This window comes from Nonomuraea sp. NPDC049028 (assembly GCF_043197735.1).
In the GTDB taxonomy this organism is placed as follows: domain Bacteria; phylum Actinomycetota; class Actinomycetes; order Streptosporangiales; family Streptosporangiaceae; genus Nonomuraea.
Genome location: NZ_JBICTR010000004.1, coordinates 172,884 through 401,330, shown reverse-complemented (window position 1 = coordinate 401,330; position 228,447 = coordinate 172,884). Strand labels below are relative to the sequence as shown.

Sequence of the window (228,447 nt, the reverse complement as noted above, 5' to 3'; positions counted from 1 at the left end):
GCCGACGAGCCGGTCTCGATGCTGGACGTGTCGATCAGGCTGGAGATCCTCAACCTGATCGACCGGCTCAAGCGGGAGGAGGAGCTGGCCGTCCTCTATGTCACGCACGACCTGGCAACCGCGCGCTACTTCGCCCGCGACATCATGGTCATGTACCGGGGGCAGATCGTCGAGCGCGGCCCGGCCGACGACGTCATCCTCGCGCCGCGGCACCCGTACACCCGGCTGCTGGCCGAGGCCGCCCCCGACCCCTGGGCGGCGCACGAGGACGGGCGGCCCGCCCGGCAGGAGCGCAGGAGCGGCCCGCCCGTCGCCGATGGGTGCCTGTTCCGCAACCGCTGCCCGTACGCCGCCGACGCGTGCGCCGGCCAGATCCCCACCTACGGCGAGGAGCACCGCGTCCGATGCGTCCTGGGGGAGGGGGAGCCCGCGGCGTGAGGCGTCCTGGGCGGCGGCGAGCCCGCGGCGCGAGGCGTCAGCTCGAGACCACGTCGCTTTGGGCAGGTATCAGCTTGAGACCACGTCGCTCTGGGCCAGGATGCGCAGGTGTTCCAGCAGTTCGCCGCTGGTCTCGGCGAGCGGCTGGATGCAGACGTGGTCCGCGCCGGCGTCGAGGTGGGCCCGTACCCGCTCGATGATCGTCTCCGGGTCGCCCCAGGCCACGATGGCGTCGACCAGGGCGTCGCTGCCGCCGTCGGCGAAGTCCTTGTCGTCCCAGCCCAGCTCGCGCAGGTTGTTGGCGTAGTTGGGCAGCGCGAGGTAGTGCTTCGTGAAACCGCGGGCGGTCCGCCGGGCCCGCTCCGGGTCGGTGTCGAGCAGGACCGTCTGCTCCGGCGCCAGCACCGGATCGGGGCCGAGGACCGCGCGGGCGCGCGCGGTGTGCTCAGGGGTGACGAAATAGGGGTGCGCGCCCTGGGCACGCTTCGCGGCCAGATCCAGCATCTTGGGTCGTAGCGCGGCCAGCAGCCGCGGCGCCGGCTCCGGCAGGGGGCCGCCGTACTCCGACGCGTCCATGGCATCGAGGTACGCGCGCATCGCGGACACCGGCTTGCTGTAGTCGTGGCCTCGCGCCGACACCAAGGGCGCGTGGCTCACGCCGAGACCGAGCACGAACCGGCCGTCGTACGCCTCCGCGAGGGCGTTGGCCCCGGTCGCAATGGCGGTGGCGTCCCGGGCCCAGATGTTGGCGATGCCGGTGGCGATCATCATCTGCCGCGTCCCGCTCAACAGGATCGCCGAATGGACCAGCGCCTCCTTGGCCTTCGGCCCTTCACCCACCCACAGGGTCCCGTAGCCCAGGCTCTCGATCTCGGCGGCCGCGTCGCGCTCGAATGAGGCCGATTCGCCGCCCAGTGTGCTGTTCCAGACCCCTACTCGGCCCATGCGCCGCTTCAGCGCCGCGACATCAATCGTCGTATCGGGCATCACAACTCCCCGCCTCGTCGTCAGAGTGGATCTCACGATACGTAACGGATCATCGGGGCAGGTTAATGCCCGATTCACGGGTTGCCGTATTTCGGCGGTCCGCGGCGTGCCTGAACCCGGGTGCCGTGGGAGCCGTACCTTCTGACGACTGTCTGGAGCGGAAAGCCCTGTTGCCTGCAGGCGTCAGCAGGACCTGGCGCCTTTCTGGACAGGACCTGGCGTCTTCTAGATGGGCAGGCGATGGCACACGGCACCAAGCGCGGCGACACGGTGGACGGGACGATCGGCGGTGATCCCCGGCTGGTCGGCGGCCATCGCATCATCCGCCGGCTCGGTGCGGGCGGGATGGGCGTGGTCTACCTCGCCGAGGGCGGGGCGCGGACGCTGGTGGCGATCAAGGTCATTCACCGGCACCTCGCCGGCGACCCGGAGTTCCGCCGGCGCTTCCGCCGCGAGGTCGCCACCGCGCAGCGGGTCGCCCGCTTCTCCACGGCTCCCGTGCTCGAGGCCGATCTGGACGGCGACCTGGCCTATGTGGTGACCGAGTACGTGCCGGGGCCGACGCTGTACAGCGCGGTCAAGGAGTGGGGCCCGATGGTGGGCTCGGAGCTCGAAGGGCTCGCCATGAGCATGGCGGTCGCGCTGGGGGCGATCCACGCGGCGGGCGTCGTTCACCGGGACCTCAAACCGTCCAACGTGCTGCTGTCCCCTGCGGGCCCGAAGGTCATCGACTTCGGCCTCGCCTTCGCGGCCGACTCCACCACACTCTCCGTCACCAGGATGGGCACGCCGGCGTACATGTCTCCGGAGCAGGTACGGGGGCTGCCGCTCGCGACGGCCTCCGACGTCTTCGCCTGGGGCGGGGTCGTGGTCTTCGCGGCCTGCGGGCAGCCGCCGTTCGGCTACGGGGCGGGGCACGAGGTGCTCTACCGGGTGGTCCACGACGATCCCGTACTGCCCAAGCTGGAGGGGGTTCTCGGGGACCTGGTGCCGAGGGCGCTGAGCAAGGACCCGGCGGCGCGGCCCACGGCGGCGGAGCTCGTGGACGCGTTCGCCGAAGGCCCGACGAGACGCCTCCCGCCCACCGCCGTCCCGCCCACCGCCGTCCCGCCCACCGCCGTCCCGGCTCCGACCCCGGCCGACATGCTCGCGACCGAACCCCGCCTCGGCGCCGCACGACCACCTGCCCCCGCGCGTGAGGCTCCGGTCGGCGCGCCCGACCCCGAGCCTCCGAGCACGCCATCCGGAGCAGGGGCCGAGCCGCCGGACGGCGATTCTAGGAGCCAGCCGACCACCCCTGAGTCAGGCGGCGGCGTAGGTGCCAGGGCGGGCAAGGACCAGCGACGACGCCGCAGGGCCACATCGCGACGGCGGGTGTCGAGACGACGGTGGGTGTGGGGCGCCGCCGCCCTCGCCCTGGTGACGGCGGGAGCCGTCTTCACCTCCCTGGCGATCACCCACCGAGACCCGTTGCTTCCCGGCCTGGCCGCGCGGCCCGCCGGAAACCCCGACGTGGCGCAGGACGCGGGCACGCGGTGGCGGAAACTCCCCGGCCAGAACCCCCTGCGCGCCGCCGGCGTCCGCTTCTACGTGCAGCCGGACACCGACGCGGCCCGACAGGCGCGGACCTGGTCGGCACAGGGCAGAACAGCCGACGCCGCGCTGATGCGGGCCCTGTCGGAGGTCCCCCAGGCCATCTGGCTCAGCGGCGGCTCGCCCGCCGACATCTCCCGTACGGTCCGCGAAACGGTCACCCAGGCGGACCGGCAGGGGACGGTGCCGGTGTTCGTCACCAACAACATCCCGGGACGTGACTGCTGGAACGGCGGCGCCCCGAACACCGGCACCTACCGCACCTGGATCGACGCCGTGGCCGAGGGCATCGGAAACCGGCCCGCCGTCGTCGCCCTGGAGCCCAGCGCCCTGGCCCGGCTGCCCGGCAGCACGGAGTGCCCGCAGGGCGGGGAGACCGCCGCCGTCCAGCGGTACGCCGACCTCTCGTACGCCGTGGAGACCCTCACCGGCCTGGCCGGCACCGCCGTCTACCTCGACGGCGGGCTGGCGGGGTGGCCGGCGTTCACGCAGATCGCCGACCGGCTGGTCAACGCGGGGGCGGTCCGCGCCGACGGCTTCTACGTCAACGCGGTCGGTTACCGCCCGACCGCCCGCTCGCTCGCGTACGCCGCGCAGCTGTCCAGATGTGTCTACCTGAGGGCGGCGTCGCGGACGGCCTCGTGCGCCGACGCGGCCCTCGCCGCCGTGCCGGACGACACGCCCGGCCTGCCGCACTTCGTCGTCGACACCAGCCGGAACGGTACGGGCGAGTGGCAACCGCCGGCCGGGCGGTTCCCGGCACCGGACGAATGGTGCAACCCTCCGGGCAGGGGCGCGGGAGCCCGGCCGACCGCCGACACCGGCAGCCCACTGGCCGACGCGTCGCTGTGGCTCAACAGCCCGGGATTCTCCAACGGCCAGTGCACACGGGGCACCTCGGGACCCGCGGATCCGGCGTACGGCATCGTCACCCCGGCCGCCGGCCAGTGGTGGCCCGACCAGGCCCTTGAGCGGGCACGGAACGCGGTCCCGCCGCTGCCGGCCGGTGCCCCATAGTGGCGGCCACCCTGCCGTACCCGCTGCGAGCGGCCGCTCGGCTGCCCCCACAGCGGGCGGCCGCTCGACCGTCCCCACAGCGGGTGGCCGCTCTGCCGCCCCCACAACAGGGAGTCATAGACTCGCTGCCGGTCGGCGGCCTGAGCCGAGAAACAGCACGTCAGAGTGGTACGGGTGGCACCTGAATCCGCGATCCACGGATTACGAGGGCGCTCATCGGGCAGATGGGGCGGGGAAGAGTTACGGGCGGCACCCCGAATGCCTTACGGTCTGCTGGTCACTACTCTAAGTTTCGCAACGGTGCGTGCTCCGGGAGGTGGCCGCGATCGGGAAGGTGGCATGGGTGACGGTCGGTGCTGAAACGCAGATCACGGATCTGACCATCAACGATCATGCCTGCCTGACGTTCGGGGAGCATGAGGAGTTGCTCGACCTCACCACCGCCTTCGTACGGGACGGACTGGCCGAGGGGCAGCGCGTCGTCTGGCTGGCAGAGGAGCCGGAGCGCAGCCTGGCGGAGCTGGGCCGGCGGGGAGTGGTCGCGCGGGAGGCAACGACGGCTGGGCGAATGATGGTCATGACCTGCAAAGACGGGCTGCTGGACGGGCAGGCGTTCACCGCGGAGCACGCCACGCGGTGGCTGCGCGATCAGATGGTACGCACGGCGCGCGAGGGTTACCCCGGACTGCGTGTGGCGCTCGACATGAGCTGGGCCTTAACGCCGGTGAGCGGCATCGAGCAGTTGCCGGCCTTCGAGGAGGAGATCGCGGCGACGCTGGCGCGCGGCGGCGCGGCGGTCCTGTGCCAGTATGACCGCGAACGCTTCGACCCGATCACCCTCGCCTCGGTCTCGGGCTATCACACCCATACGGTCGCCGCGGCCACCTATCATCACGACGCGCTGCTGCGTATCTGCCGCCAGTACGCCCCGCCGGGCATACGGCTGGCCGGGCAGCTCGACCGGTCGGCCGAAGACGCGCTCAGGCTGGCCTTGAGCGAAACGATCCGGGTCGATGACGACATCACGGTTAATATGGCCGAGCTCTCCTTCATCGACCTGTCCAGCGCTCGTATGATCATTGACGCCGTCCGCAGCCTGCCCACGCCTCGCAAAGCGACACTGCGCTGCAGCCCTGCCATCCACCCGCGATTCGCCCTGCTCGGCGCTTCCGCGGTGCCCGGACTCAGCTTGGTGGCCACTCATGATGGGTAACCGGCCACCTGACCGTCGGGCGTCGCCCTCCGGCGAGGTGGAGGGCCGGCGTCGTCTGGAGAGTCAGCGAGATGGGGAGGGGCCGGTCGAGTCGGCCGTACTCCTGGACCAGCCCTTCGACCGCGACTCGCTCTATGCGCTGCGGGCGACATTGGAGGCGCACGCGAGCCAGGCGGGGCTGCCCGAGGGCCGAACCTCGGACGTGGTCCTCATCGGGCACGAGCTGGCCAGCAATGTCATCCTGCACGGCTCCGGGAGCGGATGGGTACGCTTGGAGGTCGCGGACGGCATGCTGCGCTGTGAGGTCGTCGACAGCGGCGCCGCTCACCCGGAGCAGGGGACTCCTGGATGGCCGTACCAGTTCGGGCACGGGCTGTGGATGGCCCGCTTCCTCAGCGACTTCCACACCGTGAGGCATGGCCCCGGCGGCACCGTCGTCACCGTGGGTTTCGCGCTGCCCAGTCCGCTCCGCCCGGCCTTCAAGCTGACCCGCCAATCCCAGAACGGCCGTACCACACTGAGCCTGGTGGGCGACCTCGACCAGCGGACGGCTCCGGACGTCATCGCCACCGTCGAGGACCTGATCTCGACGACCAAGCCCCTCCGGCTGGTCCTGGACCTGAGCGGCATGACGTTCTGGGATTCCACCGGCATCACCGCCCTCGTCACCTCACAGGAGCACGTCGCCGCCGCTCCGGGCGCGACCATGGCCCTGGCCGGGCTCTCGACGGAGCACCAGGGACGCCTTGACTCCCTCGGATTCGTCTCCTTCACCTACGACGACACCAGCCACTAGAGCGGCGCCCGCAACGGGTTCTGGGGCATCTTTGTCACCATGCCTGGACGAAGGGGTCCTGCTCGCCGGGCACCACCTGGGTGTGACCGGTTTCGAGGTCGAGGCGCAGCAGTTGCGAGCGGGCGCCGCCGCACGGAGGCAGTCCGGCCAGCGGCGACCGGTCCATCTCCGCTGCCTCCCGGTCGACGCCGACCAGCACGTTGTGGCCGGTCGGGTCGAGCGCCAGCGATTGGATGTGGCCGCAGTCCAAGTCCAGGACCTTCCTGACCAACCGCGTCCCCTCATGCAGGACGAGCGTGCGAGTCGGCCAGCCGAGCGCGCGCAGTTGCCGCCCGCCTGGCAGGGGAAGGAGCGGACGGGTGTACTCGTGCTCGGCCGGCGCGGCGACCTCCCCGATCGCGCCCGTGCCCACGTCGATCGTGGCCACGGCGCCGGCCGGGACGCTGTGGCCGGGGAGCACGAGGATCCGGGCGTCCAGCCACTGGAGGCCATAGCCGCTGACCGGCCATTCGCGTTCCAGGGTGCCCGCGAAGCTGGCTTTGTCGGTCATCCGCCCGTAGGCGATGCGGCCCTCGGCGGAGACGGCCAGACCGTTGACCATGCCTTCGAGGGTGGGGGTGAGCCGCTCGCCGACCGTGATCCGGCCGTCGCCGCCCATGGACAGCCGGTAGAGGCGGGAGTAGCGGCCGGACGGGCTGGTGAGCGCCGCCACGTAGTGGCCGGGTTCGGTGTCGCGGACGATGCGATCGTACTGAGCGTAGGTGGGCGTCGCCTGGGGCAGCAGGCTCACCGGCTCACCGGACTCCAGATCGAGCACGTACGGCCGGCCCACGCCGGCCAGCGCGTACCGCGGAGTGCCGTCGGCGTTGACCGGCAGCCCGATCAGCACGGCGGCCAGGAACGCGGCCAGTACGACGGCCGCCACCGCCAGCCCGGCGGCGCGCAACTCGGTCAGACGCGGCCGAATGCCCGCGATCCCGGCCAGCAGCACCATGGCGGCGGGGGAGAGCAGCCAGGCCAGGATCAGGCGCGCCGCCACGAAGGACGACGGCGGCACCTGCGCGTGCAGGCACTCCTGCCACATGAAGGGCAGGTCAGGAGACAACCGGTCCTCGGCCTCGTCCAGCGCGGCGGGGAGCAGAGCGACCACCAGTCCCAGCGTGACGGGGAGCAAGGAACTGCCCCGGCTCGCGTCGGGACCGCGCCGTGGCCGCGACCGGATTGCCCAGCACGCGGTCAGCGCCAGCAGTACGGGCTGGAGCCAGACGACCCAGTCACCGAGGACACCGGCCACCTGGGCCGCCGGAACGGGCTGGGGCCAGTCCATCGGCCCGGCACTGCTGCAGGTGACCATCACCGTTTCAGTGAGCAGTGGTACGACCAGCAGTTTCCACAGAGACAGCGCCACCGCTGCCGACCAGAAGAACTTCAATACGCGCATCGGGGGCTTTCCGCGCTCTGAGTAGGGGGCCGGAGTAGCCTAACGGCCTTACTTGTCATGTTGATCACCATTTGAAATGATCAGCGCCGTGGCGGGGCAGTTGAGGAGGTCAACAGGCTGGCTCCGGACTGCATCCAGTCATTGGCGATGTGGCGGCAGAAACCTCCGGCCGAAGGGAGCCTCGATGGCCCGGCTCCTGTCTCGAAGGTCCAGGCGTCTCGTGATAGCGCTCGTGACGGCGGCATTGGCCATCGAGGGACTCTCGGCCTGCGCCTACTCACCGTCGCGCACTCTCGATCCGTCCGATGGGAACGTGGCCAAGCGCAGGGATGCCGCCCGGCGTACTGTCGCGGCCCGGCTCGACCAGGCCAGACGCACCGCCGGCGTGACCAAGGAGATCAGCCGTCTGACCATCGACCGATGCAGGCGAGGTAACGACGACGCGATGAACACCGAGGACTTCCTGTCGATCTGCAGCCTCATCCAGCAACGGGCGTATGTCTGGGATGGAGAGGTGAACGGCTTCCTCGACCGGTTCCCCAAGTGCGACTACACCCCTATGAACAGGGACGACTGGCGAAAGCTGCGCGGGAAACCGGCCCCGGGAGACCCCGCGCGCACCTATGACGCCGGCGACCTGCCGGGTTTGGAGTGCGGCGCCGTGGAGATCGAATTCGCCACCTCCGCGACACGCAGCGGGACCTGGAAACGCTGAAGCCAGGCGCCATCATCATGGATCCCGACTCCGGCATCGACGACCCCTATCACTGGGTCGTCGAGGGGAAGCCATGGCTCGCCGAATGGCTCAAAATCCGCCGCAAGAACCGATTCCTGGTGGCTATGTCAACGATCGAGGACTACGCCGTCGACCCGCGCTGGACTCGAAGTCCCCTACCCATCCAATCCCATAGCCGGTGACTCGCTTCCCCGCCGGCTGAGTTGTCGAACCGCCCTCGCTTGCGAGGCCAGCACCGGGCTGCGATCTGGAGCACGCGGGCCTTGGACTTCCAGCCACGGGTCTTCCAACTCTTGGTCGGCGAATGAGAGTCGTGCCGGAGGTCGGGGTGGTCAGCCGGCGGCGGAGTCGCGGGTGCGGCCGTGGGCGTCGTGCGGGAGGTCGGCGTAGTGCCACTGGTGGTCGCGGGCGTGCCGGCACGCGGTCTCCAGGTCGCCGTCCTCGATCGTGGCCAGCAGGTCGGTGTGGTCGCGGACGATGTCGTGCAGGTCGACCTCGGTGGCGACCATTGTGACCGAGGTGCGTGCCTCGATCTGCAGGCCTTCCCATGAGAGTTTGAGCAGCTCGTTGTGCGCGGCTTCGACGATGCGCCGGTGGAAGGACACGCTGGACCGCGCCGACGCCTCGCCGTCACCGCTCTCGGCGGCGGCCCGCATCGCCGCCACGTCCGTACGCAGCGCCTCCACCGGCATGGTCCCGGCCAGCAGGGCGAGCCGGGTGGCCGTCTCCTCCAGCGCCGCCCGTACGACGTAGCTCTCGCGTAGCGTCTCCTGGACGAAGGGCCGGACGAAGGTGCCGCGGCGCGGCTGGGTCTCCACCAGTCGCATCACCTCAAGCTCGCGCAGCGCCTCGCGTACGGGCGCCTGACTGGTGCCGTAGGTCGCCGCGAGCCGGGTCTCCACCAGCCGCTCGCCGGGCCTGAACTGGCCGGACACGATCCTGCCGACCAGCGAGTCACGGATCTGCCGGGCCAGCGTGAGACGCGGCAGCTTGGAGGGCTCATCAGCCATGGAGTGATCCTACCGATTATCGATAGCCGTCTTGACTGAGGATGTCTCGATAATCAATTATCGATAATTACACACCGAGGGCTGGGAGGGCCGCGACATGGTGATCCAGGCGGTGCATATGCCGGAGTCCGCCGAGGCCGTGGTCGCCTGCTCGGCACGGGGTGGCTGGATCATGGGTGGCGGCACCGTCGTGATGCCGCTGGTCAACAGCGGGGCCGCGCCCGCGACCGAGCTGGTCAGCCTGCGCCGGGCGGGGCTGGACGGCGTCGAGGTACGCGACGGGGTGGCCAGGATCGGGGCGGCGGCCACCCTCGCCGCCGTCGGCGAACATCCCGGGCTCGCCTTCCTGCGCCCCGCGCTGCGGACGATCGCCTCTCCGACCATCCGCAACCAGGCCACCGTGGGTGGCAACCTGTTCGTCGCGCAGCCGTACGGCGATCTGGCCGTGTGCCTGCTCGCCCTCGACGCGACCTGCGAGATCGCCGGGCCGGACGGGCGGCGCGACGTGCCGGTGGCCGACATGCTGGGCTCCGGGGTCGGCTCGGGTGAGGTCGTCGTGGCGGTACGGGCCACGGTGCCCGAACCGGGCACCTGGTACTACCACAAGGCCATGCGCCGCCGCCTCAACTCGGCGGCGATCGTGACCGTCGCCTCTGTGACCCGTACCGCCGACGGCGCGGTCACCTCCGATGGCGTGGGGACCTCCGACGGCCTGGTCGCCTCCGATGGCGTGGTCACCTCCGCCACGATCGCGCTTGGCGGTGTCGCCCCGCGTCCGGTGCGTGCGGCGTCGGCCGAGCGCCTGCTGCGGGGGCGTCCGCTGACCCACGAGGTCCTCACCGAGGCGGGTGAGGCGGCCGCCCGTGGTGACATCGACCCCTTCGATGACGCTTACGCCAGTGCGTGGTACCGGAGGCGGGTGCTGCCCGTGCATCTGCGGCGCGCGTTCATCCCTCCCGTGGTGCGGTGACCGCGATGGTTCCCGGGTGGTTCGTGACACGACAGAAAGAGGTGGACCGTGCCGTCACAGATCGTCTCGCTCGTCGTCAACGGTGAGCAGCGGGAGTTCATCGCCGCGCCAGGGGCCACGCTGCTCGCGAGTCTGCGTGAGTCGCTGGGCCTCACCGCGGCCAAGCGCGGCTGTTCGCAGGGCGCCTGCGGTACCTGCACCGTCCTGGTCGACGGTCGGCCCGAGGTGGCCTGCCTGGTCGCGGTGGAGACCGTCGCCGGCCGCGAGGTCCGCACGCTGGAGGGGGTTGCCACCGGTGGTGAGCTGGACGAGGTGCAGAGCGCCTTCGTCGACTGCTTCGCCACTCAGTGCGGCTTCTGTACGGCCGGCATGATCATGGTCGCCGAGGCGCTGCTCGAACGGGATCCCGACCCGAGCGAGGAGGACGTCGTGGAGGCGATCTCGGGCAACGTCTGCCGGTGCACCGGATACCGGCCCATCGTGATCGCCATCCTGGAGGCGGCCAGGCGTCGGCGCGCCCAGCCCCAGCAAAAGGAGGAGGTGGTGGCACGATGACGGACCGGCTCGCCCCCGCGTACCGGCTCGCTCCCATCGACACCAGCACGTTCGCCGACGAGCGGGCCGCCGCGCGCACCGAGGTGGACGGTGGCGGCGATTTCACCGTGATCGGCTCGGTGGTCCAGCGGTCCGACGCGCGCGGCCACGTCACCGGCCGTACCGAGTTCTTCGAGGACGTGGCCCCGGCGCGGCTCGCCCACCTCAAGATGCACCGCTCCGACCGGCACCACGCCAGGATCCTGGACGTGGACCTGACCGAGGCCCTGGCCGTGCCCGGTGTCCTGCGGATCCTCACCCACGCCGACATCCCGAACAACCTCTACACCCCGCTCAAACTGATCGGCGTCGGACCCGATGACGAGCCCATCCTGGCCGTGGACAAGGTGCGCTACCTCGGCGAGCCCATCTGCGCCGTGGTCGCCGAGACCGAGGCGGCCGCGCTGGAGGGTGCGGCCAGGATCAGGGTCGCCTACGAGGACCTGCCGCCGGTCTTCGACGTCGAGGAGGCGTTGAAGGAGGGCGCGCCGCTGGTCAACGAGTACCACGGGCAGAACCACTTCATTTACGAGGGCCACCACTGCCGGCGGATCCGGTTCGGTGACGTGGAGGCGGCGTTCGCGCGGGCCGATCACGTCTTCGAGTGGCGCTACCAGTCCGCGCCGATCGAGCAGGCTCCCACCGAGACCACCGGGTGCGTCGTGGTCCCGCAGGCCGACGGGCGGCTGCGCATCCACTCCGACACCCAGGCGTGCTTCTTCACCCTGGACAACACCGCGCTGATCCTGGAGACGCCGTTCAACAAGCTACGCATCGTCGGGGGTACGGTCGGCGGCGGCTTCGGCGGCAAGGTGGACGTGGTGGTCGAGCCGGTCGCGTGCGTGGCCGCGATGGCGGCCGACCGGCCGGTCAAGTTCGTGTACGACCGGGCCGAGGAGATGCAGGTCTCCTCGCCGCGCGCGGCCGAGCGCATCTACATCAAGGACGCGGTGATGGCCGACGGCCGGATCATCGGCCGCAAGGTCACGCTGTACGTCGACGCCGGCGCGTACGCCCGCCACACCCCGTACGGCACCACCAAGGCCGCCGCGCACCTGCCCGGCCCCTACTCGATCCCGAACGTGTGGGCCGACTGCCATTGCGTCTTCACCAACCGCACGCCCTCCAGCGCCATGCGCGGGTTCGGCGTGACCATCGCCGACTTCGCGCTGGAGTCGCAGATGGACCGGATCGCCCGCGCGCTGGACCTGGACCCGCTGCGGCTGCGCCTGCTCAACGCCTACCGCGACGGGGACATCAAGGCCCACCGCAAGGTCGCCGAGGGTACGGCCCTGGTCGAGGTGATCCAGAAGGCGGCGGAGATGGCCGGGCACGAGCTGCCGGAGGCGTACCGCCGCATGTCCTCCACGACCCGAGACACGACCCGAGACACGACCCGAGAGGGGCTGTAGCGATGGCGCTGCTGCGCGGGCGCGGGTACGCGTCGGTCAACTACCCGACCGGTATGAACCTGGGCGGTGACCCCTCGCAGGCGCTGATCCATGCCACGACCACGGGCACGTTCGTGATCTCGCTGTCCTCGGTGGACCTGGGCCAGGGCATCAAGACGATCGCCGCCCAGTGCGCCGCCGAGACGCTCGGCCTGCCGATCGAGAACGTCCTCGTCGACACCGCCGACACCGACACCGGCCCGCACTGCATGGGTACCTTCGCCAGCCGCGGCACCCACCGCGTCGGCAACGCCGTCATCATGGCCGCCGCCGAGGCGCGCGGCGTGATGCTGGAGGTCGCCGCCGAGGAACTGGAGGTCGACGCCGCCGACCTGGAGACCGACGGCACCGGCTTCATCCGGCTCAAGGGCGCGGAGGAGAAGCGCATCCACATCACCGACCTGGCGCTGGCCGCGCACTTCAAGCACGGGCGGACGATCTCCGGCCGCGGCATCTACCTCAAGGAGCCGAGCGCGCCGGTGCCCGAGACGGGGGAGATGGACCCCGACTCCTGCCAGGCGCACGCGTGTACGGCCGCCGTCGTCGAGGTCGACGATGAGACCGGGGTGGTCGAGGTGCTGGAGCTGTACAACGCGTACGAGATCGGCCGGGCGCTCAACCCGGCCATGGCGACGCAGCAGGTGGAGGGCGGGGCCTGGATGGGCGTGTCGCACGCCCTGTTCGAGACCACCGAGCCTTATTACCCGTCGCGCGACCACGGGCCGCGCGACTTCGCCGGGTACCTGATGCCCGGCCCCGCCGACATTCCCGTACAGCACAGCCTGTTCCTCGAGCGCCCGGCCGGAAACGGCCCGTACGGCGCGAAGGGGATCGGCGAGATGACGGCGAACGCCCCGATCCCGGCCATCGCCAACGCGATCTTCGACGCCTGCGGCGTGCGCCTGGAGTCGATGCCGTTCACCCCCGAACGCGTCCTGCGCGGGCTCGACGCCCTGCGCCTGAAAGTGGAGGAATCATGCTGAAAGTAGTCTCCCTGCTCAAGCGGGCCGAGGGCCTGTCCCATGAGGAGTTCGCCAAGTGGGTGGTGGAGGACCACGTGGAGTTCGCCAAGAGGCTGCCCGGCCTGCGCAAGTACACGGTCAGCGTCACCACCGGCGACGGCGGGGCGTACGACTCGGTGAACGAGCTGTACTTCGACGACGAGGACGCCCGCGCCGCCGCGTTCGGCTCCGAGGACGGCAAGGCGGCCGCGGCCGACGCCGCCGCGCACACCTCCCAGCGCGTCCACCTGTTGACCACCGAGCACGCCCAGTTGTGACCGCCGCCGGGCTCTGGCGCGAGCCCGAGCTGGCCGCCGCGCTGGAGGGGGCGGGCTACTTCGCCGACGAGGGGCTGTGCACGGCCATCCACCTGGCGTTGCGGCTGGGCCGGCCGCTCCTGCTGGAGGGCGAGCCGGGCGTCGGCAAGACCGAGGTCGCCGCGGTGCTCTCTCGCGTCACCGGCCTGGACCTGATCCGCCTGCAGTGCTTCGAGGGGCTGGACTCCGGCCAGGCGCTGTACGAGTGGGACTACCCCAAGCAACTCCTCCAGGTCCGGGTGGCCGAGAGCCGCGGCCAGGACGTCGGCGACCTGTACAGAGAGGAGTTCCTGCTGCGCCGGCCGCTGCTGCGCGCCGTACAGGCCGAGCGGGGCGCGGTGCTGCTGATCGACGAGATCGACCGGGCCGACAGCGAGTTCGAGGCGTTCCTGCTGGAGTTCCTGGGCGACTTCCAGATCACGATCCCGGAGCTGGGCACGGTACGGGCGCGTACGCCGCCGATCGTCGTGCTGACCTCCAACCGCACGCGCGAGCTGCACGACGCGCTCAAGCGGCGCTGCCTCTACCACTGGATCGCCTTCCCCGAGCCGGACCGCGAACGGGCGATCCTGCGCGCGGCCGTCCCCGGGCTCGAGGAGCGGGCGGCGGAAGGGCTCGTACGGGCGGTGCAGCGCGTACGCCGGCTGCCGCTGCTCAAGCGGCCCGGCATCGCCGAGTCGGTGGAGTGGGCACGAGGCGCCCTGGCGCTGGCCGACGGCGGCAGCCCGTGGCCCGTGGCGCTGCGCCGGGCACTCGGCCTGCTGATCAAGGACGAGGAGGACACCCGGCTGCTCCTCGCGCACGCGGAGGAGGTGTTCGACGATGCCTGACCTGACCCCCGCCGCGGACCATCTCTGGGGGTTTCTCACCGCGTTGCGCGGCGCGGGCGTGCCCGCCGCGCCGACCAAGCGCGCGGACCTGCTCCGGTCGATCGCCGAGTCCCCGCCGCCCGACCTGACCACGCTGTACTGGTACGCCCGGATCACCCTGCTCCAGGACGTGGGCGACCTGCCCGCCTTCGACCGGGTCTTCAACGCCTGGTTCCGGCAGGGCGGACCCGGCGGGGAAGACCTGCCGCCCGAAGGCGACGACGGCGAGGCGCCGTCCCCCGGTGGACCCGGCGAGGACGACCCGCCACGTGAGGTACGGCCGGGCGACGGCATCGAGGCCAGCACCCTGAGCACCTACGGCACGCGCGAGTTCGGCCGGACCGGCGAACAGCGGCACGCGCTCATGCGCACGCTCGAAGCCGCCTGGCCCGCCGTACTGCCCGCCACGCCGTCACGGCGGCGCCGCCCGGCCCGGTCGGGGGACCGGCTGGACGTGCGGCACGCGTGGCGGCGCGCCCATCGCCACGACGGGGAGATCATCGAGCTGCGCCGCCTCGCCCGCCCACCGCGTCCGCGCCGCCTGCTGATCCTGGTGGACGTCTCCGGTTCACTGCGGCTGCACACCCCGGACCTGCTCCGCGTCGCGCACACCGCGCTGCGCGCGGCGCCGGCCCGTACGGAGGTGTTCACCTTCGGCACCCGGCTCACCCGGATCACCGCCGCGCTGTCGCACCCGCACGCCGATCAGGCGCTGCGGGCCGTGTCGGGGCTGGTCACGGACGCGGACGGCGGTACGGCGATCGGCGCGGCGCTGGCGCGTTTCCTGGGCAACCCGCGCTTCGCGGCGCTGGCCCGGGGCGCGCTCGTGATCGTGCTGTCCGACGGGCTCGAACGCGGCGACTGCGTCCCCATGGTGCGCGCCACGGCCCGTCTGTCGCGGCTCGGCCACCGGCTCGTCTGGTGGTCCCCGCTGGCCTGCTCACCGACCTACCGCCCCGCCACGCGCGCCATGGCCGCCCAGCTCCCGAGCCTGGACCACCTCGGCGGCGTACGCGATCTGCCCACCGCATTGGAGGAGGTACGCCGCCTCCCCGCCGTCCTGTCCGGCCCCCGCCACACTGCGGCGCGGCGCTGGTCCACCCCACGACCCATGGGAGCGTAAGTTTTGGACGGATTAGTTTTGGACGGAATAGTTTTGGCCGGAATCGTGGACGCGCATCACCACATCTGGCGGGCCGCCGACCTGCCCTGGCTCCAGGGGGAGATGGTGCCGCGCATCTTCGGCCCGTACGAGCCGATCCGCCGCGACTACCCCGCTTCCGAGTACGTCGGGGAGGCCACCGCCTGCGGCATCACCTCGGCGGTCTACGTCCAGGCCAACTGGGCGCTCGACCGCTCCGTGGACGAGGTGCGGTGGCTGCGTGACGTACACGCCGAGACCGGCTGGCCCACCGCCGTGGTGGGTTCGGCAGACCTGTTCGACGAGGGCGCGGCCGACGTGCTGCGCCGTCAGGCCGCCGTGACCTCGCTCGTGCGCGGCACTCGGCTGCAACTGCACTGGCACGAACGGCCGGAGTTCCGCTTCGCCGCCGCCCCCGACCGCATGAAGGATCCCGTCTTCCGGCGCAACATCGGCGTGCTCGCCGACCTGGGCTGGCTGTTCGAGCTGCAGGTGTTCCCCGCCCAGATGGCCGATGTCGCGGCCCTCGTGTCTGACTTCCCGGACGTGACGTTCGTGCTGGTCCACGCCGGTATGCCGGTGAGCGCCGAGCCGCCGGCCGTCGCGGAGTGGACCCGTGGCCTGAGGCTGCTGGCCGAGCGGCCCAATGTCGTGGTGAAGCTCACCGGCCAGGGCACCTTCGTGCACCGGGTGGACCGGTCGCTGATCGAGCGGGTGGCGGCCACGTGCCTGGAGCTGTTCGGCTCCGGGCGGTGCATGTGGGGCAGCAACTTCCCGATCGAGAAGCTCTGGACCGACCTGCCCACCCTGCTCTCTACCTGGCAGGACGTGCTCTCGGAGCGATCCGCCGAGGAGATCCGGGACGTGTTCGCCGCGACGGCCACCCGCGTCTACCGCCTCCACGACCCTGCGGTGGAGATCGCGTAACGTGCCTGAAAATCGGGATCTATCCCGTTAAGGTGCATGGGGTCCGTTCCGGCCGTCACAGGAGTCACTCCACTCATGCCGAATGCCGAACCGCTGCACCCCGGCGACCCCGAGGTGATCGCGGCCTACCGGATCGTCGGGCGTCTCGGTGAGGGCGGCCAGGGCATCGTCTACCTAGGTCAGGCCCCGGACGGTCGGCCGGTGGCCGTCAAGGTGCTGCGGCAGTCGGTCGGCGGCGACGACCGCTTCGCCAAGGAGATCGCCGCGGCCCGGCGCGTGGAGCCGTTCTGCATCGCCCAGGTGCTCGACGCGTCGATGGGCGGCCGTCCGTACATCGTCAGCGAGTACGTCGAAGGTCCCTCCCTGCACCAGGCGGGCCGCCATAGCGGCGGCGACCTGCAGCGCCTGGCGGTCAGCACGGCCACCGCGCTGGTCGCCATCCACCAGGCGGGCATCGTGCACCGCGACTTCAAGCCCGCCAACGTGCTGCTCGGCCGCGACGGGCCGCGCGTCGTCGACTTCGGCCTCGCCCGCGTCGCCGACTCCGCCGTCACCGTCACCAGCAGCGTCGTCGGGACGCCCGCGTACATGGCCCCCGAGCAGTTGGCGGGCGCGTACGTCGGCCCGGCGGCGGACGTCTTCGCCTGGGCTTCGGTCATGGTGTACGCGGCGACGGGCACGCCGCCGTTCGGCGAGGATTCGCTGCCCGCGGTCATCAACCGCATCCTGAGCCAGGAGCCCTTCCTGGGCGACCTGCCGGAGCCGCTGCGCTCGGTCGTGTACACCTGCCTGGCCAAGGACCCGGCCGCCCGCCCACAGATGCAGGACGTCCTGCTACGCCTGCTCGGCGGTGCCAACAGCGCCGGAAACCGGCACCTGCCGCCAGCGCCTCAGCACGCCCCGCCTGGCCCTGGGCACATTCCGCCCGGTCCGGGGTACGCCCCGCCAGGCCCTGGGTACGCCCCACCCGCTCCGGGGCACGTTCCGGCAGTTGGCGGTCAGCGTCCCGCGCGGCCGCGTCGTCGCTTTCCGCTGGTCGCTGGTGTCTCCGGAGTGGTAGCCGTGTGTCTGACGGCCGGCGTCGTCGTCTGGAAAGGCCCGCTGAACGGGGGCGCCGCTCTATCGGCTCTGGCCGCGAACTCCAGCGAGCCGTCCCCCTCCGCCACCACGACCAAGCACAAAAAGACCGCCGCGCCCAAGAAAACGCAGACCTCGCCGATCACTCCCAAGCCCACGCACTCGCCCTCCACCCCCGAGCCGTCGCAGGAGCGCACGCCCGTCCGCTCTACCCCCAAGAACACGCCCAAGAACACGCCGAGGCCTACGAACACACCCACGAACACGGCGACGAAGAAACCGACGACAACCCGACCGTCGCCGACCGCGACCAAGAAGACCAAGGCCGCCTCCTTCAGCCTCGCCTACGTGCGGGTCGCCGGCTCGTCGAAGATCAACGACGAGGGGATCACCTGCTACAGGGGCTCGCTGGGCTTCGGCATCGGCATTGACTCCTCGGAGATGGGCGCCCCGTTCTCCTACCAGTGGCTCGTCGACGGTCAGGTGATCGAGAGCGGCTCCAGGCGGATCCCGTCCTACGGCCGAAGCGACTATTTCGGGTCGAAGAAGCAGATCACCCCCGAGCTCGGTACCAAGCACACGGTCGTCTTCCGGCTCACCTCGCCGACACAGCGCACCAAGTCGACCTCGTGGACCATGTGCTGACCCACAGCCCCGAAAGGCGCGGCGACGTCACCGCTGGACAATTCAATTCTTGAGGAAGTTAATTACCAGTACAATCGGTTGCACACCCCAGCCCTCTCGGGAGGCACCAGTTGCACTGGGTCATCACCGGCACACTGCTGGCCGGATTGCTCACCGTTCCCACCACCACCCCCACCGACACCTGGACCGTCAAGGCCCCCACAGGCGGGCCCGTCGCCACCGTCCACCTCGACGCACAGGGCCGTCCGTCCGTGGCCGTGTCGCGAGACGGCGCGACCGTACTCGAACCCAGCCCGCTCGGCGTCACCACGGAACAGGCCGACCTCACCACCGGCCTGAGCCTGACCGGCCGTTCCGGCCGCGTGGTCGTCGAGAAGTACACCACCACGGCCGGCAAGCGCCTCAATCGCCTGTCCGTGATGAACGAGACCCGCTTCCGCTTCACCCGTGGAGATGCCAAGCTCGACCTGGTCGTCAGGGCCGCCCGCGACGGCGTCGCCTACCGCTACGAACTGCCCGGCGCGGGCGCCGTCCTCAGCGAGGCGTCGGCGTTCGCCGTCCCCGCCGGGTCCACCGCCTGGCTGGCCGGCCACCGCCGCGACTACGAGAACCCGTTCATCCAGTACGCCGACGTCCCCCCGGCCGAATACCAGATGCCCGCCCTGTTCGGAGTGGGCCAGAACTACCTCCTGCTGGCCGAATCGGCGCTGAACGGCTCCTACACGGGTCCCCGCCTGGTAAGCGACCAGGGCACCTACAAGATCGCCCTCTGGGACGCGCGGGTCCCCTACGACCACGGCCTGACCACGCCCTGGCGGGTCATGGTCACGGGCGACCTCGCGACCGTCACCGAGTCCACCCTCGTCGACGACCTCGCGCCCGGATCCCAGGTCGCCGACACCTCGTGGATCAAGCCGGGCAAGGTGCTGTGGAGCTGGCTGGCCGGTGGCCGGAGCGTGCAGCAGAGCCTTGAGCAGCAGAAGGAGTTCGTCGACTACGCCGCGCAACACCGCTGGCCGTACGTGCTGGTGGACGCCGGCTGGTACGACGATCCGGTCACCGGCGAGCGGGCCTGGACGGATCGGACGGCTGAATTCACCTGGATACCCGAGCTCGTCGAGTACGGAAAGGCGCGCGGCGTCGGCATCATGACCTGGCTGCGATTCTCCGACTTCGACACCCACGACAAGCGCGTTCAGCGCTTCGGATTGCTGCGTCAATGGGGTGTCAAGGGTGTCAAGCTGGACTTCATCGACTCCGAGGCGCAGGAGCGGCTGCAGTGGTACGACGGGACGCTGCGCGACCTGGCCGACAACCAGCTCATGGTCAACTTCCACGGCTCGACCGTGCCCAAGGGGATCAACCGTACGTGGCCCCAGGTCATGAGCATGGAAGGCGTGCACGGGGCGGAGAAGTCGTCGAACCTGACCACCAGCCACCTGGCGGCCCTGCCGTACACGAGGAACGAGATCGGCTCGATGGACTACACGCCGATGGCCTTCCAGCGCCCCAGCCGGCCCACTTCCGACGCGCATGAGCTGGCGCTGTCGGTGGTGTTCGAGTCGGGGCTGGAGAACCTGGCCGGGTCGCTGGAGGCGTACCGGGCGCGGCCCGAGGCGGAGCGCTTCCTCGACCAGGTGCCCACGGTGTGGGACGAGACGCGGCTGCTGTCCGGCAAGCCGGCCGACCACACGGTGATGGCCCGGCGTAGCGGCGACCGCTGGTTCATCGGCGCCGGAGTCTCCGGGGCGGCCCGGACGCTGCAGGTGCCGACGGGCTTCCTGCGAGGCCGGTGGCTGGTCGAGGTGACCGGCGACGGCGCCGACGGGCTCGTCCGTGAGGCACACGTGGTGCAGGGCGGCACGCTGCCCGTGGAGGTCAAGGCAGAGGGCGGGTTCGCCGCCATCGCCTGCCGCTGGCGCCCCGGCTTGACGACCTGCGCCCGCTGAGGCTGAGGAACAGCACGGGCACCCCGGCCGATGTGCCCGTTGGGGAAACAGCGGCCAGGGACGCGGGCGCCCAAGCTCGCGTCCCTGGCCGACCATGAACGCGCTTCACTAGCCCGGCAAGCGGTTGCAGAAGCCAGAAACTCGGATCTTTACAGGGCCTTGACCGTACTCCACCCCAGAAATACCGTCATTGGTGCCTAACACATCCGATCTATTCACGATGAGGGGCACCCTATGGATCGGCGAGACCTGCTGAAGGCCGGGGGCGTCCTGGCCGGGAGCGCACTGCTGGCCGGCGGCTTACCCGGACCGGCGTCGGCGGCACGGGCGGTGACTTTCCGGGTCATGACGGCCGCGACCGGCGTGGCGGCGAGGACCGACCGGCGGCCCGTCGCGGGGGGAGTCCACGATCCGAAGGCGGGGACGACGTTCGTCTCCTGGGGCGGGACGAACGAGGACAGCTACGTCCAGGCGTTCCGCCACGGCCGCTGGTCGGCGCCGCTGAAGATCATCGACGGGCGGGGCGACTCCCACAACTACCCGACCATGGTGCAGGCCGACGATGGGCATCTCGTGGTGGTCGTCGGGATGCACAACGGCGAGACCGTGGTCGCCAGGTCCCCGCAGCCGCACACCATCGACGGCGAGTGGAGCTCCCGGGTCGTCGCGGAGGGCGCGGCGGCCAGCTATCCGATGCCGTTCAAGGCGGCCAACGGGCACCTGTTCGTGTTCTTCCGGGAGACCACCCGGACCGTGGATCCGAGCGCGCCGACGGACAACCGGCCGATGCTGTTCATGAGGTCCACCGACCACGGGGTCACCTGGCAGAGCTCCAAGCAGCTCACTGGCCTGCCGTACGTGCTCGGCTCGACCGACAGGGCGGACAACCTCAACGAGATCTACGTCGGGCAGCTGAGGTACCAGCGGTGGCCCGAGCGCGTGCACCTGGTGTGGACGCTGGCCGGCGGCGGTCCGGACCAGCACCGGCACGACTACTACCACAAGGACATCCACTACGCCTGGTTCGACCCCAACGCGCTGACCTTCCACGCCGCCGACGGCACCGACCTCGGGCCGCAGCTGACCAACGACGAGATGGAGGGGCCCTGCAAGGTGGCGGTGACGCCACTTGAGCGCCCGGCCGACGTCGTCTCGCCCGACTACATCCAGCTGGTCGGCTGGCTGCGGAACGGCCGGCCGTTCGTGGTCTGGTTCACCAGGGACGCCGCCCTCGGATTCCACGACTTCGCCTCGGTGTGGACGCCACGCGGCTGGCAGACCAGCGAGGTGGCCACCGGGCTGCGTACGAGGGAGATGGAGCAGATCGGGCCGGACACGTGGCGGGTCTACACGACGGTAGACGGGCAGTCCGGCATCGCGACCCATCGGCTGGAGCACGGCCGGCGGTGGACGCCCGAGGCAGTGATCCCCACTCCCAAGCCGGTCCAGCGGATCGAGCTCATCACCCGCTTCCGTGACCCGGCCAGGATCCTGGCCACCGGAGCGTCGAGCGCCCGCGAGGTCACCGTGGCCGACGGCGACGTCTACGTGGCGGGCCAGGACTGAGCCGGCCGTCCGGGCGGGCGCGGCTCGGCGCCATGTTTCCTCAGGTCAGCACCACTGCGATGCCATCTTTTCCGCATATCACCGAGAATGCGCATTTATCCGCAGTTGAACCCCACAAGGGAGGCAGCCGTACCAGGCCGAGAGAGAACGGAAAGGGTAATCATGAACATGCGCACCCTCATTGTCCCCGGCCTTGCTGCCTCCCTCGTACTGATCGCCACTTCGCTCAACCCGATTTCCGCACAAGCGACCACCCCCGTTTACCTGGCCGCGTCGCTCAAAGGCGCGAACGAAGTGCCCGCCCAGGGCATGAAGGTAGGTGACGCGGACGGAAGCGCGCTCGCCGTGTTCCGCATCCATGGCAACCGGGTCGACTACGCCGTCCGGTGGAGCAAAGTAGACGCGCCCAGCGGGTTCCACATCCACCGCGGCGAGGCGGGTGAGAACGGCGACGTCAGGGTCCCGTTCTTCGTCGAGGCGCTGCCCAACACGTTCCACGCCGTCAAGGGCACGGTCCAGGTGCAGGACGGCGCTCTGCTCAGCCGCATCGTCAGCCATCCCGGCAAGTGGTACGCCAACCTGCACAACGCCGAGTTCGGCGGCGGCGCCGTACGGGCCCAGCTGTACCGGATCCGCCCGGTGGAGCTGGAGTCGGTGCTGTCGCACGGGTTCGGCGCCACGCTCACCACACGGGCCGACGGGCGCCAGGAGATACCGGCACCCGGCATGAAGGTCGGCGACCGCGACGGACGCGCCGGTTGGCTGGTCCAGCCGGAGGGCAACCGGGTGTGGTTCGCCGCCGCGTGGGCGGGGGTCGGGCCACCGGTCGGCGCGCACATCCACCGCGCCCCGAAGGGCAAGAACGGGCCGGTGGTCGTGCCCTTCTTCGCCGCCGAGAAGGGCCTGCCCGCCAGCGTCAACGGCATCGCCGGCAGCACGACCACCTCTACAGCGGTGGCCCGCCGCATCTGGAAGAAGCCCAAGAACTGGTACGCGAACCTGCACACCGCCGCGTTCCCGGGCGGCGCGGTACGCGGCCAGCTCTACAAGGGCGACTGGTAAGCCGCCCCGCCTCTACAAGGCAAGGCTCACGCGCCGTCCGAGCACGGCGCGTGAGCCTTGTAGAAGCGGGTGATCGACCAGGTCATGGCCGATGGCGGCGGCAGCGAGCACGCACAGTTCTTCTTCCCGTCAGCCTCTCTCTGCACAACGTTCACACGGGCCCTCCAACGTGTCCGCTCGAGGGCAACCGGCTTGGCCGGTTGCCCGTGCGTGCATGCAAGTGAAGGGACTGCGCCTGATGCGGCCAGCAGCAAGACATTTATTCGACGGCGTACGGAGCCGGGGGCGCCTGGCCGCCGTCGGCACGGCCGTGGCGCTACTCGTGAGCAGCCTCGTGACAGCGGCATACGCCGACCCGGGCCCGGCGGAAACGGACCGAGGACGGCCCACCCCGACGCCGACCACTTCCCAGAGCCCTCCGACGCTCACTCCCATCAGCGGGTCCTACCTCGAGGGCAAGGTGAAGGTCGCCGCGACCCCGGTCGCGGCCGGAGACAGCGTCACGAAACTCGCCATCGACGGCGCCGCCGTCAACGCCACCAAGACCGTGGGCGTCTCCAAACTCCGCTTCGACGTGGGCTCCAACTCCACGGAGGCGCAGTACCACAGCTACATCCTCGTCAACGGCGCGCACCGCAGCGACATCGGCGACTACGTGAACGAACGAGCCACCATCGACATCCCCAACGAGCAGCTCGTCAAGGGCGAGAACACCGTTGAGATCGTCGTCGGCACCGTCCAGTCCTCCTGCGGCACCAACTACGACGACTTCGTGCTGTCCGACGTGGGCCTCGAACTGCTCGGCGAGGTCGCGGACGGCGAGGACAACCCGTACACCCTGTCCTTCGGCGACGGCAGCTGCGGCACGAACACCTCGCTGCTGAAGCGGGCCACGCTCAAGTTCTTCGTCCAGGCCGACCCGCAGGGCACCACCGGTCTCGCGGCGGAGGTGGACACGACGACGCTGGCCAACGGCGAGCACGCCATCACCGCCACGACCGCGGCCGGGGCGAGCGTCAAGAACACGGTGACCGTGAACAACGCCCCGGCCGGCGCGCCGCGGCTGATGCCCACGGACGGCACGCTCGTGGCGGGCACCAAGCCGGTCTTCGCGAACGTCCCGGCCACCGGCGAGGGCGGCGTCAAGTCGCTCACCGTCGACGGCGCCGAGCCCGTCACGAAGGCCACGCTCGGCAACGGCGCCGCGAAGCTCAGTTTCGACGTGGGCGCGGACTCGATCGACGACAAGTACGACAACTTCCTGCTCGTCAACGGCAAGCGCGTCGACCTGGGCGGCTCCTGGGTGAACCAGCGGGTGACCGTCGCGGTCCCGGCCAGGTTCCTGGTCCCCGGCGACAACACGATCAAGCTCGTCACCGGCGACTACAAGGAGACCTGCGGCAACGGCCGCGACGACTTCACGATCACCAACCTGGACCTCGCCCTGGACGGCGCCACCGTGAAGGGCCAGGACATCAAGCCGTCGTACGAGATGGGCGACGGCACCTGCGGCAGCAACCAGAGCGCCCTGCGCGAGGCCGAGCTGCGCTACACGATCGACGCCCCGGCGGTGCACGTCATCGAGACGCTCGGCTCGGGCGACGCGACCCTCAGCTTCAACGTGGGCACCAACTCGATCGAGGCGCGCTACCAGAACTACCTGCTCGTCAACGGCCAGAAGGTCGTGCTCGACGGCGACTTCGTCAGCCGCCGCGTCGATTTCACGATCCCGAACGAGTTCCTGGTGCCCGGCTGGAACACCATCGACTTCGTGGCCGGCACCTTCCCGACCTCGTGCGGCAGCAACCGCGACGACTTCGCGATCTCGAACATCGCCCTCACCCCGGTGGGCGGCACGGCGACCGGCCAGATGGTCAAGACCTCGTACGGCATGGGCGACGGCAACTGCGGCGACAACGTGAACCCGCTGACCGAGATCGACCTGGAGTTCCTCGTGGACGCCCAGGCCCGCGGCCTGCGCGCCGACCTCGACACCAAGGCCATCAAGGACGGCAAGCACACGCTGGAGGCCACCTCGGCCGCGGGCAAGGCCGCCACGCGCCTGCTGGTCACGGACAACTCGGCGCCGAAGGTCGCCAAGAGCGTCCCGGCCGCGAACGAGAAGATCACCGCCTCGGTGATCCTGGACGTCAAGCTCGAGGACGCCTCGGCCGTCGTGTCCGGGCCGGACGTCAAGCTCGACGGCCAGCCGATCGAACTGGGCGCCAAGGTGGGGCCCGGTCTTCGAGCCGGCAAGCACACGCTGGCCGTGACCGGCGCCGACGGCCTCGGCAACACCGCGGTCCGCGAGGTCGTCTTCGAGTCCGCGGGCATCCCGGACGTCCCCGCCGAGCTGACCCCGGCGCTGGGAAGTGTCGACGTGTCGGATCCGGTCAAGCTCTCGGCGAAGGTCGCCGAGCCCGATGGCGGCCGGTTGACGGCTACGTTCTCGGAGGCCAAGATCCTGGCGCCGGACCAGGCGTACCAGGGCACGACCCAGACCCTTCCCACGACCCTGCAGGTTCCGGGTGAGAAGCGCGTCAGGACGGACGGGCTCGACCCGGCCGACGGCAAGACACTGGACGCGCCCACCGGCCAGGACGTCACGTACCAGCGGTTCGACGTCCAGGTCGAGGGGCACGTGGACTCGCCGGTCCTGCGGTGGGAGGGCGTCATCGACCCCGAGCGCCTGGTCGCGCTGCGGGTGTGGAACACCAAGGACAAGGCGTGGGACCTGCTGACGAGCGCCCGCGGCGCCGCCACGGGCAAGACCGCACTCACGGCCGTGGTCGACACCAAGTACATCGACAAGCGGCAGGTCCACGTCATGGTGACCGGTGAGGACCCGTTCGCCGACGACATCGAGCCCGGCGACCCCAACGGCTTCGCCGACCCCGCCACCTACGACTTCTCGATGGTCCACTTCACCGACACCCAGTACATCTCCGAGGGCGCGGTGGAACAGGAGACGCCCGAGGAGCGCGCGGTGTGGGAGCGCGCCTACTCCGGCATCGTCGACTGGATCAAGGCGAACAAGGACCAGCGCAAGATCTCGTACGTCGCGCACACCGGCGACATCATCGAGAACAACATCCGCAAGCCCGCCGACGAGGCCACGCAGAAGCAGGTCGTGGGCGAGTTCGAGGTGTCGTCGAAGCAGCAGCGCGTGCTGGACGAGGCGAACATCCCCAACGGCGTGATCGCCGGCAACCACGACAACCAGTCGGGCACCGAGGAGGGACCGGAGGCCATCTACAACAAGTACTACGGCCCCAACCGGTACCAGGACGCCTCCCAGGGCTGGCAGCACGCCAAGTACGGCGGGCCGTGGAAGGAGGGCGACAACCAGAACCACTACGACCTGTTCTCCGCCGGTGGGCTGGACTTCGTCGTGGTCGGCCTGTCGTACGGCGTGACGAGGGACGAGGCCGAATGGGCCGACTCCATCTTCAAGAAGTTCCCGGGCCGCAATGGCATCCTGCTCTCCCACGACTACCTCGTGCCGAGCACCAACCCCGACGGGCGCGGCGCCGGATTCTCCGCGCCCGACGGCTCGATGCTGTACAAGACCGTGGTCGAGAAGAACCCGAACGTCTTCCTGATCCTCGCCGGTCACGAGCACGGCGTGGGCACCAACGTGAAGCCGAAGGTGGGCCAGGTCGGCAACGGCGTTGTCGAGCTGCTGGCGGACTACCAGTTCTACACGGTCTCGGCCGACCGTCTCGGGCTCACCGAGATCGGCGGGTACAAGCCGGACGACCAGCTTCAGTTCGGCGCGAGCTTCTTCCGGCTGCTGTCGTTCAACGTCAAGCGGGCGGAGCTGAGCGTGGACACCTACTCGCCGCTGCTCAACGACTTCGGCGCCACCGAGTTCGATCCGCTGCGCCGCTACAACGGCAAGGAGGACAACATGGTGCTGCCGGTCGATCTCACCTCCCGTACGACGAGCTTCCAGACCGACTCCCTGGCGCTCTACAAGCCCAGTCGGATCATCGGCAAGAGCACGGTGACGTCGGGCGAGGTGGCCTCGGTCACCTGGGACCGGCTCAAGGACGACACGGCCTACGCCTGGTTCGTCACGGCACGTTCGGCAGGCGGCGGTGTGACCGCCTCCGAGCCGAGCGTCTTCGTCACGAAGGACAAGGACGGCCGTCCGGGCAAGTGGGGACCTGACTCGCCCCTGTACCACTGGTTCAACCGCTGATCCAGCCGCCGCCCCGGACCTGGTCCGGGGCGGCATCCCCCTCTTGGAGACACGAGACATGCCCCATATGCGGCGGTTGGCCACGCTCGTCCTCGCCGTCGTCCTCGGTGGCGTGCTGGCCGGCCTGGCGCGTCCCGCCCCGGCGGCGGCGCACGACGTCACGACGACCGCCCAGGCCGAGGTGACCGGCACGGGGACGAACGTCAAAGTCGTGCTCGACCTCGAGTACGACCTGCTCATGAAGTCGGCCTGGCTCTACGCGGAGGCGTACGAGGCGAAGGAACGGGCCGAGCAGCTCCGCCAGCTCACGATCAACCGCGACGCCGTGACCACGTACGTCACGCGCCGCTTCGACGTGGCGTACGACGACAAACCATGCGCGCCCACGCAGGTGGGCGCGGCGGACATACGCCTGCGCGACAAAGTGGCCTTCGCCGTGCTGACCTACGCCTACGCCTGCCAGGGCGACGGCGGGGGAGCGCACGCGATCTCCAGCGCGCTGTTCCCCGACGCCGAGAGCTTCGTCCACAGTACGAAGACCATCGTCCGCTACGACGTCGACGGCGAGAAGGGCTCGGCCGTCCTGGCCGCGCAGAACCCGACGCTGCGGGTCGGCGAGCATCCGGCGCCGAACCAGATCGGCGAGTTCTTCCTGCTCGGCGCCGAGCACCTGCTGTTCGGCCTGGACCACGTCCTCTTCCTGCTCGCGCTGCTCATCGGCGCGCGCCGCCTGCGGGACGTCGTCATCACGGCCTCCGCCTTCACCGCCGCCCACAGCATCACGTTCCTGCTGGCGGCGATGGGGGTCGTGGACGTTCCCGGCCAGATCGTCGAGCCGATCATCGCGGGCTCGATCATCGTCGTGGCCCTCGCCAACCTCCTGGGCCGGGGCGAGGACCGGCTGGGCAGATGGCGGCTGCCCATCGTGTTCGCCTTCGGGCTGGTGCACGGGCTCGGCTTCGCGGGCGCGCTGGACATCGACCAGAGCGGATCGTGGGAGTTGCTCCTGTCGCTGCTGAGCTTCAACCTCGGCATCGAGGCCGCGCAGCTCGCGATCATCGCGGTGCTCTTTCCGCTGCTGGTGCTGCTGCGCCGCACGCCCGCCGCCCGCTGGGGGGTGGTCGCGCTGTCGGTCCCCATCGTGGCGGTCAGCCTGTACTGGTTCGTCGATCGCATCCCGCTGCCGCTCTGACCGGGCACCGGCCCGGCCGAGGTCCGGTCAGAGGATGGTGAGCGGGTCGGCGGCGCGTTCGCGCAGGGCGGTGATGACGCTCGCGAGCGGGCCGCCGCGATCCGTCGCGCCCGCGGGCCAGACCACGCCGAGCCGGAAGTGCAGGTCCGGGTCGTCCAGCGGCACGAGGACGAGCCCGGACTCGGTCAGGACGCGGCCCGCGATCGTGTTGGGCGTGATCAGGGACAGAGCGCGCGAGTGGGTGATGTGCGCGGCGATCTGTACGACGTCACTGTGCGGCATCTCCCGGATCCGGGTGACCCCGCCCTCGCGCAGATGGTCGCGCAACCCCTTCATCACCAGCGGGTGCACCTTGAACGAGGTGAGCAGCATCTGCCGGTCGGCCAGGTCGCGGAGCGTGAGCCGGGCCCGGCCGGCCAGCGGGTCGTCGGCCCGCATGGCGATGGCGAAGCTGTATTCGGCGAGGGCCAGGCTGTCGAGGCCGGGGGCGTCCACGGGCAGGTGGACGACAGCGATGTCCAGCCGGTGCGCCGCCAGCAGGGCGAGCAGCCCCGCCGACGGCTCCAGGCTCACCGGCAGCTCGATCCCGGGACTCACCCGCGCGAACGTCTCCAGCACCAGATCCAGGACCTGGGTGGGGGCGAGCGGCGTGGCCCCCACCCGCACGGCCGGGGCGACGACGGCGGGCCCGGCCGCGAGGTCCGCCAGCGCGTCGAAGCGGGCCAGCACGTCGCGGGCCGGCTCCAGGAACGCCCGCCCGAAGGCGGTCAGCTCGACCTGGTGGTAGCCCCGGTCGAACAGATCCTTGCCGAGCTCCTTCTCCAGCTCCCGGATGCGGCGGCTGAGCGGGGACGACGTCACGTGCAGCCGTTCGGCGGCGCGCCCGAAGTGGAGCTCCCCGGCCACGGCCACGAAGTAACGGAGCTGCTGGATGTCCATCTCGCTCAGAGTAGCGACGGACCCCGGCGATCAATCACCCGCACTGATCACGACGGCGCCAGCAACGAGACGAGATCGTCCCATCGGGCGAACAGCAGCCCCAGAACAGCGCCGAAGACGCCGACCACCACGCTGAGCGCCGGGTCGAAGGAACCGCTCACCAGCGACCCCGCCAGCCCGAGCAGGGCGATCACGACGAGCACGACGTTGCGCACCACGTGTTCTACGCCCAACGGCGTCTGGGTGGGGCCGAAGCAGCGGCAGGCCACCTTGTTGCCCCTCCGGACGACCAGCGCGACGGCGACGGCCAGACACCCGAGCAGCCCGGCCGCGAGGACGAACGACGCCGATCCGGCCCAGCGAAGGGGAACCGCGGCCAGCACGATGACCCCGCCCTCCGCCACCACCGTGGCGACCGCCGCCGGGACCTTCACGCCGCCGACCAGCCCCATCGCGCCGACCGACACGACGAACTCGTCCCAGGCCCGGCGGCTGGAGACCTTGCCCACCAGCGCGAGCGTGAACATCGTGAGCAGCAGCAGTCTGCTCGCCACGTCGACGTACTGCATGATCACAAGGTAGCCACGGGCGAGCGGATCCAGCAAGAGGGGACTCGTTACGCTCGAAGATCCACGAGCAGGAAGTAGACCGTCGTGCTGATTCGGTTGCTCGGACCCGTCGAGGTGGAGCGTTCGGGCCAGACCAACCCCGTACGGCCGCCGCAGGTCGCGCTCGCACTGGCCGCGCTCGCGTGGGAGGTCGGCCGGGTCGTGTCCGTCGAGACGCTCCTCGCCCGGGTCTGGGGCGAGCAGGTTCCGCCCGGCGCGCGGCGCACCCTGTACACCATCATCACTCGCATCCGCCGCGACGTACTGGCCGGTGACGGCGCCGTCGTCCAGCGGACCGGCGGCTACCTGCTCGACGTGGACGAGTCCGCGGTGGACGTGTCGCGCTGCCGGAGCCTCGCCTATCAGGCGATGGCCGAGCCGGACCCGGCGCCGCTGCTGGGCGAGGCTCTTGCGCTGTGGCGCGGCGACCCGCTGACCGGGCTGCCCGGCGAATGGGCCGAGCGTGCCCGCCACCGGCTGCGCGACGAGCGCAAGGCGACCATGCTGCGGTGGGCGCGTACGGTGACCGGCCGCGACGCCGCGGCCGCCGTGGCGGCCCTGACGCCGCTGGCCGACGAACACCCGCTGGACGAACTCCTGGCGGCCGCGCTGATCGAGGCGCTGCACACGTGGGGGCGGACCGCCGAGGCGCTGGCGCACTTCGCCCGGGTACGCCGGACGCTCGCCGACGAGCTGGGCGTCGAGCCCGGTACGGCATTACGGCGCGTCCACCGGATGCTGCTGCGCTCCGGCGACGTGGCCGAGACCACGCACGTGGTCCCGGCCCAGCTGCCGGTCGACCTGAGGGGCTTCGTCGGGCGGGCGGCGGAGCTGGACCGGCTGGCCGAGGCCGCGACCGGCGACCGGCCGGCGAGCGCGGCGGTCTGCGCGATCTCGGGACCGCCCGGAGTGGGCAAGTCGTCGCTCGCGCTGCGCTGGGCGCACCTCAATCGCGACCGCTTCCCGGACGGGCAGCTGTACGCCGACCTCAGCACGGTCGACCCGGCCGACGCGGCCGTGGTGCTGCCCCGGTTCCTCGGCGCGCTCGCGGTCCCGGAAGCCCAGATCCCGTCGGACGTCGAGGCCCGGATCGGGCTCTACCGCAGCCTGCTGGCCTCCCGGCGGGTCCTCGTGGTGCTCGACGACGCTCGTGGCGCCGAGCAGGTACGCCCGCTGCTGGCCGGCGCGCCGGGGTGCCTGACGCTGATCACCAGCCGGGCCGAGCTGACCGGCCTGGCGGTCACCTCAGGTGCCTCCCTGGTACGCCTGGACGTCCTGCCGGACGACGACGCCTACCGCCTGCTGGCGGCGCGGCTGGGCGAGCCCAGGCTGGCGGCGGAGCCCGAGGCCATCGCGCTGATCATTCGCCGGTGCGGCCGGCTGCCGCTGGCCCTGGCGATCGTCGCGGCGCAGCTGGCGCGGCACACCGACCTGCCGCTGGCCGAGGTCGCCGCGGACCTCGCGCGGCCCGGCGCCGATCTGGAGCCGTTCGCCCACAGCGACCCGGCGATCGACCTGCGCGGAGTGTTCGGGCGCTCGTACCGGGACCTGCCCGAGCCCGCGATCCGGCTGTTCCGGCGCCTCGGTCGCCACCCCGGGCCGCACGTGTCGCTCGCCGCGGCGGCGAGCCTGGCCGCCCTGCCGGTGGACCGCACCCGGGAGCTGGCCGCGCGGCTCGACCGCGCCAACCTGGTCGACCTCCGCGCGCCCGGCCGCCTGCACCTGCACGACCTGCTGCGCGTGTACGCGTCGGAGCAGGAGCGGGCCGCCGACAGCCGGACGGTACGGCGGGGGACGACGAGGCGGCTGCTGGACCACTACCTGCATTCGGCGTGCGCGGCCAGCGAGGTCTGCTACCCGCACCGCGAGAAACTCCAGCTGGAACCACGGGCGCGCGGTGTCGTGACGGAGCGGTTCGCCGATCAGGCGGAGGCCCTGCGCTGGTACGCCGACGAGTCCGTGGCACTGCCCGCGTTGCTGACGGAGGCGACCGAGGCCGGGCTGGACCGGCACGTCTGGCAGCTGGCGTGGGCGTTCTCGGAGTTCATGCAGCGCCGCGGCCCATGGGAGCAGGTGCTGGGCGTTCAGGCGGTGGCGTTGGACGCGGCCGAGCGGCTCGGCGACCGGCTGGCCCAGGCCCGGTGCCACAACTGCGTCGCGCGCGCCCACGTCAGGCTCGGCCGCGACCTGGCGGCCATCGAGCACTTCCAGCGGGCGATCGAGCTGCATCGCGACCTCGACGAGCCGGTCCTGGAGGCGCACGTCCACCTGGGCCTGACGGTCTCGCTGAACCGGGTGCGACCCGCCGGACAACTGGGCCACACGCTGCGCGCGCGGGAGCTGTTCCGGCAGGCCAGCGATGCCATCGGCGAGGCGCGGGCGTTGAACAACGCGGGCTGGTTGCGGGCCCAGGTCGGCGAGTACGACCAGGCGCTGGCCGACTGCCGCCGGGCCCAGCGCATCCTGGCCGAGTTCGGGTACGCCCAGGGCGAGGGCCACACCTGGGACAGCATCGCCGTCGTACTGGCGGCCAAGGGCGACTTCGCGCAGGCCGTGGCGTCCTACGAGCGGGCGGTGGAGTTGCTGCGCGGCTGCGACGACCTCCACCCGGCCGCCGAGACGCTGGTCCGGCTGGGCGAGACGCACCTGCGGGCCGACGACACCGCCGCCGCGCTCGACGCCTGGAAGCGGGCGGCGGAATGCTACGACGCCCTCGGCGACGCGCAGGCCGACAAGGTACGCGCCCGCATCGCGGCCCACGACCAGGAGGGGTGAGCCCGTTCTCGGTAGGCCGTTAAGAATTCGTTGAGAAATCGCTCAGAGCCCGGGTGCAGGCTGCGAGGCGCGGCGGGACGGTCGGCGTGGGCCGGCCGTGCTCCGCCGTGCCGGCCGGGCGATGGCCCGCCGGGACCGCCGCCGATATGGAGGTTCGATGCGCGTCGTGACCAGAATGGCCGACCGGCTCCTTGAGCTGGTCGCGCCCCACACCGTGGCCCGGGCTGCCGACTGCGCCTATGAGTGCTGCAAGTTCCCCGCATTCACCGCGAAGTACTGCTGCTACTACCCGAACGGTCACGTGTCGTGCGGCGGTTGCAAGAGCGTCGTCTTCTGCTCGTAACCACTCGTCCCCGAGCCCGCTCAGGTAGCGCGCGGGCCTTCACGGTGACGAGTACGCCGCGATGACCGGTGCCCGGCGGTGGTCGGCCGCGGCCGGGCACACCCTCATGAGCTTTCGACACGGAGATGTCTAGTGCCTTACCTGATCGCCATCGTGGTCCTCGTCGGCGCCCTGTGTCTGCTGGACCTGCTGCTGACCCTCGGCGTCATCCGGCGGCTCCGGGAGCAGACGAAGCTGATCGACGCGCTGTACGAAGCCGTCGGCACGGGAGTCCTGGCCGGAGCGGGCGACGGTCTGCCCGTCGGAGAGGTCGTCGGTGACTTCGACGCGACGACCGTGGACGGCACCCGCGTCACGCGCGACCTCCTGCCCGAGGGGACGGTCGTCGCGTTCATGTCGCCGGACTGCCAAGGCTGCCACGAGCAGCTTCCCGAGGTGGCCTCCTGGGCGGCGGGCCAGGACCGGTCGCGGGTGCTCGCGGTGGTCGACGGACGCTCGGGTGATCCCGCGTCCTTGGTCACCAAGCTGTCGCCCGTCGCCCAGGTGGTCGTGGAGGAGGCGCCTTCGGGGGTCGCCAACGCGTTCCGGGTCCAGTCGTTCCCGACCTTCTTCCAGGTGGCCGAGGGCGGCAAGCTGCTTGCCAGGGCACCCCGGATCTCTCGGCTGCCTGGCGCGTCGTCGGCAGTGGACACCGCTGGTTCGTCGGAGCGGCAGGCCGAAGAGCAGCCCGCGTGAGCAGTCGCCAGCCGGGGACGGCGCCGGCGCCCCGGGTCCTGGCGGGATGCGGGCTGCGCGCCGCCGGGATGGTGTGGCGCTCGGCGTCGGCCCATGTCCTCGGATATCTGGCGGTCACGCTCGTGGGCGCGGTCGCCCCGATCGCCCTGGCCTGGCTGACGAAGGCCGTGCTGGACGGCCTGGCTGACCGGCGGACCACCGTGCTGCTCGGCCTGGCGGTGACGATCGCCGTCGTGACGACGGCCGCCGTGGCGGCCACGCACGCCGCGCACTATCTGCGGGCCGAGGTGGACCGCCGGGCGGCACAGCGCGCCAAGGACGAGCTGTTCGCGGCGGTGACCCGCTTCACGGGACTGGCCCCGTTCGAGAGCCCCGCCTTCCTCGACCGGCTGCGCCTGGCCCAGCAGAGCGCGAGCAACCCGGGCAGGCTCGTGGACACCGCGTGCTCCGCCGCGCGCAGCACGGTGACCGTGGTCGGGTTCGTCGGCTCCCTGGCGTTGATCAGTCCCGCGTTCACCGTCCTGGTCCTGCTGTCGGCCGTACCAGCGCTGCTCATCGAGCTGCGGCTGTCGCGGCAGCGGGTCGCGATGATGTGGCGGATCGGGCCGGCCGAGCGGCGGGAGCTGTTCTACGCGCACCTGATGTCGACCGCGGACGCCGCCAAGGAGATCCGCCTGTTCGACCTCGGCGCGTTCCTGCGCCTGCGCATGCTGGCCGAGCTGCGGACCGCCAACGTGGCTCGCCGGCGGATGGACCGGCGGGAGTTCCTCGTACAGGCGAGCCTGTCGGGCACGTCGGCGGCCGTGGCCGGCGTGGGACTCGTCTGGACCATCCTCGCGGCGGGTCGCGGGCAGCTCAGCGTGGGCGACGTGTCGATGTTCGTGGCGGCCGTCGCCGGTGTGCAGGCCGCGCTGAACGTCATGGTGTCGGCCGGCGTGATGGCCTACGAACAGCTGTTGACGTTCCACCATCACGTCACGATCGTGACCGCGGGCCCCGACCTGCCGGCGCCGGGCGAGCCCAGGCCGCTCGCGCCGCTGCGCCGGGGCATCGAACTGCGCGACGTCTGGTTCAGGTACAGCGATGACCATCCGTGGGTGCTGCGCGGCGTCAACCTGTTCATCCCGCACGGCCGGACGGTCGCGCTGGTCGGCCGCAACGGCGGTGGCAAGAGCACGCTGGTGAAGTTGCTGTGCCGCTTCTACGACCCGACGCGCGGCGCGATCCTGTGGGACGGCGTGGACCTCCGCGACGTTGCGCCGGAGGCGCTGCGCGCCCGGATCGGCGCGGTCTTCCAGGACTTCGTGGCCTACGAGATGACGGCGACCGACAACATCGCGCTGGGCGACCCGGCCGCCACCGAGGACCGGACGCGCGTCGAACGCGCGGCACGCGACGCCGGCGTCCACGACACCGTCGCGGCGCTGCCGCACGGCTATGGCACGCTCCTGAGCCGCCAATTCACCCCGGAGGAGGAAGGCGAGGAGGGGGCGGGCGTGCTGCTGTCGGGCGGGCAGTGGCAGCGGGTGGCGCTGGCGCGGGCGTTCCTGCGCCGCGACCGCGATCTGATGATCCTCGACGAGCCCAGCGCCGGGCTGGATCCCGAGGCCGAGTACGAGGTGCACAGCCAGCTCGCCAGCCTGCGGGCCGGGCGCACCAGCGTGGTGATCTCCCATCGCCTCGGCGCGGTCCGCGACGCCGACCTGATCGTGGTGCTGGCCGACGGCGTGGTCACCGAGGAGGGCACGCACGCCGCCCTGCTGGCGGACGGGGGAACGTACGCGCGGCTGTTCAGCCGGCAGGCCACCGGTTACCGGGACGAGGTCGACTCGACTTTTCGGGATGAGGTTCACCCGAGCTCTCCTGACGACGCCCACCCGAGCTCTCGGGATGAGGTTCACCCGACGGGAGCGGCGCGTTGATCGGCGCGCTGGCCGGCGTCGCCGTAGTGGTGCTCGGCATCCTGTGGCTGCGCAGGCGGTATGTGGTGGTGACCGTTCATGGGGAGAGCATGCTGCCGACGTATCGGCCGGGTGAGCGCCTGGTCGTCCGGCGGGCATCACCCCGTTCACTGCGTACGGGGCAGGTCGTGGTGCTCGCGGGAGTGGCGAGAGGGTCGCGCGCTGGAGCGGTGGGCGGGTCGCTCGCGGACGAGACGGGCACGGGCTGGATCGTGAAGCGAATCGCGGCCGTCCCGGGTGACCCGATACCGAGGGACACGGTGCCCGCGCTGCGGACCGCGCCGGGTACTCACGTGCCAGCCGGGCACCTGGTCGTGCTGGGGGACAACGCGGACCGTTCGTACGACTCCCGCCGCTCCGGATATCTGACGACGGACCGCTTGCTCGGCGTGGTGCTCCGCAAGGTCGGTCGGCCGCTTAGCTGATTCGCGGGTGCTATTGAATACGCGAAGAATAGGCCGGATATTTCTGGCCGAAAATGGGCCGGTCTTTTCATCTTCCCCGGTCGTTTCACCATTATGGCAAAAAGCGGTCACGAGCCTTGTTGGGCCGGTCGCGCGGGCGCACAGTCGAGGCACCGTCTACCGGAATGGAGCGCTATTTATGGACGGAACGGTCGCACCACAACGCCGCGCGAAAAACCTCGTACGACGTCTCTTGGCCGCCGGCCTCGCCCTGTTCGTCGTGGCCTTCCTCGTCGCGCCGCCCGCGCAGGCCCTGGCCCTGCCGACGCCGAATGCATTCGTGACGAACCTCGACCTGGAATGCTTCAAAACCACCCCGTACCAACCGCCCGCCACCACCCTGAAGCTGCGGCACCTCAACCCCGTACTCGCCAATCAGCCGAACCTCCAGGTCACGCTCGGACAGCGCGAGCAACTGTGCGTCCCGGTGGCCAAGAACAACGTGATCCCGCCGCCGGGCGTCCTCGATTTCATCAGGTTCGTCGACCTGTCGTGCTACCGGGTCACCGGCCCCTCGCTCAACCTGAACCTGGCGCTGCGCCACCTCAACCCGGTGCTGCAGAACGTACCGGGCATCGGGGTCGTCCTGAACGTACCCCAGCATCTGTGCGTCCCGGTCTCCAAGAACGGCGTGGTGCCCGCCCCGGACGTCGTACGGCTCATCTCCCACATCGACCTGCTGTGCTACGCCCACACCCCGAACCCGGCCATGAACGTCGGCCTTGTCCTCACCCAGCTCAACCCTGTCCTGACCAACCAGATCCCGCCTTCGGACGCCCGGGTCACCGCCGCCCGCCAGCTCTGCGTGCCGGTGCAGAAGTCCGGTGACGACATTCCGGCGGACGTGATGAACATCGTGCGGTGGGTCGACCTGGAGAAGTTCGACATCACCGCCTCGACCATCACGCCGGTGTCGCTGACCCTGAAACACCTCAACCCGGTGCTGGCGAACCTGCCGGCCGAGAACGCCATGGTGACCGGCGCCGTGCAGCTGGCCGTACCGGTCTCCAAGAACGGAATGATCCCGCCGAACTGAGCCGGACGAACTGAGCCATAGGTGACGCCCGAGGAGAGCGACGACTGCGCGCCGTCACCCTCCTCGGGCTCCGCCGCCGCCGTATCATCACCGGGTGATCGAAGTGCGAGAGCACGGCGAGATCTCCCGCCCGGCCGCGGCCGTGTGGGCGGTCGTCGCCGACTACGGGCAGGACCCGCGCTGGCGCAAGGGCGTCGAGACGATGGCTCCGCGCCCCGGCGGGATCGTCCGGGTGGGCACGACCACCGCCGAGGTGATGCGGTTCGCGGGCCGGACCTACCGCAACGGAGGGGAGGTCACCGGGGTCGAGCCAGGGCGCTCGTTCGACTGGCGCACCACCTCGGGGATCGACGCCGAAGGCGGCAGGAGCGTCGTGTCACTCGGCAAGGACCGGTGCCGCTTCGCCTTCCACGTACGCGTCGCCCCGCGCGCCGCCTCTGAGAGGCTGCTGGAGCCGGTGCTGGGGTGGCTGCTGAGGCGGGCGATCCGTGCCGACATCCGCCGCCTGGCCGACCTGCTCCACCACGACGCGCGGGCGAGCCGGCTCTGAGCTTTGTTCGTGCCGTTGACCAGGACTTGACGCCTTCCTTGCCTGACAGGTGCGTCCCCGGATCTAGCCTTGAGCTGGAAGGGGCACGCCATGATCATCAATATCGTGCTCGGGCTGATCGTCCTGTTGACGGTCTGGGTGGCCGTCAGCGCCATCAGGGTCGTCAACCAGGTGGAGCGCGGTGTGGTCTTCCGCCTCGGCAGGGCTCAGCGGGAGGTCCGCCCGCCTGGAATCACGTTCCTCATTCCGGCCGTGGATCGGATGAAGAAGGTGAACGTACAGATTGTCACGATGCCGGTGCCCACACAGGAGGGCATCACCCGTGACAACGTCTCCGTTCAGGTCGACGCCGTCGCCTATTTCCGCGTCGTGGAGCCGCTGCGGGCTGCCATCGCGGTGCAGGACTATCTGTTCGCGATCGAGCAGGTGGCGCAGACCTCACTGCGCTCGATCATCGGCAAGAGCGATCTGGACGACCTGCTGTCCAACCGTGAGCAGCTGAACAAGGGCCTGGCGCTGATGATCGACAGCCCGGCGCTCGGCTGGGGCATCCACATCGACCGCGTGGAGATCAAGGACGTCCATCTGCCCGAGGGCATGAAGCGATCCATCGCCCGCCAGGCCGAGGCCGAGCGGGAACGCAGGGCCCGGGTGATCACCGCGGACGGGGAGTTCCAGGCCGCGCGGAAACTCTCCGACGCCGCGGCCATCATGACCGAGGCGCCCGGCGCGCTACAGCTGCGGCTGCTGCAGACCGTGGTGGAGGTGGCGGCCGAGAAGACCTCCACGCTGGTCATGCCGCTACCCGTGGAGCTGCTGCGCTTCTTCGAGCGCTCCGCGAGAAGCGAGCCGACCGTGGACACCGCCAGCTCGCCGGCGCGGCAGGTCGAACAGCAGACAGCCGTGGACACCACCGGTTCGCCGGAGCGGCAGACCGAAGAGCAACCGGCCGTGACGGACTCCGCCACGCCCGAGCTGGCTCCGCCAGGGTCCTCCTTCGAACGCTCCGCCGCGAAGAACGCGGCCTCGCGCGCCCCATAGACACCTGACTCGTCAAGGTACAAAGCCGGTCGGAAAGCTCAAAGCCGGTCGGAAGGCTTAAGGCCGGTTCGGGCGGAATTCGGCGCGCAGGTCGGCCGGGAGGAACGCGGCGCGCAGGCCCGCCGGTGCGAGGCGCCCGCAGAACTCGGGTTCCGCGGCCTCCGCGTTCGGCGCGTGTACGTGAAAACGCTGGGCGATACGGGACGTGGCGAGGGTGAGCTGACGCATCGCCGCGGCCGAGCCGAGACAGTAGCGAGGCCCGGCGCCGAACGGTATGTAGGTCCCGGGCGCCGGGCGGGCGGTGTCCCATCGAGACGGATCGAACTCGTCCGGGTGAGACCACCAGCGAGGGTCGCGATGGATCAGGTACGGGGTGGTCAGCACCTCATCTCCCGGCCGCAACCGCCACTCGCCGAACGTGACGGCGGTGCGCGCGACCCGGGTCATCATCCAGGCAGGGGGAGTCAGCCGAAGAGTCTCTTTGACCACCGCCTCGGCCAGCGGAAGACGAGCACACGGGCATCCGGCCCCCACCGACGCGCCTGCCTCCTCCGCGAGGGCGGCGGCCAGACGTGGGCGGATCGCGAGCTCACGGACTATGGAGGTCAACGCCGCAGCGGGCACGCCGTGCCCACCGACCAGGATGCTCCACAGAGTGGTCACCACCGACTTGTCGCCCATTGCCGAGTTCTCGGTGGTAGCCGGGTCTTCGGTGGTTGCCGGATGGGAGCCGTGCGGGATTCCGAGCAGGACGTCGAGCAGGTCCCGATGCCGTCGCCGGGCGGGCTCGGCGCGTCTGGCGGAGACCAACCGGGTCAACGCCTCGACCGTGCGGCGGTGGACACGGAAGAACCGGCGGTTGCGCGGCGACGGTACCCACGCGGGAAGCTGGAACTCGGCGCTCTCGAACGGGAGCAACGCCGCGTGGTTGGCCGCGAGCAGCTCGGGGATGCCCGCGGCGTCCTCGCCGAGGCACAGATCGGCCACGACCTGCCCGGCGAAGTCGAGCATCACCGGCAGCACGTCGACCGTACGGCCCGCCGTCGCGTCGAGTACGGCGTCCAGGATCGCGACGATCCGGCCGTCCATGCCCGCCACCGCGTCATCGCCGAGAGCGGGGCGCACCGCGCGGCGCGCCCCCATCCACGGGTTGATCATCTCGGCGGCGCCGTGCAGCGCCGACGAGCCGGCGAACGGTGCCAACTCCGTGACGTAGTCGCGGTTGGTGGCCGTCAGAACCTGATGGGTGAGCCGGGGGTCGATGGTGAAGACGACCCGGTCGTCGAAGGAGAACACGTCGCCGTAGTCATGATGATGGCGGCGGAGAAAAGAGATGCGGTCCTTGTCGTAGTCGACCGCATTGCCCATCAGCCAGTGACCGCGAGGCCCTGGTGGGCGTGCCGTGTCCAACTGGCTGGGCTTACTTACTTACCGTGGTGGTAGGGCCAGTAGATGTATCTGCCGCTGACTCGGACCTTGCCAACGAGGCGGGCAGCCACATGACGTAACAGTCGCACGGCTCTGTCTCACCATCCTTCCTGATCGAGCGGGATAACGTGACTATGAATCATGTTTTCCGCCCGGTCAATCCCTGATCGGCGTCCACGAACGCGCGCCAGGTATCCGTTCTTCCGCTCCTCGGAGAGGGTCCCTTCCCTTCCGAGAGACCCCGCTGCTGCTCCGGGAGATCAACAGCGGAATGTCCTAGGGATGATCAAGAATGGCGCCATGAGATGGATCGGGATTGCGACGGGCCACGAGCTCACCGTCGAGGGGACGCGGCGGCCGGTGCTCGCCTGCCGGACGGCCGCGGGCCGCGTGCTGGCCAAGGTGCCCGCCAACGTCAGGAAGGATCCGATCGCGGTACGGCTCGCCGCCCTCTGCGACCGGCTCGGTGAGCACGCGCGGGCGGTGCACGACCGGGTCGAGTCCTGGATGGTACGGTCGCTGCCCGTCCCGGCCGCGGTGTTCGCGGCCGTGTGGGACGACCCGGTGTGGCGCGAGACGCTCACTGACCTGGTCATCGCCCCGATCGTCGACGGCACGCCCGACCTCGCCCGCTGTGCGCTCCTGCGCGAGGGCGCGTGGACGGGCGCGGACGCCTTCGCGATCCCGCACCCGCTGCTGCTCGGCGACGAGCTGCCCATCTGGCGGGGACGGGGCCTCACGCAGGTTGTCGAGCAGGTCCGCCGCGAGGTGTGGACGCGTCCCGCGAGCATGGATCGTACGTTCGGCGTGGTCAACACCTTCGGATACATGAATGCCTGGTACGAGAGCGGCGCCGTGTTCGAGCGCCGCGTGCACGAGCTGGGCGGGCGCATCAAGGGGGACGAGGCGCGGTTCACCGTGCACGCGCCCGAGCCGCTCGGCATCGAGATCGACCTGCACTGGAGCGGGCCGATGAGCCCGGCCTACATGGACGAGCTGAGCTTCACCGCGGGCGGCCGGGAGATCGGCGACATCGCCTGGTCCGAGGGCATCCGCATGCTCATGGCTCTGTACGCGGACCGCACCGTGGAGGAGACGGAGCCGATGGTGGAGGCAGCCGAGGCGTACTCCCGCTACTGCGACGCCCACCAAGGCGAGCCCGGCACCGTGGTGCCCTCCGGCATCGCCGCCCCGACCCGCGACGTGCTGCTGCGCGCCGGGGCGGTGCTGCCGAGCCCGCCCGCCGGCTCCGACGAGGACACGTGCGTCGCTATCCGCTACGAACACTCCGTCCTGGACGAGCCGGTCGTCGAACTCGTCCGGCGCGCGGCCGTCGACGGCGACAAGGCCGAGAAGTCGCTGTACGACCTGGACCCGGTGGCGGAGACCGGCGTCGGCACGGTGCACGCGGGCCCGCTCGGCTTCCTCGCGTCCGCCCTGCACCGGTACCCGGCGCACCGCGCCCGCATCCTGGCCGCGCACACCGACCTGCGGGCCGCCCGCGGCCTGGCCGCCCGCAAGCCCGGCCTCGCACGCACCGCGCTCACCCGTACCGGCGACGACCTGGAGACGCACGCGCCCGAGCTGCTGCCGCCGTTCTACGAGGAGTGCGCGCGGATCCTGGCCGCCGCGGGCAGCGCCCGCTTCGCCGCCGCCTTCTTCGAGAAGGCCCGCGCCGCCGAGGGCGCGCACGCACTGCCGGTCGACGAGGCCGCGCTCGTCGCGGCGCACCTCGATGCGGGACCGGACGCCGCCGGAACGGCCACACTCAAGAAGCACGGCAAGCGGCTCGCCGCCCGCCATCCCGCCCCCGGCGCGTACCGCTGGCACCGCAGCCTGCTCACCGAGTGGTGCGAGGAAGTCCCGGACGGTGCGGACGGCGCGCTGGCCCTGGCCGACGGCTGGGCGGCACTGGCGAAGGCCGCCGGGCACGCGCTCGGCGGGCCCGAGGACGAACGCGCCGTACGGGCCCTGCTGGACAGCGGCTGCATGGAGTCGGCACCGCAGGCCTTCTGGACGTTCGTCCTTCCGTTGCTCGGCCCGATGGCACGGGCGGACGCGGGCATCGGCCGCGCGCTCCTCGGCGTCCTGCCGCTGCCCGCCGAGGACACCCCCAAGGCGAAGAGCGCGGCAGTGTCGCTCCTGCTCGGCAACCTCGCTGGCGTGGGCCTGACCGCCCCGTTCACCACGTCCCCCGGGCTGACGGGGGCGGCGGCGAAGGTCTGGCTCGGCCGCTTCCTGAAGCTGTACGCGGGGCTCGCACTCCCCGTCGCCGGTCTCGGCGACCTCCTGCACGACGCCGGTACGCGGCTGCGCGCGGAGGGCCTCACCTGCGACGGCCATGAGGCGGTACTGGGAGTGGACGAGGACGAGGTCAACCGCTGGGAGGGGACCGCCGCCGACCTCCCGCTCCTCGACCTCCTCCTGGACCGCGGCGTCCCGCTCGCGCGGCCCCGGTTGCTGCACACGTTCAAGCTGTACGACCGGCTCGCCTCCGGAGCGGGCACGGACCTGGCCGCCGTCGCCGCCGACCCGGACTGGGCTCCGCTGCTGCGCGACGCGATCGTGGGCAACGTGACCAACCAGCTCAACGTCACCGAGCCGGCCGTCCCGGAGCAGACCGCCCCCGAGACCGTACGGGCGCTGACCGCGACACCGGGAACGGCGCGGATCGTCGCCGCCATCCTGGCCGAGCATGCCGAGCGGGTCCCCGATCAAGGGCTTCCGGACGCGCACGCCGCACTGTGCGACGCCGAACGGTTCACCATCGCCGGAGTCCCCGGCCCCCTCCTGGACAGCGTCCGGACGATCGCGACCGGGACGGACCCGGCCCGGGCCCTGGCCGCCACGCTGAGCGGCGGCGTCCTCGACGAACTGGAGTTGCCCGCCTTCGTCCCCGGCCACGTCAACACCATCACCGACTACCTGGAGGAGAGCGGCACCGCTCTGCTCCTGATCGAGTCCGGCCGGCTCTGGGGGCACAAGTTCCGCGCCTCCGTCGTCACACCGGATGGAGTCGGCCCGTCCCACGGCTTCGGCGCGTACGAGGACATCTCCAGCCGGTCCCACGAACGGAACGAAGCGCGCGACCTCTACGACCGCTGCCTGATCGCCGTGAACGGCCTGGTGACCGTACTTGACCACGGCGGCCCGCACTGCCCGCACGGCAGCGCGCACCCCGCCGCCCGCCGCGTCGTACCGGCCGACGGCGAACGGGTCGCCTTCCCCGGTGGCGCTGAGGCCACCGTGTGGCGCGGCAAGGGGCGGATCATCGAGCTGCGGGACCCGGCCGGGCGGACCATCGGCCGCTACGTCCGCGGCTGGGGCAGGGTGCCCGAGCACGACGGCGCCGAGAACATCAGCGCGGTCGCGCACCGCCGCTACGCGTCCGGGACCCACCTGGTCGCGCCTCCCGGCCGGTGGTCGGCGATGCGGCCGCGCGACCCCGAAGGATCCAGGGCGCTGCGCGCCGTCGACGAGAAGAAGGCGCAGGCCCTGATCGACGTCGCGGACGCCGCGCTCGCCGCCGACCTCATGCGAGTGCTGGACCCCGAGGGTCGGTACCAGGAGAAGGAGGCCGCCCGCGAGGAACTGGCGGGACGGCTCCGCCCGCTCCTGCCGGAAATCACCGACGAGTCGCTCTGGAAGGGCGTCACGTTCCTGGTGTGGACGGCCGTCGAATGCCGCGAGCGCGCGTTCGCCCTGCTGGAGCGCCTGGCGCTGACCCCGCCACCCCACCTGCGCCCGGCGCCCGCCGCCGCGGCACCCGCCGTCCAGCCCGAGAAGCCCCCCGAGCCGGACGATCCGGGGCCTGAGTCCGCGTACGAGAGGATCGTCCACTTCACCCGTACCGCCGTCGATGTGCCGTACGACAAGACGATCGCGACATTCGCCGCCTCCACCGTCAAGGGGATCGAGAACACGCTGGGCCGCCTCGGCGCCGCCGTCCTGGAGGCCGCGTGGGGCAACGGCGGCGGGCGCGCGCGACTTCTGGAACTTGCCGCCGTCCCCGAACTCCTCCGTACCGACGGCACCTGGCATGTCGCCCGGCTGCGCCCGGAGTACGAACTCGGGCGGATCCGCTCGGGCTACGGCCCCATCGCGGCCGCCGCCGTCGCCGACTACGAGAAGGTGGGGTGGGGGTACGTGGTCACGGCGCTCCTCTACACCCCGGACGGCCCCGACCCGCTCCTGTTCACCCGCAACCGCGCCGTCGAGCTGCGGACCTGCCGTGGCTGGGGCGACCCGGACCGGCTCCGGCGGGCGCTCGACCAGATCGCCGAGAACGGCCCGCCGCCCGTGGACCGGGAGGCGACCGTACGGGCGTTCGCCAAGGCCACCGGCCTGTCACCGGCCCAGTGCCTGATCTTGCTCTCCACCTCGGCCCGCACGCTCTCCTGGCCGGACGGCTGGGCACGGGGCCGCGTCGCCGCCTTCCGTGAGGGCGACACCGCCCGCGCCCGCGAACTCAACCTCACCGAGAATGCATTGCGCATCGCCGCGCTCTCCCTGGAGGCGCTCACCACCACCGACGAGGCCGTCGAAGTCGTCGAGCTGCTCATGCCCGACGACCCCGCCGAGCTCTGGCGTAAGGGCCCCGACCTCAACCGGGCGGTCGCGTACTGGACGGAACGCCACCCGAGGCTCACCCCGCTCACCACCGCGCAGTGGGCCATCCTCGCCTCCGGCGCCGAGGACGCCCTGGAGGCGCTGATCGCCCTGCTCGGCGAGCGTGCGTCCGTACCGCCGCTGGGTCACATCGCCCGCGCTGCGAGGCTCCTGGCCGACCGCCTGCCCAAGGACCATCCCGCCCGTACGACCGCCGCCGCCCGCCTGCGTGACCTGCACGAACACGTCACCGGCCCGGACACGACCCTGCCCATCGCCGCCGGGGTCACCTCGGTCACCGCCCTGGAACGAGCCGCCGGAGCGACCGCGGCCCACCTCCCGGAGAGCGGGCTCACCATCGGCGAAGCCCTCACCCTGGAGCCCGCCGGAGACGGCTACCGCGTCCACCTCCGCCCGTCCCGCTGGTCCGACCTGGAAGCGCTGACCCCGGCCCTCCGCCGCGGCGGCGCCACCGATGCAGCCCTGGTCATGAAGGACCTGCGCTTCCTCCGTTCGTCCGAGCCACTGGAGGCCGCGGCCCGGCTGGAGTGACGTTCCCGGAGGTGTGTATCCCTCCCAGGGCCCCGGCTACGGCGGACCATTTCTTCGCTCCCCGGAGGGGGTACATCCCCAAAGCCCTCAGCCACGATGGGCCGTCACAGGGATCAAGGCGGTCATATGACGAAGGGAGGCCGGATGGCGAGCGATCACGCCATCCGGCCGGCCTTCTCAGATCAGAGTGTGCTGCGGGTCAGGTCTTGTCAGCACCGTTCTTGGGATTGCCGAGGCGAACCCCCTGGCGGTAGATGAAGGCCCATCTCCGGCAAGCAGGGCGGACGAGGACGAAGTAGGCGTTGCAGGTCCAGTTCTTGAGCGTGCTGTAGAAGACGTCGTCCACCTGGGACTTGCGGTACCTGTCGAGGTAGTACTTGTAGTGCTTGTAGGTGTTGCCGATCAGGCCGTACCCGTAGTCGTGCATGTCGCAGGCGGGCCGGAAGTCGAAGCCCGTCGGCCGGTCGGGGGCGTTGGTGCAGTGGTCGAAGGTGATGCCGACGACATAGCGCTTGCTGGGGAGCTTCTTCCACAGCGGCTTGTGCCAGCCATTGTGCGCGACCCAGGACGAACAGCCGGCCCGCTGGTAGTACAGCCACTTCCAGGCGTCGTTGCAGTACGACGGGTACGCCTGGGGGTTGGAGATGTCGCCGGGCAGGAAGTCGCCCGGGGACGGCTCGGTGGCGTTGGGGTCGTTGATGCCGGTCGCCCCTTGCATCGGGTCGCCGGGAGTCGGCTGGGCGGTGCCGGTGGCGGTCGCCGTGGGGGCGGCGGTGCCGTTGGCGAAGGCCAGTTGCCAGCTGCCGTCGGTGGGGGAGTCGATGGAGTTCAGGCGGCCGAGCTGGTCGTAGCCATAGGTGGCGGCGGGGGAACTGCTCAGGCCGGGGTCGGCCACGGTGCGCAGCAGGCCGTTGGCGTCGTATCCGTACTGGGCCACGGTCTGCGGGGTGGACGAGCCGGACTTGAGGGTGATGTCTTTGAGCCGGCCCGCGAAGTCGCCGAAGGAGGCGGCGGTGGCCGTGGTCGTGGCGGCGTAGTGGATGGTGAGGGTTTCCTCGGGGGTTTCGCCGCCGGCCGGTTCCTTGATGGTGCTGATGCGGCCCTGGGGGTCGTAGGTCACCGATGAGGTGCCGTACGCGGTGTTGCCGGTGCTGGTCGCGCGCCAGGTGTCGGTGCCCTGCAGGCCGTCGATCTTGCTCCAGGTATAGGTGAGGCTGAGGTCGGCGTTGCTCTGGGTGAAGGTGTCGTCGCCGGCTTCTGTGGCGCCCTTGTCCATCGCGATGGTTTCGGTGATGGAGGTACGCATCGCTCCGGCGGCGGTGTCCCACCGGGTCGTTTCGGTGATCTTGTAGCCGTCGGTGGTCTCGTAGCGCTGGACGCCGCCACCGTCGGGGAAGGAGATGCTGCTCTTGAGGTCGTAGCGGGAGGTGGTGCCGCCGTCGAGTTCGGTGACGACGATGGCGCCGTTCTGGGTCTCCAGTTTCCGGTCGACCATCCCGCCGAGGAACTCCGCCGTCCAGCCGGGCCCGAACACCGCCATCTCGGGGCGGGAGGCCAGGGCCGACTGCGGTCGGGCCAGGTCGCCGCCTCCGGTGGCCACGCCGTGCGAGCGGCCGATCGCCCCGGCCGGTACGTCGGTATCGCTGATCTTGAAGGTGTCGGTGTCGGTGAAGTACAGCCCCGGACCGACCTGCTGGACGTTGTCCGGGTCCGCCTCATTGGTGGCGCTGGTGGTGGCGGTGACGGCGGACGCCGTCGGGGAGAGCAGGGGGAGTAGCACTGCCGCGACGGCGACGGTGAATGTTAATCGACGCAACCGGTCCTCCTCATTTAGCGAGCGAATTGATCCCCTGGACGGTAAATGATGGAAACTCGCTCAACAAGGGTCTGGACGGATGTTTAATTCGATGTTCAAATTGCGTACGAACCCACGTCTGGAAGGCGATTCCTGAAAAGTTCCTGTGCGTCGAATGATATGTATCAGCGCTGGTGGCAGTGTCTGTGTGGTGGAAATGTAGTGATTATGTGGCACCTTCGCGGATAATTCTGTTCGGGTAATGTGAAGATGTTTCAGAGTGGTAGGCGGCGCGGCTGTGCGGGACTGTTTAAAAAACGCGCAGGCATGGTCCGGCGTGGTATTGAAGTCGCCCGCCAGGATCCGTGGGCGCGCCGGTGGCCGCAGGCGGGCGGCTGTGGTCGCCGCACCAAATCGCCTGATTTCCGCCATGGACGCAGTTCTTTCGACATGATCGGAACATGAACGCATCACTGCGGGCCGCGCTCGTAGGGGCAGTGGTCGGACTGGCCCAGTTCGTCCTCCTCTGCTGGCGGGGAGACGACCTTGGGCCGCTCGACCTGATGATGACGGTCGTCCTGTCCTCCGGCCTGGGGTTCTTCCTGTCCTGGTGGGGCGGTCTGCCGCGCTGGTGGGGGGTGGGCCTGGTGGGTCCGGCCGCCATAGTGGCGTTCCTCCTCCTCGCCCTCCCCCTCGTACATGCCACCGAGACCATGGACTCGGGTGACTGGCAGATGGGCCTGTCCCTCGTGGCTCTGGGCGCGACCGCCTACCTGGCCGCGGGCGGTCTGGTCATGCCGGTGCACCGGGGGCTCCGCGTCCTGACGGTCGCGGGCGTCGCCGTGGCGTACCTGGCCGTGTGGTCGGCACAGGACGTGCTCGCCGACTCGGCGCGCGCCCACAGACTGACCCGCGCCGGGGTCCCGCTCGTCGCGCCCACGCTGCCGGATTACCAGCTCTGGTCCCTGGAGGGCGTGGAAGGGCGGCTGGAGCTCAGGTACGCCCGCGATGGCTTGGTCTCGCGGGTTGACGTCGCCGTCGAGTCAGGGAGCACGGATAGTCCCAAAGGCGCCTGCGACTCTGCCGCGCTGAACTACTACCTCCCGGAGGCGGACAAGTGCCGGCAGGTGTCACCGGGGGTATGGCTCGTTCCCAGTGTCACCCATAAGATCATCTTCGCCTGGTACGGCGACGACTTGGTGCGGATCGAGGGCCTGACGATGAGCGAGAAAGAGCTGCTCGCCGTGCTGCGCTCGTTGCACCCCGTCGAGGCCGGGGAGCTGGCCAGGCTCCACGAAGGCTGAACCTCACCGGCGCCGGCCCCGCCGGTGACCGCTCCTCAGCGTTCGACTTCGACGTGGTAGCTGCCGTCGTCGCCGCGGTGCGCGCCGTGGATGTCGGTGGCCAGGTCCGGGAAGGAGCGGTCGAAGTCCTCCAGGGCGTGCAGGTACGCCATCAGCGGGCCGTCGGCGGGCCCGGTCGCCTCCCCGGGCATCAGCATGGGGATCCCCGGCGGCGTGACCACGACCGTGGCGGCCGAGATGCGGCCGGGCAGGTCGGCGAGCGGGACGCGTTCGGTGCGTGAGCGGATCAGGGCCTGATAGCTGTCGGCCGGGGTGCGGACGGGCTGGGGAAGGGTGGTGAAGATCTGGTCGAGGAGCGCGCCGAGCTCGAGGGCGCGGAGCTTGTCGTGTACGTCGGAGCAGAAGCGGCGCAGCGTGGTGGCCGGCGGGCCGAAGCCCGGTAGCACCTCGGCCAGGGGCAGGTCGTCGTCGTAGGCGCGTTTGAAGTCGGTGAGCGCGTCGATCAGCGTGCCCCACTTGCCCTTGGTGATGCCCATGGAGAACAGCACCAGCAGCGTGTGATCCCCCGTCTTCTCCACGGCGATGCCGCGCTCCCGCAGGTAGGTGGCGACGATCCGAGCGGGAATGCCCCAGTCGAGCGTGCCTTCGGCGGCGTCGGCGCCGGGGCAGGTGATCGTCACCTTGATGGGGTCGAGCAGGCAGTAGCCGTCGGTCAGGCCCTGGAAGCCGTGCCAGGCGGCGCCGGGCTCCAGCGTCCAGCACGCCGGATCGGTGCTCAGCAGGACGGGATCGGCTTCGGCGAAGGAGACGGGCCGGCCGGTGTGGGGGTCGGTGACGTGCGTGGGTTGCCAGACGCCGAAGTACCAGTCCGGCCGCCGGCCGTCCTCCCGGATGCGGGCGGCCAGCCGGACCATGGCCTGCCGGAACCGTACCGCCTCGGTGACGGCCTCGCCCGTCAGGTACGGCCCGGCCGGACCGTCCATCATCCCCGCCGCCACGTCCAGCGAGGCGATCATCGGGTAGAGCGGCGAGGTGGAGCAGTGCATCAGGTACGTCTCGTTGAGCCGCTCGTAGTCCACCGGGGCGCGATCGGCCGACCGGACGTGCAGCATCGCCGACTGCGACAGAGCGGCCAGGAGTTTGTGCGTGGACTGGGTGGCGAACACGGTGGGGCGCCGCGGCCCCGGCAGCGTCCGCTCGTCCACGGCCATGCCGTAGCGGCGGGCGTACAGGGGGTTGAAGCGGGCGTAGGCGAACCACGCCTCGTCGAAGTGCACGCGGGGGACGCTCTCGCTCAGCAGCTCGGCCACCCGTACGGCGTCGTAGCAGAGCCCGTCGTACGTGGAGTTGGTGATCACGGCGTAGGCCGGATCGGTCCGCGCGAGCGGGTGGCCGGCCAGGCGGGCACGCAGGGCGTCGGCCTGCAGCGCGGCGGGCGGAATGGGGCCGGCCAGGCCGAGGCCGTTGCGTTCTGGCACCAGGTAGACGGGGCGGGCGCCGCTGATGGTCAGCGCGTGCTGGAGGGATTTGTGGCAGTTGCGGTCCACCAGGGCAGTCTCGTCGCGGGCGATGGCGTGGTGGCCGACGATGCGGTTGGCGGTGGCGTTGCCGTTCATCACGAAGAAGGTGCGGTCGGCGCCGAAGACGCGGGCGGCGTTGCGTTCGGCCTCGCCGATCGGACCGGTGTGGTCCAGCGGTGAGCCGAGTTCGGGGACGGAGATGGACAGGTCGGTGCGCAGCAGGCGCTCGCCGTAGAAGTCGAAGAACGCCCGCCCGACCGGCGACTTCAGGAACGCGACGCCGCCCGCGTGCGCCGGGGTGTGCCAGGAGTACTGGTGGTGGTCCTGCAGCTTGCGCAGCGCGCGGAAGAACGGTGGCAGGATCCGCTCGGCGTACTCCTCGGCGGCGTGCGCGATGCGGCCGGCGATGAAGTCGGGGGTGTCCTCAAGCGGGAACACGTAGCCCTGGATGACCTCGTACACCCATAGGGGGAGCTCCTGTTCGGCGGTCATGAGGAAGACCGGCAGGCCGCGGAAGCGCTGGGTGACCGCGCCCAGCACCTGATCGGCGCCGGGTGCGTCCCAGTCGGCCAGCATCCCGGACAGCGAGGCGTCCGAGCCGATCACCGCCAGCGCGTCCTGCGTGCGATGCGTCCAGCGCACCTGGACGCCGAGGTCGTCCATCGCCGCGCCGACGCGGCGGATCTGCTCGGCGAGTGCCGTGTCGGCGTCGGGGCGCTCGGCGACTGCGGCGAGAACCGTACGTTCCATGCATAACTCCATGGCCGGGGGGGACTGTCGCTCCGCTCTTTACCCTGAGTCGTTGATCGTCACTCAGGGTACCCGGCCGGTCTGGCGAAGGTCAGTCGATCCGCTGGCAGATGGTCACCGGCAGCTTCGGAGACCAGGTCCTGGTGGCCTCGTCATAGGCGCGGGCGTAGCCGTTGTTGCCCGGCGCGCAGGGCGCCGCGATCGTCGTCTCCACATAAATGGCCCCGCCGGGAGTGATGGGGTGTGTCCGGGCGATCTCCCACTTGGAGAACGCCACCCGGCCGGTGTTGAACTTGACGACCAGGTAGACCCGGTGATCGACGGTGAAATTGCCGCCGGCGACCTTGAGATGGCCGTTGAAGGTGTAATTGAACAGGAAGGACTGACCCTGCCTGAGACCGGCGGACGAGGTGGCGGATGTGGTGGACGTGGTCGACGCATTCGCGGCGCCGGTGAAGGCCGGGACGCCCAGGGCGACGATGCCTGCGGTGGCGGCGACTCCGAGCATGGTACGGACGGTGCGGTTCATCGGATCTCCTTGGTGACGGCGTGAACCGGATGCGTAACCATTGACAGGCACGCCGCCTGCAATGCGCTTTCAGTGCTCTGACGGGCCGCCGGCGATTGCGCTGAGTGCCATCCGGAAACCGCGATTCCGCGAATGACGGAAAGAAAAGCGATCACCAGGAGTCGCTTCTTTCGCGGAGGGTGCACATGGACGATCCGTCGGTGGGGGAATGCACGCAACAGATCGCCACCGGCCGTGCGGGCGAACTGCCGGCATGGCTGCTCGACGGTATGTTCCGGCTGCGTCACGAGGTGTTCCACGAACGCCTTCGCTGGGACGTCCACAGCCTCCACGGAAGGGAACGCGATTCCTTCGACGACTGCGATCCGGTCTATGTGATCAGTTATGCGGAACGCTGCCGGGAGATCACGGGGTGCTGCCGCCTGCTGCCCACCGATGGCCCTTACATGCTCCGCGATGTCTTCCCCGAGGCGTTATGTGGTGACCCGGCTCCGCACGATCCGGCCATCTGGGAGCTCAGCCGCCTGGCCACCGCTCGAGCCTGGTCCCGTGGCGTGGTGGCGGGTTTCGGCCCCCGCGCCCGCGCGCTGCTCTGGGAGGCGTTCCGCTGGGTCGACCGGCGTGGTGACACGATCGTCGCGGTCTCCAGCGTGGCGGTGGAACGCAGCGTGCATGCCATGGGCGTTCGTACCCGGCGTCTCGGCGACGGCAAGGCGACGCGCTTCGGCAAGCTTCTCTGCTCGGCCTACACCACGTCGACCAGGGATTTCCTGGAGAACGCGCTCCCCGCGCCGGAAGGGGAGCCGCACTGCCGGGACGGGCGGCGCTGAGGGCGCTCCAGCGGGTCCCATCTACGAAAAGCTGTACAAAACGGACGTAAAGGAATAATCTCGACATGCCTCAGTCGGGGGCCCTGAGGCACCAAAGCGCACAGGCTAAGACGCCCCGGTCTCGCTGGAGACCGGGGCGTCTTCGCGGGCGAATCCAGCGGCCACGCGGACGCCGCAGGTCGCAAGGGATCAACGTCGCGAACGCCCCCTTGTTATCGCATCGTGTTGGTGTGATCGCTGGTCGTGATCACAGGCGGGCATGCACACTTGAGTCGGGAATCGCCCGACGGGAGGTTCGGCGTGCACGATGAGGCCGTGGCAGTGCTGCGCGAGGCGCTCGGCTGGGAGTTGCCCGCGGCGAAGTGGGCGAACGTGGACGCGGCCGTGACCAGACTCGCGGCGTCGGCCGACCCGGACGCCGAGATCGGCCACCTGGAGCTGGCCGGGCCCATGCGGATCATCACCAAATACCCCGAGGAACCGGTGGCTCCGATGCCCGATCAGACCCGCGAGCGCGTCAACGAGCTGATCCACAGCCTGTCGGCCCCCGTCGCGGACCGGGCCGATGAGGCCGGGTGAGCCTGCCGCCCCAGGGCTGATCGTCCACGTGTTCGTGGCCGCCGCCGGGCCGGAGGCGGTCGCGGGCGAGCGGCGGCTGCGCCAGGTGTGGGACGCGCTCGGCGACCGGTTGCACATGCCGGCCACGACCGTGGGCACGGTCGAGGTCCGGACGGCGCGGGGCCTGCCGCTGCGTCAGGCGGTGCTGCGACTGGAACACGACATGCGCTGCCTGAGCGTGGCGTTGACGGGCGGTTCCTGGAAGGAGCTCGACGCCCTCTGGGCCGGATGCGCCGGTGAGGACATCGGTGAGTGGGCTCTCGGTGAGTGCCGGTTGTTCGTCGCCTACGGCCGTACGAGGCGGGCGGATCGGATCGTGGCCGCCCTGCCGCAGCCGTACACAACACCGCAGCCGTACAGCACGAGCCGGATGACCACCAGAGACGGCCTGGCTCTGTGGGAGGTCGGCCATGAGGAGGACGCGCGGAGCCGGCGCGTGTTCGCGGTCATCGCGCCGCGCAGGCTGGAGACCCGCCTGGACGCGTGGGCGTGGACGGCGGGTGATGACCGGATGGCGCCGTTCACCCGTTACCTGATGCACGCCGCCAAGGTCCGCTACTACCTGCGCGTCTACGCGGACGGAGCGAGCATGCGGGCGGCGCGCAGCCGGGTCGACGAGCAGGTCGACGCGACGATGGCGCTGCTCGGGGGCGACGGTCTGACGTCTGCGCGGCGCGAGCTGACCGAGCGGCAGACGGCGGCGGCGGGGCTGATCTGGGCCGCGACCCGGCTGCGCGAAATGCGGCGGAGCGTGGAGATCGCGCTGCACAACATGCGGGCGCAGGGGCTCGAGGACGACCTGGCGTTGACCGAGTGGTTCCTGCGGCGCCTCGACGACGACCTCGCCTACGCCGAGGCGGCCCGGGAGCGGGCCCGTGAGATCACCGCGATCGCCGACATCGTGCTGGCCGAGCGGCTGCAGCTGCGGGCGGAGAAGACCGAGCGCCGCTGGGAACGCTTCGGCGTCCTGAGCACCGCCGTCATCGGCAGCCTGATCATGATGCTGACCGCGGTGCAGTCCCTGAACTACCGCGTCCCCCTACCCGATTCCGTGAAGCCCTTCATCGTGGCCGCCCTGGCACTGACGGCCTTCGGGGTGACCGCGTTCGGCGTCGTCAGATGGCGGAGGAGCCGATGAACCCGGCCGAGCTCATCAACCGATACCTGCTGACCGGCGACACCAAGGCCCTGGAGGACGGGCTGGCCGGATACCGCGAGGCGGTGGCGCGCGACTCGGACCCGATGCTGCTCAGCGAGTACGGCAACGCCCTGAGCATGCGCTACGACTGGCTTCGAGACGAGCAGGACCTGGTCCAGGCCATCGACCTGCACCGCCGCGCCGTGGCGGCCCTGGCCGGGCGGCCGGAGCTGGCCGAGGCCCAGGCGGCGCTGGCGGGCGTGCTCGGCAACCACGTGAAGGCGAGTGGTGGAGGGGAGCTGGGGGAAGCCCTGGAGCTGTACGAGGTGGCGCTCCGCGGTCAGCTCCAGGACCGGCCGCTGGTGCTGGCCAACCACGGCATGGCCTTCATGCTCAGCCACATGCGGACCGGCGACCGCGAGCACCTGCGCCGCGGGATCGATCTGCTGCGCCAGTCGGTGCACGCCACCGACCGGTCGACCGACAGGTACCTGTGGCGGCTGGCCAAGCTCGCCAACGCCTTGGTGCTCGTCGCCCACGAGGACCCGGCCAGGGCCGAGGAGCTGAAGGCGGCCCTCGACGAGGTGCGCGCCCGCTACGCCGAGGCGTCCGAGCCGGTCAAGCAGGAGATCATGGTCCTGCTGGGCGCCATCATGGCGGCGGACGAGATCCCGGTCATCACCCCCGAGATGATGGAGCAGCTGCGGAACGAGGCCGTCGGCGATGCGTTCCTCGGCCCCGACGGCCGCTCGCGCTACCTCGCGGGCATGGGCGGCATGCTCATCGAGGACGTCCGCACCTCCGGCGCCCTGGACCGCGCCGACCAGGCGGTGGAGATGCTCCATCAGGCCGTGGCCCAGGCGCCACCGGGCCACCCCGAGCTGCCGCAACTGCTGATCTCGCTGGGCGCGGTGCTGGGCCTGCGCATGGAGTTCAGTGGCACCGTCGACGACCTCGACGAGATGATCGACGTCCTGAGCCGAGGGGTGGCGCTCGTCAGTCCCACCGACCCGCATGTCGGGATGTACCGCTCGGATCTGGGCAATGCGCTGATGTTGAAGTTCCGGTTCGGTGGCGGTCCGAAGGTGCTCGACGACTCCATCGACTGCTACCGGCGGGCGCTCAAGGACTCGCCGCAGCATCCGGAGCGCGCGATGGCGCTGACCGGACTGGGATCGGCGCTCTTCTTCCGGTACGAGCTCACCGGCAAGCTGGCGGAGCTGGACGAAGCGGTGAAAAGCCACCGCGCGGCCAGCTCCATAACGGCCCCCGAGCACCGCAACTACGCCCTGATCCTGGCCAACCTGGGCGGCGCGCTGGCGCAGCGCTACGAGCGGACCCGCCGGAGCGAGGACGCGGAGGAGGCCGCCTCCGTCCTGCGTGACGCCGTGGCCGCCACGCCGCTGACCAGCCCCTACCGCCCCAGCTATCTCGGTAATCTCGCCGCCGTGCTGGCGGAGCGGTACAAGTACACCGGTCATACGCCGGCGTTGCTTGAGGCCGTCGAGCGGATGCGCGAAGCCGTCCGTACGGTGCAGCCCGGCAACATCCAGCGGCCCGGCGTCCTCAACACCTTCGGCATGGTGCTCCTGCAGACGGGCGACGGCCTCGACGAGTCGATCGACATGTTCCGCCAGGCCAAGGCCGCCTCCGTGCCCGGGACTGCGATGCGCACCCGCGCGACCGTCAACCTGGGCGGCGCCCTGCTGATCAGGGCTCTGTCGCCACAGATCAGCCGGGCCACACTGTCCGCGATGATCGCGGAGGCGCTGGGGGAGCCGGCCCCCAAGGGCGCCGTCGAGCAGATCCCCGACCTGGACGAGGCCATCGAGCAGCTCACCGAGGCCATCAGGGCCAAGCCGCCGGGTGGCCCGGTCGCGTACAGCCAGCTCGGGGGTGCCCTGCGCAAGCGCTACGCGATGACCGGACGGGGCGGGGATCTCAGGAGGGCTCTGCGTACGATGCGGACCGCCGTGGCGACCTGCGAACCCGGCGCCCCGGCCGCCTCGATCGCGCTGTACCACCTGGCGGGGACGCTCACCGACCAGTGGGAGATGACCGGCGCGCCCGCGCCGCGCGATGAGGCGCTCGCCCGCTACCGCGAGGCCGCCCGGGTTGAGACGGCGTCGGCGGACTGGCGGGTCACCGTCGGGCAGCGGTGGGGCGAGTTCGCCATGGAGGCGGGGCTGGTCGAGGAGGCGGTCAAGGGGTTCGCCACGGCGGTCGCCGCGCTGGACGAGGCGGCCTGGCGCGGGCTCGGCCGCGACGACCAGGAGCGCGTACTGCGGGACTACGAGGGGCTGGCCCGCGACGCGGCGGCGGCCGCGATCCGGGCGGCCGACCCGGGCACCGCCCTGGAGCTGCTGGAGCAGGGCAGAGGCGTCATGCTCACCCAGGTCATCGACAACCGCAGCTCCCGCGACGTCCTGCACGCCGCCGCGCCCGAGCTGGCCGACCGGCTTGCCGAGGTACAGGACGCCATCGACGCCGCCGAGCGCATGGACCTGGTCGACGTGCCGGTGGCCGGGTCCGACGCGCCCGCCTTCGACCGGGAACGCCTCCTCGATCAGCGTCACACGTTGCGGCGGCGCCGCGAGGAGATCCTCGCCGAGATCAGGGCGCTGCCGGGCTTCGCCGGGTTCTTACGCCCGCCGCGCCACGGGAGCCTGCTACGGGCCGCCGACGCCGGGCCCGTCGCGGTCGTGAACGTCAGCCGCTACGGCTGCGACGCGCTCCTCGTCACGCCCGAGGGCATTCGCGTCGTGCCACTGGACATCACCGCCGCACAGGTCGAGGAACGGGCCGCGGCGTTCGCGGCGGCGGTGGACACGAGGGCCAACGAAGCGGTCATGACCTGCCTCGACTGGCTCTGGGAGCACATCACCGGCCCGGTGCTGGACGCGCTCGGCGAACCGCCGTCCAGGATGTGGTGGTGCCCCACCGGCCCGCTGACCCTGCTGCCGCTGCACGCCGCCGGTCGGGCGCCCGACCTGGTCATCTCCAGCTACACCCCCACTCTGCGGGCCCTGCGGCACGCCCGCGAGCAGACCGGGCCGACCGCCGACCGGCAGGTACTGCTCGTCGGCGTCCCCGCCATGGACGGGGCGGCCGTACTGAAGGGCGTGGAACAGGAGTTGCGGGCCGTACGCCGGCACCTACCGCGGCGGCTGGTGCTGACCGGCGCCGACGCCACCCGCGACCGGGTGCTCGCCGCGCTGGACGAGAGCGCCTGGGTCCACTTCGCCTGCCATGCCGTGCAGGAGCCCACCGACCCCTCCAGCGGCCGGCTGCTGTTGCCCGGCCCGCCGCTGACCGTACGGGATCTGGCGGCCCGCCGCCTCGACCGGGCCGAGCTGGCCTTCCTCAGCGGCTGCGAGACCTCGCGCGGCGGCGACGTCCTGACCGACGAGGCGGTCAGCATCGCGGCGTCGGTCCAGCTCGCCGGGTTCCCGCACGTGATCGGCTCGCTGTGGCCGATCAGCGACCTGCACGCGCCGGCCGTCGCGGAGGAGGTCTACACCGTGCTGACCGCGGGCGGCACCCGCGAGCCGCACCCCGACGCGGCGGCCACGGCGCTGCACCTGGCCGTACGCTCGCTGCGGCGCCGCCGTCCGGGGTTTCCGATCTTCTGGGCGGCGTACGTGCACGTCGGCCCCTGACCTTGTCTACTCCTGTCCTTCTTCCGGCAGGCCGTTGTCGAACTGCTTCGGCTGTACCTGCTCGCGCGGCCTGCCCTGCTCCGCCTTCGCCAGGGCGGCGGCGTCGGGATAGTCGGTGACGAAGGCGTCCACGCCCAGGTCTATGTGCGCCCGGTACTCCGCCAGCGCGTCACCGTGGTCCGTCGGGGTCTGGCCGCGACGCAGCTGCAGGGGCAGGTACTGGTTCTCGCTGCGGAAGGTGTACACGCCGATCTTCAACCCGGCCTTGTGCGCGTCGGACACCAGCGTCGTCGGGGTGCCCGAGCTGCCGTCCGGGTTGAGCGGGAGCGCCGATGACTTGTCCGGCCCGATCCACTTCGCGTACTGCGCGATCTTCGCCAGCCCTTCGGGCTTCATCATGTCCGCGTAGGTCGTCGGGTCTCCGGCGGCGGTCAGGTCGTACGGCTGGCCGGTGGTGCCCAGGGCCTGCCACAGCGGCACGCGGAGCTCCTTCGCCACCCGCTTCAGGCTGGACGGCTCGAACGACTGGACCACGACCGGGCTGTTCGGCCGGTTGAGCCCGTTGCGCTTGACGGTCTCGATCAGCGGCTCCTCCAGCGGCAGCCCGATCGACCTGAAGTAGGTCGGGTGCTTGGTCTCGGGAAATACTCCGACCTGCTTGCCGTACTGGCGCGAGAGCCGCTTGGCCAGGTCGAGCACCTCCTGGAAGGTGAGCACCTGGTAGTAGCCGTTGTACACGGTGTTGCGCTGGCGGATCGCGGGCAGCCGCTCGACCGCGCGCAGCGTCTTCAGCTCGGCCAGGGTGAAGTCCTCGGTGAACCACCCGGTCACGTTGCGGCCGTCGACGACCTTGGTGGTCTTGCGCGCGGCGAACTCGGGGCGCAGCGACACGTCGGTGGTGCCGGAGATCTCGTTCTCGTGCCTGACGACCAGCTTGTGGTCCTTGGTCGGCACCAGGTCGGGCTCGATCCAGTCGGCACCCATGGCCACGGCCAGCTCATAGCCGCCCTGCGTGTGCTCGGGGCGGTGGCCCGCCGCGCCGCGGTGGCCGATGATGACGACCTGGGACCGGTCGGGTGCGGATTCGGCTGCTGCTGCCGCTGGAGCTGTGCCGGCTCCAGCTCCGGCTCCGGTTCCGGCTCCGGTTCCGGCGAGGATGGCGAGGGTGGTGGCTGCGATCTTCCGCACGTTGAAACTCCCTGCGGCATCTGTACCGGAGACTCTCACCGATGATCACCGCGGCAATTATGGTAATGACCGAAATCTAGCTATGGGCCAATAACGGCGGAATTTCCGGTGACAAGCCGTCCCTCTCAGGCTCCCGCCGGGTCGCTGTAGTCGGTGGCGGCATAGACCTTCAGAAGTCTCTCGACTCCGTGCAGGAACGTCTCGCAGATCAACTCCGGGTCGAACAGGCAGCCGGCGGCCATGGCGCCGTCGCGCATCATCACGAAGTGGCGGGCGGCGGGCTCGGCGCCGGTCTCCTGGATCTTGGTCAGCAGCTCCGTGACGGTTCCCAGGAACCATTGGCGGTGGGCGAGCACGGCCTTGTGCACCGGGGACTCCGGGTCGGGGTACTCGGCGGCGGCGTTGAGGAAGGCGCATCCCCGGAAGCCGGCGGACCGGATGCCTTGGGCGATGGACTCGCTGAGGGCCTGGATGGTGCCGGCGGCCGGTAGCCCGGCGGCGACGGCCTCGTCCGCCTGCCCCCGCATGGCCCGGTCGACCTCGTTCAGGTAGGCGAGGACAAGGTCTTCCTTGCCGGGGAAGTGCCGGTAGAGGGTGGCCCGCGTCACCTGCGCTTCCGCGACGATGCGATCGATGCCGACGGAGTGGATGCCCTCCGCGTAGAAGAGCCGGGTGGCCGTGTTGAGCAGCCGGGACCGCGCTTCGGACGGCCGGCCTTCGGATGAGGTGGGCATGCCGCCAGCCTAGCGGATAGAACGTTCGGTCTTGACAGTCCGCGCCGCAGATTGCCATGCTGTGCCGAGATAGAACGTTCGGTCTAGCTGAAGGCGCTGAAGCGCTCTCCTCATCACTCATCCACCGAGAGGATCATCATGAGCACCATCGCCGCGTCGCCCGGTATTTCCGGGACCGCGTCCGCGCTACGGCGGCTGTACTTCGTCCGGTTCGCGTTCGCCATCGTCTGGGCCCTCGCGATGTTCACGACCGCCTCGAACCTGGGCCCGCTGGCGGTCACCCTGCTCGTGCTCTACCCGCTGTTCGACGTGGCCGCCGCCGTCATCGACGCCCGCGCGTCGCGCGCCACCGGATCACCTGCCCTGCTGTACGTGAACGTCGCCGTCAGCCTGATCACCGCCATCGGTGTGGCCATCGCCTGCGCGTCCGGCATCCCGGCGGTGCTGCGCGTGTGGGGCGCCTGGGCGGTCATTGCCGGGCTGGTCCAGTTGATCGTGGGTGTCACCCGACGCGAGATGGGCGGCCAGTGGCCGATGATCATCAGCGGCGGCGTCTCCGTACTCGCCGGTGCGTCGTTCGTCGTCGGCGCCGCCGCGGCCAACCCGACGCTGACCAACGCGGCCGGCTACGCCGTCCCCGGCGGCATCTTCTTCCTCATCTCGGCCCTCCGCCTCGGTCGCGCCGCGAAGGGGAACTGAGGTGGACGGCAAAACGTACGACGTCGTCGTCATCGGGGCCGGTCCGGTCGGGGAGAACGCCGCCGACCGGGTGGTGCGGGGCGGTCTGAGCGCCGCCATCGTCGAGCGCGAGCTCGTCGGCGGGGAATGCTCCTACTGGGCCTGCATGCCGACCAAGGCGTTGCTGCGCAGCGCGGCGGCGTTACGGGCGGCGCGTCAGGTGCCGGGTGCGCGCGAGGCGGTGACCGGTGGTCTCGACGCGGCCGCGGTGCTGGGCCGGCGGGATGGTTTCGCCTCGCACTGAAAGGACGACGGTCAGGTCGGCTGGCTCGATTCGGCCGGGATCGCCCTGCACCGTGGCCAGGGCCGGATCGTGTCCGCGGGCGTGGTCGAGGTGACCGGCGACGACGGCGTCCCCATCACGCTGACGGCCCGGCATGCGGTGGTCATCGCGACCGGAAGCGGCGCGCTACTGCCCGACATTCCCGGTTTGCGGGAGGCCACGCCGTGGACCAGCCGGGAGGCGGTCGAGCGCGGCGATCAGGTGGCGTGCGTGGGGTCGGATGATCCCCACGCGACGCCCTGGCCGCGGTCCATCGCGGTGATGGCCCGCATGTCCTCGTCGTCGATCGCGAACGAGAACAAGTCAGCGTTCTCCCGCATACGCGCGGGGTTGATGCTCTTGGGCAGGACCGGGTACCCGTTCTGGACGCCCCACCGCAGCAACAGCCGCGCCTCGGTAACCCCGTACTTGGCGGCAAGGGCCTTGAACGGCGAATCGCCACTGGCGCTGTCGGCCCGCATCTCATCCGTCTTGCCACTGTGATGGCCCGGGGCGGTCCGCCAGGTCGAGAGGGGCACCAAGCTGCTGTAGGCGATGGGAACGATGCCGTTCTCGTCGAGAAAGCGCACGAGTTCGGGCTTCTGAGACCACGGGTGCAGTTCGATCTGGTTCGCGTGTGGCAAGGGGAGACCCGCCGCCGTCAGTTCCTCGATGTGCGCGGCGCTGAAGTTGGACACGCCGATCGCCCGCGCCTTGTGCTTCTCGTACAGCTCGACCAGCGCACGCCACTGCTCCAGCCGCTGCGTCCGGTTGAACGGCGCGTGGATCAGGTACAGGTCGACGTGGCCGAGGCCTAGCCTCTGGAGACTCTCCTCGAAGGCGTCGACGGCCTGCTGCGTCGACTTGAAGGACTCGTCTCCGTCTCCCGGCCACAGCTTGGTCGTGATGAACAGGTCGTCGCGGGTGAGCCCCTCGGCGGCCATGCCGCGGCGAAGGCCCTCACCGACGCCGCGTTCGTTCTGGTAGACCTCCGCGGTGTCGATGTGGCGGTAGCCGGCGCGCAGCGCCGCCTCGACGGCGTCGGCGGCCTCCGCGTCGGGGATGAGGTAGGTGCCGAACCCGAGGAGCGGGATGTCGACCCCGGGTGCGAGTGTCCTGCTGTACGAGGCGGTCACGGGTCCTCCTGGATGTGTGCTCGGGTCGCGGCCATGACGCGACGCGGGTCGGCGGCCTGGCAGCTGTCGTCACCTTCGACGCGTCGCCCGGAAGGTATGGGCCGACTCTTCTGGCCTGCGGCTTTGCGCCCACGAGTGATCTGTTTCCGACTCTAACGCCGGATGGCGGGTCCTACCGCGAGGCAGGGGGGTACTGCCAGGGACCCCCTTCGCGGGCCCTCTCGACCGGGAGCCGGGTTTACCTGGAGCCCCGTCTTGGGCGCTGGGGGTTTCTGCCAGTACCCCTCACAGCGGAGACTCCCAGGTCACAGCTGTTTTTGCGTCGCATAGTCAGTGGTCGGCTCTGCCTGGCCATGGACGCGGGGACGCCGGTCGGCGCTCCACCACACGCCATTCGACTGAAGGGGAGAAGATCATGAAGATCGCGGTCCTGGGCACGAGAATGGTCGGCTTCGTCGCGGACCTGCTCGGCTGGCGGGCGATCTTCGTGATCGCGGCCGCGGCGACGCTCGTCCTCGCCGTCGTGCTCCGTAAGGTCATCCCGCCCCTCGAACCACGCCAACCCGTTCCCTACCCGCGCCTTCTGGGGTCGGTCTTCACCACCGTGGTACGCCACCGCGCAGCGCTCCCGACTCTGGTCATCTGCGCCGCGAGCTTCGCGGTGTTCTCGTTGTTCTGGACGTCACTGACCTACCTGCTGACAGCGGCGCCGTTCTCCTACTCGGCCGGCCAGATCGGCCTGCTGGGCCTGGCCGGAGTGGCCGGCGCTTTCGCCGCCCGGCGAGCCGGCGTCCTGCACGATCGGGGATGGTCGGTTCCCGCCACCGGTGCCGCCCTGGCCGTGCTGGCACTGTCGCTGGTCGCCGGCTGGGCGGCGATCATGGCCGTCGCCCTTCTCGGCCTCGTGGGGTGGGCGCTTACCCGCGGCCGACTGAAGGAGGCAGGTTCCCCCGCAGGGGTTTCCACGCCGTACGCCGAGAAGCCGAACGCGTCCCTGTGATGCGCGTCCCATGCCGAGGGGACCTCTGTGGGGGGTACTGGCAGGGACTCTCACGCGCCCTCACCGGCCGGTGCATCCTTCCTATGCTGAGGTTATGGACAACCGGGCCGAGGTCAGCACTTTCCTGAGATCCCGCCGCGACAAGATCACGCCGGAGGAGGCGGGCCTGCCCGCGTACGGGCAGAGGCGCGTGCCCGGCCTGCGCCGAGGCGAGGTCGCGACGCTGGCCGGGGTCAGCGTCGAGTACTACACACGCCTGGAACGCGGCAACCTCGGCGGGGTCTCCGACAGCGTGCTCAACGCCCTCGTCCGGGCATTGCGCCTGGACGACACCGAACGGGACCACCTGTACGCCCTGGCGCACGCCGCCAACGCCCGGCCCCTCCACGAGCGGCCCCGCCCCAAACAGGCCACCGTGCGGCCCAGCGTGCTGCGCATCATCGAAGGCCTGCACGACCAGCCGGCCTACCTGCGCAACAACCGCATGGACATCCTGGCGGCCAACCCATTGGCCCGCGCCCTGCACTGTCAGTGCTTCGAACAGGAGCCGGCCAACTGCTGCCGGTTCGTCTTCCTCGACCCCCGGGCCAGAACGTTCTACCCCGAATGGGAACGCGTCGCCCGCGACGGCGTCGGCGTCCTGCGGGTCGAAGCCGCCAAGAACCCCTACGACCGAGAACTGTCGAACCTGATCGGCGAGCTGTCCACCCGCAGCGACGCCTTCCGCACCCTGTGGGGCGCCCACAACGTGCACGTCTACACCAGAGGAACCAAACGCTTCCACCACCCGGTGGTCGGCGCGATGGAGCTGAGGCACGAGTCCCTGGACCTGCCCGGCGACGAAGGGCTGTCCATCACCGTCTACAGCGCCGACCCCGGCACACCGGCCGCGGACGCCCTGCAGCTCCTGGCGAGCTGGGCAGCCACCCAGGAGCAAGCCACCGCACACGCCGACACCAAACGCTGACATCCGGCCCATGCGGGGGTTTGACCAACGTGTGCGGCCCCCGATGGATTTGTCGAGGGCCGCATGGTTGATGGCGCTAGAAGTCGAAGATCCCGTTCTTCGCGCCCGCTACGAACTTGTCCCAGACGGCTCGGCGGACTACCCAGGGCTCGGCGTCTGGTTGCTCAGTGTCGCGCAGGGCGACGCGGCCGTCGGACAGATGCTTGGCTTCCAGGCAATCGCCGCCTTGACCGCTCGAGGCGGTGATCCATCCGATTGGGTTTGCGATCTCCTTGATAACTTCCTCATTCAACTCCACGCTGCCACTCTCTCCTTGATTCGCTGCACTGACAGATACTCGGGGAGCGCCGCGCTGCGTATGAGTGCGGATTTATGCCGCTAGCTGGCTGGTCAGGGAGCTGCCTGAAGCCGCCGACGATGCGAATCTTCTGGATAACGTACGGCTTCTGGTCACCGAAATCGCCACCAACGCAATAAGGCATACTATTTCCGGCCGCTGGAGAAATGGAGCTTTTCGCGTCCGCATGTGGCGCGGCAGCGGCGGCCGGATCCGTGTTGAGGTCAGGGACCAGGGCTGGTGGTCGGGGCCGCGGCTCCGCAACGACGACGCGAACGAGACCGGCGGGCGTGGGCTGCAAATCTTGGCGGCCGTGGCGACGAAATGGGGTGTCAGAAGGCACTTGTTCGGCCGGACCGTATGGTTTGAGCTGGACCCTATTGCGGCGAGCATGGCGTACGTGGAAGCGCCAGAGCAGATCGTCGATCAGGCAAGCGGGCGGGTGATCAGGAGCTACGGCTGAGAAGCCGGCCTATCCGGTCGGCGACGAGGTGCGGTTGCTCGGCCTGGATCAAGTGCGCCGAGTCGACGACTTCGTAACGCCCGTCGGGCAGAGTCTCGGCGTACCGCCGCTGGTGCTCGCGGATGGCGGCGTTCTGGCGCTCCCGCCCTTTGGCGGCGCGCGCCGCCGACAGCACGATCGTCGGGCATTTCGGGAGCTGGGGCGGGTGGGCGCGGAACCGCGGGATGGCGGCGGCCACCGCCTGCATCTCCCTGCGGGTCTGAGCGGTCCCGGCGGGGGTGAAGTTCTCGGCGAGCATGGCCTCATAGGTGTCGGCGGAGAACAAGGGCCGGACATTACCGCTGAACAGCCGCGCCAAGGGGCGGAAGCGGCTGAGCGCCTGCGTCACGGCCAGCATGCGGTCGATCTTCTTGGTGGTCTGGTCCCACGTGTCGTACACCGGTGAGGTCTCCGGTGTGGGGTCGACCAGCAGGAGCCCCCGCAGCCGGGATCCCAGGCGCTCGGCGGCGCGGCGGGCGACCAGCCCGCCCATGCTGTGCGCGACGAGCACGAACTCGCCCGGGACGACGGCCTCGGTCATCGCGACCAGGTCGGCGGCCAGGTCGTCGATGCTGAGCTGCTGGGTGGTACGGCCGCTGAGCGCGCGCCCGGCGCGGTCGTAGGTCACCAGCCGCGCCTTGCCGGCCAGCGGCGGCAGCACCGGGTCCCAACAGGTCCGGCCACATCCGCTGCCCGCCTCGAAGACCACCCAGTCCTGTCCCTGGCCGGACTTCTCGACATAGACGGTCCGGCCGTTGACGGGCACCAGCTGTCCGGTGGCGTCTCGCATGGCTCCTCCTCCGAGCGCAACGTTTTCATTTTGGATAACGGTATCTCATATGAAATCGTTGAGCCATGGATCCTGTCGAGCAGCTGTTGCACCCGGTGCGGCTGCGCATCGTGCACGCCCTGTCCGCAGCGGGCGCGCTGACGATCGCGCAAATGTGCGCCCGCATGCCCGAGGTGCCGAAGATCACGATGTACCGGCAGGTCGCCCAGCTGACCGAGGGAGGGTTCCTGGAAGTGGACGGCGAGCAGCGAGTACGCGGCGCCGTCGAGCGCCGCTACCGGCTGCGTCAGGACCGGCCCAGGATCGGCGCCGGCGAGGCCGCCACGATGTCGCTCGACGACCACCGCCGGGGATTCGCCGCGGCCATGGCCGTCCTGATCGCCGAGTTCAACGCCTACCTGGATCGCGACGGCGCCAGCCCGGAGGCCGACTCGGTCTCCTACCGGCAGGGCACCGTCTGGCTGAGCCCGGACGAGCTCGCTGAAATGCTGGCCGATCTGCTCGTGGTGCTGCGCGACCGGCTGGCCAACACACCCACGCCAGACCGCACGGCGTACCTCCTCAGCGCGATCTTGTTCCCTGCCGAGCAGCCGCCCGCGCCTGAAGTCGGCCGTTAGCCGCTGTCGGTCCCGACTCAAAGCACGCGCGACACCCCTCGATGGCGATCCGGCCGATATCGTGCGGCCATGACCGATCATGTCCAGCGCCCACTGCTGTTCCTGGACGTCGACGGGACGCTCCTGCCTTATGGCGGCGGCCGGCTCCCGTCAGCCCTCGATGAGTGGGCGGCCTGGCAGGACGCGGCCAATCCGCAGCTGGCGAAGATCGATCTCGCGCATGGCCCGCGGCTGCTGGCGCTGTCCTGCGAGCTCGTCTGGGCCACGGCGTGGATGCACGACGCCAACGAGGTGATCGCTCCGCTGCTCGGCCTGCCGGAGCTCCCGGTGGCCGACCTCCCGGACGCCCCTGAGGAAGACGACCACGGTGTGCTGCACTGGAAAACGCAGGCGCTCGTCGAGGCCGCCGCCGGCCGTCCGTTCGTCTGGGTCGACGACGAGATCACCGACCTCGATCGGACATGGGTCGCCAGACACCATCGCGGACCGGCCCTTCTTCACCGCGTCGACTCCGCGAACGGTCTCACCCACGAGGACTTCGCCGTACTTGACGCCTGGCTACGGAACCTCGTGATCTAAGGGAGCGGCTGCCCCGCTTCGAGCCCCTGGTGGGTTACTTGTAGTACTGCACCCAGTACTCGACGGTGTGCTTCTTGCTGAGGGAGAAGGCCGCCCAGTACGTCGAATGCCCGGCGTTGTTGATGCGGACGATGCCGTACTTGCCGTTGCAGGCCCACTTGCCGTACTTGGCGACCTTCTCGCCGCCGCCCCAGTTGCGCAGGAACCAGAGTCTGACCTCCAACTGCGAGTCGTTGCCCCAGCAGCGGGCCTTGACCTGCATCACCCGGACGCCCGAGGGCCGGTTCCAGGTCGCGCTCGAGAAGTACCCCTTGCTTGGGCCCAACGACTCGTGCCGTTGGGTGTGCCAGCTGGCCATTGCCGCTGCGCTCGTCGCGCGGGTCGAGACTTCACTGTGCGCGGCCGGGGCCGCGACGGCCGGTGCCGTCGCCAGGGCCAAACTGGAGGCGGTGGTGGCGAGGGCGAGGGAGATGCTTGCGAGACGCATGATTACCTGCCTTTTCGGGATGAGACGGGGGTCTGCTTCCGAATGGGAAGGTAAGGCGGCGCGTGTTGAGTATGTGTTGAGCACGCGTTGAGAGCTGCGCTCTTACGCCTGTTGACGTCCGTCGGGGGAGGAGAGCGGAGCCGCAGACCGACGGGACAGGCGGGTGCGGAGCCAGCCGAAGACCGAAGGCCCGCCCGCGAAGCACCAAAGCGCTATCACCGGGTCGCAGATGGCGCAGCCGAAGGAGGAGTCCGCGGCGAAGGGGAGCAGGGGGCTGCCCTGGAGATGGTGCAGTACGTCCCAGGCGGTGTGGAGCAGCCAGCCGATGCCGATGAACGTCCAGCTTTCCAGCCCCCGGTAGGCGACGTACGACATGACGACCGGCAGCACGAACTCCCAGTAACCGAGCCCGCCACCGCTGAGATAGGCGGCGCCCGCGCCGGCGACCGCCACGGCATTCGCGCGGCGCCGATGCGGCTCGGGGATCAGGGAGATGAGGGAGACGGCGATCAGACCGATCAGGATCGGCATGAGGATGGACATGAAGAGTGGTGATCCGTTCTGCGAACATGCGAGTCGAAGTCGAAGGCAGCGCCAGGCTAGATCGGCTCGCCCCCTAGGCCCCATGGGCTGAATCGACAATTTCCAACGGCTTCCCGCCATCCAGCGTGGCCTACCGTGTCCCTATGCACACGGTGGCGGTCCTGGCGCTGGACCATGTGGTGGCGGCCGACATGGCGACCCCGATCGAGGTGTTCGGGCGGGCCCGCCTGGCGGACGGGCGCCGCCCGTACCGGGTCCTGGTCTGCGCGGCGACGCCGCAGGTGGCCAGCGACACGTTCACGCTCCTCGCTCCGTACGGACTGGAGGCGCTGCGGGAGGCGGACACGATCGTCGTGCCCGGTTGCTCGGAACAGGCCGCCCCGCCGGACCGGGAAGTACTCGACGCCCTGCGCGCGGCGGCGGCCGCGGGAACCAGGATCGCCTCCATCTGCGCGGGGGCGTTCACCCTCGCCGCGGCCGGGCTGCTCGACGGGCTGCGCGCGACCACGCACTGGATCGCGGCCCACCGGCTGGCCGAGCTGTTTCCACGGGTGGATGTACGGCCGGACGTGCTGTACGTCGACAACGGCCAGATCCTGACCTCGGCCGGCGCCGCGGCCGGCCTGGACCTGTGCCTGCACCTCATCCGGCGGGACTTCGGCTCGGCGATCGCCGCCGACTCGGCCCGGCTGTCGGTGATGCCGCTGGAACGAGAGGGCGGACAGGCGCAGTTCATCACGCACGCTCAGCCGCCGGTGCCCCAGGGCTCGCTGCTGGAGCCCGTACTGTCGTGGATCGAGGACAACCTCGCCCAGGAGGTGACCCTGGCGGAGATGGCCAGGCGCGGCGGGCTCAGCGAGCGGACCTTCAGCCGCCGCTTCCGGGAGCAGACCGGCACCACTCCGCTGCAGTGGCTCCTACGAGCCCGCGTACGCCGGGCGCAGTTCCTACTGGAGACCACCGGCCACGGCGTCGAGCGCATCGCGACGCAGGCCGGGTTCGGTTCGCCCACCGCCTTCCGGGAGCGCTTCAAGCGCGTCGTCGGCGTGACCCCGCACGCCTATCGCGCCTCCTTCCGGAGCGCTTAAATCTCTAACCGCCACTCTCTCTGCTCGTCGAAGAACTCGAACCCCATGGCCTCGTTGATGGCCAGCATGTGGGCGTTGGAGACGGCGTTCCACGTGATGACGCGCTCGATGTGGGGCTCCCGCTCACGCAGCCAGAGCAGGTTGCCGATCTTGAGAAGCAGGCCCAGGCGGTGGCCCCGGTGCTCGCGCAGCACGGTCGTGTCCCCCTGATAGCCCCAGCTGTCGGAGCGGTCCTCGTCGACCAGGATGCGCGTGTAGCCGGCGGGGGCGCCGTCGGACGTGCGCCTGGCGATCATGGTGTACGGAATGCGGCCGATGACCGGAAGGGCCTGCTCGCGGCTGCGCACGCGGTCGACGGAGAAGTTCGCGGCCTCGATGTCCGCGTCGCGCGGGGCGTCGTTCATGCCGCCCATCAGCGTGGCCAGGTCCTGCAGCAACTCGGGGCCGGCCGGGCCGACCCAGCGCTCCAGATGGTAGCCGGCCACCTCGGGCCGCATCCGCTCCAGCGCTGCCCAGTCGGCCGTACGCAGGTCGAGCGTGCGGCGGGCCTCCGTGAGCGAGAGCGTCATCCCGCGCGCGGCGGCGAAGCGGGCGCCCGAGCCGGTGTCGGGCGTCGCGGTCAGGACCAGCGTCCGACCGTGGGCGCGCAGCCGCTCAAGGGCATGCTCGAACAGCGCCGAGCCCAGGCCCCGGCCGCGCCGCTCCGGCCGCACCACGAGGGTGAACAGCCGGCCCACGTGGGTGTTGTCGTCCTCGGGCAGTGCCAGCGCGTACCCGCCGACCACCCTGCCGCCCTCGGCCGCCACCCACGCCTCGGACCGCCCGCCCGCCCCGCCCGTAGTGACGACGTAGGAGAACCAGGGCAGGGAGGGTACGGGGCCGTGGTCGTCGCCGTTGCCGGCCACGAACGCGTCGTACAGTCCCGTGACCAGGTCGCCCGGCCGGTCGAAATCGATCGGCTGGATCATCCGCTGCCCATCTCGCACTGAGTCTCCCCGAAGGCCGGTCCATGTCGCCATCAACCTACAGAACCAGCCCCGCCCGCCGCCGCTGAGATTCCTGTTGGCCAGGCTGCCTGGCCTGCGGCCTCGAAGATCCAGCTGAGATGTTCTGTTGGCTAGGCTTCGTGGTGATGTTGGAATCGGGTCAATGTTGCTTTCTGCCCTGATATGGCGTGCGTCAAGTCGGAGGTGATCACGGTGCATCCGGTCTTATGACAGCCCCATCCCGGGGTGTCACGGAGCCGAAAGGTGACCGTATGAGCAAGACCGACAAGACCCGGCCCTGGTGGGTGCGGATCGCCGACGAGCCGATGGTGACCTGTCTGCCCATCCACGATCACCGGTTCGGGCCATGCACGCTCCCCGACGAGATCACCGCCGTCAGCGCGTCCCTGAGCCACCGTACAAGCGGCTGTTACTGGCGGGCCAGCGATCACTACTGGTTCGACTGCGGTGGTGGCGACGGCGGCCGGGAGTGGTACTTCTTCCGGCGCGAAGGACGTCGCCGTAGCCGTCGCCAGGCGCGCCGCGAACTGCGCGCCTATCACGGCGAGGACTGACGGAAGGTGGCGCGCGGGGCACATACTCCTCGTCATGACCGCGATGAGCACGGTCAGGCGCGTGGCTCGGCGTATTGCCGCGGCAGTGTGAAGCCGCGCGTCTCCAGCACGGTGCGCAGGCGGTCGGGGTAGTCGGTGATGATGCCGTCGACCCCGTCGTCGATGAGCTTGTTGATGGTGGCCTCGTCGTCGATCGTCCACGGGATCACCTTGAGGCCGAGGCGGTGCGCCTGGTCGACCATCGCCCGGGTGACGTAGGCCTGGTAGCCGGGATCGGTCACCTTGCCGTTCTGCGGGCTGCCGTGCACGGGCGAGAACGCGCCGGCGCCGAACGACTTGACGGCCCTGAGCGGGTCGCCGCCGAAGTCGTCGATGTCGATCCCGCCCAGCCACGGGGAGGCGCCGGGCTTGCCGGTCTGCAGGAAGTCGATGTTCGTCAACGCCACCAGGGGAAGGCGTGGCTCGACCCGGCGCATCAGCATGAGCGAACCCCAGTCGAAGCTCTGGATCGTCACCTGCCGCAGCATGTGGGCGCGCCGGATCTCCTCGACCGCCACCCGTACGAACTGCTCGCGGGGCGCGGTCTCGCTCGGCGCGCCGGCCTCCACCTTGGTCTCCACGTTCAGCTTCACGTCGTTCGCACGGTAACGCTTGACCAGGTCGAACACCTGGCTCAGCAGCGGCATGCGAGCACCCGGCGACGGCCGTTGCCCGGGGAAGTCCGGTAGCGTCCGGGACCCGCAGTCCAGGGTCTGCACCTGGGCGAAAGTGAGCGTGTTCAGGTACTTGCCGACGTACGGGTACTCCGGATCGCCGGGAGTGACCGGGCCGGTGTCCTGGCACTTGCGGGCGTCCACCCGCCGGTCGTGCGTGACGACTGCCTTGCCGTCCTCGGTGATTTGGATGTCCAGTTCGAGCGTGCTCACGCCGACCTGCAGCCCGTTGGCGAAGGACGCGAGCGTGCTCTCCACCACCAGGCCCAGGCCGCCCCGGTGGGCTTGGAGGTCGAACGTACGGCGGCCGTGCCGGTCGAGCCCGGGATCGGCGGCGGCCGGTCCGGGACAGGCCGCGGCGGCCAGGGTGAGAGCGACGGCCGCCGCGGCGGCACGCAATCCGATCATCGTCAGTCGTCCTGTTCCTGCGGTCGAACGCGAGAGGACGTACGTCCCGTCCAAGACGGGCGCCTCTCCTGCCGCGCACCAGGCTGCCGATCATCTGTGACGGCAGGGGGAACGCCCGACGAAGCTTGGCCGACGACTCCCGCCGGCTCAGCGTGGACACGATCGTCAGCCGGCGCGAGCCCTACTGTGTCGGTGCGGCCTTCCAGGGTGCGGGAAACTGGAGGGATGACCACCGAGAACGGCCGTCCCGGTCCGCCCGTGACCAGTGTCTCCGTCGTGCTGCTGACTCTGGCGCGCCGGATCGAGGCCGAGCTCAACGCCGCTCTGGCCGCGCTCGACCTCACGGTCAGCAAGCTCGGGCTGCTGGGTCACATCGCCGGTGTGCCCGGAGTGTCGTTCAGCGATCTGGCGCGGATGTCGGGGACCACGGTGCAGAGCGCCCACAGCGCGGTGAAGGCGCTCGCCGCCGCTGGGCTCGTGAGTGACAGTGTCGCCCGCGCCGGCTCCGCCTCGACGATCGAGCTCACGCCTGACGGTGCGCGCCTCCTCGAGGCGGCCAAAGAGGCGGTGGCCGGAGTCGATGAGCACCTGTTCGGCCCCGAGTCCGACCCGATCCAGCGGCAGATCGCCGACGCCGTCCGCGCCGCCTTCGAGGCCCGCTGACCGCACCGAGGGTCGCTAACAGCTTCGGGGCCCGCTAACTCCTTCGAGCGCCACTGACTGACTGTTCGTGCGCTGACTGTTCGCGCGGCTTTGTAGCACAGGCCGCCCAAACAGCCTTCAGTCTGCCTGAAGCTTTCGTGCTAGCCTTCAGGCTACCTGAAGGCTATGAGGGAGCGTCCATGGAAGGTCTGTTGCTGTCGATACACGTACTCGCCGGCATTGTGTTCGTCGGCGGATCGGCCATCGCGGCCAGCCTGTTTCCCGCTACGCACCCGTTGCTGTGGGTTCGGCTATCGGTGACGCGCCGACGCAGTGATCGGAACTGATTGCGACGTCTCAATCGCTTACGGTAAGGTTTCCGTGATCGAACTGGCAAGCGATAACCAAGTTGGCCGTGAGATCACTTTCTGGATTCATCGGTTCGACGAGGCCGCCGGGCGGGCGGTGACAGGACGTGGAGACTTGCCGGTAGGCGGGTCGGTGAAGCGTCAAGCATCCTGTTCCACAGTTCGTGCTGCTTATGCGGCATGGACTGCTGCGTAAGCAGCACGGGAATCCTCGCCTCTCCAGGGCGAGGAGCACGTCAAAACCTGCTGTGGGCGACCGTCGTCGTGCTGATGATCGTCCGCCCCGGCTTGGCCACAGCCGCATGACCCTCCTGCGTACGTTGCGGCTCGCCGCGGCCGTGGAGCTGGTCTCGCTGGTGATCCTGCTGGGCAACCTGCTCACCACGCACACGCCGGCGGTCGCGACGCTGGTCGGCCCGCTCCACGGCACGGCCTACCTCGTGATCGTCGTGACCGCTCTGCTGGCCCCGGCCGCCCTCCCGTCGGGCGTCCGCTGGCGCGCCGTCATTCCGGGCGTCGGTGGACTGCTCGTTGTACGGCGGATGCGAAACCATTCCCCTGAGACCCGGTAAGGAGCCGTGCCTCGAAAGGCGCGAGGGTGACCGCGTCGGTCGGCTGGTCTCGCTCGTCGACGGTCGCGTGCGAGGACCAAAGCGTGCTCGTGGATCCAGGAAACGCGATTCTCTGGTCACGGTCGGAAAGATTCACCGCGATGAGAACCGCGTCTTCGCCGTCACCCCGGCGATAGACGAGATGGTCCGGGTGGGCGGACAACACGGTGATACTGCCTTCGCGCAGTACGGCCAGCTCTTTCCGGAGCGACAGGAGTTCTTTGACGAGGGAGAGGACCGAGCCGGGGTCGAATTCCTGGCTCTCGACGCTGAACTCTCCCGCCCACGAAGGTATGGGCAGCCAAGTCTCGACGTCATCGGGACCGAATCCGGCGTGCGCCGGCTTTTCTTGCCACGGCATGGGCATCCGCTGCGGGTCACGGCCGAGGCCGAGACCGGGCGCGCGTAGTTCGGCGCAGTCGCGGGCGTGCTCGCTGTCGACGGGGGAATCGGGGAGGCCGAGTTCGTCGCCGTAATAGAGCGTCGGCGTTCCCTTGAGGGTGAGCAGCAGGGTCAGTGCGCCGGGTACGCGTTTCCTTCCGATTCGACTGGCCAGACGAGAGCGGTCGTGATTGCTCAGCACCCAGTTGGGGTGTGAGCCGGCCGGGAGCGCGGCGTAATAGCGCTGAATGAGCTCTGCCAGGTCGACGCCGTTCCAGGGGGTGTCGATGAGGGAGAAGTTCATCGCGATGTCCAGTCCTCGCGACCCGAGCGCGGCGACGCGTTCGAGTTTGAGATGGAGCTCACCCATCAGCATCCGGTCGGCATAGTCCTCGGTGACCGCGTGCATCGCCGTGAGGAGGCCCGGGAGTTCGGGTTGGTCGGCGGTGTACTTCTGAATCTGCCGCACCGTCGTATGGGCCGCCGCGCCGCCGATCTCGAACGACTCGCCGCCGTCATCCATCGGATTGTCGCGAAGCAGCGCGTCCTTGATGAGCCGCCACACCGCGTCCACGCGGAACCCGTCGACCCCACGGTCGAGCCAGAACCTCATCACGTCGAACATCGCTTGTTTGACGTCCGGGTTGCGCCAGTTCAGGCTCGGTTGCTCCGGCAGATGCGCGTGGTAGTAGTACTGTCCGGTCGGCTCGTGGAAGGTCCAGGAGGAGCCGCCGAACGCGGAGGCCCAGTTGTTGGGCGGGCCGCCGTCCGGCTTCGGGTCGTGCCAGAGATACCAGTCCCGGTGCGCGCTGTCGCGACTCGACAGGGCGTCACGGAACCATGGATGCTCGCTGGAGGTGTGCTGGGGCACGTAGTCGAGTACGACACGCAGCCCTCGCTCGTGCGCCCCCCGAACGACCCGCTCGAAGGTCGCCAGATCGCCGAACACCGCCCCGACCTCCGTGTATCCGGACACATCGTAGCCGAAGTCCAGCAGCGGCGAAGCGTAGATCGGGCTCAGCCAGATCGCGGTCACGCCGAGTGCCGCGATGTAGTCGAGGCGCTGCTCCACGCCCCGCAGATCGCCGAACCCGTCGCCGTCGCCATCCTGGAACGACGGCACGTACACCTGGTAGAAGGCTCCTTCGCGCCACCACTGTCCTGGTTCCTGGGTGGTCATCCCTTCACCGCCCCCGCGGTGAGGCCGGAGACGATCTTCTTCTGGAAGACCAGCACCAGGAGGACGAGCGGGATGGAGATGATCACGGACGCGGCGCTGATCGTGCCGAGCGGCTGCTCGTACTCGCTCGCGCCCGTGAAGAACGCGATGGCGACCGGAACCGTACGCGCCTCGGGGCTGTAGGTCAGCGTGGCCGCGAGCAGGAACTCGTTCCAGGCGAAGATGAAGGCGAGGATTCCCACGGTGGCGATGCCGGGGGCGGCGAGCGGCAGGATGACCTTGTAGTACGCCTGGAAAGGGGAGGTGCCGTCGATGTAGGCCGCCTCTTCGAGCTCCACGGGGATCTCTTTGAAGAAGGACACGAGGGTGTAGATCGACAGCGGCAACGTGAACGTCAGATAGGGGATGATCAGCCCGACGAGCGTGTTGTAGAGCCCCAGATCGTTCCACAGGGAGAACATCGGCGCGGCGATCGCGATGCCTGGGAAAGTCGTCACTGAGAGCACGATGCTCAGGATGAGGAACTTGCCGCGCATCCTGAGCCGGGCAAGGGGATACGCGGCGAACGACGCGACGGCGAGCGCGAGGATGGTCGTCGTCGATGCCACGATGACGGAATTGACCAGGGCGCCCAGGAAATGGCTGTCGCCGAGGATCGCCAGGTAATTCCCGAGAGTGGGGTGCGGCGGGGTGAGACTCGCCGTGGAGAGATCGGGCCCTGACTTCAACGAGGTGTTGATGAGCCAATAGAGCGGCACGAGCGAGAAGACCATGACGACGATGACGGCACACCAGAACAGCGGGTTGTGCTCCGCGCCGCGCCGTCGTGGCCGCCGCCGGCCGGGGTTCGCCTTGGTCATCGCGAGCCTCCCTTGGCGACCGAACGGATGTTGCCGCCGGCGAAGCGGATATAGATGAAGGACACGAGCATGACGATGGCGAAGGTGAGGATCGACACCGCGGATCCTTCGCCGATCAGCTGGTTGCCGCGCAAGGTCTGATAGGCCAGGACGGACATCGTCTCCGTGCCGTACGCGCCACGCGTCAGCACGAACGGCAGGTCGAAAACGCGCAGCGCGTCGAGCGTCCGGAAAATCATCGCCAATGCGATCGCCGGCCAGAGCAGGGGCAGCGTGATGCTCAGGAAGTGCCGGAAAGCGCCGGCGCCGTCGATCTGCGAGGCCTCGCGCAGATCCGCGGGAATGACCTGGAGCCCGGCGAGCACGAGGAGCGCGACGAAGGGCGCCGTCTTCCAGACGTCCGCCAGGATCACCACCGCCATCGCGTATCCGCTCTGACCCAGCCAGACCACGCCGGAGTCGGTGGCACCGAGGGAGCTGAGCAAGGTGGACACGAGACCCAGGTCCGGGTCGAAGATGGTCCGCCAGGTAATGGCGCTCACGACGGTCAGAATCGCGTACGGCAGCAACACGATGCTGCGCAGCAGCGTCCTGAACCGAAACGCGACGTTCAGCATGAGCGCCATTCCGATGCCGATGGCCAGCTCAAGCGGAACCGAGATGAGGGTGAAAAGGAAGGTGTTGCCGACGGCTTTCCACCACACCGGCGAGGTGAGCTGCGCTATGTAGTTTCCGAGGCCGACGGACCGGGAGAGCCCGGGGGTGATGACGCTGTACTGGTGCAGCGAAAGCCAGATCGCGTAGAGGACGGGGTAGCCGGCGACGCCGGCCATGAGGATGAGGGCGGGCGCGACCATACGGCCTGCGAGGCGCCTCTCGTTCGATTCGGAGAGGTGCCTCGAGGATCGGGAGAACAGCATCGCTATCAGAACGTCTTCAGTGCGCTGGCGACCTTGTCTGCCATCTGGGAGGCTCCCTGCTGCGGAGCCAGCTCTCCGGAGAGCACCTTGCCCACAGTCTGGTAGATCGCCTGCGAGATCTGCGGGTAGACGGGCGACACCGGCCGGGACTTCGCGTTCGTCAGCGCCTTCAGCAGTACGTCCGAGAACGGCAGAGCCTTCTTGACGGGCTCGGAGGTGTAGGCCGCCGCGACGGCGGGAGCGAGCGAGTTCTTGACGGCGATCTGCTCCTGCCAGTTGTCGCTGGTCATGAAGTCGATCATCGCGAGAGCGCCCGCCTGGTTCTTGGAGAACGCGCTGACGGCGACGTTGCTGCCGCCGAGCACGCCGACGCCCTCGCCCGCCGTCTGCCATGCGGGCAGCGGCATCACGGCGAACTTGCCGGCGATCGCCGACTTCTGACCGGCGGCATAGGCGTAGGGGTAGTTACGCATCGTCGCCCCGGCGCCGCCTTCGAACGCGAGGCGGGTGGCGTCCTCGTCGTACGTCAGCACGGTCTTCGGCGCGGCGCCCTTGGTGATGCCGTTCTGCATGAACGTCAGCACCTCGACCGTCTTCGGCGAGTTGATGGCGACCTCGCCCTTGTCGTTCAGCACCTCGCCGCCCGCGCTGTACAGCTGCTCAAGGAAGCTGACGGTGAGCGACTCGCTCTGCGACGCCTGGTAGAGGAATCCCTTCTTGGGGTCCGCCTCACCGTAGGAGTAGAGCTCCTGCCAGGTCTTCGGAGGCTTGACCTGGTCGGTGCGGTAAAAGAGCAGGCCCGTATTCGAATAGAACGGGACGCCCCAGTATTTGTCCTTGTAGAGCAGGGTGCCGGCCGTGGAGGGGATGAGCTTGTCCAGCTTGGACTTGATGACGTTGCTCATGTCCGCGAGCCATCCCTGAGCGGCCAGCTGTGCCGTCCAAACGACATCCAGCCGGACGACATCGCACTGGGTGGACTTCGTCTGCATTCGCTGCGTGATCTGCTGAAGCTGGTCGTCGGCCGACGCTCCCAGCTCCACGTAATTGGCCGATGCCTCCGGGTGCTCCTTATTGAAGGCCGCCATCGTCGCCTTCCAGACGCCCGACGAGTCCGTTGGCCCGCAGACCGAGATATTTCCCTTCGCCGACTTGGCCTGCGCGGAATCGAGCGGCGCACTGGTGGTCTCCGACTTCTGGGAGTCGGAACACGCTGTGAGCGCTACGGCCAGCGCTGAGACCGCCCCGATCACCGAAACGGCACGGAACAGACGTCGTTCACCTGTCAACATCATTGTGCTTTCTCTGGTTGCTTGTGAGGTGTGTCGTCGGAGCGCCACAAATCAAGTCAGCGGGGATTTGCTGATATGTCGGAATCTCGCTAGTATTCCGATTAATCCCATTTGTAGGATGAATGGAGTAGAGCACATGATCGAACCTCATGTCAAGGCGACCAGGAGGAACCTGTCGGCCTCGATCGCCGACGATCTCCTGTTCAAGATCAAGAGCGGTCAGCTGCCACCGGGCTCGAAGGTGCCGAACGAGAAGGAGCTCATGGCGGCTTACGGGGTTGGCCGCAACACCGTCCGGGAGGCGGTTCAGTCGCTCGTGACCATGGGGTACCTCGATGTCCGCCCACGCGTCGGGGCGAGGGTGACCTCCGTACCGGTGGACGAGGCCGTCGAGTCCGCGGCCATCTCGGCATTACTGGCGGGGGAGGCCGTTGGGGACATCTATGAACTGCGGCGCGTTCTGGAGACGGCGATCGCCGAGCGTGCGGCGACCGAGGCGACGCCCGCCGACCTTGAAGCGATCGGCCTCGCCCTGCAGGACTACGAGCGCGCCCACCGGGACGGCCACGGTGCCTACCGCGCCGATGTCGCCTTTCACGCGGCGCTGGCGGTCGCCAGTCACAACGTGGCGTTCCGCAACGTGCTCGAAGGCGTGGGTGACCTGCTCCTGAACGCGCGTCAGCTTACTGATCGTCTTCCTGGCGCGATCTCACTGGCGCTGGAGGAGCACACGGAGATTCTGCGCGCGATCGAGCAACGCGACCCTGATCAGGCGCGGCATGCGATGAAGGTGCACATGGCGACTTCCGTAGAGGCTTGGAAGCGTGCGCAACGGCTCTTCGTCGAGAGCTGACAGGCGCATTTAGTGATGACGAAAAACTGAACGAGGAACGACTTTTGCCCGGCCAGAAACGCCTTCGAGTAGTTGTTGCCAATCCTCTGCACGAGGAGTCCTACCAGCGCATCATAGAGCGCGAACCCCGCGTGACGCTGCTCAATGATCTTTCCCTTCTTCCCCCCATACGGCACAGGGCGGATTTCTCCGGCGACCCCGAATTTCGGCGGACCCCCGAACAGCAGGCGGAATTCGAAGCCCTCCTCGATTCAGCCGACGCGCTGCTCGGGATCCCTGACGTCGATGCCGCGGCGCTGGGCCGTGCGGTGCGGTCGAACCCACGTCTTCGCTGGGTGCACGCGACGTCGGCCGGCGGCGGTCAGCAGGTCGGGAGGGCCGGGCTGAGCCCGTCACACCTCGAGAGAGTCACCTTCACCACCTCCGCCGGCGTGCATGGATCGCCGCTGTCGGAGTTCGTGGTGCTGGGTATTCTCAGTGGTGCCAAGGACCTTCCCCGGCTGCTGCAATTGAAAAGCCAGCGTCGCTGGAGCGAGCGGTGGATGTCGCGGCAGATCTCCCGGCAAAAGGTGCTGATTCTTGGCTTCGGCGGAATCGGCCGGGCCGTTGCTCGATCTCTCTCGGCGCTGGGCATGAGCGTTACGGCCACCTCGCGGCGCGCCGATGCCGAGCACCCCGATGTCGACAGATTTGTGAACGTCGATGAATTGACTGATGTCATCGGAGACATGGATGCGATCGTGTGCGCGCTGCCGGGCACCGATCTGACAAAAGGACTCGTCGGCGAACGACTACTGGCCCGAGTCAAACCCGGTGCCACATTTGTGAATGTGGGCCGAGGCACCGTGGTCGACGAATCGGCGCTCATCGCGGCGCTGGAGGACGGGCGGATCGGTTTCGCCGCCCTCGATGTGTTCGAGGTCGAGCCGCTGCCCGCCGAGAGCTCGCTCTGGACCATGCCGAACGTCCTGATCAGCCCGCATACCGCGGCCCTCGCCGTGGACGAGGAGGCGGCCGTCGTCGAGCTGTTCGCCGACAATGCCACGCGGCTGCTCGACGGGCATCCGCTCGTGAACGTCGTCGACACGGTCGAGTTCTACTGACCTGCCGGGTTCCTGGAAGAAGTCGGTCACCCGGCCGCGCCGGGGCCGGGCAGCAGGTCGACGTCACCCGCGTGCATCGGCTCGCCGCAGTGGGCGCAGCGCAGGTCGACGCTGCTGATCTCACCGCACGCGTGATGGCGGTAGAGCACCGGCGGGCCGGCCTCACCCGCGAGCCACCTGTCCCCCCAGCCGGCCATGACCATGAGCAGGTCGACGAGCTCGCTGCCCTTCGCCGTCAGGTGATACTCATAGCGCGGTCGCATGTCGTAGGCGTGGCGCTCCAGCACGCCCTGGTCGACGAGGTGGTTGAGCCGCTCGGTCAGCACCTTGCGGGAGATCCCGAGGTCGGCCTGGATCTGGTCGAACCTGCTCACCCCGGCCCACACGTCACGCAGGATCAACGGCGACCACGGCTCCCCGATCACGTCGAGGGTGCGTGCGATGGAGCAGGCCATCTCCCTGAAGTTCGTGCGTTGCATGAGTGGAGTCTAGCAATTGGGGTTCCCTTAGGGAACTTCGAGTGTTACGGTCATGGAGTCTCTTCAAGGAACCCAAAGGCCGCCGCTAGGAGATGGTCACCATGCTCAAGCCCGACGTACGCCACGTGCTCGACGGCACCTCGCTCGCCCACCTCGCCACCGTCCTCCCTGACGGTGCCCCTCACTCCGTTCCGGTCTGGGTCGGCACGTACGGCGAGCAAGTCGCGATCATGACAGGCCCGGACTCCCAGAAGGCCCGCAACCTGCGGCGCGATCCCCGGGTCGCGCTCTCCCTGACGCCGCCCGACAACCCGTTCCAGCCGGTCATCGTCCGCGGCAGGGTCGTCGAGTGGATCGAGGGCGACGCCGCCTGGGAGATCGTCGACCGGATCTCGACGAAGTACATCGGCGGCCCCTACACGCGCGATGTGGAGCGAGTCGTCGCGCTCATCGAACCCGATCGGCAGACCATGGGCTGAGGCGCTCTGTCGCGCGGAGAAGTCGCTTGGGGCAGAGGAGCATCGATCTTCGCTTACTGTGCATCTCGGGGAAATCGCTGAGGCAGAATGTCCGAGCCAGGGCATATGGATGCGCGGCGTGCCGGGGGGATCACGGAGGATGACGTCGGGAATGGGCACTCAGGCTCAGGAGCAGCTCGGCCCTTATCGGATGATCGAGAAGATCGGTGAGGGCGGCATGGGGGTCGTCCACCTCGGTCTCGACGGCGCGGGCCGCAAAGTCGCGATCAAGGTGCTGCACCAGCACGTGGCCGCCGACCTCAAGGCCCGTGACCGGCTGGTCCGCGAGGTGGAGACCATGCGGCGGGTGCGCAGCCCGTACGTCGCCGAGGTGATCGACGCCGAGCTGACGGGCGGCCGGCCATATGTGGTGACCCGTTTCGCCGCGGGCCGCACGCTGGAGGACACCGTGCTGTCCCAGGGTCCGATGGAGGCGCGCGAGGTCATCAGGCTCGCCCAGGGGCTGTGCCAGGCGCTGGTGGACGTGCACGCGGCCGGTGTGATCCATCGGGACCTCAAACCGTCCAACGTCATGCTGGTCGGCGGCGAGCCGCTGGTCATCGACTTCGGCATCGCGCATCTGGTGAACGCGACCCGGCTCACGCTGACGGGCATGTTCGTGGGGACGCCGGGCTATCTGGCGCCGGAGATCATCCGCGACTCGCAGATCACCCAGGCGGCCGATGTGCACGCGCTCGCCTCGACGGTGTTCTTCGCCGCCACAGGGCTGCCGCCGTTCGGGACGGGGGCGTTCGAGACGGTCTGCTTCAACACCATGGAAGGGCGGGTGCAGCTCGACAAGGCACCGGTGTGGCTGCGGGACTGGCTCGGCCGGGCGCTGCAGGTCGATCCGGCGGCCCGGCCCAGCGCGCGGGAGCTGCTGCGGATGGCCAGGGCGCTCGATCCGGCGGGCCGCCCGGCTCAGGCCGAATGGCACCGAGATCGTCCGCCGGCGGCCCGCCTGGGTGAGGCCAAGGGGCGCGGAGACAGCACGCTCACCATGGACGCCGTCTCCGACCTGCTCCCGCCGGTCGACTACGCCGCGAGGCGCCAGGAGCAGCCGCCGTACGTACCCGCCCCGGCGCCGACCGTCCACACCGATCAGCCGGAGGAGCGCCGCCCGGCCCCGGCTCCCAAGGAGCCCTTCGACCTCCAGCGGTTCTTGGCCGGTAGCGGGTTCGTCGGGGTGCTCGCGGTCGTGACGCTGATGGCGTTGACCGTCGTCATGCCGGTCGCCATGGGGCTGCTGGCGGCGGCGCTCACGCTTGCGCTGCGCGTGGCCGAATACTTCTTGGGCGAGAACGAGCGGACGTTTTCCAGGGAGGCGCTCGTGGCGGGGGGTCACATGCTCCTGTCGCTGGCGTTCGGCATCGCCGCCGCGACTTTCCTGCACATGGCCGGCCGGTTGAGCGTGGGACACGCGGAGTCCTTGGCCGCCGGCGCGTTCACGCTGGGGCTGTTCGTGCTGCCCGGCTCGGGGACGGTGCGGTGGGCCGCCTCGGACATCCTCGCCCGCTTCCTGCCCGGCCGCAGTGCGACCGTGGTGTCGGTGGCCGTGATGGGGCCGATCGCGCTGACCTCGGTGATCGTGGCCCTGGTCCAGGCGTTGTAGCCCGGCCCGGCCGGCGTTCGGCGCGGCGCACGCGCGCCGAACGTGACCGCTGTCGGCGCGAACGGCACCCGCGGTGGCTTCCCTCAGGCGGGCTGGTCGGCCGCCGCGCGCGCCGCCATCCGCCGTTCGAACCACAGGGAGCAGAACGGCGGGACCGCGCACGCCAGGCCCAGCACCACCGCGCCCCGGCTCCAGCCCGCCTCGCGCGCCGAGAGCAGGACTCCGATCACGTACAGCACGAACAGCGCTCCGTGGATCGGCCCGAACACCTTCACACCGAGTTCGCCGGTCGCGGTCACGTACTTGAAGAACATCCCGACCAGCAGCCCTGCCCACGAGCATGCCTCGGCCACCGCCACGACCCGGAACCAACCCAGCATTTTCCACCCTTTCGCCCGAATATCGCGGATACTCTACAGGCTGTAGAGGATGGCGGGAGTGGGGTGCCCCTGTGCGCGCTCTCGACCGGCGCGTTCCGGCGGGCCGTCGCGTGTGGTGCGGGTCGGGCGCGGATGGCGCCGTGTGTGGTGCGGGCCGTGGTCGGGGAGCGTGCGGCCGTCGGGGGGTCGTTCTGGGGTGCATGATCGTCTGGCACACTGAGTCCATGAGTGGACGAGGTCGCCCGCCGGACCCGGACCTCGAAGCGCGGGTCCATGCCGCGGCGCTCGACCTGTACGGCGAGGTGGGCTGGGCGGGGTTCAGCCTGGACGTGGTGGCGCGGCGGGCGCGAGTGGGGAAGGCGGCCCTCTACAGCAGGTGGGGCAGCAAGGAGAAGCTGATCGTCGACGCGTTGACGGCCATGCACCCCGACCCTGGCCCGAATGCCCCGAAGCGGTCGGGGCTGCTGCGGGAGGACCTGGTCGTCATGGCGGTGAACATCCTCAACGGCTACTTCGATCGACGGGGCCTGGTCATCCTGCGGGCGCAGATCGAGGCCAAGGTCTATCCGGAGCTGTTCGGTCATGCGCTGGAGCGGCTCCAGCGAGAGCGCATCAAGGAGGGCCGCGCCATCGTGGTGAGCGGCATCGACCGGGGCGAACTTCCGGCGGGGACGTCCCCGGCTCGGGTGCTGGACGCGGTCGCGGGCATTCTGACCAACCACGTTCTGTCGACACCGGCCAGCCAGATGCCCGCGCTGATCAAGCGCAAGGAGAAGTTCGCCGAGGAGACCGTCGACTTCGTGCTGTCGGCCGTCGGCTACCGGTCAGCAGTCCAAGACGTCTGACCGGCCATCCCAGAGCGTCTGACCGTCCTGGGGTGTCTGGCCTGTTCGTGATTGGTCACTTGTTGAGCGGCTATTTACAGACCAAGTTCGTCTGTATTAGCGTGCGGATCAGCGCGCCAACGGCTTGATCGGCTCACGGATACGGCCCTGACGCGGCCTCCCGGAAGGAGCACACACATGGCCCCCAGCCCGTGACTCTCACGAACGCGAGCAGCCCCGGCCGGATCGTCGCGGTGCTGGCCTTCGGCGGCATGGTCGTCTCCATGATGCTCACCCTCTCGATGCCCGCCTACCTGACGGAACCGATCCCCACTGAACAGTCCTAACGACCGCTGCGCACACAGGAAGGGCATTCCATGGGAGCTCTCGACGGCAGGATCGCCATCATCACCGGCGCGGGCCGCGGCATCGGCGCCTCCATCGGCCGGATGTTCGCCGCCCAGGGCGCGAAGCTCGTGCTCAACGACCTCGGCGCCGGCCCGGACGGCACGGGCGGCGACGCCGGTCCCGTACAGGACATCGCCAAGGAGATCAACGACCTCGGCGGCCAGGCCGTCGCCGACGCCGGCGACATCGCCGAGACCGCGACCGGCCGGCGCCTGGTCGACCTGGCCGTGGAGAACTACGGCGGGCTCGACATCGTCGTCAACGTCGCCGGCATCCTCCGCGACAAGATGATCTTCAATCTGCCCGAGGAGGACTGGGACGCGGTCATCCGGGTACACCTGCGCGGCCACTACAGCACGATCAAGCCCGCGGCCGCGTACTGGCGCGGGCAGCGCAACCCGGACGGCCACTACCGCGTCATCAACTTCACCTCGGACTCGGCGCTCCAGGGCTCCCCGGGCCAGCCCAACTACGCCGCCGCGAAGATGGGCATCATCGGCCTGACCGCCTCACTCGCCAACGGCCTGGCCCGGTACGGCGTGACCGCGAACGCCATCGCCCCCGGCGCCGCCACCCGCCTGACCGCCACCGTCCCGGACGACAAGAAGCTCGGCGACGATTCCGGCCTCGCGGAGGTCATGTCGCCGGACAACATCGGGCCGATCGTCACCTACCTCGCCTCCACCGAGTCGGACTGGCTTTCGGGGCGTACGCTCGGCGCCGCCGGCTACGAGGTCAGGTTGTGGAACACCCCCGAGGTCATCGAGACCATCGCCTCGGACGGCCCGTGGGACCTCCAGGACCTCGCGGCCAAGGTCGCGACGTCGTTCCGCCCCAAGGCCGACGGCCTTCCGCCATCGCTCTTCATGGCACAAATCCCCAAGTGAGCCGAGCATCACCTTAGGCCCCTTCATGCCGACAGGAGAGGGAAGCGCTATGTCCCCTGATACTCAATCGAGTACCACCCCATCGCCCACGGCACCCATCGGCTTCTACGAGATCGCCGCCGCCGACCCCGGCCGGGTGGCCATCATCGATCCGGACGGATCGGCTCTCACCTCCGGCGAACTGCTGGCGCGGGTCAACCGCGTCTCGCGCGCCCTGCGGTCGCACGGCCTCACGGCGGGTGACGCCGTGGCGGTGGCGGTGCACAACGGTCACGAGTATCTGGAGCTGTCGCTGGCCCTGGGGCAGGTCGGGATGTTCCTGGTCCCGGTGAACTGGCGGCTGGCCCCGGCCGAGATGCGGTACATCATCCACGACTCCGGGGCCAAGGTCGTGGTCATGGACGCCGAGCAGGCGGCGACGCTGCCGCCGGAGTCGCTGCCGGAGCACCGGTTCGTGGTCGGCGGCGCGGTGGACGGCTGGCGGCCCTACCCGGAGCTGGGTGCGGGCGAGCCGTCCGACGCGCCGCCGCAGCGCCGGCTCGGGTCCGTCATGGGCTATACCTCGGGCACCACGGGCAGCCCCAAGGGCGTACGGTTCGCGCTGCCGGACATCCTGCCGGAGGCGGCGATCACGTCGTACGCGGCCTTTGTCTCCCGCTACGAGGTCACCGTGGCCGAGGGGGCGCACCTGGTGTGCTCGCCGATCTACCACGCCGCGCCCGGCGGCCACGCCTCCGGCTTCCTGCACCTCGGCCACACGGTGGTGCTCCAGGACAGGTTCGATGCCGAGGGTGTGCTGCGGGCCGTGGAGCAGTATCGGGTGACCAGCGTGCACATGGTTCCCACGCACTTCCACCGCCTGCTGCGCCTGCCGGAGGAGGTGCGGTCCGCGTACGACCTGTCCAGCCTGGAGGCGGTCATCCACGCGGGGGCGCCGTGCCCGGTGCCGATCAAGCAGCAGATGATGGAGTGGCTGGGCCCGCGGGTGTGGGAGTACCTGGGATCCACCGAGGGCAGCGTCTCCCTGGTGAGCCCCCGGGAGTGGCTGCGCAAGCCCGGCACCGTGGGACGGCCGGTGCCGAACACAGACGTGAAGATCCTCGACGAGGACGGCAAGGAGGTGCCTGTCGGGGAGGCGGGCACGATCTACTTCGGCACGCCGGGGCGGCGGCCGGCCTTCGAGTACAACAACGACTCGGACAAGACCGCGGCCGCGCGGCGGGGCGACCTGGCCACCGCCGGCGACTACGGCTACTTCGATGAGGACGGTTACCTGTTCCTGCTGGACCGGCGGACGGACCTGATCATCTCCGGCGGCGTGAACATCTATCCGGCCGAGATCGAGCAGGCCCTGATCACGCATCCCGCCGTCGCCGACGTCGCGGTCATCGGCGTGCCGGATCCGGACTGGGGTCAGAGCGTGCTCGCGGTCGTTCAACCGGCCGCCGGCGCGGTGCCCGGTGACGAGCTGGCCGCCGAACTCCGCGCGCACTGCGCCGAGCTCCTGGCCTCGTTCAAGATCCCGCGCCGGTACGAGTTCCGCGCCGACTTCCCGCGGACCGAGACGGGCAAGCTGCAACGCCGCAAGCTGCGCGATGCCTACATCAACAACCCAGCAACGTAAGGAGTACAGGTGAAGGTAGGTGTGCACGTCGGCGGCCCGCCGTCGTCAGAGGTAGCGCGGTTCGCCGGATGGGCCGAGGAGACCGGCTTCGACGTCGTCACCACCACCGAGGTCGATCACGATCCCTTTCTGCCACTGGCGCTGGCCGCCCAGGCGACCAGCCGGGTACGGCTCGCGACGGGCATCGCGGTCGCCTTCGCGCGCACGCCGATGGCAATGGCGTACGTCACCAACGATCTTCAGGCGCTCTCCGGCGGGCGCTTCCTCCTCGGCCTCGGCACCCAGACCAAGCCCCACATCACCCGCCGCTTCAGCATGGAGTGGGGCAAACCGGTGACCCGGATGCGGGAGTACATCACCGCCCTGCGCGCGATCTGGAACGACTGGAACAAGGGCGAGGAGGTGCGGCACATGGGGGAGTACTACCGGCACACGCTCATGACGGCGACCTTCCGCCCGGCGCCGCACGGTCACGACAACCCGCCGATCCACCTGGCCGCGGTCGGCCCGGCCATGACGCGGCTGGCCGGTGAGGTGGCGGACGGGCTGATACCGCACGGCTTCAGCACCGAACGGTATTTCCGCGAGGTCACCCTGCCGGCTCTGGAGGAGGGCCTGGAGCTGGGCGGCCGTGACCGGTCAGAGGTGAGCGTCCACTGTCCCGGCTTCGCGCACGTGTACGCACCGGAAGGCTCCGTCGACGAGCAGCGGCGGATGCTGGTCGACCAGGTGCACCTTCATCCACCGGCGGGCACACCGGAGGCGGAGATCCGCGCGGCCGTGGCCACGCTCCACGACTCCGACCTGCCCGCAGAAGAGCCGGCCCTGCCCGCAGGTGAGCGATAGGTCGCCTCAGCGGGTCTCGAGGTGGGCTTGGATGGCGTCCATGACGGCCCGTGGCGAGGCCGAGCGGCTGAAGGTGGCCACCACCACCTGCTCGCCCTTCTCCTGGGGCTGCTCCAGGTGGCGGAATGTGGCGATGACGTAGCCGAGAGCGTGGTCCAGGAGCCCGAAGGGATCGTAGGCGCCGCCTGCCCGCAGCCAGCCGCGCAGGACCTGGTTGTGCGCCGCCACGACGGAGGCGGCCATGAGCTCGGCCCGCAGTCCGGCGTCGGGCGAGTCGCCGAGCCATTCGCCGACGAACTCCCGGAACAGCCGCTGGTAGCGGGCCACGCTGGCGATCTCCCGGTCGCGCAGCGCGGGCACCTCCCGGACCAGGCGGTAGCGGCGCAGCGACACCTCGGCGTCGTCGACGTAGTGGGCGAGCACCAGGCGTACGGCGTCGGTGATGGCCACGATCGCGGTGTCGGCGGCGGAGGCGCGCAGGCGGGTGTCGATCTTGGCCAGCAGCGCGTCGTGGTCGGGGAAGATCGCGTCTTCCTTGGAGTGGTAATGGCGGAAGAACGTGCTGCGGCTCACGCCCGCCCGGGCGGCGATGTCGTCCACGGTCGTGGCGTCGTAGCCGTTCTCGTCGAACAGGGCGACGGCGGCTTCGGCCAGGCGGTGGCTGATGCTCGGGTTCGGCACAGGGGCCATTCTTCCGGATTCAGGGGTGTCCAAAACGTACGAAACTCAGTACCGTACTTATGAAACTCAGTCCCATGGACGGTGATGGATGAGACCACCTGACACCGCGAGCAGCCTCGCCCGCCTGAAGGAGCGGCTCGACGAGGCCGTCCACGTCGCCGAGGCGCGGGCGGCGACCAAGCAGCACGCCAAGGGCAGGCTGACCGCCCGCGAGCGGATCGAGCGGCTGCTGGACGACGGCTCGTTCGTCGAACTGGACGCCCTCATGAAGGGTTCGCTCGGTTACGGCGACGGCGTGGTGACCGGGTACGGGACGGTGGACGGCCGCCAGGTGTGCGTGTTCTCGCAGGACTTCACGGTCGCGGGCGGCAGTCTGGGTGAGGTGTACGGGCAGAAGATCTGCAAGGTCATGGACCTGGCGATGCGCAACGGGTGCCCGATCGTCGGCATCAACGAGGGCGCCGGGGCGCGCATCCAGGAGGGTGTGGTCTCGCTCGGGCTGTACGGCGAGATCTTCCGCCGCAACATCCGCGCCTCCGGCGTGATCCCGCAGATCTCCCTCATCATGGGCGCCTGCGCGGGCGGTCACGTGTACTCGCCGGCGCTCACCGACTTCACGGTCATGGTGGACGAGTCCTCGCACATGTTCGTCACGGGCCCCGACGTGATCAAGACCGTGACCGGCGAGGACGTCACGTTCGAGGAGCTCGGCGGCGGGCGGGTGCACAACAGCCGCAGCGGCGTCGCGCACTATCTGGCGCACGACGAGGACGACGCGCTGGACTACGTCCGGGCGTTGCTGTCGTACCTGCCGGACAACAACCTCGACGAGCCGCCGCACCCGGTGTTCGAGGCGGACCTGGAGCCTTCCGCCGACGACCTGGCGCTGGACGTGCTGGTTCCGGACTCGCCGAACCAGCCGTACGACATGCACGAGGTGATCGGCGCGCTGCTGGACGACGGCGAGTTCCTGGAGGTGCAGAGGCTGTTCGCGCCCAACATCGTGGTCGGCTTCGGCCGGATCGAGGGGCGGCCGGTCGGTGTGGTGGCCAACCAGCCGATGCGGCTGGCCGGGACGCTCGACATCGACGCCTCCGAGAAGGCCGCCCGGTTCGTACGCACCTGCGATGCCTTCAGCGTCCCGGTGCTCACGCTGGTGGACGTGCCCGGCTTCCTGCCCGGCACCGACCAAGAGTGGAACGGCATCATCCGGCGCGGCGCCAAACTCCTGTACGCCTACGGCGAGGCCACCGTCCCGCTCGTCACCGTCATCACCCGCAAGGCCTACGGCGGCGCGTACGACGTGATGGGCTCCAAACACCTGGGCGCCGACGTCAACCTGGCCTGGTCCACCGCCCAGATCGCGGTCATGGGCGCCCAGGGCGCGGTCAACATCCTGCACCGCAAACGCCTGGCCGCCGCCGACGACCCCGACGCGCTGCGCGCCGAGCTGGTCCACGAGTACGAGGACACCCTCGCGACTCCATACCTGGCGGCCGAACGCGGCTACGTGGACGCCGTCATCCGGCCGAGCGAGACCCGCCGCGAGGTCACCAGGGCGCTGCGGCTGCTGCGCGGCAAGCGCGACGCCCTGCCGCCCAAGAAGCACGGGAACATACCGCTGTGAGCAACATCGAGGACGTCGAGCGGGCAGCCGGGATCGAGGACGTCGAGCGGGCGCCCGAAGTCGAGTTGCGCGTGGTGAAGGGTGCTCCGACGCCGGAGGAGCTCGCCGCCCTGGTCGTGGCCCTGCGCCTGGTGCGGCCGGCGGCCGACGCTCCGCGACCCGCCGTCACCCGCCCACGGCGCGTGCTGCGCCGTCCCCTCGTGCCAGGCCAGCGCGGCTGGCGGGAGTCGAGCTGGAACCTGGGAGGACACCTGTGAGCCTGCGCAAAGTGCTGATCGCCAACCGCGGCGAGATCGCCGTCCGCATCGTCCGCGCCTGCCGGGACGCCGGCATCGGCTGCGTGGCCGTCTACGCCGATCCCGACCGCGACGCGCTGCACGCCCGCATGGCCGACGAGGCGTACGCGCTGGACGGCGCCACGCCGGGGGAGACGTACCTGTCGATCGACAAGATCATCGAGGTGGCGGCGCGGTCGGGCGCCGATGCCGTACATCCCGGTTATGGCTTTCTGGCGGAGAACGCCGCCTTCGCCCAGGCGGTCATCGACGCCGGGCTGGTCTGGATCGGCCCGCCCCCGGTGGCGATCACCGCCCTCGGCGACAAGGTGGAGGCCCGGCACATCGCCCAGAAGGTAGGGGCGCCGCTGGTGGCCGGAACGGCCGACCCGGTGTCCGGGGCGGACGAGGTGCTGGCGTTCGCGCGGGAGCATGGCCTGCCGATCGCCATCAAGGCGGCGTTCGGCGGTGGCGGGCGCGGCCTCAAGGTCGCCCGCACCCTGGAGGAGATCCCCGACCTGTACGACAGTGCGGTCCGCGAGGCGGTGGCGGCCTTCGGGCGGGGTGAGTGCTTCGTCGAGCGCTACCTCGACCGGCCCCGCCACGTCGAGACCCAGTGCCTGGCCGACGCCCACGGCGGCGTGGTCGTGGTCAGCACCCGCGACTGCTCGCTCCAGCGCCGCCACCAGAAACTGGTCGAAGAGGCGCCCGCGCCGTTCCTCACCGCGGAGCAGGAGGCCCTGCTGCGCGACAGCTCCAAGGCCATCCTGCGCGAGGCCGGCTACGTCGGCGCCGGGACCTGCGAGTTCCTCGTCGGCCAGGACGGCACGATCTCCTTCCTGGAGGTCAACACCCGCCTGCAGGTCGAGCACCCGGTCAGCGAGGAGGTCACCGGCATCGACCTCGTACGCGAGATGTTCCGCGTCGCCGACGGCGAGCCGCTGGGCTACGACGACCCGCCGGCTCGCGGCCACTCGATCGAGTTCCGGATCAACGCCGAGGACCCCGGCCGCGGCTTCCTGCCCGCCCCCGGCACGATCACCCGCTGGCACGCCCCCTCAGGCCCCGGCGTCCGTCTCGACGGCGGCTACGAGCAGGGCGAGACCGTGCCCGGCTCCTTCGACTCCCTGGTCGCCAAGCTGATCGTCACCGGCGCCACCCGCGAGCAGGCGCTCCAGCGCGCCCGCCGGGCGTTGGCCGAGTTCGAGGTCGACGGCATGCCCACCGCGCTGCCCTTCCACCGGGCGGTCGTGGACGATCCGGCGTTCACCGCCGAGCCGTTCACCGTCCACACCCGCTGGATCGAGACCGAGTTCGACAACCACCTCACCCCCTACGCCGGACCGGCCGCCACGGCGGAACCGGTGGAGCGGGACCGGATCACCGTCGAGGTGGCGGGCAAGCGCCTGGAAGTCGTCCTGCCCGCCGGGCTCGGCGGTTCGCGGAGCGCCGGCCCGCCCAGGGGCGCCGCCCCCCGGCGCCGAGGCGCGAGCGCCGTACGGTCCGCGCCCAGCGGAGACGCCCTGGTCAGCCCGATGCAGGGCACCATCGTCAAGCTGGTGGCCGCCGACGGCGACACCGTGCGCGAGGGCGACACCATCGTGGTCCTGGAGGCCATGAAGATGGAGCAGCCGCTCACCGCCCACAAGGACGGCACCGTGGTGGGGATGTCCGCCCAGGTGGGCGCCACGGTCGCGGCAGGCGCGGTGATCTGCGAGATCAAGGACCCGTCGTGACCCCGTCGACCCGGCAGCTGATCGCCGAGGCGTCCGCGCCACTACCGCTCCCCGCCTGAAAGCTTCACGCGTGACCTTGGGATTTCGACTCGCCTGCCCTTGTTGAGTTGACTTCCCGGTCAAGGTGCCTCTTCCTCGGTGACGACGAGAGGAAGGGGAACGCGACATGTTCGTACGCAAGCATGCAGGCGCCGCCTTGCTGGCGGCCACGGCGATGGTGTGCGGAGCCGTACCGCAGGCGGCGGCCGACACCGACACCTTCGATTCCCTGGCCAAGCCCACCGTGGCGGCGGACGGCTCCGGCACCTACCGGACCGTGCAGGCCGCCATCGACGCCGTGCCCGCGGGCAACGCCGGCCGGGTGACGATCACCATCGCGGCCGGGTCGTATCGCGAGATCGTCCGGGTCCCCTCGAACAAGCCGTACATCACGCTCCAAGGACTCGGTTCTTCGGCGGCCCAGACTGTGATCGTTAACAATCACTATGCGGGCCAGTACGGGACATTCAACAGCGCCACCGCGTTCGTCGACGGCCACGACTTCATCGCCACCAACCTGACGATCTCCAACGACTTCGACGAGAACCCGAACGTCACCGGCCACCAGGCGGTCGCGCTCAACCTGAACGCCGACCGCGCGGTCCTGCGCAACGTACGCCTGCTCGGCGACCAGGACACCTTCCTGGTCAACAACGCGGCCCGCGCCTACGTCGCCGGTTCCTACGTCGAGGGCACCGTCGACTTCGTCTTCGGCGGCGGCACCATCGTCTTCGACAACTGCGACGTCTACGAGAAACGCAGCACCGGCGGCCCGATCACGGCCGCGAGCACCGACGCGGCCAAGACCTACGGCTTCCTGTTCTACAAGTCGCGGATCTCCGGAGGGTCCTCGGCCGGGACCACCACGCTGGGCCGTCCCTGGCGGCCCAATGCCCAGGTGCTCTACCGGGAGTCCACGCTCAGCTCGGTGATCAAAACCGCCCAGCCGTGGACCGACATGTCCGGCAACTCATGGAAGAACGCCCGCTTCTTCGAGTACCGGAACACCGGCTCGGGCGCCGGCTCGAACGCCAACCGGCCGCAGTACAGCGACGCCCAGGCCGCGAACTACACGCCCCAGAAGTACCTGGCCGGCTCCGACGGCTGGAACCCCATCTCCTGAAGGACGATCATGAACTTCCGTGCAACACTCACCATGCTGACCGTCCTGGCCGCGCTCGGGGTGGCCGCCGCGCCCGCTCAAGCGACCTCCCCTGCCGCCGACGGAGGGGCCTTCGACCCAGTGAGCGCCGCCCGTACCTGGCCGAGCACCGCCGACGGTTTCGCCGCCACCAGCGGAAACGGGCTGAGCACCACCACCGGCTCGGCCTTCAACCCCGGGTCCTTCTACTCCTACACCCTCGACCCGGCCGCCGATGTCCCGTCCCTGCTCAGGACCTACGCGGGACCCCAGGCGAACATCGGCACCTGACGCTCGCGTCGCGGGCCGCGCGCGTCCATCACCTGTGACGCGGGCGGCCCGTCAGCGCGCATGGGTCAGCCGGACGTATCCGTACGGGTTGAAGAACAGATCGTCCTCGTCGTAACGGTCGCAGGTGCCGGTGCGCAGCAGCCGGCGGGGCGCGTCCTCGGCCATCCGGAACCCGGCGCCGTCCTCGATCTCCGCCGCGCGCGGATCGGTCAGCAGGTAGATCGCCAGCGTGTCCAGGTGCGCGACCAGCTCAGGCAGCTCGTCCTTCGCCGGCGGCACCGCACCGACCTCGATCTCCACCTCGGGCGCGCCGAGCAGGTGCATGCCGCAGCTGTAGAGCACCTGGCCGTCGTAGATCGGCCGCTTCACCCAGGCGGCGACGAGCGCGCCGGCCAGGCCTTCATCCGTGACGTCGGCCAGGCCCTCGTCCGTGATGTCGGCCAGGCCCTCGGGCGTGGCGATGGCCGCTCGATCGGCCAGGCTCTCCTCCCGGATGTCGGCCGCTTGGTCCGCCAGTGCGAGCCACCGGTCCCGGCCGTGCGTGATCCCGCTGCTCTCGTTCTTCACCGCCGTGGCGCCGGACCGCAGGAGCGCGGCCGTCACCGCCAGCAGCCGCCGGGACGTGTCGAACGCCAGCTCCCGCATCATCGGCATGGACAGCAGATAGCCGACCGTGTCGTGCGACTCGACCGCGGCCCAGTCCGCCTCGTCGAACGAGGCCGCCGCCATGCTGGCCTCGAACGCCTCCGGCATCCGGGGGTCGGGTTCGGCCTCGGAGTACTCACGGTCGAGGACAAACCCGCCGAAGCCGGACGCGATCCGTTCCATCTCGGAAAGGGCCAGCCCGGAGCCGAGTACGCACAGCACATGCCTGGGGAACGCTTCACTCATCTCGGTACATTAGCGATCAGACCTACTCGCCAGCCCGGTGAACGGCGATCTCGGTCAGCGTCGGGGTATACACCTCCGTCGGCACCTTCCCGATGAGCGCCACCCGGAGCCGGGAGGCCGTGACGCTGCCGAAACCGGTCACGGCCAGGTCGTATCCGATGCCGTTGGCCCGGCTCGCGAACGTCACCCAGGCACCGGTCCCGGCGTCCCATCGCCGCACTTCGAAGGTCTGGACGCGCGGGTTGGTGCCTGAGTCGGTGTACTCGTCGAGGTCCACCTCGTCGAAGGTGGTGGCCGCGGCCGAAGTCGATGTCGAGCGTGATCGGGTAGGTCGCGTCGTCGGCCGCCGCCCAGCGGGTCGCCGGATGCCGGCTCCTCCGCCGGCACCACCACGCCGGAGGTCACCTGGAAGGGAATCTCCAAGTACGTCGCCGAACGCTCCGTCATCGGCGGCACCACGTTCGCCACCTCCTTCAACACCGGCCACGGCCTGTCCACCTGGACCAAGGGCCGGCTGTCCAATCAGCAGGAGTGGGGCGAACTCCGGCTCGGCCTGGTCCTCGCCTCCGATCCGGCCAAGGTGATCCAGGTCCCGCTGGCCGGCTCGGGCCGGCGCACCACGGGCTGGACGACCCGGTCGGCTGACCTGTCGGCGTACGCCGGTCAGAAGGTGGCCGCGCTCGGCCTGATCGTCGCCGCCGGCGCCCGCCCCATCACGGGATACCAGGTCAACCTCGGCGCACTGGCCCTGCGCGACGGCACGAACCACACCCCCGCCGCGCCGCAGGACCTGCGCATCACCCAGCTGCTCCCCGCGACCGGCGAACTGTTCCTGTCCTGGAAGCGCTCCGCCTACGACAAGGTACGCCGCTACGACGTCTACCTGGACGACACCTATCTCGGCGGCGCCTACGACGACGTCTACTACGTCAAGCGCTTCACGGCCACGTCGGGCACGATCAAGCTGGTGGCGGTCGGCCCGGACGGGTCGGAGAGCCCGGCCGCGACCACGTCGTTCGACCTGTCCACGGCACCGGGCAAGGCGCAGGCGTCGGCGAAGCCGGACGGCACGCTGACGGCCACCTGGACGCCTCCGGCGAGCGGGCAGCCCATCACGCTGAAGGTCCAAAGCCTCGACACCGCCCACCCGTACACCAAGGAGGTCCAAGTCCCCGGAACGAGCTCGAGCACGACGCTGACCGGCGTACCCGTCAACGGCGACGGCTACCTCCTGACCCTGCGGGCGGGAACGGGCACGGTCACCGGGGTACGCGGGACGTTCGCCGACACCGAGATCAGCCCCTACCCGGCCTCGGCGGTGGCGATCAACGGGAACACCTTCACGTTCTCCCGGCCGACGCTTCCGGACTGGCACACCCTGACCATCCTTGAGGACGGCCAGGCGAAGTCGTTCACGACGACGTACGGCTCGGATGCCAAGCCGTACATCATCCGTGGCCGCACCACGCGTGCCGCGGAGACGGTGACCATGTCCGGCGCCACCAGCAAGGTGGTCGCCATCCTGGAGGACTATGCCGGTAACAAGGCCACGACGGTGCTTCGCGGCAACTGATCACGAAGGCGAGGGCGCCCCGTGGGCGCCCACGTCGACGGCGGGTGATGCGCCGGCGCGCCACTCAGACGAGCGCGCTTTCCACGATCTTCTGAGTGGCCTGAGAACACCCCCGGCGTGGAGTTAGTTCTCGACTTGCCTGAGGACGTGGCTGTGCTGGTGGCCGAATACAGCCATGAAAGAGAGCTGGCCGAAGCCCACCCGGCCTGGTCTCAACGGTGCGCTGAAAGGCTTGAGGCGTCCCTGCCCGCGAATGGGGGTGCGGGCGGTCGATCCCCGGCGCCGCCCGCACGCTCTCGGGTCGCCAGACGACGACGAGGGATTCGGCCCTGTCGGGTCGTCAGGCGATGACGAGGGATTCGGCCCTGAACTCCCGCCCGGCGACGATCTCGGAGACGAAGCCGCTCGGCCCGACCGGGCGGTCACCGATCAGTGTGACCCGGTGCAGCGTCCGCTGGACGTCGAGGTGGTCGAGGTCCGACGGGGCCAGGTGGGCGGTGGCCCGGTTGTCCCAGAACGCGATGCTGCCCGGCTGCCAGCGGAAGCGGACCGTGTACTCAGGCCGGGTGATCTGCTCATAGAGCAGGCCCAGGACGCGTCGGCTCTCCGGCGCGGACAGGCCGACGATGTGATCGGTGAACCCCGGGTTGACGAACAGCGCGCGCTCGCCCGTCTCCGGGTGCACCCGCACCACCGGGTGTACCGACACCAGCAGGTTGTCGTTGATCCGCTTGACGAGCTTGCCGTCCTGTTCGGCCGGCTGGTACCCGGCCAGGAAGCGGTGCTCGGCGCGTAGTTCGTCCACGAAGGCCCGCAGCGGCTCGGACAAGCCTTCGTACGCGGCGACCAGGTTGGTCCACTGGGTGTCGCCGCCGAACTCCGGCACGGTCTCGGCCCGCAGGATCGAGGCGGCGGGCGGGTTGACGGCGGCGGTGACGTCGGTGTGCCAGCCGGCGTTGTAGGAGTAGCGACGCTTGCGGGAGAGCTGGCGGTATCCAGGGCCGTACCGCTCCTCGTAGCGGCGTGGATCGATGGTGAGGATCTGCGGGAAGTCCTCCGGTGGGGCGTCCTCGTGCGGGTGGGCGTGTGTCAGCTCCCCGAACTGGCGGGCGAAGGCGATCTGCCCGGCGTGGTCGAGGGTCTGGCCGCGGAAGAAGACGACCTTGTGGGCGAGCAGTGCCTGACGGATCTCCGCCACTGTGGAGGGGTCCAGGGGGTGGGCCAGGTCGATGCCGCTGATCTCGGCACCGATGTACCCGGCTACGCGCTTGATCGTGAGAATGGGCATGCTGAAGCGCTCCTCGGATCGTGGAGTGTGAAAAGGGGAGACGGGGGTGCGGGACCCTGAGGTCACCGCATGGCACAGAGCGCGCTCGCCTGCCGCCTGAGATCGACGTGGAGGCGAGCCACCAGAAGCTCACTGCTCTTCACAGCCCAGATCTTCCGCGACATTCCCCACACATGCAATAGGGAATGCGGAAATTCATGTATAACCTGTAGGGAATGTTGCTTTAGCCTGAGGGCGTGCTTATGGTGAGAGCAGGCTCTTGATCCCTCCGCATCTGAAGGGCATGTCGTATGCCTGTTTCCTCCCTCTTGAGACCCGCGCTCGCCGCGTTCCTGCTCGTCGCGCTGACCGGGTGTGCCCAGGGCGGCGAGCCGGAACGACCCGCGGCGGCGCTCGCGACGGACGCGCCGCTGCCGAACTCCGTCCCCAAGGGCACCAAGCTGATCGTCGGAGATCCGCAGACGAAGGTGGCGCTGCAGTTGTCCGGTGAGATCGACAAGTTCTCGTTCGACATCGAGTGGGCCAACATCAGCGGTGGCCCGCAGACGAGCGAGGCGTTCCGGGCCGGCGCGCTGGATGTGGGCGCGGTGGCGGAGATTCCGCCCATCCACGCCACCTGGACCGGCCTGCCGGTGAAGATCGTGGCTTCGAAGTTCCGCAAGGATCCGCTGAAGCATCCCACGTACGAGCTGGGCATCGCGCCGGGCGTGAGCGTGAAGACCCTCGCCGATCTGCGGGGCAAGAAGATCGCCTACAGTCCAGGCCAGGCGCAGGGCGCGCTGGTGCTCAAAGTGCTGAAGCAGGCAGGGCTCACCAAAGCGAACGTCACGCTGGTCGAGCTGCCGAGCACCGGCGACGTCTATCCCAACGCCCTGGCCGCCAAGCAGGTGGACGTGGCCCCGATCGGCGGCGTCAACATCAAGCGATACGCGGCCAAGTTCGGCAAGGACGGCGCGACGACTCTCCGCCACGGGCTGCGCGACGATCCGGCCCACCTGTACGTGCGGACGGTCACGCTGCGGGACCCGGCCAAGGCCGCCGCGATCCGCGAGTACGTCGCGGCGTGGGCCAGGGCCTCGATCTGGGTCTACCAGCATCCAAAGGAGTGGATCGAGGGCTACTACGTGAAGGACCAGGGTCTCACCGCCGCCGACGGCCAGTACCTGGTCGATCTGGCGGGCGAGCCCGACATCCCCGCCGACTGGTCGCAGGCCATCGCCCGGCACCAGGAGACGATCGACATCCTGGCCAAGGAGACCGGGAACCCACCGCTGAAGGCCCAGGACCTCTACGACCTGCGCTACCAGGCGGTCGGCGCGGACGCGATCAAGGGCGGTGCGTGATGACGCTCGTCACCTCCCGCCGCGCCACGGTCGCCCGCGCCAGGAACCGGCGCCGCCTGCGGCCCGGCCGCCCGATCAAGTTCGGGTTCCTGGTGGGGCCGGTGCTCCTGCTCGCGTTATGGGCGGCGTCCTCGGCATCGGGCCGGCTGGATCCCCGGTTCCTGTCCGCGCCGTGGATGGTGCTCACCACGGCGGCCGACCTGGTCGAGACCGGCCGTCTCCAGGACAACCTGCTGGCGTCGGTCCAGCGCGTCGGAGCCGGGCTGGCCATCGGCGTGCCGCTCGGGACGCTGCTCGCGCTGGTGTCCGGGCTGAACCGCTGGGGCGAGGCGGTGATCGACGGGCCCATCCAGATCAAGCGGGCCATCCCCGCGCTCGCACTGATGCCGCTGCTGGTCCTGTGGCTGGGCATCGGCGAGGGGATGAAGGTGACCCTCATCGCCGTCGGCGTGCTCGTACCCATCTACATCCACACCCACAACGGGCTGCGCGGCATCGACAGCCGTTACGTCGAGCTCGCCGAGACGGTCGATCTCGGGCGCGGCGCGTTCGTGCGGAAGGTGGTCCTGCCGGGCGCGCTGCCGGGATTCCTGCTCGGCCTGCGGTTCGCGGTCACGACGGCCTGGCTGTTCCTGGTCGTGGCCGAGCTCGTCAACTCCAGCAGCGGCATCGGCTACATGATGGACCTGGCGCGTACGTACGGGCAGACGGACGTCATCCTCGTCGGCATCGTCGTGTACGGCCTGCTCGGGCTCTTCTCCGACGCCGCGGTCCGGCTGGTGGAGAGGAGGGCACTGTCATGGCGACGGACGTTGGCGAGCTGATCCGCGTACAGGCCCTGACCCGTCGTTACGGCGCCCGCACCATCCTGGACGGCCTGGACCTGGAGATCGCGCTGGGGGAGTTCGTGGCCCTCCTGGGGCAGAGCGGATCCGGCAAGAGCACGCTGTTGCGCGCCCTGGCCGGGCTGGACGGCGACGTGGCCGGGGACGGGCTGGTCGAGGTGCCCGCGCAGGTGTCGGTCGTCTTCCAGGACGCCAGGCTGCTGCCCTGGCAGCGGGTGCTCGACAACGTCATCCTCGGCCTGAACGGCGCCGCGGAAAGGGGCAGGGAGAGCCTGCGGGAGGTGGGTCTGGCCGGGCGGGAACGCGCTTGGCCGAACGAGCTGTCCGGGGGCGAGCAGCAGCGCGTGGCACTGGCGCGATCCCTCGTACGGGAGCCCCGGCTGCTGCTCGCCGACGAACCGTTCGGCGCGCTCGACGCTCTGACCAGGCTCAAGATGCACGGCCTGCTGCGCCGCCTGGTCGAGCAGCACCGCCCCGCCGTCCTCCTCGTCACCCACGACGTGGATGAGGCGATCGCGCTGGCCGACCGCGTTCTCGTGCTGGACCAGGGCAGGATCGCGGCCGAACAGCGGCTCGACGCGGGCAGGAGCGCCACCGAACTCCGGACCGAGCTGCTGCGGACGCTCGGCGTTACCTTGTCGACCGTTCGCGGAGCAGCGGCAGGAGTTGCTCACCCTGCCGTTTGATCTCCGGCAGATAGGGGGTGTCGGACAGGACGAAGTGGGTGATGCCGAGCGCCTGGTATTTGCGCAGCGACTTGGCCACGTCCTCGGCCGAGCCGACCAGCCAGGTGGTGCCCGCGCCGCCGCCGCCGAACTTGCCGGGGGCGGTGTAGAGGTTGTCGTCGAGCACCTCTCCCCGCGCGGCCAGGTCGAGCAGGCGCTGCTGACCGACGGCGGCGTGCCGGTTGGGGTCACGGGAGATGCTCCCCTTCGCCATCTCCGCGACCTTGGCCTCGGCGTCGGCCCAGGCCTGTTCGGTGGTGTCGCGTACCAGGGTGGTGATCCGCAGCCCGAACTCCAGCGGAGGGTGTTCGCGGTCGAGTCGCTCGCTGAGCCGCTTGAGCCGCTCGATCCGCGCGGCGACGCCGTCGAGGGGCTCGCCCCAGAAGAGCTGGACGTCGGCCTCGGTGGCGGCCACGTTCTCCGCGGCTTCGGAGGCGCCGCCGAAGTAGAGCCGGGGGTGCGTGCGTTCGCCCCGGACGACCGGCCGCGGCACCGCCGTGGAATCGGTGACCCTGAAATGCTCGCCCTGGTAGGTGACGTTCTCCTCGGTCCACAGCCGGCGCACGATCTGGATGAACTCCTTCGTACGGGCGTAGCGGTGAGCCTGGTCGCCTTCGCTGTCACCGTAGGCCGCCAGGTTGTCCTTGCCCGACACGATGTTGACCAGCACGCGGCCCTCGGTGAGATGGTCCAGGGTCGCGGCGGCGGCGGCGAAGTTGGCCGGCCGCCAGTAACCGGGCCGGATCGCGATCAGCGGCTGGAACGTCGTCGTCTGCGCGGCCAGGGCGGCGGCGACCGTGAAAGTGTCGGGCCGACCCCAGCCGGTGCCGATGAGCGCCCCGCCCCACCCGTGCTTCTCCAGGGCTTTCGCCTGGCCGGTGAGGGTCTCCAGGCTGTTGTGGTTCGCGACGACGTCGTCGCCCCGGTGCCCGGGTCGGCCCTGGTTCGGGATGTACCAGAGGAAGTGGACGCTCATCGGGGACTCTCCTTCTGTGACTCAGATCACCTAAAAACCTACTGTTCATGTAGGTAAAGTGTAGATTGTGTTCAGGCCACTTCGGTACTCCAGGCGCGAGATCGACTTCGCTTTCTTCGCCGGCGCGCTGTGTCAGCGCTGACCGGCTTTCGCACCCTTTGCCCACCGAGCATCAAGTACGAGGAAAGCTCATGTCCGACCTTCGCAGTTCCATCGAACGCTCCGCGCCGGGACGCAAGAAGTGGCCCTGGATCGCCGCCGTCGTCGCCGTCCTCCTCATCGCCGGCACCGGCTTCGCCCTCACCCGGGGCGACGGCTCCGGCGGCGGCAACGCCACCGCCAACGCACCCGTCGGCGGCGGCACGCTGCAGTTCGCGCTGATCGACTACCAGCGCAGCCCGGACCCGCAATGGGGCACCAACTACGCTGAGTCGCTCATCGGCAACAACATCACCGACAAGCTGACCTGGCAGGACCCGAAGACCGGTGAGATCACGCCGTGGCTGGCGCGGTCGTGGGAGTACAACAAGGACCTGACCGAGTTCACCTTCCACCTGCGCGAGGACGTCACCTTCAGCGACGGCACCCCGTTCGACGCCGAAGTGGTCAAGGCCAACTTCGACCAGTACGTGCACGGCGACGAGAAGCTGGGCATCAACCCCAACGGCGCCGCCCTGCTGTCCGGGTACATCGAGACGAAGACTCCCGACCGCTACACCGCCGTCGTGCGGTTCAAGCAGCCGCTCGCGAGCTTCCTGCAGGCCTCCTCCTTCACCGCCAACGCGCAGCCCGGCTTCCTGTCGCTCTCGACGCTGCGGCTGAGCGCGAAGGAGCGGACCGACCCGAAGAAGGTGATCGGCACCGGCCCGTTCGTGTACGAGTCGTGGGAACCGCAGGTCAAGACCGTCCTGGTCAAGCGCAAGGGCTACAACTGGTCCCCGCCGTCGCTCGGGCACAAGAGTGAGGCGTACCTGGACAAGATCGTGTTCAACACGATTCCGGAGGCCAGCGTCCGGACCGGCTCGCTGGCCTCCGGCGCGATCGACGCCACCCTCGACGTGGGCACCACGGACGAGAAGTCACTGGCCGACCAGGGTTTCACGATCATCCATCGGGCCGTCTCAGGCACTGCCATCCTGTTCAACTTCAACTCCCAGCTGTTCCCGACCAGCGACATCGCGGTCCGCAAGGCGATCCAGCTCGGCTGGGACCGTGAGGCGATCAAGAAGACGGTGCTCACCGACTCCTACTCCGTCGCGACCTCGGTCCTGGAGCCGTCGGTCACCGGGTACGCCGACTACAGCGGCTCGGTCCTGAAGTACGACCCAGAGAAGGCGAAGCGCCTCCTGGAGGAGGCCGGCTGGAAGGAGGGCCCGGACGGGATCCGGGTCAAGGACGGCAAGCCGCTCGTGGTCAAGCTGCTCGGCATCAGCAACCTGGTGGTGAACAAGCCGGCGTACGAGTCGATCCAGCAGGACCTGAAGAAGATCGGGGTCGACCTGCGGCTCACGGTCGTCCCGATCCCTGACTACACGGCCGGCCTGGCCAAGGCGAAGACCGACTGGAACGTCACCGCGTCCAACCGCTCGCGTAACGACCCGGCGGTCCTCAACCTTCAGTACAGCCCGCTGCTCGGCAACGTCACCTACCTCACGAAGGACTCCTCGGGGATCGACGTGGACGAGGTCACGCGGACCGTGGGCAAGCTCGACCTCACGCTCGACCCGGCCACGCGCAAGCAGTACGCCAAGGCGGCGCAGGACCTCTTGCTCGACAAGTACGCGCTGGTCAACCCGGTCTACAACCCGGCGCAGGTGATCGCCCACGCCGCCTACGTCCACGGGATCGTCTTCGACGCCCAGTCACGCAACCACTTCGTGGACGCGTGGAAGAGCAACGGGAAGTGACGATGGCCCGCTACCTGGTACTGAAGGCCGGTCGCGCCCTGTTCGTGGTGTGGGCCGCGTTCACCCTGACCTTCGTCCTGCTGTTCGTGCTGCCGGCCGACCCGGCGGACCTGCTCTTCGACCCCGCCGAGATCAACAGCATCCCACCGGAGGTCCGCGAGCAGGTGGCGGCGAGCTACGGCTTCGACCGGCCGGTGCTCCTGCAGTACCTCGCCCGGCTGGGTCACGCGTTGACCGGCGACTTCGGCGACTCGGTGCAGTCGGGGCGATCGGTCACCGCCACGATCCTCGACGCGCTCCCGAGCACCCTCGTCCTGGCGTCCGGCGCCCTCGCGCTGGCGGTGCTGATCGGCTTCGTGATCGCGCTCGCCGCGACCGCGACCCGCCGTGAATGGTTGCGCAACCTGGTCGAGGCACTGCCGTCGGGCGCGGTCTCGGTGCCGGTCTTCCTGTCCGGAATCCTGGTGCTGCAGATCTTCTCGTTCCGGCTGGGCTGGTTCCCGGCCTTCGGCGACAGCGGTGCGAAGAGTGTCGTCCTGCCGCTGATCACGCTGGCCGTCCCGGTCTCCGGTCCGATCGCGCAGCTCCTCGTCCGCAGCTTCGCGACCGAACTCCACGCCGGGTATGTCACGACGAGCCGAGCGAAGGGCGCCACACGCGGCGGCATCATCATCCGCGACGTCTTCCGCAACGCCAGTCTGCCGGCGCTCACCATCGCCGGCATCACGTTCGGCAACCTGATCGCCGGGTCGGTCATCACCGAGACCGTCTTCGCCCGCAAGGGCATCGGCCGGATGACGCAGGCCGCGATCAACACGCTGGACGTCCCGCTGGTGCAGGGGATCGTCGTGCTCGTGGCGGCGGGCTTCGCGTTGATCAACCTGACCGTCGATCTGATCTACCCCCTGCTGGACCCGCGGCTGCGGGCCACCCTGGCTGCCACGTGAGGAGGATCTCATGACCGTCGCACTCGCCACGAACGGCCGGCCCGGCGCCATCCAGCGTTTCGGTGAGCTCGCGCGGCAGCCGGCCCTCGTGGCCTCGTGGATCATCGTGCTGGTCGTGATCGGCTGGGCTGTCGTCCCTGGCCTGTTCACCTCGTACAGTCCCTATGACGGCGACCCCGCCGCGAGCTTCGCACCGCCGAGCGCGGAGCACTGGTTCGGCACCGACCGGCTGGGCCGGGACCTGTTCGCCCGCAGTGTGTACGGGGCGCATACGACCCTGACCGCGACCCTGCTGGCCGTCCTCATCGCCTTCGGCGTCGGCACGGCGGTCGGGCTGGTCGCGGGCTTCGCCAGAGGGGGTGTCGACACCGCCATCATGCGGGTGATCGACGTGTTCCTGGCGATCCCCAGCCTGCTGCTCGCGATGGTGGTGGTCTCGGTCCTGGGCTACTCCACTCAGAATATCGCCCTGGCGGTCGGCATCTCGTCCATCGCGTCGTTCGCGCGGGTGATGAGGGCGCAGGTGCTCGCGGTCGTGTCCCAGGACTACGTCAAGGCGGCGTACGGCCTCGGGGTCGGCCGGCTGGGCGTGATGCTCCGGCACGTCGTACCCAATGCGCTCAGCTCGGTGATCGCACTGGCGGCGCTCGAGGTCGGAACGGCCGTGCTCGCCGTCGCCTCGCTCGGCTTCCTCGGCTACGGCGCACCTCCGCCGCAGCCGGAATGGGGCCTGCTGGTGGCCGAGGGCCGCGACTACGTCGCGGTGCACCCATGGGCGTCGATCCTGCCCGGCGTGGCGCTCGCGATCGTCGTCATCGCCACCCACCGCATCAGCACCTCGTACCGGAAGGAACACCGCCGATGACCGATCCGTCCAAGGACCCGCTGCTGCGGATCACCGGCCTCGCGATCGACTATCGGACGGGGCACCGTCAGTGGACGCCCGCTGTCCGCGGCGCCGGCCTCCATGTGGAGCCGGGGGAGTTCGTCTCACTCGTGGGAGAGTCCGGCTCGGGCAAGACCACGCTGGTCCAGGGCGCGCTCGGCCTGCTGCCGGCCGCCGCGCGGATCCGCGCCGGCTCGATCGCCTACTCGGGCGTCGAGGTCACCGGCTGGAACGACCAGCGAATGGCGCGGGTGCGGGGCAACTATGTGGGCTTCATCCCCCAAGACCCCAACACCTCGCTCAACCCGGTCAAGAAGATCGGCAAGCAGGTGACCGAGGCGGTCCGGTTCAACCAGCGCGCGGCCGGGGACGCGGCTCAGCACGCGCTGGAAAGTCTGCGCACCGCGGGCCTCAAGGACGCCGAGCGGGTGTTCCACCAGTACCCTCACGAACTCAGCGGCGGCATGAAGCAGCGGGCGCTCATCGCGATCGCGCTGGCGGGCCAGCCGAAGATCATCGTGGCCGACGAGCCCACCAGCGCGCTCGACGTCACCGTCCAGAAGGTCATCCTTGACCACCTGGTACGGCTGCGCGAGGAGCTCGGCATCGGCATTCTCCTGGTCACCCATGATCTCGGCGTCGCGCTGGACCGCTCCGACCGGATCCTGGTCATGCGCGACGGCGAGATCGTGGAGGAGGGCCCGGTACACCAGGTGCTGGAGCACGCCACCGACGACTACACCCGCCGGCTGCTCGACGCGGCTCCCGCGCGGCACGCCGGTCGGCTGGAGCCGAGGTCAGGCCCGCGGCCGGTCCTCGACGCCGCGCCGGTGGCGCTGCGGGCACACGCGCTCACCAAGACCTACCACCTGCGCGGCCGGGGCGGGCGGCGTGAGCTGCGCGCACTGGACGGCGCCGACCTGGTCGTACGCAAGGGCACCACGCACGCCATCGTCGGCGAGTCGGGAGCGGGCAAGTCCACGCTGGCGAGCATCCTGGTCCGCTTCACCTCCGCCGACAGCGGCACAGTGCACGTCGGCGACCGGGAGCTGACCGGCCTGCGCCACAGGGAGCTGCGGGAGCTCCGCCGGGACCTGCAGTTCGTGTTCCAGAACCCGTTCACCTCGCTCGACCCGCGGTTCACGGTGGGCAAGATCATCGCAGAGCCGTTGCGCGCCTTCGGGCAGGAGCGGACGGCCCGGGTGGTGGAGCTGCTGAACGCGGTGGCACTGGACGAGAGCTATCTGGATCGGCTCCCGAGCCAGCTGTCCGGCGGTCAGCGGCAGCGGGTGGCGATCGCGCGGGCGCTCGCGCTCAACCCCGAGATCCTCGTACTCGACGAGGCGGTGAGCGCGCTCGACGTGTCGGTCCAGGCCCAGATCCTGCGGTTACTGGTCGATCTGCAGGCGGAGTTCGGGCTCAGCTACGTGTTCGTCACCCACGACCTCGGCGTCGTACGCCTCATCGCCGACGACGTCACGGTGATGAAGGACGGCGCCGTGGTCGAGACCGGTCCCGTCGAGCAGGTGTTCCACGCACCGCGGCACCCGTACACCCGGGAGCTGCTGGAGGCGATCCCGGGAGCCCGGCTCGCCCTCGCACATCAAGGCGCGCATCAAGTGGCGCATCAAGTCGCAGGTCAAGTCGCACGGTAGGTCGCACGTCAGGGAGAGATCGTGCTGCACATCAACGTCAACATCCTCAACGCGGGCGTCTTCGGCGGCTCGTGGCGGTTCCCGGGCACCGACGGCACCGCCAGCTACACGATCGAGCACTACACCTCGATCGCGCGGAAAGCCGAGGAGGCCAAGCTCGACGCGGTCTTCCTGGCGGACGGCCCGTCGCTCGACCCGAACATCAGACACCGCACTGCCAACAACCTGGAGCCTACGACGGTACTGGCGCGGATCGCCGCCCAGACCGAGCGAATCGGGCTGATCGGGACGTTGTCGTCGTCCTACAACGACCCGGTGGAGCTCGCGCGCCGGCTCGGCGACCTCGACCACATCAGCGGGGGCCGCTTCGGCTGGAACGTGGTGACCACCGCCGGGCCCGTGGCGGCGCGCAACTTCGGCCGGACCGGCGAGCCCGAGCACGCGCTACGCTACCGCCGCGCCGCCGAGTTCACCGAGCAGGTCGTCACCGGCTGGGCGGGCCGGACCGAGCTCGTCTCCCCGCAGGGCAGACCGGTCGTGGTCCAGGCCGGTGGCTCCAGCGACGGCCGCCGGCTGGCCTCGCGGATCGGTGAGGTGATCTTCTCCGCCGACCAGGATCTCGACCACGCCCGCGCGTTCCGCACCGAGATCCGCGCCGGCGCGGCCGAGTTCGGGCGACGCCCTGACGAGATCGTCGTCCTGCCCGGACTGTCCACCGTCGTAGGCAGCACCGAGGCCGAGGCCAAGGCCCGGCGCGAACTGCTGGACGAGATCCTGCCCGACGCCTATGCCCGCGGCCGGCTGGCCGCCCAGCTCGGGATCTCCCTCGACGGGCTGCCCGATGACGAGCCGATCCCGGCCGAGCTCCTCGTCGATCCCGACGAGGCCGGTGGTTCACAGACCTTCTACCGGGTCGTCAAGGCGATCATCGACACGGAGCGGCCGACACTCGGTCAGTTGCTCAAGAAGCTGTCCGGCGGCGGTGGCCACCGGATCGTCGTGGGCACGCCGGAGCAGATCGCCGACGACATGGAGCGGTGGTACCGCGAGGGGGCCGCGGACGGCTTCAACGTGATGCCCGACGTGCTGCCGTCGGGGTTCGCCGACTTCGCCGAGCAGGTGCTTCCCGAGCTGCGGCGTCGTGGCCTGTTCCGGACCGAGTACGACGGGACGACCCTCCGCGACCACCTCGGGCTCGGCCTGCCCACGGCGCCGGCCGGGGCCTACCAGGGCCGTCCCCTTGAAGCGGCTCGCTGACCTGTTCCACAACCGAAGGTGATCTTTTCATGAGCACAACCATCCAACTCGCCCTCGCGGTCGGGGCACCGACCGGCCCGGCGCTGGTGTCACTCGCCGACGCCGTGGTCATCGCGGCGGTGGCCGAAGAGCTCGGGGTCGCGGCGATCCGGCTCGCCGACGGTTCAGCTGATGATGGGGCCACGGGTCGCACGCTCGACCCGACCGTGGTGGGCGCCTACCTCGCCGGCCTCCACAGTGGCATCGGTTATGTCGCCGATGTACCGACCAGCCACAACGCGCCGTACAACGCCGCGCGCAGGGTGCTCTCCCTCGACCGGGCCACCGGCGGCCGGGCCGGCGTCGCGCTGCGGGCGGGCGGGGGCGATGAGGTGAGTGAGGCGACCGCTCCTGACCCCGGCGCGTCCGACCCCGTCCGGCGCTGGAGGGAGTACGCCCACGTGCTGACCCGGTTGTGGGAGTCCTTCCCGCGTACAGCGCTGATCGGCGATCAGGAGGCCGGGATCGTGGTGCGGGATTCGCAGATCAAGCCGATCGGCCACGAGGGCGCCTTCTACCGGGTCGCCGGGCCGCTGGATGGGCCGTCGTCGGTGCAAGGACGCCCGGTCGTCGTCGCCGACCTGGGAGTTCTCGACGCGACGGCGGTCGCTGAGTCGGCAGACGTCGTCGTGGTGGATCGGGAGCGTGCCGCCGGTGCGGACGCCGCGCTGGCGAAGGCGTTGCGGGGAGCCGGCCGGTCCCGGGAGGACGTCGCACTGCTCGGCCGGGTCGAGGCAGCCCTGGACGACCCGGCCGACCTTCTCGCCTGGGCCGCGGAGCACCGGCTGGACGGATTCGAGCTGGTGCTCACAGGCGGCGCCGCGGCGGCGCTCACCACACTGCGGGCGCTGGTGCCGAGGCTGACGGCCGTCGGCTCCGCGCATCCCACATCCGCGCACTCCACCCTGCGGTCCGCACTGGGCCTGCCCGAGCTCGCGGCGGTGGCGGCATGACCGCCGAGCGCGCCGGCCTCGAAGGCGCCATCGTTCCGGGGCCGACCGTGCCGAACTCCATCGTGCCGAACTCCATCGTGCCGGAGACTCCAGCAGGAGTCGGGTACACCGTCGAAGGCATTCGCGCGGCCGTCGCACCCATCCTGGGGCGCCTGCGCGCCGGAGCCCGTGCGCGGGAGCTCGCCCGCGACTACGCGTTCGACGACGTCCGGGCGCTCGCCGAGCACCGCATCACGCTGGTCGGCATCACCAGGGAGGACGGCGGCGCCGGCGGCTCGGTGCGAGACGTGATCGACCTGGTCATCGCCATCGCCCGGGCCGACTCCAACGTGGCGCAGGCGCTGCGCAGCAGCTTCCTCACCGCCAACCAGGTGGCGAGCCGGCGCGACCTGCCCCACCGGGCGCTGACCCTGCGGCGGCTGCGCGACGGCGACCTGTTCGCCGGCACCGCCAACGAGCGCACCGGCGGCGCCAACGGGTCCGTCAACACCACCATCCGGCGTGACGGTGATGGGTACGTCATCGACGGCGAGAAGTACTACTCGACGGGCGCTCTGTACGCCTCGTGGTTCTCGGGCCTGGCCCAGAAGGAGGACGGCACCGTGCTCGGCTTCACGGTGCCGGTGGATCGTCAGGGCGTACAGCGGCTCGACGACTTCGACGCGATCGGCCAGCGGCTGACCGCGAGCGGCACCACGCGGCTGGTCAACGTGCGCGTCCGCGAGAGTGAGGTCGTAGCCCGCGACAACTCCCTGCTGGACAACCCGTGGCTGGGCTCGTTCGCCCAGCTCTACCTGGCGGCGGTCGAGGCGGGCATCGCCGCCGCGGCGCTCGACGACGCGATCTGGTTCGCCCGTGAGAAGGCCCGGCCGATCAAGCACAGTACGGCGGACAGGAGCGTCGAGGACCCGTATGTGCGCGAGACCGTGGGAGAGATCGCCGCACGGGCCCAGGCCGCCCGGTCGGTGGTGCTGCTCGCCGCCGAAGCGCTGGAGAGCGTACGTGGCCTGACCGGCGCGCAAGCGCGTAGCGCCGGTGCGGAGGCCGCGGTCACCGTGGGGCAGACCGGTGTGATCGCCATCGAGTCCGCGCTGCGAGCCGCCGAACTGCTCTTCGACGTCGCGGGAGGCTCCATCACCAACCGCGAGCTCGGCTTCGATCGGCACTGGCGCAACGCTCGCACGGTCGCCAACCACAACCCCAGGCAGTGGAAGGCCGCGGTGGCGGGCGCTTATCACCTGACCGGCGAGGCTCCGCCCACGACCGGCCTCTTCTAGGACGCCCGGCCGAAAGACCGGCAGCCTCTTCCAGAACCCCGACCGAAAGACCGGCCGCTCCTGGAGCAGCCGACTGAAAGGAATCCGATGACCGTCAAGGTCGACCGCATACTGGGCCGCACCGGTGTCCTGCTCAGTCCCCTCACCCTCGGCACCATGAACTTCGGCCGGTGGCAGGAGGAAGGCGAGAGCGTCAGGATCATCCACGCCGCCCTCGACGCCGGCATCACGGCCGTCGACACCGCCGACGTCTACGCCCAGGGCGTGTCGGAGGAGATCGTCGCCAAGGCGATCAAGGGCCGCCGTGACGACCTCTTCCTGGCCACCAAGTTCCACGGGCAGATCGGTGACAACCCCCAGCACGCCGGCAACTCCCGGCGCTGGATCATCCGCGCCGTGGAGGACAGCCTGCGCCGGCTCGGCACCGACCACCTCGACCTCTACCAGGCGCATCGTCCGGACCCGCACACTGATCTGCTGGAGACGCTGCGGACGCTCGACGATCTGATCCGCCAGGGCAAGATCCGCTACTACGGCACCTCGGTCTTCCCGGCCCACCAGCTCGTCGAGGCGCACTGGCTGGCCGAGAAGCACGGGTTGATCGCCCCGCACACCGAGCAACTGCCGTACTCCCTCCTGGTCCGCAGTGCCGAACGGGAGGTCTTTCCCGTCACACGGAAGTACGGCATCGGCGTTCTGAGCTACGGCCCGCTGGCCGCCGGTTGGCTGTCCGGAAAGTACCGCGTCGGCGGCGAGCAGCCCGAGTCGGCGCGCGCCGGGCTCATCCCCGGCCGGTTCGACATCGACCTCGACAGCAACGGGCGCAAGCTGGCCGCCGCCGACGCGCTGGCCCGGCTCGCGGAGGACAGCGGGCTGACGCTGGTCGACCTGGCCCTGGCGTTCGCGCTCAACCACCCCGCCGTCAGCAGCGTGATCATCGGCCCGCGCACGTTCGAGCACCTGGAGGGCTATCTCAAGGCGGCGACCGTCGAGCTCGGCGCGGACATCCTCGACCGCATCGACGAGATCGTCGACCCGGGCACCCATTTCGTCGAGCGCGACACCGGCCGTGACACTCCGTCACTCCAGCCGGCCGCGCTCCGCCGCGACCTCACGAAGAGCGTTCAGTCATGACCTACGGAACTTTTGAGCAGACCTACGCGGCGGCCGAAGATCGCTACAAGAACCTGGAGTATCGGCGGGCTGGAAACTCCGGTCTCGACCTGCCAGCCGTCTCCTTCGGCCTGTGGCAGAAGTTCGGCACCGACCACCCGTACGAGACCCAGCGCGAGATCGTGCTGCACGCCTTCGACCTGGGCATCACCCACTTCGACAACGCCGACCGGTACGGCCCTCCGCACCGCGCCGCGCAGCAGCTCTTCGGGAAGGTGCTCAAGCGCGACCTGGCCCCGTACCGGGACGAAATCCTTCTTTCCACCAAGGCCGGCAACCCCATCGGCCCCAGCCCGTACCACAAGGGCGGCTCGCGCAAGTCGCTGCTCACCTCGCTGGAGCACAGCCTGCGCGACCTCGGTACCGACTACGTCGACATCTTCTACAGCCACAGCCCCGACCTGACCACGCCGCTGGAGGAGACCGTCGGCGCTCTCGTCAGCGCGGTGCGGCAGGGCAAGGCGCTCTACGTGGGTCTGTCCAACTACGCACCCGAGCGGGCACACGAGGCGGCCGAGCTGCTGCGTCGGGAGGGGGTGCCGCTGCTGGCGCACCAGCCGCGGTATTCGATCTTCGACCGTCGGCCCGAGCTCAACGGCCTGCTCAAACTGGCCGCCGAGGACGGGTTCGGCCTGATCGTCTACTCGCCGCTGGCGCAGGGCCTGCTCACGAACAAGTACCTCGACGGCATCCCGGCCGGTGCTCGCGCCCAGAGCAGCACGTTCCTGTCGCCCGACGTCATCGACGACGTCTACCGGCAGCGGGTCGCCGCGCTCAACCGGATCGCCGAACAACGCGGCCAGTCGCTGGCGCAGCTCGCGCTGCAGTGGGTGCTGCGGCAGCCGCAGGTGACCTCGGCGCTCATCGGGGCCAGCTCGACGTGGCAGCTGGACCACAACGTCAAAGGGCTCGATTTCCCGCCCCTGACGGAGGAGGAGCTGACGCTGATCGACGAGCACGGCGTGCACGGAACCGGACTGAGGCTCTGAGATGACGAACTTTGAGATCAGCGACTTTGGGATCAGGGACTTTGGGGTCAAGGACTTTGGGGTCAAGGACTCCGAGACGACAGGGTCGATAGGGGCCGGCGTCGAGGACGGCCGACCGTTCCGCCTGGGCTTCCTGCTGCACCTCGACAGTGACCTGCCGCCGGCGCGGGCCTACCGGGAGGCGATCGACCTGTTCGTGGCCGCCGAAGAACTGGGCTACGACTCCGGCTGGGTCATCCACCGGCACTTCCGGCAGGGCAATGAGCACGTCTCCGCGCCGCTGGTCATGCTCGCCGCGATCGCCGAGCGCACCACCCGGATCCGGCTGGGGACCGGCGTGCTGGTGCTCCCGCTGGAGGATCCCCTCAAGGTCGCCGAGGACGCGGCCACGCTCGACGAGCTCAGCGGCGGCCGGCTCGAGCTCGGGGTGGGCTCGGGTCCCTTCCCGGGAGCGTGGGAGGCGTTCGGCAAGGACCTGGCCGACAGGCACCGGCTCTTCGACGCCTCGGTCGCGCGGCTCCACGAGGTGCTGGAGGGTGTCGCTCTCAACAGCCTCGGCGAGGCGCTCCACCCGCCCGGGGCCGGTGTGCGGCGACGGCTGTGGCAGGCGACCACCGGCGACCCGGAGCTGGCTCATGCGGCAGCGGCCGCCGCCGGCCGCGTCGGTGACGGGCTGCAGCTCTCCCGCGCCACCGGCTGGCGGGGCAGCACTGTACGCGAGGCACAGCGGCAGCAGGCCGAGTGGATCGCGGCCTACCGCGCGGCGGCCCGTCAGCCCCGGGTGCAGGTCTCCCGGGCCATCTATCCCCACCCCGACCGAGCGGAGGCCATCCGGCTGGTCACGCCCGGGGCTCGCCGCTGGCAGAGCTGGCTGTCCTCTCGGCGCGACGTCGCGGGCCTCAGCGTCGAGGAGTACCTGGAGGCCGACCGCGCCCTGCTCGGCCCATCGCAGGAGCTGGCCGCCGAGCTGGCGGACGATCCCGCACTGCGGCAGATCACCGACCTGCTGGTGAGCTTCGCCCCCGGCGTGCCTGACTTCGACGAGCATGTCCGGCTGCTCGCCGCCGGCGCTCAGGAGCTGGCACCCCTGCTCGGCTGGCGGCCCGCGCCATCTCGGGGGACCTCATCGGGTCCGCTGAACGGTGTGGCATAGCGGCAATGTTGGTAGGAATTTAATGAAATGCCGCCCTGTTACCGCAGCGGCGCGATCGACCCTGGAGGCTCACCCATGAGCGGCCCCAAACAGCACACTCCGACCTACGCCACCCCTGCGGACGTCCAGGTCCATGGCCCCTACGGCCCCGGCCGCCTCGACGCCGCCCCCAAGGGAGTTCGCGCGCTCTACCCCTTCCACGGGCGCATCACCGCCGACGGATCCAGCGGCTATCCGGCCGCGCCCGGCCGCTACCACATCTACAACGCTTGGCACTGCCCCTGGGCGCACCGCGCCGCCATCGTCCGCAAGCTCGCGGGGCTTGAGGACGTGGTGTCGCTGTCGTACGTCGACGACGAGCGCGACGCCCGCGGCTGGGCCTTCCGGGAGCGTCGCGGCCCCGACCCCGTCAACGGTTTCACGCTGCTCGCCCAGGCGTATGAGGCGAGCGAGCCCGGCTTCGCCGGCCACATCTCGGTCCCTACTCTCTGGGACCGCGTGACCGGCCGAATCGTCAGCAACCACTACCCCGACATCACCCTCGACCTGGCCACGGAGTTCGAGGAATGGGCCGATCCATCTGTCCGGCTCTACCCCGCCGAGTCCCGCGCCGAGATCGACGAGCTCAACGAGCAGATCCTGCGCGACGTCAACACCGCGGCCCCCAAGATCGCGGGGGCGGCCACGCAGGAGACCTACGAGCAGCTACGCGGTGAGACCGTCGCCGCCCTCGAACGCCTCGACGAGCGCCTGGCCGACCGCCGCTTCCTTCTCGGTGACGCCATCACCGAGGCCGATGTACGGCTGTGGGTCACCCTGGCCCGATTCGACCTCGCCGACAACCCCGCCGCCCGCATCAGCGAGCGCGGGCTGACCGACTTCACCCACCTGTGGGCCTACGCCCGCGACCTCTACCAGCACCCCGCCTTCCGCGACACCACCGACTTCGCCACCTACCGCCATAGCGCCTTCGCTTGCGCGGAGGGCGTCAAGCGCATAGACGTGGAGCCGTTCCAGGGCGCCTGGGACTCACCCCACGGCAGGGAGAGCCTCGATGTCCAGCGCCGTTTGACGGGCATGGGCCTTGGCCGAAAGGAGCCCGAGAGCCCGGTTACAGCGCTGGGTCATTGACCGTGCGGAAGGTTACTGACACGCGTCGCGTGCGTGGCATGCGGCCTGCCGCAGTGGGGTCGCTCTTGCGTGCGGCAATGCTGTGACGCCAGGTGTATCGGGCAGGTCCTGACATGACGCACAGGCTGCCGGGGGCGAGAGATATCGCCGCCTTCGTGCCGTCCGCAGGATGGGTGAAGTCCATGACACAAGCGGAGCCCAGAGAGATCGCGGCGACGACCGGGCCAAAGCAGGGCACGCAGTCGACGTGTGGGCTGATGCCCTGTCCCGGCTGATACTCGTTGATGATCACTTGGTTCGCTTCGCTTTCCATGATTCCTTCGCGGACCAGGCGCATGGCCTGCTGTTGTGCCCATGCCGGAATCGGTGGAGCGGCGGGAACAAGGGGATTCCTCGCCACACTTCGACGGCCGTAGTCGTAGCGATGGCCGTAGTGTTGCACTCGTCGTCGCAGTTGTGCCGACCACTCGGCGGCGTCGATGAATGAAAGCAACGACGCGCAGGCGTCGGGAGTAAGCCAGTCGGCGATGTAGCGCAATCCCGGCACCATCTCATCGCGAGATGCCGGCGGGAGGCCGTCACCAGCGTCAAAGGACAGTTGTTCTAAAGACTCCGGCATGCCGAAAACAGTAGCCAGCACGACTGTCAGACTGTGCTGTTTTGCGGCGTTCGTATCAGGCCAAGCCTCACTGCGGGCCGCGGTCCATGGCGGGCCGCCAGCCGAGTTCGGGGCCCAGCTTCGTGGCCATGTCGGTGAGGATCTGCACGTAATCGTCGTGCTCGAAGGTGAACGGCAGCGCGAACGCCACCTCGTCGATCTCCCGGAAGGCGGCGTGCGCGTACAGCCGCTCGGCGATCTCGGCGGAACTGCCCACGAGGTCGGGTGCGAACATCATGCGGGCCGGTCCCTGCGGCGTGGTGGTGCGGGGCGTGCGCTTGTCGGCGTACGCCTGGTACCTGGCTCGCTGCTCCGGCGTGGCCGTGTCCGTGGGGATGACGACCAGGCCCTGGGAGACGCGGGCCCGCTCGCCCTCGGGGTGCCGCGCGCGGAACGCCCGTACGTGGGAGAGCTGGATCTCGGCGAAGTCCGCCGACTCCTCCGCCTTCACGACGCTGCTGGTCAGGAAGTTCATGGCGTGCTCACCCGCCCAGGTGGCCGAGCGGAGGCTGGCGCCGCCGTACCACATGCGGGCGCCCAGGCCGGGCGCGTGGGGCTGGACCCGATCGGAGAAGACCTCGAAGCCCTCGACGCCGCTGAAGTCGGTGGCCGGCTCGCCGCGGACGAAGGCCAGCAGCCGCCGCACCCGTTCGTAGCTGAAGTCCTCCTGGTCGGCGGTGCCGGGGTGGAGCGCGTCCTTGACCTGGTCGTAGTGGAGCGGCGGGCCGACGCTGACGCCCGGGTTGAGCCGGCCGCCGGCCAGGATGTCCACCGTGGCCAGGTCTTCGGCGAGCCGCAGCGGGTTCTCCCAGCCGAGGGGGATGACCGCGGTGCCCAGCTCGATGCGGGTGGTGCGCTGGGAGGCCGCCGCCAGGACGGCGACGGGGGAGGAGATGCCGTACTGGAGGTGACGGTGGCGCACCCACGCGCTGTCGAAGCCCAGCCGCTCGCCCAGCTCGATGATCCGCAGCGTCGACTCGTGGCCGGGGCGCGGGTCGTCACCGTCGAACAGCCCGATCGTCAGGAAACCCAGCTTGCGCAGCGGTTGCGTGGGTAGCGGCACGGTGGTTCCTCCTCCTCGTCATTCCTGGCAGCGGAGAATAGTCGCGGGCTCAGCGCGTCCCCGTCACCGGGTCGCCGATCGCGGGCCGCTCCGGGCGAGGTCAGAGGCCCGCGTCCGCCTTGACCGTGGCGTCATTCGGCACCTTGACCAGGGGCTTGGGCACGTTCCTGACCAGGTTTCCGGTGGAGGCGACGGTCAGTGACGCGCCGCTCTTCTTCTCGTAGGCGCTGCCTCGCGCCGGCCTGCCCGCCGCCTCGGGCCGGCCGAGATCGTAGGCTGGGCCGTTGTGGGAGATGGTCGGCCGGGGTGGCGAGACGTGCTGCTGCCGGGGATCCTGGCCGTCGCGCTGATAGCGCTGACGGTGTCGCATCGCTTACCGGCGGCGCTCACGTGGGTGGCTGAGCCGGGGTCGCCGCTCGCGGCGGACAGTCCTCTCGCGACCACGTACGCGATGCTGGGCTCGGGAGCCGCCTGCGTCGCCCTCGTCTTTCGCCGGATCACGCCGGTGTGGGCCTTCGGGGGCACGCTCGCGGCAGCGGTATTGAGCATCAGCGCAGGTGGCGGTGGCGTCCTGTCAGGGATGGTCACCGTGATGGTGGCGCTCTACGCGCTGTCCCTGCATCGCACGGCTGGTGTCGCCGCGGTCGGAGCCTGCGCCGTAACGCTGGTCGGTGCCGCGCTGACGCTCGCTGCCGGCGCAGGGGCGAAGATCGTTGCCGGGGTCGCGTTCCAGGCGGCCGCCATGGCGGCGGTGGTCTGGGTCATGGGGAGGTCTCGACGGCGGAGGGGAGCCGGCCGATCGGCTGTCTCGGCCTACCACGCGGGCTCGGCGTCGGTGCCTCGCCTCGCCGCCGATGCGGAACGGCGGCGGCTGATCGCGGAATTGCATGACGTGGCCGCGCATCGGCTCACCGGCATCGTGGTGTCGGCCGCCACCGCCACGCGGCTCACCGATCCCGAACTCGCCGCCGCCGCCACCCGGCACGCCGCCGAGGCCGGGCGCCAGGCTGTGATGGAGCTGGACCGTCTCGCCGGGACCGGGCATCGCGCCGCGACGGAGCAGGATCGCCTTGGCGAGGCCGTCGAACCCATGGCTGCCGTCGAACCCATGACCATGGAGGACATCGACGTACTCGTCGCCGAGCACATCGGCCTCGACTATCGGCGCACCGCCGTTGGCGCGCCTCCGGAAGTCATCTCCATCGCCTACCGGGTGGTCCGCGAGGCGCTGACGAACGCGACCCGATATGCCGCGGGTGCTTCCCGGGTTCGGCTTGACATCCTGGCCGGACACCTGGTCGTCACGGTCACCGACGAGGGTGGTGACGCGGCGGCCTCGGACCTCGGGACGGGCAACGGGCTGGCCGGACTGCGCTCCGCCGTGCATTCCGTCGGCGGCACGTTCTCGGCAGGGCTCAAGGACAGCGGCTGGGAGGTGCGGGCCGATGTACCCCTGGACCCGTCTGTTCCTACGCGACGAGTGAGCTATGTGCGACCACGGCTGAGACGTCGCATGAAGGCGGCGGCAGATGCGGCGGCAGATGAGCCGGTCATGGCCAGGGCGAGGCGGATGGCCGATTGGCGGGGGCCCAGGGCGCTCGACGGAGCGCTGGTCGTCCTGGCGATCGCGCTGACGCTGGGCGCGAACCTGCTGCCCGGCGATGACCTCGACCCCTTCGCCACGCCCCTCCCCGGCCTGCTGCTGGCGCTGCTGTTCGCCCTGCACGCGCTGCCCCTGGGGTGGAGGACGAACGCGTCCCGCCGCGGCCTGGCGGTCACGCTGGCCTCCGTCCTGGTCTGGCTGTGTCTCGACCTGGCAGGGTGGGCGGGACCGCCGGTCAGCGACATGTTCCTGTGGTGCTGCTGGATGGAACTGGCGCTGCTGTACGCGATCGGCGCCCGTACACAATCCCGGGACTGGCCCGCGCCGATCGTGATGGCCGGGGTTGGCGGCTTGGCACTCGTCAGCGGGGACGGCATCACGGGCGATCGGCCGGCCGCGTGGCTGGTGCTGACTGCCATGCTGGCCGTACCGGCTGTGGCGGCCTGGGGCTTGGGGCGGTTCGTCGCGGCGCGCCGCAGACGGCGCGGGACGGCGGTCACGCGGGAGCGGGACCTGCTCGAACGCGTGGCGGCCGTGGCGGCGGCGGCCGAGCGGCGGCGAATCGTCGGTGGGTTGCGTAGTACGGCACGTCGGCACGCGCAGCGGGTGGTCGACGGAGCCAAGGCGGGGCGGTTGGACGTCGTGCTCGCCGAAGCCCGAGCCGGATTGACCGCTCTACGGGAGCTCATGGAGCAGGAGCGGGACGATGGCGGCGAGCCGCCGCACACGGTGAGCGGCATCGCCGTCCTGACCGCGCGACGCGGTGGCGCGGCCCGCTACGTCGGGCTCCGCAGGCCGCTGCATCCGGCCGTCGAGGTCACCGCCTATCAGGTCGCGAGGGAACTGCTCGCCGAGGGCGCGGCCGTCGCCGTGACCTTCCTCGACGGGGGTGTCACGGTGTCCGGTCAGTCACCGACGAGCGGGGGGCGACTGCGCGCGCTGGTCGACGCCGCGGACGGTACGCTCATCGTCGCCGACGACGGCTCGGCACGAGTGTGGCTGCCGGAGGTGTCCCCCACATGATCAGAGTGGTGGTCGCCGACGACCAGGCCGTGGTCCGGGCGGGGATCAGCGCCTTCCTGGACGCCGAGCCAGACCTGACCGTGGTCGGCCAGGCGGCCGACGGGGAAGCGGCCGTGGCCCTCGTGACCTCGCTCCGACCCGACGTCGCTCTCATGGACATCCGGATGCCGGGCATGAACGGACTGGCCGCCACCACCAGGATCACCGCCGAGGTCCCGGCGACGCGGGTCGTCGTCCTGACCACGTTCAATCTCGACGACTATGTGTTCGCGGCCTTGCGCGCCGGTGCCGCCGGATTCCTGCTGAAGGACACCGACCCCGAGCGGGTGATCGACGCGGTACGCGTGGCCGCGGGAGGCGACGCGCTGCTGGATCCGGTCGTGACCCGGCGGCTGATCGACCATTTCGCCACCAGCCCGGGTCCGGCCGACGCCGGGCGGCTGTCCGTTCTCACCCCCCGCGAGACGGAGGTGCTCCTGCGGGTGGCGCGCGGCCTGACCAACGCCGAAGTCGCGCTCGCGCTCGGCCTCAGCCCCGCGACCGTGAAGGACCACGTCGCCGCCGTACTCGGCAAGCTCGGCGTGCGCGACCGGGTTCAGGCCACGATCATGGCCTACGAGACGGGCCTGGTACGGCCGGGGGTCGTCTGACCCGGGAGGCGGGTCCCACTACGGCCGGGAGCCGTCTGAACCACCTGCTCGGAAGCCTGGGCGGCATCCGCCGGGAAGCGGGGTCGGCATCCGCCGGGAAGCGGGGTTCCGGCAGGTGAAAAACGGTTCTGAAGGGCCAGGGAGCGGCCTCTTCCCGCTCCTAGCGTGATCTCCATGGCACGAACCTTTCCGCGCCGCCTCCTCGGAGGCGCTCTCCTCTTGGCCGCTCTTGTGGTGGCGCCGCCCGCCGGGGCCGCCGGCTTCCTCGCCACCGCCGCCATAAGCGCACATATCCCGATACTTGCGGCCGCTGGGCTGGTGACGATGGCCGGCACCGGTTTCCTGCTCGCCGCTCCGGCGCTCAAGCTGCTCGGCGCGCGCCGGAGCCGGACGGTCGCGCTGCCGGCCACCATCGGCTTGACGGCCGTCATCGCCGGGCTCGCGGCGGCCACCGTCTTCCGGCCAGGCCCGGTCCCGAGCACCGCCCCGGCTCCCGGAGGCGTCCGTTTCTGGGATCTGCCGACCGGGTCCAGGATCGCGTACGTCCACGCCGCCGCGGCCGGCAAGCCTCGCCCGACACCAGTGATCTTCCTCCACGGCGGCCCAGGTACGCCAGGAGAGGGGATACCGGTGGGCGGCGAGGCCCTGGCCGCGGCGGGTTTCGACGTGTACGCCTACGACCAGCTCGGCGCGGGACGCTCCACCAGGCTGGACGACGTCACGGGCTACACCGTCGCCCGGCACGTCGCCGATCTCGAAGCGATCCGCCGCGTCATCGGCGCGGACAAGGTCATCATCGTCGGCCAGTCGTGGGGCGGGTCGCTCGCGGCCCAATACCTGGCCGCTCATCCCGGTAACGTCGCCAAGGTGGTCTTCACCTCGCCGGGCACGCTCTGGCCGGGCGCGAACCCCGACCGCGATCTCTCGCAGCTACTCACTCCGGCGCAGCGGGAACGCCACGACGAACTGACCGAATCACCCCGGATGCTCACCACGTTCCTCCTGCTGGGCATCAACCCCGAGGCCGCGCACGCCCTGCTCGGCGATCGGGAGGCGGACGAGCGCTTCCACGAGCTCGCTCTGGTGAGCAAGGACACCGGCTCGTGCCCCGGCACTCCCTCACGCGAGCCCCATCACAACCGCCAGGGCTTCTACGTCAACCAGGTCACCAGCGACGACTTCCGCCAGGTCCCCGACCCCCGGCCCAAGCTTCGGCGGATCGGGACGAAGGCGCTGATCATGCGTGGTAGCTGCGACTTCATTCCCTGGGAGAGCACGTACGAGTATCGGCGTACGCTGCCTGGCTCGACGCTCGTGCCCATCGCGGGGGCGGGACACGCCATCGCGGGCGACCAGCCCGCCGCCTACACCAGGCTTCTCCAGGCCTTCCTCACCGACCGGCCCCTGCCCCTGCCCGCCCACGACTCGGCCGACCCACCCCGCTGACCGGGCGCGGCGGCGTTACCGGCCTTCGTGGCGAGCCTGCCTGCGGTGTCTCAGCCAGAAGACGAGCAGCAGCAGGGCGACCGCCGACGGGCCGGCCAGTGCGAGATGGCCGGTGATGCGGTGGATGACCTCCGGAGCCAGGAAGCGGCTCAGGCTCACGAGCGTCGCCGCCCACGCGGCGGCGGCCGGCAGACTCGCGCATGCGAAGGCCCGGTACGACATGCCGGACCATCCCGCGAGACGGGGAACCAGCGTGCGGGCGCTGCCCAGCCATTGACCGGCCAGGACGGCCCAGACCCCACGCCGCACCAGCAGGCGGCGGCCGTGCTCCCAGAATCCCGCCAGAGCGTCAAGCCGCCTTGGAGCCAGGCCGTTGCGCCGCCTTCCCAAGATGCGCCGCCCTCCTAGGGCGCGCTCCCGTCCTAAGGCGCGGCGCCGTCCCATGAGGAAGGACAGCTGCGTACCGGTGATCGCCGCGAACGCCGCCACCGCGACCGTCGTGCCCAGCGGCACCACACCCAGATGAGAGAGATAGCCGAGGGCCACGAGCACGCTCGTCCCCGGAAGGAAGACCCCGATCAGCAGGCCGGCCTCAGCCACGATGAGCAGCCAGCCGACGATGAGCACCAGCGGCGGTGAAAGCTGCCCCAGCAGCTCAGACATCGAGGACCGGCCGCCGGCACACGTACGTCAATCCGGGCGGGAGGTTGCGCCAGACCGGCCCGGTGGTCAAGACCTCCTCGAAGGCGGACCGGAGCCGCCGCCGGAACGCCCTGGACCTCGGGAGCGGCATGGCGTACAGGTAGGTCACCGTGGTGAAGGCGGCGCCCGGAGCCAGCACGCGACCGATCTCGTGCAGGATGCGCGCCTGGCGGTGACCCGGGAACAGTGACCACGGGAGCGTGCTGACCACCGCGTCGACCCGCGTCACGCCGGCCGCCGCCAGAAGGGCGCCCAGCTCCACCGCGTCGCCGTGGATCACCTCCAGCCACGGCTTGGCGCGGCGCAGGTGGGCGACCATTGAGGGCTCGACGTCGATCGCGAGCTGGCGTGCGCCGGGCGGCAGCCTGCGCCGGATGGCCTCGCTGATCGACCCCGTACCCGGGCCGAGCTCCACCACGACCGGGGTCCCCAAGGCCGGCACCACCGCCGTGAGCGCCCGCGCGAGCGACGGCGAACTCGGCGCCACGGCGCCCACCACACCCTGGTTGCGCACGGCCACCGACATGAAGGCCCGCAGGTCGGCGGCCCCGTTGGTAGCTCTTGCCGGCCGCAAGGCAGCTGTCTCGTTCATGGAGCAATGACAGCGGTGGCGACGCCGAGTGCGCAGGGAGAGAGGGCCTAGTCTTCGAGGTAGGGCTGGGTATACCTCCGAAGTGGTGCGGGGCCCATCGGAAGCGCCCCGCCACCCCCTTATCTTTTGGGAGTGCGACCACGACAGGCCTGGCAGGCGCTCGCCCGGAGAGATCTGATCCTCTCCTCCTTGCCATGGCGCGCGATGGCCTACCTCGTCACGGGGGTGGGCGTCGGCGTGATCGTGCTCGCGCTGTGCCTGGGCTTGCTGGTCACCGGTTCCGTGCTGAACCTGGTGCTGATCGGCATCCCCGTGGTGCTGGCGCTCGGGTTCGGTGGCGTACCGGTGGCCGCGCTGGAGCGCAGGCGCCTGCGGATCATCGACGGGGAGCCGGTCACCACTCCCCATCGCGTGCCCGCCCGGCCCGGCCCGCGCGCCTGGCTGGAGTTGCGTTTCAGGGAGCAGGCCACCTGGAGGGAGCTGGCCTACACCGGGCTCCTGGCCGTGGTGCTGTGGCCGGTCGAGTTCGCCATCGTGCTCTACGGGCTGGTGGTGCCCGTCGTGATGATCTGCACGCCGCTCGCCGTCGGTGAAACGGGTTCGATCAACGTGCTCAAGCTGTGGCACGTCGAGGGCTATCCCCAGGCGTTCCTCGTGGCGGTGCTGGGCGTCGTCGTGCTGGTCCTGACCATCTATCCCCTGACGGCGCTGGCGCTGGCCCACGCCATGCTGGCCCGTTTTCTCCTCACTCCTCGAGACGACGAGCAACTGGCCGAGCTCACCCGTTCCCGTACCCGCCTGGTGGAGGCATTCGAGGCCGAGCGGCGGCGCATCGAGCGGGATCTGCACGACGGGGCTCAGCAGCGGCTCGTGTCGTTGACGATGACGCTCGGCCTGGCGAAGATGTCGGACGGCGAGGAGGCCGCCGAGCTCGTCGACGAGGCGCACAAGCAGGCGAAGCTGGCACTGGCCGAGATCCGCGACCTGATCAGGGGCATCCACCCGCGCATCCTCACCGACCGAGGTCTGCCCGCCGCGCTGGCGGACGTGGCCGACCGCTCTCCGGTGCCCGTGGAGGTCTCCGTCGCGTTCTCCGAGCGCCTGCCGGGGCCCGTGGAGTCGATCGCCTACTTCGTCGTCTGCGAGGCGCTGGCCAACGTCGCCAAGCACAGCGAGGCCCGGCGGGCCACGGTCGACGGGCGGTTCGAGGGCGGGCGGCTCACGGTGGAGATCCGGGACGACGGCGTGGGCGGCGCCGACGCCTCGGCCGGTACGGGGCTGGCGGGCCTGGCCGACCGCGTCTCCGTGGTCGACGGCAGACTGATGCTGTCCAGCCCCACCGGGGGCCCGACCCTGTTACGGGTGGAGATCCCTTGCGCGTCGCACGTTCCCTCAAGATAGTCGTCGCCGAAGACGGCGTGCTGCTGCGCGAGGGGCTGTCCGGGCTGCTGGCCCGGTTCGGCCACAAGGTGGCCGCCTCCGTCGGAGACGCCGACGCCTTGATCACGGCCGTCGCCGAGCACCGGCCTGACATCGTCGTGACGGATGTACGGATGCCTCCAGGTTTCTCCGAGGAGGGGTTACGCGCCGCCGTCGCGCTGCGCACCGCCGACCCGAGCCTCGCCATCCTGGTGCTCAGCCAGTACGTCGAGCAGACCTACGCCTCCGAGCTGCTCGACTCCGGAGACGGCACCGGGGTCGGCTACCTGCTCAAGGACCGCATCGGCGACATCGAGGAGTTCTTCGACGCCCTGCACGCCGTCGCGGCGGGCGGCACCGTCGTGGACCCGGAGGTGGTCAGGCAACTGCTGCGGCGGCGTCGCGGCCCGCTTGAGCGCCTCAGCCCGAGAGAACGAGAGGTGCTCGCCCTGATGGCCGAAGGGCGGTCCAACACCGCGATCGCCCGGGAGCTGGTCATCTCGGAGGCCGCCGTGGGCAAGCACATCGGCAATATCCTCACCAAGCTCGACCTGCCCCCGGCCGAAGATGACCATCGCCGCGTACTCGCGGTCGTCACCTACCTACGAGGCTGATGCCGCCACTCGACGTGGCGGCCACCGACCCGGCGGCCCGCCGGCGGCGCTGACCCTGTGCGAGGGCCGAACGCCGCCAGCGCGCCCGCGTCAGCGGAAGTCGGAGACGCGGAACACGGCCATCATGTCCTTGGTCCTGACCCCGGAGTAGAAGGACGCCTCGGCGCCCACCCAGCCGCGGAAGGCGCCGCTGTCGTCGATGATCTGCTCAAGCGGTTTGATGTGGGAGTTGCCCGAGTAGCAGAACTGCTTGGCTTCCATGGCCAGGCAAGTGCACCAGTGCCACAGGGTGTCGCGGCGATCGCGGTTGGAGACTTTGACGAGGTAGTACTGGATGGAGCTGACGTTCGCCTTGGTGCCGCCGCCGACGTTGGGGCAGCCGCCGGACTTCTGGCAGGCGCCCGGCGACGACGGCTGCAGGTATGTCAGGCACCAGGTCGTCGTGGCGCAGTTGCGGAAAGAGGACTGCTTGAAGACCTGGCCGTCCGACTTCACGATGCGGTTGCCCGCCCAGGAGACCAGGTCCTGCTTGAGTGTTCCGGAGAAGGCTCGCACGGAGCTCATCGCGCGGCGGGTGGTGAGCGAGGCGTTGCTCCCGTAGCCGTACCCGTTGGTGGCCAGGCTGCCGCCGGCGAACTGCAGCTGGGCGAGCTTGCCGTCAGGCGACAGCTTCACGCGCCACTTCTCGGTCCAGGTCTGGGCGATCTTCCACCTGATGCTCAGCACGTCGCCGGTCAAGGTGTACGTTCCCGTGCGGGATTCGTCCGGGGCGCCGGTGAAGCCGGCGGCGGTCAGCACGTCGCAGGCGCGTACGCGGGTGCTGGAGCCGCCCGCCTTGGTCGCGCAGCTCGAATCCGGGACGACACCGGTTTTCTGCCTGCCCTCGGGGTTGCGCTGCCACCAGAGGTAGGTGTTCGCGCTGACGGTGCCGCCGGACTTGAACTGGTACGTTCCCAGACGCACCCAGTTCTGGGTGGACCCGGCGCGCAGGAAGCCCTGCGAGACCACAAAGTTGGCCTTCCCGCCGGGCAAGGATGACTGGGATGGTGCGGCGCTGGCCGAACTGGCCACGGTGGCCAACATGGTGAGCGTCGCGAGCACGGCGGTGAGAACTGCGCGCACGGAGAACCTCCTCTAATACGGTCTTTGCCGATTCTTGCCTATGCGGCCCTCCGGTACCTCACTGTTTGACTTATGTTCATAGCCGAAAGTCACGATTGTTGGAACTCCCGGTCTGCGGCTTCAGGCCGGCAGACCGGCGAGCCAGCCGGTCAGGATCTCGTTGACCTCCGCAGGGCGTTCCTGCTGAACCCAGTGGCCGCAGCCGTCGAGGATGTGTGAGGAGAGCAGGCCCGGCAGGGTCGCCGGGAACGCCTTGATGGCGCCGGCCAGCCAGGTGGCGGTGGAGGCGTCCAGCGCGCCGCCGATGAACAGGGACGGCTGGGTGATGGGGGCGCCGTCGAAGCCGGCGAGGTCTTCCCAGTCCCGGTCCATGTTCCGGTAGCGGTTGAGCGCCCCGCTCATGCCGGTCCGTTCGAACTCCGCGGCGTAGACGTCGAGGTCGTCCTCACTGAGCCAGGCGGGCAGCCGATCGGTGGGGAAGCGCTCGCGCAGCGTCCCGCCCCGGGAGACGAGAAGCGGATGGGGGGCGTCAGCGGGCGGCATGGTGTCGGCGGACAGGGCGGCGTAGAGGCCGGCGAGCCAGCCGCGGACGTCGGGCTCGATCTCCGCCTCGGCCCGGCCGGGCGCCTGGAAGTAGCTGACATAGAACTCCTCTTCCCCGCCCATGCGCGCGAACATCTCGCTGGGCCGCGGCCCGCCGCGCGGGGTGTACGGCACGCTGAGCAGCCCGACCGCGCGGAAGACGTCCGGCCTGACCAGGGCGGAGTTGGCGGCGATGGGCGCGCCCCAGTCGTGGCCCACGATCACCGCCGTCCGCTCGCCCAGGGCGTGCACCACGTCGACGTTGTCCTCGACCAGGTCGAGCATCCGGTACGCGGCTATGTCCGCAGGCTTGGAGGAGCGGCCATAGCCTCGAACATCGATCGCGACAGCCCGATAGCCGGCCGCGGCCAGCGCCGACAGCTGGTGGCGCCAGGAATACCAGGACTCAGGGAAGCCGTGCACCAAGAGCACCAGCGGCCCGGAGCCCTGCTCCACCAGATGGATGCGGCCGGCGCGCGTCATGACCAGCCGATGTGTAAGCTCCGTCATCGATCCTCCAAGGCTTGTGAGCTCCGTGTCCGAAGCGGGTCGCACCATCGATCTTCCAAGACTTTGGATCCTCCCCGGCCGAGTGCCACCACCGGCCGGTGGCTTTCGCGGGAATCATCCGGGAGACCGTGAGGCCGCCGCGAATCGAGTTGCCGCTTCGGCAAACCCGCTCGGGGATACTACGCCGCGTTGACCCGGGATCAGCGTGCTCGGCGCCAGAGAGAGGGGCTGACGCCGCGGGCGCGCTTGAAGGCCACGCTGAAGGCGAACGGGTCCTCGTACCCGACCGCACGAGCCACCGCGGCGATGCTCATGTCGGTGTCGCGGAGCAGGTCCGACCCCAAGGTCATCCGCCAGCCGGTGAGATAGGTGAGCGGAGGTTCGCCGACCAGGTCGGTGAAGCGGGCGGCGAAGGCGGCGCGGGACATGCCGACCTTGGCGGCCAGCCCGGCGACCGTCCACCGGTGCGCGGGATCCTCGTGGAGCAGGCGCAGCGCGTCGCCGATGGCGGGCACGGTCAGCGCCCGATACCAGGCGGGGGATGCCGCCTGTGGTGTGGCGCACCAGGCCCGCAGCGCCAGCACGAGCACCAGATCCAGCAGCCGGCCCAGGACGGCGTCCTGGCCGGGTTCCTCGCGGGCGATCTCGGCGGCGAGCAGATCCAGCGCCGCCCGGGTACGGGGACCGGCGGGGATGACCGCGAGCGGCGGGAGCATGGTCAGCAGGCGGTCGCCCACGTCGCCATAGAGGTCGTAACCGCCCCGGATCATGGTCGTGGCCCCGGGCAGACCGTCGCCGTAGGTGCGGGGAGCCAGCCTCCGCTGGGCCCCAGGCGGCACTTCGCTCCCGTCGAGAAGGTGTTTCCTGCCCTGGTACAGCATGACCTGGGGCGGGGTGGACGGGTCGTCGGCGATCGTGTGACGACCGGTGCCGCTGATGAGGGCGAGGTCGCCCGCGGACAGGAGCGCCGGTGCGGCATCGGCCTCGTCGAGGCGGACCGACGCGTGGCCGCCGAGCGTGGCCACGATCGTGAGCGGAGGAGCGTCGGCGAAGGTCAGCGACCACGGTGGCCGCTGGATCAGCTGCCTGATCGTCGCGTTGCCGGCGCGGGCCCGATGCAGCAGATCGCTCAGGACGTCCATGGGGCCCACCGTAGACGATCACAAAGGTATCGCGGACTTTCTCCCATGGACCGTCTTGGCCTCCCTGGAGTTCGCTAGGCACATGACGAACATCCTCATCTTGGGCGGCGGCAACGGGAAGACCGGCCGCCGCATCGCCCAGCGCCTCCGGGCCGCCGGCCAGCCGGTACGCACAGCGTCACGCGCCACCGGTGACATCCGCCTCGACCTGGGCGACCCGGCGACCTGGGCACCCGCGCTCGACGGCGTCACCGCGGCCTACGTCATGGAGCCCAGCCTGCAGACCGGCGCCGAGGGCCGGGAGCGCATCCCCAGGTTCGTGTCCGAAGCGGTCGCCGCGGGTGTACGGCGGCTGGTGCTGCTGACCGCCTCCGGCGTCGACCAGATCGACGATCATCCCCTCGAAGCGGCCGAGCAGGCCGTGCGCGGCTCCGGTGTGAACTGGACCATCCTGCGGCCGGACTGGTTCGCGCAGAACTTCAGCGAAGGTCCCTGGCTGCCAGGGGTCATGGCGGGCACCCTGGCCCTGCCCACCGGCGACGGGCGCGTTCCGTTCATCGACGCCGAGGACATCGCCGCGGTCGCCGCGGCGGCGCTGACGGAAGACCGCCACAATGGCCACATCTACCAGCTGACCGGCCCGCGGGCGATCGGCTTCGGTGAGGCGGCGGACCTGATCGGCAAGGCAGCCGGGCGCACGGTCCGGTACGTCGACGTCGCTCCCGAAGTCTTCGTCGAGCGTCAGGTCTCCTTCGGCGTTCCGCCCGAGGTCGCGCGGCTGCTCGCCGGCGTCCTGGTCGCCATCCGCGACGGCCGGGGCGCTGAGGTCTCCGACGATGTGGAACGAGCTCTCGGTCGTCGGCCCAGGCCCTTCGAGGACTACGTCACCGAAACCGCCGCGGCCGGCCACTGGAACTGATCGAGCGCCTGACCGGACCCTCGGACGGCGCACAGCGCCATGTGCCGCGCTTCGACCCGGATGATCTCCATCTTCCACACCTTCGAGGAAAGCGGAAGCGTCGACTATATTGCAAATGCAGCATAGTCATTGCAGATAATGCAACATGGAGGGTCGATGCGGGTAGTCACATGGGCGGGGGTGGATCGGCTCGCCCAGGAAGAGGTTCCGGCTCCGGAGATCGCGAGCGGTCAGGTGCTCGTCAGGGTGTCGAGAGTGGGCATCTGCGGGTCCGATCTGGCGATCCTGAGCGGCCAGGAGCTGGCGCGGATGCTGACCCCCGACGCCTGTGAGGGATGACCGGCCGATGAGACCCGCAGACGTGCTCGCGATCGGCGAGACCATGGTGATGGTCACCCCGACCGCCGGCGGCCGCCTCGACGCGGACAGTAGCTTCATCCTGCGCCCCGGCGGCGCGGAGTCCAACGTCGCCGCGCTGCTCGCCCAGCTCGGCCACACCACGGCCTGGGCCGGCGCGGTCGGCCGCGATCCGCTCGGCGACCTCGTGGTCGACTCGCTCCGCGCCCGCGGCGTGGACGTCGGCCTCGTCCACCGCGACGACGAGCGGCCCACCGCCGTGTACTTCAAGGACCCGACCGCCTCGGGCACCGCCGTCTACTACTACCGGCGTGGCTCGGCCGCCTCGGTCATGACCGCCGCCGACGTCGCGGGCTGGGCCGCGTGGCCGGCGAGGGTGACGCACATCTCCGGCATCACCGCGGCGATCTCCCCGCAGTGCCTGGAGCTGACCCGGCACATCGTGTTCGACCGGCCGCTGCGGCCGTCCGTGGTGAGCTTCGATGTCAACCACCGGCCGCGCCTGTGGGACGGCGCCGACGCCGCGTCGGTGCTGCTGGAGCTGGCGCAGCGGGCCGACATCGTCTTCGTCGGCCGCGACGAGGCGGCGGCCCTGTGGGGCACCACGGACGCCGAAAGCGTGCGTGCGCTGCTCGACGGGCCCACGTACCTGATCGTCAAGGACGCCGCGATCGAGGCGGTCGGCTTCACCCCGACAGGGGTGCACCGGGCGCCGTCCCTGCCGGTCGAGGTCATCGACGCGGTCGGCGCGGGTGACGCGTTCGCGGCCGGGTGGCTGAGCGGCTTCCTGGACGGCCGCGACGAGGTCACGCGGCTGCGCCTGGGGCACTACGCGGCCTCCCGGGTGCTGACGTCCCCGGCCGACCTGGCCGATCTTCCCCCCGCTGACGAGGTCGTCTCGCTGCTCGCAGAAGCAGGAGGAGGGCACCACCATGTCGCAGACCGTCGCTCGTGCCATTGACATCATCGGGTTCGTCTCCGTACGACATCGCTCGCTCGGTGAGATCGCCGAGCATCTCGGCGTGCACAAGTCGACCGCGCTGCGGCTGCTGCAGACGCTGGAGGAGGGCGGTTTCGTGCGGCGCGTCCCCGGCGGCATGTACGGCATGGGCTTCCAGCTCATCGCGCTCGGCCAGCTGGCCCTCGACCAGGTCGAGGCCCGCTCACTCGCGCACCCGATCCTGAACGACCTGAGCGAACGCTACGGCCACACGGTCCACCTCGGAGAGCTGGCCGGAGACCAGGTCGTGTACGTCGACAAGATCGACGGCCGGGGCAGCGTGGCCATGGGCTCCCGCATCGGGCTGCCCGCCCAGGCGCACACCGCGGCCGTCGCCAAGGTCATCCTCGCCTACCAGGACGACAGGACCCGCGCCCGCGTCCTGGAACACGCCGCCTTCACCCGCTTCACCCCCACGACCATCACCGACGCCGCCGCCTTCGAAGCCGACCTCGCGCTCACCAGGGAGCGGGGCTGGGCCGAGGACGACGGCGAGCACGAGGACTACATCAACTGCGTGGCCCTGCCGCTGTTCGACGCCCGCGGCAAGGTCACCCACGGCATCTCCATCACCGCCCTGCGCGCGGTCGCGCCGCTGGGGCAGCTACGTGCGCACATCGACGACTTCCGCCAAGCGGCCCACGAGATCTCCAAGACTCTGGGCTGGACAGGAGACCAACATGGACGCCGCTGAGTTCTTCGGCAGACACCTCGGCCGCAACCCGGTCCTCGGCATCTTCCGCAACCTCGACCCCGAGGCCACCGTGCGGATGTGCGAGCGCGCCTGGGAGACCGGCATCGAGCTCATCGAGGTGCCCGTGCAGACGGCCGACGCCTACCCGTCGCTGCGCGCGGCGCTGGACGCGGCCAGGGCCAACGGAAAGAGCGTCGGCGCGGGCACGGTGACCACGGCCGAGCAGCTGGCGGCCGTCAGCGAGCTGGGCGTCGCCTTCACGGTCGCGCCAGGGCTGCATCCCGAGGTCGCGACGGAATCGCTGCGGCTCGGACTGCCGCACCTGCCGGGTGTGGCCACCTCCACGGAGATCGCCGCCGCGCTGGCCCGCGGCTTCACGTGGCTGAAGGCGTTCCCCGCGGCGCAGCTCGGCGCCGATTGGATCAAGGCGCAGCTCGCGCCGTTCCCCGGAGTCAGCTTCGTCGCGACGGGGGGCATCGACGCGTCCAATGCCGCCGCTTTCCTGGCGGCCGGATGCCGGGGTGTCGCCCTGGGCTCGGCGCTGAACGACCCGGACGCCCTGGAACGGCTGCGCAAGGTGACGGATGGTTGACCGCCGTACTTCTCCCAGCCTCTAGGGGCTTGACCCATGACCGGATGCGGATGCCGAGTCCTGGGCCGGGCCGCCGGGAGGCGCGGTGGAGCGGCGGACGACCAAGGTCGGCGTGACGGAGAAGTGCACCGCCGCCGTGCGGCCTTCGATGCGTTCCAGCAGCAGTCGTCCCGCCGTCCGGCCCATGACCGCTCCGTCCTGATCGACCGTGGTCAGCGCGATGTTGGGGTGGGCGGCCAGCCGGGTGTTGTCGTAGCCGGCGACGGAGACGTCGCCGGGGACGGAGAGAGCGACCTCATGGAGGGCGGCCAGGACGCCGAGAGCCGCCTCGTCGGAGCCCGCGAAGATCGCGGTGGGGCGTGGCGACCGGCTCAGCAACTCGTAGGCGCCGCGATGGCCGCCCTCCTCGGAATATGAGGTCGCGACCACGGCGATCTCCTCGGCCAGGCCGTGATCGCGCATCACGCGCTCGTAGCTCTCGGCCCTGATGTGCGGCACCTGGTCGGCGGGCTGCCGCTGGTCCTGCTGGAAGGTGATGTGCCCGATGCGCCGGTGGCCGAGTGCGATCAGGTGCTCCATGACGAGCTCGGAGCCGGTCCGGTCGTCATCGACGATCGAGTCGTACGCCGGCGACCGGTCGTGCCTGCCGAGCACCACGGTGGGGATGTCGCGGGCGACCTGCTCCAGCCGGGTGCGCCTGGCGAGCGGGGCGATCATGAGGATGCCGTCCACCTGCCGATCTATCAGGGCGTCGATCGCTCGTTCCTCGGTCTTGTCCTCGGTGCCGCCCTGGATCATGATCGCCTGATAGCCGGACTCCGCGAGGTGCTCCACCAGGCCGGTCATGATCTCGGCGTAGAACGGGATCCCGATGTGCCGCAGGAGCACGCCGATGGTGTACGCCCGTCCGCGCAGCGCTCGCGCGGCGGCCTGGGGCCGGTAGCCCAGCTCCTCGATGGCCCGCTGGACGCGGTCGCGCATGGCCTCGCTGACCCCGTAGTCGTTGCGGATGACCTTCGAGACCGCCGCCTTGGAGACCCCGGCGTGTTTCGCCACGTCGGAAATGGTCACTCGTCGTCGTCGCTCGGGCGCGACCATGGGGTATCCCTTCTCGCCAAGTCCTGCGGACGTCAGGATGGCCTGGTGCGCGGGGCCAGTGCCGCCTGGATGCGGTCATGGATCCCGGCCGCCTCGGCCGAGAGCGGTGGCCTGCGCATCGTGGGAAGACGGCCGGCGTGTCGCAGCACCAGCATCGCGAACCGCTCGGCCTCGTGTTCCTGCGGCTCGGAGTATGTCGTCCGGCCGAGCACCGAGCGGACCATGGCCGGGTCCAGCGTCGGCAGCAGGATGCGCAGCAGGTCGTCGGGGGCGATCGGCGCCGAAGCGTGCTCGCACAGCATGTGGCCCAGTTCGTGCAGGATGATGTGCTCCTGATGGGAGCGGCTGGTCCGCTGCTCATAGCAGATGTAGTCGACCGTGTCGGTGGCCAGCCACATGCCGCTGGGGCCGTCCGCGGCGGTGTCGACGGGCCTGAGCTCGATGCGGCGCTCCCGGGCCCGGGCCACCTGGTGGGTGAACTCCACGATGTCGAACGGGTGCGTGATCTCGAACCGCTCGACGATCTCTTCCAGGCGTTCGCCGCTCACGAACCTCCTCATGGGCGCACCGGCCACAACACCCACATCATAAGCGCTCGCGATGCTTCAACAGATGTTTAAGCGCATCTGCGCCCTTCGTAGCTTAGATTGATAGGGCGGCGGCTTCGCGGCCTCGTGGCGCACAACTGCCGTTTATCCACCATCCATGCCTCGGCAAACGTAGCTCGTCCCCGTGGGAGGTCAGGCATTGGCAGGCGCGTCATCCGGAACGGCTGTGGAAGCACATGGCGGCGATGTCAGCTTCGGCGTCCTGGGGCCTTGGGAGGTGCGGGTCGGTCAGGGCGCGGTGGCGGTGCCCGTCGGGCAGCTGCGGACGGTCCTCGCGTCGCTGCTGCTGTCGGTCGGCCAGTCGGTCTCGACGTCTACACTCGCCGAGCGGCTCTGGCCGGGCGAGGGGCCGGGCTGGCCGCGCGGCGCGGTGCACACCTATGTAACCAGGCTGCGGCGGCTGATCGGGGCGGACCTCATCCAGACCGAGCCGGACGGCTACCAGCTCCAGGTCGAGCCCGACGCGGTGGACCTGCACCGATTCCGCGGCCTCGTGCGCCGCGCCGACGACGCCGGCTCCGCGCAGGAGGAGATGGCCCTGTTACGCGAGTCGCTGCGGTTGTGGCGCGGTCAGCCCTTCGGCAACGCCAGCGGGCCCTGGCTGGAACACGAGGTGATACCACTCCTGACCGAGGAGTGGTTCGGCGCCACCGAACGCCGGATCGACCTGGAGCTGGCCAGCGAGCCGCCGGGGCGCCTCATCGCCGAGCTGACGGAGCTGACCAAGCGTTACCCGACCCGCGAGCCGCTGTGGACGCGCCTGATCACCGTGCTGCACCGCAGCGGCAGGCGGGCGGAGGCGTTGAGCGCCTACCAGCGCGTACGCACGGTGCTGCGCGAGGAGCTCGGCCTGGACCCGAGCGAAGAACTGGTCCAGCTGCACCAGACGGTGCTCCTGGGCGACACCGACGACCACCCGGTCGGCACGGCCGTCCGGCGAAGGACGCCGAGCCCCCGGCAGCTGCCCCACGGCATCGCCCGCTTCACCGGCCGGGAGGAGGAACTGGCGGCACTGGACCGGCTGCCCTCAGGCGTGGCGGCATCGGGCCGGAGCGGGGGAGGCGCGAACGCCCCGATCATCGTGACCATCGACGGCGCTCCGGGGACCGGCAAGACGACGCTGGCCGCGCACTGGGCCCACCGGGTCGCCCATGACTACCCCGACGCCCAGCTCTACCTCAACCTGCGCGGCTACGGGCCGAGCGAGCCGATGACCCCGGCCGCCGCGGCGGAGAGCCTGCTGCGCGGTCTCGGCGTGGAGAGCGACGCCATCCCCGTCGACGTGGACGAGCGGTGCGCGTTACTGCGTACCATCCTCGCCGACCGGCACGCGCTCATCCTGCTGGACAACGCCCGCAACGCCGACCAGGTGCGCCCGCTCCTGCCGGGCGCCAGCGGCCTGGTCATCGTGACCAGCCGCGACCAGCTACGGTCTTTGTCGATCCGGGACGGCGCGCACCGCGTCACGCTGGGCGCGATGCCGGAATCCCAGGCCGTCGAGCTGCTGGCGGCGGCCGTCGGCCCCTCGCGGGTCGCCCGGGAGCCCGCGGCGGCCTCCCGGCTGGTCGAGCTGTGTGACCATCTGCCCCTCGCGCTGGCCATCATCGCCGAACGCGCGCAGCGCGCCGCCACGCTCGCCGAGGTCGTCGACGGGCTGGCGGACGAGAAGGCCCGCCTCGACAACCTGGGAACCGGCGAGAACGATCCGAACATCGACCTGCGCGCCGTTCTGTCCTGGTCCTACGGAGCGCTCAGCCCGGCGGCGGCCGCCACGTTTCAGGCGCTGGGCCTGCACCCCGCCAGCGACATCGCGCTGGAGACGGTCGAGGCGCTGGTCGACCTTCCGCCCGCCGAGGTCAAGCGGGGCCTGGACCAGCTCGTGGCGGCCCATCTGGTCGAACAGCGCCGCCCCTGCCGCTACCAGCTGCATGACCTGATCCGGCTGTACGCCGTCGATCAGGCGCGGTTACACATGCCGCCCGGCGAGCGGCAGGCCGCCGTACGGCGATTCCTCGATCACTACCTCTTCGCCGCCGTGAGCGCCGACCGGCACCTGGTGCCGTACCGCCGCCGCGACTTCCTCGCGCCGCTGCGGCCGCGCCGGCGCCCGCTCGCGTTCGCCGACGCCGACGAGGCGATGGCCTGGCTGGAGCTGGAGTACGACTCCCTCCGGGCGGTGATGTCGTGGGCGGCCACGAACGGGTGGGCGCACTACTCATGGCGTACGACCATGGCCATGACCAGCTTCTACGACGCGCGCATCCCGTGGTCCGACGGCCTGGACAGCCTGAAGTCGGCGGTACGCGCGGCTCGGGCCGCGAGCGAGCCCATCGGCGAGGCCTACACCCTCAACTCCGTGGGCTGCATCTACTCCGACAGAGGTGACGTCGATCTGGCGGAGCGGCATTTCCGCGAGGCGCTCATTCATTTCAAGCGGAGCAAGAGCCCGTACGGCGAGGCCATGGCGCTGTGCAATCTCGGCATGACATATGGCGAGGCCGGAGAATACGAAAAAGCCCAGCGGCATTTGATGCGCGCGCTGGATCTGCACGTGCGCAACGAATATCCCCGTGGCATCGCCCTGGCCCTGGATAACATCGGAATCGCGCAGACCGTGGCGGGCCATTACCGATGCGCGGTCAAGGCGTTCAAGCAGGCGCACCGGATCAACCTGCGGCTCAGGGAGTACACCTCCGACGCGATGTGCCTGCGCCACCTGGGCCGCGCCTACGTCATGACGGGCGACACCCGCGAGGCCGTCCACGCCTTCCGTCAGTCCATCGACCTGTTCCGCCGTACGAGGAACCAGCGCTGGGAGGCGATCACCCTCGCCGATCTCGGCCACGCGCTCAACGGGGCCGGCCACGACGTGCTGGCCCGCGGCATCCTGCGGACGGCGCTCGACCTGATGACCGGGCTGGCCGACCCGCGAGCCCACGACATCGAGGCCGTTCTCGCGTCCACCGGGTGAGAGCGGCCCTTTCCAAGGAGCGTTTCAGCGCGCCGACAGGTCGGTGACAGGTCGGCGAAAGGCGGTTCTCCGTGCGTCGGGATTAGCCTTCTGTCGGAAGCCATTAGCCGCATGTTTTCCTGGCGGATTATTCGCGGCTATGGGTACTGCGATTTTCTCCCGAGAAAGGCTGAAAAGAGAATGAGCGTTTCCCAGAAGCTCGACTTCGACCTCAAGAACCTGCCGATGGACGTTTTCGACCTCGCCGACAGCGGCCTCGCCATCGAGTCGCTGACCGCGGGCCACGGGATGGCGGAGAACGGCGCGTCCGTGCTCTGCCCGAGCGTCTGCAGCACCTCGACGTCGTCGACGAGCTCGAGCAGCAGCTGATTCCCGGCCGGGCCGTCGGCGTGGCGCGGGCGGCCCGGCTCTGGCGCTTCCGGAGGAAATGGTGATCTTAACGAGCGGCGCCCACGTGGAGTCGTCTGTCGTGGTGCGGGTCGCGGGTGTGCCTGTGGCGGCGTTGTCGCGACTGCGCCTCGACAGCGCGTACGGCCGGGCGGAAGAGCTGGCCCGGCAGGCGGCCACGTTACGGCGCGACGGCGAGGCGTTGGCGGAGGCACTGTATCCCCTGATCGGAGCGCTGGATCCCGGCACGGCCAAGCCGGCTCTGGTCGGCCTGCGCCGGGCGCTGCACCAGCGACGACTGCCCCGCGACACCGAATGGAACGCGCGTGTCGCCGCGCTCGTCCCCGCCGACATCGGCGACGCGATCGAATCCTGGATCGTCACCAGGCACCGCCTGGATGAGGAGCGACGCGCGCTCGACGACGTGTTCGCCGCCGAACTGCGGGAGAAGGAGCTCGTCCTGCGTGACGTGGCCGGTCATCCGGGCTTCCGCCGGGCACTGTCCCAGGCCAGCCCGGCCCTGTTCGGCGAGCTGGCCAAGTGGCTGGCGGACCCGCGGCGGCGACCGCGCAGGCAGTCCATGGCCCGCCTGGCGAAGTACCTGGCGAGAGCGGCCGCCAAGACGAGCCCGTACGGCACCTTCATGGCCAGTGGCACGGGGACGTGGGCGGACGGTGAGTCACCCGTACGGTTCACCCCCGCCGAGGTCCATGGAGTGCTCGAGATCCACACCTTCCTCCTCCAGCGGATCGGCGAGACGCTCACCCGCGATCCCCGCCTGGCCCGGCACCTGGCCCTGCGGGTCAACCCGAGCGCGACCTTCCGGGACGGAACCGTCAGCTTCATCGGGCGCTCCGCCGAGGAACCCATCGTGACCCTGCCGGCCACCGCCGCGGTCGAGGCATGCCTGAACCTGGCGGCGCGCCGACCGGGATCCACGCTGGCCGAGCTCCGCTCCCGCCTGGCGGGCGGCGCCGCCGACGAGTCCCCGGTCGAGGCGTTCCTCCAGGCGTTGGTGCGGGCCGGGCTCCTGGAGGAGCAGCACCCCGTCGCCGACCAGTCGGCCGATCCGCTGGGCGACCTGGCCGAATGGGTCGCCGACCATGGGGGAGCCGAGTTCGCGGACGTCGTCCAGGCGTTGCGGCGGGTACGCCGGCAGGCGCGGCTGCCCGTGGTCGTGGACGACGTCGAGGGGCACTGGAAGCGGCAGCACGAACTGGAAGCCGCGCTCACCGACCTGGCGGAACCGCTCGGCTTCGAGCCGGCCGCGCTCGACGGGCAGGGCCGGCACACCTTCCGCGAGAACGCCGTCTTCACGGGTTCGGTGGCGGAGGCCGGGTCGGCGGCATGGCGTCCGGCTCTGGAGGATCTGGACGTGGTACGGCGCTGGCTGGGCGCCTTCGACCTGACGCTGCCGTTCCGGATCGCCCTCGGCGCCTACTTTTCCGAGCGCTTCGGCCCGGATGCCCACGTGCCCCTCCTCGTCCTGCACCGAGCGCTCCAGGAGGTGCTCGCCCAGGACGGCGAGTCCGCCGAGCCGAGCGACGCGGCGCGCGAGGTCGCCCGGCTGATGGGCCCGTCCATGGGGGCGGGCGGCGCGCTGTCCGAGAGCCCGCTCCCGCGGCTGCGGGAGCTGGCCGCGATCCAGCGGGAGGCCCGTCAGGCGGTGCTCGCCCAGCCGGAGCGGGACGGTGTCGTGAGCGTCCCCGCGGAGCTGATCAGGAAACTGGCGGACGACTGGCCGTCATGGGTGGTCCCGCCGCGCTCCCTCGCCTGCTATGTGCAGGTCGTCCCCGGCCACGGCGGGATCGGCCTGGTGCTCAACGCCGCGCACACCGGTTACGGCCGTGGACGGAGCCGGGTGCTGGCCCTGATGGCGGAGGCCACGGGCGAGAGCCGGGCCACGGAGCACCGGCCGAGTGGCCGGGTGCTCGCCGAACTGGGCGGAGTGGCCGCCTCGGCGTTGAACAGACGCGTGCCGCACGTGGCGTACGAGATCGACTATCCGTTCGCGGTCAGCAGCCGTCCCACGGAGGAGCGCATCCCGCTGGGAGACCTCGGGATGGTCCTCGATCCGCGCAATGGCCTGCTCAAGGTGGTCTCGGAGCGGCTGGGCGCCGATCTGTCCGCACTGCATCTGGGCATGATGTCCGACCTGCTGCTCCCACCGGCGGCTCGCCTGCTGATCCAGGTCTCGGGAGAGACGCACTACGTACATCCCAGCATTCCGCTGCTGGCGGATCCGGCCGATCTGGACCTTCCCTCGTCGTTGGTGGCCTATCCCCGCGTGGAGATCGGCGGCGTGGTGATCCAGCGCGCCCGCTGGATCGTGCCGAAGGAGACGCTTCCGGAACGGGCCAAGGGCGAGACCGACGCCGCCTATCTGCTGCGCCTGGCGTCCTGGCTGCACGAGCACGACATCCCGGTGCGATCCTTCGTCCGCTTCGCCCGCCCGGACGGGGGCGCGGGCGAGGGGACGGGGGACTGGACGCAGTGGATTTTCGACAAGTCCCGCAAGCCCGTCTACGTCGACTTCGCCAACTGGTTCCTGGTCACGGCCTTCGAGAAGATGCTGGCGAGTTCGGGGCCGATGGTGATCTTCGACGAGGTGCTGCCCGACTTCGAGGACGCGCTGGGGCCGGACCCCGATGACCCCAGCGTCACCGAATTTCTCATCGAGATCTCTGACCAGGACGGCCGGCATGCATGAATCGGACTGGGTGAGCGCCCACGTCTTCTATCACGAGAACCTGGACCCGCTGCTGACGAACGCGGCCGGTCCGCTGATCGCCGAGCTGGCCGGGAGCGGGCTCGCGGAGGCCACGTTCTTCCTGAGGTACTGGGACGGGGGACCGCATCTGCGCTTCCGTGCGCTGCCTGCCGACCCCGCGCACCGGGCCGAGGTGGAACGGGTCATCGCGGAGCGGTTCGAGAAGTATCTCGCCGAGAATCCGGCGGGTCGCTCCATGAGCCAGCGGGACTATGCCGGCATAGGCGAAGCCCTGGCGCAGTGGGAGGGACTTCCCGGCCATACCGAGCGGCTCTTCCCGAACAATTCCGTGGCGTTCATCCCGTACCGGCGTGAGCACGACCGCTACGGCACCGGGGCCTCGATGGAGGCGGTGGAGCGGCACTTCGCGGAGTCCAGCCGCATCGCCCTCGGCCTGCTGCGCGACGGCCTGCGGCCGGCGGACCGCACCACGGCGGGAGCCGCGATGATCCTGCTCACCTGGTTCTGCGGTGAGCGGGATGTGGTCCGGCTGGCGCCGTGGGTCAGCGTCGACCAGGACCGGCGCGGCGACATGACCGCCGATCTCGTGCAACCGACCGCGCAACCGACGGGGCGTCAGCGTGATCGCGTCATCGGCCTCGCTCGCCGGATGAGAGGGCTCGCCACGCACCTGGAGCACGTCTCCGGGCCGGGCTCCCTGGCGGAGTGGGCCCGATCGGTGTCCACGCTCCGTGACGCGCTGGCCGCCGAGGCCGCCGCCGGCCGGTTCGAGCCGCCGCCCCGAGGCTGGGAGGGGGAGGGCGCGGTCAAGACGCGGCAGGTCCTCACCGTTCTCGACATCTGCGCCCACCTGGTCTGCAACCGGCTGGGCGTGACCGTACAGGAAGAGGGGGCCGTCCGGCTGCTGTGCGCGGACGCGGTGGCCGTGCTCGCGGGGGAGGGGAGATAGTCCGTGCGCTGGAACAGCATTCACGTCCGCTACTACGACCACGACAAGGATCCGTTGATCCTGCACGGAGTACGCCCGCTCTTCCGTGAGCTGGCCGGGCAGGTGGCGGGGCTCTCCTACACCCGGCACTGGCGGCAGGGACCGCACCTGCGGCTCAATTTCCGCACCGACCACGACACCTTTACGCACGTGGTGCGGCCGGCCGCGGAAAAGATCATCGGCGACTGCCTGGCCGAGCACCCTTCATCGCTGCCGCTCGACCCCCAGCAGGAGCTCTCCTCACATCAGCGGCTGGCCGAGCTGGAACGGGACTCCGGCCCCCTGACGCCGTGGTTTCCCGACAACACCCTCCGCGTCGCCGAGTACGACGACCGGACAGAGGTGCTGGGCGGGACGCACATGGCCGACCTCGTGGCGGACTTCTACGCCGACACCACCGACCTCGCCTTCGCGATGACCGAGGCCGGGGGCGGCGCGCGACGGCGGCAACTGGCGTTCAAGCTGATGGTGGCGACGGCGCACCGCCTGTCGGGCACCGACATCTCCCAGGGATACTTCACCTTCAGGTCCCACGCCGAGGCGTTCCTGTCGACCTTTCCCGAAGCGCGCGGGATGAGGCCGATGTGGGACGGCTACTACGGCGAACACCGCCTGACCCTCCTCGCCCAGCTGCGGGCGGTGCTCGGCGGCGACGACGTGGACGCCGCGCTGCTGGCGGACTGGGAGGCCGCGCTCGTCCCGTATCAACGGCGGGGGGCGCGGCTCCTCGAACAGGGCGCGTTCGTCGTGCCGACCGTCAGCGCCGAGCAGGAGTCGAAGCTGGCCGAGTCGAGTCCCTTTCATCGGGCGGGTTACGCCGACCCGGTGTGGGCGGAGATCCGGGACGCACCCGAGTTCCTTTTGTACAGGCTGATGCTCAACCTCACGTATCTGCACATGACCCGGCTCGGCCTCGTGCCGGTCGAGCGCTTTCTCCTGTGTCATCTGCTCGCCAACACCGTGGAGGCGTACCTGGAAGGAAATGGATCATGAGCGGCGAGGCTCCGGCGTACAAGGAACATCTGCGGCTGCGGCCGGGGGTCTACAGCGCGACGGGCGCGAACGGCGAGCTGCACCTGTTCCGTCATGATCTGTGGCGGAGGGTGGCGTCGTTCGGGCCGGTGGGCGCGGGCGGTCGGGCCGTACTGCGTCGCCTGGCCGAGGGGCCGTGCCCGCCGTCGGAGCTGACGGCGATCGGCGCGTCCGACCCGGAATTCCTCGGGGCCCTCCGGAGCGGGGGATGGGTGACGACCACGCTGAGCCATCTCGGCAGGCAGCTGTACACGGTGCAGCCCGTCCGAGCGCCCGACCCCGGCGTGGAGCAGGACATCGACCACGAGGTGAGGCTGTCCGGTTTCGCGGTGTTCCGGCGTGAGGGGGAGGACATCCTCGCCGAGGCGCCGACCTCGTGGGCGCAGGTGCTGATCCATGACCCGGAAGTCGCGGCCATGCTCACGGAGATGGCGCGGCCACTCTCGGCCGCCACGTTGAAGGGCCCGCTGCCCGAAGAGCTGATCGCCAGGCTGCTGCGGGACCTGCGCTGGACCGGCATCGCGATCCCCGCCGGGAGCGACGCGGAGTCCGAGTGGCGACTGCGCCAGTGGCGACCGCACGACCTGTGGTTCCACTCGCGCAGCCGCAACGGGAACGGCGGCTACTTCGACGCCGGATTCGGCCGGACGAAATGGGGACAAGGGCAGTTCCCGCCGCTCCCCGCGCGCCGGGAACCCTATCCGGGTGCCGCGATCGACCTGCGGGTACCGGACCTGGACGAGATCCGCGTACGCGACCTCGGGCTGACCGACGCCATCGAGGAGCGCCGCTCGATCCGCGAGCACGACGACGAGCACCCGATCACGGTCGATCAGCTCGCGGAGCTGCTCTACCGATGTGCCCGGGTACGCCGGGTCAACGTGTGGGAGGGCGTGGAGTACGTCGACACGCCCCGTCCCGCCGGTGGCGGGGTCGACGAGCTGGAGTTGTACCCGGTCGTCCGGAATGTCGCGGGCCTGGCGCCGGGCATGTACCACTACGACGCGCACGAGCACCGGCTGCGCCTCGTCAGCGACCCCGGCCCGGCGGTCGGGCGGCTGCTCTCGACCGCGGGCCGGGCGGCAGCCACCACCACGTGGCCCCAGGTCCTGATCGTGGTGTCAGCCAGGTTCGGGCGGGTGATGTGGACGTACGAGGAGATGCCGTACGCCCTGATTCTCAAGCATGTCGGGGTGCTCTTCCAGACCATGTACCTGGTCGCGACCGCGATGGGGCTGGCCGCCTCCGGGCTTGGCGGAGGTGACGCGCCGGCCTTCAACGAGGCCACGGGAGCCGATCCGGCGGTCGAGGCCAGCGTGGGCGAGTTCATGCTCGGGAGCCGGCCGAGCCCGGCCGCCGACGAGGAACAGGAGTAAACGAACGTGGGCCTACTGCTACGCCCGGATGCGTTCCATGCCCCGGATTCGGCGGGGATGTACCTGCTCACGTATCGGGGATCCAGCCATCTGAAGGGCCGAGCTGTCGGCCCGCTGTTCGACCTGCTGAAGCCCTACCTCGACGGGCGGCACACGCTGGCCGAGCTGACGGAGGAGCTGCCGCCCGAGCGCCGGGCCGCCGTGGAGAGCCTGCTCACTGCGTTGGTAGAGCGGGATGTCGTGAGAGAGGTCGGCGCGCTGCCGGAGCGGGACGTGTTGAGAGACGTCGGCGCTGTGGGTCCGGAGGCCGCCCTGGAATATCCGGAATATCGCCATGAGGTGGCTTTCATCGGACATTTCCGAGACTCGCCTATCAGCATATTTCGGGCATATCGGGATAAAGTGGTGCTCGTTCTGGGGGCGGGGGACATGGTGCCGTGGGTGGCGCGTGCCGCCGTACGGACGGGGTCGCGCCTGGTGAAGATGGCGAGCCTGGAGCACTTGGCCGTCGAATGGGTCGAGCGCGGGCGGCGTACCCCTGACCAGACGGTCGAGCGGCACTTCCTCGCCGACTTCAGCGAGGAGGGGTTGCTGCCCCTGCTCGACAGCGCGGACCTCGTTCTGCACGTCTCCGGCGACGCGGCGCATGAACGGCTGCTCGACCGGCTCTGCGCGGAGCGGGGGATCCCCCTGGCGCAGGCGGTCGTGCTGGATGCTGAGGTCTGGCTCGGCCCCGAGGACCTTGGCACGCGGTCGGCGGCGAACTGGACGGCGGGCCGCCGCCGGGTGGCCGCCCGGCCCGCGCCACGCCCGCCCATCGCCGCCACCGAGCCGGGGGCCGCCGCCGGGGTTGTCGACGAGCCGCGGGCCGCCGCCATCGCCGCCGCCTTGGTCCAAATGGCCTTTCGGACCGCCACCGGGTTGCTGGACGACCGCCGTGCCCGGCTGACCAGGATCGACCTTTCCACGCTGCGCCGGACGTCACATGCCTTCGTCCCGCACCCCTACGCCCGGTCGGCCGAACCCGCGCTTCCCGGGTCCGCGCTCTCCGGATCTGCGCTCTCCGGATCTGCTGACCCGGCCCGCGACGGTGCGGTTCTCGGTCGGGAGGCGTTCTCCCGGCGGGCGGTGGTGTGTGCCGACGATCTCCTGGGTGTGTTCGGGGAGCCGACCGAACGCGATTACGCGCAGATTCCCCTGCACGTCAGCGAGGTGGAGGTGCCCGACCCGGTCGGGCTGCTCGGTGGCGCTGTCTCAAGGGTCGTCGGCACGGGTCTCGACTTCGAGTCCGCGCGCCACCAGGCCGCCCTGAAGGCGTTCGCCGTCTACGCCTCGCTGATGGTGGATCCGCGCCGGCTGCTCTCGGCGGACGGCCGCACTCCGCTGGCCGCGCCGGAGTCCGACCCCGATGTCCTGCTCGCGGACCTGCGGGCCGGCAGGATCAGCGGGTTCGTCCTCGGCCACCGGCTCGCCGACGGCGGGACGCTAGTCGTCGCCGCCGACGTCGCCTTCCCCGTGCTGTCCGGCACGAGCCTGGCCGACGGCCGGGCGCCGAGCCGGACTGTGGGAGTCACTGGGGGCATAGCCGGGGGAGTCCCTGTGGGAGTCACTGGGGGGATTGCCGCGGGAACCACTGTGGGAGTCACTGCGGGCATTGCCGCAGGAATCACTGCTGGAACCACTGCGGGCATCGCCGCCGGATACAGCTGGCAGGAGGCCGTCGACGTCGCGCTGGCCGAGCAGGCGGGACGGCTGGCGCTCGCCGATCTGGAGCACCGGACGACGCCGTTGCCCCGGTTCGACCTGGACAGCGGGTGGCTTCCACCGCGCGGCGAACGGTACAGGTCCATGATCCAGGCCACGGGCGAGGCGGTCACCTGCTACGACCTCACCGGGCCGGCGGAGATTCCGGCCGCCATGAGTTACCTGGGTGACATACCTGTCGGATACGCCGGTGGCTTGTCGGCGGCCGAAGCCGTGACCGGCGCGCTCGAACAGGCCCTCCTCCATTACCAGGCGCGGCAGAACGCCCAGCCCGTCTACGCACCATCCGCGCCGCCGGGCATACCGTCCGAGCTGCGCGGTTCGGCGATCCGCCGCCTGCCCGACGCCTCCCGTACCGACTCGGCGAGTCTGGTGTCCGCGCTGGTCAGACGCGGTCTCTCGCCGGTGGCGGTGCCCCTCGACCACGATCGTGAGGTTCATTCGATCATGCCGTACACCGTCCACGTGGTGCTGACCCATGCATGAGATCGCCGTCCTCGGTGAAGGGCTGCTCGCGGAGAGCATCGTCGCGGCGCTGTCCGGCGGCGGATCCTCCGTCTCGCCCCTCGTGACCTCCGGCGCGGTCGCGGCCGTCGTGGCCCATGACCGCTGGGACCTGTCCGGCTATGCCGAGGTCAGAGCCGCCGCCGGGGAGGCGGGCGTGCCCTGGTTGCCGGTACGTGCTGAATTGGGGCGGGTCGTCCTCGGTCCCCTGGAGGAGGCCGGGCTGCCGGGCTGCGTGGACTGCGGCGAGTTCCGGCGGCGACTGGCCCATCTCCAGCCAGACGGGCACGAGACGGTGTGGCGAGAGCAGGGGGCCACCCTGTCCGCGCTGCCGTCGGCCTGGCTCACCGGACTCGCGGCCGACCTCGCCGCCACCTTGGTCACCGAGGAGATCGCCCGGCTGGTCAACCGGGAAGCCGTGGTCACCGCGCGCACGAGAAACCGGGAGACCGCGCGCACGAGGTCCGCCTTCGTCTACCTGGATCTGGAGACGCTGGCCGTCGAGCCGCACCCGTTCCTGCCCGACCCGCTCTGCGGCACCTGCGGGACGCTGCCGCCCGACGACCGGTCGCGGGCGAACATCTCCCTCCGGTCCCGCCCCAAACCGGCCCCGGACGTCTACCGGCTCCGCTCGATGACCGGCGAGGTGGACACGCTCAAAGCCAGGTACGTCGACGGCGAGAGCGGTCTCATCCGATCCGTGCTCAAGAGCACCGAAGGCGGCATCGTGGTCGCCGCGGCGCCCATGGGCCTGCGCCAGGGCTCCACCGAGTACGGCTTCGGACGTACCCGTAACTACCAGGGCAGTCAGGTCACCGCCATGCTGGAGACGCTGGAACGGCACGGCGGCATGGAGCCCGGGGGAAAGCGCACCACGGTGTCGGCCGGTTACGCCGAAGTCCGCCACGACGCGATCGACCCCCGGACGCTCGGCCTCTATCCGGCGGAGCGGCATCGGCTCCCCGGTTTCCCGTACCGTCCGTTCGACGAGGAGCAGGTGTGCCGCTGGGTATGGGGGTACTCCTTCGCCCGCAGCGCTCCCGTGCTGGTCCCCGAGACCTACGCCTACTACCGGGCCCGCCACCATGACGCCGATCGCCCGCCGTTCGTCCAGGAGGTCTCCAACGGCTGCGCCCTGGGCGGCAGCCTGGAGGAGGCCGTCTTCCACGGGATCCTCGAAGTGGCCGAGCGCGACGCCTTCATGATGACGTGGTACGCGCGCATGCCGGTCCCGCGGATCGACGTGACCTCCGCCCGCGACTCGATGATCCCGCTGATCATCGAAGCCATCGAGGCCGAGAGCGGCTACCAGGTGATGCTCTTCGACACCACCCTCGAACAGGGCATCCCCTGCGTCTGGGCGATGGCCGTCGACCCCGGCGACGACGAGAAACGCCCGAAGGCGGCCTGCTCGGCGGGCGCTCACCCGGTCCCGGAACGCGCGATCGAGAACGCGCTCAACGAGCTCGGCCCGCTCCTCGCCGACCTCATCAAGCGCTATCCCGACCACATGGACGAGGCCGGCCGGATGGTGGACGACTCGTCGCTGGTGAAGGAGATGGAGGACCATCGCCTGTTGTACGGCGACCACCGGACGTACGACCGGCTGCGCTTCCTGACCGAGACGCCACGGCGGCGGCACATCGACGACCTTCCGTCGCCGGCGCGACTCCGCAACGCCGATCTCCGGGACGATCTGATCGAGCTGGTCGACCGCTACCTGGTCACCGGTGCGGACGTCATCGTGGTGGATCAGACGACCCCCGAGCACGAGGTGTCCGACCTGGCCTGCGTGAAGGTCGTCATCCCCGGCACCCTGCCGGTCACCTTCGGCCACGACTACCGGCGGGTCGACGGTCTGCCGAGGTTGTACGAGGTGCCGTACCGGCTCGGCTACCGAGATAGGCCCCTGGAGCCGCAGGACGTCAACCCGTACCCGCACGCGTTCCCGTAGAAGGGCCGGCCATGTTCGTATCGATCGTCGCCTGGGATCTCAGCAGGTCCGCGGAGACCGTGGAGAGCCTGCGCGACTACCTGCGGGACTACGCCGTCGACGCCTACGCCACGCTCGAGGGGATGCGGTTGAAGGCGTGGTTCTCCAATCCCGCCCGCCAGACCTGGGGGGCGGTCTACCTCTGGGACTCCGCCGAGGCCATGGACGGGCCCGCCCGGGTGAGCCGCGTCATCGAGCTCATCGGCTATCCGCCCACGTCGGTGAGCGTCTTCCAGCTCGAAGCCATCGCGGAGGGCATCAGCGTGTACGAGAGCCTCGCAGGGCTCGGCGCCGCGCTGGAAGGAGACCAGTTGACCGCAGGCTGAGCGGGTTCGCCTGCCGTTCGTCGGCCCTGACTGCCGCCGCCAACCGGATCAGCCAGTCGAGTTCGGCGTCAGGGTCGGCCGGGCTGTTGCCGGGGATCGCCGGTCCGGGCGGGTCCGGCCGCTCGCCGAGCCTGCTGCGGCGCAGGGCGGAGGTGATCAGCGCGGCCTCGACGGCGATCGCGCGCGCGTCATCGGACAGGCCGGTGGCCCGCGCCTCTCGCGTTTCGGCGACGCGTGGGTCGAAATAGGGGAGGAGCAGCAGGCGGCCGTCCCAGATTTCCACGATCCGCCGGTACAGGGCCTGCTCCGGTTCCCGGAAATCGACGTGCCGGGTCCCCGGCGGATCGAGGGCGATGGCCGGGAATTCGTCGTACAGCACTTTCCAGAGCGGGAAGAGCTTGCGATAGGAGCGGTCGAGCGACCACCAGCGCGCGAGATGGTCCAGGCCCAGTCGCGGGCCCGTGACGGGCAGCAGGATGCCGGCCACGACGAACAGGATCGCGAGGCGGAACACATCGCCGATCAGGTTGCCGTACAGCCACGGCACGGCCCATCCGAGAAGGTGGGCGGACATGGCGGCGAACCGCAGCCCGGCGTAGGCGATGGTGCAGGCGAGACCGAGCAACAGCAGTCGCAGGCCGTTGCGGAGGGAGAAGCCTCTCGCGGCGCTCGCGCGGTAGTGCGTGGCGCGCGCGATCTCGGTGACGGTCAACGCCAGATAGGCGACATAGACGTAGGCGGCGGCCGAGATCACCGGGACCTGCACGGCCAACACCTGACTGGCCAGAGCCTCCGCGTAGTTCGACGGGGTCGTCGCGTGCAGAACGCCGATCAGTGCCAGGACGCCGGTCAGCTGCCGCAGACGTAGCCGGGCGCTCCGCATGGCCTGCTCCGCCGGATAGACCATGTGGAGGAACGCGCATTGCCCGGATGTCGCGGCGATCAAGGTCAGGCAGTTGGAAAGGGTGCCCGCGGTGTTGAGCGCCGTGTGGCCGTCGATGACCTCGTGGACGGTCTGGTCCTGCAAGCAGATCGACACCGAGAGCGCCAGCAGCGCGGCACACAGCCAACGCGTCGACCGGCAGCCGGGTTTGGCGCGGAGGTGGAACAGCTTGATGCCCACCGCGATCCAGCCGGCGACGGCCAGGCCGATCAAGATAGGCGCGCCATGGCCGGCGGCGGATATCGAAGATCGGCCGCCAAGAGATCATTCATCGGAGGGATTCTCCAGCTTCCAGAGCTGATTGACCATTTCGGTGATGGCGGCGCGGCTGCCCTGGGTCAGCTCGGCGCTGCGCAGGGCGATGTGCGTGACACCCGCCTTCCGCATGCCGGCCAGCAGCTCCAGATCCTTGTCGATCTTGGCGGTCTCCGCGTCGTCCAGGAAGTAGGCGACCGGCACCCCGAAGAACGTGGCCAGCGCCGTCAGGTGCATGATCGTGGGATTGACCCGCCGGCCCGTGCGCAACTGCCAGATGTAGGTGTGCGAGATCTGTACGTCCTGGCCCTTGCTGATGGCCTCCGCGACCGCGACGTTGCTGTATTCGGCCTCACCTTGGCGCCGGACCGTCTGGAACAACCGGTTCAGCTTGTCGGCCAGCGTCCGGGGAGTCTCATCAACGCTCATCGGAGTGCCGATCCTTAACAGCCAGAATTTAGCGACTTTGTCGTCATCCTACACAGAGGTTGACGGGCGGGTCCTGGCAAGATAGCGGCATGGAACGTGTGCTTGGAATCGGCGGATATTTCCTGCGGGCCGCCGATCCGATGGCCTTGGGCGCGTGGTATCGCGATTGTCTGGGCTTGGAGGCCGATGAGAACGGCCTGTGGCGTCAGCAGACCGGGGAAACGGTGTTCGCGACTTTCGAGTCCGAGACCGAATACTTCGGCTCCCGCGCCCAGCAGACGATGCTCAATTTCCGGGTTCGCGACCTGGACGCGATGCTCGCGCAATTGCGCGACAAGGGCGCGGACGTGGCCAAGGAGACTCAGGACATGGAGGGTGTCGGCCGGTTCGGCTGGGTCACCGATCCTGAGGGCAATCGGATCGAGCTGTGGCAGCCCAGCTGACGGCGTCTCACGCAGGGGGAATGAGCTCGTAGTTCGGGATCGTGGGTCTCACCCGCTGATACTCCTGCTCCCCCGAAGCCGCCGCGGCGGCTTCGGGGATCTCCACGCGGTCGAGGTACGGCCCCTGCAGGCAGTGGTCGCACCAGAAGTGGGCGTCACCGATGAGCAGGTGGGGGATCCGGAGCCGATACACCAGGCGCAGGCAGGCCCGTCCACAGTTCGGGCAACGCCTGGTGATCGGTCCGGGCAGCTCGTCCCGCGCCTGCTCATAAGCGCGCAGCCAGCTCTCCCATCGGAGCGCCTCGTCATGAGTGTTCGACACTGGGGCCACCTCGGTGCTCGAGCCGTTTCGCCTATGGTCCCTTACTGGTTACGTGGATGGTTGTCCCACCAGTCGTCCTCGAAGGCATAGGCCCGGTCCTCCCATGGTCGCGCCTCTTCCAGCGTCTTCGGGAAGTCGCCGCCCCCGCGTATGTCCTCCACGTGGAACCGCTCGTGGGCGAGGGTACGGGCCAGCAGTTCCTCGCTGCGGAAGGCGGCTCGCCGCAGCAGGACCGTCTGGTTGGGGAAGGTCACGCCGGCCAGCCCGTCCTTCACCTTGTCGATCTTGATATCCAGGTCGTCGATCCGGATGTCCCAGTCCTGGGCCACCCGCCGGACCGTGTCCATGTTCATCGGGAGCCTCTCGCTCCACTTCGGCCGATCGCCGGGGCGGCGGGCCAGCGTCAGGAAGTCGTCGCCGAAGCCGGCGCCTTCGCTCCCCAGGGCCGCCGCCGTCTCCTCGGAGGAGGAGCAGGCGGCGCCGGCGCCCGTCACGCCACGGCAGGGGGCCAGTTGCACCGTCGGGTCCGGCGGGACGCCGGGGCCCGGGTCGACGCGGCAGTCCTGCATCGCGTCCGCGCCGAACACCCCCGAGCACTGGCCGACGACGTGCGGGGCTGGGTCGAGGCCGCCGTTGGGCTGCCCGTCGCCGGCCCTGGCCTCGATCGGCGTGAAGGCCACGCCGACCTTGTCCAGGATCTTGTCGATGGCGTTGTCGACCCGGTGGTTGAGCCCCTTGTCGAGCGCGTCGGCGAGCGAGGTGCCCGCCGGGCCGGGCAGCCGGTCGTGGTCGATGGGGCCGGGCCTGGTCGCGCGCGTCTTCGCCGCGATGTCGGCCAGCTCCTGGGGCGTGGGCGGCGGAGGCGGCGGCGGATCCGCCTTGGGCGGGCCGTTCGTGCCCTTGCCGGGCGAGGCACCGGGATCGCCGTCGTCGCCGGGCGTGCCGTCGGACTTGCCCTTGCCGGGCGAGCCGCCGCCGTCCGGATACTGGATGTACGGCCCGCTGCCGTCCGGCCAGCCCTTCCACCAGTTGTTCTTCCACCACTTCGCCGCGTAGTAGGCCACGCCGGCGGTGACGCCGGCCGCCGCGAGGCAGTAGAGCCAGGCCGGACCGCAGAACCGTGAGCCGCGCGCGGCCGCGCCGAACTCCCCGCCACCGGTGAGGACGTAGTCGGCCGCGCTCCAGGCCGGCCTGGCGATGTCCCGATAGACGACCTTGATCGCCTGCTTGGCGGTGCCGCACACGAAGGCGGGGCAGCCGAAGTGACCGGTCGGGTCCACCTGGTTGAGCGGGTCACCGTCCGCGTAGGTGAAGCGGTTGCCCTTCATCGACGGCATCGGGTTCACGTCGAGCGTGTCCCTGCTGGGGAACGCGCCGGTTCCGGGGTCGTACCAGCGGGCGGCCATGTTGACCTTGCCGGTGGCCGGGTCGGTCCAGCCGCCCTGGTAGCCGACGTCCCGCTTGGTGCCCGAGTTCGCGACGACCTTTCCGTACGGGTCGTAGGCCGCCGAATCGGTCAGCGCACCCGCGCCGGTGAAGGTGGCGGTGAGGTCGCCGTGCCGGTCGGTGTAGGCGTACAGGCCCGCGACGGAGACGATGTCACCCGCCGGGTCCCTGCCGTAGAGCTCGGCACCCGCCGCGGCCGGGGTGTTGCCCAGGCCGGAGTAGCTGAACGTGCGGCCCGCGGCGGACGCGAGCCGGTCCAGCCCGTCATAGGCGTAGGTCGAGGCGCCGTCGGTGATCATCCGGTCGAACGCGTCGTAGCTCGTCGCGCTCGCGCTCCCGCCGTTCGGCGTCCTGGACTTCAGGGTGCCGCGCGCCGAGTAGGCGTAGCCGGCCGATCCGTCGGAGACCAGCTGGTTGCGCGCGTCGTAGACGGAGGCGGCCGCGTCGGCCTTGGTCCGGTTGCCCGCGTCGTCGTACTCGTAGGCGGCCGAGTTCCACGACGTCAGCCGGCCCGCCAGGTCGTAGCCGTAGGTGTTGGCGGCGGCGCCCGCCGTACCGGTCGTGGTCTTGGTGGTGAGCCGGTCGGCGTCGTCGTAGCCGTAGGTGATGCCGGCCAGCGCCGTGCCCGCGGTGGTCTTGAGCGTGTCGGAGGTGGGCCGGTGCAGCGCGTCGTAGTCGAAGGAGCGCTTGGCGCCGCCGTAGTCCACGCCCTTGAGCTGGTCCATCGTGTCGTAGGAGTAGATCGAGGTGCCGCCGGTGAGCGGGTCGCGGACCGTGGTGAGGCGGCTGCCCGCGTCGTAGTCGTAGGCGGCCGTGCCCGCCTTGTCGGTACGGGTCTTCATGCGGCCGTCGGCGTCATAGGTGAAGGACGCCGTGCCGGACGGCCCCGCCGTGCTGACGAGATGATCGCGATCGTCGTAGCCGAAGGTGTTACCCCCGGCCGAGGTCAGCCGGCCCACGGTGTCGTAGCCGAAGCTGTGCTCGGTCGTGGTGGTCTCGGCGCCCGCGCCGGTCTCCGCGGTGAGCCGGTTCAGCGGGTCGAAGGTGCGGGCGATGGTGACCCCGCCCGGCTTGGTGACCTGGACGGGGCGGGCGGCCGCGTCGTAGTCGGTGATCGTCTGGCGGTCGGCGAGCGTGGTGTAGGCCGTGGTCGGCGGCACGAACATCGCCACCTGGAGATTCCACGGGTTGAAGGCGTAGGAGGTCGCGTTGCCGTTGCCGTCGGTGAAGCGGGTGCGGTTGCCGACCGCGTCGTAGCCGAAGGTCGTGTTGATGGTGTGCGTCGCCGTGGTCTTCTCGTGCTGGCCGGTCAGCCGGTTCAGCGCGTCGTAGTCGTAGGTGGTGACTCCGCCGCCGGGTCTGCTGACGGTGACCGGGTTGCTCGCGTCGTCGTAGCCGATCGTCGTGGACCGCAGCTGCTTGCCCGCTGCGTCGAAATCGGCCGTCGCGGTCGCCCGGCCGGCGCCGTCGAAGGTGAGCGTGCTGCTGGTGCCGTCCGGGTTGGCGATCTTGGTCGCCCGGCCGGCGTGGTCGCGGGTGTACCAGTGGGCCTGGGCCAGCGGGTTGACGTCGACCACGACCTCGCCCGCCGCGTTGTAGCCGTACTGGCTGCGCGCGCCCGACGGTGTGGTGACGTAGGTCAGGTTCCCCGCGTCGTCGTACTCATAGGCGGTGGTGTATCCCGCCGCGGCCGGTGTGCGGTCGACGGCGGTGCCGGAGATCCGGCGACCGAGGTCGTCGTACGTCGCCCCGGTCACCCGGCCCGCCTGGTCCCGTGTCCAGAGCCATTCCCCGGCCACGTCGAAGCCCGAGCGCGACTGGTTGCCCGCCGCGTCGGTGGTAGCCACCAGGTTGCCCAGCTGGTCGTAGGTGTGGGTGTCGCCGTGGCCGAGCGCGTCCTCGACGTGCGTCACGCGGCCCAGCGCGTCGTACGTCGTGGTGGAGCCCGCCGTCACCGTGGCACCGGCGCCGAGCTGCCGGTACGAGGGCAGGGTGACGACGCGCGGCCGGCTCATGCCGTCGTAGGTGATCGTGGTCCGGTAGCCCTCGGCGTCCTCGCTCGTCACGACGTCGCCGAAGCTGTTGTAGCCGGCCCGCGTCGTCGGCCTGACGTTGTACGGCGTGCCGCCCGAGTGCTCGATGGCCACCGTCGGCGCCTTCGTCGTGGTGAGCCGGCCCGCCTCGTCATAGGTGTAGTCGGTCACCGCGCCACGGGGGTCGGTCATCGTCTTCGGCAGGCCCCGCTGGTCCCTGGTCCACGACGTCGTGAGCCATTCGTCGCCGTCCCAGACCTTCTGGGACAGGGGCCGGCCCAGCGCGTCGAGGTCGAACGCGGTCCAGGTGTAGCCGCTGTCCTGCGCCTGGACCAGGGAGACCACACCGCCGTCGGCGTCGTAGCCGTACGTGGTCCTGCGCTTGATGCCGGCGGGGTCCAGCAGCGCCTCGGTGACCCGGTTGGCGGCGTCCACGGTGTAGGCGGTCGTGCTCTTGCCGTTACCGGTGACCCGCTTGATGAGGTTGCCCGCGCTGTCGTAGGTGTTCTGCTGGAGCGGGATGTCCCGGGTGGTTCCATCGGCGTTGTGGAAGCCCTCGGCCCAGACCGATTCGAGCAGGTTGTCGTCGTAGTAGCGGTAGCGGGTGGTCCGGCCCATGGCGTCGGTGACCGTGGCCAGGCGCCCGGCCGGGTCGTAGGCGCGGGATTCGAGGACCAGTTCCTTGGGGGCGTCGTTGTCCAGCGGGTCGCCCACCCAGTTGGCCAGGCTCGTGGTCAGCGGCAGGCCGGTCGGTCCGTAGGTGTGCCGGAAGTCGGCGCCGGTGGCGTCCACGGTGCTGGTGAGGTTGCCGTAGACGTCATAGCCGTAGGTGGTGGTCTTGCCCTCGGGGTCCTTGACGGACGAGACGCGGGCGGCGGCGTCGTAGGTGTAGTCCGTGGTGCGGGTGACGTCCTTGCCGGTGGGGTCCGTCCGCTCGGCCTTGGTGACGTTGCCGTCCACGTCGTAGGTGTAGAGGACCCACGGGAGGTGCTTGACGCCGTTGATCACGTCCGTGGTCGCCGGGCCGACGGTGGCGGTGAGGTGGTTGAGGGCGTCGTAGCCCATGGAGGTGCTGACGCCGTTCGGGAACGTGTCGGAGATCTTCGTCTCGGAGATGGGGCGGCCGGCGCTGTCGTAGTCGTACTTCGTGGTGAGCCCCGCCGCGTCCACCACCTGGGCGAGGTCGCCGTTCTGGCGGTAGCTGTAGCGGGTGGTCCTGCCGCCAGGGGTGGTCGTGGAGGCGAGCAGCCCGTCCGGGACGGTGCCGCCGTCGGTGGCGGCCTCGTCGCCATCGGTGTAGGCGTACTTGGTGGTGCCGCCGTTGGTGGCTCCGGCCACGGGAGGTGTGGTGACGCTGAGCAGGTCGCCCGAGATGTCGTAGGTGTAGCTGGTGCGGTGCGCCGCGTCGTTCCCTGTGGTGGCGCGGGCGTCGTACGCGCCGGTGAGCTTGTCGTTGCGGGGGTTCAGCGGGTCGCCGGCGTCCAGGTAGTAGGTGAAGTAGGAGGTCTGGCAGGAGCGCGGTCCGCGGCAGGTCACCTTCATGACCGGGTTGCCGCGGTCGTCGTTGTACAGCTGCGTGGTGTGCCCGTCCGGGTCGCTCACCGTGGCCAGGTTGCCGTTGAGGTCGTAGCCGTAGCGCGTGGTGCCGCCCGAGGCGTCGTACAGCGAGGTCGGCCGGCCGCCGTGCTGCGGGTCGTAGCTGTAGACCATCGCCTTGCCGCGCGGGTCGGCGGCGAGCACGGTGGTGGCGGGGATGCCGAACGTGGCGACGTCCTTGTAGTGCGCCTGGATCGCGTCGGTGTGCAGACTGTTCCAGTAGATCGCCACCTCGTCGATGGTGCCGTTGAAGTGGCCCAGCGTGTCCGAGGGCTTGGCGGGCCAGTTGCCCGCGATGAAACCGGCGCCGACGTAGACATGGTTCTGCGCGATCGTGGACACCGGGCCCTTGGACCTGGTCCCGACCACCGCGCCGTCCAGCCAGAGCCACTGGGTGTCACCGGAGGCCGTCAGGACGGCGTGGTGCCAGCTCGCGTCGGTCACGGCCGCGCTCGTGGTGATCGGCGCGACCGCGGCGCCGTCCCAGAACTGGCCGCGCAGCTTGCCGTCCGTCCCGACGTACAGCGCGGGCGTGTAGTTCGCCTGCGGCCCGGCCGGGTCGGTGATGGCCTGGGCCTGGTAGGCGAGCAGGACGCCGGGCTTGGCGGTCTTGAACCACAGCTCCGCCGACAGGTCGCCGCCGCCCTTGATCTCGCCGTCGGGCAGCTCCAGATAGGAGCTGGAGCCGTTGAACCCGGCGGCCGAGTCGCCGCCGGTGGCCAGGACGATGGGTGCGCTCTGGCCCAGGGTGACGTTGTGGTAGGTCGCGCCGGTGTCGCGCCCGTCGCCGTAGGCCGCGCTGGCCGCCCGGGTGCCGGAGAACTCGGCGAGGCGGTAGTACTCGCGCGGCCGGGCGCTCAGGACCGCGTTCGGGTAGTACTCCGTGCTGGCCTGCGTCTGGGCGGGGTAGACCCGCCACTGCCCGCCGTTGGCGTCGGTCATCGAGGCGACGCGGTCGCTCTGGGTGTCGTAGGCGAGCGTGGCCTGCAACTTGCCCGACGGCAGCTTGACCGTCTCCAGCGCGCCCGTGTACTGCCCGGCCGCGTACTGGGCGGCGACGGACGTGGGGCCGAGCGGGTGGGTGTAGAAGGCGGGGTCGTCGATCTGGCCGGTGAAGTGGCCGCGCGTGTCCGTGGGCGCGGCGGGGCACCAGCCCGAGGTGTTCACGTAGCCCGCCCCGATGCTGGCGTTCGGCAGACGGGTCGCCTTGACCTGGTTGAAGCGGCTGCCCACGATCGCGCCGTCCAGGTACATGCCCTGCCAGGTTCCGCTCGCGGTCAGCACCACATGGTGCCAGGCCCCGTCGCTCACCGCCGCGGTCGACGTCATCGAGCCGCAGCTGCCGTCGTCGGCCATCTGGCCGTGCAGCTTCCCGTCGGTCCCGACGTAGAGCATCGGCAGGAAGCCCCAGGGGAGCGGGCCCCGGGAGTCCTCCAGCGTGTTCATCTGCGCGCCGTACAGCACGCCGGCCTTGGTGGTCTTGAACCACATCCCGACCGCCGCGTAGGTGGTGTCGTCGGTGATGTTGTACGGCATGCGCACGTAGGAGCTCGTGCCGTTGAACGTCGCCGAGCCGTCCGTGGTCCCGGCCGGGGCGCCCGCCGCGCCGTAGGTCAGGTTGACCGCCTGCGCGTCGTCCTGGCCGACGAACATCTGGGTCTCGTTGGTCGTGCTCTGGTGGAGCCGGTAGTACATCGCGGGGGCGGCGTCCACGACGGCCGTCCGGTGGTGGGACAGCATTTTGTAGGTGTACTTCGTACAGGCCGTCGTCGTGCCCGGCGGGCAGACCTGGGCGAGCAGGCCGTAGCCGTAGCCGTACCTCCACGCGGGCGCGCCCTGGGCGGGATCGGTGGCGACCGAGGTCACCACACCGCTGGTCCAGGTGAAGTAGAGGCCGCGGCCGCTGACCTTGTTCACGACCTTGGCCAGGGTGCCGTCGCCGTTGTAGGTGAGGAACTCACCGTGCTGGTCGTCGTCGTAGATCGCGGTCAACCGGCCGTTCGTGTCGAACACGTACGCGCCGCCGGACTTGTCACGCAGGAACCACGCCGTATCGGCCTTCACCAGGCTCACCGACCGGCCCTCGGGCGGCGCGTACGTGCCGTCGGAGTTGCGGCCGAAGCGCGCCTGCCGCCCGTCCGGGTAGGTGACCACGACGTTGCCCGTCAGGTCGCTGTCGGTGACGATCTTCATGTCGTAGGCGGTGGTCCAGCCCACGCCGAACAGCCCCGAGCGGGAGTTCAGGCTGCTGTACGAGCGGGTGATCGCCAGCGCGGGACCGGCGGTGGTCAGGCTCGCGTCCGTGGTGGTGGCCGCGTACTGGCCGGTCAGCGGGTCGATGCCCTTGACGGCGGCCGTGCCCGCGCTGTCGGAGACGTGCGAGGAGACCAGGGGCTGCGGCACGACCGTGCGGAAGGTGCTCCATCCGGTCGCCGGGCTTGAGGTCTTGCCGTCGGTGACCAGGGCCTGCCACATGTACTGCTCGCCCCATTTGAGCTTGCCCTGCGGCACCGTCCAGTTCGCGGTCTGCTCACCGGTGTTGGAGTCGCCCTTGATCAGGCCGGTCGCCGGGCACGTGCTGGGGGCGGAGACCAGGCAGATGTTGAAGATGAAGTTCAGCTCTCCGCCGGGCCACTCGTCCTGGTCATGGCCGGTGACCGTGAACTCCGGCATCAGCGTGGACTCCACGTACCCGCTGCCCGGCCACATCGAGTCGATCTGGGGTGGCACGTTGATCACGCTCAGGCTCACGCACCAGACGGGTACGCCCCAGTCGGAGAAGAACTGCCCGTTCGCCACCATGTCCCAGCAGACCTGGTACGAGCCCGGGTTGAGCGGGTCGATCGTGGCGCTCACCTTCGCCGAGCCGTTGTTGCCGATCGTGGCGGGCAGCGTGGCGGCGGCGGTGGAGCTGCCCACGAAGCTGCCGCCGAGGGTGTACACCTTGTAGCCCAGCTTCACCGAGCCGGGAGACCAGGAGTTCATCCCGTTGTTGATCACCGTGACGGGCAGCCTGCCGAAGCTGTTGGCCGTCACCGGCGGGTCGATCGTGGCACCGGAGTCGATCGCGTACAGCGCCCGCCAGGGGCTGTAGTCCACCTGCAGGTACGGCGGGTTGGCCGAGTTGGCGCTGGCGAACTCCTTGAAGCTGTCGGCGGTCAGCGCCAGGCCGTTGTTGCCCGCGCCGTTGGACCAGTCCGACAGGGCCGACAGGCCCGCGCTGTTGATCCCGATCCACGCCCAGCCGGCGCCGCCGCAGGTCACGCCGCCGCTGAAGCTGGCCGACCCCCAGGTGTCGCCGAGACTCACGCCGGGATAGGAGGAGATCGTGCCGACGTTCCAGCCGCTGGTGATCTGCTTCACCGTGACGGGGTTGGCCGCGCAGGAGTTCGACAGGGTGTTGTAGAGGAAGAGCGCGGCGCCGGTCACATAGGCGTGGGGGATCTGGGAGGCGAGGTTGAAGTTGATGTAGGCGTTGTTGCGCTTGGTGCCGTCCTGGGAGCCGACCAGGAGCTGGTCGCTGCCGGAGTGATTGGCGCCGGAGTGGTTGTCGACGTAGGTGTCGGAGGAGGCGCCGCTGGTGGTGCGTACATAGGAGGAAGGGTCGATGACCACCGGGAACGCGCGGTCCTTGGCGCGCAGCCACTTCTGGTCGGCGCTGACCCGCAGGACGTCGCCGACGAGGGTGTAGTGGACCGCGTCGGAGCGGGCGCCCTTGGCGTCGCTCATGAATCCGGCGGGGACGGTGATGCGCACCGCGCCCTGCTCGTCGACGAACTCCACGCCCTGCGGCGTGCTTCGCGGCGTCAGACCCTTGGCCTGGAAGGGGAAGTCCCAGGGGCCCGTCGCGGCCTGGCGCGAGGTCAGGACGAGCGACTCCTTGATCCCGTTCCAGGCGGCCTCGACCTGGAGGTCCGTCCCCGGCAGCACCTCACCGTACTTCGCGATATTTCCCGAAATATTGGCTTTTGTGCTTTTTGCCCCTTGGAGGGCGAAGGACAGGCTGTGCTCGTTGTCCAAGGTGAGCGACTGGAGCCTGGGGTCGGCGGCGTCGTCGGCCAGCTCGGCCGCGACGTCGTTGGCCGCCGGCCGCCAGCGTCCGTTGGCGCCGGTCAGGTTGAGGTCGATGTCGGCCCACTCACCGGTGGCCGTCCGGTATCGCACTGGCCTGGAGTACGTGCGCACGGTGTAGGTCTGATCTGGGTTCTGGAACACCTTGGACGTCGCGTCGCCCAGCTTGGGGGCCACCCGGCTCTGCTTGGCGTCGAACCCGTGCACTTCCCCGTTGCCCGGCTTGCCGGTCGCCTTGCCCACCCGCTGCGTCTTGTTCGACAGATGGGAGACCAGCTTGGGCGGCTGCTGGGCCTCCCGGGGCACGACCCCCTTGGGCAGCTTGGCGGCCTTCTTCTCCGGCAGTTCGGTCTGCGCCCGGGTCGCCTCCGCCGCCACCTGGTGCGCGCGGTTCGCCGCCGAGCCCAGACGCTGCTCGGGGAGCGTCGGCTCCTTGGCAGCCGCGTGGGCTCCCTGACCTGCCATGCTGATGACAAGGGTGGTCACTGTCAGTGCCGAGCAAAGACGAGTGGCCCAACGATTCCTCATGCCGACCTCCGGCGGCGACCGTAGTCCCCGCCTATCCGCACCACATCTGTACGGATGACCTGGTTCGAGGATGTCGGAATGCTCCGGGTTAGGTATGAGATCAACTCCGAGTCCGGTACTCTCGCCTGGTGCTGCACGGGCGCATCGCGGAGCAGGCCAGGATCACGCGACTTCTCGCTGGTGAGAGCGGCGCCCTGATGGTGCGCGGGGAAGTAGGGGCGGGCAAGAGCGTGTTGCTCGCCTTCGCGGCCGAGCTCGCGAGTGATCAAATCGTGCTGCGCGCCTCCGGCAGCCCCGAGGAGTCGCACCTCCCGTACGGCGGCCTGCACATGCTGCTGGCGACCACCCGTCCGCGCTGGAAACACCTGCCCGCCCAGCAGCGCGACGTCCTCGACCAGCTGGGCGAGCCGCAACCGCGGAGCCTTGTGCCCGATGTCGTCGACCGCCTGGGCAACCCGGAACGGCGGAGCCCTGTGCCCGACGCCGTCGACCGCCAGGGCGACCCGGAACCGTGGAGCCTTGCGCCCGGCATCCGCGCGGTAGGCGAACCCGCCTGGCCGCGCTCGCCGTACCTGCCTGTCTGGAACCTCCTGCGCCACCTGGCGGGCAAGCGGCCCGTCCTCTGCCTGATCGACGACGCGCACTGGCTGGACCGGGAGAGCCTGGCGGTCCTGTCCTTCTGCGTCCGGCGCCTCGCCGCCGCGCGCGTGGTGATCCTGGTGGCCGCCGAGGGCGAGGTGCCCGCGCTCCAGGGGATCGACGAGCTGGACCTGCCCGGTGTCGACAGGCAGGCGGCGCTGGACATCGTCGCCGAGTGCCGGCCGGGCATCGTCCCGCAGGTGCGTGAGCGGATCGTCGAGGACGCCCGCGGCAATCCGCTGGCCCTGCGCGAGCTTGCCGCGGGGATCAGCCCGGCCCAGGTCGAGGGCAGGCTGTCGCCGCTGGGCTTGCACACCGGCTGGGCCGGCCGTTCGCGACGGGCCGATCAGTTGTACGGCGCGTGCTTACGGGCCCTGCCTGACCGGACTCGCTTCCTCCTCCTGCTGGCCGCCGCCGACCCCGCGGCCTCCCTGCCCGAACTGCTCGCCGCCACCGGAGCGACACCGGCTGATCTGGAGCCCGCCGAGACGGCCGGGCTGGTGGAGGTGCGGCCGGACAAGCTCACCTCTCGCCACCTGCTGATCCTGGTCGCCGCCTATCAGTCCGCGCCGGTCTCGGCCCGCATCGCCGCGCACCGGGCCCTGGCTGAGACGGCGTCCGAGCGGCGGGTCTGGCATCTCGCCGCCGCCGTGCTGGGGCCGGACGAGCAGATCGCGCGTGAGCTGGAGGCCGTCGGGACGTCGTCGGCGCTGGAGCGCGCGGCCGAGCTGACCACCGACCCCGAGCCCCGCGCCCGGCGCTATGCCGCCGCCGCGGTCGCCGCGTGCGACGCCGGTCAGTTGCGCCGCGCGGCGGATCTGGCGACGTGCGCGACCAAGCTGAGCGCCGAACCCTCGACGCTGGCCTCGGCCGCCCGAGTGCTGGCCACCGTGGAGTCCGAGATCGGCTCCCCGACCAAGGCCGCGCGGATGCTGCTGGACGCGGCGGCCAGGATCGGCGACGACGACCACGCCATGGCCATCGTCATGATCGCCGACGCGATCCGCCTGTTCGGCTACAGCGGCGACGAGGGGCTCGCGGCCGAGATCGCCGCCGCCGTCTGGTCGGCACCGGCGACTTCACGAGCTTCCGCGCAAGCCTCGTCACCAGCTTCTTCGCAGGTCGTGCGATCAGGCGCCCAGCCCACCTGGTCCGCTCCGCTGGCCCGGTCGCTGCCCACGCTGGCGAAGATCATGGCCGGTGACCCGTTCAGCGGCTTCGCCGCCATCGGTGAGCTGGTCGAGCACACGCCCGCCCTGGCGACCCAGCAAGCCATCACCGCCACCTCGTTGGGCCTGATGGCCGCCGACGCCGGCTCGGCGTTGCGCCTGACCTCCACGCTGGTGGCCGACTGCCGCCACCAGGACCTGATGGGCCTCCTGCCGTACGCCCTGCAACTCCAGGCCCAGGCCCTCATGCTGAGCGGCCGCATCGCCGAAGCGCTCAGACTGGCCACCGAGGGGCTGAAGCTCGCCGGTGACCTCGGCCAGACTCACCGAGTCGGGCATCTGAGCGGCCTGGTCGCGCTGATCGCCGCGTTGAGCGGCGATGAGAAGCGCTGCCGGGCCTACGCCGAATCGAGCCTGGACTACTGCGCCGACCACGACGCGCCGGCCAGCGCGGCGCTGGCCACCTGGGCGCTCGGCCTGCTGGAGCTGGGGCTGGGCCGGGCGGGCGCCGCTGTGGCGCACCTTGAGCGCGTGGTCGCGGGCCCCGCGCACCACCCGGTGATCGCGGTCCACTGCGCGGCCGATCTGGTGGACGCGGCCGTACAGGCCGACCTGCCCGGCGCCACCGTCGAGCCGCTCGCCGTGCTGGAGCGGTGGGCGGGGGACACGCGCCAGCGCTGGGTGGGCGCGGTGGCGCTGCGCTGCCGGGCGCTGACCGCGCCGGACGGCGAGGCGGAACCGCTCTTCCTCGGCGCGCTCGACCTGCACGGCCCGTCCCTGACCGCCTTCCAGCGGGCCAGGACCGAGCTCGCCTACGGGCAGTGGCTCCGCCGTATCCGGCGCAGGTCCGAAGCCCGCTCTCATCTGCGGGCCGCGCGCGCCGCGTTCGAGCAGCTGGGCGCGACCCCCTGGGCGGAGCGCGCCGCGGCCGAGCTGAGCGCCTCGGGGGAGTCGAGCCCCGCGGAGCCGCTGCCGGAAGCGCTGCGCGGGCTGACGCCGCAGGAGCGGCACGTGGTGTTCCTCGCCGCGCAGGGGTCGTCCAACCGGGAGATCGCCGCCCAGCTCTTCCTCAGCCCGCGGACCGTCGGCTTCCACCTCTATCGCGCCTTTCCCAAGCTGGGCATCACCTCCAGGACCGAGCTGGCGGATCTGGTACGGCAAGCCGCCACCGGCATCGGGACGATCACGCCGGTCGCCGAGTGACGCCCCAGGGTGGACAGGCTCGTACCGAACCCTTGACTGCGCTGGTCAGATCGATTAGACCTCAGGAAACCCAGCGATCATCACGCAGTGGAGGACAGATGTCCGGCAGAGCATTGGTACGACTCGCGGCCCGCGCCGCGTTATCCGCGGTCACGACAGGCTCGCTGATCGCGATCGGTGCGCTGCCGGCCTCGGCGGCGGCCTTGGACAAGCCGCCCCGAACGACCAAGGGGCCGTGCCAGTACACCGAGACCCCCGACGACCCGGCCGTGCGTGACGTGCCGCTGCCGCCGGACCCGCGCCGCACGCCCACGCGTCCGGTCTCCGCGGTGCTCCGGACCAACCACGGCGACATCGGGCTCGCGCTCGATCCGGCCAAGGCGCCGTGCACGGTGCAGAGCTTCGTGCATCTGATCCAGCACCGGTTCTATGACGCCACGTCGTGCCACCGGCTCACCGCGTATGACCGGCTGAAGGTGTTGCAGTGCGGCGACCCCAGTTTCACCGGTGAGGGCGGGCCGGGCTACAAGTACAAGGACGAGCTGCCCACGGACCTGCCGCCGTGGCCGGGCGATTCGACCGGGGTGCGCAAGACGTACGCGCGCGGGGTGCTGGCCATGGCCAACGCCGGCCCGAACACGAACGGCAGCCAGTTCTTCCTGGTCTACGGTGATTCCGGGCTGGCGCCCAACTACACGATCTTCGGTACGGTGGACGCCGCCGGGCTCGCCGTCCTCGACCGCATCGCCGCCGGCGGCATCCAGCCGGAGCCGGACGGTCCCACACCTCCGGTGGACGGCAAGCCCGTACTCCCGGCCGACATCCGAGACGCCCGGGTGTGCCGCCGGTAGGCGGTCGCGAATTCCGGGCACCTGACCCGTCCTGATCACATATCCGCATTTTCCCCCTAAGATGCCGTCATAGATGACGAAGGGTGAAGCGTGACCGAGCCTGAGCGGCCTCCGGGGAAGATGGATCCGACCGTCCCCACGGTCGCCCGAATGTACGACTATTTCCTCGGCGGGAAGGACAACTTCCCGGCGGACCGCGAGGCGGCCGAGCGGGTCCTCGAACTGAGCCGCGCGGGCGGCGCGGACGTGCGGGAGATGGCCAGGGCGAACCGCGGTTTCCTGATCCGCGCCGTGGAGACGGTCGCCAGGGCCGGTGTTCGGCAGTTCCTCGACATCGGCACCGGCCTGCCCACGCAGGACAACGTGCACCAGGTCGCGCACCGGATCATCCCCGACGCCAAGGTCGTCTACTCGGACAACGACCCGATCGTGCTGGTCCACGCCCGCGCGCTGCTGGCCGACAACCCCGACACGGTGATCATCGACGGCGACGCGCACGACCCCAAGGGGCTGCTGGCCGCCGCCGCCCAGCACCTCGACTTCAGCCGGCCAGTGGCGGTCCTGGCCGTCGCGCTGTTCCACTTCTTCAGCGGTGACGACGAGGTGGCCGGCATCGTCCAGACCCTGCGCGAGCCGCTGGTGCCGGGGAGCCATCTGATCATCTCCCACGCGTACGTGGAGCAGGGCCAGAGCACCCTCGACCGGCGGATCGAGACCGAGGACGTCTACCGGCGGACGACCTCCGGCGCGCTGCACTGGCGGGATCGCGACATGGTGCGCGCCTATTTCGACGGGCTGGAGCTGCTCGAACCCGGCGTCGTGCCGGTACAGGACTGGCGCAACGACGACCCGTTCATCGTCCCCGGGCTGGAGAAGGGCGGCATCCTGGGCGGCGTCGGCCGGGTCCCCTGACCTAGCGGAGGGCCTTCAGCGCCGCGGCGACGTGCTTGGCCGCCTGGTCGGCGGTCCCGTAGCCGGGCCGTGGACCCAGGTAGTTGACGTATGCCAGCACGTTGGCCAGGCAGAACGACACCTGCGTGTTGTGGAAGCCCGCGGCCACATCGGGGTCGCGGCGGGTGTAGGCGGCCGTCCTGTCGCCGACGACCCGCGCCGAGCGCAGCTTGGTGCCGGGGTGGCGCGCACGCTCGTCCTTCCCCAGGGTGACCATGCCATCGAGGTTGAGCCCGCAGCTCTTGACGGTCGGGTTACGGTACGTCGTCACCATCACACTGGTGTAGCCGGTGCCGTGCCACTGGCACCGTGTGGTGCCCAGGACGTCGCGTCGCGCCGTGCCTCCGAGCAGCGTGCGCGCCTGCACGTTGGTCAGGAGCTTGCAGGCGTCGGGCAACTGGCGAAACAGCTTCACGGCGCTCTTCGTCGGGGACGGCTTCGCGGACGCAGGGGACTTCGATGACGGCTCGGCGAGCGCGTCCGGAGTCGCGGGCGGCAGATTGAGCCAGATCGCCGTGGCGGCCGTGCCGCACACCGCCAGCGCCAGCGCGCCCGCCATGACAAGGGTACGGCGGCGCTTCACAGGGGCTTCGCGGGGTGTGGGGATCGTGGACGGGGTGTCGCCTTGGGCGATGTCGTGGAGCCAGCGGGCCATCTGCTCGGCTGTACACCGCCGCTGGGGATCCTTCTCCAGCAAGGCCGCGAGCAGGGGCGCGAGCGGACCCGCCAACCTGGCGGGGGCGGGATCGCGCATCAGCACGGCGGCCATGACCGCGGCCGCGTTGGGGCCGGAGAACCCAGGGCTGCCCTCCACCGCCGTGTAGAGCGTGGCGCCGAGTGACCATAAGTCGGCGGCGGGGCCGTCGTCCTCGCCACGTAACCGTTCTGGGGCGATGTAGCCGGGCGAGCCGTTGAGCAGGCCGGTCTGGGTCAGCGCGGCGTCCCCGGCGACCGTGGCGATGCCGAAGTCGGTCAGCAGTACGCGGCCGTCGTCGGTCAGCAGCACGTTGCCGGGCTTGACGTCGCGGTGCAGCACGCCCATCGCGTGCGCGGCACCGAGCGCGTCGAGCACATGCCGGCCCACCCAGGCGGCCTGGCGCGGCGACAGCGGGCCGTCCGTACGCACGATCTGATCGAGGGAGCGGCCGTGGATCAGCTCCATCACGATCCATGGCCGCCCGCCGTCCATGACCACGTCGTGCACGGTGACGATCGAGGGGTGTGAGCGCAGCCGCGCTGCCGCCCTGGCCTCTCTCAGCGTGCGCTCGGTGAGCTCGGCTCGGGCCGCGTGGTCGAGCTCCGGCGGCAGGCGCACCTCCTTGACCGCGACCTCCTGCCGGAGCAGCTCGTCCACGGCCCGCCAGACCGTGCCCATGCCACCCTGGCCGAGCGGTGCCAGGAGTCGGTAGCGGCTCGCGACGATGGTCATCACGCAATTATACGGACGTATATTCTACAATGTTCGCCTCTTGTGTCGCCGGGACCCCTAGGGTCCCGGCCGTCCGTGCGACCCGGTCAGCTGAGGGCCTTCTCCAGCTGTGCCTTGCTCATCTTCGAGCGGCCCTTGATGTTGCGGCTCTTGGCTTCGGCGTACAGCTGATCCCTGGTACGACCGCCCGCGCCGGAATGGGAGCGCAGCCCGCCCCGGCGGCTCGACGAGATGTCCTTGGTGGATGTACGGCTCGCGGTCCGGGACTCACCGGCCCTGGCCCGCTCCTTGTTCACGGTACGGGCGGCGATTTCGGTCGCTCGCTTGTTGCTTTCCCCCCGCTTCTTGGCGCTGTCCTTGATGTGCTCGTATTGCCGTTCCCGCTTCGGGCTCGATCCGCGAGGCATTTCTCCTCCTCATGAGAACCGTCAGACCCTACGGCCCCTACCCAGACGAGAACCACGAAACAGCCGTGTCACATCGCCGGCTCTTCGTAAGGGATGCGGCTCAGGTGCAGGATCGAGCCCAGCGTCCCCCACTCGTCGCCGCCGAGCTTGGTCAGCGGGCGCAGCCGCTCGGCGTCGGGCCGGCCGTCGACGATGTAGTCCTCGTGCACCGCCGCGAGGAACACCCGTCCGAAGACCAGGGTGGAGTTGCCCATGTGCAGAGTCGTGTGCGAACGGCACTCCATGACCACGGGCGAGACCGCCACCCTGGGCGGCCGCACATGACGGCTGGGTTCGCGTTCGATTCCCGCGTAGTCGAATTCGCTGAAGGTCCGAGGGAAGTCGGTCGCGGTGGCGTTGATGAGCTGTAGCAGCGGTTCGGCGGAGAAATTGATGACGAACTCGCCGGTGTCCTCCACGTTGCGCAGGGAATCCTTGCGGCCGATCGAGGTGAACTGCACGATCGGCGGATCGGTGCTGGCGATGCTGAAGAACGAGTGCGGGGCGAGGTTCTCGACGGTTCCGTCCGGCGTGACGGTGGAGACCCACGCGATCGGGCGCGGGACGACGACCGAGGTCAGGAACCTGTAGAAAGCCGGCCCGCCCATTTCCGCAGGATCGAAGTCGACGCGCATGACGATCAATATTCGTCGTATGCGCCCTGTTCGCCAATCGCCACGCGGGCGGCGGACTTGAAGTTACCCCGCCAAAACCCGTTCCCAGTCCACCGTTTTGGCCCAGTCGGCGTAACTGTGCCAGCGCACGGCCGGGAACCTGACGCGTAGCGCCTCGATGTCGATGAAGTCGGTGTTGTTCTCGAAGCTCTCGAACATGGTGGCCACCTCGTCCCCGGCCCATTGGCGCACCATGTCCAGAGGCAGCTGCTGGTAGGGGATGTCCCGGCCGAGGACCTCGCTCAAGATCGGGCGGCCTCCTCCCCGGTCACGCGGTCGGACGCGAGGTCGACGCGCTCGCCGACGAGTTCGGCGGGGTGCTCGATGGCGTACACGGCCATGCCCGCGATGTCGAGGACGGTCACCTGGGCCACTTCCGCGTCCATGCCGCCCTCGCCGAACGGCACCGACAGGCCGAAGACGGCGTCCGTCCCCGTGCAGGCCCGCTCGAGCGCGCCGGGGTCGCCGAGGTCGCCGGGGGCGTTGATCGCAGGACACGGGGGCGCGCCTGAAGCTCGCGCGAAAGCCGCGCCCCTAGAGGTCCTACGGCGTGACGACCACCTTGCCGCGCACGTGTCCCGACTCGACCGCCTCGCAGGCCGCCGCCGTCCGCTCCAGCGGGTACGTCGCCTGCACCGACACCCTGATACCCAGCTCAAGCAACTCGGCCAGGCGCTCGGCCGAACGGGAGGTGCCCAACCGGCGGACGCCGCGCTCGTTGGCGAGCGGGGAGAAGGCGATCGTGCCCACCCGGTCGGGGTCCTTGACCAGCTCGGCGGAGGCGTCCAGCGAGTCGGGCGTGGCCACGCAGTCCAGCGCGGCGTCCACCCGGCCGCCCAGCTCGCGCACCCGCTCGGCCAGCCCCGGCCCGTAGGTCACCGGCTCGGCCCCGAGCGTGCGCAGGAAGTCGTGGTTGCCGGCGCCGGCCGTACCGATGACCCTGGCGCCCCACGCGATGGCGATCTGCGCCGCCAGGTGGCCGACGCCCCCGGCGGCGGCGTGGATGAGGACCGTGTCACCCGCGCCCACGCCCAGCTCGCGCAGCGCGGTGTGGGCGGTCTGCCCGGAGGCCGACAGAGCGCCCGCCTCCTCCCACGGCAGCCACTCGGGCCTGCGGACGAGCTGCTCGGTGTCGGCCACGGCGTGTTCGGCGAACGCCGCGAGCGTGACGGGCCCGAGCAGTTCGTCGCCCACGGCGAAGTCCGTGACGCCGGGTCCGACCGCGTCCACGATCCCGGCCGCCTCGTTGCCCAGGCGCTGGGGGAAGGTGGCGGGCGCGTACCGCGCCGCGGAGCCGTCGCGGAAGAGATTGTCGAACGGCTGGACGCCGGCCGCCCGTACGCGCAGCCGCACCTGGCCCGGTCCCGGGACGGGCGGTTCGGTGTTCACGAGTTCCAGGACGTCGGTGCCGCCGTAGGTGTTGAAGACGATGGCCTTGCTCATCGGGTGATCCCTTCGGTCGCGCGGGCCCGCGGGCCCGTCGTGGGGTGCAAGGGCAGCTCCTTGATCAGGAGCGCCATCAGGAAGCCCGCCGCCGCGAGGATCGCGACCAGCAGGAAGACAGGGCGTACAGCTGCCGCGAAGGAGCCGGCGAAGGAGGCGGTCATGGCGGAGGAGTCGCCGATCTCGCCGGTACGGCCGAACACCACCGCGACGCAGCCCGCGATCCCGGCGGTGCCGCCGAGCTGGCGGGTGAAGGTGGCCGCGGAGGTGGCCACGCCCATGTCCCGCACCGGGGCCGCGGCCTGTACGGCGAGCGTCAGCGGCTGCATGGACGAGCCGAGTCCGAGACCGAGCACGGCGGCCAGGCCCATCACCGCGATCAGCGGCACGTCGGTGTCGAGCAGCGGTGACAGAGCCAGGGCCGCCACGGCGACCAGCGCCAGACCGGTCACGAAGAAGGCCTTGTAGCGACCGCTGCGCGCGATCACCCGGCCGGACAGCGCCGAGGCCAGCACCAGCCCGGCCATCAGCGGCAGCATCATCAGGCCCGAGCGCGTCGGGGAGGCGCCGCGGACGATCTGGTAGTACAGCGGCAGGGTCATCATGGTGCCCAGCATCGCGGCGCCGAGCGCCGCACCGGCCAGAGCGGAGAGGCTGAACGGGGCGGCTCGGAACAGCCGCAGCGGGATCAGGGCTTCCTCTCCCATCCGCCGCTCGATCAGCAGCCAGGCCCCCAATCCCGTCAGGCCCAGCGCGTAACAGGTCAGCGCGGCCGGCGAGCCGTACCCCCAGGTCCTGCCCTGCTCGGCCGCCAGCAACAGCGGGCCGCAAGCACGCTCGACAGGCCGAAGACGGCGACGAACCAGCCCTGGTAGCGGGCCCGCTCGCGGGGCGGCAGCAGGTCGGCCAAGATCGCGAAGGCCAGTGACATCAGCCCGCCCGCGCCCAGCCCCTGCACCGCGCGGAAGGCGGCGAGCGCGCCCATCGACGTGGCCGTCGCGCACAGGAGCGAACCGGCGACGAAGACGGCCACGGCGGTGAGGTAGAGGGGCTTGCGTCCGTACAGGTCGGACAGCTTCCCGTACAGCGGCATCGTGACCGTGGAGGCGATCAGGTACGCGGTCGTGACCCACGCCTGATGGCTGAGGCCGTGCAGGTCGTCGGCGATCGTCCGCATGGACGTCGAGACGATCGTCTGGTCGAGCGCGGACAGGAACATGCCCGCCATGAGCCCGCCGATGACCGCCGAGATCGGGCGTCGTGTCATGAGCCAAAGACTCACTCATTCAGATGAATTTTGTCAACTGAATGATTGAATCGCTAGGATGGCGGCCATGACAACGCGGCGACGTGCGGTGACCGAGGACGAGCGGGGGACCGCCGCGGAGCGGACCCGGGAGCGGATCCTGCGGGCGGCGCTGGAGGAGTTCGGGGCCAAGGGCTACTCCGGAGCCCGCACGGCGGCCATCGCGGCCAGGGCCGGGGTCAATCAGCAGCTCATCAGCTACCACTTCGGCGGCAAGCAGGGACTGCTGACGGAGCTGCGCAGGCGGTGGACCGAGACCGGGGCCGGGCTGCCGCCGCCGGAGTCCTCCTTCGCCGACTCCTTCGCCGCCGTCCTCGACGCCACGCTCGAACGGCCCCAATGGGCGCGCATGGTGCTCTGGCAGGCACTCGGCGACGATCCCGGCGAGGGCGGCGGCATGTCCAATGCCCAGCGCGAGCAGCTGCGCGACGGCATCGAGCGGCTGCGCCGGCGGCAGCGCGACGGGGAGATCAGCGACGCGCCGTCACCGGAGTTCGTGATGCTGCTCGCTTACGCGCTGACCTTCGCACCCCTCGCGCTGCCCGACCACGTCAAGGCGATCCTCGGCGTGGACCCGCTGTCGGAGGACTACCGCCGCATCGCGCACGACCAGCTCATGACCCTGTTGCGCGGCCCCGCGCCGGATGATCCCTGCCGGTAGCCGAGCTGGATTTCACTGTGGGTCGGCCGGGGCGAGCCGAGGGCCGCGGCTACGGGCCTCGGCGACCCGTTTGATACCGGCGGCCCACCCGTCCAGCGCGGCCTGGAGCTTGCGGCCGTTCATGAACAGCCCCAGCAGCGGCCCGGCCATGGATTCGGCGACCATCAGTTCGGTGGAGCCGTCCTCGAGCGGGGTCAACACGTGCCGGTGCACGGCCTTGGCGCCGAAGGACAGCCCGGTCCAGGTCAGCTGCCGGCCGGGGACGACCACCGCGAACCTGGAGGCGATGGCCGCCTTGCCGTTGCGCCAGGCGAAGGCCGCGTCCACGGCGACCCCGGCCGTCAGGCGTACGTCGCCGATGGCCGGATCGATCCGCGACCAGCCCTCCGGGTCGGCCAGCACGCTCCACACGACCTCTGGGCCCGTGTCGACGATGACCCGGGTGACCGCCCGGACGGGGGCGGTGGCATCGATGCGGTCATTCTTGGCGTACTGCTCATGCAGGACCTCCAGCGGAGGACCGGAATAGAACAAAGATCTCAGCACTGGGACTCCCGGAAGGAACGGTTATTGGGCAGGTGCTCTGTGCCGCAGGTGCGGCCGCGCCTCGGCCCAGATCGCCGCGGGCTCGAAGCCGGCGGCGTTCCAGGTGGTGGACGTCAGCCGCCCCCGCCCGCGGTAGCGCCGCACGATCGTGACGTGCTCCGGCCACCCCACGAACCGTCGTAGGGCCTGCTCGTCCTGCCAGATCGACACCGAGCCGCACCTGAGCTCCAGCGGTCGCGTCCACAGCCACATCCCGACCGCACCCTCCAGCTGGGGCCAAACTCGGCGCAGCGCGATCCCGGCCCGGTAGATACCGGGCAGGTCGCGTGCACTGTCGGCCTGGTACGCGGTCACCGCGACCAGCACGGGCCCGGCGAAGTCCACGGCCGGCCCCGAGGTCCAACGGCTTCTCAGCATGCTGATGACACCTCCTTTTTCAGCACGAACGTTCGTGCTTGGATGGGACGGTATCACGGTGCGGCATAATTGACCGAACGTTCGTGCGCGAAAGGAGCGGCAATGGCGGGCCGGCCACGAGACGAGGGGACACGGAACGCGATCCTGCGCCGAGCGGCGGACATCGCCTCCAAGGACGGGCTGGAGGGCCTGTCGATCGGGCGGCTGGCCGCCGACCTCGGCGTGAGCAAGAGCGGGCTCTTCGGCTACTTCGGCTCCAAGGAAGAGCTCCAGCTCGCCACGATCCGGGCCGCGACGGGTGTCTACCTCGGCGAGGTCGTCCACCCCGCCCTGACGGTGCCGCCGGGCCTGGGGCGGGTGTGGCAGTTGTGCGAGCGCTGGCTGAGCTACTCGGAGCGGCGGGTCTTCCCCGGAGGGTGCTTCTTCTTCACGGTCACCGCCGAGTTCGACGCCCGCCCTGGTCGTGTACGGGACACCGTCGCCGCCGCGGGTCGCGAGTGGAACCTCCTGGTCGCGAGCGCCGTCGGCGACGCGCGCGGGCTCGGAGAGCTCACCGAGGACACCGAACCCGATCAGCTCGCCTTCGAACTGATCGCGTTCATGGAGACCGCCAACGCCGTCTCACTGTTGCACGACGATCCCGTCGCCTACCGGCGGGCCAGGAACGCCATCCAGAGACGCCTGCACGCGTCCGCCACCGATGCGGCGTCGCCGCCCTGGCTCTCGGCCCAGGGCTGAAGGCGTCTCGTACGAGGCCTCGCCGGCGCTCAGGCGTCTTCGACCGGTACGGGAATCCGGGCCTCGACCTTGAACGACGCCCGGTCCGCGCGGTACACGTCGCGGGCGAACTCGATGCAGCGCCCATCGGCAGTGTAGGTGCGGCGGGTCAGCAGGATCCCGTTGGAGGCGCTGCGGATCTTCAGCCGGGCGCAGGAGGCGTCGTCGATGACGATGGACTCGATGACGGCGGAGGCGTCGGCCGGTACGACGCGGTAGTGGGTGCGCAGGATGTGCCAGAGCGACCCGGTGAGGGGCTGCTCCAGCAGTCCGGGCGTGAGGGCGTGGGGGAAGTAGGTGGTCTCCAGCGCGATCGGCTCGTCGTCGGCGAACCGCAGCCGGTGCAGGGCGTGCACGGTCTCGTCGCCGGCCAGGTCGAGCGCCTCGCGGGCTGAGGGGGTGGGCGGGCGTTCCTCGGCCCAGATGAGCTGGGCCGATGGGCGCCGTCCGGCCAGGATGATCTCGTCGGAGAAGCTGCCGATGTGGAAGGGCACCCGCGCTTCGGCCACGAACGTCCCGCGCGGCGGACGCCGGTAGACGTACCCCTCCTTCTCCAGCAGCGCCAGGGCCTGCCGGGCCGTCATCCGGCTGACGCCGTAAGTCTCGCTGAGCTCCCGCTCTGACGGCATGAGCGTGTGCGGGCCGAGCTTCTCCCCGGTGATGCGGTCGCGGAGCTCCGCGGCGATCGTCACGTAACGCGGCGAGGTTGCGGCCTTGTGAACTTTCGTCCCCATGGGTGACACCCTAGCCCGTTTGGTCGATACCTTGTGGTCTAAGCCACATGGTATATACCAGAGGGGGCTTTCGTGCAGAAGGAGCAGATCTGACGATGTACATCCTCGCGATCGACCAGGGGACGTCCGGGACCAAGGCCATCGTCGTGGACGGGGGCGGGCCGTCCTGGCGATCGCCGAGGAGGCCCTACGCCCGCGCTATCTGGAAGGCGGCGGCGTCGAACAGGACCCGCGCGCCCTGCTCGACTCCGTCCTGACCGCCGGACGGCGGGCCGGCGCGGCGGCGGGCGTGCCGCTGGACGCCGTCGCCCTGGCCAACCAGGGCGAGACCGTCCTGGCCTGGGACCCGGCCACCGGCGAGCCGCTCACTCCGGCCATCGTCTGGCAGGACCGCCGGGCCGAGCGGCTGTGCGCGGCCCGGGCTCCGTACGCCGACCGGGTCGCCGCACTCACCGGCCTCGTGCTCGACCCCTACTTCTCCGCGCCGAAGATGCGCTGGATCCGTGAGGAGCTCACCACCGAAGGCGTCGTGACGACCACCGACACCTGGCTGGTGCACCGGCTGTGCGGGGCGTTCGTCACCGACGCCGCCACCGCCAGCCGGTCGCTGCTGCTCGGCCTGGCGGACGGGCGGTGGAGCGGTGAGCTGCTCGACGTCTTCGGGCTCGGCGCCGAACGGCTCCCCGAGATCGTCGCCAGCGACGCCGTCGTCGGTACGACCACCGCCTTCGGGCCGGAGATCCCGGTGACCGGCCTGATCGTCGACCAGCAGGCCGCGCTCCTGGCCGAGGCGTGCCTGGAGACGGGCACCGCCAAGTGCACCTACGGCACCGGGGCCTTCCTGCTCGCCCAGCTCGGCACGTCCCCCTCTCGATCGACGTCGGGCCTGGCGACGTCGATCGCCTGGCGGCTGCGCGGGGAGACCCGCTACTGCGTGGACGGCCAGGTCTACACCGCGGCCTCGGCCGTACGCTGGCTCGCCGACCTCGGCCTCATCTCCGGCGCCGAACAACTCGACGCCGTCGCGGCACCCTCCAGCGACGGCGTGCTGTGCGTGCCCGCGCTCGCCGGCCTGGCCGCGCCGTGGTGGGACGCCGCCGCCACCGCCTCGTTCACCGGCATGACGCTCAGCACCGGCCGCGGGCACCTCGTACGGGCGCTCCTGGAGGGCGTCGCCGCCCAGGTCGCCGCGCTGACCGCGCTGGTCGGCGCGGACCTCGGCGCGCCGCTGTCCCGGCTGCGCGTCGACGGCGGACTGACCCGCTCGCGCGTCCTCATGCAGGCGCAGGCCGACCTCGCCCAGCTCCCCGTGGAGGTCTACCCGTCACCGCACGCGACGCCGCTCGGCGCCGCCGCCTGCGCCCTGATGGCCCTCGACCCCGCGCTGGACGCGGCCACGGTGGTCGGCGGCTGGCGGCCGTCGGCCGTCTACGAGCCCGCCTGGCCCGCCGCTCGCGCCGCCTCGTACCTGGAGAGATGGCAGGCCGCCATATTGCTGTCGAAGGAGATTTCGTGAACGCTCCCCGTACCTACGATGTGGCCGTGATCGGCGGCGGCATCGTCGGCTCGGCCATCGCGCGGCTGCTGAGCGGCACCGCCCTGTCAGTGGCGCTCCTGGAGGCGCGCGACGACGTGGGCGACGGCACCAGCAAGGCCAACACCGCCATCCTGCACACCGGCTTCGACGCCAAACCCGGCACCCTGGAATCCCGCCTGGTCGCCCGCGGCTACGACCTGCTCGGCGACTACGCGGAGGCCACCGGGATCCCGGTCGAACGTACCGGAGCGCTGCTCGTCGCCTGGACCCCCGAACAGCTCGACGCCCTGCCCGAGCTGCGCGCCAAGGCCGAGCGCAACGGCTACACCGCCTGCGAGACCGTCGACGCGGCCGAGGTCTACCGCCGGGTCCCCGCCCTCGGCCCCGGCGCGCTGGGCGGCCTGACCGTCCCCGGCGAGTCCATCATCTGCACCTGGACCACCAACCTCGCCCTGGCCACCGACGCCGTCGACCGCGGCGTGACGTTGCTGCGCGGCCACCGCGTCACCGAGGTCCACGTCGGCGCGGACACCACCCGGCTGGCGACCACCGCGGGCGAGGTCACCGCCCGCTGGGTGGTCAACGCCGCCGGACTCGGCGCCGACACGCTCGACACCCTCTTCGGCCACGACCGCTTCACGGTCACGCCGCGCCGCGGCGAACTGCTGGTCCTCGACAAGCTCGCCCGGCCGCTGGCGCCCTGCATCGTGCTGCCGGTGCCCTCGTCGGCGGGCAAGGGCGTGCTCGTCAGCCCCACGATCTACGGCAACGTCATGGTCGGCCCGACCGCCGAGGACCTGACCGACCGCGGCGCCACCGGCACCTCCGAAGCGGGGCTGGCGTTCCTGCGCGAGAAGGGCGCGGCGCTCATGCCCCGGCTGATGAAGGAAGAGGTCACCGCGACGTACGCGGGCCTGCGGGCCTCGATCGGGCGCGACGACTACCTCATCGACCTCGACGCCTCACAGCGCTACCTCCTGATCGGCGGCATCCGCTCCACCGGCCTGACCGCCGGCATGGCGATCGCCGAACACGCCGGGGACCTGCTCGCCGGCCATCTCGACCTCACCGCGCGCGCCGGTCTGCCCGCGCCGCCGCACATGCCCAATCTGGGCGAGGCGTTCGCGCGCCCGTACCAGGACGCCGCCGCGATCGCCGCCGACCCCGAGTACGGCCGCATCGTCTGTTTCTGCGAGCGGGTGACGCGGGGGGAGATCCGCGACGCGCTGGCGTCGGTGATCCCGCCCGCCGGGCTGGACGGCCTGCGCCGCCGCACCAGAGCCATGAACGGACGCTGCCAGGGCTTCTTCTGCGGAGCCCGGGTACGCGAGATCTTCGAGGGGGAGACGGAATGACCGAGCGGGTACGCGTGGCCGTCATCGGCGGTGGACCGGCGGGACTGACGGCCGCCGCCGCGCTCGCCCCGGCGGTGGACGGCGACGTCCTGGTCATGGAGCGCGAGCCGGAGACCGGGGGCATCCCCCGGCACAGCGACCATCCCGGCTACGGCATCCGTGACCTGCGCCGATTCGTCTCCGGCCCCGAGTACGCGCGCCGGCTGACCCGCGCCGCCCGCGAGGCCGGGGCCCGTCTGGAGACGGAGGCCATGGTCACCGGATGGGCCGGAGCGCGGACCCTGGAGGTGACCTCGCCGCGCGGCCGCCGCCTCGTCCAGGCCGACGCGGTGGTCCTGGCGACCGGGGCGCGGGAGCGGCCTCGTTCGGCCCGGCTCATCGCCGGCGACCGGCCCGACGGCGTCTACACCACCGGGCAACTGCAGAACCTCGTACACCTGCACCATCGCGAGGTCGGGCGGCGCGCTGTGGTCGTCGGCGCGGAGCTGGTCAGCTGGTCAGCGGTGCACACCCTGCACGAGGCGGGCTGCCGTACCGTGCTGATGACGAGCGAGTACGCCAAACCCGAGGCCTACACGGCCTTCCACGTCCCGGGCCGGCTGGCCTTCGGCGTGCTCGTCCGGACCCGCACCCGGCTGGTCGCCGTCAACGGCAAGGGCCGGGTGACCTCGGTCGACATTGAGAACCTCGACACCGGTGCACGCCACCGCGTCCCGTGCGACACCGTGATCACCACCGGCGACTGGATCCCCGACCACGAGCTGGCCCGTACGGGCGGCCTGGACATGGACGAGTCCACACTAGGGCCGCGCGTGGACACCTCCCTGGCGACGAGCCTGCCCGGCGTGTTCGCGGCGGGGAACCTCCTGCACCCGGTCGACACCGCCGACATCGCCGCGCTCGACGGCCGCCACGTGGCCGCCGCCGTCCTGCGGCATCTGGCCGGCCACCCCGTCCCGGCCGACGGGGTGCCGCTGGTGGCCGAGGCGCCGCTGCGCTGGGTCGCGCCGCAGATCGTACGTCCCGGCGGGCCGCCGCCCTCGCGGGGCAGGCTCCTGCTGTGGTCCGACGCCTTCCGGAGGTTCCCGCGGATCGCCGCGATCCAGGACGGGCGCCTCCTCGGCCGTATCCGCCTCCCCTGGCCCGCCGCCCCGGGCCGGGTCTTCCGCGTACCTTTCACCCTCGTGACGGGCGCCGACCCGGCGGGCGGGCCCGTACGACTCGCACTGGAATGACTGCCTAGCACCTGATCACGGAGTAGCTGTCAGGGCGGTGCGCGCGGTGGCGAGGATCTCCTCGGACAAGGGGGAGTCCTTGGTGGCGCGGGCCAGGACGAGTGCGCCGAGCATGGTGCACAGCCGGGTGATGCCGTCCTGGTCGGGGGTGGCGAGCGCGTCGGCGAAGTCGCTGACTCCCTGGGTGTAGACGCGGTGGGCCTCGTGGTTACCGGGTTCGCGCGCCATGTCGCCGGCCAGCGCGGCGACGGGGCAACCGTCCGAGGGGTTGTCACGGTGCTCGACGGAGAGATAGGCGTCGATCAGCGCCTGCTGGGCGGCGGTGCTGGATTGTCCGGTGTGCTGGTCGAGCGCGGCGATGTGGTGTTGGGCGAGTCCGGCGAAAGCATGGCTGGTGGCCTCGTCGATGAGCGCCTCTTTGGAGGCGAACTGCTTGTAGAAGCCGCCGTGGGTCAGTCCGGCCGCCTTCATGAGGTCGGCGACGCTGACGTGTGTGCCCTGCTCGCGGAACAGCCGGGAGGCGGTTTCCACGATCCGCCTGCGGTTCTCCTGCGCTTGCGCCTGTGACACGCGGCCCATCGGCCACCCCCTCATTTGGATGTCGGCTGTCATCTATCCTATGCTCCAACTTAGATTACAAACGTAATCTAAATGGATCTGCAACGCTGGGAGCAGACATGGAACTGAAGAACGCGGTCGCCGTGGTCACGGGCGCCAACCGAGGACTGGGCCGCCACCTGGCCGTCCAGCTTCTGGAGCACGGAGCGAAGGTGTACGCGGCGGCGCGCCGCCCGGAGAGCGTGGACGTGGCCGGCGCCATCCCGCTGCGCCTGGACGTGACCGACGAGGAGTCCATCCGGGCCGCGGCCCGCCTCGCCTCGGACGCGACCCTGCTGGTGAACAACGCCGGGATCTCCACCGGCACCCCGCTGATCGCCAGCGACCTCGAGGCGGTGCGCCTGGAGATGGAGACGAACTACTTCGGCCCACTAGCCGTGACGCGCACCTTCGCCCCGGTCATCGAGGGCAACGGCGGCGGCGCCGTGGTCAACGTCCTGTCCGTGCTGTCCTGGTGGCACCCGGCCGTCACCGGGGCCTACGCCGCGGCCAAGGCCGCCGCCTGGGCGCAGACCAACGCGGTCCGCGAGGAACTGGCGCCGCGCGGCATCACCGTCTCGGCGCTGCACGTCGGCTACATGGACACCGACATGGCGGCCAGTATCCCCGCCGACCAGAAGGCCGACCCCGCCGACGTCGCCGCCCAGGTCCTGTACGGCATCGAGAACGGCCGGCCCGAAATCCTCGCCGACGAGGTCACCCGGAACATCAAGCAGAGCCTGTCCACCACGCTGAACCCGGCCTGAACCCAGCCGGAATCACGCCTGAAGCGGCGGTCAAGGACGGCGACGGAGCGGTCAAGGACGGCGACGGAGACTGAGGGCGGCGCCCTCACTCCCTCGTCCCTTACTCCGGCACGACGCCGATGACCATGCGGTGATCGAGGTGGTCCGGCAGATCAGGGGCTTTGGTGAGCGCTCCGGTCCGTACGTCGATGATGAGGAAGCCGCGGGTGGAGTCCACGATGACGCGCCGGTCGTCGAGCCACTGGGCGACCTCATCGCCGCACGGGGCGGGGAAATCCCTGATCCGGGCGCCGGTCGTGGCGTCCCAGAAGGTGATCAAGCCGTGGCAGCCCATCAGCAGCTTCCCGTCAGGGGAGAGGCTCTTCACATCGTCGGCGTCGATGTACTCGGAAACCGTCCTGGCCTTGCCCCGGTTGTCGACGGAGATGATCGCACCGTCGTAGTGGCACTCCCGGGAGCCGACGACCTTGTCTCTGGTCACTCCGAACACCACGCACAGCTTCGGGATGGTCCGGGCGCCGCCCGTCTCGAAGTCCGTGATGATCATGCGTTTCTCCGCCACGACGGCGGCCGCGAACAGCCTGCCGTCCGCGGAGACCGCCAGGGGAGTGGGGCCAGGACTCTGCCTGTCCAACTCCCAGGCGGTGAGCCGGCGGGTGAGGGGACGCGACCGGCCATCGCGCAGGTCCAGGGCGACGTACTGGTTCGTGGCGGAGTCCAGGTAGGCGAGGCGATGCCCGTCGAGGCTGACCACGATCTCCCGGTCGGCATTCTTGATCAGCATGTCCTCGCCCGTCGCGAGGTGGACGCTCCGACCGCCCTCCGCGAAGTCGGTCCAGCGGATGGGCGCCGCCGTCGGATGGAAGGCGACGACGCCCTTCTCCGGAGGCGCGCTCGGTTGGGGCGTACAGGCTGCCACGGCGAGCACTAGGAGGAGCACGGCGCGCTTCATACCGCTCCGATAGTCAGGTCGTTTGATGACATGTCCGGCACGTACGGCACGCCGCGAGCCGCGCCGGTGGCCAGATTCACCACGTAGACGGCCGCCGAGTGGTATCCCGGCGCGAAGACCACCACCTCGTTCGCCCCCGCCCACCGATAGAGGTGGCTCAGTACGGCGGTCGGTGGCAGCTGCGGGCGGATCTCGCGGATCGTCTTGCCGGTGGCCGGATCGAACAGGCGGATCTGGTTCTTCGCCTGGGAGAAGGCCACCATGGACCTCCCGTCGGGAGAGGCCGTCACATCGCCTCCTCCGTCGAAGGGGTCGCGGATGGCGTGTTCGCCGATCCGGAAGGTGGCGCCGTCGTAGAGGACGAGTTGGTGACCCGCCCAGCCCTGCAGGTATTGCTCCGGGCCGGTCACGCGCCGGAGCTCTCCCGTCGAGGTGTCGGCGATCACGACGGTCAGCGCTGGGGATCCCTGGGCCGCCAGGTAGCGGCCTTCGGCGGAGAAACGGAGCGTGTTCGCGGTGAAGCCGGTGGGGACCGGTACGACCGAGCCGGTGGCGAGATCGCGGACGATCACCTGATGGCGGGAGAGGCTGTAGTAGGCGAGCTTGTGCCCGTCCGGGCTCACCTCGACACCGGACAGCCCGTCGGCGTCGGGGATCCGCCACCGGGCTCCGGTCACGTCGATCACCGCGCAGCCGCTCCTGTCCGGGAAAGCGTTCCACGGGGCGGGCGCCTCGGGGAAGGAGTCCTCGACCCGCAGGCCGTACCGGATGGGCGTCTTGGTGGTCGCGGCCAGGACGGGCGAGAGCGGCGGAGTGGCCCGTTCCGGTTCGAGCAGGTCGTACTTCGGCCACAGCACCGTGAACACCACCGCTCCGGCGACGAGGAGGCAGGCGCTCGCCACAAGCTTGCGGTGCAGGCGGATCAGCCGTTTGCGTCGCGGCAGGCCCGACGGGTCGACTTCGGGGGCGGCTTCCAGCGGGGCCTCCCCTGCCAGCGCCCGGACCTTCGCGATGCTCAGCCCGGTCAGGTCGGCGGTGTCTTCCTCGCTCCACCCGTCATAGTGCAGCGCCACCTGGACCGCCCGCTCGGCCCGCGCCTTCCGATAGAGCGTGAAATATGCGCTCTTGTTGTCCCCGTGCTTGAGCAGCGCGATCGCCGTGAGCTTCTCCGCCTTGGCCGGGTCGCCCACCAGCAGCGTCGCCGTGCGCAGCAACGGCGTCTCCCATTCGCTCACCACTCCACCCTCCCGAGTACGAAACCGGTGCCCCAGCTGGCGGGCACCCCCGTGACGGTCCGGCTGGTCGCCCGCGCGATGTCGATCGCCTGGTAGCCATTCGATCGCTCGCACAGCACCTCGCGGTCGTTGAGCCATCTCTCGACCCGCTCGCAACCGGACCTCTTCACCCGGGCCAGCCTCTTTCCGGTGACGGCGTCGACGGCCTCGTAGTAGCCGATGTCGACCAACAGCAGCCGCCGTCCGTCGGGAGAGGGGAAGGCTTCCTCGTCATCCAACCCCGGCACGAGGAAGCCGCTGCCGTCGGCGCGGATCGCGACAACCCGGCGGTTCTCCCCGCTGCCGGGCCTGCACCGTGGGACTCCCCAGATGAGGTCCTTGCTGAGCCCGAACACCTGGCAGATCCCGGCGATCGTCCGGACCTTCCCGGTCCCGAAGTCCATGATCCGGCTGTCGGGCTGAGCCGAGTAGGCGACGAGGCCGCCGTCGTGGGAGAAGACGAAACCACCGATGTTCACGGCCTGATCCGCGGTGAGCTCGGGCGAGAGGGGGCGGACCGTGCCGTCCCGCAGGTCGCGGGCCATCACCCGGCGATCGGCCAGATCCAGGTAGACCACCCGGTGCCCGTCGTCGCTGATCGCGATCCCGGGCTCCTGAGCGGCGTACGGAAGCGGGTAGACCTCGCCGGAGGCGAGATGCAGGCTCCATCCGTGACACGTCGCGTCGCCGCAGTGGGACGCGTCGCCGTACACGATGGGCTGGCCGGTGCTGCGCGGCCAGAGGACCAACAGGAGGAGGACGCCTCCGGCTGTCGCGAGAAGAACGGCGGCCACCCGAATGCGATAGCGCACCCGGGACCGCCTGGCTAATTGAGACCAGGTGCCCGACACGAGATCGAATACTAGGAACGACCGATTGCGATCAGATTGCGGTCGTCCTCTTGCTGCCCTGGCGCGCGCCCAATGACTTACGGGATGATGTCCGTTACGATCCTGGCGGCGGCCTTCTGGCACGAGGAGAGCCGCCCGCTCATGCTCGCCTGCGCGGCCGAGTTGCTGGCGCACCGCCACCCACCGACGGTCGCCACCCCGGCACTGCCCTGTTTGGGGGTGTCGGGCCGGTAGTAGGTCCGGAAGACCTTCAGTGCCGTACGGCAATCGGCCCGCCCCGCGGACACCGCGACCGCGGCCATGGGCCCGCCGCCGGGCGGCTGAAGCTCACCGCACACGGTCCCGGGCCCGGCGAGCTTCCGCGAGGGCGAGGGCGAGGGCGAGGGGCGAGCCGTCGGCGGCGCCGTCTCCGGTGCTTTCGTCTCGGGGGATTCCGGTGCCGATGTGGTGGGCGTCGCCAGGGCGGAGGACGGTGCCGGGGTAGAGGACAGTGCCAGGGTGGTGGACGGTGCCGCCTCCGGCTCGGATTTCTCCCCGCAGGCGCTCAGGAAGAGCAACAGCACCGGAACGCAGGCAATGACTCGCGACCGCACGAAACAGAACTCCACAACTCGACGTCAAGGTCGGCGTAGTCTCTCACGCCCAGCGCGTCGCTCCGCCGTGCCGACGATCTGTCGTCGTCGCTGAAACTTTCACCGCCGCACCGCATGAGGATGAGGCTCTCCCCATGCTGTCCACCGCCCGTGACCTCGGCTGATGTGCCGCCTCCGGGTTGAGGCCGCCGGGTCGTCCGCGTACGTGAGACCTTTCCAGGCTCAGCGGTGCGTGCTTAGCTTCGCTCATCCATCGGAAAGCGCTTACCGAGCTCACGGAGACGAAGGATGCGCCTAAAAGCCGTCATGGCGTGCGCCGGCCTGCTGGCCGGCGTGCTCGTCGCACTGTCACCATCCATCGCGAATGCCGCGACCACCCGGTACGAGGCCGAAACCTCGCCGGCGGTCTGCACCGGGACGATCGACTCCAACTGGGCGGGCTACTCCGGCAGCGGCTTCTGCAACGGCACCAACGCCGCGGGCGCCTACGTCCAGTACACGGTGACCGCCTCGGCGGCCGGTACGGCGACGCTCGGGGTGCGGTTCGCCAACGGCACCACCAGCGCCCGTCCCACCAGCCTGCTGGTCAACGGTACGACCGTGCAGTCGGTGTCGTTCGAAGGCACGGGTACATGGGACGCCTGGACCACCAAGACGTTGACCGTCAACCTGGCCTCGGGCAGCAACACCATCCGGCTCGACCCCACAGGCAGCACCGGCCTGGCGAACATCGACTACCTCGAGGTCACGACGGGAAGCACGCCGCCACCCACCGGCACGCTGTACGCCTCGCCGAACGGCAGTGCGAGCGCGCCCGGAACGGAGTCGGCCCCGACGACGCTCGCCTCGGCGATCACCCGCGTCACCGCGGGCGGGGTGATCTACGCGCGCGGCGGGACGTACAACCTCTCGCAGACGCTGACCATAGCGGCGGGCAACAACGGCACCTCGAGCGCCCGCAAGAAACTGTCCGCCTACCCGGGGGAGACTCCGGTGCTGAACTTCTCGGCCATGAGCGAGGACTCGGCCAACCGCGGTCTTGCCCTGAACGGGTCGTACTGGCACCTCTACGGCATCGTCGTCGAGCGGGCCGGTGACAACGGGATCTTCGTCGGCGGTAGCAACAACATCATCGAGCGTACGGTGACGCGCTTCAACCGTGACTCGGGGCTGCAGATCTCGCGGATCGCCTCTGACACTCCCCAGAGTCAGTGGCCGGCCAACAATCTCGTCCTGAGCTCGGAGTCGCACGACAACGCCGACTCCGACGGTGAGGACGCGGACGGCTTCGCCGCGAAGCTCACCTCCGGCCCCGGCAACGTCTTCCGCTACGCGGTGTCTCACAACAACATCGACGACGGCTGGGACCTCTACACCAAGACGGACACCGGAGCCATCGGCCCGGTCACCATCGAGGACTCCCTCTCCTACAACAACGGCACTCTTAGCAACGGCACCCAGAACGGCAACGGTGACCGCAACGGCTACAAGCTCGGTGGCGAGGACATCGCGGTCAATCACGTGATCCGGCGCAGCATCGCCTACCGCAACGGCAAGCACGGGTTCACCTACAACCGCAACCCCGGCTCGATGTCGATCTCGGACAACGTCAGCATCGACAACACGGAGCGCAACTACTCCTTCGACGCCGGCACCTCGGTGTTCCGCAACAACGTCTCGTGCCGCAGCGGCAGCGGGACCAACGACAGGATCGTGGGTAACGCCGACAGCTCCAATCAGTTCTGGTCCGGTTCGAACGGGTCCCGATGCTCCTCGTACTCGGGTGCCCTGCACTGGTCCTTCGCCGCGGACGGCCGCCTCGTGGTCACCTTCGGCTAGCCGGCGACGCCATGCCCCGCCTGGTCGCAGCCCATGATTCATGGGCTGCGACCCACGCGACGTCAGCGGATCGTGCGGCGGGTGACCGCTCAGGGCAGGGCTTCCCAGGCCCCGAACGGACTGTCGGCTCCCGGAGCCGATTGCCTGCGGGCATGGACAACGCCATCGGTCCCCACGGCGAACATGACGGCGGCCCCGTTCGCATCAAGGGTGGCCGCCGGGTAATCGACGATGGTCCCGCTGAGGTCGGCCCACGCGTCATAACCGCTGCCGTTCGCGATCAACTGCTTGGTCATGCTGACCCCGGTCGTGGCGTTGCGCTCGAACATCAGGATCCGCGAGTCCAGACCAGCCGGCGTGGTGACGAGTGCGGGCTCACCGACCCCCGCGTGTCCCCCGATCACGGCAGGCGTGGTGCTCCAGGCGAGGCCGGCCACGAGCTGGTAGCTGACGACCATCGCGGCGGTGCCGGCGCGGCGGTAGGCCACGTGGAGGCGCCCGTCCTGGGACAGAGCGACCGAGGGCGGGCTGGCCGGGGTCATCGACGGGACGGTGGTGTCGCGGGTGAAACCGCCGTTGGGGGTGGACTGATACCAGCGCAGCAGCCGAGTCCTGGAACTGGCGAACAGCTCGATGCGGCCCAGTGGCGTGGTGATGGCGCTGAGGCCGTCCTGCACGTCAGTGCCGCCCTGGTTCTGCCATGCGCCCCAGCCGCCGTTGGCCGCGGTCTGGACGCGGCTGCTGACCCCGCCATTGCCGTTCTTGACGAACATCTGCATGCGGCCGTTGGCGTTGGAGGCGACAACGGGCAGACCGATCTGTTCCTGGACCTCCCAGTTCGTGTGGGGATTGCCAAGGTCGGTCCAGCTGCCGGTCCAGGCGCCATTGGCCGCGGTCTGGGACATGGTGACGATGTGGTGGTCGGTCATTCGCCTGGCGAAGATCGCCAAGCGGCCGTCGGCCTGTTTGCCCACGCTGATCGCGGGTGCCAAGGCGCCGCCCGCGCCGGCCAGCGTGTACGGGCCGTCCCACGCTCCGGCCGGGGTCTGCCCGTAGGTGGTCACCACACCGTTTCGGACCACGAAGATCTGGGGTCTGCCGTCAGCGTTCCGGCCTGCCCAACGGGTTCCCCTGGCCCAGCGGTAGTACATCCGCGTCGGCCACACGTTCGGGTCGAACGCGTGGTCGTACTGGATGTAGTGATCGATGATCGCGCTCTTGCGGGCGCTGATCGCGGTCGTCAGGTTCATGGGCGCGTCGGCGATGTTGTAGTCGCGGTAGTTCACCAGCAGAATCGGTAAGCCCGACGCCGTGGCGGCGTCCCCGGCCAGCCGTCCCGCGGCCACGTGGTCGCCGTGGCCCGGGTCGTAGCGGCTGTCGACGATGGGGTCCTGGGCGCGGAGCACGTTGGGCTGGTAGTGGTTCATCAATCCCGCGAGTACGGCGATCACGTCAGCGCGCTCGTACGTGTACGACGCGCTCACCAGGCCGTTCTCAGGGATGATCGTGTGATCGACGAAGTCGTCCACGACGTTGAACCAGCCGATCTCGTTGTCCCGCATGTTCATGAACACCAGCTGGATCTGCGGATGACTCGTGAGCGTGTATCGCTCGACCTGTCGATCCGCGATCGTCCAGGCCACCCCGGTCCACTCCTCCTGGGCGGCCGGATCCACATCCGGCGCTCCCGCCATCCGGGCGTAGGCGTCCAGCATGCCGCGCTGCCGATTACGGGCCCGCTGCTCGTCGGTATCACCGTCACCGGTGACCTGCCCCGCGGTGATGAAGACCGTCACGTTCGCCGCCCCCGACTGGATCGAGTCGTCGATGTCGGGGTTCATGAACAGGATGTCGTCGTCCTCATGCGCCACGATCTGCATGAACGCGCCGGGTGCGATGGTGGGCGTGGCGACGGCCACCCCGCCCATCGGCACCAACACGACGAGCGTCGCGAGCACGGCTAACAGCCGCACCCAGAACGAGGTAGTTCTGCCTCCGCGCATGTTGTTCCCCCCACGCAGGCCGTACCGGACAAAAGGTTCTAGGGTCCAGGGTCGAATAGTGAATAGTTCTTGGGCCGAGAGCAAGGGGAAACTTGATAACAACTGCGTAACGCGCTCAGAATTTCTCGAGAAGGTGGCTCTGGCCTGGGAAGACGCACTGGGGTGGTTGCGGATCCAGTGCTCCGACCGCCTTCTATGTGAACGAATGGGCGCGCTTTTGCGATCGACTTGGTCGCCAATATAAATTCGTTATAAAATCTACGGAGAAAGGAATTGGGCGAAGGATTCGAAGCCTTGCCGCTGTTCATTTAAATTTGACGGCCGGTCAGAATTCGATGAAATGCCCGGCCGGGCCCGATGGGGGAGCCGGACCGGTGCCGCGGTGTCGTGCGAGGTCGTGCCGGTCCTCAGGTCGAGTTCCCGGATTCCGCCTTCGGCGCCGATCTCAGTCAGCTTGCAGTATTACCCGGTGCGACTACGGTCGCAGGCGGAGATCATCATGAGTGTGGACGAGGGCGACCAGAGTGGAGATCGTTCCCACGACCTCCGCCAAAGGAAAGGCATATGTCGCCAAGGAACGGTAAGCGCATCGCGTAGCGGGACCGCCGATCTGGGCGCCCGGAAGCCGGTGCCGCGCGAGGCGCGCTTCCGGGTCGCCAGCGTGACCAAGAGCATGGTCGCCGCCACCGTCTCGCAGCTGGTCCAGGAGGGCAGAGGCCAAGCGACTGCCCCAGCCCGAGCGGGGCCGCTTCGCCTACTCCAACACCGGCTACTACCTGCTGGCCGCCGTTGACGCGCTCAACCGCTACTTCTGCGGCGAACCGTACAAACTGCCTGGTGGGGCCGCGAAGTCGCGATGACCGATCCCGCACGTGCGCCCGCCGCGCCGATCACTCCAGGTTCGCGAGTTCGCTCTCAAAACGCCTGCGCAGCGCGTCCTTCTCCGGCTCCGGCAGCCAGCACGCCTCCACCCCGGCCAGCGCCATCGCCCGCAACCGCTCATCCGGTACGGCGAGCTGATCGGACAGGATCCGATACTCCTGAGCCAGCGACGTCGGGAACATCCCAGGGTCGTCGGAAGCCGGAATGACGTTGAGCCCGGCCTCCAGCATCGCCGCGATCGACGCCCGCCGCCACGGCCGCCACGAGCGCCGCGAGGTGGTCGAGATGACCGTGAACGGGACCTGCTCGTCCCTGACCCTGGCGACGACCTCGTCGTCCTCGAGGACGAAATAGCCGTGGTCGATCCGGTCGCACCCGAGCACGTCGAGGCAGGTGACCGTGTTGACGGCGACCGGCGCGTGCTCGGAGGAGTGAGCGGTACGGCGGAGCCCGGCCTCACCGGCGAGCCGGAAGGCGGCCTCGAACCGCTCGGGCGGCCCGGCGGTCTCCAGGTTGTCCAGCCCGATCCCGGCCACGTAGTCGTGGGGGTTGTCCACCACCGTACGGATCCAGGAGAGCGCCTCCTCGCCCGATGTGCTCCGGTCGACGGCCGCGATGAGCCGGCCCGACATGCCGAAGTCGCGTTCGGCCATCCTGATGCCCTCGGCGTACGCCTCGACCACCGTGGCGTAGCCGAGCTTCTCCTGATGTTCGGTCAGCGCGTCGAAGGAGACCTCGAGATGCCTGGTCGCGCTGGTCCGATGGGCGTCCTCGAACGCCTCATAGGTGATCCTGGTGAGATCGTCGGCGTCGCGCAGGACCTGGAGAACCCACGAGGACACCTGGAACAGCGAGTAGGGGACCGCGGGCTCGTCCGCGCTCCTGCCCTGCGGAACCGGGATCCGGGTGTTCAGGTAGAGCGCCGGGTCCGGCGGGAGCGAGTTCACGTCCGCGTAGATCCGCTCGGGCGTGTCGGGCAGGTCGAGCCCCTCCCGCCTGGCCAGTTCGGCGAAGGTCGAGGCGCGCACGGTGCCGATGAGGTGGCAGTGCAGATCGACCTTGGGCATCAGGTCGAGGTTCACTTGCCGGCCACCTCGCGGGTGAACCGGTCGACCCAGGTGGTGCGGGTGTCGACGAGCTGGGCGGGGTCGAGGGTCTTGAAGCCGGCGGCCACGGGGTCCTTCGCCGCCTCGCCCGTCACCTTGGCGACGTCGGCCGGGATCTCGGCCTTCGGGTTCGTGGGCAGGTCACCGGCGGCCTTCGCCATGGCGCTCTGCGCCTCGGCCGACAGCATGTAGTCGATGAACTTCGCCGCGCCCTGCTGGTTCTGCGCGCCCTTGGGGATCATCGCCCGGTTAGTGGCCATGTAGCGGCCCTTGGCGGGAGCGGTCCAGGCGATCGGCTCGCCCGAGGTGACCAGCTTGGTGGCGAAGCCGCTCAGCGCGTCGGCGGCGACGATCTCGCCTTGGGTCAGCAGGTTCGTGACCTCGGTCGAGGAGGTGTAGAACTGCAGGACGTTCGGCGCCCAGCCGGCCAGGGTCTTCAACGAGGTGTCGATGTCGTAGGGGCCCTTGCCGTACGACTCACCCACCCCCGAAATCATGAGTTGTCCGGCGGTCACCGAAATATCGGGAAGAGCGACCTTGCCCTTGTTGGCCGCGTCCGCGAACAGCGCCCAGTCGGCGGCCTGCTTCTGACTCAGCTTGCCGGTGTTGTAGATGATCCCGTTGAGCTGGTGCGTGTAGGCCGGTCCCTCGAAGGCGCCCTCGGTCGCGAACGGCGCGAGCTCCTTGATGTTGGGCACGTCCACCTTCTGGAAGAGGCCGTCCTTCTGCCCGAGCGCGGCGAAGTAGTCGGAGATCAGCACCACGTCCGCCTCCGGCTTGCCCTTGGCGAGCCGCAGCTTCGACAGCCGGTCGGAGTTGGACCCGGTGTCCAGCTCGACCTTGATCCCCGTCTGCTTGGTGAACGGAGCGACGACCGCCTGCTCGAACTCCTTCACCCCGAAGGGGAAGGTGCTGACGACGATGGTGTTCTGCTTCTCGGCGGAGCTGGAGCCGGAGCCGGAGCATCCGGCCGCGGCGAGCAGCGTCAGGGCAGCGGCCAGTACGGCACGGCGCGTTGGCATGGAGTTCCTTCTTTCAGCGGGGGAGGGAGACCAGATGGTCGTCCGGCGCGATGACCGAGACGCTCGATCCGGGAGTCAGGGGCGTGCCGCTGCGTACGTCGGCGAGCAGCCTGACGGTCGCGCCCGACGGGTCGACCACGTCGAGCGAGACGAGCAGGTCGACGCCGCGGAAGGCCACGTCGACCACCTTCGCGTCAAGGCCCTGACCCTGCTCGGCGAGGCGCAGATGCTCGGGCCGGATGGTCAGCGGAGTGCCGTCGGCGGCGGTGAGGAAGTTCTCGTAGCCGAGGAACTCGGCCACGAAGCGGTCGGCCGGACGGGGGAAGATCTGCTGCGGAGAGCCCTGCTGCACGATCCGGCCCTCGTTCATGATGACCATCTCGTCGGACATCTCCAGCGCCTCGTCCTGGTCATGGGTGACGAGGATGACGGTCAGCTTGGTCTCCGCCTGGATGCGCCGGATCTCGGCCCGCATCTGGACGCGCAGGCGGGCGTCGAGATTGGACAGCGGCTCGTCGAGCAGCAGGAGCTTGGGCCTGATCGCGATGGCCCTGGCCAGTGCCACGCGCTGTTGCTGACCGCCGGAGAGCTTCTTCGGCTTGCGGTCGGCCAGGTGCGCGAGCCCGACGAGCTCGAGCGTCTCCATGACCCGCGACCGTCTTTCGGCGGAGGGCACCTTGCGCAGCTTGAGCCCGTAACCGACGTTGTCGGCCACCGTCATGTGCGGGAACAGCGCGTACGACTGGAAGACCATCCCCAGATTCCGCTTCTCCGGCGGCGTCCGCGTGCTGTCGACCCCGTCGATGCGGATCGTCCCCGACGTCGGCGCCGAGTAACCCGCGATCATCCTCAGCGTGGTGGTCTTGCCGCAGCCGCTCGGGCCCAGCAGCGTCGTCAGCTGCCCTGACGGCACGGTGAGGTCGATCTCATCGACGGCGGTGAAGGAGCCGAACCTCTGGGTGACTCCGATCAATTCGGCGGCGGCGGTCATTGGTTGATCCCTCCGAAGATCTTGGCGAATCCGACCGTGCGCTCGGCGATCACCGCGATGACCACGGTGGCGGCCAGGACGAGGGTGGAAGCGGCGGCGACCATCGGGTCGTAGGACTGCTGGACGTAGTCGAGCATCGTCACCGGCAACGTACGGAAGTCGCGTCCCTGCAGCAGGAGCGACAGCGGCACGTTGTTGAAGGACGTGACCACGCTGAGCAACCCGGCGGAGAAGATGCCCGGCCGCAGGATGGGCAGCGTCACGTTGAAGAACGCGCGCAGCGGCGAGGCGCCGAGCCCGCGGGCGGCCTCCTCCAGCCCGGGGTCGGCCAGCGCGAGTGAGGCGCCGGTCACGCGTACGGCATAAGGCAGCATCAGTGCCGTGTGCCCGACCAGCAGGGTGCTGAAGTTGTCCAGGTCCAGGCCGACCATCAGCTGCTGGAACAGCGCGAGCCCGACGACCAGCTCGGGGACGATGAGCGGCGACAGGAACAACCCCTCGACCAGCCCCTTGCCAGGGAGCTTCCCCCGGTGGACGGCGAGCGTGACAGGCACGCCGACCAGCAGCGCGAGCGCGGTGGCGAGCACGGCGAGCTCCAGGCTGGAGAGCGCGGCCCCGATGAACGGCTCGTAGCCGAGCGCCTCGTCGAACCAGCGCAGCGAGATCCCGTCGGGCGGGAACCTCAGGGTGCTGCCCGCCGTAAAGGCGGTGGCGACCACGAAGATGATCGGCACGATCATGATGACGTAGCCGATGACCGCGAGCGCCGCGGTGATGGGCCGCTTCATGAGGTGGCCCCCTTCCGCCCGATCAGCGAGGACAGCCCGGAGACGAGGAAGACCAGCACCGTCATGATGAGCGCCGTCGCCGAGGCGGAGGCCCAGTCGACCGTGGTGCTCGCGTAGTTGAACAGCTGCGTGGACAGCATCCGCTGGCTGGACCCGCCGAGCAGATAGGGCGTGGTGTAGGCGGTGACGGACCCCGCGAAGACCAGGGTGGCGGCCACCACGATGCCCGGCATGGTCAGCGGGATGACGACGCTCCACATCGTACGGATCCTGCTCCCGCCGAGCCCGCGCGAGGCGTCGTCCAGGCCGGGATCGACCTGGGCGACGGCCGAGTAGCAGGAGATGATCGCCAGCGGCAGGAACAGCTGGGTGAGACCGAGGATGATCGCCAGCTTGGTGTAGAGCAGCTGCGGCGCCACCTCGACGATGCCGAGCTGGACGAGCAGCTGGCCGAGCGCCCCCTTGGAGCCGAGGATCACCAGCCAGCCGAAGGTTCGCACCACGTTGCTCAGCATCAGTGGGAAGATCGCCACAGCCAGGAAGACTCCGCTCCACCGGGACGGCGAGCGGGCGAGCCAGTAGGCGATGGGGAAGCCGAGGACGACGCAGATGATCGTGACAGCCAGTGCCAACCCGACCGTGCGCCCGATCACCTCAAGGTCGTAGGGATCCGTGAGCATCTCGCCCAGGCGCGCGAAGATCTCGCTGGTCGCCACGTCCGGCGGCGCGAAGAGCATCGCGGCGGAGGGGATGAGGAAGCCTGCGACGAGAAGGACGAGACCAGGCACCAGTAGAAAGGCCGATGTGCGGGAGATGTCGGCGTCCTTTCTCAGTGGCGTACGCTTGCCTGGAACCGGTTGCGGAACCGGTTCCACGAGCCCTGACCATAAGTTATGAGCGGCCTCGCGCACAAACCCCTGTGTGAAATTCAGGTAACGACTCAAGGAGGATGAGTGCCGACACTCGCCGACGTCGCCGCGCTGGCCGGGGTTTCGAAGGCGACGGCCTCCCGCGCGCTGGGCCGGCCGGACCAGGCCGCCCCGGAGACGGTGGCCCGCGTCCGCGCAGCCGCTGAGCAGCTCGGCTTCGTCCCCAACCGGGCGGCCACCCAGCTGGCCCGCGGGCGGACCGGGGTGGTCGCCGTCGTGGTGCCCACGCTCGACAATACCTTCTTCACCCCGATCATCGGCGGGGCCCAGGCGCGCGCGGCCGACTCGGGGATGCAGCTGACCATCTCGGTGCACTCTCTGGAGCACAAAGCCCAGATCGCCGCGATCGAGCAGCTCGCGCACCAGGTGGACGGCTTCCTGCTCACCGCGCCCCGAGGTTCGGACGAGATCGTCCGCGCCGCCGCGTCGTTCAAGCCGACCGTGCTCATCGACCGTGAGATCGAGGGCATGACCTCGGCGGTCGCCGACACGGCCAGCGCCTTCGGCGCGCTCGTCTCCTGGTTCGTCGAGAAGGGTCACGAGCGCATCGTCTACATCGGCGGCCCGGCGGGCTCGTGGCAGGATCGCCAGCGCCAGGCCGCCGTCCGCGCCGCGACCGAGTCGAGCGGCGCGACGCTGACCATGCTCGGCCCGTACCCCTCGACGTTCGCCGCCGGAGTGGGGACGGCGGAGGCCGTGGTGGCCGCCCGCGCCACCGCCGTGGTCCCCTACGCGACCTCGATCGGCCTCGGCCTCATGTTCGCCCTGCTCAGCCGGGGAATCCGTGATGTCGTGGTCAGCTCGGAGCGCATGATCGTCGAGAGCCTCGGCCTGGACGACGTCCCCGCGATCGACGTGGACGGCGAGAAGCTCGGTGAGGTGGCCATGGACCAGCTCATGACCCTCCTCGGCGAGCGCAAGGAGCCACCGCCCACCAGACGCCGCCTCACGGTTCCGATCAGCTAGGGCGTTGCCCGATATCCAGTCCGCTGCAATCCGATTGCATGGCCGGTCCAAAATACTCCCGAACGTCAGTGGCGACAGAGGGGGATACGAGCAGCCATAGGGTGGATGGCATCCCTTGACCGTTCCTGCTTTGGATTCAATTGATCAGACGGGCCGGCTTGATCTGTGCCGCTTGATCTGCATGGACGGAGTTTTCGGCAGACGCAGAGCTGAAGACCCGAGGCCATAAGCCCGCGGTCACACCTGGGTGAACGTGCTCCGTACTCGCCTGGACGCAAGTACGTACCAGACGCCGACGACCCCTGGCGTGGAGTCGATCACCGTGCCGAGGGTGGACTTCATGCCGACGATGTGCCAGGACACCAGGAACGCGATCGACAGCACGTGGAAGATGACGTTGTTGATGATCGCCGATTTCCGCCTTTTGAACATCAGGATGTAGAGCACGACGGTGTACATGACAAGTAAAAGGTTACTGATCACGTACAGCAGGAGCGAAGGCAGCGGCACGAACGAGTTCATTCCCGCCAGTGACGGATTGGCGTTGACGATCAGAGTGGCGACGGTCAAGCCTAGTCCGTGGAGGGCCAACAGGCCCAAAACGATGACATAGACGAGCAACCACCCGCGGATGCCTTCCGGCGCAGTTGTTGAGCCTCGTATCGTGAGGTTGTTCACCACTCGTTCCCCTTTTTATGTGCAACATCGTTCTCTGCCAGTCTGGGGCGTAGGGCATGGCGTGTCAGTGGGTCTAGGCCGCAGTCTCCGGGGGGTAGCGCTACTTCTCTGTTGGGGCGTGGATACGGCGGCTTGGGCGGCGAAATGGCGGCTTTCGCCGGGGAGCCTCGGTGACGACGCTCGTTGAAGATGGCTCTGGCGATCTTTGTGCAGTGCCGTCACAGACGGTGATTGGATCTTGCTCGGGCTCTGATCGCGATCCCCGCTGTACCCAGGTCGGCTGGGTACAGCACACTCTTGGCGGCTCACCTGGGGAGAGGTCACCGTCCTGGCCCACCGACTCGAAGTGCCGGTGATCCGCGACGGGCCCCCACCGCCGAACTTCACTGACGAGGAGCGTGCCCTGCAACGCCGCCTCGGCGGGCAGCTCATGCCTGGGGTGTTCAACCTCGACTGCGCCGAGATGCTGCCATCGGTGTTCCCGTCATGAACGCCCAAGCTGCCCTGAGCGCTGTGGCGGCGGGAGCCACCGTTTGAGAAACGGCCGCCCGACCGGCTCGCGACTCCGGATCAGCCGTAGCGGCTCATGTCGTAGAAGAAGTCCGGAACGGTGTGCAGCTCCCGCGAGGCGGTTACCCGGTCGTAGACATACTTGGCGACCGCGAGATCCAGGACACCCAGGCCGAACGGTGAGAAGATCACTGGCTGGCCGGCCGGTGGCGCCACCGTGCCCGCGAGGACGTCGTACAGCGTGCCCGCCACGAAACCGCGGTGACCGGCCCGCTGCTCGGCCAGGTGCGGCGAGGTGCCGGCCTTCATGCAGTGCTCCACGTCGTCCACCACGTTGTACGACGAGAGGATGAGCTCCGGTGACAGGTCGCGCAGCGAGATGTGCAATATGAGGGGGTTATGCGCGAGGCAACGGGGGTCGGTGACGTGCGGTTCGCCGGCCACGGTCGCGAAGACGATCAGATCGTACGAGCGAATCAGGTCTTCCGCGGTGTCGTGGATGGTGACCTGTCCTGGCTCGGTCCGTTGGAGGTATTCCTGGAAACCCCGCGCGTGCTCGGGCGCCAGGTCATGGATGCCGAGCTCCTTGAACACGAAGCCGTTGCCGGACAGGTAGGTGTGGATGTAGCGGGCTATCAGCCCGGTCCCCACGAAGCCCACCTTGGTCGGCCGCTCGCCGCGCAGACCGCTCAGCTCTGTGGCGGCCAGGGCGGCCGACGCGGCTGTACGCGTGGCGCTGATCACCGAGCTCTCCAGACACGCGAAGGGGTAGCCCGTCTCAGTGTCGTTGAGGATCAGCACGGCGGAGGCCCGCGGGATGCCCGCCGCGACATTGTCCGGGAAACTGGAGATCCACTTCAGTCCGTGCACGTCGACATCGCCTTTGATGGATGCGGGCAGCGCGATGATCCTGGACGACGGACGGTCGGGGAAACGCAGGAAGTAGGAGTCCGGATTGACGGTGGCGCCCGTGCCGTGCAGTTCGTAGGCGTGGCGTACCACGCTGGTGATCTCGGCCTCTCTGTGGGCGATGGCCTGGTGTACCTGAGCACCTGAGATCACGGCGAAGGAAGGGGATCTGTTCATGGGCAATTCCATTTCACGGTGGGGAGATCCGAAAGGTTTAGGCCTAGACCCCCTGAAGTCAGGGTTTCGCCCCACTGACGGTCGCGATCTCCGGATGCATTGTTGGTCGCATGACGAGATCGATAGGCAAATTCTGCTTCCAGCACCGCTGGAAGGTGGTCATCGCATCCCTTCTGCTGATGGTGGCGGGGTTTGCCTCCGCCGGTTCCGTCGTCGGCGGGATGTCCGCCGTGCAGCAGAAGAACGTGCCGGAGTCGCTGCAGGCCAGGCAGCTGCTCGGCGAAGGCGGTTCGCAGGTGGTGCTGCTGGTCGAAGGGGTGGACCCGAAAGCCGCCCGTACCAAGGAGGCGCTGCGCGGGACGGCCGCAGCCGCCCGGACCGTGAAGGGTGTCACGGGTGTCGAGCCGCCCCGCACCGCGTCCGACGGCAGCGGCGTCATGCTCGCCGTCGGTATCACGCAGGCCGATGAGGAGCAGACCGCGATACGCGTCGCCGACCGGCTCCGGACGATCCGCGACAGACTCCCCGAGGCGAAGATCCGCGTCGGCGGGGACGCCTGGCTCAGGTACGAGACCAAGGGCACGGCGCAGAAGGACATGCGCAACGCGGAGTTCAAGGCGTTGCCCCTGACGTTCGTGGTGCTGGTGCTGGTGTTCGGCGGGCTGATCGCTGCGGGGATGCCGCTGATCACCACGATCATCAGCGTCGGCACGGCCTTCGTGGTGCTGCTGGGCCTCTCCCAGGTGATACCGCTCGACGGCAATGTCACCACTGTGGTGACGTTGCTGGGGCTCGGGCTGTGCATCGACTACGGTCTGCTGCTGGTCGGGCGATACCGTGAGGAGCTGGTGGCGCCGTACCGGCGGGCGGCGGCGGCCGGGCGTCATGGGATCACCCGTGCCGAACGCGCCGAGGCGGTCGAGCGTACGTGGGCCACGGCGGGCCGGACGGTGATGTTCAGCGCGCTGACGGTCGCGGCAGCGCTGAGCGGGCTCTTCGTGTTCAACGCCACGGGCCTGCGCGCGGTGGCGGCGGGCGGCGTCGCCGCATCGCTGGTCGCCATGACGACGGCGTTGACGATGCTCGCCGCGTTGATGGGCCTGTTCGGCGGGCGGATCCATCCCTCGAAGAGCGCCCTGCGCGGTGAGGACCGCGTCGGCGGGTTCTTCGCGAAGCTGGTCGGCTTGGTCCAGCGCTCCCCGCTCCTGGTGGGGATCGGGATCGTCGTCGCGCTGCTCGCCCTGGGCGCGCCGATGCTCGGCGCGAAGATCGCGTTGTCCGGTACCAAGATCCTCCCGCCAGACCTGGAGTCGGTCCAGGTGACCAACGTGCTCGCCACCAAGTACGGCAGAACCGAGCGGCCGGCCGTCATCGTGGTCGGGCAGACCGATCCGGCAAGCCTGTCGAAGTGGGCGGGCCGGTGGAGCGGTGATCCGTCGGTCGTGCGGGTCGAGTCGGCACGCCAGGACGGAGCGAAATTGTCAACGGTGGTGCTGGCGGTGCGCGGCGACTCGCAGGGGCCCGACGCCCTTGAGCTGGTCCATCGGGTGCGCGAGCAACGACCGGCCGGCTTCCGGATCTGGGTCGCTGGACAGGCGGCCGAACTGGCGGACGTCTCTACCCTGCTGCGCGAGGGGATGCCGCTGGCAGTGAGCGTCACCGCCGTCGCCATGCTGGTGCTGCTGTTCCTGCTCAGCGGGTCGATCATGATACCGCTGACGGCGGTGGCCATGGCGGTGGTCTCGCTGGGCGCCACGTTCGGAGTACTGGTGCTGGTGTTCCAGAACGGCTGGATGTCCGGGCCGCTGGACACGCTCATCGTGGGCGGGCTGGACCCGTTCGCGCTCACCGTCATCTTCGCCTTCGCGTTCGGTCTGTCGATCGACTATGAGGTCTTCCTGCTCGGCCGGATCCGCGAGCACGTCACCGCCGGCCTCGGCACCCGCGACGCGATCCGAGCGGGGTTGCGGGACACCGGGCGGATCATCACCTCGGCCGCGCTGCTGATGATGGTGGTGTTCGCCGCGTTCGGGATGGCGAGGATGGGGGACATCGAGCAGATCGGCATCGGGTTGTTCGCGGCCGTTCTGGTGGACGCCACCCTCGTACGGTGCCTGCTGGTGCCGTCGGTGATGACGCTGATGGGACGGGCGAACTGGTGGGCCCCCGGACCGCTGCGCAGACTGCACGGGCGATTCGGCCTGCGGGAGGAGAGCAGCCTCCAGGTGCCGAGGGTCGAAGTCGGGCAAGTGACCGGACGCTGAGCGGTCTCGCCTCATGCGTCGTCTCGAACGCCACGCCCAGGTCGTACGGGCACAACAAGACGTCGGGCTCGGACGAGAAGCCTCCGAGCCCGATCGCCTGCTCACATCAAGCCGTGTCGTCCGGTGGCGCGGCCCGGCCTTGTCACCAGCGCCACTCGCGCTGGTTCAGCAGGTGCCCCGCGGGGACGCCGTGGTCCCGGCACCAGCCGAGGAACTTCTCGATCTGCCGCAGCTGGTAGGAGCTCTCGTCGTAGCTGGTCGCCATGACGTGACCCAGCCAGCTCTCCTCGCCCATCGCGTAGATGTACGCCTCGCGCGCGCCGAGTTCGGTGACTATGTCGGCCGCCTGCTCGGCGTCCGAACCCGACAGCTTTCGAGAGTCGCTCATGCGCTTGGGGATCGGCCGGGTCAGCAGGGCCCGGTAGAGCCAGGGCAGCGGGGCGCCGTCGCACTCCATCCCCAGGAAGGCCATGTCCGTCGCGCCCAGGTGGGAGCGGACGTGACGGTAGAGCACCGGGTCGACGCCGGAGGAGTCCGCGCCGACGAAGATCGAACGCCCGGCCAGCTGCACCCAGTAGGTGGACTTGGCCCGGATATCCAGGTCGGCGTGTTCGCCGAGGAACGGCGTCGCCACCAGCTTTCCGCCGGGGAAGGAGATCTCGTCGAAGATGTCGGCCTCGGTCACGTGCATGCCCAGCGACGACAGGTAGAGGGCGAGCGACGGATCGGCGAGGTTGCCGCCCGAGGAACGCGGCACGACGACCGTGCCGATGCGGCCACGCAGCTGGAGCAGCGATTCGAGCACGATGTGGTCCTGATGACCGTGGGTGATCAGGCAGACGTCGATGTGGTCCGGCAGGTCGTCGTAGGTGTACCGGCCCGTCGCCGTGCTGTCCCCGCTGATGAACGGATCGGTGATGATCGCCGCTTCCGGGGACTGCAGCACGAGGCAGGCGTGGCCGAAGTAGCGGACCCGGCCGCCGGTCTCGATGTGGCGGTCGGCGCGTGCCAGGGGTTCCGGGGACAGCAGGCGCGTGAGACCTTTGGCGGTCTCGTCGTCGTCGATCTCCAGCGCTTCGCGGAGCGCGTTCAGGCTGGTGGGCCGCAACCGGGCATCGAACAGCGCAGTGAGGCCCGGGTGCCGGAACGGCAGCGGCAGGTCCACGACGCCGGGGGCCGGCAGCCGTGGCGTGCTGAGGATGAACGGCCTTTCCACACCGGTTTCGAGGGACAGCTGCACCGACTGGCGCCCTTCGGCGAACACCGGGCTGCGGTAGATCAACGGCTCCAGGAACCGGATCGACGGCTGGCTGAACATGTCGTAGACCAACTCCACCAGGCCGGAAAGGGCAGGCGGCAGCTTGGCGTAGAGCGGGGTGAGGTCGAAGCCGGTGGCGTTCTCCTCCAGGAGGTGATCGGCCTGCGCGATCCCTTCGGCGAATTCGATCATCGGCGCACGCTCGGTCCTGATCGAGTCGACCAGCGCCCTGACCTCGTCCGCCCGGTTCTCGGCGATGTTGACGAAGTAGCCGCCCCGCAGGTCGGGGTTGATGGAGGCCGCGACATGCGTCGCGGGCGACTCCAGGTACGACTCCAGGAGCGGTACCTGAAGGAAGGCCACGTTCATGGCGGCCTGAACCGGGGTGTAGGTGTGTGCCCAGGCGAAGAAGCGGTCCACCAGCGGTTCGATGATCGCGTTCGGGTGAAGGAAGCGTGGTTCGTTGTCCATGTCGCGCTCCTGGGTAATATGCCGTGTCCTGCTAGGAGACGCCGGCACCGTAGCAATCGGTTAACGTAAGGCATTCGGACGAGTCCAGGGACAACAGCGCCTGATAGACCGAGCGCAGCGTCGGACTCGGGTCGACCCCCAACTCCTCCGCGAGCAGCCGCCGGCCCTCGCGGTAGACCGACAACGCTTCCTCGCGGCACCCTCCATGATCAAGGGCGATCATGAGCTGGGCGCGGAAACCCTCCTGCAGCGGATACTGGTAGACGAGGTCGACGACCTCGGAGATCAGCCTTTCGTGCAGGCCGAGAGCCAGTTCCGCGTCGATCCGCGCTGACAGGGTCATCAGCCGCGCCTCTTCCAGACGCGGACGCTCCGCCTCGATGAGGTGCTCGGTGACGTTCGACAGCGCCGCGCCGTGCCAGAGCCGCAGCGCCGAACGGAACCAGGTGACGCTCTCCTCGTGCCTGCCCAGACGCAGCGCGCCGTGTCCGAACTTGACCTGGGACTCGAACAGGTCGATGTCGACCTGGCCGTATATGACCTGCAGCAGGTAGCCGGGGTGGTGCCGGGTGATCGTCACCGCGGGAGCCAGCTGCCTGCGCAGCCGTGAGGCGTACGTGTGGATCTGGGCGCTCGCGGTAGCGGGTGGCCGATCGCCCCAGAGCAGCTCTCCCAGCCTGAGGTCCGACACCACCTGACCGCTTTGAAACAGGAGAGCCGCGAACATGGTCCGCTGCTTGGAGCCCTTCAGAGGAATTTCCCGCTCCCCCTGCCAGGCGGTCACGGGCCCGAGGACCCGGAATTCACGGTGAGAGTTTTGCATGTCATGCAATCTTCGCCGATTTGTACATTGTTCCCCCGTTGGGTGGACGGATGTGATGCGGCCGCTGCCCCTCGCGCTAACGTTTATACCGTTGGCCGGAGCGTGATCACATGTTGAATTTGACCCCGTCCGCAGCCGCGGATGCTCAGGCGCGCCCCAAACGTCGCTCACCGATCTCGAGACTAGGTGCGCGACTCTGACCTGTCCAGGGTCGTCCGAAATATAGACGTCATATAGCGGGTTGTGCGATGATGTCCAGCTCTGCCTTCCACGCCTGCCCCCGCGCTGTTCGCGGCTCCGGTTGCATGGCGATCACGGAAATATAACCCACGTATAGCCGCCCGACGGACCATGGGTAAGTGCTTACGGACAACGCGCGCCGGCCGTTGCGGCGGAACTTTGTGCGCCAAGAGAGCCGAGATACACGTTGAACGGAATACTCGAAGCTATTGGAAATACGCCTCTGATCAAATTGGAACGGATGTCCTCCGACTTGGGGGTGAACACGTTCGCCAAGCTCGAGCGGTTCAATCCCGGAGGCAGCATCAAGGACCGCACCGCGCTCAACATGCTCATCGGGAAAATACGCAGCGGTGAACTCGTCCCTGGCCGATCGATTGTCGTCGAATCCAGCTCCGGAAATCTGGCCATTGGACTGGCCCAGATCTGCCGGTATTTCGGCCTGCGTTTCGTGTGCGTGGTCGACCCGAAGACGACGCGGCAGAACATTGAGATACTGAACGCGTACGAGGCCTGCGTGGAGCTCGTCACCGAACGCGACCGGGAAACCGGGGAGTTCCTGGCCACACGGCTGCGCCGCGTGCGGGAGGTCCTGGACGCTGAGCCGAACGCCTTCTGGCCGAACCAGTACGCCAACCTGCTCAACCCGCAGGCGCACGCCATCACCATGCAGGAGATCGCGAAGTCGCTGGACGGACGGGTCGACTACCTCTTCTGCCCGGTCAGCACCTTCGGCACGCTCCGCGGTTGCGCCGAGTACGCGCGCGACAACGCGCTGCCGACCGCCATCGTCGCGGTGGACGCCGTCGGAAGCGCCATCTTCACCGGCAAGCCCGAGCCGCGGCTGCTCGCGGGGCACGGCGCCTCCATCAGACCCGAACTGCTCGACACGGACCTCGTCGACGAGGTGGTGCACGTGTCCGACCTCGAATGCGTGGTCGCCTGCCGGCGGCTGATGCTGCGCGAGGCGATCCTGGCCGGCGGCTCCTCGGGCGCGGCGGTCGCGGCGCTGGAGAAGCTGAGCGCGAACGTGCCCGGCGGAGCCAACTGCGTGCTGATCTTCCCTGACGGCGGCGACCGGTATCTGGACACCGTCTATTCGGACGAGTGGGTGATCGAGCATTTCGGCGAGGTCTCCCATCTATGGAAGGACAGGGCGGTCCGTGGCGCCCCAGAAGGAGGAGAGACTCCATGCGGCATCTGATCTCGATCGACGATCTCGACGACGACGAGGTGCGCCACATCACGCTTCGCGGGGCGCGGTTCGCGGCGGGTGAGAACGACCACGGACGGCCACTCGCGGGCCAGGTGGTCGGGATCTACTTCCGCCGTACGTCCACCCGGACCAGGACCGCGTTCTCCAGCGGCGCCCTGCGGCTGGGTGCGCAGATCGTGTCGTACGGCCCGGACGACCTTCAGACCAACACGGGGGAGACGACGGGGGACACCGGGAAGGTCTTCTCTCTGATGCTCGACGCGCTGGTCGCGCGTACGTCTGCGGATCCCGCGGAGATGCGGGGCTGGGCGGAGCAGAAGCGGATGTCGGTGGTCAACGCGATGAGCGCGGACGAGCATCCCACCCAGGCCCTCGCCGACCTGGTCGCCCTTCAGCACCATTTCGGCGGCGTGGACGGGCTGCGCGTCCTCTACGTCGGAGAGGGCAACAACACGGCCACCGCCCTGGCCCTCGCCCTCGCGCGTTTCGCGGACGTCGAGCTGGAGTTCCGGACACCGCACGGCTACGGGCTGCCCGCCGACCTGCGCGAACGCGCCGCCGAGCAGGCGAAGCGGCACGGGTCCCTCGTGACCGAACGGCACGACATGGAGGACCTTCCCCAGGGATTCGACGTCGTCTACACCACCCGCTGGCAGACGACGGGGTCCAGCAAGGCCGACTCCGACTGGCACCGGGTCTTCGAGCCGTTCCAGGTGACCACCCGGTTGTGGGACACCAACCCGGAGGCCAGGTTCATGCACGACCTGCCGGCGCACCGCGGTGAGGAGGTCACGGCCGAGGTGCTCGACGGCCCGGCCAGCATCGCGTTCGACCAGGCGGCGAGCAAGCTCCACGGTGCGATGGCGGTGCTGGAGTGGTGCAGGGCGGGATGAGCACGCGGCACCGCGCACGCCCGGGCAACTCCGACTTCCTGCGGCTGTGGGCCGGAGCGGGCGCGAACCTCCTCGCCGTCCGCGTCGGGGCCATCACCTATCCGCTCCTGGCCCTCTGGCACTCGAACTCCACGCGCGACGCCGGGCTGGTGATGTTCGCCGTGCTGCTGCCGAACCTGGTGGTCCAGTTGCCCGCTGGAGTGCTCGTGGACCGGTACGAGCGGCGTCGCCTGATGGTGTGGTGCGACATGGGCTGCGTGCTCGTGACCGCGTCCGTCGCCGTGTCACTGATGGCGGGCGTCTACGGGCTGGCTCACCTTGCGGCGGCGGCGTTCGTCCAGGGCGCTCTGTGCGTGGTGCACCGGCTGGCGGAGCAGTCGGCGGTGCGCCACGTGGTCCCCGAGGAGGAGTTGCCGGCCGCCCTGGGCAGGAACGAGGCCCGGTCACGAGGCGCGGCGCTGCTGGGCCAGCCGATCGGCAGCGCGCTGCTCGCGGCCGGCCGGACGCTGCCGTTCGTGTTCGTCACGGTGGCGCATCTGCTGTCACTCCTGCTGCTGCTCGGCATCAGGAAGAACCTGCAGGACGAGCGCGAGGCGGCCGCGGAGCCCGTGGTGAGGGCGATGCGCGCCGGCGCCCGCTGGCTCTTCGGCAGGCCGTTCCTGCGCACCATGCTGCTGCTGCTCTCGGCCTCCAACATCGTCTTCCAGGCCATCACGCTGGCGCTCATGGAGATCATCGTCCGGGGGAACGGATCGATCGCCGTCGTGGGGGTGATCACCGCGCTGAGCGGGCTCGGCGGCGTGGCCGGAGCCCTGACCGGCCGATGGTGGAGCGGCAGGGCCAGCCTGCGCGCCCAGATCATCGGCGGGTTCGCGATCTGGTCCCTCGTGATCGCGGCGGTGGCCGTGAGCGTGTCCCCGGTGCTGCTCGCCCTCCTCTACACGCTCGTGGGGTACGTGGGCGGCGCGATCAACGTGACCGGTTCGGTCCACCTGATCCAGGTGACGCCGGACGCGCTGCTCGGGCGGGTGAACAGCGTGGCGCTGCTCATCGGCATGGGCCCGGCCGCCGTCGGCTCGCTCGTGGGCGGTCTGGTCATGGACGCGGCCGGAACGACATCCACGGTGCTGGGGATGAGCGCGATCATGTGCGGCCTCACGGTGGTGGCCGCGCTGAGCCCTTCCCTGCGTGACGGGCCCCCGATCCGCGAGAACGCGGATCCATCCAGGGCCGGTAACGACCGGTAACGGACGACCAGACATACAGTGGAGAGAGAGCCTGATGATGTCCGGAAACACATCGCGAATAGCAGTCCTCGGAGCCGGGATCGGAGGACTCACCGCCGCGGCTGCCCTGCTCAGGCGGGGTTTCCAGGTCGACGTCTACGAGCAGGCCGACGAACTGCGAGAGTCGGGGGCCGGGCTGCACCTCGGCTCCAACGGTAGCCGCATCCTGCACCGCATGGGGCTGGCCGGGAAGCTGGAGAGTTCGGCGGTGCGGTCGGCCGCGCTGGAGGTGCGCGCCTTCGACGACGGCAGGGTCTTCATGCGGCAGCCGATGGGCCGGGCCTGGGAGGTGGAACACGGCGCCCCCTACTACACCGTCCAGCGCGCGGATCTGCTGGCCATGCTCGCCACGCTGGTGCCGGAACGGTGCCTCCACCTCGGCCGGCGCTGCACCGGATTCGCCGAGGACGCCGACGGCGTGCGCCTGTCCTTCGAGCGGGGGCCGGACGCCGAGGCGGACGTGCTGGTGGGCGCCGATGGCGTTCACTCGGTCGTGCGCCGCGCCGTCGCCGGGCCGCGGACGCCGGTTTCCTCGGGGAACGTCGCCTACCGTGGTGTCGTCCCGTTCGACGAGCTTCCCCGGCTCGCCCGCGACACGATGTTCGTGTGGGCGGGTCCCACGGCGCGCCTGCTGGCCTACCCCGTCGCTTCCGGACGCCTGCTGACTTTCGTCGCGATCCTGCCCGAGGACGATGAGGGCGCCCCCGAGTCGTGGAGCGCGACCGGCGACGTCCGTACCGTGTCCGGAGCGCTGGAAGGGTGGGAGCCGGCGGTGTGCGACATCGTCGCCGCCATCCGCACGGCCGGCCGGTGGGTGCTGCGCGACCGCGCGCCCCTGGAGCGCTGGAGCACGTCCCGGGTCACCCTGCTCGGCGACGCGGCCCACCCCATGCTCCCGCATCACGGGCAGGGCGCCAACCAGGCGATCGAGGACGCGGCCGCGCTCGCGCTGTGCCTGAGCCAGACCCCTCCGGGCCCGCACACGTCCGAGCAGGCCCTGCGCCGCTACGAGATGGTACGCCGCCCGCACACCACACGGGTGCAACTGGGCTCGCGCGGCAGCGGTTCGCTGAAACTCCGTGTGCCCGAGCCCGCGGGAGGACGCCGGCCCGGCAGCGTGCTCGGCTCCATGGTCGAGGACGTCGCCTGGATCCAGAGCTACGACGTCGAGGCGGTCCTGGCGAATTCCCATGTATAGGGCAGGTATGGGCAGCCGTTCTACCTTCCCTTCGTAGATGCCGATCGGCTGTCGAAGGGCGAGAAACGTGGAAGTCCCGAGCAACCCGGCGAGCGGCCACGGTACGTCCGGCGAGTCGCCGGCGGCGCATCAGCGGCGTTTCCTGGTCCATGGACCGGCGGCCGTCGCCGTGCCTTCCCTGGCCGAGGACTGCGCCGGCTGGCAGGAGGCCCACATCGGCGCGGTGTTCGTCTCCGCGGGCACCGGTTCCGAGGTGGTCGAGCTGTTCCTCGCCGCGGGGTGCACCGGGCGGCTCGTCTGCTTCTTTGAGCCGGATCTCGTGGAGGGCCTGGAGGAGCTCGCACGGCTCGTCGAGGAGACGTGGTCGTGGGGGCACGGTGATCCGCCGCGGGCGAGCCCGCTGGAGGTGGCCCAGATCCTGGCGGTCGGCGCGACGGAGACGATCGGATTCGCCGAGGCCGCCACGGAACTGGCCGCGGCCACCGCGACGCTGCTGAACGAGACGCTGGGCCGCTTGGAGCTGCCGAGCCCGAAAGCCGTCCCGGTGGTGCCCAGGCGGCATGATCTCGTGCCGCCGATCGGGAACGGCACCGCCGGGCGCCTGCTGCGAGAAGGCACCCGCCTGGTGTCGCTCGAATGCGAGCAGCGCATCGAGGTGTTTCAGGATCTCGGCGCCGTCATTCGGTCGCCGGGCGGGTGGGCTGGGCTCGCGGCGCGCACCCTGTGAGGTTCTCTGCCGTCCCGCGAGCTCCGGAGGCTCAGTGAAGACTTCAACCATCGTCAAGACCGTCCTCGACTTCGACGTGGCCGAATACGTCAACGCCGTACGGGCCGGCGGGCGCCGGCAACTGGACCCCGCGCTCCGGGGCCGGATGGCGGACCTCTACGTCGACCTGGGCGGTGTGCTCACGGAGGCGCCGGGCTCGATCGACACCGGGGAACGCCGTGTGCTCAGGCTGGCCGAGCTCGCCCTGCAGAGCGAGTGGAAGCTGGCCGCGACCACCGAGCCCCACGACGAGCGCGACCGGCCGGGCGTCCTGGAAGGCCCCCGGGGCACGCGGTACCAGCCGTACAGCAACGTACGCCTGCTCAACCACGCGCTCGGAACGCAGAAGCACTCCAGCGACGCCTGCATCGAGCGGCAGTGCCGTCAGGCTCTCAGGTTCCTCGTCGGCTCATGGCTCGGCTGGGAAGAGCGCACGCTCCGCGGTCAGGAGCCCTGGGCGCACTTGGATCTGCCGACCGCACGGGACTCCGGGGAACGGCTGAGCCGGTTGTCGGCCCTCGACGACGCGATGGCGGCATGGCCGCGGCTTCCGGCGGCCGGTGCGGCCCCGGCCTCGCGGTGGGAGGACTATCTCGGCGAGGCCGGCCGGAGCCGGATCCTGGAATACCTGATCAACATGCCGCAGACCCGCAAACACGAGGAGAACGTCTTCCTCCGGCTCATCCATCTCACCGAGGTGACCACGTCGGGCATCCTGGCGCGTACGGTCGCGGGCAACGCCTGGCTGGAGTCCGGCGCGTACGCGGAGGCCGCGCGGTGTTTCGAACGGGCGGCCGAGCTGGCCGTCATGCAGTTCGACATCATGCTGGTACTGCGGCGCACAATGTCCGTCGACAGCTTCCTCGGATTCCGCAAGGACACCGAGAACGCCAGCGCGATCCAGATGACCTCCGCCCAGACCCTGCACATCCATCTGCTCGGCATACATCCCGCAAAGGTGGAGGCGCTGGGCGAGATCCAGGAGAACGCCTTCCTGCTGCTGTACGTCAACCGGCACTTCCGGCCGCTCAGGTCCCTCCTGCAGGAGCTGCCGCAGGACACCGACGAGACGCGGCCGGTGTTCGCCGCCGCGCGGGCGCTGGACGAGACCCTGTTCCGGTGGCGCAGGCTGCATCTCGGGCTCGCCCACCGGTATCTGCCGGGAGAAACGATGGGCTCGGGTGGAACGGCGGGGGCCCCGTATCTCTCGGGTTTCTACCACGACCGGATCTTCGATCCGGAAGGCGAGCTCTTCCCGCATCCCGTTCCGGTCTCGATGCCGCCGCTCGATGAGCGGGTAAGGGCTCGTTCCGTCTTCTCCCCGTTCAACTGAGTCATTCTCGTAGTTTCCGTATATTGCCGGAATATAGCTTCGTCGTCTTGGGTCCTGAAAGGGCCACGGTCGACGTTCGAAAGGAACCTTCATGGAAGGTCATATCAACAGGCGGCGGATGCTGGGCGTAACGGCGGGCGCGGCCGCCGTCGCGCTTCTGGGAGCCGCGAACGCCCCCCAAGCCCTCGCCGCGTCGGTCGGCGACGATCTGCCGCCGGTGCCGGGAATGCTGGGAGACCGGCGCGCCAACGAGCTCTGGTACCAGTTCGACAAGGCCACGTGGCACGAGGCGAGCCAGGAGTTCAAGGACGCCTGGGCGGCGGTGAAGGCCTACTTCGGCGGCGGCGACGCCGAGATGGCGATGGTGACGGCGTGGATGGAGGACATGAAGTCCGATGCCTATCCGGCCGGTTACATCGGATTGGTGACGCCGATCAAAGAACCGCTCAGGGTTGTTTCCCGCGTTCAGGTCGAGGTCTTCAACCGTGTCTACGGCCGAAACGCGAGCGGGCTGGCGAACGCCTTCGCGGACTTCGGTCAGGGCGTGCTCTACGATCCGCGGGTTCCGGGAGTGCATTCGATGAACGGCAGTCCCGCGCCCGCGGGCTACCACATCTGGCACGCCATTCTCCGCGCGCAGATGTTCCTCGGAATCGACGCCCAGAAATGGTGCCAGATCGACCCGATGGTCGGTCTGGGATGGGCGCTGCAGTCGATCGCGAAGCCGTCGCAGACGCAGGTGAACCCGCCCCTGCCGCGTGACGTCGTACGTAGTCAGAGCCGCAAGTGGCTCTCGATGAGCTCGGCGCGGCTCGATCACGCCTTCCTGTCCCAGCCCTACCCCGAGGACATCCCCGGCGGCAGCGGCATCCCGCTGATCAACAGCCGGGCCGCGGGGTAGGGCTAGGCCCCTCCGGAAATGGGGCTGGACGTCCTGTGCGTGGCATTCGCGCCGCGCAGACTGTTAGCAGAGACGGGGAACGACCGTCGAGGTTCTGCGACAGGGGTATGAGGTGACCAATATGCGAGAGGCGTTCAAGGCCCGGTGGCGTGAGGTCGGGCGGGCGGGGATGCTCGCCGTAGGCGGGATAGCGGGACTCGTCCTGACGGCCTTCTGCGTCGCCTCGTTCGCGAGCACGCTGGCGGCCGGGCTGGGGCTCCTGCTCATTCCGCCGGTGCTGACGGTCGTCAGGGGACTGGCGGAGTTCTACCGCGACACGGCCGGGTGGCGGCTGGGCATCAAGGTGGTCAGCCCCTATCTGCCCCGTCCGGCGCCGCCCGGTCCCGAGTCGCCGCGGTTATGGCCGCTGCGCCAGGCTCGGCTCACGCGCTGGATGGTCACCGATCCAGCGACGTGGCGGGACCTGGCGTGGCTGCCGGTGAACTTCGTTGTGGGCGTGCCGGTGGTGGCGCTGTCCCCGCTGTTGGTCCTCTACGGCCTGTACGGTGTGCTCCTGCCCATCACCTGGCCGCTCATCGACCAGCAGGTCGGTGCGGGCGACGCGCATTTCCTCTTCCTTACCGTGGGCAACATGGCGCAGACGCTCCTCGCCGTTCCACTCGGCTTGCTGGTCGCCGGGGCCGGCCTGTGGATGGCGCCGCCGCTGCTGAAGGCGCATGCCCGGCTCACCACAGCGCTGCTCGGCTCCACGAGGGAGCAGCTGGAGCGTCGGCTGGCGAGGGTGACGGAGTCGCGGAGCGAGGCCGTCGACTCCAGCGCGGCGGACCTGCGCCGCATCGAGCGGGACCTGCACGACGGCGTGCAGGTCCGTCTCCTGGCGCTCGGCATGAACCTGACGGCCATCCAGCGGCTCATCCGTGAGGACCCCGGAGCCGCCGAGGCGCTCGTGCAGGAGACGAGGGAGAGTTCGGGCAAGGCGCTCAACGAGCTGCGCGACCTGGTCCGCGGCATTCATCCGCCGGTGCTGGCCGACCGCGGGCTGGCGGACGCGGTACGCGCGCTGGCGATGGACCTGCCGCTGACCGCTGAGACCGACATCGAGCTGCCCGGACGGGTTCCGGCGCCCGTCGAGTCCGCTGTCTACTTCGCCGTCTCCGAAGCGCTCACCAACGTGATCAAGCATGCTGTGGCGGACCGGGTGCGGATTCGCATGCGATACGAACGTGGTATGCTCCGCGCCGAGATCACCGACGAGGGAATCGGCGGAGCCGACGTGTCGGCGGGCTCGGGTCTGCGTGGGGTGGAGAGGCGGCTGTCCGCCTTCGACGGCGTCGTTGCCGTGAGCAGTCCGGCGGGCGGCCCCACCATGGTGGCGCTGGAGGTGCCGTGCGTGTTGTCGTAGCCGAGGACCAGTTCCTGATGCGTGACGGACTGACCCGGCTGCTGACGGCCCACGGCTTCGAGGTGGTGAAGGTCGTCGACAACGGGCCCGGCACGCTGCGGGCCCTGATCGAACTCCAGCCGGACGTCGCGATCGTCGACGTCCGCCTGCCCCCGTCCTTCACCGACGAGGGGCTCAGGGCTGCCCTTGAGGCCAGGCGGCAAGTGCCCGGGCTACCGGTCCTGGTGCTGTCCCAGTACGTCGAACAGCTGTACGCGCGCGAACTGCTGGCCGACCAGGCCGGTGGAGTCGGCTACCTGCTCAAGGACCGGGTGTTCAACGAGGACCATTTCGTCGAGGCGATCCGCCGTGTAGCGGTCGGCGGAACTGCCCTGGACCCCGAGGTCGTCGCCAAGCTGCTCGGCGGCCGGGGCAACGACACGCCCATCGCCCGGCTCACCGAACGCGAACTCGAAGTGCTCGCCCTGATGGCCGAGGGCCGCTCCAACAGCGCGATCGCGCAACGCCTGTACCTCAGCGAGAAGGCCATCGGCAAGTGCACGACCAGCATGTTCGCCAAGCTGAACCTGCCGGGGTCGGAGGACGACAACCGCAGGGTCCTCGCCGTGCTGGCCTTCCTCAACTCCTGATCTCGCGGCGTATAGGGCGGATATTGCGGCATCTCGGATCGTGACCACATCGGGTTGAACCCAGTCACGATCAGAAGAAGGTGAGCCGGTGTCTGCCGAGCATAACGACACCTACCTCGTAGTCGTCAATGACGAAGAGCAGTACTCCATCTGGTGGGCCGACCGGGAGTTGCCCGCCGGATGGCGACCGGAGGGCGCTCAGGGGCCGAGGGAAGAGTGCCTGGCCCACATCGAACTGGTGTGGACGGACATGCGGCCGCTCAGTCTGCGCACTCGTATGGCCGAGGCCGAGGTGAAATGAGCGTCGTCGAGCCGAGCCTGCTACCAGAGCTGTTCGCCGCGCAGGCGGCGCGGACGCCGCGAGCCGTGGCCGTCGCCGACGGAGCGCGGAGGGTGGACTACGCGACGCTGGAGAGCCGGTCCAACCAGATCGCCCAGGGGTTGCTGGCCATGGGCGCCGGGCCGGAGTCCCTGGTGGGTGTCTGCCTGCGGCGTGGCGCCGACCTGATCGCCGGCCTGCTCGGTGTGTGGAAGGCCGGAGCGGCGTACGTGCCGCTCGACCCGGACCACCCGGCCGAACGGTCACGGTGGATCCTTGAGGACACGGCCGCTCCGCTGGTCCTGACCGATCGCACCGCGGGCGGTTCACTGCCGGCAGGGACGACGAAGGTCGTGATCGACGCGTTCGCCGACGCGCCGGGGACCCCGCCGCCCACGTACCCGTGTCCTGACCGGCTGGCGTACGCGATCTACACCTCGGGCTCGACCGGGCGGCCCAAGGGGGTGCTGATCGGCCACGGCGCCATCGCCAACCGGGTCCTGTGGACGGTGCGGGAGCACGGTCTCGGACCGGCCGACCGGGTGCTGCAGAAGACGATTCTGACCTTCGACGCGGCGGGCTGGGAGATCTTCGCCCCGCTCGTCAGCGGCGGAGCGGTGGTGCTCGCGCCGCACGGCGCCGAGCGCGACCCGGCGGCGTTGCTGCGCGCCGTCGCCGAGTACGACGTCTCGGTGCTGCAGGTCGTCCCCTCCCTGCTGCGGTTGCTGGTCGATGAGCCGGGCTGGAGCGAGTGCCGTTCGCTGCGGCTGCTCTTCTCGGCGGGCGAACCGCTCGACGCGGAGCTGTGCGACCTGCTCCGCAAGCGGCTGCCCGTACGGGTCTGGAACACCTACGGCCCCACCGAGTGCGCGATCGACGTCACGGCTCATCCCGTGGACCCTGAGCAGGTCGTGGGCCGGGTGCCGATCGGACGCCCGATCGACAACACCCGGCTGAGGGTGCTCGATCCCGGCGGCGCGCTCGTGCCCCTCGGGGCGCCGGGTGAGCTGTACGCCGGAGGCGCCGGGCTCGCCCGGGGCTATCTGGGCCGGCCCGCGCTGACCGCGGAACGGTTCCTGCCCGACCCGTACGGACCTCCCGGCGTGCGTATGTACCGGACCGGGGACCTGGTCCGGTGGCGGCCGGACGGCACGCTGCATTACGACGGCCGTCTCGACGAGCAGGTCAAGGTGAACGGGGTGCGGATCGAGCCGGGAGAGGTAGAGTCGGTGCTGGCGACGCACCCCGGGCTGCGCGGTGCCGCGGTGACCGCGGGGGCGGGGCCCGACGGCGCGGCCAGGCTCGTCGCGTACGTGGTGAGCCGCAACGGCGAGATTGCGGCGGGTGGCCTGCGCGCGTTCCTGCGCGACCGGCTGCCGGACGCCCTGATCCCATCCGTTTTCGTACCGATGGAGAGCCTTCCGCTGACGAGCAGTGGCAAGGTGGACCGTGCCGCCCTGCCCGCCCCGACTTTCGGCGGCGCGCAGCCGTCGGCGCGCCCGCTCACGCCCGCCGAGCGAACCGTCGCGAAGGTCTGGGAGGATCTGCTGGGCGTCGAGGACGTCCGCGCGGAGGACGACTTCTTCCAGCGTGGCGGGTCGTCGCTGCTGCTGGCCAGGCTGGCGGCCAGGCTGAGCGCCGCGGTGGGGCGCGAGGTCGCCGTCCACCGGCTGTTCGCCGCGGGCACGGTGGCCGAACAGGCGGAACTGATCGAGGCCGCGGCCGAGCCCGTCGCCACGGTGCCGCTCGCTCCCAGAGACCGCCCGATCCCGCTCTCCGTCGAACAGCACCAGCTCTGGTTCCTGGACCGCATGGACCCCGGCAACCCCGAGTGGGTGACGCCGCTGCTGGTCCGCCTGCCCGGTGACCTCGACGCCGGGATCGTCGACCGGGCGCTGTCGGCGCTCGTAGCGCGGCACGAGATCCTGCGCACCCGCTACCGCATGGACGGCGAGGAACCGTGGCAGGTGATCGACGCCGCCGCTCCCGTCCCGCTGCGGATCGTCGAGTCGTCCGGCGACGACGCGGAGCTGACCCGGCTCCTGGCCGAGGAGTTCCGGCAGGGCTTCGACCTGGTACGCGGGCCGGTCTTGCGGGCGCTCTTGATCCGCAGGGCGGCCCGTGAGCACGTCCTGTCGCTGGCCGTGCACCACATCGCGTCGGACGGCCAGTCGTCGGTGCTGCTGGGCGAGGAGATCCGGGAGCTGTGCGCCGCCCTCGCGGCGGGCCGGGATCCGGAGCTCACCTCGCTGCCGATCCAGTACGCGGACTACGCGGTCTGGCAGCGGGACCGGCTGACGGACGAGGCGCTGGAGCCTCAGCTGAGGTTCTGGCGCGAGGAGCTCGCCGAGCTGCCACGGCTCGACCTGCCGACGGACCGGCCCCGCCCGGCGCTTCGCGACCCGAGCGGCGCCACGCTCACCTTCGGCGTGCCGGAGGAGTGTTCGGCGGCCCTGGCCGAGCTGAGCCGGCGGCGTGGCACGACGCCGCTCGCCGTCTACCTGACGGCGTTCGCCGCCCTGCTCTCCCGATGGAGCGGCCAGTGGGACATCCCGGTGGGCGTGCCCGTCGCGGGCCGGACCCGGCCGGAGCTGGCGGGGGTCGCCGGTCCCTTCCACAACATGCTGGTCGTGCGCTGCGGCCTGACGCCCGAGCAGAGCTTCGAGGCCGCGATGGACGGCGTGTGGGAGCGCAATCGGCGGGCGCTCGCACACCGCGACGTGCCGTTCGAGCGGGTCGTCGAGGAGCTGAGTCCCGTACGGGATCTGTCTCGCAATCCGCTCTACCAGGTGATGTTCAACTTCATGGAGGAGGGGGTCACCGTCTCGGGCGGTGGCGACCTGGACCCGCTCAGGAATGTCTGGGCGGTCGCCAAGGCCGATCTGACCCTCTTCCTGCACATGGCTCCCGACGGCGGCGTCACCGGGATTCTGGAGTACGCCACGTCGCTGTTCGACGAGCCGACCATCGCCCGGATGGCCGAACACTATCTTCGCCTGCTGACCCTCGCCCTCGCCGATCCGTCCATCGGACTCCGGTCGCTCGGTGCGCAGGTGGATGTCCCTAAGGGCCCCATCGAGCGCCTGCTCGCGGAGCGGTTCTCGGAGCTGCTCAGCCGCGAGGTCGGCGTGGTGCAGAACTTCTTCTCCCTCGGCGGCACCTCCCGGCTGGCGCTCGCGCTGATGGCGCAGTGCCAGGAGGACTTCGATCTCGACTTGCCGGTCCGGCTGATCTTCGAACGACCGACGGTGGCACGGCTGGCCGAGGCCATCCGCACGCTCGCCGGCGCAGGACCGGACCAGGATTCCACGGTAGTGAAGGAGCAGCCGGTATGACGCAGATCGACACCGAGCGCGAGGAACTACTGCTGCGCCGGAAGACCGGTGGCCGGTCGAGGATCCCGCTCGCGAACCGCGACGCCCCGCTGCCGCTGTCCTACGGGCAGCTGCAGATGTGGTTCCTGAACCGGCTGGAGCCGGACAGCCCGGAGTACCTCGCGCCGTTGACCCTCAGGCTGACCGGGCCGCTGGAGGTGACGATGCTCGTGCGCGCGGTCAACGAGATCATCGCGCGGCACGAGATCCTGCGTACCCGGTACGTCGTGGCCGGCGCGGAGCCCGTCCAGATCGTCGACCCGCCCCGCCCGATCGCCGTCACCGTGGACGATCTGCGCGGCAGTGCCGACGCGGAGTCGCGGGGCAGGCGGATCGCCGAGCGCGAGGTCGCCAAGGGCATGGACCTGGCCGAGGAGTGGCCCATCAGGGTCCGCCTGGTGCGGATCGCCGACGACCTCTGCCTGCTGGTGGTGGTCTTCCATCACATCGCCTGCGACGAGTGGTCCCTTCGGTTGTTCGAGGAGGAACTCAGCGCACTCTACCGGGCGCCCGGCTCTCTTCCCGCGGTCAAGCTGCAGTACGCCGACTACGCGGCCCACCAGCGGCGCCGGGCCGACGACGGCGCGTTCGAGGCGCCCCTGCGCTACTGGCGGGAACAGCTCGCCGACCTCGTCCCGACCGAGCCTCCGGCCGACCGGCCCCGGCCCGACGTCCGCGGCTGGAAGGGCGCGGCGCTCCCCATCCGGATCGACGCCTCGCTCGGCACGGCGCTCCGCGAGCTCGCCCGGCACCGCGACACGACGCTCTTCACGGTTCTGCTCGCCGGATTCCAGGCGCTGCTCGCCCGCTACACCGGGCGGAGCGACATCGTCGTCGGCACGGTCGTCTCCGATCGCAACCGGCCGGAACTCCAGGCGATGTTCGGGTACGGCATCAACAGCCTCGTCATGCGCGGTCGGTGGCGGCCGGGGGACACGTTCAACGGGCTGCTGGCCGGTACGCAGTCCGCGGTGCTCGACGCGCTCGACCACCAGGACATGCCGTTCTCCCGGCTCGTGGACGAGCTCGAACCGGCCCGCGACCGTTCGCGTACGCCGCTGTTCCGCGTCGCGTTCACCATGCACGAGCCGAAGGCCGCCGTGCTCGACCTGCCGGGTGTGCGCGCGGAGTCTCTGGAGGCGCCCTGGCAGATCTCCAAGTTCGACCTCACCCTGCAACTTCAGGAGGGTCCCGACGGCTCGCTGGACGGGCAGATCGAGTACGCGACCGCGCTGTTCGACCGGGAGACGATCGAGCGGACGGCCGGGAACCTCCTACGGCTGCTGATCGAGGTCGCGGCCCGTCCGGACGTGCCGGTCGACCGGCTGGACCTGCTCGGCTCCGACGAGCTCGCCGTCGTCGTCGGCGCGGTACGCCCCCGGCCCGCCGACCCCCGTACCCTCCCCGAGGCGTTCCTGGAGCAGGTCCGCGCCACCCCGGACGCGATCGCCCTGGTCTCCGGCCAGGAGAGCCTGACGTACGCCGAGCTGAACGCGCGGGCCAACCGGCTGGCGCACCTGCTCCGGGGCATGGGCGTCGGCGCGGGCTCGCTCGTGGGCGTCTGCCTCGACCGCGGCGCGGAGCTGGTGGTGGCGCTGCTGGCGGTGCTGAAGTCGGGCGGAGCGTATCTGCCGCTCGACCCGTCGTACCCGGCCGACCGGCTGACGTTCATGGTCTCCGACGCGGGGGCACAGGTCGTCGTCACGCACACGGACCACCTCCCGCTGGTGGGGCAGGTGCACGACGGCGAGGTGATCGCCGTGGACCGAGACGCCGCCACGATCGCCGGACACCCGGACACCGATCTCGACCCCGGGTCCCTCCCCGCCGACCTCATCTACGTGATCTACACTTCGGGGTCGACCGGACGGCCGAAGGGCATGTGCCTCACCCATGCCAACGTGCTGAGGTTGTTGACCGCCACCCATGACAGGTTCGGCTTCGGTCCGGCGGACGTGTGGCCGATGTTCCATTCGTACGCGTTCGACGTGTCCGTCTGGGAGCTGTGGGGTGCGTTGCTGCACGGAGGCCGGCTGGTGATCGTCCCGTTCGACACGGCCCGATCGCCTGACGACCTGATGGATCTGCTGGTCGAGCAGCAGGTAACGGTGCTCAACCAGACGCCGAGCGCCTTCTACCGCCTGGTGCGCGCGGCGGCGCAGGGCGATCCGCGAGTGGACCGGCTGGCGCTCCGGCTGGTGATCTTCGCAGGTGAGCGGCTGGAGATGCCGGACCTGCGGCCGTGGACGGCGCGGCGCGGGCTCACCGCGCCGACGCTCGTGAACATGTACGGCATCACCGAGACGACCGTCCACGTCACCCACTACGAGGTGACGGAGAAGGACCTCGAACCGGCCGAGGCCTCCCCTGTCGGAGCGCCCATCGACGATCTGTGGGTGGTGCTGCTCGACGAGCGCGGCACCATCGTCCCCCTCGGAGCGACCGGCGAGATCTGCGTCGGCGGCGCCGGAGTCGGCCGCGGCTACCTCGGACGGCCCGACCTGACCGCCCAGCGGTTCGTGCCGGACCCGTACGGACCGCCCGGTTCGCGGCTCTACCGCAGCGGCGACCTGGCCCGGCGGCGCGCTGACGGCGGTCTGGAGTACCTCGGCCGGATCGACGACCAGGTGAAGATCCGTGGCTATCGGGTCGAGCCGGGCGAGATCCAGGCGCGGCTGCGGGCCGACCGGTCGCTGCGTGACGCGGTGGTCCTCGCCCGCGAGGACATCCCCGGCGCGCCCAGGCTCGTGGCGTACGTGGTGCCCGCCGGGCAGGACGGCTTCGACCCCGCGGAGCTGCGCGCTCGGCTGGCCGAGACGCTGCCCGACTACATGGTGCCCGCCGCGTTCGTGTCGGTGACTGAGATCCCGCTGACCGCCCAGGGCAAGGTGGACAAACGCGCCCTTCCCGCGCCCGACCACGCCGCGCTCCCCGCGGGGCGGGCGTACGTGGCGCCGCGCACGGCACTTGAGGAACTGATCTGCGCGGTGTGGGCCAAGGAGCTCGGCGCCGGGCGCATCGGCGTGAACGACGACTTCTTCGAGCTCGGCGGGGACTCGATCCTGGCCGTCGTGCTGGCAGGTGGCTTGCGTGACGCGGGCCTGGACGTACGGGTCGCCAATCTGTTCGAGTCGCGCACGGTCGCCTCACTCGCGCGGCACGTCGCCGGTCGGCAGGGCGAACCGGCGGTCGTGGGCACCACCGCCCTGGTGCGGCCGTTCGCGCTGCTCTCCGAGCAGGATCGCGCCAAGCTGCCGGAGGGCGTGCTGGACGCGTACCCGATGTCGCGGCTGCAGACCGGCATGGTCGTCGAGATGCTGTCCGACAGCGACCTCAACCTCTACCTCAACGCCACCGCGTTCGGGGTCCGCGACGACCGGCCACTGGTGCCGGACCTCCTGCAGGAGGCGACCCGCACGGTCGTGGGGCGTCACGAGGCACTGCGGACGTCGCTGGACCTCACCGGCTTCTCGGTGCCGATGCAGCTGGTCCACCGGGCAGAGGACGTGGACGTGACCGTGCCGGTCGCCGATCTGCACGGCCTCGACAAGGAAGGGCAGTGGCGGGCCGTACGCGCGTTCGTGACGCGGGAGCGCACCCGGCTCTTCGACCTGGCGCGGCCACCCCTGATCAGGGTGTCGGGTCACCGCTGCGACGGCGACAACTGGTGGATCACCATCACCGAGTGCCACGCGGTGCTCGAAGGGTGGAGCTACCACACGCTGCTCATGGAGATCCTCACTGTGTACCGGGCCCTCCGCGACGGGGTGGAGCCCGCCCTGGTGGAGCCGCCCGCGATCCGCTACGCCGACTTCATCGCGGCCGAGCAGACCGTGCTCGCCGACACCGCCGAGCGCGAGTACTGGCGTTCGGTCGTCACCTCGGTCCCGCGATTCGCTCTGCCCGCAGGGCTCGGAGCCGGACCTGACGTCCCCAGACGGGAGTACCGGATCCGCATCCCGCTGGCCGGCTACATGGACGGGCTGCGGACGGCGGCCACCGCCGCCGGGGTGCCGCTGAAGAGCATCCTGCTGGCGGCGCACATGAAGGTCATGAGCACGCTCACCGACCAGCGGGAGTTCTTCACCGGCCTGGTCTTCCACGGGCGGCTGGAGGCGCCGGGCGCCGACCGGGTGCACGGCCTGTACCTCAACACGCTGCCCTTCCTCTTCCAACGGGGCGCTCGCACCTGGGGGGAGCTGGCGCGGCGGGTGTTCGAGCGTGAGACCGAGCTCTGGTCGCACCGGCGCTTCCCCATGCCCGAGATTCAGCGGGACGCGGGCCCGGACCGGCTGATCGACACGCGTTTCGTCTATCTGGACTTCCACCAGGTGGACACCGACCTCCTGGACGGTGACGCCGTCATCGACGACAGCCCGACGGAGTTCGGGCTCGGCGTGCACATTCTCGCCGGGCAGCTCATGGTCACCGCCAACGTCCAGATCGTCTCCGAGTCCGCCGTGGACCGGCTCGGCGAGATGTTCCGGGCCGTGCTGGACGCCATCGTCGCCGATCCGGACGGCGACGCCGACGCCGTCCTGCTGCCGCCCGGCGAGCTCGACCGGCTCGTCGCCGAGCTGAACACCACGCGTACGCGGCCGGTCGAAGCCTCCGTTCTCGACCTGTTCGAGCACCAGGCGGCGGCCCGCCCGCGTGCCGTGGCGGCGGCCTTCGACGACGGCTCGTGGAGCTATGCCGAGCTCGACGAGAGGGCCAATCGCATCGGCCACCGCCTCCGCGCGCTCGGGGCCGGTCCGGAGAGCGCCGTGGGCGTGCTCCTCGACCGCGGCCCCGACCTGCTGGCGAGCCTCATCGGCGTGTGGAAGTCCGGCGCCGCGTTCGTGCCCCTCGACCCGTCGTTCCCCGTCCAGCGGGTGGAGACGATGCTCACCGACGCCGGGGCACAGGTGATCGTGACGGATTCGGTCCGCGGTGCTGAACTCGGCGGCTTCACCGTCCTGGAGCTCGACAAGGAGGCGCTGGACGGGCTTCCCGGCACGTCCCCGGCCGTCCCCAGGGATCTGGACGGGATCGCACAGATCATCTTCACCTCCGGCTCGACCGGACGGCCGAAGGGCGTGCTCGTCACCCACCGCGGCCTGGCCAACCACGTGCGGTGGGCGGCGGAGGAACTGGCCGCGCAGGGTAAAAAGGGCGCGCCGCTGTTCTCCTCCGTGGCCTTCGACCTGGTGGTGCCCAACGTCTGGGCGCCGCTGGCGACCGGGCAGCCCGTACGCCTGCTTCCGGCTGACCTGGACCTCTCCAGGCTGGGACGGGTACTGGCCGGGCACGGACCCTACAGCTTCATCAAGCTGACCCCCGGCCATCTCAACGTGCTCGCCGACCAGCTCACGGCCGCGCAGGCGGCCAGGCTCGCCGAGGTGATCGTGGTCGCGGGCGAGGCGCTGCCCGGCAGCACCGCGCAACACTGGCTGCGGCTCCTGGGGCCCGGCGGCCTGGTGAACGAGTACGGCCCGACCGAGGCCACCGTCGGCACCTGCATCTATCCGATCACGAAGCAGGAGCGGGACAAGGTCGTCCCCATTGGCCGCCCGTTGCCCGGGATGACCATGTACGTGCTGGACGAGCACCTGCGGCCGTTGCCGTTCGGCGTGACCGGCGAGCTCTACGTGGGCGGCACCGGGGTGGCGCGCGGCTACGTCGGCCGCCCCGGTCTGACCGCGGACCGGTTCGTACCGGACCCGTTCGGCAGGGCAGGCAGCCGCCTCTACCGTACGGGCGACCGCGCCTGGGTCAGGGACGACGGAGCGGTCTGCTTCGCCGGCCGGGTCGACGACCAGGTCAAGGTGCGCGGCTACCGGGTCGAGCCCGGAGAGGTCCGCGCGGTGCTGATGGACCACCCGGAGGTACGGGAGGCCGTCGTCGTCGTACGCGAGAGCGAAACGGGAGACCGGTCGCTCGTGGCGTACTGCGTGCCCACTGGTGAGGCCCTGCCGCCCGCCGAGGAACTGGTCCGGCACGCCGCCACCCGGCTGCCCGAGTACATGGTCCCGTCGGCGTTCGTGTCCATCGACCGGGTCCCGCTGAACGCCAACGGCAAGGTGGATCGCGCGGCGCTGCCCAAGATCGACGCGAGCGGCGGTAGCGTCTCCGGCCACCTCGAGCCGCGCACTCCGCTGGAGGCGCAGATCGCCGAGGTGTGGCGGGAGGTGCTCGGGCAGGACCGGATCGGCGTTCATGACAACTTCTTCGAGCTCGGCGGGCACTCCATCAGGGCGGTCAAAGTGGTGGGCGCGCTGCAGGCGGCCGGGCTCGATGTCTCCGTGCGGGACGTCTTCGAGTACCGCACCGTGGGCGCGCTGGCCGAAGCACTGGCGGACCCGGCGGATCGGGGAACGGTCGCGGACGACAGGAGGCCCGTCGAGCCGTTCGAGCTGGTGACCGAGGAGGACCGACGCCTGCTGCCCGGCGGACTCACGGACGCGTACCCGCTGTCCGAGGTGCAGCGCGGCATGATTGTGGAGATGCTGGCCGGTCAGGAGCACAGCTACTACCACAACACCCTGTCCTTCCTGGTCCGCGACTCGGAGCCGTTCGCGCTGGAGGCGCTGCGGGAGGCCGCGCGGCTCGCCGCCGACCGGCACGAGGCCCTGCGGACCTCGATCGAGCTGTCCGGCTACTCGGTGCCCATGCAACTGGTCCACGAGTCGGCGGAGATCCCCGTACGGATGCTGGATCTGCGTGGACTGGACCAGGGCGCACGTGACCTGGCCATGCGGCACTTCCGGGCACAGGAACGCGCGCTCCGCTTCGACCTGGAACGGGCGCCGCTGATGCGCGTCACCGCGCTGCTCAGGGATGACGATTCGTGGTGGCTGTCGTTCACCGTGCTGCACGCGGTGAGCGAAGGCTGGAGCTTCCACGGCCTGCTCATGGAGGTCCTGGACGACTACCGTGCGATCAGGGACGGCGCCGGACCGCGTCGGATCGAGCCCGCCTCCGTCCGCTACGCGGACTTCATCGCCGCCGAGCTGCGCTCCCTGGAGTCGGCCGACGATCGGGAGTTCTGGCGCGACGTCGTGACCGACCGGCCCGGCTTCGCGCTGCCGACCGCCTGGGGCGAGGGGTCGCAGCAGCCGCGGGAGGACTACCACGTCATCCTGCAGTACGCCGACCTTGAGGAGCGGCTGCGCGAACTCGCCGCCCGGGCCAAGGCGTCGCTCAAGAGCGTGCTGTTCGCCGCCCACCTGAAGGCGCTCAGCATGCTCACGCCGGACCAGGCGTTCGTCTCCGGACTCGTCTGCAACGGGCGGCTGGAGGTCCTGGGGGCCGACCGGGTCTACGGCATGCATCTCAACACGCTGCCGTTCACGCACGACCGTACGGCGCGGACCTGGCTCGAACTGGTGGAACAGACCTTCGCCCGCGAGGTCGGCCTCTGGCCGCACCGGAGGTTCCCGATGCCCGTCATCCAGCGGGAGATGGGCGATGGGCGAAGGCTCATCGGCGTGGCGTTCAGCTACCAGGACTTCGACCAGGTCGACACCGGGCTGATCGACGTGACGGCCACCGAGGGGGAGGACCCCACCGAGTTCGCCCTCGGCGTGCCGTGCACCCCCAGGTACCTCATCCTCCGTTCCAACTCGCGAGCGATGAGCAGGCAGAACGCCGAGAGACTGGCGGCCATGCACCGCGCGGTGCTGGAGGCCATGATCGACGACCCCGAGGGCGACGCCCGCGCCGCCTGCCTCCCGCCGGCCGAACGCGACCGTGCGATGGCGGGCGCGGCGATCGAGCACCCGGTGCCGGAATCCCTCCACGGGGTGTTCGAGGAGCGCGTACGGGCGACGCCCGAGGCGATCGCCGTCTCCCACGCTGTCACCCAGGGCGGCGAACAGCTGACCTACGCGACCCTGAACGCCCGCGCCAACCGGCTCGCCCACCGCCTGCGGGTGCTGGGCGCGGGACCGGAGACGCTGGTCGGCGTCTGTCTCGATCCGGGCGTCGATCTGGTCGTCACGCTCCTGGGCGTGCTCAAGGCCGGTGCGGCCTACCTTCCGCTGCCGCCGACGTCACCGCCGGACCGGCTGCGGTTCATGCTGGCCGACTCCGGGGCCCCGGTGGCCGTCACGACGGCGGAACGCGCTCCGTCGCTGGCCGGCGACGATCACGAGGCCGAGCTGGTCCTGCTCGACGTGGAGCCGCTCGGCGCGTACCCGGAGTCCGATCCGGAAGGCCGGACGATCCCCGGTCACCTGGCGTACGTCTGCTACACCTCGGGCTCGACAGGCCGTCCGAAGGGCGTCGCGGTGACGCACGCGAACGTGCTGAGGCTCTTCGCGGCGCTCGCCGGGCAGGCCTCGTACGAGCCGGACCGCACCTGGGCGCTGCTGCACTCCTACGCCTTCGACGTGTCGGTGTGGGAGCTGTGGGGGGCGCTGCTCCACGGCGGGCGCCTGGTCATCGTGCCGACGGAGACCGCGCGATCGCCGCGTGACCTGCTCGACCTGCTGATCGCCGGGCGGGTCACCACGCTCTCGCTGTCACCGGTGGCGTTCCGCTCGATGATCGGCGCTGCCGACGGCGACGAGGCGACGCTGTCGCGGCTGGCGCTGCGTGAGGTGGTCTTCGGCGGTGACCGGCTCGAACCCTCGGACCTGGACGGCTGGGGGCTGAAGCGATGCGACCTCGCCCACGCGTACGGGCCGACCGAGTGCACCGTCCACGTCACCTACCAGGCGCTCACGGCCGCCGACCTGACCAACGTCGACGGCGTGCCGATCGGACGGTCGCTCGACGACAACCGGGTGTACGTCCTGGACCCGTACGGGCACGAGGTTCCCGAAGGGGCCGCCGGAGAGCTGTACGTCGGCGGCGCCGGGGTGGCGCGCGGCTACCTCAACCGGCCGGAGCTGACCGCGGAGAGGTTCGTTCCCGACCCGTACGGGCCTCCTGGCTCGCGCTGCTATCGCACCGGTGACCTGGTACGCCGCCGGTCCGACGGCTTCCTGCACTTCCTCGGCCGGATCGACGACCAGGTCAAGGTGCGCGGGCATCGGATCGAGCCGGGCGAGATCCAGGCCGTGCTCGCCGCCCATCCCGCCGTGCGGGAGGCAGCGGTGACCGCGCGCGGTGACGGGCCGGCCGAGCGGCGGCTCGTGGCGTACTGCGTGCCCGACGGCGGGGAACTGCCGCCTGCCGCCGAGCTGGCCGACTACTGCGCGCAGCGGCTGCCGGAGTACATGGTGCCGGCCGCGTTCGTGCCGCTGGAGCGGATCCCGCTGACCGTCAACGGAAAGCTCGACCAGCAGGCCCTTCCGGCACCGGCACGCTCGGCGCTGTGGTCGGGACGCGAGTTCGTCGCACCGCGTACGGAGACGGAGCGGACCCTGGCGGGGATCTGGTCCCGGCTCCTGGGCGTGGATCCGGTTGGGGCGCACGACAGGTTCTTCGACCTCGGCGGCGATTCGATGACCATCCTGAAGGCGATGACGCTGGCCAGAGAGGCCGGGCTGCGGGTGACGCTGCGGCTGCTGTACCAGCACGGCTCGATCGCCCAGCTTGCCGCCGCCCTCGACGGCGCGCGGATCACCGGCTCCTCCGTGGGCGTGCGCCTGACCCCGGCACAGCGCCGGGTGCTGGCCCGGCCCGGCGGGTACCGTTTCGATCACTGGCAGGCCCGGGTACGCGTCCCGGCCGGCCTCGCACCTGAGGCGCTGGAGGGCGCGCTGCGGAATGTCGCGGCGCGGCATGAGGCGCTGCGGTTGCGGATCGCGCCGGGATCGGTGACCGGGTCGGTGGCGAGCGATGCCTCGGTGCCGTTCAGGCAGGTCAGGGTCGCCGACGACGCGCTCGACGGGGCGGCGGCCATGGCGTACGAGCGGCTCGACCCGGAGAACGGGCCCCTGCTCAGCGCGGTGCTGGCCCGGAGCGGGGCGGACCGCCCGGCCGTTCTGATCGTCGCGGTGCACGAACTGGCGGCGGATCGCGCTTCCTGGCCGATCCTGCTCCGCGACCTGGAGGCCGCGTGCCGGGGCGGCGACCTCGGCGCGGCTCGCGGCGGGAGCTCCGACGGGGCGAGCCCCGGCACGGGAAGCCGTGATGGGGTGCTGCGCGGGTGGGGTGCCGAGCTGGAGCAGGCGGCGGCGTCGCCTGATCTGGTGGCTCAGGCACACCTCTGGCTCACGCGGATGCCGTCGCCGTCGCTTCCCGTCGATCGCCCGGCGGGCACCGGGACGGTGGCGAGCGAACGGTCGATCAGTGTCGCTCTGCCTGCTCGGGTTCCGGGACGTGAGGCGCTGCTCGCCGCCCTGGCGGTCGTGCTCGCCCGCCGGACCCGCGCGGACCGTGTGCTCGTCGACGTGGAGGCCAGGGCGGGGCGCGCGCCCGGCGACGCGGTCGGGCCGTTCGCGCACCGTTACCCGCTGGACCTGTGGATTCCGCCGCGACGCGACCTGGCGCTCGCCTCGGTGACGAGCCAGCTGCGCGGTGTCCCGGACGAGGGGTTGGGCTACGACCTGCTGCGTCACGCCGGTCCTGACGAAGCCGTCGCCGACGCCCTCGCCGCGCTGCGCGCGGCCGAGGTCCGCTTCGGCTACTCGCTCGACGCCGGCGCGCCGGACGAGTTCGTGCCCGAGCGGATCGCGGCGGTACGCGACCCGCTGGCCGAGCGGGAGTACGTGCTGGAGGTGGACGCGACGATCGGTGCGGAGGGTCCGCAGCTGACCTGGACGTACTCGGCGGAGGTGCACGACGAGACGACGATCCGCGGCCTCGCCGCGGAGGTCACGGCGGAAGTCACAGCGGAGGCCGGCACCGCGGCGACGCCCGCCAGTGGAGTCGCAGGTCTGGCGTCGATGATCCCGTCGCCGCTCGCGACGATGGAGCGGCACCACGTTCCCGGGGTCAGCCTGGCGGTGATCCGCGACGGCCGTGTCACCGAGACCGGCGCGTACGGCAGTCTCGACGCCCGCCGGTCGGAGCCGGTGACGCCCGACGCGGTGTTCCGGGTGGCGTCGGTGAGCAAACAGGTCACCTCGCTCGCCACCCTGGCGTTGGCGGCCCAGGGGATGCTCGACCTCGACGCCGACGTCAATTCCTACCTCACCTCCTGGCAGGTGCCGGGAACCGAGGGGGCGCCGGTGACCGTACGGCAACTGCTGGCCAACACCTCCGGGCTGGCCCGGGAGTCGGTCTACCGTCCGTACGAGAAGGGCGAACTGGTCCCCACGGTGCTGGACGCGCTGCTGGGCAGGCCGCCGGCGAGGACTTCCGCGGTCCGGCCCAAGTGCCCGGCCGGGGAGCTCTTCGAGAAGAACCCGGTGAACTACCTGGTCCTCGAACATCTGCTGACGGACCTCACGGGATCGGACTTCCCGGCGCTGATGCGGAAGACGGTGTTCGGGCCGCTGGGCATGGCGGGCAGCGGCTACGAGAGCGACTTCCCGCAACGGTCCGGCCGTCCCATCGCCCAGGGCCACGACTCGTTCGGCATGGCGACCGGCACGTACGGGCCGATCCATCCGGCGACGGCCGCCGGAGGGCTGTGGACGACGGCCGGTGACCTGGCCCGAGTACAGCTGGAGATCAGGCGCGCGTACCTGGGCGAGCCCGCGCTGATCACCCGCGAGCTCGCGGAGGGCATGCTCACCGCCACCCCGGGCAGCCTGTACGGCCTGTCCATGATCGTCGACAGGTCGGACTCCGAGCTGGACTTCGGCGCCGTCGGCGAGTTCTCCGGGTACTGGGCGATGACCATGTGCCGGATCTCCGGCGATGGTTTCGTCCTGCTGGCCAACGGCGACGGGGGGCGTGGGGTCGCGACCTTCGTCACCGAGATGACCGGGGGGACGGGGCGGTTCGGCACACCCTGACCTGACCAGACGACGACCGGCCGCTCGGGTGTGAACCCGGGCGGCCGGCCGTTGCGCGGGGTTACTTCCGGTGGCCGATGATCAGGTGCTTCTCGCCGCGGGTCCGGTGCACCTCGCAGTTCGTGAACCCGGCGGCCTCCAGCAGCGAGCGGTACTCCTCCGCGGTACGGTGCCGCCCCTCGGTCTCGACGTGCATGGTGAGGTTCATGACCGAGGTGGACAGCGGCCCGGTACGCGTGTCGTCGAAGAGCCTCTCCATGATGAGCACGCGGCCCGGAGGCGTGCACGCCCGGAAGGCCTTCTCCAGCAGCCTCGCGCAGGTCTCATCGGTCCAGTCCGACAGCACGTACCCGAAGGCGACGCAGTCGCCCGCGGGAATCTCGTCGGTGAAGAAGTCCCCCGCCACGAAGGTCAGCCGATCGGTCAGCCCCTGCTTCCTGGCGGACTCCAGCAGGTACGGTTCGACCTGCGGCAGGTCGAAGACGGTCGCGCGCAGCGCGGGGGAGTGCCGTAACGCCGCCGTGGCGAAGGGGCCGGTGGCGCCTCCGACGTCGATCAGCATGGCGACGTCGTCGAGCCCGGCGAGGGCGGCGATCTCCTGGGACGGCCCGAAGCTGAGATCCCACATGGCCCGCAGGAAGTTCCGGGTGGCCGTGTCGTCGCGGTAGATCGTCTCGAACGGCGAGGGCAGGTCGCGATCGACCGCGGCCTTGCCGTCCCGCAGATAGGAGTCGAGGCGGTCGATCTGCCTCGAGGTCTCCGTGACCATGTGCTCGACGAATCCGCCGATGTAGCGCGCGTCGTTCCTGTCAAGGTACGGGCGTATCTCCTCGGGCAGGGAACAGCGGCCATCGGGCGCCATCCGTACGACGCCGAAAGCGACCAGGACAAGGAGAACCCGTTCAAGGGTCTCCTCCTCGACTCCCAGCGCCGCGGCCAGCGCCGTGCTCGTCGACTCGCCGTACTCGATGAGATGTGAGAAAACACCGTGCTTGTCCGCCACGTGGAGGACCGAAGTGGATATCGCTCCATATACGGTGCGTTCGAGTTCGCTCGGTAACATATGCCCTGTCCGTTTCCAGTCGAAAGTAATTCAGATTGGAATTCTAACTTTTCTGACTGGCGTTGGCCAATGGCGGCGACGCGATATATCGGAGATATATAGACGCGTTTTCCATAATTAAGTTCGACGGAACGAGCGCGCGGGGGCAGAATGTTCGGGATCGCTGGATTCGGTTACGCTTTCGGGGTTGACCAGGACGTGCGGCTGGTCGCCGCGGACTACGTGCCCGACCCGGAGCGCATTGTCCGCATGGGCTACCGCACCTTCCACCGGGCCCCCGACGACGTGACGGCGACCAACCTGGCGGCCAGGGCCGCGCGGGACGCGCTGGACGGAGTCGGGTGCAGCACGGCGGACCTGGACCTGCTCGTGGTGGCGGTCTCCGAGCTGCCCGAGTACCCGCACTGGGACTCCTCCGCGGCGCTGGCCCGCGAGCTGAAGATCGACAAGATCCAGACGCTGCTGCTCACGGAGGGGTGCGCGTGCGGCGTGACCGGCCTGGGGCTGGTCGCGGGGGTGCTGGCCACGCAGCCGGAGATCGAGACGGTCCTGTTCGTGGCGGTGAACCGGGTGAGTGAGTTCCACCGCAACCGGATGACCGTCAACACGGCCGTGCACAGCGACGGAGCCGTCGCGGCGCTCCTGCGGCGTGACCATCCCCGCAACCGGTGGCTGGCCACCGAGCAGTTCACCGACTCGGAGTTCTGCGACTGGTTCCGCACGGATTATGGGGGAGCCGTCGCCCCGGTGCCACCGCCCGGCTGGTCGAGCGACACGGCGTCCGCGGGCGCCGAGAGGGTCCACGCGCACTTCGACAAGAACCCGCGCCGCCTGCGCGCCTTCGTCGACGCGCTCGCCGACCGCTCCACCGAGGTCATCCGGAAGGCGTGCGATCGGGCAGGGGTGGACCCCGCCGAGCTCACGCACGTCTTCGCGCTCAACGAGAGCGCCGACGCCATCGCCGACGTGGCGCGGCCGTTCGGCATCCCTCATGAGCGCACCAATGCCGACCTGTCCGCGATCCACGGGCACATGGGCGCCGCCGACCAGCTCGCCATGCTCGGCCTGCGCTGGGACCGGGGCGACCTCTCGCCGGGGGATCTCGCCGCGCTGACCGGGACGTCGATCGGCATGCGGTGGTACTGCAGCCTCATCAGGGTCTGAAAGGGTGAACATGGACGCACTGCCGCAGGCGCTCAGAACGGCCGTAGGCGAGCGCCGGCTGCCGGATCCGGAGACGCGCGCGGCTCTCCGGGACATGACCGATCCGGCGCTGTCCCGGCGTGCCGGGCGGCTGTTGTCCGGGCTGCGCCCGCAGGACGCGCCGATCGTCGCGGTGACGGTCCTGGCGACGTGCACGATCGGTCCGTACGAGCAGCTGCTCCTGTCACAGCTCGTCTCCGCCGGGGTGTTCCCCCAGCTCACCGTCGGTGATCACGGCTCGCTGGAAAGGGAGCTGATGACCGGGGCGTTCGCCCGCCCCGAGCCGCCCGGGTTCGTCACCGCTCTCATCGACGAGTCGTTCTTCGTACCGCGTGACTGGGCGGCCGACGACACAACAGCGCTGGAGAAGCACATACGAGCCAGACTGGCCGACCTCGGCTCGGCGGTCACGGCCGCGGCGCGGCACTCGTCCGCCACGCTGATCCTGCACACGGTCCCGCTCCCCGCCGAGCTGCGCGACGCCCTGATCAGCTGGCGCGCCCGGACCCGGATCACCAGGCTCTGGTACGAGCTGAACGCCGGCATCCTCGCTCTCGGCGACGAACACCCCAATGTCGAGGTCGTCGACCTGGCCGGGCTGATGGCCGACGAGCCATACGCCGTCCGGGACGACCGGATGCACCGGTACGGCGACATGCCGTACTCCGACGGCGCGCTGCTGCTGCTCGCCCGCCAGGTCCGCCGGATCGTCCAGGCCGGACTGGGCCTGTCCCGCAAGGTGCTCGTCCTCGACCTGGACGGCACGCTCTGGGGCGGGGTGCTCGGCGAGGTGGGCGCAGGAGGCGTGCAGCTGGGCGGCCTCTACCCGGGGAACTGCTATGCCGCGTTACAGCTCGCCGTACGGCGACTGCTCGACCAGGGCGTGATCCTCGTGCTGGCCAGCAAGAACGACCCAGAGCCCGTCGAGGCGGCACTGAACGCCCACCCCGAGATGGTGCTGCGCCCCGAGGCGTTCACGGTGCGGGCGGTGAACTGGTCGTCCAAGGCGGAGAACCTGCGCTGCACCGCCGACGCCCTCGGCCTGCCGGTCTCCTCCTTCGTCTTCATGGACGACACCGACTTCGAACGCGCGGAGGTGGCGAGCCGGTTTCCCGAGGTCGCGATCGTCTCGGCGGCGGGCGATCCCGCGCACCTGGTCCGTTCGCTGCTGCGGACCGGCTGGTTCGACGCGCTGTCGCTCACCGAGGCGGACCGGCGGCGCGCGGAGCTCTATCGCGCACGGGCCGAGCGGGTCGAGCTCTCCGGCGGGTTCGACGCTGCCGCGGACTACCTGCGCGCCCTGAAGATCGAGGTGGAGATCGCCCCGGTCACGTCGTTCACGGTGCCGCGGGCGGCACAGCTCGCGGCGCGGACGAACCAGTTCAACCTCACGGGCGTCAGGTTCGGCGAGGCGCAGACCGCCGAACTGAGCACGAGCCCGGGACATCTGGTGGCCACGGTGTCGGTGTCCGACAGGTTCGGCTCGGAAGGTGTGGTCGGAGCGCTCTGGGCCGAGCGTGGCCAGAGCTCCTGGCGCGTGCTGAACCTGGTGCTGAGCTGCCGGGTGCTGGGCCGCGGTATCGAGACGGCGATCGCGGCCTGGCTCGCGGGGAGCGCCGCGGAAAGCGGAGCGGAAACCCTGGTCGGCCGATATGTCCCGTCGAAGCGCAACGGCGTCGCCGCCGGGTTCTGGACGGAGGCCGGGTTCGAGGACGCCGGCGACGGCGAGTTCGTCCTCGATCTGAGCAAGGCGACGGTGGACGTACCGGCCTGGATCACCATGAGTGAGCGGAGTGGACATGAGTGAGAGTGTCGAGGGACACGTCCTGGAGATCGTCTCGGAGGTGCTCGGTGAGGCGGCTGATCGGCTGCGCGCCGAGCACGTCCTGGCGGACTACCAATGGGACAGCATCGGCTCCCTTGAGGCCCTGGCCCAGTTGGAGAGCCGGCTGGAGGTGACGCTGGACCTGCGGGAGTTCCACGCCGTCCGCACCATCGGAGAGCTGACGAGCCTGGTGGCGCGCGCCGCGGGCGCCGGACGTGAGACGCCCGCGTCATGATCGTCGGCGTCGACCACATCGGGCTGGCCACGACCGATCCGCTCCGGGTGGGGGAGTTCCTCGGGGCGCTGGGGCTGTCCCGCGTCGACGGCGGCACCGCCGACGATTACGGGGTCTCCTGCGAATTCTGGCGTGGTCCGGACCGGCACATCGGGACGGACATCGAGATCGTCTCACCGGCGCGTGAGGGCTCGGCGATCGACAGCAGGCTCACCGGCCAGGGGGCCGGGCTCTACCACATCGCTTTCGTCGTCGACGACGTCCGCGCCGAGTTGCGAAGGCTGCGCGGACTCGGACTGTCCCCCGTCGACGCCGAACCCTGCCGCGGGGCACGTCCGGGAATGAAGGTGGCCTTCATGTACGTCCCCCGGCCCGCCTCCTTTCTCGTCGAACTCGTGGAGTACGGACCGTCGAAGCGCGAAAATTCTGTATAGAAAAAATATTGCGCCTCCGCAGAATCTCGAACGGACGGAACGTCCGCGTCGAAAGGCAAAGGGGAAGCCGGTGCGCTCCAAGAACGACGAAGCACTGATCGCGATTATCGGAATTGGCACCAGGCT

Annotated in this window: 197 protein-coding genes (2 of these 197 running past the window's edge); 127 read left to right on the top strand and 70 right to left on the bottom strand. The window is 70.0% G+C overall.

The features are described 5' to 3' along the window. Positions 1-438 carry the end of an oligopeptide/dipeptide ABC transporter ATP-binding protein gene (locus ACGFJ2_RS17450; protein ID WP_357952338.1) on the top strand. It extends 459 nt beyond the left edge of the window, so 438 of the gene's 897 nt are visible here — the last part of the coding sequence; the start codon falls outside the window, past its left edge; it ends in the stop codon at positions 436-438. A gap of 69 nt (positions 439-507) precedes the next feature. On the opposite strand, the gene ACGFJ2_RS17445 is transcribed toward ACGFJ2_RS17450, so the two are convergent. Beyond that, a complete protein-coding gene (locus ACGFJ2_RS17445) occupies positions 508-1,425 on the bottom strand; it encodes an LLM class F420-dependent oxidoreductase (RefSeq protein WP_358173597.1) in 918 nt (305 codons plus the stop codon). Between the two features lie 240 nt (positions 1,426-1,665). Between ACGFJ2_RS17445 and ACGFJ2_RS17440 the strand changes: the two genes are divergently transcribed. The 3 genes from ACGFJ2_RS17440 to ACGFJ2_RS17430 all read left to right on the top strand — a co-directional run bounded on the left by ACGFJ2_RS17440 (position 1,666) and on the right by ACGFJ2_RS17430 (position 6,044). Continuing rightward, positions 1,666-4,035: a glycoside hydrolase family 6 protein gene (locus tag ACGFJ2_RS17440; protein ID WP_393469233.1), complete on the top strand. Its 2,370-nt coding sequence runs from the start codon at positions 1,666-1,668 to the stop codon at positions 4,033-4,035. Positions 4,036-4,351: 316 nt separating this feature from the next. Further along, positions 4,352-5,248, top strand: coding sequence for an MEDS domain-containing protein (locus ACGFJ2_RS17435; RefSeq protein ID WP_357952341.1), 897 nt, complete (start codon positions 4,352-4,354; stop codon positions 5,246-5,248). After that, the gene (locus ACGFJ2_RS17430) at positions 5,238-6,044 is read left to right on the top strand and encodes an ATP-binding protein (protein ID WP_393469230.1); all 807 of its coding nucleotides are present in this window, start codon (positions 5,238-5,240) and stop codon (positions 6,042-6,044) included. Before ACGFJ2_RS17435 ends, ACGFJ2_RS17430 begins: the two co-directional genes overlap by 11 nt. A 34-nt stretch (positions 6,045-6,078) precedes the next feature. On the opposite strand, the gene ACGFJ2_RS17425 is transcribed toward ACGFJ2_RS17430, so the two are convergent. Next, positions 6,079-7,485, bottom strand: coding sequence for a hypothetical protein (locus tag ACGFJ2_RS17425; RefSeq protein WP_393469227.1), 1,407 nt, complete (start codon positions 7,483-7,485; stop codon positions 6,079-6,081). Positions 7,486-7,705: 220 nt separating this feature from the next. Between ACGFJ2_RS17425 and ACGFJ2_RS17420 the strand changes: the two genes are divergently transcribed. After that, positions 7,706-8,200, top strand: coding sequence for a hypothetical protein (locus tag ACGFJ2_RS17420; RefSeq protein ID WP_393469224.1), 495 nt, complete (start codon positions 7,706-7,708; stop codon positions 8,198-8,200). Positions 8,201-8,217: 17 nt separating this feature from the next. Further along, positions 8,218-8,403 carry a hypothetical protein gene (locus ACGFJ2_RS17415; protein WP_393469221.1) on the top strand — a complete coding sequence of 62 codons (186 nt, stop codon included), beginning with the start codon at positions 8,218-8,220 and terminating at the stop codon, positions 8,401-8,403. A 150-nt stretch (positions 8,404-8,553) separates the two neighbouring features. On the opposite strand, the gene ACGFJ2_RS17410 is transcribed toward ACGFJ2_RS17415, so the two are convergent. Next, the gene (locus ACGFJ2_RS17410; protein WP_393469218.1) at positions 8,554-9,231 is read right to left on the bottom strand and encodes a GntR family transcriptional regulator; all 678 of its coding nucleotides are present in this window, start codon (positions 9,229-9,231) and stop codon (positions 8,554-8,556) included. Positions 9,232-9,328: 97 nt separating this feature from the next. Here ACGFJ2_RS17410 and ACGFJ2_RS17405 point away from each other — a divergent pair, with 97 nt between their 5' ends. From ACGFJ2_RS17405 to ACGFJ2_RS17340, 14 genes are all read left to right on the top strand, one after another. After that, positions 9,329-10,201, top strand: a complete 873-nt coding sequence (locus tag ACGFJ2_RS17405) for an FAD binding domain-containing protein (protein WP_393469215.1) — start codon at positions 9,329-9,331, stop codon at positions 10,199-10,201. 48 nt (positions 10,202-10,249) lie between these two features. Then, positions 10,250-10,756: a (2Fe-2S)-binding protein gene (locus tag ACGFJ2_RS17400; protein ID WP_358173564.1), complete on the top strand. Its 507-nt coding sequence runs from the start codon at positions 10,250-10,252 to the stop codon at positions 10,754-10,756. Beyond that, a complete protein-coding gene (locus tag ACGFJ2_RS17395; protein WP_393469212.1) occupies positions 10,753-12,207 on the top strand; it encodes a xanthine dehydrogenase family protein molybdopterin-binding subunit in 1,455 nt (484 codons plus the stop codon). The genes ACGFJ2_RS17400 and ACGFJ2_RS17395 overlap by 4 nt, the downstream gene beginning before the upstream one ends. 2 nt (positions 12,208-12,209) lie before the next feature. After that, complete coding sequence (locus ACGFJ2_RS17390; protein ID WP_393469209.1) at positions 12,210-13,229, top strand: xanthine dehydrogenase family protein molybdopterin-binding subunit; 1,020 nt, start codon at positions 12,210-12,212, stop codon at positions 13,227-13,229. Then, positions 13,223-13,525, top strand: a complete 303-nt coding sequence (locus tag ACGFJ2_RS17385; RefSeq protein ID WP_225295367.1) for an EthD family reductase — start codon at positions 13,223-13,225, stop codon at positions 13,523-13,525. The genes ACGFJ2_RS17390 and ACGFJ2_RS17385 overlap by 7 nt, the downstream gene beginning before the upstream one ends. Further along, on the top strand, positions 13,522-14,394 hold the full coding sequence (locus ACGFJ2_RS17380; RefSeq protein WP_358173556.1) for a MoxR family ATPase: 873 nt from the start codon (positions 13,522-13,524) through the stop codon (positions 14,392-14,394). Before ACGFJ2_RS17385 ends, ACGFJ2_RS17380 begins: the two co-directional genes overlap by 4 nt. Next, positions 14,387-15,556 carry a VWA domain-containing protein gene (locus ACGFJ2_RS17375; protein WP_393469205.1) on the top strand — a complete coding sequence of 390 codons (1,170 nt, stop codon included), beginning with the start codon at positions 14,387-14,389 and terminating at the stop codon, positions 15,554-15,556. The genes ACGFJ2_RS17380 and ACGFJ2_RS17375 overlap by 8 nt, the downstream gene beginning before the upstream one ends. 33 nt (positions 15,557-15,589) lie before the next feature. Further along, entirely contained in the window at positions 15,590-16,501 is a 912-nt protein-coding gene (locus ACGFJ2_RS17370; RefSeq protein WP_393469202.1) for an amidohydrolase family protein, read from the top strand. A gap of 75 nt (positions 16,502-16,576) precedes the next feature. Continuing rightward, entirely contained in the window at positions 16,577-18,223 is a 1,647-nt protein-coding gene (locus ACGFJ2_RS17365) for a protein kinase (protein ID WP_393469199.1), read from the top strand. Between the two features lie 110 nt (positions 18,224-18,333). Continuing rightward, the gene (locus ACGFJ2_RS17360; protein WP_393469196.1) at positions 18,334-20,172 is read left to right on the top strand and encodes a glycoside hydrolase family 97 catalytic domain-containing protein; all 1,839 of its coding nucleotides are present in this window, start codon (positions 18,334-18,336) and stop codon (positions 20,170-20,172) included. 234 nt (positions 20,173-20,406) lie between these two features. Beyond that, entirely contained in the window at positions 20,407-21,738 is a 1,332-nt protein-coding gene (locus ACGFJ2_RS17355; protein ID WP_393469193.1) for a BNR-4 repeat-containing protein, read from the top strand. Between the two features lie 162 nt (positions 21,739-21,900). Further along, a complete protein-coding gene (locus tag ACGFJ2_RS17350; protein ID WP_357952360.1) occupies positions 21,901-22,800 on the top strand; it encodes a CHRD domain-containing protein in 900 nt (299 codons plus the stop codon). Positions 22,801-23,122: 322 nt separating this feature from the next. Then, on the top strand, positions 23,123-27,004 hold the full coding sequence (locus tag ACGFJ2_RS17345; protein ID WP_393469189.1) for a metallophosphoesterase: 3,882 nt from the start codon (positions 23,123-23,125) through the stop codon (positions 27,002-27,004). 58 nt (positions 27,005-27,062) lie between these two features. Further along, positions 27,063-28,196: a HupE/UreJ family protein gene (locus ACGFJ2_RS17340; RefSeq protein ID WP_357952362.1), complete on the top strand. Its 1,134-nt coding sequence runs from the start codon at positions 27,063-27,065 to the stop codon at positions 28,194-28,196. Positions 28,197-28,223: 27 nt separating this feature from the next. Here ACGFJ2_RS17340 and ACGFJ2_RS17335 read toward each other — a convergent pair whose 3' ends face one another. After that, on the bottom strand, positions 28,224-29,135 hold the full coding sequence (locus ACGFJ2_RS17335) for a LysR family transcriptional regulator (RefSeq protein ID WP_357952363.1): 912 nt from the start codon (positions 29,133-29,135) through the stop codon (positions 28,224-28,226). Positions 29,136-29,182: 47 nt separating this feature from the next. Next, the gene (locus ACGFJ2_RS17330; protein ID WP_357952364.1) at positions 29,183-29,704 is read right to left on the bottom strand and encodes a MauE/DoxX family redox-associated membrane protein; all 522 of its coding nucleotides are present in this window, start codon (positions 29,702-29,704) and stop codon (positions 29,183-29,185) included. A gap of 84 nt (positions 29,705-29,788) precedes the next feature. Between ACGFJ2_RS17330 and ACGFJ2_RS17325 the strand changes: the two genes are divergently transcribed. The 8 genes from ACGFJ2_RS17325 to ACGFJ2_RS17290 all read left to right on the top strand — a co-directional run bounded on the left by ACGFJ2_RS17325 (position 29,789) and on the right by ACGFJ2_RS17290 (position 38,648). Continuing rightward, positions 29,789-32,518, top strand: coding sequence for a BTAD domain-containing putative transcriptional regulator (locus ACGFJ2_RS17325; RefSeq protein WP_393469184.1), 2,730 nt, complete (start codon positions 29,789-29,791; stop codon positions 32,516-32,518). Positions 32,519-32,675: 157 nt separating this feature from the next. Beyond that, positions 32,676-32,861: a hypothetical protein gene (locus tag ACGFJ2_RS17320; RefSeq protein ID WP_357952366.1), complete on the top strand. Its 186-nt coding sequence runs from the start codon at positions 32,676-32,678 to the stop codon at positions 32,859-32,861. Positions 32,862-32,993: 132 nt separating this feature from the next. Continuing rightward, complete coding sequence (locus ACGFJ2_RS17315) at positions 32,994-33,596, top strand: TlpA family protein disulfide reductase (protein ID WP_393469180.1); 603 nt, start codon at positions 32,994-32,996, stop codon at positions 33,594-33,596. Next, complete coding sequence (locus tag ACGFJ2_RS17310) at positions 33,593-35,518, top strand: ABC transporter ATP-binding protein (protein ID WP_393469177.1); 1,926 nt, start codon at positions 33,593-33,595, stop codon at positions 35,516-35,518. The genes ACGFJ2_RS17315 and ACGFJ2_RS17310 overlap by 4 nt, the downstream gene beginning before the upstream one ends. After that, the gene (locus ACGFJ2_RS17305) at positions 35,515-35,982 is read left to right on the top strand and encodes a S26 family signal peptidase (protein ID WP_393469174.1); all 468 of its coding nucleotides are present in this window, start codon (positions 35,515-35,517) and stop codon (positions 35,980-35,982) included. Before ACGFJ2_RS17310 ends, ACGFJ2_RS17305 begins: the two co-directional genes overlap by 4 nt. A gap of 178 nt (positions 35,983-36,160) precedes the next feature. Then, positions 36,161-37,057 (top strand): hypothetical protein, encoded by an 897-nt coding sequence (locus ACGFJ2_RS17300; RefSeq protein WP_393469171.1) that lies wholly within the window; start codon positions 36,161-36,163, stop codon positions 37,055-37,057. A gap of 94 nt (positions 37,058-37,151) precedes the next feature. Continuing rightward, entirely contained in the window at positions 37,152-37,607 is a 456-nt protein-coding gene (locus ACGFJ2_RS17295) for an SRPBCC family protein (protein ID WP_393469168.1), read from the top strand. Between the two features lie 90 nt (positions 37,608-37,697). Beyond that, on the top strand, positions 37,698-38,648 hold the full coding sequence (locus ACGFJ2_RS17290) for an SPFH domain-containing protein (protein WP_357952372.1): 951 nt from the start codon (positions 37,698-37,700) through the stop codon (positions 38,646-38,648). Positions 38,649-38,705: 57 nt separating this feature from the next. On the opposite strand, the gene ACGFJ2_RS17285 is transcribed toward ACGFJ2_RS17290, so the two are convergent. Next, positions 38,706-40,058: a cytochrome P450 gene (locus tag ACGFJ2_RS17285; RefSeq protein WP_358173522.1), complete on the bottom strand. Its 1,353-nt coding sequence runs from the start codon at positions 40,056-40,058 to the stop codon at positions 38,706-38,708. A 318-nt stretch (positions 40,059-40,376) separates the two neighbouring features. On the opposite strand from ACGFJ2_RS17285, the gene ACGFJ2_RS17280 reads away from it, so the two are divergent. Further along, positions 40,377-45,236, top strand: coding sequence for a DUF4132 domain-containing protein (locus tag ACGFJ2_RS17280; protein WP_393469164.1), 4,860 nt, complete (start codon positions 40,377-40,379; stop codon positions 45,234-45,236). A 199-nt stretch (positions 45,237-45,435) separates the two neighbouring features. Here the strand turns inward: ACGFJ2_RS17280 and ACGFJ2_RS17275 are convergent, their stop codons facing one another. After that, entirely contained in the window at positions 45,436-47,052 is a 1,617-nt protein-coding gene (locus ACGFJ2_RS17275; RefSeq protein WP_393469161.1) for a phospholipase A2, read from the bottom strand. A gap of 440 nt (positions 47,053-47,492) precedes the next feature. On the opposite strand from ACGFJ2_RS17275, the gene ACGFJ2_RS17270 reads away from it, so the two are divergent. After that, on the top strand, positions 47,493-48,335 hold the full coding sequence (locus ACGFJ2_RS17270; protein ID WP_393469158.1) for a hypothetical protein: 843 nt from the start codon (positions 47,493-47,495) through the stop codon (positions 48,333-48,335). 35 nt (positions 48,336-48,370) lie between these two features. Here the strand turns inward: ACGFJ2_RS17270 and ACGFJ2_RS17265 are convergent, their stop codons facing one another. Both ACGFJ2_RS17265 and ACGFJ2_RS17260 read right to left on the bottom strand, forming a co-directional pair. Further along, positions 48,371-50,605 carry an Orn/Lys/Arg decarboxylase N-terminal domain-containing protein gene (locus tag ACGFJ2_RS17265; protein WP_393469155.1) on the bottom strand — a complete coding sequence of 745 codons (2,235 nt, stop codon included), beginning with the start codon at positions 50,603-50,605 and terminating at the stop codon, positions 48,371-48,373. Positions 50,606-50,696: 91 nt separating this feature from the next. Then, on the bottom strand, positions 50,697-51,134 hold the full coding sequence (locus ACGFJ2_RS17260; protein WP_357952378.1) for a hypothetical protein: 438 nt from the start codon (positions 51,132-51,134) through the stop codon (positions 50,697-50,699). A gap of 185 nt (positions 51,135-51,319) precedes the next feature. On the opposite strand from ACGFJ2_RS17260, the gene ACGFJ2_RS17255 reads away from it, so the two are divergent. The 4 genes from ACGFJ2_RS17255 to ACGFJ2_RS17240 all read left to right on the top strand — a co-directional run bounded on the left by ACGFJ2_RS17255 (position 51,320) and on the right by ACGFJ2_RS17240 (position 57,379). Beyond that, a complete protein-coding gene (locus ACGFJ2_RS17255; RefSeq protein ID WP_393469152.1) occupies positions 51,320-51,964 on the top strand; it encodes an acyl-homoserine-lactone synthase in 645 nt (214 codons plus the stop codon). A gap of 300 nt (positions 51,965-52,264) precedes the next feature. Beyond that, complete coding sequence (locus ACGFJ2_RS17250) at positions 52,265-52,543, top strand: CATRA system-associated protein (RefSeq protein ID WP_393469148.1); 279 nt, start codon at positions 52,265-52,267, stop codon at positions 52,541-52,543. After that, positions 52,530-53,720 (top strand): CATRA conflict system CASPASE/TPR repeat-associated protein, encoded by a 1,191-nt coding sequence (locus tag ACGFJ2_RS17245; RefSeq protein ID WP_393469145.1) that lies wholly within the window; start codon positions 52,530-52,532, stop codon positions 53,718-53,720. The genes ACGFJ2_RS17250 and ACGFJ2_RS17245 overlap by 14 nt, the downstream gene beginning before the upstream one ends. Continuing rightward, positions 53,717-57,379, top strand: coding sequence for a CHAT domain-containing protein (locus ACGFJ2_RS17240; RefSeq protein ID WP_393469142.1), 3,663 nt, complete (start codon positions 53,717-53,719; stop codon positions 57,377-57,379). The genes ACGFJ2_RS17245 and ACGFJ2_RS17240 overlap by 4 nt, the downstream gene beginning before the upstream one ends. Before the next feature lie 6 nt (positions 57,380-57,385). Here ACGFJ2_RS17240 and ACGFJ2_RS17235 read toward each other — a convergent pair whose 3' ends face one another. After that, complete coding sequence (locus ACGFJ2_RS17235; protein WP_393469139.1) at positions 57,386-58,567, bottom strand: glycerophosphodiester phosphodiesterase; 1,182 nt, start codon at positions 58,565-58,567, stop codon at positions 57,386-57,388. A gap of 125 nt (positions 58,568-58,692) precedes the next feature. Then, positions 58,693-59,301 (bottom strand): TetR/AcrR family transcriptional regulator, encoded by a 609-nt coding sequence (locus tag ACGFJ2_RS17230; RefSeq protein ID WP_393469136.1) that lies wholly within the window; start codon positions 59,299-59,301, stop codon positions 58,693-58,695. A gap of 138 nt (positions 59,302-59,439) precedes the next feature. On the opposite strand from ACGFJ2_RS17230, the gene ACGFJ2_RS17225 reads away from it, so the two are divergent. Both ACGFJ2_RS17225 and ACGFJ2_RS17220 read left to right on the top strand, forming a co-directional pair. Beyond that, on the top strand, positions 59,440-60,000 hold the full coding sequence (locus ACGFJ2_RS17225; RefSeq protein ID WP_393469133.1) for a hypothetical protein: 561 nt from the start codon (positions 59,440-59,442) through the stop codon (positions 59,998-60,000). Position 60,001: 1 nt separating this feature from the next. Beyond that, positions 60,002-60,283 (top strand): FAD-dependent oxidoreductase, encoded by a 282-nt coding sequence (locus tag ACGFJ2_RS17220; protein WP_393469130.1) that lies wholly within the window; start codon positions 60,002-60,004, stop codon positions 60,281-60,283. Positions 60,284-60,519: 236 nt separating this feature from the next. Here ACGFJ2_RS17220 and ACGFJ2_RS17215 read toward each other — a convergent pair whose 3' ends face one another. Then, positions 60,520-61,437, bottom strand: a complete 918-nt coding sequence (locus ACGFJ2_RS17215; RefSeq protein ID WP_393469127.1) for an aldo/keto reductase family protein — start codon at positions 61,435-61,437, stop codon at positions 60,520-60,522. Positions 61,438-61,852: 415 nt separating this feature from the next. Here ACGFJ2_RS17215 and ACGFJ2_RS17210 point away from each other — a divergent pair, with 415 nt between their 5' ends. Further along, positions 61,853-62,437, top strand: a complete 585-nt coding sequence (locus ACGFJ2_RS17210) for an MFS transporter (protein ID WP_393469124.1) — start codon at positions 61,853-61,855, stop codon at positions 62,435-62,437. A 94-nt stretch (positions 62,438-62,531) separates the two neighbouring features. Beyond that, complete coding sequence (locus tag ACGFJ2_RS17205) at positions 62,532-63,404, top strand: helix-turn-helix transcriptional regulator (protein WP_357952388.1); 873 nt, start codon at positions 62,532-62,534, stop codon at positions 63,402-63,404. A gap of 76 nt (positions 63,405-63,480) precedes the next feature. Here the strand turns inward: ACGFJ2_RS17205 and ACGFJ2_RS17200 are convergent, their stop codons facing one another. After that, positions 63,481-63,702 (bottom strand): DUF397 domain-containing protein, encoded by a 222-nt coding sequence (locus tag ACGFJ2_RS17200; protein ID WP_357952389.1) that lies wholly within the window; start codon positions 63,700-63,702, stop codon positions 63,481-63,483. Between the two features lie 64 nt (positions 63,703-63,766). Here ACGFJ2_RS17200 and ACGFJ2_RS17195 point away from each other — a divergent pair, with 64 nt between their 5' ends. Beyond that, the gene (locus ACGFJ2_RS17195) at positions 63,767-64,204 is read left to right on the top strand and encodes an ATP-binding protein (RefSeq protein WP_393469120.1); all 438 of its coding nucleotides are present in this window, start codon (positions 63,767-63,769) and stop codon (positions 64,202-64,204) included. On the opposite strand, the gene ACGFJ2_RS17190 is transcribed toward ACGFJ2_RS17195, so the two are convergent. Then, positions 64,188-65,033, bottom strand: a complete 846-nt coding sequence (locus ACGFJ2_RS17190) for an alpha/beta fold hydrolase (protein WP_393469117.1) — start codon at positions 65,031-65,033, stop codon at positions 64,188-64,190. The genes ACGFJ2_RS17195 and ACGFJ2_RS17190 overlap by 17 nt on opposite strands. A 65-nt stretch (positions 65,034-65,098) precedes the next feature. Here ACGFJ2_RS17190 and ACGFJ2_RS17185 point away from each other — a divergent pair, with 65 nt between their 5' ends. Together ACGFJ2_RS17185 and ACGFJ2_RS17180 are read left to right on the top strand one after the other, a co-directional pair. Then, on the top strand, positions 65,099-65,650 hold the full coding sequence (locus ACGFJ2_RS17185) for a helix-turn-helix domain-containing protein (protein WP_393469114.1): 552 nt from the start codon (positions 65,099-65,101) through the stop codon (positions 65,648-65,650). 69 nt (positions 65,651-65,719) lie between these two features. After that, positions 65,720-66,229 carry an HAD domain-containing protein gene (locus ACGFJ2_RS17180; RefSeq protein ID WP_393469111.1) on the top strand — a complete coding sequence of 170 codons (510 nt, stop codon included), beginning with the start codon at positions 65,720-65,722 and terminating at the stop codon, positions 66,227-66,229. Between the two features lie 34 nt (positions 66,230-66,263). Here the strand turns inward: ACGFJ2_RS17180 and ACGFJ2_RS17175 are convergent, their stop codons facing one another. Both ACGFJ2_RS17175 and ACGFJ2_RS17170 read right to left on the bottom strand, forming a co-directional pair. Beyond that, positions 66,264-66,716: a hypothetical protein gene (locus tag ACGFJ2_RS17175; RefSeq protein WP_357952396.1), complete on the bottom strand. Its 453-nt coding sequence runs from the start codon at positions 66,714-66,716 to the stop codon at positions 66,264-66,266. 102 nt (positions 66,717-66,818) lie between these two features. Next, positions 66,819-67,259: a DUF6010 family protein gene (locus ACGFJ2_RS17170; RefSeq protein ID WP_393469108.1), complete on the bottom strand. Its 441-nt coding sequence runs from the start codon at positions 67,257-67,259 to the stop codon at positions 66,819-66,821. A gap of 143 nt (positions 67,260-67,402) precedes the next feature. On the opposite strand from ACGFJ2_RS17170, the gene ACGFJ2_RS17165 reads away from it, so the two are divergent. Further along, positions 67,403-68,347, top strand: a complete 945-nt coding sequence (locus ACGFJ2_RS17165; RefSeq protein ID WP_358173478.1) for a helix-turn-helix domain-containing protein — start codon at positions 67,403-67,405, stop codon at positions 68,345-68,347. Here ACGFJ2_RS17165 and ACGFJ2_RS17160 read toward each other — a convergent pair. After that, the gene (locus ACGFJ2_RS17160) at positions 68,344-69,333 is read right to left on the bottom strand and encodes a GNAT family N-acetyltransferase (RefSeq protein ID WP_393469104.1); all 990 of its coding nucleotides are present in this window, start codon (positions 69,331-69,333) and stop codon (positions 68,344-68,346) included. The two genes, ACGFJ2_RS17165 and ACGFJ2_RS17160, sit on opposite strands and share 4 nt — an antisense overlap. Positions 69,334-69,605: 272 nt before the next feature. Between ACGFJ2_RS17160 and ACGFJ2_RS17155 the strand changes: the two genes are divergently transcribed. Next, entirely contained in the window at positions 69,606-69,908 is a 303-nt protein-coding gene (locus ACGFJ2_RS17155) for a hypothetical protein (protein WP_393469101.1), read from the top strand. Positions 69,909-69,961: 53 nt separating this feature from the next. Here ACGFJ2_RS17155 and ACGFJ2_RS17150 read toward each other — a convergent pair whose 3' ends face one another. Continuing rightward, on the bottom strand, positions 69,962-71,029 hold the full coding sequence (locus tag ACGFJ2_RS17150; protein WP_393469098.1) for a glycerophosphodiester phosphodiesterase family protein: 1,068 nt from the start codon (positions 71,027-71,029) through the stop codon (positions 69,962-69,964). A gap of 225 nt (positions 71,030-71,254) precedes the next feature. On the opposite strand from ACGFJ2_RS17150, the gene ACGFJ2_RS17145 reads away from it, so the two are divergent. The 3 genes from ACGFJ2_RS17145 (at position 71,255) to ACGFJ2_RS17135 (ending at position 72,611) form a co-directional block, all read left to right on the top strand. After that, positions 71,255-71,692, top strand: a complete 438-nt coding sequence (locus ACGFJ2_RS17145; protein ID WP_363991835.1) for a MarR family winged helix-turn-helix transcriptional regulator — start codon at positions 71,255-71,257, stop codon at positions 71,690-71,692. 179 nt (positions 71,693-71,871) lie between these two features. Further along, complete coding sequence (locus ACGFJ2_RS17140; RefSeq protein WP_393469095.1) at positions 71,872-72,018, top strand: hypothetical protein; 147 nt, start codon at positions 71,872-71,874, stop codon at positions 72,016-72,018. Positions 72,019-72,341: 323 nt separating this feature from the next. Then, the gene (locus tag ACGFJ2_RS17135; protein ID WP_393469092.1) at positions 72,342-72,611 is read left to right on the top strand and encodes a hypothetical protein; all 270 of its coding nucleotides are present in this window, start codon (positions 72,342-72,344) and stop codon (positions 72,609-72,611) included. Here ACGFJ2_RS17135 and ACGFJ2_RS17130 read toward each other — a convergent pair. From ACGFJ2_RS17130 to ACGFJ2_RS17115, 4 genes are all read right to left on the bottom strand, one after another. Beyond that, on the bottom strand, positions 72,544-74,211 hold the full coding sequence (locus tag ACGFJ2_RS17130) for an alpha-amylase family glycosyl hydrolase (protein ID WP_393469090.1): 1,668 nt from the start codon (positions 74,209-74,211) through the stop codon (positions 72,544-72,546). The genes ACGFJ2_RS17135 and ACGFJ2_RS17130 overlap by 68 nt on opposite strands. Continuing rightward, the gene (locus ACGFJ2_RS17125; protein WP_393469087.1) at positions 74,208-75,071 is read right to left on the bottom strand and encodes a carbohydrate ABC transporter permease; all 864 of its coding nucleotides are present in this window, start codon (positions 75,069-75,071) and stop codon (positions 74,208-74,210) included. Before ACGFJ2_RS17125 ends, ACGFJ2_RS17130 begins: the two co-directional genes overlap by 4 nt. Next, positions 75,068-75,904, bottom strand: coding sequence for a carbohydrate ABC transporter permease (locus ACGFJ2_RS17120; RefSeq protein WP_393469084.1), 837 nt, complete (start codon positions 75,902-75,904; stop codon positions 75,068-75,070). Before ACGFJ2_RS17120 ends, ACGFJ2_RS17125 begins: the two co-directional genes overlap by 4 nt. Positions 75,905-75,996: 92 nt before the next feature. Then, positions 75,997-77,079 (bottom strand): ABC transporter substrate-binding protein, encoded by a 1,083-nt coding sequence (locus tag ACGFJ2_RS17115; RefSeq protein ID WP_393469081.1) that lies wholly within the window; start codon positions 77,077-77,079, stop codon positions 75,997-75,999. Between ACGFJ2_RS17115 and ACGFJ2_RS17110 the strand changes: the two genes are divergently transcribed. Further along, positions 77,066-78,136, top strand: a complete 1,071-nt coding sequence (locus ACGFJ2_RS17110) for a FadR/GntR family transcriptional regulator (RefSeq protein ID WP_393469078.1) — start codon at positions 77,066-77,068, stop codon at positions 78,134-78,136. The two genes, ACGFJ2_RS17115 and ACGFJ2_RS17110, sit on opposite strands and share 14 nt — an antisense overlap. After that, positions 78,100-79,239, top strand: a complete 1,140-nt coding sequence (locus ACGFJ2_RS17105; RefSeq protein WP_393469076.1) for a D-2-hydroxyacid dehydrogenase — start codon at positions 78,100-78,102, stop codon at positions 79,237-79,239. The genes ACGFJ2_RS17110 and ACGFJ2_RS17105 overlap by 37 nt, the downstream gene beginning before the upstream one ends. 26 nt (positions 79,240-79,265) lie before the next feature. Here the strand turns inward: ACGFJ2_RS17105 and ACGFJ2_RS17100 are convergent, their stop codons facing one another. Then, the gene (locus ACGFJ2_RS17100) at positions 79,266-79,718 is read right to left on the bottom strand and encodes a helix-turn-helix domain-containing protein (RefSeq protein ID WP_357952405.1); all 453 of its coding nucleotides are present in this window, start codon (positions 79,716-79,718) and stop codon (positions 79,266-79,268) included. A gap of 101 nt (positions 79,719-79,819) precedes the next feature. Between ACGFJ2_RS17100 and ACGFJ2_RS17095 the strand changes: the two genes are divergently transcribed. Both ACGFJ2_RS17095 and ACGFJ2_RS17090 read left to right on the top strand, forming a co-directional pair. Beyond that, entirely contained in the window at positions 79,820-80,197 is a 378-nt protein-coding gene (locus ACGFJ2_RS17095) for a PPOX class F420-dependent oxidoreductase (RefSeq protein WP_393469073.1), read from the top strand. A 151-nt stretch (positions 80,198-80,348) separates the two neighbouring features. Beyond that, positions 80,349-81,848 carry a serine/threonine-protein kinase gene (locus ACGFJ2_RS17090; RefSeq protein ID WP_393469070.1) on the top strand — a complete coding sequence of 500 codons (1,500 nt, stop codon included), beginning with the start codon at positions 80,349-80,351 and terminating at the stop codon, positions 81,846-81,848. A gap of 83 nt (positions 81,849-81,931) precedes the next feature. On the opposite strand, the gene ACGFJ2_RS17085 is transcribed toward ACGFJ2_RS17090, so the two are convergent. Continuing rightward, positions 81,932-82,228, bottom strand: a complete 297-nt coding sequence (locus ACGFJ2_RS17085) for a DUF3817 domain-containing protein (protein ID WP_393469067.1) — start codon at positions 82,226-82,228, stop codon at positions 81,932-81,934. 224 nt (positions 82,229-82,452) lie between these two features. Here ACGFJ2_RS17085 and ACGFJ2_RS17080 point away from each other — a divergent pair, with 224 nt between their 5' ends. The 5 genes from ACGFJ2_RS17080 to ACGFJ2_RS17060 all read left to right on the top strand — a co-directional run bounded on the left by ACGFJ2_RS17080 (position 82,453) and on the right by ACGFJ2_RS17060 (position 86,817). Beyond that, entirely contained in the window at positions 82,453-83,073 is a 621-nt protein-coding gene (locus tag ACGFJ2_RS17080; protein WP_357952410.1) for a TetR/AcrR family transcriptional regulator, read from the top strand. A 191-nt stretch (positions 83,074-83,264) separates the two neighbouring features. Next, the gene (locus ACGFJ2_RS17075) at positions 83,265-83,399 is read left to right on the top strand and encodes a hypothetical protein (RefSeq protein WP_357952411.1); all 135 of its coding nucleotides are present in this window, start codon (positions 83,265-83,267) and stop codon (positions 83,397-83,399) included. 30 nt (positions 83,400-83,429) lie between these two features. Then, positions 83,430-84,347 carry an SDR family NAD(P)-dependent oxidoreductase gene (locus ACGFJ2_RS17070; protein WP_393469062.1) on the top strand — a complete coding sequence of 306 codons (918 nt, stop codon included), beginning with the start codon at positions 83,430-83,432 and terminating at the stop codon, positions 84,345-84,347. Between the two features lie 49 nt (positions 84,348-84,396). Continuing rightward, positions 84,397-85,971 (top strand): AMP-binding protein, encoded by a 1,575-nt coding sequence (locus ACGFJ2_RS17065; RefSeq protein ID WP_393469059.1) that lies wholly within the window; start codon positions 84,397-84,399, stop codon positions 85,969-85,971. 9 nt (positions 85,972-85,980) lie between these two features. Next, complete coding sequence (locus tag ACGFJ2_RS17060; protein WP_393469056.1) at positions 85,981-86,817, top strand: TIGR03617 family F420-dependent LLM class oxidoreductase; 837 nt, start codon at positions 85,981-85,983, stop codon at positions 86,815-86,817. A 6-nt stretch (positions 86,818-86,823) separates the two neighbouring features. Here the strand turns inward: ACGFJ2_RS17060 and ACGFJ2_RS17055 are convergent, their stop codons facing one another. Next, entirely contained in the window at positions 86,824-87,498 is a 675-nt protein-coding gene (locus ACGFJ2_RS17055) for a TetR family transcriptional regulator (RefSeq protein ID WP_358173446.1), read from the bottom strand. Positions 87,499-87,586: 88 nt separating this feature from the next. Between ACGFJ2_RS17055 and ACGFJ2_RS17050 the strand changes: the two genes are divergently transcribed. The 5 genes from ACGFJ2_RS17050 (at position 87,587) to ACGFJ2_RS17030 (ending at position 92,607) form a co-directional block, all read left to right on the top strand. Then, positions 87,587-89,125 (top strand): acyl-CoA carboxylase subunit beta, encoded by a 1,539-nt coding sequence (locus ACGFJ2_RS17050; RefSeq protein WP_393469053.1) that lies wholly within the window; start codon positions 87,587-87,589, stop codon positions 89,123-89,125. Next, the gene (locus ACGFJ2_RS17045; RefSeq protein ID WP_393469050.1) at positions 89,122-89,382 is read left to right on the top strand and encodes an acyl-CoA carboxylase subunit epsilon; all 261 of its coding nucleotides are present in this window, start codon (positions 89,122-89,124) and stop codon (positions 89,380-89,382) included. The genes ACGFJ2_RS17050 and ACGFJ2_RS17045 overlap by 4 nt, the downstream gene beginning before the upstream one ends. Before the next feature lie 2 nt (positions 89,383-89,384). Next, positions 89,385-91,136 (top strand): acetyl/propionyl/methylcrotonyl-CoA carboxylase subunit alpha, encoded by a 1,752-nt coding sequence (locus tag ACGFJ2_RS17040; protein ID WP_393470016.1) that lies wholly within the window; start codon positions 89,385-89,387, stop codon positions 91,134-91,136. Positions 91,137-91,302: 166 nt separating this feature from the next. Next, a complete protein-coding gene (locus tag ACGFJ2_RS17035; RefSeq protein ID WP_357952419.1) occupies positions 91,303-92,298 on the top strand; it encodes a pectinesterase family protein in 996 nt (331 codons plus the stop codon). Between the two features lie 9 nt (positions 92,299-92,307). Next, positions 92,308-92,607 carry a hypothetical protein gene (locus ACGFJ2_RS17030; protein ID WP_357952420.1) on the top strand — a complete coding sequence of 100 codons (300 nt, stop codon included), beginning with the start codon at positions 92,308-92,310 and terminating at the stop codon, positions 92,605-92,607. A gap of 51 nt (positions 92,608-92,658) precedes the next feature. On the opposite strand, the gene ACGFJ2_RS17025 is transcribed toward ACGFJ2_RS17030, so the two are convergent. Together ACGFJ2_RS17025 and ACGFJ2_RS17020 are read right to left on the bottom strand one after the other, a co-directional pair. Next, positions 92,659-93,498 (bottom strand): hypothetical protein, encoded by an 840-nt coding sequence (locus ACGFJ2_RS17025; RefSeq protein ID WP_393469047.1) that lies wholly within the window; start codon positions 93,496-93,498, stop codon positions 92,659-92,661. A gap of 22 nt (positions 93,499-93,520) precedes the next feature. Next, positions 93,521-93,775 (bottom strand): hypothetical protein, encoded by a 255-nt coding sequence (locus tag ACGFJ2_RS17020; RefSeq protein ID WP_357952422.1) that lies wholly within the window; start codon positions 93,773-93,775, stop codon positions 93,521-93,523. A 303-nt stretch (positions 93,776-94,078) separates the two neighbouring features. On the opposite strand from ACGFJ2_RS17020, the gene ACGFJ2_RS17015 reads away from it, so the two are divergent. Then, positions 94,079-95,071 (top strand): hypothetical protein, encoded by a 993-nt coding sequence (locus tag ACGFJ2_RS17015; protein WP_393469044.1) that lies wholly within the window; start codon positions 94,079-94,081, stop codon positions 95,069-95,071. Between the two features lie 340 nt (positions 95,072-95,411). On the opposite strand, the gene ACGFJ2_RS17010 is transcribed toward ACGFJ2_RS17015, so the two are convergent. After that, a complete protein-coding gene (locus ACGFJ2_RS17010; protein ID WP_357952424.1) occupies positions 95,412-96,359 on the bottom strand; it encodes a TauD/TfdA family dioxygenase in 948 nt (315 codons plus the stop codon). A 290-nt stretch (positions 96,360-96,649) separates the two neighbouring features. On the opposite strand from ACGFJ2_RS17010, the gene ACGFJ2_RS17005 reads away from it, so the two are divergent. Genes ACGFJ2_RS17005 through ACGFJ2_RS16995 form a run of 3 tightly spaced genes read left to right on the top strand, consistent with a single transcriptional unit; the run spans position 96,650 to position 99,233 of the window. Next, complete coding sequence (locus ACGFJ2_RS17005; protein ID WP_357952426.1) at positions 96,650-97,702, top strand: ABC transporter substrate-binding protein; 1,053 nt, start codon at positions 96,650-96,652, stop codon at positions 97,700-97,702. Next, positions 97,702-98,526 (top strand): ABC transporter permease, encoded by an 825-nt coding sequence (locus ACGFJ2_RS17000; protein ID WP_357952427.1) that lies wholly within the window; start codon positions 97,702-97,704, stop codon positions 98,524-98,526. The genes ACGFJ2_RS17005 and ACGFJ2_RS17000 overlap by 1 nt, the downstream gene beginning before the upstream one ends. Then, a complete protein-coding gene (locus ACGFJ2_RS16995; protein WP_357952428.1) occupies positions 98,502-99,233 on the top strand; it encodes an ABC transporter ATP-binding protein in 732 nt (243 codons plus the stop codon). Before ACGFJ2_RS17000 ends, ACGFJ2_RS16995 begins: the two co-directional genes overlap by 25 nt. On the opposite strand, the gene ACGFJ2_RS16990 is transcribed toward ACGFJ2_RS16995, so the two are convergent. Next, entirely contained in the window at positions 99,178-100,248 is a 1,071-nt protein-coding gene (locus ACGFJ2_RS16990) for an LLM class flavin-dependent oxidoreductase (RefSeq protein ID WP_358173437.1), read from the bottom strand. The genes ACGFJ2_RS16995 and ACGFJ2_RS16990 overlap by 56 nt on opposite strands. Positions 100,249-100,439: 191 nt before the next feature. On the opposite strand from ACGFJ2_RS16990, the gene ACGFJ2_RS16985 reads away from it, so the two are divergent. The 11 genes from ACGFJ2_RS16985 to ACGFJ2_RS16935 all read left to right on the top strand — a co-directional run bounded on the left by ACGFJ2_RS16985 (position 100,440) and on the right by ACGFJ2_RS16935 (position 113,615). Beyond that, entirely contained in the window at positions 100,440-102,155 is a 1,716-nt protein-coding gene (locus ACGFJ2_RS16985) for an ABC transporter substrate-binding protein (protein ID WP_357952430.1), read from the top strand. Then, positions 102,134-103,102 (top strand): ABC transporter permease, encoded by a 969-nt coding sequence (locus ACGFJ2_RS16980; protein ID WP_357952431.1) that lies wholly within the window; start codon positions 102,134-102,136, stop codon positions 103,100-103,102. The genes ACGFJ2_RS16985 and ACGFJ2_RS16980 overlap by 22 nt, the downstream gene beginning before the upstream one ends. 10 nt (positions 103,103-103,112) lie before the next feature. Beyond that, complete coding sequence (locus ACGFJ2_RS16975; RefSeq protein ID WP_357952432.1) at positions 103,113-103,967, top strand: ABC transporter permease; 855 nt, start codon at positions 103,113-103,115, stop codon at positions 103,965-103,967. Further along, positions 103,964-105,643, top strand: a complete 1,680-nt coding sequence (locus ACGFJ2_RS16970; protein WP_358173434.1) for an ABC transporter ATP-binding protein — start codon at positions 103,964-103,966, stop codon at positions 105,641-105,643. Before ACGFJ2_RS16975 ends, ACGFJ2_RS16970 begins: the two co-directional genes overlap by 4 nt. Positions 105,644-105,664: 21 nt before the next feature. Continuing rightward, positions 105,665-106,900 carry an LLM class flavin-dependent oxidoreductase gene (locus tag ACGFJ2_RS16965; RefSeq protein ID WP_393469036.1) on the top strand — a complete coding sequence of 412 codons (1,236 nt, stop codon included), beginning with the start codon at positions 105,665-105,667 and terminating at the stop codon, positions 106,898-106,900. Between the two features lie 29 nt (positions 106,901-106,929). Beyond that, a complete protein-coding gene (locus ACGFJ2_RS16960) occupies positions 106,930-107,892 on the top strand; it encodes an LLM class flavin-dependent oxidoreductase (RefSeq protein ID WP_357952436.1) in 963 nt (320 codons plus the stop codon). Further along, positions 107,889-109,169 (top strand): acyl-CoA dehydrogenase family protein, encoded by a 1,281-nt coding sequence (locus tag ACGFJ2_RS16955; protein WP_393469033.1) that lies wholly within the window; start codon positions 107,889-107,891, stop codon positions 109,167-109,169. Before ACGFJ2_RS16960 ends, ACGFJ2_RS16955 begins: the two co-directional genes overlap by 4 nt. Positions 109,170-109,256: 87 nt before the next feature. Beyond that, entirely contained in the window at positions 109,257-110,303 is a 1,047-nt protein-coding gene (locus tag ACGFJ2_RS16950; RefSeq protein WP_357952438.1) for an aldo/keto reductase, read from the top strand. Continuing rightward, positions 110,300-111,331, top strand: a complete 1,032-nt coding sequence (locus tag ACGFJ2_RS16945; protein WP_393469029.1) for an aldo/keto reductase — start codon at positions 110,300-110,302, stop codon at positions 111,329-111,331. Before ACGFJ2_RS16950 ends, ACGFJ2_RS16945 begins: the two co-directional genes overlap by 4 nt. Position 111,332: 1 nt before the next feature. Then, on the top strand, positions 111,333-112,484 hold the full coding sequence (locus ACGFJ2_RS16940) for an LLM class flavin-dependent oxidoreductase (RefSeq protein WP_393469026.1): 1,152 nt from the start codon (positions 111,333-111,335) through the stop codon (positions 112,482-112,484). Positions 112,485-112,559: 75 nt separating this feature from the next. Continuing rightward, positions 112,560-113,615 (top strand): glutathione S-transferase C-terminal domain-containing protein, encoded by a 1,056-nt coding sequence (locus ACGFJ2_RS16935; RefSeq protein ID WP_393469023.1) that lies wholly within the window; start codon positions 112,560-112,562, stop codon positions 113,613-113,615. Here ACGFJ2_RS16935 and ACGFJ2_RS16930 read toward each other — a convergent pair. The 3 genes from ACGFJ2_RS16930 to ACGFJ2_RS16920 form a co-directional block, all read right to left on the bottom strand. Continuing rightward, complete coding sequence (locus tag ACGFJ2_RS16930; RefSeq protein ID WP_357952442.1) at positions 113,596-114,255, bottom strand: alpha-ketoglutarate-dependent dioxygenase AlkB; 660 nt, start codon at positions 114,253-114,255, stop codon at positions 113,596-113,598. The genes ACGFJ2_RS16935 and ACGFJ2_RS16930 overlap by 20 nt on opposite strands. A gap of 46 nt (positions 114,256-114,301) precedes the next feature. Beyond that, a complete protein-coding gene (locus ACGFJ2_RS16925) occupies positions 114,302-115,336 on the bottom strand; it encodes an LLM class flavin-dependent oxidoreductase (RefSeq protein WP_393469020.1) in 1,035 nt (344 codons plus the stop codon). Between the two features lie 100 nt (positions 115,337-115,436). Further along, a complete protein-coding gene (locus ACGFJ2_RS16920; RefSeq protein ID WP_393469017.1) occupies positions 115,437-115,706 on the bottom strand; it encodes a hypothetical protein in 270 nt (89 codons plus the stop codon). Between the two features lie 24 nt (positions 115,707-115,730). Here ACGFJ2_RS16920 and ACGFJ2_RS16915 point away from each other — a divergent pair, with 24 nt between their 5' ends. From ACGFJ2_RS16915 to ACGFJ2_RS16905, 3 genes are all read left to right on the top strand, one after another. Next, positions 115,731-117,962, top strand: coding sequence for a sensor histidine kinase (locus tag ACGFJ2_RS16915; RefSeq protein ID WP_393469014.1), 2,232 nt, complete (start codon positions 115,731-115,733; stop codon positions 117,960-117,962). Further along, positions 117,959-118,612, top strand: coding sequence for a response regulator (locus ACGFJ2_RS16910; protein ID WP_393469011.1), 654 nt, complete (start codon positions 117,959-117,961; stop codon positions 118,610-118,612). The genes ACGFJ2_RS16915 and ACGFJ2_RS16910 overlap by 4 nt, the downstream gene beginning before the upstream one ends. A gap of 174 nt (positions 118,613-118,786) precedes the next feature. Beyond that, complete coding sequence (locus ACGFJ2_RS16905; RefSeq protein ID WP_393469008.1) at positions 118,787-120,058, top strand: alpha/beta hydrolase; 1,272 nt, start codon at positions 118,787-118,789, stop codon at positions 120,056-120,058. A 15-nt stretch (positions 120,059-120,073) separates the two neighbouring features. Here the strand turns inward: ACGFJ2_RS16905 and ACGFJ2_RS16900 are convergent, their stop codons facing one another. After that, positions 120,074-120,721, bottom strand: coding sequence for a VTT domain-containing protein (locus ACGFJ2_RS16900; RefSeq protein ID WP_358173411.1), 648 nt, complete (start codon positions 120,719-120,721; stop codon positions 120,074-120,076). Next, positions 120,714-121,352 carry a class I SAM-dependent methyltransferase gene (locus ACGFJ2_RS16895; RefSeq protein ID WP_393469005.1) on the bottom strand — a complete coding sequence of 213 codons (639 nt, stop codon included), beginning with the start codon at positions 121,350-121,352 and terminating at the stop codon, positions 120,714-120,716. Before ACGFJ2_RS16895 ends, ACGFJ2_RS16900 begins: the two co-directional genes overlap by 8 nt. Positions 121,353-121,484: 132 nt before the next feature. Between ACGFJ2_RS16895 and ACGFJ2_RS16890 the strand changes: the two genes are divergently transcribed. Next, positions 121,485-122,753, top strand: a complete 1,269-nt coding sequence (locus ACGFJ2_RS16890) for a sensor histidine kinase (protein ID WP_393469003.1) — start codon at positions 121,485-121,487, stop codon at positions 122,751-122,753. Next, positions 122,726-123,385, top strand: coding sequence for a response regulator transcription factor (locus ACGFJ2_RS16885; protein WP_357952451.1), 660 nt, complete (start codon positions 122,726-122,728; stop codon positions 123,383-123,385). The genes ACGFJ2_RS16890 and ACGFJ2_RS16885 overlap by 28 nt, the downstream gene beginning before the upstream one ends. A 90-nt stretch (positions 123,386-123,475) precedes the next feature. Here the strand turns inward: ACGFJ2_RS16885 and ACGFJ2_RS16880 are convergent, their stop codons facing one another. The 3 genes from ACGFJ2_RS16880 to ACGFJ2_RS16870 form a co-directional block, all read right to left on the bottom strand. Continuing rightward, the gene (locus ACGFJ2_RS16880) at positions 123,476-124,507 is read right to left on the bottom strand and encodes a hypothetical protein (RefSeq protein ID WP_357952452.1); all 1,032 of its coding nucleotides are present in this window, start codon (positions 124,505-124,507) and stop codon (positions 123,476-123,478) included. A gap of 120 nt (positions 124,508-124,627) precedes the next feature. After that, a complete protein-coding gene (locus ACGFJ2_RS16875) occupies positions 124,628-125,599 on the bottom strand; it encodes an alpha/beta fold hydrolase (RefSeq protein WP_393468999.1) in 972 nt (323 codons plus the stop codon). Positions 125,600-125,799: 200 nt separating this feature from the next. Next, on the bottom strand, positions 125,800-126,741 hold the full coding sequence (locus ACGFJ2_RS16870) for an AraC family transcriptional regulator (RefSeq protein WP_393468996.1): 942 nt from the start codon (positions 126,739-126,741) through the stop codon (positions 125,800-125,802). 82 nt (positions 126,742-126,823) lie between these two features. Between ACGFJ2_RS16870 and ACGFJ2_RS16865 the strand changes: the two genes are divergently transcribed. The 5 genes from ACGFJ2_RS16865 to ACGFJ2_RS16845 all read left to right on the top strand — a co-directional run bounded on the left by ACGFJ2_RS16865 (position 126,824) and on the right by ACGFJ2_RS16845 (position 130,303). After that, complete coding sequence (locus ACGFJ2_RS16865) at positions 126,824-127,660, top strand: NAD(P)H-binding protein (protein ID WP_393468993.1); 837 nt, start codon at positions 126,824-126,826, stop codon at positions 127,658-127,660. A 156-nt stretch (positions 127,661-127,816) separates the two neighbouring features. Next, positions 127,817-127,999, top strand: coding sequence for a hypothetical protein (locus tag ACGFJ2_RS16860; RefSeq protein ID WP_393468991.1), 183 nt, complete (start codon positions 127,817-127,819; stop codon positions 127,997-127,999). 7 nt (positions 128,000-128,006) lie between these two features. After that, on the top strand, positions 128,007-128,978 hold the full coding sequence (locus ACGFJ2_RS16855; RefSeq protein WP_393468988.1) for a sugar kinase: 972 nt from the start codon (positions 128,007-128,009) through the stop codon (positions 128,976-128,978). Then, complete coding sequence (locus ACGFJ2_RS16850; RefSeq protein WP_393468985.1) at positions 128,950-129,711, top strand: IclR family transcriptional regulator; 762 nt, start codon at positions 128,950-128,952, stop codon at positions 129,709-129,711. The genes ACGFJ2_RS16855 and ACGFJ2_RS16850 overlap by 29 nt, the downstream gene beginning before the upstream one ends. Beyond that, positions 129,698-130,303, top strand: a complete 606-nt coding sequence (locus tag ACGFJ2_RS16845; RefSeq protein WP_357952459.1) for a bifunctional 4-hydroxy-2-oxoglutarate aldolase/2-dehydro-3-deoxy-phosphogluconate aldolase — start codon at positions 129,698-129,700, stop codon at positions 130,301-130,303. The genes ACGFJ2_RS16850 and ACGFJ2_RS16845 overlap by 14 nt, the downstream gene beginning before the upstream one ends. 21 nt (positions 130,304-130,324) lie before the next feature. Here ACGFJ2_RS16845 and ACGFJ2_RS16840 read toward each other — a convergent pair whose 3' ends face one another. Beyond that, on the bottom strand, positions 130,325-131,359 hold the full coding sequence (locus tag ACGFJ2_RS16840) for a LacI family DNA-binding transcriptional regulator (RefSeq protein WP_357952460.1): 1,035 nt from the start codon (positions 131,357-131,359) through the stop codon (positions 130,325-130,327). Between the two features lie 74 nt (positions 131,360-131,433). Further along, positions 131,434-131,949: a hypothetical protein gene (locus ACGFJ2_RS16835; RefSeq protein WP_357952462.1), complete on the bottom strand. Its 516-nt coding sequence runs from the start codon at positions 131,947-131,949 to the stop codon at positions 131,434-131,436. A 226-nt stretch (positions 131,950-132,175) separates the two neighbouring features. Between ACGFJ2_RS16835 and ACGFJ2_RS16830 the strand changes: the two genes are divergently transcribed. The 9 genes from ACGFJ2_RS16830 to ACGFJ2_RS16790 all read left to right on the top strand — a co-directional run bounded on the left by ACGFJ2_RS16830 (position 132,176) and on the right by ACGFJ2_RS16790 (position 146,081). Continuing rightward, entirely contained in the window at positions 132,176-134,980 is a 2,805-nt protein-coding gene (locus tag ACGFJ2_RS16830; protein ID WP_357952463.1) for a BTAD domain-containing putative transcriptional regulator, read from the top strand. 180 nt (positions 134,981-135,160) lie between these two features. Next, the gene (locus tag ACGFJ2_RS16825) at positions 135,161-135,349 is read left to right on the top strand and encodes a thiomuracin/GE37468 family thiazolyl RiPP peptide (RefSeq protein ID WP_355448036.1); all 189 of its coding nucleotides are present in this window, start codon (positions 135,161-135,163) and stop codon (positions 135,347-135,349) included. A 58-nt stretch (positions 135,350-135,407) separates the two neighbouring features. Next, the gene (locus tag ACGFJ2_RS16820; RefSeq protein WP_393468979.1) at positions 135,408-138,077 is read left to right on the top strand and encodes a lantibiotic dehydratase; all 2,670 of its coding nucleotides are present in this window, start codon (positions 135,408-135,410) and stop codon (positions 138,075-138,077) included. Continuing rightward, on the top strand, positions 138,070-139,047 hold the full coding sequence (locus tag ACGFJ2_RS16815; protein ID WP_393468976.1) for a lantibiotic dehydratase C-terminal domain-containing protein: 978 nt from the start codon (positions 138,070-138,072) through the stop codon (positions 139,045-139,047). Before ACGFJ2_RS16820 ends, ACGFJ2_RS16815 begins: the two co-directional genes overlap by 8 nt. A 3-nt stretch (positions 139,048-139,050) precedes the next feature. Beyond that, positions 139,051-140,079 carry a thiopeptide maturation pyridine synthase gene (locus tag ACGFJ2_RS16810; protein ID WP_357952466.1) on the top strand — a complete coding sequence of 343 codons (1,029 nt, stop codon included), beginning with the start codon at positions 139,051-139,053 and terminating at the stop codon, positions 140,077-140,079. After that, the gene (locus ACGFJ2_RS16805) at positions 140,076-141,494 is read left to right on the top strand and encodes a SagB family peptide dehydrogenase (protein WP_393468973.1); all 1,419 of its coding nucleotides are present in this window, start codon (positions 140,076-140,078) and stop codon (positions 141,492-141,494) included. Before ACGFJ2_RS16810 ends, ACGFJ2_RS16805 begins: the two co-directional genes overlap by 4 nt. A gap of 6 nt (positions 141,495-141,500) precedes the next feature. Then, positions 141,501-143,744, top strand: coding sequence for a YcaO-like family protein (locus tag ACGFJ2_RS16800; RefSeq protein WP_393468970.1), 2,244 nt, complete (start codon positions 141,501-141,503; stop codon positions 143,742-143,744). Then, complete coding sequence (locus ACGFJ2_RS16795; RefSeq protein ID WP_393468967.1) at positions 143,737-145,716, top strand: TOMM precursor leader peptide-binding protein; 1,980 nt, start codon at positions 143,737-143,739, stop codon at positions 145,714-145,716. Before ACGFJ2_RS16800 ends, ACGFJ2_RS16795 begins: the two co-directional genes overlap by 8 nt. A gap of 11 nt (positions 145,717-145,727) precedes the next feature. Continuing rightward, a complete protein-coding gene (locus ACGFJ2_RS16790) occupies positions 145,728-146,081 on the top strand; it encodes a hypothetical protein (RefSeq protein ID WP_393468964.1) in 354 nt (117 codons plus the stop codon). Here ACGFJ2_RS16790 and ACGFJ2_RS16785 read toward each other — a convergent pair. Then, positions 146,014-147,237, bottom strand: a complete 1,224-nt coding sequence (locus ACGFJ2_RS16785) for an MAB_1171c family putative transporter (RefSeq protein WP_393468961.1) — start codon at positions 147,235-147,237, stop codon at positions 146,014-146,016. The two genes, ACGFJ2_RS16790 and ACGFJ2_RS16785, sit on opposite strands and share 68 nt — an antisense overlap. Before the next feature lie 51 nt (positions 147,238-147,288). Then, complete coding sequence (locus ACGFJ2_RS16780; protein WP_357952472.1) at positions 147,289-147,708, bottom strand: helix-turn-helix domain-containing protein; 420 nt, start codon at positions 147,706-147,708, stop codon at positions 147,289-147,291. Between the two features lie 89 nt (positions 147,709-147,797). On the opposite strand from ACGFJ2_RS16780, the gene ACGFJ2_RS16775 reads away from it, so the two are divergent. Then, positions 147,798-148,151: a VOC family protein gene (locus ACGFJ2_RS16775; RefSeq protein ID WP_357952473.1), complete on the top strand. Its 354-nt coding sequence runs from the start codon at positions 147,798-147,800 to the stop codon at positions 148,149-148,151. A 7-nt stretch (positions 148,152-148,158) separates the two neighbouring features. Here the strand turns inward: ACGFJ2_RS16775 and ACGFJ2_RS16770 are convergent, their stop codons facing one another. Then, a complete protein-coding gene (locus tag ACGFJ2_RS16770; RefSeq protein WP_358173364.1) occupies positions 148,159-148,473 on the bottom strand; it encodes a hypothetical protein in 315 nt (104 codons plus the stop codon). A gap of 41 nt (positions 148,474-148,514) precedes the next feature. After that, positions 148,515-158,084: a LamG-like jellyroll fold domain-containing protein gene (locus tag ACGFJ2_RS16765; protein WP_393468956.1), complete on the bottom strand. Its 9,570-nt coding sequence runs from the start codon at positions 158,082-158,084 to the stop codon at positions 148,515-148,517. A gap of 191 nt (positions 158,085-158,275) precedes the next feature. Here ACGFJ2_RS16765 and ACGFJ2_RS16760 point away from each other — a divergent pair, with 191 nt between their 5' ends. From ACGFJ2_RS16760 to ACGFJ2_RS16750, 3 genes are all read left to right on the top strand, one after another. Further along, positions 158,276-161,158 carry a LuxR C-terminal-related transcriptional regulator gene (locus tag ACGFJ2_RS16760; protein ID WP_393468953.1) on the top strand — a complete coding sequence of 961 codons (2,883 nt, stop codon included), beginning with the start codon at positions 158,276-158,278 and terminating at the stop codon, positions 161,156-161,158. Positions 161,159-161,256: 98 nt separating this feature from the next. Then, on the top strand, positions 161,257-162,009 hold the full coding sequence (locus ACGFJ2_RS16755; protein WP_357952477.1) for a peptidylprolyl isomerase: 753 nt from the start codon (positions 161,257-161,259) through the stop codon (positions 162,007-162,009). 90 nt (positions 162,010-162,099) lie between these two features. Further along, complete coding sequence (locus tag ACGFJ2_RS16750; RefSeq protein WP_393468949.1) at positions 162,100-162,921, top strand: SAM-dependent methyltransferase; 822 nt, start codon at positions 162,100-162,102, stop codon at positions 162,919-162,921. Position 162,922: 1 nt separating this feature from the next. Here the strand turns inward: ACGFJ2_RS16750 and ACGFJ2_RS16745 are convergent, their stop codons facing one another. The 8 genes from ACGFJ2_RS16745 to ACGFJ2_RS16710 all read right to left on the bottom strand — a co-directional run bounded on the left by ACGFJ2_RS16745 (position 162,923) and on the right by ACGFJ2_RS16710 (position 168,219). Beyond that, positions 162,923-164,389 (bottom strand): protein kinase, encoded by a 1,467-nt coding sequence (locus tag ACGFJ2_RS16745; protein ID WP_357952478.1) that lies wholly within the window; start codon positions 164,387-164,389, stop codon positions 162,923-162,925. Positions 164,390-164,475: 86 nt separating this feature from the next. Beyond that, positions 164,476-164,796, bottom strand: coding sequence for a plasmid stabilization protein (locus ACGFJ2_RS16740; protein WP_357952479.1), 321 nt, complete (start codon positions 164,794-164,796; stop codon positions 164,476-164,478). Positions 164,797-164,864: 68 nt separating this feature from the next. Further along, positions 164,865-165,470, bottom strand: a complete 606-nt coding sequence (locus ACGFJ2_RS16735; RefSeq protein ID WP_357952480.1) for a flavin reductase family protein — start codon at positions 165,468-165,470, stop codon at positions 164,865-164,867. A 63-nt stretch (positions 165,471-165,533) separates the two neighbouring features. Next, positions 165,534-165,755, bottom strand: coding sequence for a hypothetical protein (locus ACGFJ2_RS16730; RefSeq protein WP_357952481.1), 222 nt, complete (start codon positions 165,753-165,755; stop codon positions 165,534-165,536). Beyond that, on the bottom strand, positions 165,752-165,895 hold the full coding sequence (locus ACGFJ2_RS16725) for a hypothetical protein (protein ID WP_357952482.1): 144 nt from the start codon (positions 165,893-165,895) through the stop codon (positions 165,752-165,754). Before ACGFJ2_RS16725 ends, ACGFJ2_RS16730 begins: the two co-directional genes overlap by 4 nt. 157 nt (positions 165,896-166,052) lie before the next feature. Further along, positions 166,053-166,952 carry an NADP-dependent oxidoreductase gene (locus tag ACGFJ2_RS16720; protein WP_357952483.1) on the bottom strand — a complete coding sequence of 300 codons (900 nt, stop codon included), beginning with the start codon at positions 166,950-166,952 and terminating at the stop codon, positions 166,053-166,055. Continuing rightward, on the bottom strand, positions 166,949-167,770 hold the full coding sequence (locus ACGFJ2_RS16715) for an MFS transporter (RefSeq protein ID WP_393468943.1): 822 nt from the start codon (positions 167,768-167,770) through the stop codon (positions 166,949-166,951). Before ACGFJ2_RS16715 ends, ACGFJ2_RS16720 begins: the two co-directional genes overlap by 4 nt. Continuing rightward, positions 167,716-168,219, bottom strand: a complete 504-nt coding sequence (locus tag ACGFJ2_RS16710; protein WP_358173340.1) for an MFS transporter — start codon at positions 168,217-168,219, stop codon at positions 167,716-167,718. Before ACGFJ2_RS16710 ends, ACGFJ2_RS16715 begins: the two co-directional genes overlap by 55 nt. A gap of 67 nt (positions 168,220-168,286) precedes the next feature. Between ACGFJ2_RS16710 and ACGFJ2_RS16705 the strand changes: the two genes are divergently transcribed. Next, the gene (locus ACGFJ2_RS16705) at positions 168,287-168,919 is read left to right on the top strand and encodes a TetR family transcriptional regulator (RefSeq protein WP_358173337.1); all 633 of its coding nucleotides are present in this window, start codon (positions 168,287-168,289) and stop codon (positions 168,917-168,919) included. A 12-nt stretch (positions 168,920-168,931) separates the two neighbouring features. Here ACGFJ2_RS16705 and ACGFJ2_RS16700 read toward each other — a convergent pair whose 3' ends face one another. Continuing rightward, on the bottom strand, positions 168,932-169,465 hold the full coding sequence (locus ACGFJ2_RS16700) for an SRPBCC family protein (RefSeq protein ID WP_357952487.1): 534 nt from the start codon (positions 169,463-169,465) through the stop codon (positions 168,932-168,934). A gap of 21 nt (positions 169,466-169,486) precedes the next feature. Beyond that, positions 169,487-169,882: a hypothetical protein gene (locus ACGFJ2_RS16695; RefSeq protein ID WP_357952488.1), complete on the bottom strand. Its 396-nt coding sequence runs from the start codon at positions 169,880-169,882 to the stop codon at positions 169,487-169,489. A 102-nt stretch (positions 169,883-169,984) separates the two neighbouring features. On the opposite strand from ACGFJ2_RS16695, the gene ACGFJ2_RS16690 reads away from it, so the two are divergent. Beyond that, positions 169,985-170,620, top strand: a complete 636-nt coding sequence (locus ACGFJ2_RS16690; RefSeq protein WP_357952489.1) for a TetR/AcrR family transcriptional regulator — start codon at positions 169,985-169,987, stop codon at positions 170,618-170,620. Positions 170,621-170,649: 29 nt separating this feature from the next. Here ACGFJ2_RS16690 and ACGFJ2_RS16685 read toward each other — a convergent pair whose 3' ends face one another. Further along, positions 170,650-171,393, bottom strand: a complete 744-nt coding sequence (locus tag ACGFJ2_RS16685) for a GntR family transcriptional regulator (protein WP_393468937.1) — start codon at positions 171,391-171,393, stop codon at positions 170,650-170,652. Between the two features lie 95 nt (positions 171,394-171,488). On the opposite strand from ACGFJ2_RS16685, the gene ACGFJ2_RS16680 reads away from it, so the two are divergent. Genes ACGFJ2_RS16680 through ACGFJ2_RS16665 form a run of 4 tightly spaced genes read left to right on the top strand, consistent with a single transcriptional unit; the run spans position 171,489 to position 175,520 of the window. Further along, positions 171,489-171,650: a hypothetical protein gene (locus ACGFJ2_RS16680; RefSeq protein ID WP_393470026.1), complete on the top strand. Its 162-nt coding sequence runs from the start codon at positions 171,489-171,491 to the stop codon at positions 171,648-171,650. Continuing rightward, entirely contained in the window at positions 171,596-172,909 is a 1,314-nt protein-coding gene (locus ACGFJ2_RS16675; RefSeq protein WP_393470013.1) for an FGGY family carbohydrate kinase, read from the top strand. The genes ACGFJ2_RS16680 and ACGFJ2_RS16675 overlap by 55 nt, the downstream gene beginning before the upstream one ends. Further along, the gene (locus ACGFJ2_RS16670; RefSeq protein WP_393468934.1) at positions 172,906-174,285 is read left to right on the top strand and encodes an NAD(P)/FAD-dependent oxidoreductase; all 1,380 of its coding nucleotides are present in this window, start codon (positions 172,906-172,908) and stop codon (positions 174,283-174,285) included. The genes ACGFJ2_RS16675 and ACGFJ2_RS16670 overlap by 4 nt, the downstream gene beginning before the upstream one ends. After that, positions 174,282-175,520, top strand: a complete 1,239-nt coding sequence (locus ACGFJ2_RS16665; protein ID WP_393468931.1) for an NAD(P)/FAD-dependent oxidoreductase — start codon at positions 174,282-174,284, stop codon at positions 175,518-175,520. Before ACGFJ2_RS16670 ends, ACGFJ2_RS16665 begins: the two co-directional genes overlap by 4 nt. Before the next feature lie 15 nt (positions 175,521-175,535). Here the strand turns inward: ACGFJ2_RS16665 and ACGFJ2_RS16660 are convergent, their stop codons facing one another. Next, the gene (locus tag ACGFJ2_RS16660; RefSeq protein ID WP_393468928.1) at positions 175,536-176,099 is read right to left on the bottom strand and encodes a TetR/AcrR family transcriptional regulator; all 564 of its coding nucleotides are present in this window, start codon (positions 176,097-176,099) and stop codon (positions 175,536-175,538) included. 98 nt (positions 176,100-176,197) lie between these two features. On the opposite strand from ACGFJ2_RS16660, the gene ACGFJ2_RS16655 reads away from it, so the two are divergent. Then, positions 176,198-176,884 carry an SDR family oxidoreductase gene (locus ACGFJ2_RS16655; RefSeq protein WP_357952495.1) on the top strand — a complete coding sequence of 229 codons (687 nt, stop codon included), beginning with the start codon at positions 176,198-176,200 and terminating at the stop codon, positions 176,882-176,884. A 100-nt stretch (positions 176,885-176,984) separates the two neighbouring features. Here the strand turns inward: ACGFJ2_RS16655 and ACGFJ2_RS16650 are convergent, their stop codons facing one another. The 4 genes from ACGFJ2_RS16650 to ACGFJ2_RS16635 all read right to left on the bottom strand — a co-directional run bounded on the left by ACGFJ2_RS16650 (position 176,985) and on the right by ACGFJ2_RS16635 (position 180,524). Then, the gene (locus ACGFJ2_RS16650; protein WP_393468925.1) at positions 176,985-177,824 is read right to left on the bottom strand and encodes a hypothetical protein; all 840 of its coding nucleotides are present in this window, start codon (positions 177,822-177,824) and stop codon (positions 176,985-176,987) included. A gap of 8 nt (positions 177,825-177,832) precedes the next feature. Then, on the bottom strand, positions 177,833-179,071 hold the full coding sequence (locus ACGFJ2_RS16645) for a WD40 repeat domain-containing protein (RefSeq protein WP_393468922.1): 1,239 nt from the start codon (positions 179,069-179,071) through the stop codon (positions 177,833-177,835). Further along, on the bottom strand, positions 179,068-179,904 hold the full coding sequence (locus tag ACGFJ2_RS16640; RefSeq protein ID WP_393468919.1) for a hypothetical protein: 837 nt from the start codon (positions 179,902-179,904) through the stop codon (positions 179,068-179,070). Before ACGFJ2_RS16640 ends, ACGFJ2_RS16645 begins: the two co-directional genes overlap by 4 nt. 134 nt (positions 179,905-180,038) lie before the next feature. Further along, entirely contained in the window at positions 180,039-180,524 is a 486-nt protein-coding gene (locus tag ACGFJ2_RS16635; protein ID WP_393468916.1) for a hypothetical protein, read from the bottom strand. 318 nt (positions 180,525-180,842) lie between these two features. Here ACGFJ2_RS16635 and ACGFJ2_RS16630 point away from each other — a divergent pair, with 318 nt between their 5' ends. After that, complete coding sequence (locus tag ACGFJ2_RS16630; protein WP_357952500.1) at positions 180,843-182,393, top strand: carbohydrate-binding protein; 1,551 nt, start codon at positions 180,843-180,845, stop codon at positions 182,391-182,393. An 89-nt stretch (positions 182,394-182,482) separates the two neighbouring features. On the opposite strand, the gene ACGFJ2_RS16625 is transcribed toward ACGFJ2_RS16630, so the two are convergent. Beyond that, positions 182,483-184,396: a PIG-L family deacetylase gene (locus ACGFJ2_RS16625; RefSeq protein WP_393468913.1), complete on the bottom strand. Its 1,914-nt coding sequence runs from the start codon at positions 184,394-184,396 to the stop codon at positions 182,483-182,485. Between the two features lie 340 nt (positions 184,397-184,736). Here ACGFJ2_RS16625 and ACGFJ2_RS16620 point away from each other — a divergent pair, with 340 nt between their 5' ends. Next, complete coding sequence (locus tag ACGFJ2_RS16620; RefSeq protein WP_393468911.1) at positions 184,737-185,189, top strand: serine hydrolase; 453 nt, start codon at positions 184,737-184,739, stop codon at positions 185,187-185,189. Between the two features lie 97 nt (positions 185,190-185,286). Here the strand turns inward: ACGFJ2_RS16620 and ACGFJ2_RS16615 are convergent, their stop codons facing one another. From ACGFJ2_RS16615 to ACGFJ2_RS16595, 5 genes are read right to left on the bottom strand one after another with little or no spacing between them, the layout of a single operon-like run. Then, on the bottom strand, positions 185,287-186,360 hold the full coding sequence (locus ACGFJ2_RS16615) for a hypothetical protein (protein WP_357952503.1): 1,074 nt from the start codon (positions 186,358-186,360) through the stop codon (positions 185,287-185,289). Beyond that, positions 186,357-187,406: a polyamine ABC transporter substrate-binding protein gene (locus ACGFJ2_RS16610; protein ID WP_357952504.1), complete on the bottom strand. Its 1,050-nt coding sequence runs from the start codon at positions 187,404-187,406 to the stop codon at positions 186,357-186,359. The genes ACGFJ2_RS16615 and ACGFJ2_RS16610 overlap by 4 nt, the downstream gene beginning before the upstream one ends. A 13-nt stretch (positions 187,407-187,419) precedes the next feature. Beyond that, positions 187,420-188,397 (bottom strand): ABC transporter ATP-binding protein, encoded by a 978-nt coding sequence (locus ACGFJ2_RS16605; protein WP_357952505.1) that lies wholly within the window; start codon positions 188,395-188,397, stop codon positions 187,420-187,422. Then, the gene (locus ACGFJ2_RS16600) at positions 188,394-189,185 is read right to left on the bottom strand and encodes an ABC transporter permease (RefSeq protein ID WP_357952506.1); all 792 of its coding nucleotides are present in this window, start codon (positions 189,183-189,185) and stop codon (positions 188,394-188,396) included. The genes ACGFJ2_RS16605 and ACGFJ2_RS16600 overlap by 4 nt, the downstream gene beginning before the upstream one ends. After that, entirely contained in the window at positions 189,182-189,973 is a 792-nt protein-coding gene (locus ACGFJ2_RS16595) for an ABC transporter permease (protein ID WP_357640695.1), read from the bottom strand. Before ACGFJ2_RS16595 ends, ACGFJ2_RS16600 begins: the two co-directional genes overlap by 4 nt. Positions 189,974-190,138: 165 nt before the next feature. Here ACGFJ2_RS16595 and ACGFJ2_RS16590 point away from each other — a divergent pair, with 165 nt between their 5' ends. Beyond that, complete coding sequence (locus ACGFJ2_RS16590; protein WP_357952507.1) at positions 190,139-191,080, top strand: LacI family DNA-binding transcriptional regulator; 942 nt, start codon at positions 190,139-190,141, stop codon at positions 191,078-191,080. Between the two features lie 237 nt (positions 191,081-191,317). Here ACGFJ2_RS16590 and ACGFJ2_RS16585 read toward each other — a convergent pair whose 3' ends face one another. Beyond that, a complete protein-coding gene (locus tag ACGFJ2_RS16585) occupies positions 191,318-191,758 on the bottom strand; it encodes a DUF2569 family protein (protein WP_393468905.1) in 441 nt (146 codons plus the stop codon). A gap of 346 nt (positions 191,759-192,104) precedes the next feature. Between ACGFJ2_RS16585 and ACGFJ2_RS16580 the strand changes: the two genes are divergently transcribed. Continuing rightward, positions 192,105-192,248 carry a hypothetical protein gene (locus ACGFJ2_RS16580; RefSeq protein ID WP_393468902.1) on the top strand — a complete coding sequence of 48 codons (144 nt, stop codon included), beginning with the start codon at positions 192,105-192,107 and terminating at the stop codon, positions 192,246-192,248. Between the two features lie 80 nt (positions 192,249-192,328). On the opposite strand, the gene sbnB is transcribed toward ACGFJ2_RS16580, so the two are convergent. Further along, on the bottom strand, positions 192,329-193,354 hold the full coding sequence (sbnB, locus tag ACGFJ2_RS16575; RefSeq protein WP_393468899.1) for a 2,3-diaminopropionate biosynthesis protein SbnB: 1,026 nt from the start codon (positions 193,352-193,354) through the stop codon (positions 192,329-192,331). 110 nt (positions 193,355-193,464) lie between these two features. Between sbnB and ACGFJ2_RS16570 the strand changes: the two genes are divergently transcribed. Then, complete coding sequence (locus ACGFJ2_RS16570; protein WP_393468896.1) at positions 193,465-195,618, top strand: MMPL family transporter; 2,154 nt, start codon at positions 193,465-193,467, stop codon at positions 195,616-195,618. Between the two features lie 142 nt (positions 195,619-195,760). Here the strand turns inward: ACGFJ2_RS16570 and ACGFJ2_RS16565 are convergent, their stop codons facing one another. After that, a complete protein-coding gene (locus ACGFJ2_RS16565; protein ID WP_393468893.1) occupies positions 195,761-197,347 on the bottom strand; it encodes an MBL fold metallo-hydrolase in 1,587 nt (528 codons plus the stop codon). Between the two features lie 31 nt (positions 197,348-197,378). Further along, on the bottom strand, positions 197,379-198,074 hold the full coding sequence (locus ACGFJ2_RS16560) for a BTAD domain-containing putative transcriptional regulator (RefSeq protein ID WP_393468890.1): 696 nt from the start codon (positions 198,072-198,074) through the stop codon (positions 197,379-197,381). Positions 198,075-198,597: 523 nt separating this feature from the next. On the opposite strand from ACGFJ2_RS16560, the gene sbnA reads away from it, so the two are divergent. The 12 genes from sbnA (at position 198,598) to ACGFJ2_RS16500 (ending at position 223,561) form a co-directional block, all read left to right on the top strand. After that, a complete protein-coding gene (gene sbnA / locus ACGFJ2_RS16555; RefSeq protein ID WP_393468888.1) occupies positions 198,598-199,614 on the top strand; it encodes a 2,3-diaminopropionate biosynthesis protein SbnA in 1,017 nt (338 codons plus the stop codon). Next, a complete protein-coding gene (locus ACGFJ2_RS16550; protein WP_393468885.1) occupies positions 199,602-200,519 on the top strand; it encodes an ornithine carbamoyltransferase in 918 nt (305 codons plus the stop codon). The genes sbnA and ACGFJ2_RS16550 overlap by 13 nt, the downstream gene beginning before the upstream one ends. Beyond that, a complete protein-coding gene (locus ACGFJ2_RS16545; protein ID WP_393468882.1) occupies positions 200,516-201,766 on the top strand; it encodes an MFS transporter in 1,251 nt (416 codons plus the stop codon). Before ACGFJ2_RS16550 ends, ACGFJ2_RS16545 begins: the two co-directional genes overlap by 4 nt. A 34-nt stretch (positions 201,767-201,800) precedes the next feature. Next, positions 201,801-203,003, top strand: coding sequence for an FAD-dependent monooxygenase (locus ACGFJ2_RS16540; RefSeq protein WP_393468879.1), 1,203 nt, complete (start codon positions 201,801-201,803; stop codon positions 203,001-203,003). A gap of 67 nt (positions 203,004-203,070) precedes the next feature. Continuing rightward, a complete protein-coding gene (locus ACGFJ2_RS16535; protein ID WP_393468876.1) occupies positions 203,071-203,730 on the top strand; it encodes a hypothetical protein in 660 nt (219 codons plus the stop codon). Between the two features lie 34 nt (positions 203,731-203,764). Next, complete coding sequence (locus tag ACGFJ2_RS16530) at positions 203,765-205,102, top strand: hypothetical protein (protein ID WP_393468873.1); 1,338 nt, start codon at positions 203,765-203,767, stop codon at positions 205,100-205,102. A gap of 91 nt (positions 205,103-205,193) precedes the next feature. Continuing rightward, on the top strand, positions 205,194-206,003 hold the full coding sequence (locus tag ACGFJ2_RS16525) for a hypothetical protein (RefSeq protein WP_393468870.1): 810 nt from the start codon (positions 205,194-205,196) through the stop codon (positions 206,001-206,003). A 121-nt stretch (positions 206,004-206,124) separates the two neighbouring features. Beyond that, positions 206,125-207,405, top strand: coding sequence for a sensor domain-containing protein (locus ACGFJ2_RS16520; protein WP_393468867.1), 1,281 nt, complete (start codon positions 206,125-206,127; stop codon positions 207,403-207,405). Beyond that, complete coding sequence (locus ACGFJ2_RS16515; protein WP_393468865.1) at positions 207,390-208,034, top strand: response regulator; 645 nt, start codon at positions 207,390-207,392, stop codon at positions 208,032-208,034. Before ACGFJ2_RS16520 ends, ACGFJ2_RS16515 begins: the two co-directional genes overlap by 16 nt. 88 nt (positions 208,035-208,122) lie before the next feature. Beyond that, positions 208,123-208,335: an MbtH family protein gene (locus tag ACGFJ2_RS16510; RefSeq protein ID WP_393468862.1), complete on the top strand. Its 213-nt coding sequence runs from the start codon at positions 208,123-208,125 to the stop codon at positions 208,333-208,335. Next, positions 208,332-211,688 (top strand): amino acid adenylation domain-containing protein, encoded by a 3,357-nt coding sequence (locus tag ACGFJ2_RS16505; RefSeq protein WP_393468859.1) that lies wholly within the window; start codon positions 208,332-208,334, stop codon positions 211,686-211,688. Before ACGFJ2_RS16510 ends, ACGFJ2_RS16505 begins: the two co-directional genes overlap by 4 nt. Next, a complete protein-coding gene (locus ACGFJ2_RS16500) occupies positions 211,685-223,561 on the top strand; it encodes an amino acid adenylation domain-containing protein (RefSeq protein ID WP_393468857.1) in 11,877 nt (3,958 codons plus the stop codon). The genes ACGFJ2_RS16505 and ACGFJ2_RS16500 overlap by 4 nt, the downstream gene beginning before the upstream one ends. Before the next feature lie 61 nt (positions 223,562-223,622). Here ACGFJ2_RS16500 and ACGFJ2_RS16495 read toward each other — a convergent pair whose 3' ends face one another. Continuing rightward, positions 223,623-224,564 (bottom strand): methyltransferase, encoded by a 942-nt coding sequence (locus ACGFJ2_RS16495; RefSeq protein ID WP_393468854.1) that lies wholly within the window; start codon positions 224,562-224,564, stop codon positions 223,623-223,625. A gap of 210 nt (positions 224,565-224,774) precedes the next feature. Here ACGFJ2_RS16495 and ACGFJ2_RS16490 point away from each other — a divergent pair, with 210 nt between their 5' ends. The 5 genes from ACGFJ2_RS16490 to ACGFJ2_RS16470 all read left to right on the top strand — a co-directional run. After that, positions 224,775-225,788, top strand: coding sequence for a 3-oxoacyl-[acyl-carrier-protein] synthase III C-terminal domain-containing protein (locus ACGFJ2_RS16490; RefSeq protein WP_393468851.1), 1,014 nt, complete (start codon positions 224,775-224,777; stop codon positions 225,786-225,788). A gap of 10 nt (positions 225,789-225,798) precedes the next feature. After that, on the top strand, positions 225,799-227,634 hold the full coding sequence (locus ACGFJ2_RS16485) for an HAD-IIIC family phosphatase (protein WP_393468848.1): 1,836 nt from the start codon (positions 225,799-225,801) through the stop codon (positions 227,632-227,634). Beyond that, positions 227,627-227,887: an acyl carrier protein gene (locus ACGFJ2_RS16480; RefSeq protein ID WP_345570535.1), complete on the top strand. Its 261-nt coding sequence runs from the start codon at positions 227,627-227,629 to the stop codon at positions 227,885-227,887. The genes ACGFJ2_RS16485 and ACGFJ2_RS16480 overlap by 8 nt, the downstream gene beginning before the upstream one ends. Further along, entirely contained in the window at positions 227,884-228,321 is a 438-nt protein-coding gene (locus ACGFJ2_RS16475) for a VOC family protein (RefSeq protein WP_393468845.1), read from the top strand. Before ACGFJ2_RS16480 ends, ACGFJ2_RS16475 begins: the two co-directional genes overlap by 4 nt. A 70-nt stretch (positions 228,322-228,391) precedes the next feature. Then, positions 228,392-228,447: the start of an SDR family NAD(P)-dependent oxidoreductase gene (locus tag ACGFJ2_RS16470; RefSeq protein ID WP_393468843.1), read on the top strand. It continues 6,433 nt past the right edge of the window; only the first 56 of its 6,489 coding nucleotides appear in the window; the start codon lies at positions 228,392-228,394; its stop codon lies off the right edge, out of view.

What these genes read in the sequence shown, in the direction of transcription:
- ACGFJ2_RS16705 (WP_358173337.1), top strand. Translation starts at nt 168,287, where the DNA reads ATGACAACGCGGCGACGTGCGGTGACCGAGGACGAGCGGGGGACCGCC.
- ACGFJ2_RS17335 (WP_357952363.1), bottom strand. Translation starts at nt 29,135, where the DNA reads ATGGACATCCAGCAGCTCCGTTACTTCGTGGCCGTGGCCGGGGAGCTC.
- ACGFJ2_RS17140 (WP_393469095.1), top strand. Translation starts at nt 71,872, where the DNA reads ATGGAAGGTCTGTTGCTGTCGATACACGTACTCGCCGGCATTGTGTTC.
- ACGFJ2_RS17350 (WP_357952360.1), top strand. Translation starts at nt 21,901, where the DNA reads ATGAACATGCGCACCCTCATTGTCCCCGGCCTTGCTGCCTCCCTCGTA.
- ACGFJ2_RS16990 (WP_358173437.1), bottom strand. Translation starts at nt 100,248, where the DNA reads ATGAGCGTCCACTTCCTCTGGTACATCCCGAACCAGGGCCGACCCGGG.
- ACGFJ2_RS17230 (WP_393469136.1), bottom strand. Translation starts at nt 59,301, where the DNA reads ATGCCCACCTCATCCGAAGGCCGGCCGTCCGAAGCGCGGTCCCGGCTG.
- ACGFJ2_RS16805 (WP_393468973.1), top strand. Translation starts at nt 140,076, where the DNA reads ATGAGCGGCGAGGCTCCGGCGTACAAGGAACATCTGCGGCTGCGGCCG.
- ACGFJ2_RS17145 (WP_363991835.1), top strand. Translation starts at nt 71,255, where the DNA reads ATGACCACCGAGAACGGCCGTCCCGGTCCGCCCGTGACCAGTGTCTCC.
- ACGFJ2_RS17125 (WP_393469087.1), bottom strand. Translation starts at nt 75,071, where the DNA reads ATGACCAAGGCGAACCCCGGCCGGCGGCGGCCACGACGGCGCGGCGCG.
- ACGFJ2_RS17255 (WP_393469152.1), top strand. Translation starts at nt 51,320, where the DNA reads ATGGACGATCCGTCGGTGGGGGAATGCACGCAACAGATCGCCACCGGC.
- ACGFJ2_RS17240 (WP_393469142.1), top strand. Translation starts at nt 53,717, where the DNA reads ATGAACCCGGCCGAGCTCATCAACCGATACCTGCTGACCGGCGACACC.
- ACGFJ2_RS16845 (WP_357952459.1), top strand. Translation starts at nt 129,698, where the DNA reads ATGGACGCCGCTGAGTTCTTCGGCAGACACCTCGGCCGCAACCCGGTC.
- ACGFJ2_RS16975 (WP_357952432.1), top strand. Translation starts at nt 103,113, where the DNA reads ATGACCGTCGCACTCGCCACGAACGGCCGGCCCGGCGCCATCCAGCGT.
- ACGFJ2_RS16525 (WP_393468870.1), top strand. Translation starts at nt 205,194, where the DNA reads ATGGAAGGTCATATCAACAGGCGGCGGATGCTGGGCGTAACGGCGGGC.
- ACGFJ2_RS17245 (WP_393469145.1), top strand. Translation starts at nt 52,530, where the DNA reads ATGAGGCCGGGTGAGCCTGCCGCCCCAGGGCTGATCGTCCACGTGTTC.
- ACGFJ2_RS17410 (WP_393469218.1), bottom strand. Translation starts at nt 9,231, where the DNA reads ATGGCTGATGAGCCCTCCAAGCTGCCGCGTCTCACGCTGGCCCGGCAG.
- ACGFJ2_RS16900 (WP_358173411.1), bottom strand. Translation starts at nt 120,721, where the DNA reads ATGTCTGAGCTGCTGGGGCAGCTTTCACCGCCGCTGGTGCTCATCGTC.
- ACGFJ2_RS16790 (WP_393468964.1), top strand. Translation starts at nt 145,728, where the DNA reads ATGTTCGTATCGATCGTCGCCTGGGATCTCAGCAGGTCCGCGGAGACC.
- ACGFJ2_RS17120 (WP_393469084.1), bottom strand. Translation starts at nt 75,904, where the DNA reads ATGGCCGGCGTCGCCGGCTACCCCGTCCTCTACGCGATCTGGCTTTCG.
- ACGFJ2_RS16490 (WP_393468851.1), top strand. Translation starts at nt 224,775, where the DNA reads ATGTTCGGGATCGCTGGATTCGGTTACGCTTTCGGGGTTGACCAGGAC.
- ACGFJ2_RS17425 (WP_393469227.1), bottom strand. Translation starts at nt 7,485, where the DNA reads ATGCGCGTATTGAAGTTCTTCTGGTCGGCAGCGGTGGCGCTGTCTCTG.
- ACGFJ2_RS16950 (WP_357952438.1), top strand. Translation starts at nt 109,257, where the DNA reads ATGACCGTCAAGGTCGACCGCATACTGGGCCGCACCGGTGTCCTGCTC.
- ACGFJ2_RS16765 (WP_393468956.1), bottom strand. Translation starts at nt 158,084, where the DNA reads ATGGCAGGTCAGGGAGCCCACGCGGCTGCCAAGGAGCCGACGCTCCCC.
- ACGFJ2_RS16855 (WP_393468988.1), top strand. Translation starts at nt 128,007, where the DNA reads ATGAGACCCGCAGACGTGCTCGCGATCGGCGAGACCATGGTGATGGTC.
- ACGFJ2_RS16905 (WP_393469008.1), top strand. Translation starts at nt 118,787, where the DNA reads ATGGCACGAACCTTTCCGCGCCGCCTCCTCGGAGGCGCTCTCCTCTTG.
- ACGFJ2_RS17050 (WP_393469053.1), top strand. Translation starts at nt 87,587, where the DNA reads ATGAGACCACCTGACACCGCGAGCAGCCTCGCCCGCCTGAAGGAGCGG.
- ACGFJ2_RS17170 (WP_393469108.1), bottom strand. Translation starts at nt 67,259, where the DNA reads ATGTCCATCCTCATGCCGATCCTGATCGGTCTGATCGCCGTCTCCCTC.
- ACGFJ2_RS16865 (WP_393468993.1), top strand. Translation starts at nt 126,824, where the DNA reads ATGACGAACATCCTCATCTTGGGCGGCGGCAACGGGAAGACCGGCCGC.
- ACGFJ2_RS16690 (WP_357952489.1), top strand. Translation starts at nt 169,985, where the DNA reads ATGGCGGGCCGGCCACGAGACGAGGGGACACGGAACGCGATCCTGCGC.
- ACGFJ2_RS17175 (WP_357952396.1), bottom strand. Translation starts at nt 66,716, where the DNA reads ATGCGTCTCGCAAGCATCTCCCTCGCCCTCGCCACCACCGCCTCCAGT.
- ACGFJ2_RS17150 (WP_393469098.1), bottom strand. Translation starts at nt 71,029, where the DNA reads ATGATCGGATTGCGTGCCGCCGCGGCGGCCGTCGCTCTCACCCTGGCC.
- ACGFJ2_RS17010 (WP_357952424.1), bottom strand. Translation starts at nt 96,359, where the DNA reads ATGCCCATTCTCACGATCAAGCGCGTAGCCGGGTACATCGGTGCCGAG.
- ACGFJ2_RS17445 (WP_358173597.1), bottom strand. Translation starts at nt 1,425, where the DNA reads ATGCCCGATACGACGATTGATGTCGCGGCGCTGAAGCGGCGCATGGGC.
- ACGFJ2_RS16740 (WP_357952479.1), bottom strand. Translation starts at nt 164,796, where the DNA reads ATGCCTCGCGGATCGAGCCCGAAGCGGGAACGGCAATACGAGCACATC.
- ACGFJ2_RS16625 (WP_393468913.1), bottom strand. Translation starts at nt 184,396, where the DNA reads ATGCGCGGAGGCAGAACTACCTCGTTCTGGGTGCGGCTGTTAGCCGTG.
- ACGFJ2_RS16920 (WP_393469017.1), bottom strand. Translation starts at nt 115,706, where the DNA reads ATGCGACACCGTCAGCGCTATCAGCGCGACGGCCAGGATCCCCGGCAG.
- ACGFJ2_RS16815 (WP_393468976.1), top strand. Translation starts at nt 138,070, where the DNA reads ATGCATGAATCGGACTGGGTGAGCGCCCACGTCTTCTATCACGAGAAC.
- ACGFJ2_RS16570 (WP_393468896.1), top strand. Translation starts at nt 193,465, where the DNA reads ATGACGAGATCGATAGGCAAATTCTGCTTCCAGCACCGCTGGAAGGTG.
- ACGFJ2_RS17185 (WP_393469114.1), top strand. Translation starts at nt 65,099, where the DNA reads ATGGATCCTGTCGAGCAGCTGTTGCACCCGGTGCGGCTGCGCATCGTG.
- ACGFJ2_RS16480 (WP_345570535.1), top strand. Translation starts at nt 227,627, where the DNA reads ATGAGTGAGAGTGTCGAGGGACACGTCCTGGAGATCGTCTCGGAGGTG.
- ACGFJ2_RS16860 (WP_393468991.1), top strand. Translation starts at nt 127,817, where the DNA reads ATGCGGGTAGTCACATGGGCGGGGGTGGATCGGCTCGCCCAGGAAGAG.
- ACGFJ2_RS17030 (WP_357952420.1), top strand. Translation starts at nt 92,308, where the DNA reads ATGAACTTCCGTGCAACACTCACCATGCTGACCGTCCTGGCCGCGCTC.
- ACGFJ2_RS17330 (WP_357952364.1), bottom strand. Translation starts at nt 29,704, where the DNA reads ATGCAGTACGTCGACGTGGCGAGCAGACTGCTGCTGCTCACGATGTTC.
- ACGFJ2_RS17210 (WP_393469124.1), top strand. Translation starts at nt 61,853, where the DNA reads ATGAAGATCGCGGTCCTGGGCACGAGAATGGTCGGCTTCGTCGCGGAC.
- ACGFJ2_RS17385 (WP_225295367.1), top strand. Translation starts at nt 13,223, where the DNA reads ATGCTGAAAGTAGTCTCCCTGCTCAAGCGGGCCGAGGGCCTGTCCCAT.
- ACGFJ2_RS16875 (WP_393468999.1), bottom strand. Translation starts at nt 125,599, where the DNA reads ATGACGGAGCTTACACATCGGCTGGTCATGACGCGCGCCGGCCGCATC.
- ACGFJ2_RS16780 (WP_357952472.1), bottom strand. Translation starts at nt 147,708, where the DNA reads ATGAGCGTTGATGAGACTCCCCGGACGCTGGCCGACAAGCTGAACCGG.
- ACGFJ2_RS16795 (WP_393468967.1), top strand. Translation starts at nt 143,737, where the DNA reads ATGCATGAGATCGCCGTCCTCGGTGAAGGGCTGCTCGCGGAGAGCATC.
- ACGFJ2_RS16695 (WP_357952488.1), bottom strand. Translation starts at nt 169,882, where the DNA reads ATGCTGAGAAGCCGTTGGACCTCGGGGCCGGCCGTGGACTTCGCCGGG.
- ACGFJ2_RS17395 (WP_393469212.1), top strand. Translation starts at nt 10,753, where the DNA reads ATGACGGACCGGCTCGCCCCCGCGTACCGGCTCGCTCCCATCGACACC.
- ACGFJ2_RS17320 (WP_357952366.1), top strand. Translation starts at nt 32,676, where the DNA reads ATGCGCGTCGTGACCAGAATGGCCGACCGGCTCCTTGAGCTGGTCGCG.
- ACGFJ2_RS17205 (WP_357952388.1), top strand. Translation starts at nt 62,532, where the DNA reads ATGGACAACCGGGCCGAGGTCAGCACTTTCCTGAGATCCCGCCGCGAC.
- ACGFJ2_RS16475 (WP_393468845.1), top strand. Translation starts at nt 227,884, where the DNA reads ATGATCGTCGGCGTCGACCACATCGGGCTGGCCACGACCGATCCGCTC.
- ACGFJ2_RS17005 (WP_357952426.1), top strand. Translation starts at nt 96,650, where the DNA reads ATGCCTGTTTCCTCCCTCTTGAGACCCGCGCTCGCCGCGTTCCTGCTC.
- ACGFJ2_RS16540 (WP_393468879.1), top strand. Translation starts at nt 201,801, where the DNA reads ATGATGTCCGGAAACACATCGCGAATAGCAGTCCTCGGAGCCGGGATC.
- ACGFJ2_RS16600 (WP_357952506.1), bottom strand. Translation starts at nt 189,185, where the DNA reads ATGAAGCGGCCCATCACCGCGGCGCTCGCGGTCATCGGCTACGTCATC.
- ACGFJ2_RS17440 (WP_393469233.1), top strand. Translation starts at nt 1,666, where the DNA reads ATGGCACACGGCACCAAGCGCGGCGACACGGTGGACGGGACGATCGGC.
- ACGFJ2_RS17390 (WP_393469209.1), top strand. Translation starts at nt 12,210, where the DNA reads ATGGCGCTGCTGCGCGGGCGCGGGTACGCGTCGGTCAACTACCCGACC.
- ACGFJ2_RS16935 (WP_393469023.1), top strand. Translation starts at nt 112,560, where the DNA reads ATGAGCGGCCCCAAACAGCACACTCCGACCTACGCCACCCCTGCGGAC.
- ACGFJ2_RS16820 (WP_393468979.1), top strand. Translation starts at nt 135,408, where the DNA reads ATGGTGATCTTAACGAGCGGCGCCCACGTGGAGTCGTCTGTCGTGGTG.
- ACGFJ2_RS16945 (WP_393469029.1), top strand. Translation starts at nt 110,300, where the DNA reads ATGACCTACGGAACTTTTGAGCAGACCTACGCGGCGGCCGAAGATCGC.
- sbnB (WP_393468899.1), bottom strand. Translation starts at nt 193,354, where the DNA reads ATGAACAGATCCCCTTCCTTCGCCGTGATCTCAGGTGCTCAGGTACAC.
- ACGFJ2_RS17280 (WP_393469164.1), top strand. Translation starts at nt 40,377, where the DNA reads ATGAGATGGATCGGGATTGCGACGGGCCACGAGCTCACCGTCGAGGGG.
- ACGFJ2_RS16545 (WP_393468882.1), top strand. Translation starts at nt 200,516, where the DNA reads ATGAGCACGCGGCACCGCGCACGCCCGGGCAACTCCGACTTCCTGCGG.
- ACGFJ2_RS17115 (WP_393469081.1), bottom strand. Translation starts at nt 77,079, where the DNA reads ATGGCGGCCTTCAATAAGGAGCACCCGGAGGCATCGGCCAATTACGTG.
- ACGFJ2_RS17340 (WP_357952362.1), top strand. Translation starts at nt 27,063, where the DNA reads ATGCCCCATATGCGGCGGTTGGCCACGCTCGTCCTCGCCGTCGTCCTC.
- ACGFJ2_RS16895 (WP_393469005.1), bottom strand. Translation starts at nt 121,352, where the DNA reads ATGAACGAGACAGCTGCCTTGCGGCCGGCAAGAGCTACCAACGGGGCC.
- ACGFJ2_RS16940 (WP_393469026.1), top strand. Translation starts at nt 111,333, where the DNA reads ATGACGAACTTTGAGATCAGCGACTTTGGGATCAGGGACTTTGGGGTC.
- ACGFJ2_RS17095 (WP_393469073.1), top strand. Translation starts at nt 79,820, where the DNA reads ATGCTCAAGCCCGACGTACGCCACGTGCTCGACGGCACCTCGCTCGCC.
- ACGFJ2_RS16685 (WP_393468937.1), bottom strand. Translation starts at nt 171,393, where the DNA reads ATGGGGACGAAAGTTCACAAGGCCGCAACCTCGCCGCGTTACGTGACG.
- ACGFJ2_RS16755 (WP_357952477.1), top strand. Translation starts at nt 161,257, where the DNA reads ATGTCCGGCAGAGCATTGGTACGACTCGCGGCCCGCGCCGCGTTATCC.
- ACGFJ2_RS16680 (WP_393470026.1), top strand. Translation starts at nt 171,489, where the DNA reads ATGTACATCCTCGCGATCGACCAGGGGACGTCCGGGACCAAGGCCATC.
- ACGFJ2_RS16720 (WP_357952483.1), bottom strand. Translation starts at nt 166,952, where the DNA reads ATGAGCAAGGCCATCGTCTTCAACACCTACGGCGGCACCGACGTCCTG.
- ACGFJ2_RS17265 (WP_393469155.1), bottom strand. Translation starts at nt 50,605, where the DNA reads ATGGAACGTACGGTTCTCGCCGCAGTCGCCGAGCGCCCCGACGCCGAC.
- ACGFJ2_RS16520 (WP_393468867.1), top strand. Translation starts at nt 206,125, where the DNA reads ATGCGAGAGGCGTTCAAGGCCCGGTGGCGTGAGGTCGGGCGGGCGGGG.
- ACGFJ2_RS16505 (WP_393468859.1), top strand. Translation starts at nt 208,332, where the DNA reads ATGAGCGTCGTCGAGCCGAGCCTGCTACCAGAGCTGTTCGCCGCGCAG.
- ACGFJ2_RS17430 (WP_393469230.1), top strand. Translation starts at nt 5,238, where the DNA reads ATGATGGGTAACCGGCCACCTGACCGTCGGGCGTCGCCCTCCGGCGAG.
- ACGFJ2_RS17190 (WP_393469117.1), bottom strand. Translation starts at nt 65,033, where the DNA reads ATGCGAGACGCCACCGGACAGCTGGTGCCCGTCAACGGCCGGACCGTC.
- ACGFJ2_RS16775 (WP_357952473.1), top strand. Translation starts at nt 147,798, where the DNA reads ATGGAACGTGTGCTTGGAATCGGCGGATATTTCCTGCGGGCCGCCGAT.
- ACGFJ2_RS17260 (WP_357952378.1), bottom strand. Translation starts at nt 51,134, where the DNA reads ATGAACCGCACCGTCCGTACCATGCTCGGAGTCGCCGCCACCGCAGGC.
- ACGFJ2_RS17225 (WP_393469133.1), top strand. Translation starts at nt 59,440, where the DNA reads ATGAGCACCATCGCCGCGTCGCCCGGTATTTCCGGGACCGCGTCCGCG.
- ACGFJ2_RS16560 (WP_393468890.1), bottom strand. Translation starts at nt 198,074, where the DNA reads ATGTTCGCGGCTCTCCTGTTTCAAAGCGGTCAGGTGGTGTCGGACCTC.
- ACGFJ2_RS17300 (WP_393469171.1), top strand. Translation starts at nt 36,161, where the DNA reads ATGGACGGAACGGTCGCACCACAACGCCGCGCGAAAAACCTCGTACGA.
- ACGFJ2_RS16610 (WP_357952504.1), bottom strand. Translation starts at nt 187,406, where the DNA reads ATGCCAACGCGCCGTGCCGTACTGGCCGCTGCCCTGACGCTGCTCGCC.
- ACGFJ2_RS17000 (WP_357952427.1), top strand. Translation starts at nt 97,702, where the DNA reads ATGACGCTCGTCACCTCCCGCCGCGCCACGGTCGCCCGCGCCAGGAAC.
- ACGFJ2_RS16660 (WP_393468928.1), bottom strand. Translation starts at nt 176,099, where the DNA reads ATGGGCCGCGTGTCACAGGCGCAAGCGCAGGAGAACCGCAGGCGGATC.
- ACGFJ2_RS17355 (WP_393469193.1), top strand. Translation starts at nt 20,407, where the DNA reads ATGGATCGGCGAGACCTGCTGAAGGCCGGGGGCGTCCTGGCCGGGAGC.
- ACGFJ2_RS16955 (WP_393469033.1), top strand. Translation starts at nt 107,889, where the DNA reads ATGACCGCCGAGCGCGCCGGCCTCGAAGGCGCCATCGTTCCGGGGCCG.
- ACGFJ2_RS16995 (WP_357952428.1), top strand. Translation starts at nt 98,502, where the DNA reads ATGGCGACGGACGTTGGCGAGCTGATCCGCGTACAGGCCCTGACCCGT.
- ACGFJ2_RS16665 (WP_393468931.1), top strand. Translation starts at nt 174,282, where the DNA reads ATGACCGAGCGGGTACGCGTGGCCGTCATCGGCGGTGGACCGGCGGGA.
- ACGFJ2_RS17135 (WP_393469092.1), top strand. Translation starts at nt 72,342, where the DNA reads ATGACCCTCCTGCGTACGTTGCGGCTCGCCGCGGCCGTGGAGCTGGTC.
- ACGFJ2_RS17165 (WP_358173478.1), top strand. Translation starts at nt 67,403, where the DNA reads ATGCACACGGTGGCGGTCCTGGCGCTGGACCATGTGGTGGCGGCCGAC.
- ACGFJ2_RS16565 (WP_393468893.1), bottom strand. Translation starts at nt 197,347, where the DNA reads ATGGACAACGAACCACGCTTCCTTCACCCGAACGCGATCATCGAACCG.
- ACGFJ2_RS17155 (WP_393469101.1), top strand. Translation starts at nt 69,606, where the DNA reads ATGAGCAAGACCGACAAGACCCGGCCCTGGTGGGTGCGGATCGCCGAC.
- ACGFJ2_RS16725 (WP_357952482.1), bottom strand. Translation starts at nt 165,895, where the DNA reads ATGGACGCGGAAGTGGCCCAGGTGACCGTCCTCGACATCGCGGGCATG.
- ACGFJ2_RS16710 (WP_358173340.1), bottom strand. Translation starts at nt 168,219, where the DNA reads ATGACACGACGCCCGATCTCGGCGGTCATCGGCGGGCTCATGGCGGGC.
- ACGFJ2_RS16960 (WP_357952436.1), top strand. Translation starts at nt 106,930, where the DNA reads ATGAGCACAACCATCCAACTCGCCCTCGCGGTCGGGGCACCGACCGGC.
- ACGFJ2_RS17365 (WP_393469199.1), top strand. Translation starts at nt 16,577, where the DNA reads ATGCCGAATGCCGAACCGCTGCACCCCGGCGACCCCGAGGTGATCGCG.
- ACGFJ2_RS17130 (WP_393469090.1), bottom strand. Translation starts at nt 74,211, where the DNA reads ATGACCACCCAGGAACCAGGACAGTGGTGGCGCGAAGGAGCCTTCTAC.
- ACGFJ2_RS16485 (WP_393468848.1), top strand. Translation starts at nt 225,799, where the DNA reads ATGGACGCACTGCCGCAGGCGCTCAGAACGGCCGTAGGCGAGCGCCGG.
- ACGFJ2_RS17085 (WP_393469067.1), bottom strand. Translation starts at nt 82,228, where the DNA reads ATGCTGGGTTGGTTCCGGGTCGTGGCGGTGGCCGAGGCATGCTCGTGG.
- ACGFJ2_RS17405 (WP_393469215.1), top strand. Translation starts at nt 9,329, where the DNA reads ATGGTGATCCAGGCGGTGCATATGCCGGAGTCCGCCGAGGCCGTGGTC.
- ACGFJ2_RS17090 (WP_393469070.1), top strand. Translation starts at nt 80,349, where the DNA reads ATGGGCACTCAGGCTCAGGAGCAGCTCGGCCCTTATCGGATGATCGAG.
- ACGFJ2_RS16550 (WP_393468885.1), top strand. Translation starts at nt 199,602, where the DNA reads ATGCGGCATCTGATCTCGATCGACGATCTCGACGACGACGAGGTGCGC.
- ACGFJ2_RS16500 (WP_393468857.1), top strand. Translation starts at nt 211,685, where the DNA reads ATGACGCAGATCGACACCGAGCGCGAGGAACTACTGCTGCGCCGGAAG.
- ACGFJ2_RS17035 (WP_357952419.1), top strand. Translation starts at nt 91,303, where the DNA reads ATGTTCGTACGCAAGCATGCAGGCGCCGCCTTGCTGGCGGCCACGGCG.
- ACGFJ2_RS16735 (WP_357952480.1), bottom strand. Translation starts at nt 165,470, where the DNA reads ATGCGCGTCGACTTCGATCCTGCGGAAATGGGCGGGCCGGCTTTCTAC.
- ACGFJ2_RS17065 (WP_393469059.1), top strand. Translation starts at nt 84,397, where the DNA reads ATGTCCCCTGATACTCAATCGAGTACCACCCCATCGCCCACGGCACCC.
- ACGFJ2_RS16870 (WP_393468996.1), bottom strand. Translation starts at nt 126,741, where the DNA reads ATGGACGTCCTGAGCGATCTGCTGCATCGGGCCCGCGCCGGCAACGCG.
- ACGFJ2_RS17080 (WP_357952410.1), top strand. Translation starts at nt 82,453, where the DNA reads ATGAGTGGACGAGGTCGCCCGCCGGACCCGGACCTCGAAGCGCGGGTC.
- ACGFJ2_RS17375 (WP_393469205.1), top strand. Translation starts at nt 14,387, where the DNA reads ATGCCTGACCTGACCCCCGCCGCGGACCATCTCTGGGGGTTTCTCACC.
- ACGFJ2_RS16970 (WP_358173434.1), top strand. Translation starts at nt 103,964, where the DNA reads ATGACCGATCCGTCCAAGGACCCGCTGCTGCGGATCACCGGCCTCGCG.
- ACGFJ2_RS17270 (WP_393469158.1), top strand. Translation starts at nt 47,493, where the DNA reads ATGAACGCATCACTGCGGGCCGCGCTCGTAGGGGCAGTGGTCGGACTG.
- ACGFJ2_RS17070 (WP_393469062.1), top strand. Translation starts at nt 83,430, where the DNA reads ATGGGAGCTCTCGACGGCAGGATCGCCATCATCACCGGCGCGGGCCGC.
- ACGFJ2_RS16620 (WP_393468911.1), top strand. Translation starts at nt 184,737, where the DNA reads ATGCCCGGCCGGGCCCGATGGGGGAGCCGGACCGGTGCCGCGGTGTCG.
- ACGFJ2_RS17100 (WP_357952405.1), bottom strand. Translation starts at nt 79,718, where the DNA reads ATGCAACGCACGAACTTCAGGGAGATGGCCTGCTCCATCGCACGCACC.
- ACGFJ2_RS16825 (WP_355448036.1), top strand. Translation starts at nt 135,161, where the DNA reads ATGAGCGTTTCCCAGAAGCTCGACTTCGACCTCAAGAACCTGCCGATG.
- ACGFJ2_RS17290 (WP_357952372.1), top strand. Translation starts at nt 37,698, where the DNA reads ATGATCATCAATATCGTGCTCGGGCTGATCGTCCTGTTGACGGTCTGG.
- ACGFJ2_RS16605 (WP_357952505.1), bottom strand. Translation starts at nt 188,397, where the DNA reads ATGACCGCCGCCGCCGAATTGATCGGAGTCACCCAGAGGTTCGGCTCC.
- ACGFJ2_RS16630 (WP_357952500.1), top strand. Translation starts at nt 180,843, where the DNA reads ATGCGCCTAAAAGCCGTCATGGCGTGCGCCGGCCTGCTGGCCGGCGTG.
- ACGFJ2_RS16985 (WP_357952430.1), top strand. Translation starts at nt 100,440, where the DNA reads ATGTCCGACCTTCGCAGTTCCATCGAACGCTCCGCGCCGGGACGCAAG.
- ACGFJ2_RS16850 (WP_393468985.1), top strand. Translation starts at nt 128,950, where the DNA reads ATGTCGCAGACCGTCGCTCGTGCCATTGACATCATCGGGTTCGTCTCC.
- ACGFJ2_RS17180 (WP_393469111.1), top strand. Translation starts at nt 65,720, where the DNA reads ATGACCGATCATGTCCAGCGCCCACTGCTGTTCCTGGACGTCGACGGG.
- ACGFJ2_RS16745 (WP_357952478.1), bottom strand. Translation starts at nt 164,389, where the DNA reads ATGACCATCGTCGCGAGCCGCTACCGACTCCTGGCACCGCTCGGCCAG.
- ACGFJ2_RS16655 (WP_357952495.1), top strand. Translation starts at nt 176,198, where the DNA reads ATGGAACTGAAGAACGCGGTCGCCGTGGTCACGGGCGCCAACCGAGGA.
- ACGFJ2_RS16910 (WP_393469011.1), top strand. Translation starts at nt 117,959, where the DNA reads ATGATCAGAGTGGTGGTCGCCGACGACCAGGCCGTGGTCCGGGCGGGG.
- ACGFJ2_RS17025 (WP_393469047.1), bottom strand. Translation starts at nt 93,498, where the DNA reads ATGAGTGAAGCGTTCCCCAGGCATGTGCTGTGCGTACTCGGCTCCGGG.
- ACGFJ2_RS17415 (WP_393469221.1), top strand. Translation starts at nt 8,218, where the DNA reads ATGGATCCCGACTCCGGCATCGACGACCCCTATCACTGGGTCGTCGAG.